Source organism: Psychromonas sp. psych-6C06, assembly GCF_002835465.1.
In the GTDB taxonomy this organism is placed as follows: Bacteria; Pseudomonadota; Gammaproteobacteria; order Enterobacterales; family Psychromonadaceae; genus Psychromonas.
Window position 1 is genome coordinate 115,344 of sequence record NZ_PIZM01000002.1, and the last position, 230,686, is coordinate 346,029.

At 39.5% G+C, this 230,686-nt stretch carries 202 protein-coding genes and 9 tRNA genes (2 of these 211 only partly in view); 76 read left to right on the plus strand and 135 right to left on the minus strand.

Translation table 11 applies throughout. The features are described 5' to 3' along the window. The 11 genes from CW745_RS03655 to CW745_RS03705 form a co-directional block, all read right to left on the minus strand. Positions 1-458, minus strand: partial view of a hypothetical protein gene (locus CW745_RS03655; protein ID WP_101107170.1) — the 5' portion only. 445 nt of this gene lie to the left of the window's left edge; only the first 458 of its 903 coding nucleotides appear in the window; it begins with the start codon at positions 456-458; its stop codon lies beyond the left edge, outside the window. Positions 459-519: 61 nt separating this feature from the next. Further along, complete coding sequence (locus CW745_RS03660) at positions 520-2,634, minus strand: sulfotransferase (protein WP_101107171.1); 2,115 nt, start codon at positions 2,632-2,634, stop codon at positions 520-522. A 2-nt stretch (positions 2,635-2,636) separates the two neighbouring features. Next, positions 2,637-8,624 (minus strand): FkbM family methyltransferase, encoded by a 5,988-nt coding sequence (locus CW745_RS03665; RefSeq protein WP_101107172.1) that lies wholly within the window; start codon positions 8,622-8,624, stop codon positions 2,637-2,639. A gap of 39 nt (positions 8,625-8,663) precedes the next feature. After that, positions 8,664-9,929, minus strand: a complete 1,266-nt coding sequence (gene wecC / locus CW745_RS03670) for a UDP-N-acetyl-D-mannosamine dehydrogenase (protein ID WP_101107173.1) — start codon at positions 9,927-9,929, stop codon at positions 8,664-8,666. A 98-nt stretch (positions 9,930-10,027) separates the two neighbouring features. Further along, positions 10,028-11,146 carry a UDP-N-acetylglucosamine 2-epimerase (non-hydrolyzing) gene (wecB, locus tag CW745_RS03675; protein WP_101107174.1) on the minus strand — a complete coding sequence of 373 codons (1,119 nt, stop codon included), beginning with the start codon at positions 11,144-11,146 and terminating at the stop codon, positions 10,028-10,030. A gap of 8 nt (positions 11,147-11,154) precedes the next feature. After that, on the minus strand, positions 11,155-12,777 hold the full coding sequence (locus CW745_RS03680; RefSeq protein ID WP_101107175.1) for a lipopolysaccharide biosynthesis protein: 1,623 nt from the start codon (positions 12,775-12,777) through the stop codon (positions 11,155-11,157). Positions 12,778-12,827: 50 nt separating this feature from the next. Beyond that, positions 12,828-13,613, minus strand: coding sequence for an ABC transporter permease (locus tag CW745_RS03685; RefSeq protein ID WP_101107176.1), 786 nt, complete (start codon positions 13,611-13,613; stop codon positions 12,828-12,830). Between the two features lie 87 nt (positions 13,614-13,700). Then, positions 13,701-14,150, minus strand: a complete 450-nt coding sequence (locus CW745_RS03690) for a DUF86 domain-containing protein (protein ID WP_101107177.1) — start codon at positions 14,148-14,150, stop codon at positions 13,701-13,703. After that, positions 14,147-14,542 (minus strand): nucleotidyltransferase domain-containing protein, encoded by a 396-nt coding sequence (locus CW745_RS03695; protein ID WP_238596684.1) that lies wholly within the window; start codon positions 14,540-14,542, stop codon positions 14,147-14,149. Before CW745_RS03695 ends, CW745_RS03690 begins: the two co-directional genes overlap by 4 nt. Positions 14,543-14,630: 88 nt before the next feature. After that, positions 14,631-16,364 carry a polysaccharide biosynthesis/export family protein gene (locus CW745_RS03700; RefSeq protein WP_238596685.1) on the minus strand — a complete coding sequence of 578 codons (1,734 nt, stop codon included), beginning with the start codon at positions 16,362-16,364 and terminating at the stop codon, positions 14,631-14,633. Positions 16,365-16,375: 11 nt separating this feature from the next. Further along, on the minus strand, positions 16,376-16,768 hold the full coding sequence (locus tag CW745_RS03705; protein WP_101107179.1) for a hypothetical protein: 393 nt from the start codon (positions 16,766-16,768) through the stop codon (positions 16,376-16,378). A 679-nt stretch (positions 16,769-17,447) separates the two neighbouring features. Here CW745_RS03705 and gltX point away from each other — a divergent pair. The 4 genes from gltX to CW745_RS03725 all read left to right on the plus strand — a co-directional run bounded on the left by gltX (position 17,448) and on the right by CW745_RS03725 (position 23,715). Next, the gene (gene gltX / locus CW745_RS03710; protein WP_101107180.1) at positions 17,448-18,872 is read left to right on the plus strand and encodes a glutamate--tRNA ligase; all 1,425 of its coding nucleotides are present in this window, start codon (positions 17,448-17,450) and stop codon (positions 18,870-18,872) included. A 222-nt stretch (positions 18,873-19,094) separates the two neighbouring features. Further along, positions 19,095-19,170, plus strand: a tRNA-Ala gene (locus CW745_RS03715). 240 nt (positions 19,171-19,410) lie between these two features. Beyond that, positions 19,411-20,565, plus strand: a complete 1,155-nt coding sequence (locus CW745_RS03720; RefSeq protein WP_101107181.1) for an efflux RND transporter periplasmic adaptor subunit — start codon at positions 19,411-19,413, stop codon at positions 20,563-20,565. A gap of 9 nt (positions 20,566-20,574) precedes the next feature. Then, entirely contained in the window at positions 20,575-23,715 is a 3,141-nt protein-coding gene (locus tag CW745_RS03725) for a multidrug efflux RND transporter permease subunit (protein WP_101107182.1), read from the plus strand. Positions 23,716-24,092: 377 nt separating this feature from the next. On the opposite strand, the gene CW745_RS03730 is transcribed toward CW745_RS03725, so the two are convergent. The 3 genes from CW745_RS03730 to apbC all read right to left on the minus strand — a co-directional run bounded on the left by CW745_RS03730 (position 24,093) and on the right by apbC (position 26,679). Further along, positions 24,093-25,226, minus strand: a complete 1,134-nt coding sequence (locus tag CW745_RS03730; protein WP_101107183.1) for a hypothetical protein — start codon at positions 25,224-25,226, stop codon at positions 24,093-24,095. Between the two features lie 86 nt (positions 25,227-25,312). Continuing rightward, positions 25,313-25,564: a DUF2164 domain-containing protein gene (locus tag CW745_RS03735; RefSeq protein ID WP_101107184.1), complete on the minus strand. Its 252-nt coding sequence runs from the start codon at positions 25,562-25,564 to the stop codon at positions 25,313-25,315. 29 nt (positions 25,565-25,593) lie between these two features. Further along, positions 25,594-26,679, minus strand: coding sequence for an iron-sulfur cluster carrier protein ApbC (apbC, locus tag CW745_RS03740; protein WP_101107185.1), 1,086 nt, complete (start codon positions 26,677-26,679; stop codon positions 25,594-25,596). Between the two features lie 151 nt (positions 26,680-26,830). Here apbC and metG point away from each other — a divergent pair, with 151 nt between their 5' ends. The 3 genes from metG (at position 26,831) to CW745_RS03755 (ending at position 29,609) form a co-directional block, all read left to right on the plus strand. Beyond that, the gene (gene metG / locus CW745_RS03745) at positions 26,831-28,891 is read left to right on the plus strand and encodes a methionine--tRNA ligase (protein WP_101107186.1); all 2,061 of its coding nucleotides are present in this window, start codon (positions 26,831-26,833) and stop codon (positions 28,889-28,891) included. Positions 28,892-29,000: 109 nt separating this feature from the next. Continuing rightward, positions 29,001-29,258 carry a hypothetical protein gene (locus CW745_RS03750; RefSeq protein ID WP_101107187.1) on the plus strand — a complete coding sequence of 86 codons (258 nt, stop codon included), beginning with the start codon at positions 29,001-29,003 and terminating at the stop codon, positions 29,256-29,258. A 54-nt stretch (positions 29,259-29,312) separates the two neighbouring features. Then, positions 29,313-29,609 (plus strand): hypothetical protein, encoded by a 297-nt coding sequence (locus CW745_RS03755; protein ID WP_101107188.1) that lies wholly within the window; start codon positions 29,313-29,315, stop codon positions 29,607-29,609. A 66-nt stretch (positions 29,610-29,675) separates the two neighbouring features. Here the strand turns inward: CW745_RS03755 and CW745_RS03760 are convergent, their stop codons facing one another. The 8 genes from CW745_RS03760 to CW745_RS03795 form a co-directional block, all read right to left on the minus strand. Further along, complete coding sequence (locus CW745_RS03760; RefSeq protein ID WP_101107189.1) at positions 29,676-30,536, minus strand: VPLPA-CTERM sorting domain-containing protein; 861 nt, start codon at positions 30,534-30,536, stop codon at positions 29,676-29,678. A gap of 381 nt (positions 30,537-30,917) precedes the next feature. After that, entirely contained in the window at positions 30,918-31,748 is an 831-nt protein-coding gene (galU, locus tag CW745_RS03765; RefSeq protein WP_101107190.1) for a UTP--glucose-1-phosphate uridylyltransferase GalU, read from the minus strand. Positions 31,749-31,810: 62 nt separating this feature from the next. Continuing rightward, positions 31,811-32,653, minus strand: a complete 843-nt coding sequence (locus tag CW745_RS03770; RefSeq protein WP_101107191.1) for a S1-like domain-containing RNA-binding protein — start codon at positions 32,651-32,653, stop codon at positions 31,811-31,813. A gap of 16 nt (positions 32,654-32,669) precedes the next feature. Beyond that, complete coding sequence (locus CW745_RS03775) at positions 32,670-33,095, minus strand: hotdog fold thioesterase (protein ID WP_101107192.1); 426 nt, start codon at positions 33,093-33,095, stop codon at positions 32,670-32,672. Positions 33,096-33,113: 18 nt separating this feature from the next. After that, positions 33,114-36,158 (minus strand): FAD-binding and (Fe-S)-binding domain-containing protein, encoded by a 3,045-nt coding sequence (locus CW745_RS03780; RefSeq protein WP_101107193.1) that lies wholly within the window; start codon positions 36,156-36,158, stop codon positions 33,114-33,116. A gap of 82 nt (positions 36,159-36,240) precedes the next feature. After that, positions 36,241-37,455, minus strand: coding sequence for a UPF0149 family protein (locus tag CW745_RS03785; protein WP_101107194.1), 1,215 nt, complete (start codon positions 37,453-37,455; stop codon positions 36,241-36,243). Between the two features lie 10 nt (positions 37,456-37,465). Beyond that, positions 37,466-40,678, minus strand: a complete 3,213-nt coding sequence (locus tag CW745_RS03790) for an efflux RND transporter permease subunit (protein ID WP_101107195.1) — start codon at positions 40,676-40,678, stop codon at positions 37,466-37,468. A 1-nt stretch (position 40,679) separates the two neighbouring features. After that, positions 40,680-41,852, minus strand: a complete 1,173-nt coding sequence (locus CW745_RS03795; RefSeq protein WP_101107196.1) for an efflux RND transporter periplasmic adaptor subunit — start codon at positions 41,850-41,852, stop codon at positions 40,680-40,682. 383 nt (positions 41,853-42,235) lie between these two features. Between CW745_RS03795 and CW745_RS03800 the strand changes: the two genes are divergently transcribed. After that, entirely contained in the window at positions 42,236-42,469 is a 234-nt protein-coding gene (locus tag CW745_RS03800; RefSeq protein ID WP_238596686.1) for a hypothetical protein, read from the plus strand. A 143-nt stretch (positions 42,470-42,612) separates the two neighbouring features. Here the strand turns inward: CW745_RS03800 and CW745_RS03805 are convergent, their stop codons facing one another. The 8 genes from CW745_RS03805 to CW745_RS03840 all read right to left on the minus strand — a co-directional run bounded on the left by CW745_RS03805 (position 42,613) and on the right by CW745_RS03840 (position 48,363). Then, entirely contained in the window at positions 42,613-43,821 is a 1,209-nt protein-coding gene (locus CW745_RS03805; RefSeq protein ID WP_101107918.1) for a uracil-xanthine permease family protein, read from the minus strand. Positions 43,822-43,892: 71 nt separating this feature from the next. Then, positions 43,893-44,519: a uracil phosphoribosyltransferase gene (upp, locus tag CW745_RS03810; RefSeq protein ID WP_101107197.1), complete on the minus strand. Its 627-nt coding sequence runs from the start codon at positions 44,517-44,519 to the stop codon at positions 43,893-43,895. 176 nt (positions 44,520-44,695) lie between these two features. Beyond that, complete coding sequence (locus CW745_RS03815) at positions 44,696-45,913, minus strand: ammonium transporter (RefSeq protein ID WP_101107198.1); 1,218 nt, start codon at positions 45,911-45,913, stop codon at positions 44,696-44,698. 362 nt (positions 45,914-46,275) lie between these two features. Further along, positions 46,276-46,351, minus strand: a tRNA-Asn gene (locus CW745_RS03820). 29 nt (positions 46,352-46,380) lie between these two features. After that, positions 46,381-46,456: transfer RNA gene (locus CW745_RS03825), tRNA-Asn, on the minus strand. A 214-nt stretch (positions 46,457-46,670) separates the two neighbouring features. Continuing rightward, a tRNA-Asn gene (locus tag CW745_RS03830) sits at positions 46,671-46,746 on the minus strand. A gap of 329 nt (positions 46,747-47,075) precedes the next feature. Continuing rightward, positions 47,076-47,789, minus strand: coding sequence for a DUF3379 family protein (locus tag CW745_RS03835; RefSeq protein ID WP_101107199.1), 714 nt, complete (start codon positions 47,787-47,789; stop codon positions 47,076-47,078). Beyond that, a complete protein-coding gene (locus CW745_RS03840) occupies positions 47,782-48,363 on the minus strand; it encodes a sigma-70 family RNA polymerase sigma factor (RefSeq protein WP_101107200.1) in 582 nt (193 codons plus the stop codon). The genes CW745_RS03835 and CW745_RS03840 overlap by 8 nt, the downstream gene beginning before the upstream one ends. 148 nt (positions 48,364-48,511) lie before the next feature. Between CW745_RS03840 and CW745_RS03845 the strand changes: the two genes are divergently transcribed. The 4 genes from CW745_RS03845 to CW745_RS03860 all read left to right on the plus strand — a co-directional run bounded on the left by CW745_RS03845 (position 48,512) and on the right by CW745_RS03860 (position 50,867). After that, entirely contained in the window at positions 48,512-48,775 is a 264-nt protein-coding gene (locus CW745_RS03845; protein WP_101107201.1) for a DUF2282 domain-containing protein, read from the plus strand. A gap of 65 nt (positions 48,776-48,840) precedes the next feature. Further along, positions 48,841-49,677 carry a DUF692 domain-containing protein gene (locus tag CW745_RS03850; RefSeq protein ID WP_101107202.1) on the plus strand — a complete coding sequence of 279 codons (837 nt, stop codon included), beginning with the start codon at positions 48,841-48,843 and terminating at the stop codon, positions 49,675-49,677. Next, positions 49,674-50,417 (plus strand): DNA-binding domain-containing protein, encoded by a 744-nt coding sequence (locus CW745_RS03855; protein WP_101107203.1) that lies wholly within the window; start codon positions 49,674-49,676, stop codon positions 50,415-50,417. The genes CW745_RS03850 and CW745_RS03855 overlap by 4 nt, the downstream gene beginning before the upstream one ends. A 9-nt stretch (positions 50,418-50,426) precedes the next feature. Continuing rightward, complete coding sequence (locus CW745_RS03860) at positions 50,427-50,867, plus strand: DoxX family protein (protein WP_101107204.1); 441 nt, start codon at positions 50,427-50,429, stop codon at positions 50,865-50,867. A gap of 53 nt (positions 50,868-50,920) precedes the next feature. On the opposite strand, the gene CW745_RS03865 is transcribed toward CW745_RS03860, so the two are convergent. Then, a complete protein-coding gene (locus CW745_RS03865; protein ID WP_101107205.1) occupies positions 50,921-51,400 on the minus strand; it encodes a hypothetical protein in 480 nt (159 codons plus the stop codon). 221 nt (positions 51,401-51,621) lie between these two features. Here CW745_RS03865 and ccoN point away from each other — a divergent pair, with 221 nt between their 5' ends. From ccoN to bcp, 11 genes are all read left to right on the plus strand, one after another. Beyond that, complete coding sequence (gene ccoN / locus CW745_RS03870) at positions 51,622-53,055, plus strand: cytochrome-c oxidase, cbb3-type subunit I (RefSeq protein ID WP_101107206.1); 1,434 nt, start codon at positions 51,622-51,624, stop codon at positions 53,053-53,055. A 3-nt stretch (positions 53,056-53,058) separates the two neighbouring features. Further along, the gene (gene ccoO / locus CW745_RS03875; RefSeq protein ID WP_101107207.1) at positions 53,059-53,661 is read left to right on the plus strand and encodes a cytochrome-c oxidase, cbb3-type subunit II; all 603 of its coding nucleotides are present in this window, start codon (positions 53,059-53,061) and stop codon (positions 53,659-53,661) included. 49 nt (positions 53,662-53,710) lie between these two features. Further along, positions 53,711-53,902: a CcoQ/FixQ family Cbb3-type cytochrome c oxidase assembly chaperone gene (locus CW745_RS03880; RefSeq protein ID WP_101107208.1), complete on the plus strand. Its 192-nt coding sequence runs from the start codon at positions 53,711-53,713 to the stop codon at positions 53,900-53,902. Then, a complete protein-coding gene (gene ccoP / locus CW745_RS03885) occupies positions 53,902-54,864 on the plus strand; it encodes a cytochrome-c oxidase, cbb3-type subunit III (protein ID WP_101107209.1) in 963 nt (320 codons plus the stop codon). Before CW745_RS03880 ends, ccoP begins: the two co-directional genes overlap by 1 nt. Positions 54,865-54,974: 110 nt before the next feature. Beyond that, positions 54,975-55,448: a FixH family protein gene (locus CW745_RS03890; RefSeq protein WP_101107210.1), complete on the plus strand. Its 474-nt coding sequence runs from the start codon at positions 54,975-54,977 to the stop codon at positions 55,446-55,448. Continuing rightward, positions 55,448-57,853, plus strand: a complete 2,406-nt coding sequence (locus CW745_RS03895; protein WP_101107211.1) for a heavy metal translocating P-type ATPase — start codon at positions 55,448-55,450, stop codon at positions 57,851-57,853. Before CW745_RS03890 ends, CW745_RS03895 begins: the two co-directional genes overlap by 1 nt. A 9-nt stretch (positions 57,854-57,862) precedes the next feature. Beyond that, on the plus strand, positions 57,863-58,051 hold the full coding sequence (gene ccoS, locus CW745_RS03900; protein ID WP_101107212.1) for a cbb3-type cytochrome oxidase assembly protein CcoS: 189 nt from the start codon (positions 57,863-57,865) through the stop codon (positions 58,049-58,051). After that, a complete protein-coding gene (locus CW745_RS03905; RefSeq protein WP_238596687.1) occupies positions 58,048-58,731 on the plus strand; it encodes a sulfite exporter TauE/SafE family protein in 684 nt (227 codons plus the stop codon). The genes ccoS and CW745_RS03905 overlap by 4 nt, the downstream gene beginning before the upstream one ends. Positions 58,732-58,871: 140 nt before the next feature. After that, positions 58,872-59,615: an FNR family transcription factor gene (locus CW745_RS03910; RefSeq protein ID WP_101107213.1), complete on the plus strand. Its 744-nt coding sequence runs from the start codon at positions 58,872-58,874 to the stop codon at positions 59,613-59,615. A 100-nt stretch (positions 59,616-59,715) separates the two neighbouring features. Next, positions 59,716-60,651, plus strand: a complete 936-nt coding sequence (gene uspE, locus CW745_RS03915; protein ID WP_101107214.1) for a universal stress protein UspE — start codon at positions 59,716-59,718, stop codon at positions 60,649-60,651. A 27-nt stretch (positions 60,652-60,678) separates the two neighbouring features. Then, entirely contained in the window at positions 60,679-61,146 is a 468-nt protein-coding gene (bcp, locus tag CW745_RS03920; RefSeq protein WP_101107215.1) for a thioredoxin-dependent thiol peroxidase, read from the plus strand. 41 nt (positions 61,147-61,187) lie between these two features. Here the strand turns inward: bcp and CW745_RS03925 are convergent, their stop codons facing one another. The 8 genes from CW745_RS03925 to CW745_RS03960 form a co-directional block, all read right to left on the minus strand. After that, positions 61,188-62,888 carry a polyamine aminopropyltransferase gene (locus CW745_RS03925; RefSeq protein ID WP_101107216.1) on the minus strand — a complete coding sequence of 567 codons (1,701 nt, stop codon included), beginning with the start codon at positions 62,886-62,888 and terminating at the stop codon, positions 61,188-61,190. A 99-nt stretch (positions 62,889-62,987) separates the two neighbouring features. After that, on the minus strand, positions 62,988-63,887 hold the full coding sequence (locus CW745_RS03930) for a DUF350 domain-containing protein (protein WP_101107217.1): 900 nt from the start codon (positions 63,885-63,887) through the stop codon (positions 62,988-62,990). A 9-nt stretch (positions 63,888-63,896) separates the two neighbouring features. Further along, positions 63,897-64,844, minus strand: a complete 948-nt coding sequence (locus CW745_RS03935; protein WP_101107218.1) for a hypothetical protein — start codon at positions 64,842-64,844, stop codon at positions 63,897-63,899. Further along, positions 64,834-65,613: a 3-deoxy-manno-octulosonate cytidylyltransferase gene (gene kdsB / locus CW745_RS03940; protein ID WP_101107219.1), complete on the minus strand. Its 780-nt coding sequence runs from the start codon at positions 65,611-65,613 to the stop codon at positions 64,834-64,836. Before kdsB ends, CW745_RS03935 begins: the two co-directional genes overlap by 11 nt. A gap of 3 nt (positions 65,614-65,616) precedes the next feature. Then, positions 65,617-65,799: a Trm112 family protein gene (locus CW745_RS03945; RefSeq protein ID WP_193755533.1), complete on the minus strand. Its 183-nt coding sequence runs from the start codon at positions 65,797-65,799 to the stop codon at positions 65,617-65,619. Then, the gene (lpxK, locus tag CW745_RS03950) at positions 65,796-66,758 is read right to left on the minus strand and encodes a tetraacyldisaccharide 4'-kinase (RefSeq protein WP_101107220.1); all 963 of its coding nucleotides are present in this window, start codon (positions 66,756-66,758) and stop codon (positions 65,796-65,798) included. Before lpxK ends, CW745_RS03945 begins: the two co-directional genes overlap by 4 nt. Next, positions 66,758-68,509: a lipid A ABC transporter ATP-binding protein/permease MsbA gene (msbA, locus tag CW745_RS03955; RefSeq protein WP_101107221.1), complete on the minus strand. Its 1,752-nt coding sequence runs from the start codon at positions 68,507-68,509 to the stop codon at positions 66,758-66,760. Before msbA ends, lpxK begins: the two co-directional genes overlap by 1 nt. Further along, positions 68,496-70,892, minus strand: a complete 2,397-nt coding sequence (locus CW745_RS03960) for a DNA internalization-related competence protein ComEC/Rec2 (RefSeq protein WP_238596688.1) — start codon at positions 70,890-70,892, stop codon at positions 68,496-68,498. Before CW745_RS03960 ends, msbA begins: the two co-directional genes overlap by 14 nt. 38 nt (positions 70,893-70,930) lie before the next feature. Here CW745_RS03960 and CW745_RS03965 point away from each other — a divergent pair, with 38 nt between their 5' ends. Next, positions 70,931-71,440, plus strand: coding sequence for a DUF2062 domain-containing protein (locus CW745_RS03965; protein ID WP_101107223.1), 510 nt, complete (start codon positions 70,931-70,933; stop codon positions 71,438-71,440). Between the two features lie 112 nt (positions 71,441-71,552). Continuing rightward, positions 71,553-72,179 carry an outer membrane beta-barrel protein gene (locus tag CW745_RS03970; RefSeq protein ID WP_101107224.1) on the plus strand — a complete coding sequence of 209 codons (627 nt, stop codon included), beginning with the start codon at positions 71,553-71,555 and terminating at the stop codon, positions 72,177-72,179. 430 nt (positions 72,180-72,609) lie between these two features. Here the strand turns inward: CW745_RS03970 and aqpZ are convergent, their stop codons facing one another. After that, positions 72,610-73,299, minus strand: coding sequence for an aquaporin Z (gene aqpZ, locus CW745_RS03975; protein ID WP_101107225.1), 690 nt, complete (start codon positions 73,297-73,299; stop codon positions 72,610-72,612). Positions 73,300-73,467: 168 nt separating this feature from the next. Between aqpZ and CW745_RS03980 the strand changes: the two genes are divergently transcribed. The 4 genes from CW745_RS03980 to CW745_RS03995 all read left to right on the plus strand — a co-directional run bounded on the left by CW745_RS03980 (position 73,468) and on the right by CW745_RS03995 (position 80,408). Continuing rightward, the gene (locus CW745_RS03980) at positions 73,468-74,301 is read left to right on the plus strand and encodes a protein-glutamate O-methyltransferase CheR (protein ID WP_238596689.1); all 834 of its coding nucleotides are present in this window, start codon (positions 73,468-73,470) and stop codon (positions 74,299-74,301) included. A gap of 7 nt (positions 74,302-74,308) precedes the next feature. Further along, positions 74,309-74,881, plus strand: coding sequence for a chemotaxis protein CheB (locus CW745_RS03985; RefSeq protein ID WP_101107226.1), 573 nt, complete (start codon positions 74,309-74,311; stop codon positions 74,879-74,881). Next, a complete protein-coding gene (locus CW745_RS03990) occupies positions 74,862-76,160 on the plus strand; it encodes a hybrid sensor histidine kinase/response regulator (RefSeq protein WP_101107227.1) in 1,299 nt (432 codons plus the stop codon). The genes CW745_RS03985 and CW745_RS03990 overlap by 20 nt, the downstream gene beginning before the upstream one ends. A gap of 93 nt (positions 76,161-76,253) precedes the next feature. Continuing rightward, a complete protein-coding gene (locus tag CW745_RS03995) occupies positions 76,254-80,408 on the plus strand; it encodes a response regulator (RefSeq protein WP_193755534.1) in 4,155 nt (1,384 codons plus the stop codon). A gap of 78 nt (positions 80,409-80,486) precedes the next feature. Here the strand turns inward: CW745_RS03995 and CW745_RS04000 are convergent, their stop codons facing one another. From CW745_RS04000 to carA, 5 genes are all read right to left on the minus strand, one after another. After that, on the minus strand, positions 80,487-80,924 hold the full coding sequence (locus CW745_RS04000; protein WP_101107229.1) for a DUF411 domain-containing protein: 438 nt from the start codon (positions 80,922-80,924) through the stop codon (positions 80,487-80,489). A gap of 302 nt (positions 80,925-81,226) precedes the next feature. Continuing rightward, positions 81,227-81,553, minus strand: coding sequence for a hypothetical protein (locus tag CW745_RS04005; protein WP_101107230.1), 327 nt, complete (start codon positions 81,551-81,553; stop codon positions 81,227-81,229). Positions 81,554-81,595: 42 nt separating this feature from the next. Further along, a complete protein-coding gene (locus CW745_RS04010; protein WP_101107231.1) occupies positions 81,596-82,102 on the minus strand; it encodes a DUF3087 domain-containing protein in 507 nt (168 codons plus the stop codon). Positions 82,103-82,350: 248 nt separating this feature from the next. Then, on the minus strand, positions 82,351-85,581 hold the full coding sequence (carB, locus tag CW745_RS04015) for a carbamoyl-phosphate synthase large subunit (protein WP_101107232.1): 3,231 nt from the start codon (positions 85,579-85,581) through the stop codon (positions 82,351-82,353). Between the two features lie 41 nt (positions 85,582-85,622). Then, positions 85,623-86,771 (minus strand): glutamine-hydrolyzing carbamoyl-phosphate synthase small subunit, encoded by a 1,149-nt coding sequence (gene carA, locus CW745_RS04020; protein ID WP_202973152.1) that lies wholly within the window; start codon positions 86,769-86,771, stop codon positions 85,623-85,625. 649 nt (positions 86,772-87,420) lie between these two features. On the opposite strand from carA, the gene CW745_RS04025 reads away from it, so the two are divergent. Beyond that, positions 87,421-88,878 (plus strand): aminoacyl-histidine dipeptidase, encoded by a 1,458-nt coding sequence (locus tag CW745_RS04025; protein ID WP_101107234.1) that lies wholly within the window; start codon positions 87,421-87,423, stop codon positions 88,876-88,878. A 108-nt stretch (positions 88,879-88,986) separates the two neighbouring features. Here the strand turns inward: CW745_RS04025 and CW745_RS04030 are convergent, their stop codons facing one another. The 14 genes from CW745_RS04030 to yceD all read right to left on the minus strand — a co-directional run bounded on the left by CW745_RS04030 (position 88,987) and on the right by yceD (position 101,443). Next, positions 88,987-90,708: a NosD domain-containing protein gene (locus tag CW745_RS04030; RefSeq protein ID WP_101107235.1), complete on the minus strand. Its 1,722-nt coding sequence runs from the start codon at positions 90,706-90,708 to the stop codon at positions 88,987-88,989. A 25-nt stretch (positions 90,709-90,733) separates the two neighbouring features. Beyond that, complete coding sequence (locus tag CW745_RS04035; RefSeq protein WP_101107236.1) at positions 90,734-91,525, minus strand: TatD family hydrolase; 792 nt, start codon at positions 91,523-91,525, stop codon at positions 90,734-90,736. Then, a complete protein-coding gene (gene holB / locus CW745_RS04040) occupies positions 91,519-92,544 on the minus strand; it encodes a DNA polymerase III subunit delta' (RefSeq protein ID WP_101107237.1) in 1,026 nt (341 codons plus the stop codon). Before holB ends, CW745_RS04035 begins: the two co-directional genes overlap by 7 nt. A 3-nt stretch (positions 92,545-92,547) precedes the next feature. Next, complete coding sequence (gene tmk / locus CW745_RS04045; protein ID WP_202973153.1) at positions 92,548-93,201, minus strand: dTMP kinase; 654 nt, start codon at positions 93,199-93,201, stop codon at positions 92,548-92,550. A 1-nt stretch (position 93,202) separates the two neighbouring features. Beyond that, entirely contained in the window at positions 93,203-94,201 is a 999-nt protein-coding gene (gene mltG / locus CW745_RS04050) for an endolytic transglycosylase MltG (protein WP_101107238.1), read from the minus strand. After that, entirely contained in the window at positions 94,198-95,019 is an 822-nt protein-coding gene (pabC, locus tag CW745_RS04055; RefSeq protein WP_101107239.1) for an aminodeoxychorismate lyase, read from the minus strand. Before pabC ends, mltG begins: the two co-directional genes overlap by 4 nt. 74 nt (positions 95,020-95,093) lie before the next feature. After that, a complete protein-coding gene (gene fabF, locus CW745_RS04060; RefSeq protein ID WP_101107240.1) occupies positions 95,094-96,335 on the minus strand; it encodes a beta-ketoacyl-ACP synthase II in 1,242 nt (413 codons plus the stop codon). A gap of 151 nt (positions 96,336-96,486) precedes the next feature. Continuing rightward, positions 96,487-96,720: an acyl carrier protein gene (gene acpP / locus CW745_RS04065; protein ID WP_101107241.1), complete on the minus strand. Its 234-nt coding sequence runs from the start codon at positions 96,718-96,720 to the stop codon at positions 96,487-96,489. A gap of 270 nt (positions 96,721-96,990) precedes the next feature. Next, the gene (gene fabG / locus CW745_RS04070) at positions 96,991-97,719 is read right to left on the minus strand and encodes a 3-oxoacyl-ACP reductase FabG (protein WP_101107242.1); all 729 of its coding nucleotides are present in this window, start codon (positions 97,717-97,719) and stop codon (positions 96,991-96,993) included. Position 97,720: 1 nt separating this feature from the next. After that, positions 97,721-98,662 carry an ACP S-malonyltransferase gene (fabD, locus tag CW745_RS04075; protein ID WP_101107243.1) on the minus strand — a complete coding sequence of 314 codons (942 nt, stop codon included), beginning with the start codon at positions 98,660-98,662 and terminating at the stop codon, positions 97,721-97,723. A 64-nt stretch (positions 98,663-98,726) separates the two neighbouring features. Beyond that, a complete protein-coding gene (locus tag CW745_RS04080) occupies positions 98,727-99,686 on the minus strand; it encodes a beta-ketoacyl-ACP synthase III (RefSeq protein WP_101107244.1) in 960 nt (319 codons plus the stop codon). Next, a complete protein-coding gene (gene plsX / locus CW745_RS04085) occupies positions 99,679-100,719 on the minus strand; it encodes a phosphate acyltransferase PlsX (protein ID WP_101107245.1) in 1,041 nt (346 codons plus the stop codon). The genes CW745_RS04080 and plsX overlap by 8 nt, the downstream gene beginning before the upstream one ends. Before the next feature lie 7 nt (positions 100,720-100,726). After that, positions 100,727-100,900, minus strand: coding sequence for a 50S ribosomal protein L32 (gene rpmF, locus CW745_RS04090; protein WP_015464635.1), 174 nt, complete (start codon positions 100,898-100,900; stop codon positions 100,727-100,729). Between the two features lie 18 nt (positions 100,901-100,918). Beyond that, entirely contained in the window at positions 100,919-101,443 is a 525-nt protein-coding gene (gene yceD / locus CW745_RS04095) for a 23S rRNA accumulation protein YceD (protein ID WP_101107246.1), read from the minus strand. 136 nt (positions 101,444-101,579) lie between these two features. On the opposite strand from yceD, the gene CW745_RS04100 reads away from it, so the two are divergent. Next, complete coding sequence (locus CW745_RS04100; protein WP_101107247.1) at positions 101,580-102,161, plus strand: nucleoside triphosphate pyrophosphatase; 582 nt, start codon at positions 101,580-101,582, stop codon at positions 102,159-102,161. Positions 102,162-102,232: 71 nt separating this feature from the next. Here the strand turns inward: CW745_RS04100 and uvrB are convergent, their stop codons facing one another. Beyond that, the gene (uvrB, locus tag CW745_RS04105) at positions 102,233-104,245 is read right to left on the minus strand and encodes an excinuclease ABC subunit UvrB (protein ID WP_101107248.1); all 2,013 of its coding nucleotides are present in this window, start codon (positions 104,243-104,245) and stop codon (positions 102,233-102,235) included. 810 nt (positions 104,246-105,055) lie between these two features. On the opposite strand from uvrB, the gene CW745_RS04110 reads away from it, so the two are divergent. Further along, the gene (locus CW745_RS04110; RefSeq protein ID WP_238596690.1) at positions 105,056-105,646 is read left to right on the plus strand and encodes a YajG family lipoprotein; all 591 of its coding nucleotides are present in this window, start codon (positions 105,056-105,058) and stop codon (positions 105,644-105,646) included. A 94-nt stretch (positions 105,647-105,740) separates the two neighbouring features. After that, positions 105,741-106,220, plus strand: coding sequence for a peptidylprolyl isomerase (locus CW745_RS04115; protein ID WP_238596728.1), 480 nt, complete (start codon positions 105,741-105,743; stop codon positions 106,218-106,220). 238 nt (positions 106,221-106,458) lie between these two features. Here the strand turns inward: CW745_RS04115 and rluB are convergent, their stop codons facing one another. The 3 genes from rluB to CW745_RS04130 all read right to left on the minus strand — a co-directional run bounded on the left by rluB (position 106,459) and on the right by CW745_RS04130 (position 109,346). Then, the gene (gene rluB / locus CW745_RS04120) at positions 106,459-107,358 is read right to left on the minus strand and encodes a 23S rRNA pseudouridine(2605) synthase RluB (RefSeq protein WP_101107251.1); all 900 of its coding nucleotides are present in this window, start codon (positions 107,356-107,358) and stop codon (positions 106,459-106,461) included. 470 nt (positions 107,359-107,828) lie between these two features. Beyond that, positions 107,829-108,449, minus strand: coding sequence for an L-threonylcarbamoyladenylate synthase (locus CW745_RS04125; protein ID WP_101107252.1), 621 nt, complete (start codon positions 108,447-108,449; stop codon positions 107,829-107,831). Between the two features lie 45 nt (positions 108,450-108,494). Beyond that, positions 108,495-109,346, minus strand: a complete 852-nt coding sequence (locus CW745_RS04130) for a PHP domain-containing protein (RefSeq protein ID WP_101107253.1) — start codon at positions 109,344-109,346, stop codon at positions 108,495-108,497. A gap of 456 nt (positions 109,347-109,802) precedes the next feature. Here CW745_RS04130 and CW745_RS04135 point away from each other — a divergent pair, with 456 nt between their 5' ends. The 8 genes from CW745_RS04135 (at position 109,803) to CW745_RS04170 (ending at position 117,418) form a co-directional block, all read left to right on the plus strand. After that, complete coding sequence (locus CW745_RS04135) at positions 109,803-111,392, plus strand: anthranilate synthase component 1 (protein ID WP_101107254.1); 1,590 nt, start codon at positions 109,803-109,805, stop codon at positions 111,390-111,392. A gap of 1 nt (position 111,393) precedes the next feature. Next, complete coding sequence (locus tag CW745_RS04140; protein WP_101107255.1) at positions 111,394-112,017, plus strand: aminodeoxychorismate/anthranilate synthase component II; 624 nt, start codon at positions 111,394-111,396, stop codon at positions 112,015-112,017. After that, positions 112,018-113,022: an anthranilate phosphoribosyltransferase gene (gene trpD, locus CW745_RS04145; protein WP_101107256.1), complete on the plus strand. Its 1,005-nt coding sequence runs from the start codon at positions 112,018-112,020 to the stop codon at positions 113,020-113,022. It abuts the gene before it with no gap. Beyond that, entirely contained in the window at positions 113,016-114,437 is a 1,422-nt protein-coding gene (gene trpCF / locus CW745_RS04150; RefSeq protein ID WP_101107257.1) for a bifunctional indole-3-glycerol-phosphate synthase TrpC/phosphoribosylanthranilate isomerase TrpF, read from the plus strand. Before trpD ends, trpCF begins: the two co-directional genes overlap by 7 nt. 46 nt (positions 114,438-114,483) lie before the next feature. Beyond that, positions 114,484-115,671, plus strand: coding sequence for a tryptophan synthase subunit beta (gene trpB / locus CW745_RS04155; protein WP_101107258.1), 1,188 nt, complete (start codon positions 114,484-114,486; stop codon positions 115,669-115,671). Continuing rightward, positions 115,671-116,480, plus strand: a complete 810-nt coding sequence (gene trpA / locus CW745_RS04160; protein ID WP_101107259.1) for a tryptophan synthase subunit alpha — start codon at positions 115,671-115,673, stop codon at positions 116,478-116,480. The genes trpB and trpA overlap by 1 nt, the downstream gene beginning before the upstream one ends. A 64-nt stretch (positions 116,481-116,544) precedes the next feature. Further along, positions 116,545-117,117 (plus strand): septation protein A, encoded by a 573-nt coding sequence (locus CW745_RS04165; protein WP_101107260.1) that lies wholly within the window; start codon positions 116,545-116,547, stop codon positions 117,115-117,117. 1 nt (position 117,118) lies between these two features. Beyond that, positions 117,119-117,418, plus strand: a complete 300-nt coding sequence (locus CW745_RS04170; RefSeq protein WP_101107261.1) for a YciI family protein — start codon at positions 117,119-117,121, stop codon at positions 117,416-117,418. 79 nt (positions 117,419-117,497) lie between these two features. On the opposite strand, the gene CW745_RS04175 is transcribed toward CW745_RS04170, so the two are convergent. The 8 genes from CW745_RS04175 to djlA form a co-directional block, all read right to left on the minus strand. Then, on the minus strand, positions 117,498-118,190 hold the full coding sequence (locus tag CW745_RS04175) for a hypothetical protein (protein ID WP_193755535.1): 693 nt from the start codon (positions 118,188-118,190) through the stop codon (positions 117,498-117,500). A gap of 7 nt (positions 118,191-118,197) precedes the next feature. Beyond that, positions 118,198-120,015 carry a phosphate ABC transporter substrate-binding/OmpA family protein gene (locus tag CW745_RS04180; protein ID WP_101107263.1) on the minus strand — a complete coding sequence of 606 codons (1,818 nt, stop codon included), beginning with the start codon at positions 120,013-120,015 and terminating at the stop codon, positions 118,198-118,200. Positions 120,016-120,535: 520 nt separating this feature from the next. Then, a complete protein-coding gene (locus tag CW745_RS04185; RefSeq protein WP_101107264.1) occupies positions 120,536-121,192 on the minus strand; it encodes a hypothetical protein in 657 nt (218 codons plus the stop codon). A gap of 9 nt (positions 121,193-121,201) precedes the next feature. Further along, on the minus strand, positions 121,202-122,992 hold the full coding sequence (locus tag CW745_RS04190; protein WP_101107265.1) for a phosphate ABC transporter substrate-binding/OmpA family protein: 1,791 nt from the start codon (positions 122,990-122,992) through the stop codon (positions 121,202-121,204). A gap of 587 nt (positions 122,993-123,579) precedes the next feature. Continuing rightward, positions 123,580-124,083 carry a DUF1566 domain-containing protein gene (locus CW745_RS04195; RefSeq protein ID WP_101107266.1) on the minus strand — a complete coding sequence of 168 codons (504 nt, stop codon included), beginning with the start codon at positions 124,081-124,083 and terminating at the stop codon, positions 123,580-123,582. Positions 124,084-124,325: 242 nt separating this feature from the next. After that, positions 124,326-125,354, minus strand: coding sequence for a 2,3,4,5-tetrahydropyridine-2,6-dicarboxylate N-succinyltransferase (gene dapD, locus CW745_RS04200; protein ID WP_101107267.1), 1,029 nt, complete (start codon positions 125,352-125,354; stop codon positions 124,326-124,328). An 86-nt stretch (positions 125,355-125,440) separates the two neighbouring features. Next, the gene (locus CW745_RS04205; RefSeq protein WP_101107268.1) at positions 125,441-125,974 is read right to left on the minus strand and encodes a DUF2937 family protein; all 534 of its coding nucleotides are present in this window, start codon (positions 125,972-125,974) and stop codon (positions 125,441-125,443) included. Further along, positions 125,974-126,780, minus strand: a complete 807-nt coding sequence (djlA, locus tag CW745_RS04210) for a co-chaperone DjlA (RefSeq protein ID WP_101107269.1) — start codon at positions 126,778-126,780, stop codon at positions 125,974-125,976. The genes CW745_RS04205 and djlA overlap by 1 nt, the downstream gene beginning before the upstream one ends. 206 nt (positions 126,781-126,986) lie before the next feature. On the opposite strand from djlA, the gene lptD reads away from it, so the two are divergent. The 5 genes from lptD to CW745_RS04235 are packed head-to-tail and all read left to right on the plus strand — an operon-like array spanning position 126,987 to position 133,367. Further along, the gene (lptD, locus tag CW745_RS04215; RefSeq protein ID WP_101107270.1) at positions 126,987-129,347 is read left to right on the plus strand and encodes an LPS assembly protein LptD; all 2,361 of its coding nucleotides are present in this window, start codon (positions 126,987-126,989) and stop codon (positions 129,345-129,347) included. A gap of 10 nt (positions 129,348-129,357) precedes the next feature. Then, on the plus strand, positions 129,358-130,683 hold the full coding sequence (gene surA / locus CW745_RS04220) for a peptidylprolyl isomerase SurA (RefSeq protein ID WP_101107271.1): 1,326 nt from the start codon (positions 129,358-129,360) through the stop codon (positions 130,681-130,683). Between the two features lies 1 nt (position 130,684). After that, entirely contained in the window at positions 130,685-131,713 is a 1,029-nt protein-coding gene (gene pdxA / locus CW745_RS04225) for a 4-hydroxythreonine-4-phosphate dehydrogenase PdxA (protein ID WP_238596692.1), read from the plus strand. Positions 131,714-131,721: 8 nt separating this feature from the next. Then, positions 131,722-132,546, plus strand: a complete 825-nt coding sequence (gene rsmA, locus CW745_RS04230) for a 16S rRNA (adenine(1518)-N(6)/adenine(1519)-N(6))-dimethyltransferase RsmA (protein WP_101107272.1) — start codon at positions 131,722-131,724, stop codon at positions 132,544-132,546. Next, positions 132,546-133,367 carry a symmetrical bis(5'-nucleosyl)-tetraphosphatase gene (locus CW745_RS04235; RefSeq protein WP_101107273.1) on the plus strand — a complete coding sequence of 274 codons (822 nt, stop codon included), beginning with the start codon at positions 132,546-132,548 and terminating at the stop codon, positions 133,365-133,367. Before rsmA ends, CW745_RS04235 begins: the two co-directional genes overlap by 1 nt. Here CW745_RS04235 and CW745_RS04240 read toward each other — a convergent pair. Together CW745_RS04240 and folA are read right to left on the minus strand one after the other, a co-directional pair. Next, on the minus strand, positions 133,364-134,638 hold the full coding sequence (locus CW745_RS04240) for a diguanylate cyclase (protein ID WP_101107274.1): 1,275 nt from the start codon (positions 134,636-134,638) through the stop codon (positions 133,364-133,366). The two genes, CW745_RS04235 and CW745_RS04240, sit on opposite strands and share 4 nt — an antisense overlap. Positions 134,639-134,696: 58 nt before the next feature. Next, complete coding sequence (gene folA, locus CW745_RS04245; protein WP_101107275.1) at positions 134,697-135,185, minus strand: type 3 dihydrofolate reductase; 489 nt, start codon at positions 135,183-135,185, stop codon at positions 134,697-134,699. A 130-nt stretch (positions 135,186-135,315) separates the two neighbouring features. On the opposite strand from folA, the gene CW745_RS04250 reads away from it, so the two are divergent. Continuing rightward, on the plus strand, positions 135,316-136,299 hold the full coding sequence (locus CW745_RS04250) for a DUF2333 family protein (protein ID WP_101107276.1): 984 nt from the start codon (positions 135,316-135,318) through the stop codon (positions 136,297-136,299). A gap of 63 nt (positions 136,300-136,362) precedes the next feature. Then, on the plus strand, positions 136,363-136,788 hold the full coding sequence (locus CW745_RS04255) for a hypothetical protein (RefSeq protein WP_101107277.1): 426 nt from the start codon (positions 136,363-136,365) through the stop codon (positions 136,786-136,788). A gap of 52 nt (positions 136,789-136,840) precedes the next feature. On the opposite strand, the gene CW745_RS04260 is transcribed toward CW745_RS04255, so the two are convergent. The 4 genes from CW745_RS04260 to CW745_RS04275 all read right to left on the minus strand — a co-directional run bounded on the left by CW745_RS04260 (position 136,841) and on the right by CW745_RS04275 (position 139,554). Beyond that, positions 136,841-137,176, minus strand: a complete 336-nt coding sequence (locus CW745_RS04260; protein ID WP_101107278.1) for a PBPRA1643 family SWIM/SEC-C metal-binding motif protein — start codon at positions 137,174-137,176, stop codon at positions 136,841-136,843. 30 nt (positions 137,177-137,206) lie between these two features. Further along, positions 137,207-137,671, minus strand: coding sequence for a threonine/serine exporter family protein (locus CW745_RS04265; RefSeq protein WP_101107279.1), 465 nt, complete (start codon positions 137,669-137,671; stop codon positions 137,207-137,209). Beyond that, on the minus strand, positions 137,671-138,444 hold the full coding sequence (locus CW745_RS04270; protein ID WP_101107280.1) for a threonine/serine exporter family protein: 774 nt from the start codon (positions 138,442-138,444) through the stop codon (positions 137,671-137,673). The genes CW745_RS04265 and CW745_RS04270 overlap by 1 nt, the downstream gene beginning before the upstream one ends. A gap of 153 nt (positions 138,445-138,597) precedes the next feature. Continuing rightward, the gene (locus tag CW745_RS04275; protein ID WP_101107281.1) at positions 138,598-139,554 is read right to left on the minus strand and encodes a methylenetetrahydrofolate reductase; all 957 of its coding nucleotides are present in this window, start codon (positions 139,552-139,554) and stop codon (positions 138,598-138,600) included. Positions 139,555-139,721: 167 nt separating this feature from the next. Here CW745_RS04275 and rsmE point away from each other — a divergent pair, with 167 nt between their 5' ends. From rsmE to ruvX, 4 genes are read left to right on the plus strand one after another with little or no spacing between them, the layout of a single operon-like run. After that, on the plus strand, positions 139,722-140,450 hold the full coding sequence (gene rsmE / locus CW745_RS04280) for a 16S rRNA (uracil(1498)-N(3))-methyltransferase (protein ID WP_101107282.1): 729 nt from the start codon (positions 139,722-139,724) through the stop codon (positions 140,448-140,450). Between the two features lie 9 nt (positions 140,451-140,459). Next, a complete protein-coding gene (gene gshB / locus CW745_RS04285) occupies positions 140,460-141,407 on the plus strand; it encodes a glutathione synthase (protein WP_101107283.1) in 948 nt (315 codons plus the stop codon). A gap of 52 nt (positions 141,408-141,459) precedes the next feature. After that, positions 141,460-142,125 (plus strand): YqgE/AlgH family protein, encoded by a 666-nt coding sequence (locus CW745_RS04290; protein WP_101107284.1) that lies wholly within the window; start codon positions 141,460-141,462, stop codon positions 142,123-142,125. Positions 142,126-142,145: 20 nt separating this feature from the next. Continuing rightward, a complete protein-coding gene (gene ruvX, locus CW745_RS04295) occupies positions 142,146-142,586 on the plus strand; it encodes a Holliday junction resolvase RuvX (RefSeq protein ID WP_101107285.1) in 441 nt (146 codons plus the stop codon). Here the strand turns inward: ruvX and CW745_RS04300 are convergent. Both CW745_RS04300 and ung read right to left on the minus strand, forming a co-directional pair. After that, a complete protein-coding gene (locus CW745_RS04300; RefSeq protein ID WP_101107286.1) occupies positions 142,577-143,122 on the minus strand; it encodes a hemerythrin domain-containing protein in 546 nt (181 codons plus the stop codon). The genes ruvX and CW745_RS04300 overlap by 10 nt on opposite strands. Positions 143,123-143,196: 74 nt before the next feature. Then, on the minus strand, positions 143,197-143,847 hold the full coding sequence (ung, locus tag CW745_RS04305) for a uracil-DNA glycosylase (protein ID WP_101107287.1): 651 nt from the start codon (positions 143,845-143,847) through the stop codon (positions 143,197-143,199). 350 nt (positions 143,848-144,197) lie between these two features. Between ung and grcA the strand changes: the two genes are divergently transcribed. The 6 genes from grcA to CW745_RS04335 all read left to right on the plus strand — a co-directional run bounded on the left by grcA (position 144,198) and on the right by CW745_RS04335 (position 148,617). Continuing rightward, the gene (gene grcA / locus CW745_RS04310) at positions 144,198-144,578 is read left to right on the plus strand and encodes an autonomous glycyl radical cofactor GrcA (protein WP_101107288.1); all 381 of its coding nucleotides are present in this window, start codon (positions 144,198-144,200) and stop codon (positions 144,576-144,578) included. A 181-nt stretch (positions 144,579-144,759) separates the two neighbouring features. Next, positions 144,760-146,205 (plus strand): coniferyl aldehyde dehydrogenase, encoded by a 1,446-nt coding sequence (locus tag CW745_RS04315; RefSeq protein ID WP_101107289.1) that lies wholly within the window; start codon positions 144,760-144,762, stop codon positions 146,203-146,205. Positions 146,206-146,377: 172 nt separating this feature from the next. Beyond that, the gene (locus tag CW745_RS04320; protein ID WP_101107290.1) at positions 146,378-147,028 is read left to right on the plus strand and encodes a flavin reductase; all 651 of its coding nucleotides are present in this window, start codon (positions 146,378-146,380) and stop codon (positions 147,026-147,028) included. Continuing rightward, a complete protein-coding gene (locus CW745_RS04325) occupies positions 147,012-147,455 on the plus strand; it encodes a DUF3429 domain-containing protein (protein ID WP_193755536.1) in 444 nt (147 codons plus the stop codon). The genes CW745_RS04320 and CW745_RS04325 overlap by 17 nt, the downstream gene beginning before the upstream one ends. A 27-nt stretch (positions 147,456-147,482) precedes the next feature. Then, positions 147,483-147,917: a DUF393 domain-containing protein gene (locus CW745_RS04330; RefSeq protein ID WP_101107292.1), complete on the plus strand. Its 435-nt coding sequence runs from the start codon at positions 147,483-147,485 to the stop codon at positions 147,915-147,917. Then, the gene (locus tag CW745_RS04335) at positions 147,883-148,617 is read left to right on the plus strand and encodes an SDR family NAD(P)-dependent oxidoreductase (RefSeq protein ID WP_101107293.1); all 735 of its coding nucleotides are present in this window, start codon (positions 147,883-147,885) and stop codon (positions 148,615-148,617) included. The genes CW745_RS04330 and CW745_RS04335 overlap by 35 nt, the downstream gene beginning before the upstream one ends. Positions 148,618-148,675: 58 nt before the next feature. On the opposite strand, the gene CW745_RS04340 is transcribed toward CW745_RS04335, so the two are convergent. Then, the gene (locus CW745_RS04340; RefSeq protein WP_101107294.1) at positions 148,676-149,188 is read right to left on the minus strand and encodes a CIA30 family protein; all 513 of its coding nucleotides are present in this window, start codon (positions 149,186-149,188) and stop codon (positions 148,676-148,678) included. Continuing rightward, complete coding sequence (locus CW745_RS04345) at positions 149,181-150,179, minus strand: hypothetical protein (protein ID WP_101107295.1); 999 nt, start codon at positions 150,177-150,179, stop codon at positions 149,181-149,183. Before CW745_RS04345 ends, CW745_RS04340 begins: the two co-directional genes overlap by 8 nt. Positions 150,180-150,415: 236 nt before the next feature. Between CW745_RS04345 and CW745_RS04350 the strand changes: the two genes are divergently transcribed. Next, entirely contained in the window at positions 150,416-150,616 is a 201-nt protein-coding gene (locus CW745_RS04350) for a hypothetical protein (protein ID WP_193755537.1), read from the plus strand. Positions 150,617-150,947: 331 nt separating this feature from the next. Next, entirely contained in the window at positions 150,948-151,586 is a 639-nt protein-coding gene (locus CW745_RS04355) for a DsbA family protein (RefSeq protein WP_101107297.1), read from the plus strand. A gap of 233 nt (positions 151,587-151,819) precedes the next feature. On the opposite strand, the gene CW745_RS04360 is transcribed toward CW745_RS04355, so the two are convergent. The 5 genes from CW745_RS04360 to thrA form a co-directional block, all read right to left on the minus strand. Continuing rightward, positions 151,820-153,481, minus strand: a complete 1,662-nt coding sequence (locus tag CW745_RS04360; RefSeq protein WP_101107298.1) for a SulP family inorganic anion transporter — start codon at positions 153,479-153,481, stop codon at positions 151,820-151,822. Positions 153,482-154,781: 1,300 nt separating this feature from the next. After that, entirely contained in the window at positions 154,782-155,657 is an 876-nt protein-coding gene (tesB, locus tag CW745_RS04365) for an acyl-CoA thioesterase II (RefSeq protein WP_101107299.1), read from the minus strand. Between the two features lie 74 nt (positions 155,658-155,731). Continuing rightward, positions 155,732-157,009, minus strand: coding sequence for a threonine synthase (gene thrC / locus CW745_RS04370; RefSeq protein ID WP_101107300.1), 1,278 nt, complete (start codon positions 157,007-157,009; stop codon positions 155,732-155,734). Beyond that, a complete protein-coding gene (gene thrB, locus CW745_RS04375) occupies positions 157,006-157,962 on the minus strand; it encodes a homoserine kinase (RefSeq protein WP_101107301.1) in 957 nt (318 codons plus the stop codon). The genes thrC and thrB overlap by 4 nt, the downstream gene beginning before the upstream one ends. 2 nt (positions 157,963-157,964) lie before the next feature. Continuing rightward, positions 157,965-160,424, minus strand: coding sequence for a bifunctional aspartate kinase/homoserine dehydrogenase I (thrA, locus tag CW745_RS04380; protein ID WP_101107302.1), 2,460 nt, complete (start codon positions 160,422-160,424; stop codon positions 157,965-157,967). Between the two features lie 700 nt (positions 160,425-161,124). Between thrA and arcA the strand changes: the two genes are divergently transcribed. Beyond that, positions 161,125-161,841 (plus strand): two-component system response regulator ArcA, encoded by a 717-nt coding sequence (arcA, locus tag CW745_RS04385; protein ID WP_101107303.1) that lies wholly within the window; start codon positions 161,125-161,127, stop codon positions 161,839-161,841. A 42-nt stretch (positions 161,842-161,883) separates the two neighbouring features. Here the strand turns inward: arcA and CW745_RS04390 are convergent, their stop codons facing one another. From CW745_RS04390 to CW745_RS04505, 24 genes are all read right to left on the minus strand, one after another. After that, a complete protein-coding gene (locus tag CW745_RS04390) occupies positions 161,884-162,120 on the minus strand; it encodes a hypothetical protein (RefSeq protein ID WP_101107304.1) in 237 nt (78 codons plus the stop codon). A 268-nt stretch (positions 162,121-162,388) separates the two neighbouring features. Next, the gene (locus tag CW745_RS04395; RefSeq protein ID WP_101107305.1) at positions 162,389-163,699 is read right to left on the minus strand and encodes an ATP-binding protein; all 1,311 of its coding nucleotides are present in this window, start codon (positions 163,697-163,699) and stop codon (positions 162,389-162,391) included. Beyond that, positions 163,700-165,085, minus strand: coding sequence for a sigma-54 dependent transcriptional regulator (locus CW745_RS04400; protein ID WP_101107306.1), 1,386 nt, complete (start codon positions 165,083-165,085; stop codon positions 163,700-163,702). A 32-nt stretch (positions 165,086-165,117) separates the two neighbouring features. After that, a complete protein-coding gene (locus CW745_RS04405; RefSeq protein WP_101107307.1) occupies positions 165,118-167,529 on the minus strand; it encodes an ABC transporter permease in 2,412 nt (803 codons plus the stop codon). A gap of 11 nt (positions 167,530-167,540) precedes the next feature. Beyond that, positions 167,541-169,940, minus strand: a complete 2,400-nt coding sequence (locus tag CW745_RS04410; protein WP_101107308.1) for an ABC transporter permease — start codon at positions 169,938-169,940, stop codon at positions 167,541-167,543. An 8-nt stretch (positions 169,941-169,948) separates the two neighbouring features. Beyond that, the gene (locus CW745_RS04415; RefSeq protein ID WP_101107309.1) at positions 169,949-172,345 is read right to left on the minus strand and encodes an ABC transporter permease; all 2,397 of its coding nucleotides are present in this window, start codon (positions 172,343-172,345) and stop codon (positions 169,949-169,951) included. A gap of 9 nt (positions 172,346-172,354) precedes the next feature. After that, the gene (locus CW745_RS04420; protein WP_101107310.1) at positions 172,355-173,071 is read right to left on the minus strand and encodes an ABC transporter ATP-binding protein; all 717 of its coding nucleotides are present in this window, start codon (positions 173,069-173,071) and stop codon (positions 172,355-172,357) included. 76 nt (positions 173,072-173,147) lie between these two features. Next, complete coding sequence (locus CW745_RS04425; RefSeq protein ID WP_101107311.1) at positions 173,148-174,404, minus strand: efflux RND transporter periplasmic adaptor subunit; 1,257 nt, start codon at positions 174,402-174,404, stop codon at positions 173,148-173,150. An 11-nt stretch (positions 174,405-174,415) separates the two neighbouring features. Continuing rightward, positions 174,416-174,658: a hypothetical protein gene (locus CW745_RS04430; RefSeq protein WP_101107312.1), complete on the minus strand. Its 243-nt coding sequence runs from the start codon at positions 174,656-174,658 to the stop codon at positions 174,416-174,418. 34 nt (positions 174,659-174,692) lie between these two features. Continuing rightward, positions 174,693-174,959, minus strand: coding sequence for a hypothetical protein (locus tag CW745_RS04435; protein ID WP_101107313.1), 267 nt, complete (start codon positions 174,957-174,959; stop codon positions 174,693-174,695). Positions 174,960-175,011: 52 nt separating this feature from the next. Next, positions 175,012-175,239 carry a hypothetical protein gene (locus CW745_RS04440; RefSeq protein WP_101107314.1) on the minus strand — a complete coding sequence of 76 codons (228 nt, stop codon included), beginning with the start codon at positions 175,237-175,239 and terminating at the stop codon, positions 175,012-175,014. Between the two features lie 231 nt (positions 175,240-175,470). After that, positions 175,471-175,842 carry a hypothetical protein gene (locus tag CW745_RS04445; RefSeq protein WP_101107315.1) on the minus strand — a complete coding sequence of 124 codons (372 nt, stop codon included), beginning with the start codon at positions 175,840-175,842 and terminating at the stop codon, positions 175,471-175,473. A gap of 191 nt (positions 175,843-176,033) precedes the next feature. After that, complete coding sequence (locus CW745_RS04450) at positions 176,034-176,510, minus strand: GreA/GreB family elongation factor (protein WP_101107316.1); 477 nt, start codon at positions 176,508-176,510, stop codon at positions 176,034-176,036. 402 nt (positions 176,511-176,912) lie between these two features. After that, a tRNA-Leu gene (locus CW745_RS04455) sits at positions 176,913-176,998 on the minus strand. Positions 176,999-177,012: 14 nt separating this feature from the next. After that, positions 177,013-177,086: transfer RNA gene (locus CW745_RS04460), tRNA-Cys, on the minus strand. A 16-nt stretch (positions 177,087-177,102) separates the two neighbouring features. Beyond that, positions 177,103-177,177, minus strand: a tRNA-Gly gene (locus CW745_RS04465). A 154-nt stretch (positions 177,178-177,331) separates the two neighbouring features. Continuing rightward, on the minus strand, positions 177,332-177,880 hold the full coding sequence (pgsA, locus tag CW745_RS04470; protein ID WP_101107317.1) for a CDP-diacylglycerol--glycerol-3-phosphate 3-phosphatidyltransferase: 549 nt from the start codon (positions 177,878-177,880) through the stop codon (positions 177,332-177,334). A gap of 74 nt (positions 177,881-177,954) precedes the next feature. Next, entirely contained in the window at positions 177,955-179,790 is a 1,836-nt protein-coding gene (gene uvrC, locus CW745_RS04475) for an excinuclease ABC subunit UvrC (protein WP_101107318.1), read from the minus strand. A gap of 76 nt (positions 179,791-179,866) precedes the next feature. Continuing rightward, complete coding sequence (uvrY, locus tag CW745_RS04480) at positions 179,867-180,511, minus strand: UvrY/SirA/GacA family response regulator transcription factor (protein ID WP_101107319.1); 645 nt, start codon at positions 180,509-180,511, stop codon at positions 179,867-179,869. A gap of 441 nt (positions 180,512-180,952) precedes the next feature. After that, entirely contained in the window at positions 180,953-182,209 is a 1,257-nt protein-coding gene (locus tag CW745_RS04485) for a hypothetical protein (RefSeq protein ID WP_153069738.1), read from the minus strand. Positions 182,210-182,326: 117 nt separating this feature from the next. Further along, complete coding sequence (locus tag CW745_RS04490; protein WP_101107321.1) at positions 182,327-182,920, minus strand: DUF1287 domain-containing protein; 594 nt, start codon at positions 182,918-182,920, stop codon at positions 182,327-182,329. Positions 182,921-183,208: 288 nt separating this feature from the next. Continuing rightward, a tRNA-Ser gene (locus tag CW745_RS04495) sits at positions 183,209-183,299 on the minus strand. Between the two features lie 269 nt (positions 183,300-183,568). Beyond that, a tRNA-Ser gene (locus CW745_RS04500) sits at positions 183,569-183,659 on the minus strand. Positions 183,660-183,773: 114 nt separating this feature from the next. Beyond that, a complete protein-coding gene (locus CW745_RS04505) occupies positions 183,774-184,415 on the minus strand; it encodes a PilZ domain-containing protein (protein WP_101107322.1) in 642 nt (213 codons plus the stop codon). A 256-nt stretch (positions 184,416-184,671) separates the two neighbouring features. Between CW745_RS04505 and leuS the strand changes: the two genes are divergently transcribed. The 3 genes from leuS (at position 184,672) to holA (ending at position 188,878) form a co-directional block, all read left to right on the plus strand. Further along, a complete protein-coding gene (gene leuS, locus CW745_RS04510) occupies positions 184,672-187,251 on the plus strand; it encodes a leucine--tRNA ligase (protein WP_101107323.1) in 2,580 nt (859 codons plus the stop codon). A 94-nt stretch (positions 187,252-187,345) separates the two neighbouring features. Further along, entirely contained in the window at positions 187,346-187,867 is a 522-nt protein-coding gene (gene lptE / locus CW745_RS04515) for an LPS assembly lipoprotein LptE (protein WP_101107324.1), read from the plus strand. A gap of 12 nt (positions 187,868-187,879) precedes the next feature. Further along, on the plus strand, positions 187,880-188,878 hold the full coding sequence (gene holA / locus CW745_RS04520) for a DNA polymerase III subunit delta (RefSeq protein ID WP_101107325.1): 999 nt from the start codon (positions 187,880-187,882) through the stop codon (positions 188,876-188,878). Between the two features lie 518 nt (positions 188,879-189,396). Here holA and CW745_RS04525 read toward each other — a convergent pair. From CW745_RS04525 to grpE, 5 genes are all read right to left on the minus strand, one after another. Next, positions 189,397-190,017 carry an FKBP-type peptidyl-prolyl cis-trans isomerase gene (locus CW745_RS04525; RefSeq protein ID WP_101107326.1) on the minus strand — a complete coding sequence of 207 codons (621 nt, stop codon included), beginning with the start codon at positions 190,015-190,017 and terminating at the stop codon, positions 189,397-189,399. Between the two features lie 81 nt (positions 190,018-190,098). Then, complete coding sequence (locus CW745_RS04530) at positions 190,099-190,668, minus strand: bifunctional adenosylcobinamide kinase/adenosylcobinamide-phosphate guanylyltransferase (RefSeq protein WP_193755538.1); 570 nt, start codon at positions 190,666-190,668, stop codon at positions 190,099-190,101. Positions 190,669-190,846: 178 nt separating this feature from the next. Further along, positions 190,847-191,974 carry a molecular chaperone DnaJ gene (dnaJ, locus tag CW745_RS04535; RefSeq protein WP_101107328.1) on the minus strand — a complete coding sequence of 376 codons (1,128 nt, stop codon included), beginning with the start codon at positions 191,972-191,974 and terminating at the stop codon, positions 190,847-190,849. Between the two features lie 229 nt (positions 191,975-192,203). Further along, the gene (dnaK, locus tag CW745_RS04540; RefSeq protein ID WP_101107329.1) at positions 192,204-194,120 is read right to left on the minus strand and encodes a molecular chaperone DnaK; all 1,917 of its coding nucleotides are present in this window, start codon (positions 194,118-194,120) and stop codon (positions 192,204-192,206) included. Positions 194,121-194,328: 208 nt separating this feature from the next. Further along, positions 194,329-194,961 (minus strand): nucleotide exchange factor GrpE, encoded by a 633-nt coding sequence (gene grpE / locus CW745_RS04545; RefSeq protein ID WP_101107330.1) that lies wholly within the window; start codon positions 194,959-194,961, stop codon positions 194,329-194,331. A gap of 140 nt (positions 194,962-195,101) precedes the next feature. Here grpE and nadK point away from each other — a divergent pair, with 140 nt between their 5' ends. Genes nadK through ggt form a run of 3 tightly spaced genes read left to right on the plus strand, consistent with a single transcriptional unit; the run spans position 195,102 to position 198,418 of the window. Then, positions 195,102-196,001, plus strand: a complete 900-nt coding sequence (nadK, locus tag CW745_RS04550) for an NAD(+) kinase (protein WP_101107331.1) — start codon at positions 195,102-195,104, stop codon at positions 195,999-196,001. A 35-nt stretch (positions 196,002-196,036) separates the two neighbouring features. Next, positions 196,037-196,675 (plus strand): nicotinate-nucleotide adenylyltransferase, encoded by a 639-nt coding sequence (gene nadD / locus CW745_RS04555; RefSeq protein WP_238596694.1) that lies wholly within the window; start codon positions 196,037-196,039, stop codon positions 196,673-196,675. 9 nt (positions 196,676-196,684) lie between these two features. Beyond that, positions 196,685-198,418 carry a gamma-glutamyltransferase gene (gene ggt, locus CW745_RS04560; RefSeq protein ID WP_101107333.1) on the plus strand — a complete coding sequence of 578 codons (1,734 nt, stop codon included), beginning with the start codon at positions 196,685-196,687 and terminating at the stop codon, positions 198,416-198,418. Here the strand turns inward: ggt and CW745_RS04565 are convergent. Together CW745_RS04565 and CW745_RS04570 are read right to left on the minus strand one after the other, a co-directional pair. Next, entirely contained in the window at positions 198,415-199,398 is a 984-nt protein-coding gene (locus CW745_RS04565; protein ID WP_101107334.1) for a lipid A deacylase LpxR family protein, read from the minus strand. The genes ggt and CW745_RS04565 overlap by 4 nt on opposite strands. A 61-nt stretch (positions 199,399-199,459) precedes the next feature. Next, positions 199,460-200,131: a flagellar brake domain-containing protein gene (locus CW745_RS04570; RefSeq protein ID WP_193755539.1), complete on the minus strand. Its 672-nt coding sequence runs from the start codon at positions 200,129-200,131 to the stop codon at positions 199,460-199,462. Between the two features lie 181 nt (positions 200,132-200,312). Here CW745_RS04570 and CW745_RS04575 point away from each other — a divergent pair, with 181 nt between their 5' ends. Then, on the plus strand, positions 200,313-201,857 hold the full coding sequence (locus tag CW745_RS04575) for a response regulator (RefSeq protein ID WP_101107336.1): 1,545 nt from the start codon (positions 200,313-200,315) through the stop codon (positions 201,855-201,857). A gap of 228 nt (positions 201,858-202,085) precedes the next feature. Continuing rightward, complete coding sequence (locus CW745_RS04580) at positions 202,086-202,496, plus strand: hypothetical protein (RefSeq protein WP_202973154.1); 411 nt, start codon at positions 202,086-202,088, stop codon at positions 202,494-202,496. Positions 202,497-202,515: 19 nt separating this feature from the next. Here CW745_RS04580 and CW745_RS04585 read toward each other — a convergent pair whose 3' ends face one another. Beyond that, positions 202,516-203,445: a TIGR01212 family radical SAM protein gene (locus tag CW745_RS04585; RefSeq protein ID WP_238596696.1), complete on the minus strand. Its 930-nt coding sequence runs from the start codon at positions 203,443-203,445 to the stop codon at positions 202,516-202,518. Positions 203,446-203,577: 132 nt separating this feature from the next. On the opposite strand from CW745_RS04585, the gene CW745_RS04590 reads away from it, so the two are divergent. Both CW745_RS04590 and mqo read left to right on the plus strand, forming a co-directional pair. After that, positions 203,578-204,156: a thymidine kinase gene (locus CW745_RS04590; RefSeq protein WP_101107339.1), complete on the plus strand. Its 579-nt coding sequence runs from the start codon at positions 203,578-203,580 to the stop codon at positions 204,154-204,156. A 538-nt stretch (positions 204,157-204,694) separates the two neighbouring features. Continuing rightward, positions 204,695-206,176, plus strand: a complete 1,482-nt coding sequence (mqo, locus tag CW745_RS04595; RefSeq protein WP_101107340.1) for a malate dehydrogenase (quinone) — start codon at positions 204,695-204,697, stop codon at positions 206,174-206,176. A 63-nt stretch (positions 206,177-206,239) separates the two neighbouring features. On the opposite strand, the gene CW745_RS04600 is transcribed toward mqo, so the two are convergent. The 5 genes from CW745_RS04600 to CW745_RS04620 all read right to left on the minus strand — a co-directional run bounded on the left by CW745_RS04600 (position 206,240) and on the right by CW745_RS04620 (position 209,944). Next, positions 206,240-206,470 carry a hypothetical protein gene (locus tag CW745_RS04600; protein WP_101107341.1) on the minus strand — a complete coding sequence of 77 codons (231 nt, stop codon included), beginning with the start codon at positions 206,468-206,470 and terminating at the stop codon, positions 206,240-206,242. 401 nt (positions 206,471-206,871) lie between these two features. After that, positions 206,872-207,549 (minus strand): ABC transporter permease, encoded by a 678-nt coding sequence (locus CW745_RS04605; protein WP_101107342.1) that lies wholly within the window; start codon positions 207,547-207,549, stop codon positions 206,872-206,874. A 3-nt stretch (positions 207,550-207,552) separates the two neighbouring features. Next, on the minus strand, positions 207,553-208,293 hold the full coding sequence (locus CW745_RS04610) for an ABC transporter permease (protein ID WP_101107343.1): 741 nt from the start codon (positions 208,291-208,293) through the stop codon (positions 207,553-207,555). Positions 208,294-208,377: 84 nt separating this feature from the next. Continuing rightward, positions 208,378-209,145 carry an ABC transporter substrate-binding protein gene (locus CW745_RS04615; protein ID WP_101107344.1) on the minus strand — a complete coding sequence of 256 codons (768 nt, stop codon included), beginning with the start codon at positions 209,143-209,145 and terminating at the stop codon, positions 208,378-208,380. Between the two features lie 31 nt (positions 209,146-209,176). Beyond that, a complete protein-coding gene (locus tag CW745_RS04620) occupies positions 209,177-209,944 on the minus strand; it encodes an ABC transporter ATP-binding protein (RefSeq protein WP_101107345.1) in 768 nt (255 codons plus the stop codon). Positions 209,945-210,218: 274 nt separating this feature from the next. Here CW745_RS04620 and CW745_RS04625 point away from each other — a divergent pair, with 274 nt between their 5' ends. After that, positions 210,219-210,779: an acetate uptake transporter gene (locus tag CW745_RS04625; RefSeq protein WP_274521224.1), complete on the plus strand. Its 561-nt coding sequence runs from the start codon at positions 210,219-210,221 to the stop codon at positions 210,777-210,779. A gap of 92 nt (positions 210,780-210,871) precedes the next feature. Here the strand turns inward: CW745_RS04625 and CW745_RS04630 are convergent, their stop codons facing one another. The 6 genes from CW745_RS04630 to CW745_RS04660 all read right to left on the minus strand — a co-directional run bounded on the left by CW745_RS04630 (position 210,872) and on the right by CW745_RS04660 (position 219,169). After that, a complete protein-coding gene (locus tag CW745_RS04630) occupies positions 210,872-212,326 on the minus strand; it encodes a DUF3360 family protein (RefSeq protein ID WP_101107347.1) in 1,455 nt (484 codons plus the stop codon). Positions 212,327-212,670: 344 nt separating this feature from the next. Further along, a complete protein-coding gene (gene pnp, locus CW745_RS04635; protein ID WP_101107348.1) occupies positions 212,671-214,776 on the minus strand; it encodes a polyribonucleotide nucleotidyltransferase in 2,106 nt (701 codons plus the stop codon). Positions 214,777-214,965: 189 nt separating this feature from the next. Continuing rightward, complete coding sequence (locus tag CW745_RS04640; RefSeq protein WP_101107349.1) at positions 214,966-216,093, minus strand: lipase family protein; 1,128 nt, start codon at positions 216,091-216,093, stop codon at positions 214,966-214,968. A 20-nt stretch (positions 216,094-216,113) separates the two neighbouring features. After that, entirely contained in the window at positions 216,114-216,617 is a 504-nt protein-coding gene (locus tag CW745_RS04645; protein ID WP_101107350.1) for a DUF6795 domain-containing protein, read from the minus strand. Positions 216,618-217,041: 424 nt separating this feature from the next. Beyond that, positions 217,042-217,929, minus strand: coding sequence for a hypothetical protein (locus CW745_RS04655; RefSeq protein ID WP_101107352.1), 888 nt, complete (start codon positions 217,927-217,929; stop codon positions 217,042-217,044). Between the two features lie 49 nt (positions 217,930-217,978). Beyond that, entirely contained in the window at positions 217,979-219,169 is a 1,191-nt protein-coding gene (locus CW745_RS04660; protein ID WP_101107353.1) for a potassium/proton antiporter, read from the minus strand. Between the two features lie 621 nt (positions 219,170-219,790). Here CW745_RS04660 and CW745_RS04665 point away from each other — a divergent pair. Beyond that, on the plus strand, positions 219,791-221,071 hold the full coding sequence (locus CW745_RS04665) for a sodium:proton antiporter (protein ID WP_101107354.1): 1,281 nt from the start codon (positions 219,791-219,793) through the stop codon (positions 221,069-221,071). A gap of 846 nt (positions 221,072-221,917) precedes the next feature. After that, positions 221,918-222,583 carry a glutathione S-transferase gene (locus tag CW745_RS04670; protein WP_101107355.1) on the plus strand — a complete coding sequence of 222 codons (666 nt, stop codon included), beginning with the start codon at positions 221,918-221,920 and terminating at the stop codon, positions 222,581-222,583. A 60-nt stretch (positions 222,584-222,643) separates the two neighbouring features. Here CW745_RS04670 and rpsO read toward each other — a convergent pair whose 3' ends face one another. Then, positions 222,644-222,913 (minus strand): 30S ribosomal protein S15, encoded by a 270-nt coding sequence (gene rpsO / locus CW745_RS04675; RefSeq protein WP_101107356.1) that lies wholly within the window; start codon positions 222,911-222,913, stop codon positions 222,644-222,646. Positions 222,914-223,073: 160 nt separating this feature from the next. Here rpsO and CW745_RS04680 point away from each other — a divergent pair, with 160 nt between their 5' ends. Together CW745_RS04680 and CW745_RS04685 are read left to right on the plus strand one after the other, a co-directional pair. Further along, a complete protein-coding gene (locus CW745_RS04680) occupies positions 223,074-223,907 on the plus strand; it encodes an AAC(3) family N-acetyltransferase (RefSeq protein ID WP_101107357.1) in 834 nt (277 codons plus the stop codon). 163 nt (positions 223,908-224,070) lie between these two features. Then, positions 224,071-225,438 (plus strand): L-serine ammonia-lyase, encoded by a 1,368-nt coding sequence (locus tag CW745_RS04685; RefSeq protein WP_101107358.1) that lies wholly within the window; start codon positions 224,071-224,073, stop codon positions 225,436-225,438. Positions 225,439-225,642: 204 nt separating this feature from the next. Here CW745_RS04685 and CW745_RS04690 read toward each other — a convergent pair whose 3' ends face one another. The 5 genes from CW745_RS04690 to nusA form a co-directional block, all read right to left on the minus strand. Then, positions 225,643-225,858, minus strand: a complete 216-nt coding sequence (locus CW745_RS04690) for a hypothetical protein (protein WP_101107359.1) — start codon at positions 225,856-225,858, stop codon at positions 225,643-225,645. A gap of 319 nt (positions 225,859-226,177) precedes the next feature. After that, on the minus strand, positions 226,178-227,110 hold the full coding sequence (truB, locus tag CW745_RS04695) for a tRNA pseudouridine(55) synthase TruB (protein ID WP_101107360.1): 933 nt from the start codon (positions 227,108-227,110) through the stop codon (positions 226,178-226,180). Beyond that, a complete protein-coding gene (gene rbfA, locus CW745_RS04700; RefSeq protein ID WP_101107361.1) occupies positions 227,110-227,529 on the minus strand; it encodes a 30S ribosome-binding factor RbfA in 420 nt (139 codons plus the stop codon). The genes truB and rbfA overlap by 1 nt, the downstream gene beginning before the upstream one ends. Positions 227,530-227,617: 88 nt before the next feature. Continuing rightward, a complete protein-coding gene (infB, locus tag CW745_RS04705) occupies positions 227,618-230,251 on the minus strand; it encodes a translation initiation factor IF-2 (RefSeq protein ID WP_101107362.1) in 2,634 nt (877 codons plus the stop codon). Positions 230,252-230,270: 19 nt separating this feature from the next. After that, on the minus strand, positions 230,271-230,686 hold the end of the coding sequence (gene nusA, locus CW745_RS04710) for a transcription termination factor NusA (RefSeq protein ID WP_101107363.1). Its footprint extends 1,087 nt past the window's final position; 416 of the gene's 1,503 nt are visible here — the last part of the coding sequence; its start codon lies off the right edge, out of view; it ends in the stop codon at positions 230,271-230,273.

Genomic DNA, 230,686 nt, shown 5'->3' on the forward strand with positions numbered 1-230,686 from the left:
GAGATAAACTTGATTCCTTTCCCATGTTTATCATGTAGATGATTTTCATATTTCATGCAAACTTGATGGTTATTTAACTTTTCATTTGGGTATTTCAAAGCAATATTTTTATTCTCTAAAATATTTGCAATTGCATCAGGAGAGAAAAAACCACTATCAAATGGTAAAGAAGCTTGTTTGATCCGTAATTCATCTTCCAGCAGCCCTTTAGTAAAGCACCTAAAACCGGCCGGAATAACAACTAACTCACCACTACTGAGCATACCTTTAACTTTTATTCTTTGTTCGGAATCAATTGAATCTAACGCCAACTTATATTCATCTAATTTTTTTTTTATAAAGAGTCCAGAGGGCCTTTCATTGTAAGCCATTGCCATTAAATCGTGAGACACTTGGATATTTATATCCTCAAGAAGACAAGCAGCATCCCTGATTAGATTAATATTTCTTGATTTCATACCACATTCCCCTTCAAAATAAACACCTTAACTTCAAAAAAAAAATTATAAAAAGAAGCGTTTACATATTTTGTATGTGTTCATTCCATGTTTTCCATAAGTTATTGTCTAATGAAAAACGTTTAATAAATTGATTGATATCAGATTCTAATAACCTAAAAATATAGCTTTGATCTGATTTATTGAAAGTGACTTTATCCGCACCTAGTACCATTCTTCTTGGATTACTTTTCTTTAAAGGCGTATACCGATCAAACGTTGAAATACAGAGGAAGTCTTCTATTTTTTGTAATGTATTTTTATGATCTGCAATTAACTCTTCTAACGATATAACTAAAATATTGTTTTTTCCTAATTGCTCTACATATGGATCTATGCGTTGATTGTAAAGAGATAGATTAAATAAATGTGTATTTTCCTTCCACCTATTATCAGCTAATAAATCACTACTTAACTCTCCCCTTGAAATATGATGAGCTAATTGTGACTCAAGCCTCTTAATCGGGTCTCTGACTAAATAAATAATTTTAGCGTTAGGCGCAATGGCTTTTATTTGAGTAGCAGCAGTATTAGAGGCCGGAAACTTGGAGTAATGGGTTGAAGCTTCAAAAATAACTTTATTTTTCTTGGTAAATTTATCCCATGGCCACAGTGAGTAATATTCATTTTTACTGAGCAGATTTAAATCTCTCACCGCAAAATAACTTGGCTCTTTTACTGAGCATGGAAGCACTTCAGGGTGCTGACTTAACATATCCCATAACGTGCTAGTACCGCACTTCATTCCACCAATACAAATAACAGGGAGTAAGCTGAAATCAGGTTTTTTTTTGTTTTTATTGAAATTCATTGCTTTCGCAATTGCTCGTTCCCAAAGGCTAACAGAAGCTTTTTTAGTTAAACTTTCATCACTAGATGCACCTGTTACCTTAGCAGGCTTGTTTTGGTTATTAAACTCATTAACAACCTCATAACGAGCAGATATATCGCTTTCAATGTTCATTGTGCCAGTCGAAATTGTGATACTTTGCGCAATACCATCAGAAACATTTCGTTTAGTGTACTCAGGCCTTACTATTTTTCCATTAAGCATAAAAAAGGTATTAAATGGGTCATCAGTATAAAAAGTAACTCCTTCCAGCTCCTTTATAATAAGATCTACACTCTTTCCTAAAACGGGGTCGTTTATTGACGTAATATTAATAATACAGCCTTTTTCTAAACGAATAACCTCATACTCTAAAAATTCATTGACACGGTTATAGTTGAGTAACTTAGAAGTCGAAACCACATTAATTTTAGATTTAGAATAATCAGAAAGTTTTTTTAATGCAGCGATAGCTTCTGGCGTAAATTTATTATTAGTATCTTTGATATTACCAAAATGCTGAGTAACAATAGCGTACTGCTGATTGACAAAAAGCGACTCAAGCCTTTCTGTGGTTAACTGTAAATCCAATAAAGAAGGATGCCATAATACAGCTTCATTCTTATCTTTCCCCCAAAAAATAGCTCCTCGAGCTTCATAATATTTTTTTTCATCAGCATTAACAAAGTAACTATGAAAACGAGGAAAGCCCCATATATTTTCTCCATTTTTTAATTTTAATGGTGAAAGCATTGAGGAATGCCCAAATATATCTCTTTGTTTAGGGTTCCATATATATTTCACCCCAATTTTTTTACATATATCGTAGTGATAAGAAGCATCATCAGGGGTAGCTCCTTGCATATAAGAGTAAGCGCCTAAATTCTGTGTATTATTTTCATCACCATGATTAACCCAAACATCAAAGGTGAGCTTGTGTTTATCTAAAAATTCAAACGATTTAAGTGCATAATCTCTATTAAAGTTATTAGATGCCTCTGTCTGTGAAAAATTTCCATATGTATGTAACGTATCAATCCAATCTTTATTTATATAATATTTTAGTTTTCGCCAATACGGTGCCAGCTTTTCCGTTCCCATATCAAAAAAAGCTAGCTGCTTACCAGATTTAGCATTACTTGCAAACATCCAAATAGAATCAGAAAAATTTAATTCTATTTGATGTCTAGGGTGCTTGATTAGGTCATGGATATATTCAAAATTTTCTGGTGTTGTCGAATCAATATCGCTCGAGATAGCTAGCATTGCTTTGTAAGGATACGGAAATTTTCTTAATTTAATATTCATATTTAACCTAGTTTTATTACATTTAACTCTAGAGTCGCGATACTTTCCTGCGAACGACGCTGTTTAATATTCTGAGATGATAGCTGTGATCTGTTTTCAAAATCACCATCAGTCATGACTATTGATTCAATCGCATTTGCAATTTCTACATAATTTTCTGCGGTAGCAAGATATCCTTCATCGTCATTTAAAAACTCAGGAATTGCAGCTACCGAATTAGTTACCGGCACTAACCCCGAAGCCATCGCTTCATCCCGAGACACCCCCTGTGTATCCATCCGACTTGGACATAAGAACACTCCATACTCTTTATGCAACTTTGCAATTTCATCTTGAGTTAAGAACTTCTGCTCTATTTTAACATTGCTAAAATGTTTAATCGGCGCTAACACTTCATCAAATAAAGGCCCATCGCCAACAAAATGAAACTCTAACTCACTAAAAAACGTTTTCTTAGATAACTCAAGAACTGCAGAAACCGCTAAATCATTTGCATATATTTTGCTTGCATAAGGGCGAATTGACAGAATCTTTTTACGTTGATGCGCCTCTTTTTCTTGATAAGTAAAAAGGTCTGTATTGATCGGATTTGATATTATTGAATAGCTTAGTTCATTACCGTCAACGCTATAATCCTCCATTGTTGTATCAGCTAAATAATTTGAAACAAAAACAAAGTGAAGATTTTCAGATTTATACTTTAATACTGTATTCCAAAGAAGCTTTTTCTCTTCGAACTGAGCTTCGCCCACTGCAATTTTATCTTCAGTATCAAAGAGCACTTTGCGTCTATACCATGGCTGCACTTCTGCACCATGCACCCAAACGGTCACTTTAATTTTATCAATAAACTCCGACAACACTTCCCACATCTGCGCATCTAAAAAGTGCACCAGTACATGTTTATACTGCCCTGATTTCAGCATTTTTCTTAAAGCAGCTTGTGCACCGGTGATCACATTAATATTCTGAAATTCGTGCCAACTGATCGGTTCACCTTGGCGCAATCTAAAGATATCAACATTGACATGATGCTCTTGATACGCTTTAGCGCGGCTGTGTACAAACCCATTACGGTATAAATCATCATAGCTTGGGTAATGGTTAGTTAAAATCAGAAACTCCGATTGGCCAAACACTTTTTCTGGTTGTAAGTCTTTATGCCCAAAAATAAGCGACTTGATTTTAGCCTCACCGCTCGAAAGCACACGCAGGCCAAAACGGATAAATTCAGTTTCAAAAGGTAAGTCGACAGTGTGGTTACGGTTTGCCTGCAAAATATGGTGGCTAATACGTTGTTTATTAGCATCAAGATATAGCAATACGATAGATATATTTAAACCGGGTTCAATATCAAAATGTATCGGCAATGTAGCATTAACTTCAGCTTCAGAAAAATCAACACGCGCGATATCCTGATTTGCATATAAATAATCATGCTTTGCATCGGCCAACGTAGAGTGAACATTTAAACCACCCTGTTCAGCTTCAAGTTTCACTTGTTTAGCATCTTTAATTTTAAGTAGCTCAGTAAACTGCTCTCCTTTAATCGACATACAATTATCAGCTTGACTGAGTACAGGTTGTATTTTTTCTGCCTCATCGAGTAACTCATTTAAGCTTATCCCTGTATTAAATGGCAAATCTGCGACTTTGGTTTCTACTCCAGCTATGTCAGCATCATACAGTTCTAGCCCCCTGTTCAAACAATAGTTATATGGGTCGATCGAAAGTTGTTCAGGGTATTGATAAGCGCATTCACTGACTGTTTTCAACCATTGTTTACAGGATACATCATTCAATAAAGTGAGCGATATAATTGCACTACGCGCACTTAATTTATTAGCAGATTGGTAAAAAATATTCGTTTTCGGCTCAATCAGGTGTCCTTTTTTCCATTCGAAACAAGCCCCTTTACCGATAACTTTTGCACAACTATAACGTGTGGCTAATACTAAATCGTGTAAGTATGCTTGCCCCACATAGTCATGAACAGAAAAGTAAGTTATCCAACTTGCCTCAGTGAATAGCTCTGCCAGAGCATGCTGATTAAATTCAGAGTGTAATAATAACGTTGTCTTAAATGGTGCTTGCTTCAGCCCCTCTTCAAGTTCTTGCTTAACCTTTTTACTATTAACAACAACGACTAATTCTGTTGAGACATGCTCCTGCTTATTTACGTTATTAAGTAAAATCTCTAATTGCGCACTATTTTTTATTTTACTGACGATACCTATTGTTGGTAATGTCATTGTTAGCGGTTTATTTAATACTTTGTTTTGAACATAATTGAGTCTGTCTTGATAAGTGTGCTCAGACATCACTTTACGAAGCGCAATCAATTTTAATCGTTCAATACCATGTGCCATGCCTTCAACTTTTTGTAGCCTACTAACCGCCTCTTTACCATCATCAGTGGTAATAACGAGATCAGCAAATAACAGCCTCACCCCCTGTGAAAAATTACTAATCGTAACGGTATTGCTTGCTAATAACTCATAAACTCGACGCGCAAACATCGACTGTGATTGTTTTATCGAGTTTAAATTGATCGCATAATCATAACCTTTATAGGCTTTATCGATCTCTTTAAAGGGTAATGTGCCAACAATATAAGGGTTATACACCTCAGGAAATTGGTAGTTACTATCCTGTTTACCATAGTTCCTATCGTAAATATCTAATGTTTTAAACTTTGGTAAGTCTTTAACAAATGATTCGAGATCCTTTGTTCTTTCGGGGTATTTAACGTAATAAGCGCCTGCAAAACTAACAGCAGACTTACGTTGATACTTTTCTAATGGATTATTAGTTAGTGGTTGACAAGCAAAAGGTAAAAAATATACGTTTTCATGCTTTAACGCGGCTTTATAGCGTTGAATACAATCAATATCTGTTGTGAATACATGGTCAAATCGCTTCGCCGTATTTAAAAACGTTTCAAAATGAATCGGATCTTCTTTATTCCAAAATGCCGTCGGCACGTTATGTGCATTACACCACTTTATGATGTTTTTTACTTCATCGCTGAGGTGGCCAACTTTACTCCCCCAAAGCTCATCTTTTCCGCGCCAAGCAGACTCAATAAATAACATTTCAGGTTGAAATTCTTGCAACTCTTTTTGCCAATTAGCTGGCGTTAATTGCTGTAATTCACATTCGGGCAAATAAGATTGATAAGTAAAATTATCCATGATGCAAGCAACTTTTAGGTTACTATTTTTTATATGATCATTAAGATACAGTGCGCTAATATCATCGGCATTTGAGTGTAACTCGATCGTCACAGTATTCTCTTTTCGCTCAAATGCAGGTGATGTTTTCAACGAATGACTTATTTTGCTTTCTAGGGGCGTAACTGGCTTTGCTCTGTTTGTTGATTGTTTATAGAGTCGCCAAAGCCCAACAGGTAATTTAGCCCAGCCAACCGGCGTTTTAATATGTTTTTTTAATAAGGTTCCAGCTTTAAAAGTATTGCTACTTCTAATCGCAAGTACGCGCTTTTTAGCGAGAACATTTTCATTATTTGCTTTTTTTAAGCTTTCCTTTAATTGCTCTACCTCTAACTGTAATTTCCTACGATGTTCAAGCTCAGCTTCCCATTTATTTTTTAATTCAGGTATTTGCTCTGCAGTCGCCGTTCGGTACTTTTGATTGGCGTTATCGAGCAAGCGCTCCAGTTGTGAGCTGTAATTATTAAGCCTATCTATCTCTTTTTTAGCATCCGCACATTGTAGTGCCAAAGTTAGTTGCGCATCTTTACTTTGTTCAATCATTAATGCTTTCTCTGCAAGTTGCTTTTCTAGTTCAATAACATTTGATTTGTCATCTGCATTAGTTTTTTCTAAATGTTCACTTTTGATATGGGCACTGCTGAGTTGTGCTTGAATATTACTGTATTCAACCTTGAGTAATCGTATTTTTTCACTCTGCTCAGATAGCTCTGTACTTAGTAGTTGTAGCCTTTCATTGGCAACGTTTAAGCTAATCGCTGACTTATCGAGTTCAATTAACGTTTCCTCATGTTCATCCCATAAATCAGATAACTCAACATTTAAAGATTCATTTCTTTGCTCAAGCAAGTCTTTCTCTTCAGATAAAGCGCTAACCGAAGCTTGGTATTGCTCGGCTAAGGTGACTTTATTAGCATTTAAAATCTTTAACTCATTACGGAATTCAGCAGACAATTTATCCATTTTTACTGTTATTGCTTTCTTCGATTCTGACTCAGTAACTAATGAAGCCTCAAGTTGCGTTACTTCATCAAATAAAGTAGCTACTTCTTGTTCCAGATCTGATTTTTCTTGCTTTATGAGCGTCAAGCTTGCTAAAGATTGCTCTAATTGTTGACCCACTTCTTGTAATTGAAGTTTATCGTCCTGCGCCGATAACTCTAGTTCATCAAAATTAGCCTTAACTTCTTTAAATACAATTGTACTTTCTGTTAGTTTTCTTTCTGTTTCAGATAAATATTCAGTACAAATAGCATAGCGTTCGCTTAAATCCTGTTGCTGTTGATTTAGAGACGATAGCGTATCAGTCAGATGTGTAACCTCAGCACCTAACTTGCTATTTTCATCGCTAGATGCCTGTAAATTTTTATCCTTTACTTCCATCGACGATTGTAAAGCAATCACTTCTCTCTGAAGAGACTCCTGTTCACTTAGTTTTTGTTGTTCGATTAAAATTAATTTATTTTCTAACTCTGCAATACGTTGAATATGAGTAGATTGCTGTTCAACTAACTCATTTATACGCTGATTCTCTTGTAACTCCTTTTTTAATAGAGTAACCAGCTCTGACTTTTGAGCCTTTAACTCTTTTTTTAAACTTTCGATTTGTAAAAGCCCCGTACTTAGCTGCTCTTGAAGTACTGACTCATTTTCTTGCGATGAAAGGATTATGCTAGCTTTATCATCATTGAGTTGTTTTAAATCATCAATGCGCTGACAAGCCAATCTATATTTCTCATTTGCGGCATCAAGCTTCGCATGCACTATAGAAAGTTGCTCTTTTTCTTGCTCAATATTTCGTAAGCTTTCATTTAACTTTAAAAGCTCTTGCTCTAAGGATTTATTTTGCGCTCTTTCTTGCTCAATAGTATTTGATTGCTTACTAACTGCATCATACTTTTCTTGCAATACTGACAATTCAATTTGTCGCTCATTTGCACTTTGCGTTACATTGCGGTATTTGAGGTTGCATTCATGAAGCTGCTTTCTTAACTGCGTGGCATCCATTTGCGCACTGTATAGTTCGCGTAAATTTTTTGTAACAATATGATTGATTTTATCATCCAGTGATATTTTTTCATTGGCGATATAAAGATGTGTTGGGGAAGCATTAAAAGTATCCCAGTAACTATATCCAAACTCAGTTAATAAATTACTAATAGTTGTGAAATCAGTTTCTGATAAACACTCAATATAGATATCAGGCTTATCACGAAGAATTAAGGCCTTACCACCTTTTAAAACTTCGAGTTCAAACCCTTCGACATCAATTTTAATTAGGGAAATTGGAGCTTTCCAGTCGAAACTATCTAAGGCTTTTACATCAAAAGTTTCAATATCGGCTTCGTCAGTAATTTCGATGCTTTGCCCACCTAAATTGTCATTGTTGATAGCCTCAAAACAAGCTTTTTCTTCTTTAGCCCCTAATGCACAATCATGAATAGTAACTTTATTCTCTAACCTATTTTCAGTACGGCTGACTTCCATCGCTTCACAAAGGGATTTATTAGGCTCAAACGCATGCACGTTGCACTTAACTACGCTCGCTAGGTAAAGAGTATGATTACCAACATTGGCACCTACATCAATTACATTATCGCCTTCAGATAAACGGGATCGCATATCTTCTAACATAGATAATTCATAAGGCACTAAAGCGGTTGCAATCTTCTTTTGAATATAGTCAGTTTCTTTATGCGGTAAGCAAATCGTATAATCAACACCGTGCTCTCGCAGTAAAACAAGGTTCTTCGTCATCTTTTTTATCAACTTATTGTTTGAGTTAACATTAATGGGTTAGCCCCAAACACCACGGGTATCGATTAAATTTTTGAGTTTACTGCCTTGAACTGTCGCATTTTTAAATTCTTTATGATCAACCAGCAAGACTGAAATATCAGCTTGCTCAAAAGCAACATCCATATTTACAAGGGTGCTATTAGCGAGTTTATTAGCAGGGAGGGAGTCAATATTAGGCTCAACAATGAGTACATTTCCTGCATGAAATGCATCAATTTCTGTGGTAATTTGTAAAGCAGGGCTTTCACGCAGATCATCAATATCAGGTTTGAAGGCAATACCATAACAAGCGATGGTGACATCTTTAGCCGATTTTTCAGGGTTAGCCGATAAGAATGAAGCCAGTTGTAATTTCACCTGCTCGATCACCCAATGCGGTTTACTATCATTCACTAAACGTGCAGTGTGAATCAATTTTGCTTCATCAGGTGTTTTAGCAACGATAAACCAAGGGTCAACGGCAATACAATGCCCACCAACACCGCAGCCAGGCTGTAATATATTGATACGCGGGTGACGATTGGCAAGCTCAATTAACTCCCACACATTAATATCTAACTTATCGCAGATAATTGAAAGCTCATTGGCAAAGGCAATCTGTACATCACGACAGCTATTTTCTGTCAGCTTTGCCATTTCTGCAGTACGTGCATTAGTGATCACACACTCCGCTTTAACAAAAGTTTTATAGAGTAAAACAGCTCGCTCAGAGCATTTTGCAGACATTCCCCCTATCACACGATCATTTTCGACTAATTCACGCACTACGTGCCCGGGTAATACACGTTCAGGGCAATGGGCGACATTTACATCAGCCACATCACCGACTTGTTGAGGAAAAGAAAGATCTGCTCTTGCTTCAGCTAGCCATTGAGCTACGCTCTCCGTTGCTCCAACAGGTGAGGTAGACTCTAAAATAACCAAGTCACCTTTTTTCAACACAGGAGCAATCGCATCACAAGCAGACTTAATATAAGTTAAATCAGGTTCATTTTTCCCTTTAAACGGCGTAGGCACCGCAATCAAGAATGCATCCGCAGGCTCAGGTGTACTAACCGCTTTTAAGTACCCTTCGGTTACCGCCGCATGTACTAAAATATCAAGCTCTGGCTCAACAATGTGGATTTGACCTTGGTTGATGGTATCGATTGCATGTTGATTAACATCTACACCAATCACTTTAATCTTGCGAGAGGCAAACATTGCGGCAGTTGGTAAGCCAATATAACCCAGTCCGATAACTGATATTGTTTCGAATGACATTTTATTCCCTTAGTTTTATTTTTTTGAATTAAGCTTGTTATTATTTTTATGCTTATTTTCATATAATGATTAAATTAGTAAACCCACCGGCTTTATATTTATAATGACAGCGTATCCAGAATACGTTGACATGCTTCCCCGTCACCATAAGGGTTATGAGCAAAGCTCATTGTCTGGTAAGCAGTTTCATCTGTTAACAACTGGTTTAAGTTTTTTACGATTGTATCAACATCTGTCCCAACCAGTTTCACTGTGCCTGCTGACACCGCTTCAGGACGCTCAGTTGTATCACGCATTACCAGTACCGGTTTCCCTAGAGAAGGCGCTTCCTCTTGAATGCCACCAGAATCGGTTAAAATAATATGTGATCGATTCATCAAATAGATGAAAGGTAGATACTGCTGTGGTTCAATCAGAAAAACGTTGTCAATTCCAGCTAAAATACGATTTACAGGCTCCCTAACATTCGGATTTAAATGCATAGGATATAAAATTTGAACCTCAGGATGTGCTTTAGCTGTTATCGCAAGTGATTCACAGATACGTTCAAAACCACCACCAAAACTTTCTCGTCGATGACCTGTCACTAAAATCAACTTTTTAGATTCATCTAAGAACGGAAATTTTTTTGCTAACTCACCGTTAAGTTCAATATCGTTTACTATTTTGTCTTTGACTAATAACAAGGCATCAATCACCGTGTTACCAGTGATGGTTATGGTTTTATCTTCGATATTTTCTTTCAGTAAATTTTCTTTAGAAGTTTCAGTTGGTGCAAAATGGTATTTCGTTAATGCTCCCGTTAAACGGCGATTTCCCTCTTCGGGCCAAGGCGAATAAATGTTACCAGTACGTAACCCCGCTTCAACATGCCCAACTTCAATCTGTTCATAATAAGCGGCTAAGGCGGCCGCTAATGTTGTCGCAGTGTCACCATGTACCAATACCACATCGGGTTTAAAGGATTGCAATACAGGTTTTAAGTTTAATAATATTCCAGCTGTTACATCATTTAGTGTTTGACCTGCTTTCATTAGATCTAAATCGTAGTCCGGAGAAATATCAAACAGTTCTAGCACTTGATCCAACATTTCACGGTGCTGTGCTGTCACACAGACTTTCGCCTCAAAACGTGCATCCTTTGCTAGCGCTTGTACAAGTGGTGCCATTTTAATCGCCTCTGGCCTTGTGCCAAATACGGTTAATACTTTTTTCATGTTAATCCCTATTTAAGTTCTTTGATGACAGATATTACGATTTTACCAATGGCAAAAATGGACATATTAACCACAAAAAAGAGGGCTAAATTATACAAAATTTGCGGGTATTTATTAGATTCGCTCAAGGTTGCACTTTCAACTACCACTAAATATTTAATTTGGCGATAGGCTTCGATGCGTGATTTTTCTAAGGAGATTTGTGATGAGGTATAAGATTGTAATGCGAGCTCCATTTTCACTTTATAATCCGTAAACTTAGCGAGTATCTCACTGACAGGCATTTTATCTTTTCCTGTTTGCGCCAATTTATTTTTTTCTGTTTTAAGCTGGTTATTTAATGCTTTAAGTTCATTTTTTAATGCCAGCATTTGTGGTGCTTGATTACTCATGATTGACTTCATGGCTTTAAGCTCAGCTTGTTTTTTAGATATTTCACCGCGCAGTGAATAGGCAATCTCTTGCATCGCCATACCTTCAGCGGATGGGTCAAGTAAATTATACTGTTGCTGAAAATTAAGCAGAGATATTTGCGCACTTTCTAGGCGATTTTCAATAATAGCATGTTCACCTTGTACAAATGATAATTGTGCATTGGCAAGCTGGTGGCCGATCGAATTAATATACCACTCAGCACGTTCAACAATCGTATTTGCTAACTTTTGCGCATAATCACTATCGAAACCTTGTACATATATAGTGATAATGCCAGATTTTTCATGGATATCGACACTGATACGTTGATAATAATATTCAATAAGTTCTTCGCGTGTGTCACTTGCATGTATACGGCTAAAATAGTCGATTTTTTCTTGGCTATAATGATCGCGTAAATTAAGGGTTTCATTTAAATAGATAAGCATGTCTGTTGAGTAGATATAAGCTTTGACCAATTCAGTATCTGAATTACCTCCAGCCACTCCCATACCCGCTAATAGTGCCATATTAGCATCCATGGTTGCCATACTGTCTGGTTGTTGGACTATCACCTGTGCTTGGCTTTCATAGCGCGGAGTCGCAATAAGTATTTGATAAATAGCAAAAACAGAAAAAGGTAGAACAACAAATATTAAAAATGATGAACGCAATAGCTTTTGGATGTATGTTTTTTGCTCTTCATGAGTAATTATATTCGGATTACTTCGCGTAGCTTGCGCTTTTTCTTTTTCTGCTTCAATATTTTCTTTTGGCGCTTCTGCTAATTTTTTAAGTTGTCGTTTAATCGCATTTTTTTGTAACTGTTGCAGGTATTCTACATCTTCCAATAATAACAAAGCGACTTCAGGTGATTGTTTGCTATGAAGCCTTACTTGTTTGGCTAAAAAAACAAAATTTTTAAGTTGTCGTAATTCAAATGATTTTTTTAAATTTTCATACTCTAATTCGCTATCTTTGCTCTCAATCTCACCATTTTTCGCTACTGCTTGAAGCTCATCACTCTGTTTTTCAATCCGATTCAATAAGTGTACTTTATGCTTACTTTGCAATACATTTACTTGCTTTAAAATACGCAATGATAGAGATGGGTTCTCTTCTGCAAGTAACTTAGCATGACGTGATAAGGCCGCAAAATTATTAACCTGCTTAGGATCTAATGAACTAATAAACTCTTGAAACTCTTCTTCTATCATTTTTATTTCGCATCCACCGCTTATTTAAACGACAGGCACTTTCCTTTTATTTAACGGCTAATTGCTTGTTTCCAGCTATTTTGATAACAAATTAATGCTGCGACAATGATTATTAACGTGCATAAATTAAGATATTGATGACTTACTCCCATACTTCCGTAACTCGGATAAGCAGCAAAACGCGTTAATTCAACTGCATGTAATAATGGATTCCAGTCTAATAGATACCAATATTCCTTCGGAATATCTTGCAAACTAAAAAATATTCCAGATATAAAAAATATCGGACGCATCGCTAAACTGCGTAACTTCTCGAGTTCAGGAACAAAACAGCGCCCCAAGGCAAATAGCAACCCCAACGATGTTGCAATCAACCACACTTGTACGAAACATTTTAATGCGAACAAACTATTACCGATCACTACTTCAATGCGCAAGAAGTAAGCGATCAGGTAAATAAATAGCAATACAAATAATTTTGTTAAAAACTCAAAACTAGCGATAGCAATAACTGAGCTAATAGGTTGTACTTGTCGAAAGGCAAACAAAGACTTATTGACATTTATTGATGCCGAAACCGACGCCACAGTAGCCAAGAGCATTTGCACCAACACCATGCCATAAACCATGAAAAAAAAAGTGGGTATAGTATGGGTAGTTCCACCATTTATCATTCCTCTCATTAATGACAGAATCATGATAAATGCAACTGGCGAAATCACCGACCAAGCAATCCCTAGCTTATCGCTAAACTTACTTTTTATTTCTCTCAAAAATATGGCAAATATTACATCGCCCCAAATTTGTAGGGTTGAGCGTTTTTTTACTAATGCCATTAGAGATAGGCCTCAAGGTTTAAAGGCTTGAAAGCTTGAAGGCTTGAGAGCTTAAAGGCTAAAGAGCTAAAAGGCTTAATCATGGCTTTACAATTTTTGTTCATTATTTTTCGACTGTAAGTGTTGAATTGCTTTATCTGCGAATTCATTTAATTGATTATAATGTTGCTCTTTGATAATCAGCTCGATAATTAATAAATCAATATTCAAGTAGTCGTGCACTAACCCATTCCGCATACCAATTATTTTTTTCCATAACGTCAATTCTTCGCTACTTATTTGGTTGTGCTCTTTTAGCAAAGAAAACGTTTGATACGCTTCGTTGGCACTACTGCCCTGAAGCCCTTTTAACCAGTGCTTCGCTAAACCGATACACATTTCAGTGAAAATTTGTAGAAGGCGCTCTGTTGCACGGTAATCACGCGCTTTAAAATTGTTCGCTAACAAATCTTCTCTTAATTCGTCTAGTTCTACTTTGTATTGTTGTTGATGCTTTTTAGCCTCTATCAAATACAATTGTAAACCTTCATTTATCATGAGCCTGATTCTCTTTTTTGATATTCGTATAAAGCATAAATTCTATCTTGCTCTGTGAATGCACGTGCTGTTTTAGCTTGGTAAATCACTTTCCCGTATTCAACAACATTGAATGCTAAATACACAGGCACTTGATTAATATCTATCACGCTCAATTGTTCTGAGCTTAACCCTGTTGCTTCACACCATTCGATAGCAAGCGTATTGGGCCTTAGATATTTGTCTAAGCTAGAAAGGCTAAAATTTTTAAAGGCTATCGCAATATCATAATCGCTATGTACCTTATGTGTTCCCACCGCCCTTGAACCATATATCCAAACCACTTCGATATCTTTATTAATGGTCGCCAACTCAACGAGTTTTTCAATGGCATCATCATTCACTTGCGACATAGGCATAAATGACTTGTATTGAGGCTTGAAAGGTTGAAAGCTTGAACGCTTATAGCATCTCGCATTATGGCTTTGTAGCAGATCATCATTATTTAATCACCACATTGGCAGCCACCGCAATTTGGTAGATAATTTGGGTGATGTCTTTCACTGCTTGCATGGTTTTGGTGTCGATTTTTGGCAATACTAGAATCTGATCGCCACGTTGTATTTTGGCGGTTTTATCAAATATCACGACGCCGTTTGCGCGTACGATTGAGATACGTTCGTCTTCAGCTCTGTCGGTGAAACCACCTGCCCATGCAACATAATCATCAATGGTCGCATTAGGGTTAAATACTACCGCTTGTGGCATTAACACTTCACCGCCAACTTGAATCAGGTCGGTGTAATGTGGAATGACAATTTGATCGCCCTTCTCTAATAAGATATTTGCCGTGACACCACGATCCGAAACAATCACTTTACCTAAGGGGTTAACCTTTCTCGCTTTTTCGGAAAAAGCCATCACCATTTCAGCTTCTTTAGCGCGAATAGCGGCTTCACCGTCGGACGATGCAGGGGCGGTGAATACACTTCGCTCTAATCTATCAAGTGAATCAGATAGCATCTGTTTTTGACGTTCAGCAACACTTTTACGAAGAATGTAAATGGATTTATTATCGGTAAGCTCTGGATTAATCGGGATGTGGCTCAATAGATCATGCAGACGTGTACTTTTTTTCACTGCAAAATATGATGGGCCTAAGTAACTCCCGGTTACTTGTACATCAATCACCTGTGCATGTAGGTCATCATTAAAAATGACGTTATCGCCATCTTGAAGTTCAAAGGCTAAAAAATCGTTATATTCAAGATAAACCGAAAATGGGCCAGTAATTCGATTCCCAAAAACGCCAACATGACTAATTTTAGCCATTGGCCTTGCATAACTGGCTATCTCTTTACCCGATGAAATAGACTCAGTTAACTCAAAACGGAAAGGATTACGTACCCCACCAGCGACGGTAATCGCTGCGCTTTGTGGTTTAACTAGAATCACATCTTTATCTTTAAAAGTTATTTGAGGGAGCTTACCTGATTGAATAAACTCATATAAATCGACCTCTTTTAATACTTTATTATTACGAAGTATCTGAACTTTTCGGTAACTACCTCTTTCCGAATCGATGCCCCCCGCGCGCTTTAAGAAATAAAGCAAACTATCAGATGCCATGCCTGCATATTGTCCTGGTCGAATAATCGCACCTGAAAGGTAAACACTGACTGGTGTTGCCGTTAATAAATTAACGTAAACTTCAACATTATGCGTGTAAATCGCTTTTATTTTTGAGCTAACCAGAGTGTTAATATCACTCGCAGGTACACCCGCTACACTAATCGGCCCAATATTAGGGATAAAAATATTACCTTGATTATCTACGGTTGGTACATCGGCATAATTTACGCCACCCCATAACCAAATATTGATTTTATCGCCAGGCGCGATCAGGTAGTTTTCGTTCAAACCATCCGTACGCTCAGATTCATACCCCCCTGCAAAAATATTTGCGCCATAAGGAGGAGGAAAGTCTTCCCCTGATGAGGGTAATAATTCACTAATATCAACTTCACCCGGTAACAACACGCCTTGACGCGCTGTTTTGCTATAACTGCCATTTTGTAGCGTTTGCAATGCAGAAGGACTCGTTAGTGTAGGAATACTATCGGTTGTATTTGCTGTGGTATCGGTGCTACTTGGCTCAAAGGCAGCTAGGGCAAATTGAGTAAAACCAAGCAGTAATATTGCATTGAGCGATTTAGTTATTATTTTTATCATCATTATTCCGTTTATTACAGCTCAATATAAGCGCTTGATTCTATGATTTGTTTCTCCATAAACCATGCTTTATCCGCTTCATTATTTGCATTAATAAAAGGAATTTCACAGGCAACACGCTTCTCTACATTCTCTGTTTCATCTGTAATTTTAAGTTCACGGCAAGGAGTACCTAACGCAGAGATGTATAGTGCTTCTAGCTCAATTTTATATTTTTCGTGCTCTAGAGAGCTTTGTTGCGGGTTTGATAGTAACGACCAGTATTGTGAAGGGATCTCTTTTTCAGTTGGTTTTGTTTGAGATGCAGAGACCAGAGGAATAGAAGCACTTACTTCACGTGGTTTACTTGTACAACCAGCGAGTAACAATACAAATATCACGGCATTTATTAAGGGTAATTTAAACATTTTTATAAACTTAATTCATCGTTAGTTTGGTTAATTTTTAGCTTCATTTCTTTGCAATGAGACGCAATGGCACAAAGATATTTTTATGCGACCCAGTTAAAACTAACTAGTGTGTTGTATTTTAAGCGCTAAATATATAGAAACCGCGCTTTTAAAGCAATTGTAACGTCTACAAATAATCAAACATCAACGCGAAATCACATCAAGGCAATAAAATCACAAATATGGTAATTAAATTAACAATAACTAAACCCTGTTTATTTTTTCGGTATTTAACGGTTCTTTTTGCAACGATTGATTAACTATTTATACAAGATCCAATCAATCTATTCATTAAATACGCAATAAAGGTGACATTCGCTTAGTGTGGCTAAATATTATTCCCCCTGCTAAAAAGTTTTGTATTGAGTACTGTTTGACGTAGTTAAATATAGAGCAAGGGCAAAGTATATTGTGTAGCCCCGCAGGGCAACCATTTTTACTGTGTTTCCACCTATTGATGTGGAATAACCACACATAATAAGCTCAGTCTTGTATAAACAGTAAAATGGGGCTTGTTTAATTTTCATTGTTCCGTTGATTGCTCGATAACATTAAATGTAAATAATTAATGTAATTACATCGGTATTGGTTAAAATACGTTTTTATTTTCCAACTGCTATATAAAGGAACTTCCCGAATGACAGTTAAGACTCGTTTTGCCCCAAGCCCAACTGGGTTTTTACACGTAGGTGGTGCACGTACCGCACTTTACTCTTGGTTATACGCAAAAAACCAAGGTGGTGAATTTGTATTACGTATTGAAGATACTGATCTTGAGCGCTCAACTCAAGAAGCCGTTGATGCAATTCTAGAAGGCATGAGCTGGTTAGGTCTTGATTGGGACGAAGGCCCTTATTACCAAACAAAGCGTTTTGACCGTTACAATGAAATGGTTGAAAAACTATTAGCTGAAGATAAAGCCTATAAATGCTACGCGCCGAAAGAGCTTCTTGATGAGATTCGCGCAGAACAAGAGGCTAACAAAGAGATGGCACGCTACGATGCGAGCCACCCTAAAATTGTTGCTGTAAACGCAGCCGCAACAGAAGATACCCCTGCTGTTATCCGTTTCCGTAACCCAAAAGACGGTACTGTGGTATTTAAAGATGAGATCCGTGGTGATATCGAAATCGCTAACAGTCAGTTAGATGACTTAATTATCCGTCGTACTGATGGCGCACCTACTTACAACTTCTGTGTTGTAGTGGATGATTGGGATATGGGTATTACACACGTTGTCCGTGGTGAAGATCATATCAACAATACCCCTCGTCAAATCAATATCTATGAAGCATTAGGCGCACCTGTTCCAACATTTGCACACTGTGCAATGATTTTAGGCGATGATGGCGCAAAACTTTCGAAACGTCATGGCGCTGTTTCTGTGATGCAATATCGTGATGAAGGCTACCTGCCCAATGCACTGAACAACTACTTAGTTCGCTTAGGTTGGTCACACGGAGACCAAGAGGTTTTCTCTGAGCAAGAGATGATTGACCTGTTTAGTTTAAGCAATGTCAGTAAATCAGCGTCTGCCTTTAACACAGATAAACTACTTTGGTTAAACAACCACTATATCAAAACATCAGCTCCTGAATATGTTGCCGGTTACCTACAATGGCACATGGATGAGCAAAAAATTGATATGACGACAGGGCCAGCGTTAACAGAAGTAATTTCGGCACTTTCGGAAAAAGTAAAAACGTTAGTTGAGTTGGCTGCTTCAAGCCGTTACTTCTATGAGGAATATGAAGCCTTTGATGCTACTGCGGCTAAAAAACATTTACGTCCTGTTGCTAAAGATGCATTGGCTTTAGTTCAAACTAAGCTGGCAGCATGTGAAGATTGGACGGATGCAACACTGCAACAAATCATTCAAGATACTGCTGATGAATTAGAAGTAGGTATGGGCAAAGTGGGTATGCCACTGCGTGTTGCGATCACAGGTGCAGGTCAATCACCATCTCTTGATGTTACTTTACGTTTAATTGGTAAAGAGCGAAGCATTACGCGTATTTCGCGTGCGCTTGAATTTATTGCACAAAGAGAAGCAAACCAATAAGACTGAAACCGGGAAGGTTGAAAGCTCGAAGGCTCGAAGGCGGGAAAGCAGGAGCATTTTTGCCTTCCAGCACTTTTCTACCTTCCAGCCTTAAAGCGATTTTTACCTTCTAGCCTTATTGTTATACCTTCAAGCGTTTTTTTACCTTCTAGCGCTTTTTGCTTTAAACCTTCAAGCCTTGTTGTTATACTTTTGACTGTTAACAAAACACCATTTCATTATGGGGCTATAGCTCAGCTGGGAGAGCGCTTCGCTGGCAGCGAAGAGGTCTGCGGTTCGATCCCGCATAGCTCCACCACCTTCTACACCTTTTATATTTAAATGTTTGGCGAATCAGTAAATACAAACAGCGAACACAAATCCCTTTTTTCCTATGACGATAATCAAAAGTAAATCATTAACTGTTCGCTATCATTGAACTTATTACTTAAACTGACAACTAACATCCAAAATTTACATAACTAACCCCTATACTGTGGCATGACAGTATTACGAGCACGATTTGTTACAAATCTATTAAATTGTATAAGGCTTCTTCATGAACACATTTTACAAGAACCACTCACTTAGTTTTATTGCATTGTTTTTATTCACCTTAACGGGATGTAATGAAAACACCACCACCAATGTAGCACCACCGCCACCTCACGTTATTATTGAAACAATCAAAGAAAGTAACATTCAACCTGAAATCGCATTTATTGGTCGGACAGAAGCCACCGAAGATGTTTCCATTCGTGCTCAAGTCGAAGGAGTGTTATTAAAAAGACATTTTACTGGTGGAGATGATGTCGAAAAAGGTGATTTATTGTTTGAACTTGATCCTGCGCCTTATCAAACAGCAGTTAATCAACAAAAAGCAGCGTTAAAACATGCACAATCAGCCTATGAAATTGCAAAGAATCGTTGGCAACGCGGGCAAAAGCTCAGTAAAACCGGCGCAATATCTGAATTAGATATTGATGAATTAACCAGTAGTATGAATCAGACCGAATCTGACGTGGCAATTAATCAAGCAGCATTAGATACTGCATTATTAAATCTTTCTTACACCAAAATTATGGCCCCGATCTCAGGTCGAATTAGCCGTTCATTAGTGAGTACGGGTGATCTTATTACGGCCAATAACATCGAGTTAGCAACTTTAGTCCAATTAAACCCTATTTGGGTTAACTTTCAAATATCTGAAAAAACCTTAACCAAGTCTAGACAAGCAATTGAAGGTGGCAATAATGTTGATGCAGAGAGCTTGACTGTTACTATCAATTTGAGCGAGAAACATGACTATGAACACACTGGTTACATTGACTTTATCGATAACCGTGTTGACCAGAGCACCGGGACATTAGCTATTCGAGCTAAATTTATTAATCCCGATGCTAAGTTACTTCCAGGGCAATATACTAACCTAACGGTGAAACTTCCTGATGATCAACGTTTACTCCTTATTTCTCAAGCTGCTGTTCAAGAGGAGCAACAGGGTCGCTTTGTATTAGTGGTTAATAATGAAAATAAAATAGAGAAGCGCATGGTAACACTAGGCGATCGACATGATGTACGCTGGGAGGTGCTAAAAGGATTAAAAGAGGGAGAAAAAATAGTCGTTGAAGGGTTACAAAAAGTACGTGTTGGTGTGGTGGTAGATGCAACCGAACAAACTGAAACACCTTTCAATAGTAACAGCACTCAATAGGTAATCACTATGATCAGTCAATTTTTTATTCATCGACCGAAATTTGCGTTTGTTATCTCAATTATACTGACATTAGCAGGTACCTTATCTATTCCAATCTTATCTGTGGCAGAATTTCCAGAAATTGCCCCTCCTCAGGTAAGCGTAACAACAAGTTACCGCGGTGCGAGCGCCGAAACCGTTAAGTCGACCGTAGCTCAAGCGATTGAATCATCAGTCAACGGGGTTGAAGATATGTTATATATGTCTTCAAGTAGTGCAAACGATGGCAGTTATTCCCTCAGTATCACCTTTGAAGTTGGTACTGATGCCGATATGGCACAGGTGAATGTGCAAAACCGTGTCACTAAAGTCATGGCAACACTGCCACCAGAAGTACAACAAGCAGGCGTTTCAGTTAAAAAGAAATCGCCTAACATGTTACTTGTAGTGAATCTTAACTCACCAAATGAAACCTTTGATTCTCTGTTTTTAAGTAACTACGCGAATATCAATATTAAAGACTCGCTTGCTCGCCAACCAGGGGTTTCTGAAGTTCAGATAATTGGTGCAATGGATTACGCCATGCGTATTTGGTTAGATCCCAACAAAATGGCCGACTTAAACGTAACCAGCGAAGATGTCATTGCGGCGATTCGTGAACAAAATATTCAAGTGGCGGCTGGCCGAATTGGCGCATCACCTTCTTCTAAAGATCAGCGTTTTCAATACACATTACAAACCAAAGGTCGTTTCCAGACACCGGAAGAGTTTTCCGAAATTATGATTCGTGCCAACCCAGATGGTTCAAAGGTTTACTTAAATGCCGTGGCGCGTATAGAGCTTGGTTCAAGTAGTTATGACGCAGAGGGTAAGTTTAATCATAAACCTTCTGCGATCATCGCTGTATACCAATCACCGGGTGCCAATGCGCTTGAAGTTGCTGACGCTATCAAAGAAGACCTAAATCGCTTATCGAAAAACTTCCCATCGGATATTGAAAGTGTAGTGGCTTACGATACGACCGAATCCGTTAGTGCTTCGATTGCTGAAGTAATAGAAACACTATTGGTCGCAATCGCGTTAGTTATTTTTATTGTATATCTATTTTTGCAAGATGTTCGTTCAACCTTGATCCCCGCCATTGCTATCCCTGTTTCGTTAATCGGTACCTTTGCGTTCATGCTCGCGATAGGCATGAGCATTAATACGATTTCATTGTTTGCTTTAGTGCTCGCAATCGGCATCGTGGTTGATGATGCTATCGTTGTTATCGAAAACGTCACACGATTAATGGAAGACGAAGGGCTTTCCCCCAAAGAAGCCACCGAAAAAGCGATGAAGGAGGTAACGGGTCCAATTATTGCGACAACGTTAGTTTTATTAGCCGTATTTGCACCCACTGCAGTTATGCCGGGTATTACCGGGCAAATGTATGCACAGTTCTCTATCACTATCTGTATATCGGTTCTTATTTCATCGGTCAATGCATTAACCTTAAGCCCTGCATTAGCAGCGACGGTATTACGTAAACCTAAAAAGCACAGCAAAGGCTTCCATTTTCTGTTTAATAAATACTTTGATAAATTAACCGACCGCTACAGTGCATTAGTAAGTTTACTCGTTAGGAGGTTATTGATTGTTGGTGTTGGTTTTGCCGTGTTAATGGGTGCGCTCCTAATACTTGCCAATAATACGCCCTCTGGTTTTATTCCACTTGAAGATAAAAAGTCTTTCATGGTTGATATTCAGCTACCTGATGGCGCCTCTTTAAATAGAACCGAAAAGGTGATGGATGAACTAGTGACCATTACTGCTGATGAACCCGGTGTTGCCGATGTAATACATGTCAGTGGCTACAGCATTATGACAGGTTCAGTTGCCTCAAATGGGGGCTTATTAATTGTGACGCTAGATAATTGGGATGAGCGAAGCGAAAAAAATATGCATCAAAACGCAATTATTGCACGCTTACAGGCTAAGTATAATGCCCTACCAAGCGCTAAAGTAATGGCTTTTGCGTTGCCTTCTATTCCCGGTTTAGGCTCGACGAGTGGTTTATCATTTGTACTGCAAGATACGCAAGGACGAAGTCCAGAGCAGTTATCACAGGTGATGGGATCATTTATTTTAACCCTTAATAGTTTGCCCGAGGTTGCTTTTTCATTCAGTAATTTCCGCTCAAATGTACCACAGATGTTTGTCGATATTAATCGTAAAAAAGCCAAAGATTTAGGCATCGAACTATCGGTTATTTTTAACACTCTACAAACACAATTAGGTGGCTATTATGTGAATGACTTTAACCGTTTTGGTAAGGTATTCAATGTGATGGTTCAGGCTGATAATCAGTATAGGGATAGCGAAAAAGATATTAATCGCTTTTATGTGCGTACCAAAAACAACGAAATGGTTCCACTCAGTACCTTGGTTGAGGTCAGCCCAATGCTTGGCCCTGAATCGGTAAAACAATACAACTTGTTTAGTTCGACCGACATTAATATATTCCCGGCCCCGGGATACAGTACCGGTGAAGCAATTGCAGCTGTTGAGCGAGCGGTTAATACCTTGCCTTCTGGTTATAGCTATGAATGGACAGGGCAAACCTTTCAAGAGTTAAAAGCAGGTAATTTAGCGCCCTTTATTTTTGCTCTGGCCTTCCTATTTACTTACTTGTTCTTAGTTGCGCAGTATGAAAGTTGGACGATTCCAGTTGCCGTAATGCTTGCTGTGCCGTTAGCTATTTTGGGTGCATTCGTTTATCTTAAAATAATGGGCGTTGAGCTTAATTTATATGCACAAATAGGGTTAGTTTTATTAATTGGCCTTGCTAGTAAGAGTGCGATACTCATTGTTGAATTTGCCAAAGAGCTTCGTGAAGGCGGGAAGTCGACCATTGAGGCGGCCATTGAAGCCGGTCGTTTACGCTTCAGAGCAGTATTAATGACAGGTTTGTCCTTTGTGTTAGGTGTTATTCCGTTAGTGCTAGCAACAGGTGCCGGTGCAGAAAGCCGCAAATCATTAGGTTATGCAGTATTGGGGGGAATGGTTGCCTCGGTCATACTAGCAACGGTCCTCGTGCCTATCTTCTATGCAATAATGCAAAAGATGCGTGAAGCGGCAAAAGCACCTAACGATAAACCCGTGTTATTGGATGAGGATGATAAATAATAGAAGCTGGAAAGCTAAAAGCTAAAAATCCCCAACTCAGTCGCTGAGTTGGGGATTTTTTTATATGGGTATCGAAACTATATCAATGAAATTCGCAATAACAGATTATTAGTAGATGATTTAACGCCGAAATTAGCGCAAGTAGCGGTATTGTATCGCTTTGCTTATCCAGAGCTGAGGTTAACTATCTTGCGGGTTAAAATAATAGATAACTGAGCGGTATTCAGTCGCGCGCCTTGTTCTCTATTATTTTTCCTCCATAAGTAATGACCACAATATTACGCAAAATGCTATAACAACAGGGTAGGATGCATTTTAACAAGTAAGACAGTTCGCCCTTTCATTATTTTGCTATGAATAGAGGTGTTGTGCCTAAATTAAAAAGCGGGATAACTCTTCTGTTTAAAGTAAGCTTCAACTGACAGCAGTTCATCGTCGAATTGTTCATCACGTTTAATTGAAATGCTGGCATCTTTCATAATTAAACTTAAACCACTGACACGATCTGTTAACTCATCATCAACTAACTCTGCTAGTGTGAAATATAACTTAACCGCATTTTCTTGCGTTAATTCAGGGTTCACGATCTGAATATCAATTAATCTACAAGCTGGATATGGTAATTCAATATCCATCAACTGCAAAATATTTCCACCTGATAAATCCGCATCAACATTATCTGTACGAATTAACCCATCTTGGTTTATCCATGAAGTAAGCGTACTCTGCAACGTACAATCATATAATTCAACGTAAGAGGTATTACATATTTTTAAAGTGCCTTGGCAATAAGAGAGGTAATCAACGCTACGATTTTCAGGTGCACTCAAACGTTTCACATAGTGATAAAACTTTTGCATCGCTTGATAATTGGTCACATTAATTTTGGTAACCTTAATTGCAGGATGTTCTGATAACAAACGTTTAATTGCAGTTGATGCTTGTTCATATAAGGCTCCTGTATTTGCAGGAAAAGCAAAATCGGCTTGAATCGCTTCATAACCTTCACTAACTCGATAATAACCAACCTCTTGTTGATAACTTATTTCCATTAATGTTTGTCCAGCAATCGGAGTACCTTGTTGCTCAATATCAACATTTAACTCACCAAGTAACACAGACAGCTGATCGCTTTCATTAACATGAGACAGGGTGATAATCGACTCGACACCTGATTTTTCTTCATTAAATAGTACCATTGGATCCAAGCCATCTTCATCGATATGAATCGCAACGCGCTCTTCAATATTTTGTTTTTTACGACGTTCCTGTCTACCTAACGGCTCAGCTACTTTATAAAAATCAAATTCAGTACTGTTTTTATGTTTAAAGTGGTTAGCGACTGCGTAAAGTAGCGCACACAAAAGTAACCATCCAAGATATACAAAAATAGAAATAGCCAACAAAAAGCTTATTTGAATAAAAAATAACGCGATAACACCTATACTACTGAGTGCAATAAATAGGGCGCTTAAGTGCTCGCTAATTTTCTCTAAGTTTATTGTTTTCATTATAAAATTCAGTCTATTGGATTAGAAACAGAGTATGTTACTAGGGAATTCATTTTTTCCTACTATTTATCGCCTTATTGCCCTATTTAATCAAACTCGGTCACCTTTTCTAACTCATAAAAGGATTCTGTGATGGTATCTAACTTTTCATCGAGTAAACGTCGCGCATCATTCAAACCTTGGTTGTAATAAACACCCCCGACTTTTTCACTGAAAAAATCTAATAAAAATTCCGCATCAAAATCACCAATCTCTTGATCCAGCTCTTTGTCGAAATAGCGTTGAATCTCAGTGACTAATCTTATTTTTTGATCCGCTGAAAATTGAATGTTTGCCATGTTTGCTCCGTTATAAATGATGATTGAGTCTATTTTAATTCGGTAATATTGATTTGCTGACTTGCTGGTTGTAAATCTTTATATAAATTAATGGCAAGTGTTTCAGCTAACGCAAGGTAGGGTTCGACTAACGTATTTTGTTCGCATTTGCTGACCGTTGGCACCCCTTGATCGCTATCTTGTCGATAATTGATATGCAACGGGAGTTTACCTAAAAATGGCAGTGAGAATTGCGCAGCTAATTGTTCGCCTCCACCAGTGCCAAATATTGCTTCACTGTGCCCACAAGCTGAGCAGGTAAAAAGACTCATATTTTCAATAATACCGGATATGTGGGTATCCACTTTATTGAACATGGTTACCCCTTTTTTAGCATCAATCAGCGCAACATCTTGAGGTGTTGTCACAATCACGGCACTACTTATCGGTACATGTTGCGACATAGTTAATTGAATATCCCCCGTCCCTGGAGGCATATCGACAACTAAGTAATCAAGCGCTGGCCATGCTGTTTCATTTAACACTTGTTGTAACGCTTTACTGGCCATTGGGCCACGCCAAATCATCGCATCAGCTTCTGCCACTAAAAAACCAATACTATTACAAACAATACCGTGCGCTTCTATCGGCAACATTAGCTTACCATCAGCAGTGCTTGGTTGCGCATCTTTAACACCTAATAACGTGGGCAATGAAGGCCCATAAATATCGGCATCTAACATGCCTACTTTGGCGCCATTTTTAGATAACGCTAACGCTAAATTAACACTCACCGTTGATTTTCCGACGCCTCCCTTCCCCGATGCCACAACAATAATATTTTTTATGTTAGCTAATGCTGTTTTACTGCCTGCGCTTTGTAGGGCAACAATATCGTAATTAATAACCCAGTTTAAAGGTTGTGCTAAAAGCGCCGTTATTTTGTCGCTATTTTTTTGTTGTAGTTGCGCTAACCAGCTAGGCGCATAAAAAGGCAGATTAACGGTCAGTGTTACTGACTTTTCATCAAAGCTTATACGTTTATCTTGCTGCAATTTTTTAAGTAATGCGTCATTATCAGCATCACTTAGCTGCGCGATAATTTTGTCAACGGTACTGGTTTTTTTAAATAACATAACAATCCTGTTGATGGGAGGGAGCAGGATATCAGTTTAACAAATACCTGCGCTATTTCATCCTCAATTTAGGAGTGGGCTTTATGGGTTGAATTGGGTAGAATTATCCCCTTAAAAAATAGTCCACAGCTAAAATAGGAATAACCATAAAATGGCTAATCAAGATCGTAATATCCTTGTTACTTGCGCCCTCCCCTATGCAAATGGCCCCATCCATTTAGGGCATATGCTTGAGCATGTACAAGCAGACATTTGGGTTCGCTTCCAACGTTTACGTGGTAATAATATCCACTTTGTTTGTGCCGATGATGCGCACGGCACAGCGATAATGCTTAAAGCACAAGAGATGGGGATCACCCCAGAGCAACTCATTGCAGATGTGCAAGCTTCACACGAAAAAGATTTTTCTGGTTTTAACATTAGTTTTGATAACTACCACTCTACACACTCCGAAGAAAACAAAGCGTTATCATCACAGATATACCTCAGCTTGCGTGATAATGATTACATCACCAAAAAAGTGGTTTCACGTTTATACGATCCTGAAAAAGAGATGTTTTTAGCCGATCGTTTTGTAAAAGGCACTTGCCCGAAATGTAAGGCAGAAGACCAATACGGCGACAACTGCGATGTGTGTGGCGCGACCTATAGCCCGATTGAGATGCTTAACCCTAAATCTGTTGTTTCTGAAGCAACACCTGTCATGAAAGATACTGAAAACTTCTTTTTTGACCTGCCACAGTTCGAAGATATGTTAAAAATTTGGACCAAATCAGGCGCGCTACAAAGCGAAGTGGCAAATAAGCTAGCTGAATGGTTTGAAAGTGGATTAAAAGGTTGGGATATCACTCGTGACGCCCCTTATTTTGGTTTTGAAATTCCAGATGCACCAGGTAAGTTCTTTTATGTTTGGATGGATGCCCCGATTGGCTACATGGGCAGCTTTAAAAACCTGTGTGATCGCACAGAGGGCTTAAATTTTGATGATTACTGGAAAACTGACAGCACCGCTGAGTTACACCATTTCATCGGTAAAGACATTATCAACTTCCACGGTCTATTTTGGCCTGCAATGCTTGAAGGTGCAGGTTTCCGTAAACCAACAGGCGTTCATGTTCACGGTTACGTTAATGTAAACGGCGAAAAAATGTCTAAATCTAAAGGGACTTTCATTAAAGCGAGCACTTACTTAGAAAATTTAGACCCGGAATGTTTACGTTATTACTATGCAGCAAAGCTCACTTCACGCGTTGCTGATTTAGACTTAAACCTTGAAGACTTCTCACAACGCGTAAATACCGATGTTGTGAATAAGTTAGTTAATCTTGCTTCACGCACAGCGGGTTTTATTGCTAAAAAATATGATGGTCAGTTATCACAAGCAGTTGCTGAGCCTGCGCTTTATCAACAGTTTATTGATGCAAGTGATTCGATTGCCGAGCAATTTGAGAATCGTGAATTTGCGCGTGCTATTCGTGAAATCATGGCACTGGCTGATCTGGCGAATAAATATATCGATGAGCAAGCACCCTGGGCATTAGCGAAGGAGGAAGGTAAAGAGTTAGAAGTTCAAGCTATCTGCTCAATGGGTATCAACCTATTCCGTGTATTGATGACTTACCTTAAACCTATTATGCCAAAACTGGCTGAGCGTAGTGAAGCATTCTTAAATGAAACACTCTGCTGGGAGAGCATTAAAACACCTCTTGAAGGTCATCAGATCAACAAATTCAAAGCATTATTCCAACGCATCGATGTTAAACAGGTCGAAGCGATGGTTGAAAGCTCTAAAGATAGCATTGAAGCAGACAAAGCAGCTAAAGCGGCCGTTGCAGCTGCGGAGCTTGAAGCTTCTAAATCAGAGCTAGATAAAGAGCCACTCGCACCAGAAATTGATTTTGATACGTTTGCAAAAACAGATTTACGTGTTGCCTTAATCGCAAAAGCGGAGCATGTGCCAAAGGCGAATAAACTACTTAAGTTAACCCTTGATTTAGGTGGTGAAACGCGCACGGTGTTTGCAGGAATTAAGTCAGCTTATACACCTGAAGAGTTACAAGGTAAATTGACCGTGATGGTAGCAAACCTTGCACCACGCCAAATGAAGTTTGGCTTATCAGAGGGCATGGTATTAGCGGCGGGTCCTGGTGGCAAAGAGATCCATATCTTAAACCCTGACGATGGTGCAAAACCTGGTCAGCGAATCATGTAAAACAACGCCATAGTCATAGAAAGCGCTTGTTAACCACCGAGTTAACAAGCGCTTTTTTGTTTCAAGGCTACACTTTATAGCGTTAATCTCAGTTAATAAGGATATCGTTATGCGTTGTATGTTTTGCCAGAAAGAAGTATTTGATGAAAATGATCATCTAGGGAAACCAATCTCAATACCTAGTCGCGGTGTGGCGCACTCTCAATGCGCTGAAGAAGATTTAATTGAAAAACGTATTTTTGGTTCAATTCATATCACAGAGATTTCATTGGAAGATCTATATGAACTTCGAGAGTTAGTTAAAACAGAAATAAATGAACGTGTGAAACGTAATAATGAAGCAGCAAATCAACAGGAGTCCCCTTGATTTTCTGTTAGAATGGAGAGCGACGACAAAATCAAATAAAGGATCTCTCCAACAATGAAAAAGTATTGCTTAGCAACGGTTGGCTTATTTACTGGGTTAATTGCCATTTCATACCTACACTTTCTATTTGGAAATAGTTTTTCGGGTGCCGATGCCCACAGTAACTATATCTTCTCATACGGCTATGTAGTACTGCTTTTAGGTTGCATTTTAGCGATGTCTTGGGGAAATATCAGCTCCTTTGAAGAGTATCAAAAGAGTATTAACGAAGATAAACGATTTGGTTTGAAGCTCGGTGCCGTGTTTGGCGTTACCGCTGTCATGTTAATGTTTACAGCAGCCTTCATTTAAAACATAAATTTTAGGCAACAAAAAGCCCATCGAGATGGGCTTTTTAATGTATAAAATTCTCTGAGGTTACGCTTTACGACGAATAAGCGCCATACCAATAAGCCCCATTAACATTAACCAAACAGAAGCTGGAGCAGGTACTCCCGTTGGAGGGACAACCGGCTCTCCAGGTTTAACTACTTGAACATTTGCAATTGAGCCACCCATTAAGAAACGCGTGTTGTTAAGTGTTGCTCCATCACCCATTTGGAAAAACATATCCGCACCGATAAACGTACCAGAAAGCTCAGAACCACCAAATGCAACGTAATCGACATGACCACCACCAGTGAAGTTAAAAACAACGTTATCAGCTTCAAAGCCTTCTAAAAAGATAGAAGCACCAGAGCCCAACATAAAGCCACTACTGATGTTAACAACCGCCATTGAGTCAGCATCGCCACTTAATGTCAGCGACTCACCAGAAGCAAGATTTAATTCACCATCGATATTAAACACAGAGGTTGTATCGTAAGCTTGAAAGGTCGTGGTTTCAGTAATGCTTGAGTAATTTAAGCCATTCATTGCGGCCGCTATATTTGATGCATTTGCAATATCGTTATATAAGCCCTGCCAAGTCGGCTCTGAAAGTGTAGTTTGATTGCCATTAATAGAAGCGCCAGCACCAATTGTGATATGTCCACCATCTGCATTACCGTGTATTTTTGCTCCTGCTGCAAGTTGTAAATCTCCACGAGCACCGACATTACCAAAAATTTCAGCTTCAGATCCTAATTGTAAAAAACCACCAGAGCGACCAGTCCAAGGTGTACCTACCGCTAACATTGTGTAGCCGTCAGTTGCACCTAAATCGATAGGCCCTGCAGTAGCAAATGTGCTAATTGTCGCTAGGCTTGCGATCGTGATTGCTTTTGTAAAAATATTCATCAACTTCCCTTTCATATATATAATCTTGTGCTATGGACATCTGCACTTAAGCAACCTTTAAGCAATTTTAATGCCAGAATACAAAACCCATTATAAACAACATGTTAATGAATCCTTGCGTCTAAAAACTATAAAACCGTAAAAGAAACCGACAAAAAAAATCCCAACATAGTTGGGATTTAAAAGGGTATTACTGTTTGCTGGCTAATAGATACAAATCGAATTAAATAAATAAACTAACTTTCAGCAATAACATGAATTAACTAAAGTCGAAAGTTGATCTATATACCTATGACCCTATGACCCTATGAAACAATAACGAAGAAGCAAGGTTTTTAAAACGGTAAAATAGATCAGCCATCAATTAATTTGCAGGAATTATTATTCTTCGTACATATTATCGTAAACAAAGTTCGTTGCCTCGATATAACCAGGCACACTGCCACAGTCGAAGCGTTTACCTTTAAATTTGTAAGCTAATACACAACCTGATTTTGCTTGTTGTAATAACGCATCGGTAATTTGGATTTCACCACCTTTACCCGGTGCAGTCTCTTCAAGAATATCGAAAATATCAGGCGTTAATATATAACGACCGATAATAGCCATATTACTCGGTGCAGTGCCCGGCTCTGGTTTTTCAACCATATCATCGACACGGAAGATATCATCTTTAATCATCTCACCTTTGATAACGCCATATTTATGTGTTTCTTCATCTGGCACCTCTTCCACTGCTACAATTGAGCAACGAAATTGGTTATATAAGGCGACCATTTGCGCTAACACGCCATCATCGGCACCATCTTTTACACACATATCGTCAGCTAATACAACAGCAAAGGGTTCATCACCCACCAGCTGTTTACCAGTTAAAATAGCATGACCTAAGCCTTTCATTTCACGTTGACGAATAAAAGTAAAGCTAGCGCTTTCCATAATAGAGCGAATATCTTTGAGCTTGTCTTCTTTCGCTGTACCACTGATTTGGTGCTCTAATTCGTAATTTAAATCAAAGTGATCCATTAGTGAGTGCTTACCACGGCCTGTGACAATACACATACCAGTCATGCCTGCTTCTAATGCTTCATCAACACCAAACTCAATTAAAGGTTTATTAACGATCGGCATCATCTCTTTAGGCATAGACTTAGTCGCCGGTAAAAAGCGTGTACCGTAACCTGCAGCTGGAAATAAACATTTTTTAATCATGAGTCTCTACTTATCTAATTTTATTGAAATTTATGCGCCATAAAATATCATTTTTTTATGTTTTACGCACCTTGTTCATTGATACGAATGCCATTATTTTCTATGTTGATCAGCTTTTTACGGTATAACTGTCCAATCGATTTCTTAAAGTTCGCTTTACTCATCTTCAAGATTTTAGCTATTTGATCTGGGCTACTTTTGTCATGTAGAGGTAAAAAACCATCATTCTGTTTTAAACTTTGTAATATACGCTCAGCAAGTGCATCGACCTTGGCATAGCCAACTTTAGTTAAACCGACATCAATTTTGCCATCTTCACGGATCTGTTTGATAAACCCTTTGCACTGTTTACCGATGCCCATCTCACCAAAAACTTCGCTTTCGAACAACACGCCCCAATGTTTATCATTAATGATCGCTTTAAAACCTAAATCGGTTTTATCGGCAATTAACAGCTCAACTTTGTCACCAACGCGATAATTAGCAGGCTCGTTATCTAAAAAGCGATCCAGTTTTGAAGAAGCGACCAAACGCTCACTAATATCATCTTGATAGACATAAACGATGTAACCATAGCCTTGTTTCATTGGAATTTTTTGTTGATTAAAAGGCACTAACAAATCTTTAGGTAGTCCCCAATCTAAAAACGCGCCAGCTCTATTGGTATCGATCACCTTTAATGAAGAAAATTTATTAACTTCTGCTTTAGCACGCTGTGTTGTAGCAATAAGGCGGTCTTCTGAATCAAAATATAAAAATACATTAATGCGATCTCCAATCTGCATCTCGTCCGTTGCATAGCGACGCGGTAATAATATTTCTCCCTCTTCAAATCCATCAAGGTAAAAGCCAAAGTCTACCTGTTTAATGATCTTAAGTTCGTTATAAGCACCAATTTTTATCATAATATTTCTCTTTAATTTATTGAGGGCGATCGATGACTGCAAGCGTTAAACGCGAGGTACAAACCAATTGCTGTTTTTCATTTTTTATATCGATCTGCCATACCTGAACGGTACGTCCTAATCGGATCGCAGTGGCTCTTCCGGTGACAATACCACTTTTTTCACTACGTAGATGGTTAGCGTTCACCTCAAGCCCAACACATACTTTATTTTCAGCAACGGCAAGGTTACCCGCGACGCTACCCAAGGTTTCTGCGAGTACCACCGAAGCACCACCATGTAATAGACCATGTGGTTGATGGGTACGACTGTCAACGGGCATCGTTGCCTGTAAATAGTCGTCACCAATTTGGGTATATTCGATACCAATTAACGAGATAATGGTGTTTTCACTTATCTTGTTAAGCCTTACTAACGAGCTATCTTTTTTCCAAATTGACATCAATCACCTCATAACCAATTAAAGGATTTCTAATAACGCTTGGACAGGATGTTTCAACACTTCGCCTTCAATCCGTTTGACTTGGCTACGACAGGAATATCCTGTTGCCAAGCATTGGCTGCGCTCACGTTTAGCTATTTCTGCTTCCCAGCTCAAACTATAAATCGCTTTAGACTGTTCAACTTTACCCGCATCATGACCAAATGTGCCAGCCATACCACAACAACCAACAGCGACATCATTAAATTTTGCGCCGTAATGGTTGAAGATTTTAGTCCAATCGTTAGCTGATGTTGGCTCAGCTGTTTTCTCGGTACAGTGACCAAATAAGTAGAACTGTTTATCACCTAATGCTTTCGCTTCACCTTTTAAGCGTGGCAATAACCATTCTTGGAAAAGTTGCACATTAAATTGACCACGCTGTTTACCTAATGCATGTTTGTACTCATCACGGTAACAAAGCACCATCGCAGGATCAGTCCCTACCATAGGAATATTTAAGGTAGCCATCTCGTTTAGAAACTCTGCCGAGTCTTTGGTTGTTTTAGCAAACTTATCGAGGAAACCTTTAATATGCTGTGGCTTACCATTAGGTTTAAAAGGTAATAGAACCGGCTTATATCCGACTTTTTTGATTGTTAACATCAAATCACGTACGACATCGGCATCATAATAGGTGGTGAATGGGTCTTGCACGACTAATACATAACCTTCACGTTCTATCGGCGTTAATGCCTGTAGTTTTTCTAAATCAAACTCTGTAATGGTTTGTTTTTTAAGTGATGCTTTTAATGTCGGTGCTGAAAGTAGAGGAATATCAACCATACCCACAAATTTTTCAGTTAAAGCGGCAGTTAATTTCATCTTCATGAAGAAGTTAAAGAAACGTGGCATCTTGCCCATCAACGGCGCGTATTGTTCAACATAGGCAACGAAGTAGTCTTTTAATGGACGCAGGTAACGGCCATGATATAAGAACATAAATCGCGCACGGAAGGTCGGTACATCAACTTGAATAGGACATTGGCTCGTGCAGGCTTTACAAGCCAGACAGCCCTGCATCGCTTCCATCACTTCATGGGAGAAATCATATTCACCTTTGTTTTTTGCAAGGCTATTTTTAAATTTGGTAAACACACTGGCATTTTTACCGGCGTATTGATCGCTCTCTAGCTGTAAAACATCAATATCATTGTTCGCTAGTTGGCGTAACCATTCGCGCATTAAACCTGCACGCCCCTTAGGCGAGTGCACACGATCGCTAGTTACTTTCACAGACGGGCACATCGGTGACTTAGTATCGTAGTTAAAACATAAACCATTACCGTTACAATCTAGGGCTTGGGTATAACTTTCACGTACCTCAATCGGAATTTGTCGATCAAAGGTACCACGTTTTACTGCGTCGACACTGACTAACTGCTCGCTTGAATCGAGTGGCGTACATATTTTCCCAGGGTTAACGCGGTTATGTGGGTCAAATGCGGTTTTTATTTTTCGTAGCTCAGTAAATAACTCTTCACCAAAAAACTCAGGGCCGTATTCACTTCGGAATCCTTTACCGTGCTCTCCCCACATCAAGCCTTTATATTTAGCGGTCAGGGCAACTACTTTGTCAGAAATTTCACGCATCAAGACTTCTTGTTGCGGGTCGCAAAGGTCTAATGCAGGACGAACATGTAGTACACCAGCATCAACATGTCCAAACATGCCGTAATGTAGCCCTTGATCGTCCAACAATTGACGGAATTCGTTAATGTAATCAGCAAGGTGTTCAGGCGGTACACAGGTATCTTCAGCAAAAGCAACGGGTTTAGCGCTGTTTGCAGTGTTACCTAGAAGGCCTACCGCTTTTTTACGCATGCCATAAATTTTATTGATGTCGGCAAGCTGGTCACAGATTTGATATCCGATCACCCCTGCTTCATTTGAGGCAATAAGTTGATCTAATTTTTCCGTTAAAACAGCCACTTTTTGCGCTTGAATCGCTGCATCTTCTTCGACAAATTCAACGATATTAATACCATCCATCACCTTATTAGGTACATCGGTGATCAGTTCGCTAACGCTATGCCAGACAATATCTTTTTTCGCTAAATTGAGTACCGTAGAATCAACGGTCTCAACAGAGAGTGCATTCGCTTCAACCAAAAATGGCGCATTTTTAAGCGCAGACTGGAAGCTATCGTATTTTACGTTAAACAGTGTGCGGTAGGTTGGGATTTTTTGCACATGCAGTTTAGCTTCTGTGATGAACGCTAATGAGCCCTCTGAGCCACATAGAATGCGCGATAGATCAACCGTCCCCGTTTCTACATCGTAAACATGTTTTAAATCATAACCGGTTAAGAAACGGTTTAACTTTGGAAAGCCCGCTTCGATTTGCGCCTGTTTAGATTCACTGGTTGCAATCACCTGACGATAAATAGCACCAATGGCATCATCACGCTCACTTTCGTTGACTAAGGCTTCACCTGCAATCGGTGCACTGTCTAAGACTTCACCATTGATTAATACCGATTGAAGCGCTAAGACATGATCACTTGTTTTGCCGTACGCCAGTGAGCCTTGACCCGAGGCATCATTGCTGATCATGCCACCAATTGTGGCGCGATTACTGGTGGAAAGCTCAGGAGAGAAAAATAGGCCATGCGGTTTAAGATAAGCATTTAGCTGATCTTTGACGACACCGGTTTGAACTCGAACCCAACCTTCATCGGCATTCAACTCAAGGATATTATTCATGAACTTAGACAGGTCTAAAACAATACCATCAGTTAACGATTGGCCATTAGTACCAGTGCCGCCACCACGCGGTGAAAAGCGAATATCAGAAAACTCTTCAGACTGTGCAAGTTTGCAAATTTCAACGATATCTTGGGTCGACTTAGGAAAAATAATCGCCTGAGGTAAGCATTGATAAACACTGTTATCGGTTGCTACCGCTAAACGGCTTGCATAACTTTTCGAAATTTCCCCGTTGTAACTTGAATCGAGTAAAGCTTTTAAGAAGGCAAAATAATCTTGCTTGATATTTTCATTGTGGCTTAAAGTTGGAATCATACTGAACGCACCTAGTCCATTAATTGCTAAGAGTAGCGGAATAAAATAGGTACGTATAATATCACATTTTAAGGGATTACCGCTATTTTCTTCTTAGCCAAAACAACGCGCCATCGACGGAGCGCCAAGTTTCTTTGCCCGCCAGTGAAAGGTAAATAATCGCCTCGCTTTTATCGCCCTGCGTGTACATGGGCGGATTTTCTTTCGGCGCTTTCGCTTGTCCCGTTAAGTATTTTTCTAGATGTTTATTTTGTTTTTTAAGTCGTTTTTTTACCGCTCTTGCTTCACTGCTGTCCCCCTGCTCAGTAAACAGCATCAACGCTTTACTCGCGAGCATAAAAGTACTCGGTTCATCATAGTCAGCCAACAAGTTCGCCAGTGCCTGCCAGCGTTTTTCAATGATTAAATAGTTAGCTAATGGATAGCGATTAGCCTGATTATCGTTAGGGTTTAACTCAAGTAACAGTTGTAGCTCGTCAATCGCAGCCGGCAAATCACCGCGCTCAAAATTAAGCTGTGCGCGTCGAGCACGCAACATCATATAAGGGCGCGCTTCTGGATCAAACCAAATATGCCCCTTCTGTTGTGTGAGGTAGTCTTGGTTATGTTGGCTTTCAAAGGTTCTGATCATCGTCTCAATGGTTTGATCAACCAGCGGATTCGATTCGGTCATCACAAAACGCATCATCTCTTCAAACTGATTTTCTTGTTCACTTTGTTGGTTATCGTCTTGGTCACTTTCTTGCTCGAAACGCATTACGTAAATCAGGTTATTGATATAGGTTGATAACAATCGTTTGGCGCGATGTGCTTCTTGCTGATAATCATCTTGCAAACAACGGATCTGCTTTACTTTTTCCAAACTACTGAAGGTCTTTAAGTAGTAATCAGTAAGTGTCAGCTCATCTCGCTGAGAGCCTGTAAGCTCTGCTTTATCTATCCACTTTAGCGCTTTTAGCATCCCTAAGCACCAATTGGGTAAAGGAGCATCAGGTGCGAGAGACGCCTCAAAGTCGTTTTTAGACAGCACACACTTTGCAGGTAGCTTAATATCTAACTCAAGAATTTTTTCCATCTGTTGATTATTAAGCTGCATCAGTGCTTGCATACCATCATTTTCATCTTCTCTGATGCATATCTCACCAAATAGATCGCTTACCCATTGTGAGGGAGGAATCATATAAGGGTTAGCGCCAATCCCCATGATATATCCTTGAATAAAATAATAGTCCGGTTGCAAGGACGATAGTGCCGAAAATTTGATGGTTTCGGCACGTATTTTTGCACTAGAGAGCATTGTTTTTTCCTTATAAATAACCTTTGGCCCTGCTGGGTAAGGTTTTAATGTCTTCAATCATAATATACAAGCAAGGGATTAACAGTAACGTCACAACAGTGGCAAACAACACCCCAAATGCTAAAGACACCGCCATTGGGATCACCATTTGAGCCTGCATGCTCGTTTCCGCCATGATAGGCATTAAACCAACAAAAGTGGTCAGTGATGTAATTAATATCGCTCTGAAACGCCGTTTACCGGCTTGTACAACAGCATCGCTTATTTTAACGCCCTGTCGTCTCGCAATATTAATGTAATCAACCATTACCAGGGAATCGTTCACTACCACACCAGCGGCAGCAATAATACCAAACAAAGAAAGCATGCTTAGGTCTAAGTTAAATAACATGTGTCCTGCGATGGAGCCAATGATACCAAAGGGAATGATCGCCATAATCATGAGTGGTTGCGCGTATGATTTTAGCGGAATTGCCAATAAGCTATAAATAATAAGCAACGACAATACAAAATTGCGTAACTGTGTATCCGCACTTTCAAGCTCTTCTTGAATTTTACCTGATAATTTCATTTGTACTTGCGGGTATTGCTTTAATAATTCCGGTAAATAATTATCACGAATATCTTTTGCAAGCTTAAAAGGCTCAACTTGCTCAGCGTCTACCGCAGCCCAAACCGTAATGGTTCGGCGACCATTTTCTCGACGAATTTTATTAAGGCCTTCGGTAACGATAATATCAGCGACTTCAGAGAGAGGCACTTCTACACCATCGGGTAAATGAATCAATGTATTGGCAACAAGGCTGATCGAATTTCGTTGTGCTTCAGGGTAACGAAGCATTACTTTTACCTCTTCGCCATTGCGTAGCAACCGCTGCACTTCTAACCCATAAAAGCTATGGTTTACCTGCGTAGCTATTTCTCGCAGAGTCAGCCCAAGGCTATAGGCTAATGGCTTTAAGGAAAATTGTACTTCTCGGGTACTCGATTCATGGCTATTCGCCACATCAGAAACACCTTGCAGACTGTTTAATTTGTCCACCAACTGATTAGAAACAGCTAATAGCTGTTCAGCACTTTTACCCTGTAAACGAAAGCTGACATCGCCATCGTCTCGACCATTACCAAACAGGTTATCTTGTACCTTTAACTCTTTAATACCCGCAATTTTAGGAAACGAAGCACGCCATAAAGCAGCTAATTCAAAGGTATCAATGGGGCGTAATTCTGGATCAACCAGTTTTAACATCACCTCTGCGCGGGCGCGCCCTTTTAGCTCTACTTGCGTATCAGAAATCATCTTTTGACCATATTTTTCAACTAACTGTAGCTCTACTTTTTCAATGGTTTGTTCCACAATTAAAGCTGCATCTAAGGTCGCTTGCTCAGAGGAGTTTAAGGTCATCTCAATACTCACGCGCGGAAAGTCTTGTGGTATTTTAGGCTGACCGATATAACGAACCAAGCCACCTTGATAAAGTCCAGCGCAGAGTACTAATAAAGCAATAAATAAAGTGATCACTGTATAGCGATAACGCAGTGCCTTTTGTAGCGTGGGTAAATAGAGGTTATGGATACAAAATTGCAACCCTGTATCGACCTTTTTTTGCAGAAAATTTGTCACATTACGTAACCAGTCAAGTGGATTATTAGAGCCTTTGGCAACTACTTTTCGTGCTTTCATCGAGGCAAGATGGGCAGGCAAAATAAGCTTTGATTCTATTAATGAAAAGATAAGACAAAGGATCACTACAAAGCCAATTGCTTTACCAAAAGCAGAGCTAGGCCCATCATCGAGGGTAATTGGTAAAAAAGCGGCGATAGTGGTTAACACACCAAAGGTGGCTGGCATTGCAACACGTTTAACACCACGAATCACATTGTCGATGTGATGCCCTTTACGCTCACACTCCTCATGAGCGCTTTCGCCCATGACAATCGCATCATCAACGACAATCCCCAGCACTAAAATAAAGGCAAATAAACTGATCACATTGATGGTGACATCGATCATTGCCGTTGGCATCAACAGTAAGGTGCCCAAGAAACAGATAGGTAAGCCCATCATCACCCAAAATGCTAAACGCACACGCAAAAATAGTGCTAATAGTACAAACACTAATATTGCACCACTTTTCATGCTATCGAGCATTAAATCTAAACGCCCTTGTAGGTAATAGGTCATATCAACCCAAGTTTCTAAATGTAATCCTGCTGGTAGCTTTTGTTGTTTATTACCAACATAACGATGCACAATTTTAGCGACATCGGTAATGCTTTGATTATTCGATGCACCAATGAAAAAAGTAACTGAATTTTTACCATTAAACTTTGAATATTGGATACCTTGTTCAAACGTATCTTTAATCTCAGCAACATCTCTGAGCAATAATTTACTGCCGTCTTTCATGGTTAAAACAGGTAGCATTTCAAATTCACGACCAATATAGGCTTGGTTTTGAATGCGTAAATTGATAAACCCATTTTCAGCGCGGATCTGCCCCGCAGACATATTTTGAGAAAAACCGCGAATGGCATCGGCGACTTCATTGAAGGTGAGTCCAAACTTTCTGAGTTTGTCTTTGCTGACTTCTACTGCAATTTCATAATTTAAGCCGCCATAAAATTCGGTAATATTAACCCCTGTTAACTGTTTAATTTCATCGTGAATCTCATTACCGATATCTTTGAGTTGCCTTGTATCTAAGTCACCATACAAGCTGATGTACATCACTTCTTGGCGCAATTTAATGCGCTCAACTTTAACCTCTTCCATCCCCTCAGGAAAACTTCCGATAGCACCTATCTCATTTTTTATCTCTTCTAATACCAAGTTCGGATCATAATCATCTTCAACACGAATATAACCCGACATCATGTTTTGATTAGAGCGCGTAATAACCCGTCGTAACCCCTGAATACCCTCTAAGGCTTCCTCAATTTTAATGGTTATCCCCTCTTCGACCTCTTTAGGAGCGGCACCTGCATATACCGCACTAAGTTCAATCCAATGGATATCAACCTGCGGAAAAAACTGTTTACGAATAGTATTTGCAGTTAATAAACCACCAACCAAAATGATTAACATCAGCAGGTTGGCAGCGACCGGATTACGTGCAAACCAAGCGATAATGCCTTTATTAACATCGATATCATCAGTGTGAATGGTTTCAGCGTTGTAGGCTAATTGGCTTGGAGTGGCTGAGTGTTGATTTTCAGACATATTATTCACCTGCCTTATACTCAACTAGCTCAGCTTGCTTTGCGTTACTCTGCTTTTTAATCAACAAAGGCATACCAACAATTGGATAATCGAGCGCTGAAGTAATGAGCTGAGTGCCCTCTTTTAAGCTTTCGCTAATATAGGCTTTGCCATCTAAAATACGAGCAATATTAATCGCTTGAAACTGTAATCTATTTTGCTGATCAGCAATGGCTACTTGTCCATTAGTAATTAAGTGACGATCTATGACGGCAATATTATCCATTTTAACGCCACTAATAAGCGCGGTGACATAGGTACCAAAGCGTAATTTTTCAGCAACTTTATTGTTTAGTTGATAGGGATCTTCTATTTGAGCAACAAGGTAGTTCATGTGGCTTTGCGCATCAATCACGCCTTCATTTCGCACCACGACACCAGACCACTGATGGTTTTCACCTGCAATGAACGCTTGTAATATTACCTTTGCGTTATCGCCATGATTTTGTAGGTATTGCATTTCGCTATCAGGTACAGGCAAGCGTATTTCGGCAATATCGGTACTAAATATTTGACCAAGTGCCATTCCGATACTCACGTAGGAGCCTAGTGATACCGAACGACGATGTACTAACGCATCATAAGGAGCACGAATAATGGTTCGCTCGACATTTCTATTTGCTCGCTTTAGTCCTGCTTGGCTAGATAATAAGCGTGCTTTTTCTTGTGCCACCTGGGGTTCTCGTAAACTCAATGCAGTTGGTTTAGTACCTTTAATCTTACTCCATTGTTCTTTAGCAACATCAGCATGTGCTTTTTCAAGCACTAAAGCAGCTTGTGCTGAGGCGACATTGGCTCTGGCATCAATTAAAGCGGCTTCATAGTCACTGGCATCTATTTTAGCCAGCACTTCGCCTTTTTTTACAAAACCACCACGGACAAATTTTTTCGATAAATACACCACTTCGCCACTAACTTGCGCAACTAGATCCGTTTCAAACTCACTTTTAACGATGCCATAGGAGCCTACTGAGAAATCAACGCTTTTATTTTCAATCACCTTAACCGTCACTAAAGGCGTGTTATCTACCTGTGCTTTTTCTTTCGGTGGGTGCTTGAGTTGTAATGTCCCCCAATAACCCGCAACACTGGCAAGTAATATAAGAAACGGTAAGATAAACTGTTTTTTATTCATGGGGTTATCCTGAAGTAGGTAAAGTATTAAGCCAGTGTAACAAACAAATAAGCATAAAAATAAATTTGAAATGATAGTAATTATCATTTAGAGTTTGTATTTAACCTTAACGCGGCTTAACGGGGCGTTATAGCATTTCAAATATCATAGCAATATCGAGTTATTGCTCAACATTTAACGCAAAGCGCACCGAAAATAAAGCGGTTATATCACGTCACTTATTCGGCACTAAGGTTGAAAAATGGGAGTTAATACCGTTTAGCTGGATATCTTAATTCCTAACTTCGTTGTGACTTTGGCGGCGAGCTCAACCACGCGCTATTAGTAAGATTTTTTTATGCGTCAACTATGATCAGCAAACTACACAAATAAAGGACGGGCTTATGTATCATCATGGCGATTTGCAAAACGTAGTACAACTTGAAATAAGTAGCGAAAAGTTAGCGCTTTTATTTGAAAGTGGTTTGATATGTGCGGCAGAGATCCGTTGTTTAACGACTGAATCAAAGCAACAAGTGGCAGAGCTATGCCTTAGCTCCTGCGCGAAACGTATTGCCTGTAATATAACGCTGTTGCAAACGTTATCAACCCCTATCCCAATTAAAAAGTCAATTTAATAAACGCCTAAACGGTGCTCCCCAATAGGGCCTATTACAGATAATTTATTAATGTGGTAGCAATAATTGGGCTAGATTGAGCCTTTAAGTAGCTTATGAAAAGAGCTACTTAAAGGCTCAACCGCCCACGTTTCAATTCATTATTAAGATTTTATCTTAGGTAACAGTAGATTCATCGCAATCGCGATTAAGCCACATAGGCTCACGCCTTGTAAGCTAAAACTACCAAAACCAAATGCCATCCCACCGATACCAAACACTAAAGTCACTGAAACAATACACAAGTTTTTAGCGTTAGAAAGATCAACTTGATGGCGAATCAGGGTATTCAAACCAACAGAAGCGATTGTACCAAATAGTAAGATCATAATCCCCCCCATCACCGCAACCGGAATAGTCTGTAACACCGCACCAAATTTACCAACAAAGGCTAAACAGATGGCAATAACTGCAGCCCACATCATGATTTTAGGGTTAAAGTTACGCGTTAACATCACAGCACCCGTTACTTCACTGTAAGTTGTGTTGGGTGGTCCACCAAATAACGATGAAGCACTGGTTGCTAAACCATCACCAAACAGGGTGCGTTGTAAACCTGGTTTTTTCAGGAAGTCTTTGCCGGTAACATTACTGATCGCTAAAATATCACCGACATGCTCAACAGCAGGCGCAATAGCAACTGGGATCATAAATAGAATGGCATGCCAATTCCACTCAGGAGCAACAAACTGAGGCATGCTCAACCATGGTGAAGCTGCAATCGGCGAGAAATCTAGTACACCGAGAAAAAACGACAACGTATATCCGACAATAACACCAGCAAAAATAGGTACTAATTTAAAGACACCTTTAGCTAATGTTGACACCAGTAAAGTCGTTAACAACGCAGAAATAGAGATAATTAATGCCGTGTTATGCTCGATTAATACAAAACTTCCGTCACCTGATTTACCAATTGCCATGTTTACCGCCATTGGTGCAAGGCCAAGACCGATCACCATGATAACCGGTCCAACCACGACAGGCGGTAATAAGCGATGAATAAAATCAACTCCGCGTAGTTTGACCGCATAGGCCATCACCATATATACCAAACCCGCAACAAATAGGCCGGACATAGTACTTGGGATCCCCCAAGTTTGAATACCGTAGGCAATTGGCGCCACAAAGGCAAAAGAGGAGGCTAAGAATATTGGAACCTGCCCTTTAGTCACTAAATGAAACAGTAATGTGCCAATACCAGCAGTAAACAGTGCAACATTGGGATCAAGCCCTGTAATCAACGGCATTAATACTAATGCGCCAAAGGCGACAAAAAGCATTTGTCCGCCCGCTAATATTTGCTGAGGCATATTTAAATTAGCGGTGTAATCTTCAACTGGTTGTTCAGCCGTTGTTGACGGTGAGGATTGATGTTCAGCCATTATTTAGTACCAAATATTTTATCACCTGCATCACCTAATCCTGGCACAATATAACCTTGCTTGTTTAGGTGTGAATCAATCGAAGCAGTGTAAACTTCAATATCTGGATGCGCCTCTTCTAATGCTTTTAATCCTTCTGGTGCTGCGACAAGAATCAGCACTTTAATATTTTTACCGCCTTTCTCTTTAATCAAATCTAGCGTTGAGATCATTGAACCGCCAGTTGCTAGCATAGGATCAACGGCCAATACTAAACGCTCATCAATTTGACTTACGAGTTTTTGAAAATAAGGGACAGGCTCAAGTGTTTCTTCATCGCGGTAAATACCGACAACACTAATTTTAGCGCTTGGCATGTGCTCAAGTACACCATCCATCATGCCTAAACCAGCGCGTAAAATAGGGACGACAGTCGCTTTTTTACCTTTAATCTGTGTGATTTCAACTTCACCATCCCAACCATCGATAGTCACCGTTTCCACAGCAAGATCTTTAGTTGCTTCGTAAGTTAATAAACTAGAAACTTCTCGTGCTAATTCACGAAAATGTTTGGTGCTTATTTCAGCCTTTCTCATGAGACCAATTTTGTGTTGAATAAGCGGGTGTTTCACTTCAATAACTTTCATATTATTAACCTTCAGCAATGATAAAATACAGCTTTTATATCAGAATCTCGGCAAGAATAACTGTGATAAATCACTTTTTTATTCATAACAACATTATTTTTATTTTGATGAGAATATTTTATTAAAAAAAAGGGCGATAAATTTGCATTTATCGCCCTTTTTAAAATGAGTTTAATTTATTTATTGGTTAGGTTTGTTGCACCAATTTTATGGATAGAAACGTCTGCACCATTAAATTCATCTTCTTCACTAAGGCGAATCGGCATAAATACATTCACGCCTTTGTAAACAATAAAGCCACCAATTAATGCGATAGCAATACCGGCAAAAGATCCAATTAATTGACTAATAAAGCTTACGCCACCCAGACCACCAAAGCTTTCAAGCCCAAAAATACCAGCTGCGATACCGCCCCATAAGCCACACACACCATGTAAAGGCCAAACACCTAGCACATCATCAAACTGAGCAAACTTACTTTGCACATAGATAAATAGCCACACAAATAGTCCACCAGCCACCAAACCAGTTACAAGTGCCCCCATAGGATGCATGACATCAGAGCCAGCACAAACAGCAACTAAGCCAGCTAATGGACCATTATGTATAAAGCCAGGGTCTTTTTTACCAATAATAAGCGAGCTAATAATACCGCCAACCATGGCCATTAAGGAGTTCATTGCAACGAGGCCACTGATCCCCTCGATTGCTTGCGCTGACATGACGTTAAAGCCAAACCAACCTATCGATAAAATCCATGCACCTAATGCTAATAAAGGAATGTTTGAAGGAGCAAATGCCACTACTTTACCGCCACGGTAACGGCCATTTCGGCTACCTAACACCATAATAGCAGCAAAAGCAATCCAACCACCAACGGCATGTACAACAATGGAGCCAGCAAAGTCATGGAATCCAGCACCAAAAGTATTTTCTAACCAAGTTTGGAAGCCAAAGTTACCATTCCAAATAAGTCCTTCAAAGAAAGGATAAACCAGCCCCACACATAGTGCGGCAGCAATCAGCATTGGATTAAACTTCGCGCGCTCAGCAACACCACCAGAAATAATGGCAGGTATTGCAGCAGCAAAGGTCATCAAGAAGAAAAATTTTACTAGTTCATAACCGTTGTTTTCAGCAAGTACAGCAGCGCTATCAAAAAACGTAACGCCATAGGCGAGCCAATAACCAAAGAAAAAATACACTAGGGCCGATACACCAAAGTCTGACATGATTTTAACCAAAGCGTTTACTTGATTTTTATGGCGAACCGTTCCTACCTCTAAAAATGCAAACCCTGCATGCATGGCAAAGACCATGATTGCACCTAATAATATAAATAATGTATCTGCACTGCTAACCAGTGCCGTTACATGATTTTGAATTGATTCCATTGTTGCCTCTATATGCTCGATAAAGCGTGATGTTATAAATGTAACAAGATTTTAACGTATCAAGCCAGCTATTAAAACGATTCGCAGGCTATTTAGTGAATAAAGGTAGGATTTTTATAAGTATAACTATTTGCGCTATTGCATAATAATTAAAAAAATTCAGGAAAAAAAAGCCCGAATATGAGTTCAGGCTTTTTAATGTGGATCCTCTTGCTGAGCTTGAATCAGCGACGCAACCCGGAATGGCCACTATATATTTACAAGCATCTCAGAAAAGGTTATCAACCTTTTCTTGCTATCTAAATTTAATTGATAAAATTCAGGCAAAAAAAAGCCTGAACATGAGTTCAGGCTTTTTAATGTGGCTCCTCTTGCTGGGCTTGAACCAGCGACACACGGATTAACAGTCCGTTGCTCTACCAACTGAGCTAAAGAGGAATTAGTTTTGAAACTCAAAACTATAAAAGTGGCTCCTCTTGCTGGGCTTGAACCAGCGACACACGGATTAACAGTCCGTTGCTCTACCAACTGAGCTAAAGAGGAATTGTTCTTTCTACAAAGTAATCCGTAGTAATGAATTAACAGTGTTCTCTATGGCTCTACCAACTGAGCTAAAGAGGAATTGTTCTTTCTACAAAGTTAATCCGTAGTAATGAATTAACAGTGTTCTCTATCGCTCTACCAAGTGAGCTAGGAGGAATTATCTGTTTTAAGTCTTAAAGACTTGTTAGTTTGAAACTATCAAACCAACTGAATTTGGCTCCTCTTGCTGGGCTTGAACCAGCGACACACGGATTAACAGTCCGTTGCTCTACCAACTGAGCTAAAGAGGAATTGTTCTTGCTACAAAGTTAATCCGTAGTAATGAATTAACAGTGTTTTTCTACTGCTCTACAAACTGTAGTAAACAGTAGCATTTCTTTCTACAAAGCTAATCCGTAGTAATGAATTAACAGTGTTCTCTTTTGCTCTATCAACTGAGCTAAAGAGGAATTGTTTATCAATGTAACTTTACTTTAAAAGCAGAGTACCTTGAAGACGAGCGCAGTATATTTTTTGCTTGAGTTGCTGTCAACAAAAAAGGTAGATAAAAAAATTGGTTGCTGATAATTCAAGCAACCAATCACAAAAGTACCTTTTATTGTCTACTTATAAAGCAGTATTAGATATCCCATTGAATATTATTTTTCATTGCACTGTGAACATTTTGCAACGATTCATCTCTTTCGCCCACAATCACAACATTAGCATCACCCATCTTTTCCGTGATCCCTTTTAAATATTGGTTGTTAAAGCTTTTCGTTTCTATAAAGTCAGCATCACTTGGTACGACAAAAACAGTTATCTGTCCTTTTTCCCCCTGCATCACCATATGTAACGCAGGCGTCCCCTCAAAACTACAATAGTTAACATAAGTCACATTACCTAAATCACTATGCGCTTGAGCCCCGTAACGAGCCAGTTTGGCATTAACCATATTAAGGTCGGCATGCTCATTAGATTTAGCCGTGAAATAATATTCAGCTTGGACATGTTGCATTGCAACCTCGCCAATATCTGCAGGAGAATGGGTGATGTTATTTAATAGAGGTAAACTAATCCCAATAATAAACGCAACAGATGCCGCAATTGCAATATGCCAACGCCCATTCATTACACGCTCTTTTTCAACCGTAAAGCTTTGCTCAAGCAAAATTTTATCGGCGAGCCCCTCTGGCACATCTACTTTCAATAGGGCTTTTAAATCTGCATCAAACTGTTTTGCTTCTTTAACTAACGCTTTATCACTATCAGACTCAGCAATACGTTTCAAAAAGTCATCACTCTTATCGTTAGGAGTTGCGCTAGCAGTATGACGGAATAGAATATCATCCATGGGACGCCTCACTTGTATTTACACTAGTTAATGATGTTTTTAATAAATTTTTAGCCCTAAATAAGCGCGTTAATACGGTGTTTTTATTAAGGGCTAATTGTTCACCGATCTCCTCTGCACTGAAACCTGCGATCAACTGTAAAAGCAAAGGTTCTTTATATTCGTCGGAGAGAGTCGCTATTTTTCGAAGCAATAGCTCGCTATCCATCTCTTGTGTTAAATCAGCACTATCAGCTATTTCATGATCTTCTATATCTACCAAAGGATGTTGTTTACGCTCAAAACGTCTTGCATTTTCACGCCTTAAAATAGTAAATAACCAACCTTTAGCTGACTTATCATCCATTAGACTATCCAAACTTTTCCATGCCCGTAGGCAGGTCTCTTGCACTAAGTCTTGAGCAATATCGGGATCGTGACATATCCAATACGCATAGCGGTAAAGGTCTGCACTGTAAACGTTCACTAAGGCTTCATAGCGCTTTTGCTGTCTATTCATATCAATTGTTTTATTCATATCTATAGAGACAGAGGAATGGCTATTTTTATTTCGCTTGCGAGAAAATAAACTCATAAATATGCCTAACCTTTTATTGGTTGTTAAAAAATATTTAAAAAAATGTGAAATTTATTTACAGCTGACACGGTATATATAATTGATTACCACAACAAAGTGTACAACAAACCACTTATATAACTAACATTAACAAAAGGAATGCCCAATGAAAAAATCTAACTTAGCATTAGCAGCAACAGTATCAACACTTATCGCAGTTGGAGGCTCTTTAGTTGCTTCACCAGCAATGGCAGCCAGTAAAGAAAAATGTTACGGCATCGTCGCTGCAGGACAGAATGACTGTGCAACCAAAAGTAGCTCGTGCGCAGGCACTTCTAAAGTAGACAATCAAGGTGATGCATTCATTGCGGTACCAAAAGGGCTATGTGCGAAAATTACGGGTGGTAGTTTAACGCCTAAAGAAGATTAATTAAAAAGTTAAACTTCGATACAAGGGGAGGTATTTGCCTCCCTTATTAATAAGGAATAATTTTAGTGTCTAAAATACAAAAAAAATCGGTGGGCATTGGATTGCGCAGCCCTCATTATCTGCACCTACTAGAAGCACAACCAGATATTGGATTTTTAGAGATTCACAGCGAAAATTATTTTAACCCACATAGCAAAAATCATGATTATCTTGAACAAATTGCACAACATTATCCGCTCAGCTTTCATGGTATTGGTTTATCACTTGGCAGTAGTGATCCCATCAGTCAACAGCACCTTAAAAAGTTAAAAACACTGGTTGATCGTTTTCAACCGGCATTAGTTTCAGACCATTTAAGTTGGTGTTCATTGCAAGGTAATTTTTTTAACGATCTTTTACCAATCCCTTATACAGAAGAGGCTTTAGCTTGTTTTACTGACAACGTGAATCAAGTACAGGATTTTCTGCAAAGACAAATCATTGTTGAAAATCCCTCCTCCTATTTAGAGTACCAAAATAGCGATATGAGTGAAGCACAATTTCTTAACACATTAACCGAAAAAACAGGCTGTGGTTTATTACTCGACCTCAATAATGTTTATGTGAGTGCCATCAACCAGCAGTTTTCAGTATCGGAATACTTAGCAGCGATTAATCATCAACATGTACAGGAGATTCATTTAGCGGGACATAGCAAAAAGGAAGTTGATGGTGAAACCCTATTAATCGATACACACAGTACGCAAGTAAGCGACGCGGTATGGGATATTTACCAACAATATTTACACACAACGGCTACTGATGCTATTACCCTGATTGAGTGGGATGTCGATATTCCAGCGCTTGATGATTTACTGATTGAGGCACAAAAAGCACAACATATTCGCCAGGTGGCAAAATGAAACTTAAACAGTTACAAACCCAATTTGCAGACTCACTTTTTTATGAAGGCGATGCTATTACAGAATCGATAAAAACAACGCAACAGATAAGTCCTGATCAACGATTACAAATTTATCGTAACAGTTTTATTATGGGAGTTACCGAGGCATTAGTGATCACTTACCAACATACTTCGTCACTGGTAGGTGAAGATTTTTTTAATGCCGTATGCCGCACGTTTATATTACAAAACCCGCCTAAAGAGAACAACATCATTACCTACGGTAAGGGCTTTTCATGTTACTTATCCGCGTTACCACAACTACAATCAATGCCCTATATCAGTGAGATGGCTAGGTTTGAATGGGCATTAGAGCAAACGTGTAATACCCCTGTTTCTGTTTTACAGTTAGACCTTGAGAAGCTTGGTCAGTTAACAGAAGATAATTTAGCCAACTTAACCTTCTCAACACCAACACAGATAACACTTTTTGAAAGCGAGCAAAACATTGCCCTACTTTATGAGATGTTAATCGCAGAGCAAGTCCAAGAAACCGATCTTAACACTCCCTGTTATCTGGTACTCAAAAAGCAACCGGACTTCAAAATAGAACTGATTTCATTAGACAAACTGAGCTTTCGTTTATTGCAACAGATACAGGCAGGAAAAACACTCGCAGAGATATCACGCGATGGGTTAGAGGCACAACTACCGCATTTATTAGAACAAGCATTACTCAATGGATTTACAATTAAATAAGGAATAACCATGGATAAATTACTGCAATATTACCAATTAGCTGTCGACAAAATGCTCGACTATTTTGCCCCCATTTTATTACTTTTCACCCGCCTATGGGTGGCCAGTATTTTCTTAAAATCGGGCTATCTAAAAGTAACAACGTGGGATAGCACTTTGTATCTTTTTGAAGAAGAGTATCAAGTACCACTTTTGCCTTGGGAGTTAGCAGCTTATCTGGGCACAGCGGCCGAACTTATTTTACCGATCTTTATGATTTTAGGTTTGTTAACACGACCTATGGCCGCGATTCTGTTTATCTTTAACATTACCGCCGTCATCTCATATCCTGTTTTATGGGATGGTGGTTTCTACGATCACCAATTATGGGGTGCAATGATCTTAATGAATGTTGTTTGGGGTGCAGGTGCTATCTCTGCTGACCATTTCCTTAAAAAGCGTTTCTTTTAAAAAAGTGGGTGGCGACATATCGTTAAATTAAGTCATTGAAGCCACCCTTTTTTTTAACGTGAAACCATAAAATCATAGGACAAGTTAAGCACATTTTTTTCGTTTTCAACGGCAATTTCTAGACTCCAAATCATATGCTTAGTAGTACAGGCGCCAACCATTGACTTAGCATCAAATCGTTGTTTTTCAGTTTGCTTAAAAGTAACGGGTATTCTGCCCATAAACATGGTTTTACCGACAATTTTAGCAGAAACAATATTGTCATTTTCATTCGCAGTCATGAGTTGAAAATCTATCCATTGCTCAGATTCAATCGGTAAGTTTTTGATGTTTAAAAAGTACGTGCCGTGCTCAGTGATGAACTCACAGGGTGAGCGATAGTCACAGCGAAGCATACTTATTTGCTCGGAACTATCACTACTTAAGCCTCCATCATTTGCCTCAAAAGAAGTTTCAAAGGTACGCCAAAAAAATAAAGCTAATAAAATCATCAGCATGATTAATAATTGTGCGACTCTGCTTTTTGTTAACATTTCAAATCCTTGTAAAAATAATGGTTACCGCGCAATTCTTAACATAAAAGCGTGTTTTATTAACAAATTGTCAACGTAAATCTATTCATTTTTTTCATTATCGCGTACACTTCCAAGCAAATGAAGCTATCTTAACGGTAAACGTTAAAATAGCTTCATTTGATTACTTATATTACGTAACGAATTACGTAAATTATAAAAACACGCATGGAATCACAACAATGACAACCGCAACCACAATTCAACCTGACTACAACATGAAAGTTGTTCGTCAGTTTACACTTACCACCATATTATGGGGTATTGTTGGCATGGCTGTTGGGGTGCTAATAGCAGCTCAACTTATCTGGCCAGCGTTAAACTTCGATACTCCTTGGCTAACTTACAGTCGTTTACGCCCATTACACACCAATGCTGTTATCTTTGCATTTGGTACATCAGCATTAATGGCAACCTCTTTTTACGTTGTACAACGTACCTGCCAAACAAAATTGTTTGGTGGACCGTTAGCGTCAATCGTATTTTGGGGATGGCAATTAGTTATTCTTTCAGCAGTTATTACGTTGCCTCTTGGCTACACAACCTCAAAAGAATATGCTGAATTAGAATGGCCAATTGACCTACTTATTACAGCGGTATGGGTTGTTTATGCCATTGTGTTTTTTGGTACACTTGCGGTACGTAAAACATCTCATATTTACGTTGCGAACTGGTTCTTTGGCGCATTTATTTTAACGGTTGCGGTTCTACACATTGTAAATAGCATGGCTATCCCTGTATCGATGGGTAGCATGAAATCATACTCTGTGTACGCAGGTGCCGTTGATGCAATGGTTCAGTGGTGGTACGGGCATAACGCAGTTGGTTTCCTACTAACAGCAGGTTTCCTTGGTATGATGTATTACTTTGTACCTAAACAAGCAAACCGTCCAGTTTATTCTTACCGTCTATCTATTGTACATTTCTGGGCATTGATTGCCGTGTACATTTGGGCAGGCCCTCACCATCTTCATTACACAGCATTACCTGATTGGGCACAGTCATTAGGTATGGTGATGTCACTGATCCTATTCGCACCATCTTGGGGTGGTATGATCAATGGTATTATGACGCTTTCTGGTGCTTGGCATAAACTACGTACCGATCCTATTCTCCGTTTCTTAGTGGTCTCTCTTTCTTTCTATGGTATGTCTACCTTTGAAGGCCCGATGATGGCGATTAAAACGGTTAACGCACTTTCTCACTACACTGACTGGACTGTTGGTCACGTTCACTCAGGTGCCCTTGGCTGGGTTGCAATGGTTTCAATTGGTGCTATTTATCACTTAATTCCACGCCTATTTGGTCAGCAAGGAATGTACAGTGTTGCATTAATTAATCTACATTTCTGGATGGCAACAATCGGTACAGTATTGTATATCGTTGCAATGTGGATCTCAGGTGTAATGCAAGGCCTGATGTGGAGAGCAGTAAATGATGACGGTACATTAACCTACACATTTGTTGAATCTTTAGAGAAGTCGTACCCATTCTACACAATCCGCTTCTTCGGTGGTTTAGTGTTCTTATCAGGTATGCTTATCATGGCTTACAATACTTACAAAACGGTTACAGCTGAAAAAGGCTCAATCAAACCTCAAGAACTTGGGGAGTAATTTATGAAACATGAATTTATTGAAAAAAATGTTGGTTTATTAGCTATTTTTATAATCATCGCTATCAGCTTTGGTGGCTTAGCTCAAATCACGCCTCTTTTATTCCAAAAAGAGACAACAGTACCAGTAGATACGCTACGCCCTTACACTGCACTTGAAATGGAAGGACGTGATATCTACATTAAAGAAGGTTGTTCAAACTGTCATAGTCAGATGATTCGTCCTTTCCGTGCTGAAACTGAACGTTATGGTCATTACAGCGTTGCAGGCGAACACGTTTGGGAACATCCATTCCTATGGGGCTCTAAACGTACTGGTCCAGATTTGGCTCGTGTTGGTCAACGTTACTCTGATGCATGGCATGAAGTGCACCTTATCAACCCTCGTGATGTAGTACCACAATCTAATATGCCAGGTTTCCCGTGGCTAATGGATAACCTACTTACTGGTGAAGATACTGCGCGTAAGCTTGAAATTTTCCGTGATAACTTTGGCGTTCCTTATACCGACGAAGATATCGCAGGTGCAAAAGAAGCCGTTCAAGGTAAAACAGAGATGCAAGCTTTGATTGCATACCTGCAATCACTTGGTCACGCGTTTCAATAAACAATGATAAGTGCCTAGTAAGCTAGGCACTAAAGCTACTGGAGGCTTTATGGATTTCGCAACGTTTAATGGACTATACACTTTGTTCTTAATCATCATCTTCGTTGCTTTGATTTTTTGGGCATACAGTAAAAAACAAAAAAAACAGTTTGATGATATCGCCAACTCAATTTTCGATGAGCCAGAAGACTTATCAAATAGAAATGGTGAAGATAACAAACCGTCAGGAGTTAAAAAATAATGAGCCTATTTTGGACTATATGGATCTCAGTCATTACGCTAATTGTTGTTATTGGTTGTGCTATCCTGCTAAGACTTACCTCAAAGAATACGACAGGTATACCAGAAGGCGAACCAATGCCTCATACCTTTGATGGCATTCAAGAATTAAATAACCCATTACCTAAATGGTGGGTTGGTTTGTTCTGGTTTACCATTGTTATCGCTATTGTTTACAGCTTTGCTTTCCCAACATTTACCGCTAACTATAACGGTTTATTAAATTGGACGAGTTCTGAACAAAGTGTTATGAACCCAGACGAATCTGCTGAAGCAGCAAAAACATCTCAATCACAGTACCAACGTGAAATGAATGATGCCGATGAGAAGTTTGGCGAAGTTTTCAAACAACTAGCTTATGATCAATCAGGTGCTTATAAAGATATTGCACTCATCGCGAAAGATCCGGAAGCAGTCAAAGTAGGTCAACGTTTATTCCTACAAAACTGTGCACAGTGTCATGGTTCTGATGCACGTGGTAGTACAGGTTTCCCTAATCTAACCGACGATGATTGGTTATATGGTGGTGATCCTGCTTCGATTAAAGAAACACTTATGAATGGTCGTAACGGTGTTATGCCAGCTTGGAAAGAAGTTCTTGGTGGCGATCAGGGTGTTAAAGAGATGGCAAGCTATGTACTTAAACTAAGTGGACGTCGTGTTAATGCAATTGAAGCACAGGCTGGCGAAGAGAAATTTGCACTTTGTGCTGCTTGTCATGGTGCAGACGGTAAAGGTAATTACGCACTCGGTGCTCCAAACTTGACGGATAAAATCTGGTTGTATGGAGGCTCTCGTAAAGCTGTTGAAGATACCCTTGCTAATGGTCGTAATGGTGTAATGCCTGCATGGTCTAAAGTTTTAGGCGAAGATAAAGTTCACTTAATCTCAGCGTTTGTTTACTCACTCTCTCTAGAGAAGTAAACTCTCTTCACTCAAGACATAAAAAGCCTCTAGATGAGGCTTTTTTTATGGCAAAAAAAGATGCAAAGTGATAAATTCACATCTCCTACACCTACCTATTTAGAGGCAGCATGATAGATAAGAAAAAAAGTTGGTTTAAACAGTTCTGGCCTTGGTTTTTAATTGGTTTGCCTATGGTAGCCGTTGTCGGCTCTATTAATCTATTATTCACTGCCATGGATAATAAACCTGATATGGTAGTGGATGACTATTACACTGAAGGTAAAGCAATCAATAATGACTTTGCTCTGATAAAGCACGCAAAAACACTCAATATTCATGCATCGATCAAGCAAACAGAGGATGGACTATTAATCACCTTTGAGGGGCTGCAAGATCGAAGCTCAATCTCATTATCTTTGTTTCATGCAACCTTGGCTAATAAAGATATCTCACGCATGCTAACTGCAGATGCAAACGGCAACTATTATTTTAAGAGCGAACAGGATTTGACAGGTAAATGGAAGTTACGTATCGAACCTTTTGATAAAAGCTGGCGTTTACAAAAAACCATCACTCTTCCACGCGATTCGTTCTACTTGTAATGTCTAAATCACAGCAAGTTTTAACTGATTGTTTTCATTGCGGAGAGCCAGTTCCTAGCGATACACATTTTAGGGTCACTATTAAAGGTGAATCACAACATATGTGCTGTCCTGGCTGTGAAGCAGTGGCACAAACTATTGTTGATAGTGGATTAACCTCTTACTACGATCACCGCAGTGAAAATGCAGAAAAAGGGGCGACCTTAATACCAGAGCAACTGTCACAGCTTGAACATTATGACCTTGAGCAGATACAGGAAGAATTTGTTACACAAGATGAACTGCTTAATGAAATAACACTTACCGTTGAAGGGATCACCTGTGCGGCTTGTGCTTGGTTAATCGAAAAACAACTTCGCCAACTATCCGGCTTAAAGTTTATTAACGTCAACACTACCCTGCATCGTGTTGTCATTTGCTGGCATAAAGAAGAGTTGAAACTCAGTGAAATACTCACTGAAATACGAAAAATAGGTTATAAAGCCTACCCGTTTCAGGTAAACCAACAGGAAGCGCTCTACACACAGCAAGCTAAGTCGTATCTTCGCCGATTAGGTCTGGCTGGTATTGCTACCATGCAAGTAATGATGTTTGCCATTGCTCTTTATGCGGATCTATTTTCAGGCATGGAAGAGGAGTTTATCCATTACTTTCGTTGGGTTAGCTTTATTCTAGCCACACCTGTTTTACTTTATAGTGCACAGCCATTTTATATTAATGCATGGCGTAATATTCGCCACCGCACCTTAGGCATGGACATACCAGTTTCCATTGCTTTACTTGGTGCTTATATCGCCTCAGCTTATGCCACTGTAATGGAGACTGGTGAAGTTTATTTTGAAGCCATTTCAATGTTTACTTTCTTACTTCTTCTGGGAAGGTTACTCGAGCTACGCGCTCGCCGTAAAGCATCAGAGACCAGTAGTAATCTTCTGCGTTTGTTACCTTCTATGGCAACCTTGATTGAAGCAGATGAAGGTGGCCAAACAGAATCTCTTATCCCAGCCAAAACATTAGTTATAGGACAAGTCATTCTTGTTAAGGCAGGGGAAACAATCCCTGTCGATGGAACAATTATAACTGGGATCAGTAATATTGAAGAGTCAATGTTAACCGGAGAGCACTTGCCTGTGCATAAAGGCGAGCATAGCGTGGTTTATGCTGGCACCGTTAACATTACCAGCCCATTAACTATACGTGTAGATAAACTCGCGCAGAACAGTTTGATTTCAGACATCATTCATTTACAAAACAGCGCACAGCAAAATAAACCACATATCGAAGTAGTCGCCGACCTTGTTTCACGCTATTTTGTCGGGGCATTACTCATTATTGCGTTGTGTACTTACATCGGTTGGAGCTTAATCGATCCCTCACAAGCCTTTTGGATAACACTCTCTGTATTGGTTGCAACCTGCCCATGTGCCTTGTCACTGGCAACACCTACCGCCCTTACCTGTGCGACAGCAAATCTAAACAAGCAAGGTATTTTAATAAAACAGCACCATGTATTAGAAACGGTTAACCACATCGATCATATGGTGTTTGATAAAACAGGCACACTGACTCATGGCGATTTTGTATTACTCAATACCACTACCTACGCAGATTACACCTCTCAACATTGTATTGATCTAGCTTCACAGTTAGAGAAAGTCTCTGAACACCCTATTTCACTGGCATTTCATCAACAACAAAAAAATAACGTTGTGTTAAATGATGTATTTAATCTACCAGGACAAGGCTTGCAAGCAAGTTATCAAGGTCAGCAGTTAAAACTAGGTCATGCACAATTTTGTTCAATAGGCACACCTATAAATAGTAAAGAGCTAGTTATCTATTTAACCTTAGACAAGCAACTTATTGCCAGCTTTGAATTAGGTGACACATTACGTCAAAGTGCTCAGGATATTAGTCAATATTGCCAACAGCACAGTATTGAAACAACTTTGTTAACAGGTGATATTTCATTAAAAAGTGAAGAAGTTGCCACTCAGCTGAATTTCAGCAACGTTACCAAAGGGGTAACCCCAGAGGGCAAACTAAGCCATCTAAAGGAATTACAAAATTCGCAACAAGTATTAATGGTTGGCGATGGTATAAATGATGCGCCGGTGCTCGCAGGAGCGCATGTTTCTGTTGCACTTTCCAGTGGCACCGATGTGGCAAAGAACAGTGCCGATGTTATTTTATTAGGTGAAGACTTAAATAAAATAGCAACACTACGAAAAACAGCACAAAAAACAACCACCATTATTAAAGAAAATTTAGGTTGGGCAATTGGCTATAATGTGATTATTGTACCACTCGCAATTATGGGGCATGTACCGCCTTACATTGCAGTACTCGGTATGTCTTTTAGCTCGCTAATCGTAGTCAGTAATTCACTACGTTTACTTAAGTAAGGTATTGTCATGAGTATCATTTATGTATTAATTCCTATTGCAATGATATTCGTTGCGATTGCAGTATTAGTATTTTTTTGGGCAGTGAAATCTGACCAATATGAAGATCTTGACCGTGAAGGGATCAATATTCTTTTTGATGAAGATATAGAACAAACAGCAGCTCCTCGCAATAAAGAGAATGTGCATAAAAAATGATGCTCAATGATTTTGTAGCGGCATTAGTCATCGGTTTGTTAGGTGCAGGTCACTGTTTAGGTATGTGCTCTGGTATTGCTAGCGCTATCACTTTTTCGACGGATCAAAATAAAAGTAAATTTCACTCCTTTATCGCACTTTTCCTATACAACATAGGCAGGATAAGCAGTTATTCTCTCGCAGGTGCTATCTTCGCAGCAAGTAGCGGTGCACTCATTGTTTTTTTAGGCGGCAAAGAAGCATTAATCTATCTGCGTATATTAGCGGCTATTTTAATGTTATTACTCGCACTATACATATCTCGACTTTGGTTTGGTTTGCTAGCATTGGAAAAACTTGGTAACGGTATCTGGCAATACATCAAGCCCATCGCGCAATATTTTTTACCCCTCAAACATCCTATACTTGCTTTCCCGTTAGGCTTTCTGTGGGGTTGGCTACCCTGTGGCTTAGTATATTCAACCCTCTCTTGGGCTGCGAGTAGTGGCAGTGCAGAAAATGGCATGCTGATCATGCTTGGATTTGGTATTGGTACTTTGCCAGCAATGCTCACCGTTGGCTCACTTACTCAGCAATTAAAATTTACCCTTAATCACCGTTATTTCCGTTACGCAAGTGCCCTTTTATTAGCTATTTTTGCGCTACACACTTTTTATATTGCACTGCAACAAATTAATTAATAAAGCATTAATTACTCAAGCTAGAACACACTTATCAACTTCCTGATGACGATTGCTAGTGGTAGTGTTACGAAACAGTTCAAAGCCTTCTCAAATAGTGTTAAACTTGATTTAAGTCAAGAGTCGGAAATAGAAAATATATGGAAAAAAGTAACACAGCTCGCCAACAATCAGGTAATTGTGCAATTCGTTGTCAAGATTGTAGCATCAGCCAACTATGCATCCCTTACTCATTAAATGAGACTGAGCTTGATCGCTTAGACAACATTATTGAGCGTAAAAAACCGATTCAAAAAGGCCAAGAGATTTTTAAAGCAGGCCAAGATATGAAGTGTTTATACGCAATTCGTTCCGGTACGCTAAAGTCTTACACCATCACAGAACAGGGCGATGAACAGATCACCGCTTTCCATCTTGCTGGTGATTTAGTTGGATTCGATGGCATTAGCGATGGTACCCACCCAAGCTTTGCACAAGCACTTGAAACAGCAATGATTTGTGAAATTCCATATGACACACTGGATAATCTATCAACAAGCATGCCAAAGCTAAGACAGCAAATTTTACGTTTAATGAGCTCTGAAATAGTCGGCGATCAAAACATGATTTTGCTTTTATCTAAGAAAAATGCTGAAGAACGCCTTGCTTCATTTATTCATAATCTATCAACTCGTTTTGCTGCCCGTGGTTTTTCACCTCGAGAGTTCCGTTTATCAATGACACGTGGTGATATTGGTAACTATCTTGGGTTAACCGTTGAAACAATTAGTCGTTTATTAGGACGCTTCCAAAAGAGCGAAATGATTGCAGTAAAAGGTAAATACATCAGTATCTTAGATGAAGATCAACTTGCTGAATTAGCGGGTGCAAAGAAAAAAGATTAAGCAGTTAACAAAATAGCCTTTTCTGTGCTGAAAAGGCTACCTATTTCCGCTCATCTGACCTAAATTATAGTTATGTATTTATCTTAAACAGGGGCAGATTATGCTTAAATATCAAAATATTTTAGTTTTTATCGATCCAACCCAAGAAGCACAACCCGCATTGGCACGAGCCACCGAGATCGCTAAAAAACAACATGGCTCAACAATCACACTTTTTCTTTGTTGCTATGACCTAAGTTATGAGATGACCTCTTTAAGTTCAGCAGAAGAGCGTCAAGCGATGCAACGCTTGGTGATTAAAGAAAACCAAGCATGGTTAGATGCTATAGCAGTACCCTATCAAGAGGAAGGGATCACTATTAAAAGTGTGGTCATCTGGCATAGTCGCCCTTTTCAAGCGGCGATTATTGAAGTGTTAAAAAATGCCCATGATTTAGTTATTAAAGCAACCCACCCTCACTCAAAATTAAGCGCGATACTATTTACTCCAACTGATTGGAATTTACTGCGTAAGTGTCCAGTTCCCTTGCTGCTAGTTAAACATAATAAATGGCCTGAAAAAGGCAATATACTATGTGCTATCAATTGTAAAAGTATGCAGGATGATGACCATCATATTCTCAACCAACAAATTATTGATGAAGCTAATGCAATGGCAAATATCATTAATGCCAATACACATATTGTTAATGCTTACCCAAGTCCACCGATGAATATCATGTTAGAGCTTCCTGAGTTTGACCCGATTAATTACGAGGATGGATTAAAAACATTTCATCAACAATCGCTCTTAGAATATGCGCAAAAAAATAATATTGATGAATCTAAAACCCATCTGGTGCAAGGATTACCAGAAGATGTTATTAGTAATATTGCTAAAGAGATAGAAGCCGAGTTGGTTATCCTTGGCACTGTCGGCCGTTCAGGTTTAAGTGCAACCTTACTTGGTCATACGGCAGAGCAAGTGATTGATCAACTCGATTGTGATCTATTAGCATTAAAACCAGCCGGTTACATAAGCCCAATAACCCTTTAATTTTTATTTAACATAGAAAGAGAAACAATGAATAGATTAGTTGCAGGTGATAAAGCACCACTTTTCACCCTTCAAGACGATAAAGATAACAGTGTGTCACTTGCCGATTTAGCAGGTAAAAAAGTATTGGTATACTTCTATCCCAAAGCAATGACACCTGGTTGTATTACCCAAGCTTGTGGTTTACGCGATAGTCAAAGTGAACTTGAAGCACATAATACTGTTGTTTATGGTATCAGCCCAGATCCGGTTAAAAAATTAGCTAACTTTGTATTGAAAAAAGAGCTGAATTTCCCCCTTCTATCCGATGAAGATCATGCGGTAGCTGATGCGTTTGGAGTATGGGGAGAAAAGAAATTCATGGGCAAAGTTTATGATGGTATCCACCGCATTAGTTTCTTGATTGATGAAAAGGGTGTTATTGAACATGTCTTTGATAAGTTTAAAACAAAAGATCATCATGAAGTGGTTATGAATTATCTAAAAGGGGAGTAAGTACTCCCCTACTGATAAAGCGATTGCTTAACGAGTTATCATTAAGGTGATAACTCGGTTTCTCGCTCCCAAGCTCTTTGATGATATTGATATAACTGGTTAGAGCCTAAATAGTTTATCTTTATCTGTGACTTATTATCGTAGAAGCCCTTATTAAAGCTAAAGGCACCCTCGATAAGTTTAGGGGTTATCCATACGGTAGATACTGAAATACTCTTTTCTCTCGCTAATCGCTCACTCACACTTGCACCTTTCTTTGTAGCGACTGTCCAACCCCACTCCCCAAACGAAGGAACATTTTGATGGTATTGTTCCACTTGCTTAAAGTTTGCAGCTTGTACTGTTTTTGCTATCGATATAAATGCATTTTGTGCATGGAAGGGCGAAGTAGATTGAACCACCATTGTACCATCGGTATTAAGCAGATGATTTAGGCGATAATAAAAATTCACACTATATAATTTATTAAGATCAGGATGGCTAGGATCAGGCAAATCAATGATAATGCTGTCAAACACTTGTTTCTGTTGCAGCAACTTATCAATAGCAATAAAAGCATCATCATTAATCACTGTGACACGAGCGTCATTAAAACTATCAGCGGTTAATTTACTTATTTTAGTCGCAAGGTGTGCTGGTAAAGCCTTTTCAGGCGCTTTAAATAACTTGACTAGATAAGGATCTAGATCCACCAGCGTGACTGCTTTAGGGTTCCATTTAAGTACCTCACGTAACGCCAAGCCATCGCCACCGCCAATAATTAAAATGTTATCGTGCTTATTAGCACTCTGCATCGCAGGATGTACCAAGAATTCATGATATATATGCTCGTCTAAACTTGAAAACTGCAAACGGCCATTGATATAAAAATTAAAGATGGGATCTAATCCGCCCCCTAATTGACGCTCTGTAAACACTAAGTTTTGATAAGGTGTCTGTGTTTGATAGACGACTTTGTCAAGGTAAAGCATATTTTGCATCTGCTTCTGCCAGTTGCCACCATATTGGAATACCGCTACAACCAACACCGCTAACAATGTATGTCCAATCAACAGCCACCTAATGTTTCTTAAATACTTTTTAAAGCGTATTAAAAAAACAAAACCGGCAACTAAATTCAATGTTGCTGTTAATGCAGCCGCTTGGCTTATCTCTATTTTAAGCATGAATAATACCCAAATAGCAGCACCAATACCGGCGCCAATATAATCCGCACCATAAATTGTGCCTGCATTATGTGCTAAATGATGCCCATAGATAGTTTCTCTAATCCTTGCGATTAACGGTATTTCCATACCAATTAAAAAGCCTAAAACAAAAGCAAAAATGTAAGGTAACTGAAGACTGAGCCAGTTAAATTGTGCCAACATACCTCCACGTGGCAACATATCCATTGGAAGCTGGTAACTGTCTGCAATCAATTGTGGTAGTGTCTGGCTGAAGCCAATAATTGATGCGATAAAGAGCGTTGCGCTACAACCAATGAATGCAACAACCAATTCCAATACAACAAATCCCTGAAAAGCATCTTTCACTTTTTTAGCAGCAAAAGCGCCTAACCCCATGGAAACAATCATAATACCGATAATCGCGTAAATAACTGTTTCTACGCTGCCTAAGATACGTGCAGAATAATGTGATAATAGGTATTCGTAGATGAGCCCACAACAAGCGAGCGTAGCCATGATTAAAATAAGCAAACTATCGTCAACCAATAGCTTTAATTTTTGTTTGTCTTGCATTTTTACCACTTCAAATGATGCTAAAAGAAAAGGCTATCAGTGATAGCCTTTTTATTATCAATGTAACGATTCAATCATCGCTATATATGCGTATTTACATCAAGTCATCAATGCCATTAACAGCAATGCGATTGAGAATGAAGTCGTTAGCTCTATAGTAGCAATACCGATATTTTCCTGATCTTCTACTTCAACACGACGGTTAATGCCCAGTAAGACAATAAATTTAGCAATAGTGGTAAGTACAGTAAGGCAAGCCATTAGAATAAGGCTCATAATCGCCCATTGAGTAACCCCCAGCCAAATGTTGTTCGCATCATAAACAATGAAGTAACTAGCAGCCGTTACCGACATAGCCGTTGAAATTAAGTAACCCGCATAACGAATTGCTAATGCCACTTGCCCACCTTCCAACGTTGCTTGAAAGGTTGTGCCGTTGTTGTGTGAAAAGCGCCATTCAAATATACGTGTGATTAATACCAGCATTATCTGTGAGACAATCCAAGCAGAAGCAATGGCAATAAAGGTACTCACATCTAGTCCCTCTACCCATATAAGAGCGGCACGTACCACTATTGCGGTAGCAATAACAGATGCGGCATCTACTAAGCCAACTGAAATATTACGGTTTAAAATAAGCTCATGCTTATTAAAGGCAGGTAGTGCAAATTTATCATGGATAAAGCGCCCTGCTTTGATTAATACCAGTCCAGCGATTCCATAAGCAAACATACCAATCAACTCGATTGAGTAAGAACCTGCTAATTCACCTGTAATTGCGCCACTTAATGCGATTCCCATGGCAGCGACAGCACCAGCCATGCTAATACCATATGCAAAATTATCTTTCTGCGATAATTCATCTTTGGTATCAACTTTGCCAATGAACCCCATGGTAAAACGAATGCCACCTAGCAACGCAATAGCCACAGCCATGTCGATTAGCAGGTAAACAGCAATATCACCGCTTTGCCCTAATTTTGTGATTAATTCATTCATAATAAAATCCTATTTACCGCGACGCGTGCCACGTGATGATGTTGTTTTACTGTTTCTGAAACTACTTGATGCTTTAGATTGAGCACGTGCTTTAGAGTAACTTGAGCGTCCTGAAAAAGGTGTTGATTTTTGCGCTTGTCGACTTGAGTTAGACATCGCACTAGCACCTGTTTTTGATTTTCCGTAGGGGCTTTGAAAGCCTCTATTATTACCAAACTGTTTTTTAGTTTTATTCGCTAAATCATTTTGAGATTTTGTCTGCTGTGGTGATGTGTAGCGATTTCTGCCAACATCATTGTAATAACTGTAGTCTCGACGTGATGACCATCTATCGTAACGTACAGGATTTGTGATAGCAGAAAACATCGCATACATACCGTACCAATGCCAGAATGACATACCACTGCTGTCAGTTTGCCATTGCCCATATCCTGGGTTCCCAACAAGCTGGCTACCTGCGCCATTATCTTCAGCTCCATTTGCCTGTAGACTTTGTTGCTTACTGATCGCATTAACTCGCGCTAATTTTCCATCCGACATATCCGCAATAACATTAATGGGGTCGGAAAGAGCATCATTAAACAATGCGGGATCAGAAGCTTCAATTAAGGTTTCAGTCTCAAACAACTGTGCTTCGATATCACCAACTACTTGTGGCTGTTCGCGCATCGTTTTTAAACGCTGAACAAGCCCTTGGTAAGTAGGGCCTTCGCGTGTCGCATCTCGACTGAGTTGCTCAAGCAAGGGCGATAACTCCGGCTTTTCATCGGCGAGTAAACTTGCATATTGTTCAAGTAACATCGCATTGCGAATATTTTTATTATCAAGGCTCTGCCCTAATGCATTGATAAGATAATCTGCACTATTGATATTGCTATCAATTCGCTCTTGCCGCTCATCACCACAAGCACTGATCAAGAGAGTAAAGCACAATATAATTAATAGTTTAATGTTCATTATGTTCCTTTAAATAGTTAATCACACGATGCAAATCATCTGCAGTGTCTACTCCCGCAGGCGGAATTTCAACCGCTTGTTGTACATCTATTTTGAAACCGTGCCATAACACACGCAATTGTTCCAGTTTTTCAATCGACTCGAGTGGCGAAACACTCAATTGTGCATACTGTTTTAAGAAGCTAACACGATAAGCATAAATGCCGATATGGCGTTGCAAGTAACTCGCCTCTGTACATCCTGATTGTTGATTTTCAATACTAAAGTTATCTCTATCCCAAGGAATAGTGGCGCGACTAAAATATAGTGCCAGGCCATTTTTATCACTGACCACTTTGACTGCATTCGGGTTAAATACCTCTTCAGGCTCAATAATTGGTGCACTTAACGTTGCTACACTCGCTTCACTGTTGCCGTGTAAGTTATTAGCAACTTGTGCGATAACTGAAGCAGGAATAAGTGGCTCATCGCCCTGTACATTAACAATGATATCTGAATCGGAAAACTCATATTTTTCGCACACCTCAGCAAGCCTATCGGTACCAGATTCATGATTTTTCGAGGTCATACAGACTTCGATATTATCAACAGTGGTTAATGCGTCAGCAATGCGTTGATCATCTGTGGCAACTATCACACGAGAAGCCCCGCTACTGAGTGCTTTTATTGCCACACGTTCAACCATCGTTTTACCTAAGATATCCGCAAGTGGTTTTGCAGGTAAGCGGGTCGATTGATAACGTGCAGGTATCACGACAATAAAAGACATCGATTAAATCTCCTCATCAGCAGTAATAGTGCGCGCACGCACAGCTAACAGTGCTGGAATGCCATCAACAATGGGATAAGCAAGATGATCAAACTTACAAATAAGTTCATTACTCTCTTTATTAAAACCCAGTTTACCTTTACAGACAGGGCAAGCAATAATATCAAGCAGTTTAACGTCGATCATTTTAAATCCTTAATTTTTTGTAATAGTTGATGCGCAAAGTTATCCGGTAACTGCGCATCAATAGGCAGATACCACCAGTTTGGTAATGCAAACTGGTGGCACTTCACCGCGTCTTTCTCAGTCATTAGTAATGGTAAAGCGGTTGAAAACTGGGCAAAATCAGCTTCTTCATAGGCATGATGATCAGCAAAAGGGATCTGCTTTTCAATTTTATAATGTTGCCCGTACAAACTGTCAAAAAAGCGCTGTGGGTAACCAATAGCAGCACAGCAATTAACCTTCACCAGTTTCGGTAAACAAGCCTCACGCCCATTAACAGGTTTACAAGGTTGAGGTGCAAGTAACATGGTTACTTCACCCTCGGCAGCCTCACCATTGTTAACAATAAAATCAACCTCTTTCAAACGTGATAGTGGCTCTCTTAAGGGCCCCATTGGCATCAGCTTTTGATTACCAAAACGACGTTGTCCATCAACAACAACAATCTCAATATCACGGGCTAATGCGTAGTGTTGCAGACCATCATCAGTGATAGTAATATCAATATCACACACTTCATTGAGGTAGTTCACAGCATTAACACGGTTAGGATCTACCACGATTGGCACGCCTAAACGTTTATAAAGCATGACAGGCTCATCGCCAGCTTCCTTACCTTGAGTGTCTTCATTTAATAACAGCGGATAGCGATTACTTTTGCCACCGTATCCACGACTTACTATTCCGGGCTTATACCCTTCACTTATAAGCATTTCACACAGCCAAATCACAAACGGAGTTTTACCATTGCCACCGACGGATATATTGCCAACGACAATAACCGGATGAGCTACCTGACTCTGCTTTTGTGAAGAAGCCTGCAATATAATGCGCCTTACTTTACTGACCACCAGAAATAATAATGAAAAGGGATATAATGCCCAAGCCCACCATGTTAAAGGCTGATACCAAAACGTCATTAGAGTTCACCTGATGCTTGTAGCTGATTCAAAGTGTGATATATATGTTTTTTATCCATAAGCTCGCTATGTGTGCCCGACTCAACAATTTCACCTTCATCAACAACTAATATGTTATCTGCATGTTCAATAGTAGAGAGTCTATGTGCAATAACAATCGATGTTCTATTTTTTTGTAATTCATCGAGCGCGGCTTGAATGTGCCTCTCTGATTCTGTATCTAATGCAGAGGTCGCTTCATCTAAAATAAGAATCGGTGCATCACGTAATAACGCACGAGCAATAGCTAATCGTTGTCGTTGCCCACCAGAAAGCAGTGCTCCATTTTCACCAATAATGGTATCTAACCCGTCAGGGAAGCCATTAATAAACTCCATAGCATGAGCGGTTTCTGCGGCGCGAATAATATCCTCGCGACTATATTTTTCAGTCGCAGCATAGGCAATATTATTAGCAATCGTATCGTTAAACAGGTGCACATTTTGCGAAACAACAGCAACTTGTTGACGTAATGATTTCAGGGTGTAATCAGTAATATCAACACCATCAACTTTGATGCACCCCTTATCAAGATCGTAAAACCGTGTTAGCAAGTTTGCTATCGTTGACTTACCTGAGCCTGAACGCCCTACCAAGGCAAATGTTTGCCCTGCTTTTAAATTAAAACTAACATTATTTAAAGCTGGCTTTTCTGCGCTAGGGTAAGTAAACACAACACTATCTAATTCAATATCGCCCTTTGCACGTTTAATCTCTACAGAGCCTTCATCTTTAGCAACCGTGCTGTCCAGCATGGTAAATAAACTTTTACTGGCTGCAATCCCTTTTTGAATTTCATTATTTACTTGGGTGATATTTTTTATCGGTTTCATTAGGCCCATCATGGCACTGATAATAACCACAAATTTTCCAGCGGAAAGTGTTGCCATAATTTCAGGAAAAGTCGCTAAAAACAAAACGAATGCCAATGCTAAAGAAGCAATCGTTTGAATAATCGGGACGCTAATCGCATTGGCACTCGCCATTTTCATATTTTGCGAACGCACAGTATTGCTGACACTATCGAACTTTTCTGCTTCGACTGTTTGCCCACCAAACATCAAAACCTCTTTGTGTCCTTTTAGCATTTGCTCAGAAGAGGTGGTCACTAGCCCCATTGCATTCTGTAGATTTTTTCCTATTTTACGAAAGCGTTTACTAACAATACTAATAGCAATACCAACTAACGGAGCGACAATAAAAAACACCATCGATAGTTGCCAGCTTTGATAAAACATCATTGCAACCAACCCTATTAGCAAAGCCCCCTCCCGAAATATTTTAACTAAAGCATTACTGGCAGCGTTAGAGACTTGACTTGCATCGTAAGTAATTTTAGAAAGCAGATCACCAGTATTCGTTTTGTCAAAAAAGCTGATCGGTAACGCCATTAATTGACTAAATAACTGACGCTGTAATTTCATAACTACATGATTACCAACCCATGCCATGCAATAAGAGCTAAGAAAGGCAAAAATACCGCGAAATGCAATAACAATAACCACGAAATAGGGCATCATTTTTAAAATAGTGGGATCTTGTCCGGTAAAGCCATTGTCGAGTAATGGTTGTAGTGACCAGATGAGTAACATATCAACCGCAGCATAACCGACCATACCTACGATGCCAACAAACAATGCCAACTTAAAATTTTTGACATAACCAACTAAACGTTTAAAAACCAACCAACCATCGTTTTCATTCTTTGTCATCTATTTGTCCAATCGAAAAATCAGGGATAAGAGAGCGATGATACCAATAAGGCGCAAGATCTTCTCTAAATGTTTGCATTTTAATGGCTTGGGGGGTTATTTGAAAGCGAATAAGCCCACTTAAACCACTATTTACCATTTTAACCGCTTGATTTTGATAGCGCTTAATCACCTCTGGAGCAGGAAAGCCCCAATGATTCATAAATCCGGCACTAAATACAACCCATTGCGGGTTCACCATTGCAATAAATGCATCACTTGATGAATGGCGACTACCATGATGTGGCGCTAATAATATATCGCTATTAAGCCTTTCAGGAAGCTCTTCTAGCAAACGCTTTTCCTGCCTTTTTTCAATATCCCCAGTCAACAAGATTGCCGTATTGCCATCAGACACGCTTAATACACAGGAGTTATTATTGTTATTTTTAGTTAAGTTCGTTGGCGATAACACCTCTACCTGCAATTTACCTAATGACCATTTTTGTCCACGCTGACATAAAGAATAGTTACTCGATGTGGCTAATGGCTCTCCTGCCCATCGCTTGCCAATATCAACTTTCTGTTCAATCAATTCCGCCCCCCCTGCATGGTCAATATCACTGTGACTAATTACTAAATGATCTAACTTTGAAACGCCCAACTCGATTAAAAAAGGAGATATTTCACTATCAACCATATTAAACCCAGAGGGATAACGTGCGCCTGTATCATATAATAGAGTCTGCTGATCACTGCGAATCAATACCGATAACCCTTGCCCGACATCAATTACATCAACGAACCACGCCTCCTCACGCGAGGACTTAGAAAAGGCGACCAACCCCAACAATATAAAACAAAAAAGATAGCCTAGCTTTTGCTGTATTCGGCCATGAAAATATAGCCAAACCATCAACATTAGCCCTCCCAAAAGCAACAGTAATGCTTGTCGCTCCTGCATTGAAAACCATTGATAACTATCACTTAAAAGATGTGTAAATGTAAAAAAATAACTTAATAACTTATCTGCAATGGTAAATAATAATAATGCGAGCGGTGGGTAACCGATTGTGCTCAGGGTAGCCAATAAAACCAATGGAATAATAACCAATGAGAACAATGGAACGGCTAACAAATTAACGAATATTGCAGGTAGGCTTAATGCAGAAAACCCAGTTAACTGCAAAGGAAGCATCAATACGCTCAATCCTATTTGTAACAACAACAGCACTTTAAAATAATGAATCAGCCTATTAAACCTTCCCGTTTTTTGTTGTGCTTTTTTATAAATAGAGAGCGTAGGGAAAGCCCAAAATAATCCCATAATAATAACCACTGCACCAAAAGAGAGCCATAAACTCAAACTTAAAACCGCCAAAGGGTCCCACACCAACACAAGAAATAAAACCAACAGTAATATATCTTGCTTAGCACATTTACGTTTCAAGGATAAAATAATGACCGCAACCATTAGCATTAAAAATGCACGCTGAGTGGGCAATGAAAAACCAGCTAAATAGGCATAATACCAAGCCCCTAAAAGCGCACAAAAATTTATTAAACGACATGAGAACCACCCCATCAAAGGAGCAGGTAAATACCGATTTACAATAAATTGAACGGCTAAATACAGTGCAGAAAAAAATAGCCCAATATGTAGGCCTGAAATAGCGAACAGATGAGAGATCCCCAAGTCCCTAATCAGTTTCTTTTCTTTAAAAGGAATCAACGACTTATCGGCAAATGAAAGCGCTAAAAGTAACCCCTGATGTGTAAATTGTGAGGTCAGTGATTGTACCTGTTGATAAAAACCAGCTCGAAAGGTAACTTTGGTATCGACAACTTCTAGATGTTTTTTAATATTTGCTTGATATCCCACATGCTCTGAATAGGACCACTTTTGGCGATCAAAACCACCAGGATTTGCACGGCCGTAGACAGGTTTCAGCTTCACTAAAAAACGATGTTTTTGACCTGCTTGTACATCTATCGTCGGTCGATACCAGCGCATTTCGAGCAGGGGCTTATAGTTTAAGTGATCAGTATCAATTTCAACTAATTTAGCTTTATAATAGCCACGATTTGCCTCACTAATTAATGAAACAATCTCCACAACTATGCTATGGTCTTGCCCGTCTACAAGCGATGCTACTCGATTGCTGTTTTGTATTGGCCTCTCTAGTTGCGATGAAAAAAAAGGTTCTCCCGTTAAAGTTAATGTTGTATATAAAGTAAAATAAAGCGCACTAATCGGAATGACTGCAAAAATACGTAGGCGAGGAATCAATAACAGTAGTAAACTAAGTAAAACAGATATCAACGCCTCATGAACATTAAGCAAATGTGGCCAAAACAGTGTGGAAATAAAAACAAATATTGATAACCACATAACAATACGCATTATTAACATCCGAATTCATTTATCAAAACACTAATTATATGCCTAAAAAATTAATTCAGCGTTTTTCGCCAAAGCCAGAAACCTTAAAAGCTCACCCCCACTTAAAATACTTTGGGGAAATATTACAAAACCCTAACCTATGGCACCTCAATAGACGAAGTGCTGCAGGCGCCGTTGCTATTGGTCTTTTTTGTGCTTGGATGCCGATTCCGTTTCAAATGTTATTAGCCTCGCTTTTGGCGATGTTCTTTTGTGTTAACTTACCACTGTCTGTTGCATTAGTGTGGATTTCAAACCCGATTACGATGCCTCCACTGTTCTATGGTGCATATCGTTTAGGCGCTTCAATTTTAAACGAACCTATTAGAGAGTTTCATTTTGAATTATCATTTCATTGGCTGGCACATGCAATTGAAACGATTGCCCCTGCTTTACTTCTTGGTAGCTTTATCTTAGGAGTGATTAGTGCTGCTAGCGGTTACTTTATGCTTCGTATTTTATGGCGAATTAATATTGCTAATAAGTGGCAACGCCGAAATAAAAAATAGAACTGTTAACCCCACTACATATTTACCCACCTATCATCGTGTTTACTCGCTACATTGATTACCATTGCCCATATTCAATCAAAAAATACAATACCATTACAGAAGGTTAGATATGTCTCCATGGAAAAAAACACTGATAGCATCCGTGCTGTCGACAGTCTCTTTCACGAGCTACGCAGATTCACTACCTGTTGATGATTTTATCGCAATTAGCGCTTACTTAGGTGGAAGATACAGCGAAGATTTTAGTGTTGATGAAGCAGATCAAAGCGCAGAAATAGCAACAAGTTTTGCTCAAGCTATCGCACTCTCTTGGTATTATGGGCGCAATACAGAAGGTGAACTTTTGTATAGTAACTCCAAACAAAATGTCACCATTAGCGGTGAAAACCAGCAAACAACCGATCTTTATACTAGCTATCTTCATTTTGGTGGACGTGTAAATTTTGTAGATAACGGTCCATTTTCCACTAGCTTAGGGCTTGGTGTCGGTGCGACCTTTTTAGTACCCGATGACAGTATGTATGATAATGAAATAGCACTTTCAGGTAATATTACTGGTGGTATGCGTTATGAGTTAAATGATCAATGGGCACTAAAAGCTGACTTACGCTTTTATGGTACAGTGATTAAAAATAATAGCTCCCTATTCTGTGGCGATGGAAAGTGTTTAATTCAGCTAGAGGGAGAGGTTTACGTACAAACTGAATTAATGGCAGGTGTTGAATATAAATTTTAATGCTTAGTTAGCTTACCTAAGCTCAATGTAGGTTAATACAAACGTTATAATATTTGAATCAGAGTGATGGTTTTTAATATACAGTGACGTTAGTTTTGTGCAATTCAAGGCTAATTATCTAACAATAACGGACTATTGTTAGATAATTTAACCTAGAAGTCTGCGAAAAAAGCGACAATGTATGACCTTGCTTATCCAGCACTGTTGTTACTTAAATGATACTAATCAAATTAAGTATGTGGTCTAAATTTTGTGCAGTAAAAGTGGCTTAACTAATGGCGAGATTTGACGTAAATAGTTGTTCACTTTTTGTAAATTTCTCTGAAGCGATAAGTGACTTTAACCAGTAAAACAGTTGCGCTATTTATTTCGTTTGGTCTTAATAAATAGCGTAACTCGATACACACAGCCCTTGCTACAGGAATAACAATTACTCTTCAAACCACTTATAAACCACACCAGCTATCAGAGCCCCAACGATAGGTGCTACCCAGAACAACCATAGCTGTGAAATTGCCCAATCTCCCTGGAAAATGGCTACTGCGGTACTACGAGCAGGATTCACCGATGTGTTGGTCACTGGTATTGAAATAAGATGAATTAATGTTAACCCTAGCCCAATCGCAATAGGTGCAAAGCCAGCTGGAGCACGTTTATCCGTTGCCCCTAAAATAATAATTAAAAACATAAATGTAAGTACGATTTCAGCAGTTAACGCTGCCACTAATCCATATCCGTCAGGTGAATGTGCGCCATAACCGTTTGAAGCAAACCCTGCACTTGCATCAAAGCCAACTTTACCACTTGCGATAAGGTATAAAACAGCTGCACCAGCAATACCACCAATAACCTGCGCTACAATATAAGGAAGCAATTCAGTTTTAGAAAAGCGCCCTCCCATGTATAAACCAACCGAAACGGCAGGATTAAGGTGACACCCTGAAATATGGCCAATTGCATAAGCCATGGTTAATACCGTTAAACCAAATGCCAGTGAAACACCAACAAAACCGATCCCTAATTCCGGGTATCCGGCAGCAAGTACGGCACTCCCACAGCCTCCTAATACTAACCAAAATGTACCGATAAATTCAGCAACTAACTTTTTCTTTAATTCCATTGTTATTCCTTATTAACAAAGCTTTAAACACCATGTTTAAATTTATTGCTTTATAACAATTTAAAATGACAAATACGAGACATATCAAAAATAATGTAAAAATTCATAATTAATAATCACAAAAATAGAGCTTTTACTATACTTCCAACGTTCCAAAAGGAGAGAGTAGTGATAAAAGACGTTGACTTACAACATTTTGAAATAAAACAGCTCCTTGAAGCGATCTACTTTCGTTATGGGTATGATTTTAGGGATTACGCACGCGCGTCACTAGAGCGAAAAATTATTAATAGAGTCACTCAGTCTAAATTACACAGCATTTCACAAATGACCAGTGAGCTATTACACGATAGTCGTCTTTTCAATCAATTTTTAAAAGATATGTCGGTCACGGTAACCGAAATGTTTCGGGATCCTTATGTTTTCAAGAAACTCTCTAACACTGTTTTTGAACAATTAAAGACATATTCTCGCATCAATATTTGGCACGTTGGTTGCGCAACTGGCGAGGAAGCTTATTCGATGGCAATACTACTCCATGAAAATGATCTATTAAAGCGAACACGAATTTATGCCACCGATTATAATAATCACTCCTTAGATATTGCTAAAAAGGGGCTGTATGACGCAGCTAAAATTAACCAGTACGCTCAAAGTTACCGTCATGCAGGCGGCAAATATGAATTAAGCGATTATTATCAATGTAAGCATGGAAGTGCAATTTTCAACCATTTTCTCAAAGAGCATATTACCTTCGCAAATCATAATTTAATGAAAGATCAAGCCTTTGCCCAGATGCACCTCATTTCATGCCGAAATGTGATGATCTACTTTAATGCTAACTTACAAAATAGAGTGGTTAAACTTTTTGCCGAGAGTCTCGTTCATCGAGGCTTCCTATTAATAGGCGACAAAGAGAGTCTGGAGTTTAACGAACAAAAAGAATCTTTTGAGCAGGTTGCGCAAAAGGAGCGTATCTATCGTAAAACAAGCAAACTATAAGGCGCTGATGATCGGTGTTTCGGCTGGTGGCCTTCAGGCACTAACCACTATAATTCCGTCTCTGCCGGCAAATTTCCCGATCCCAATTGTTATTGTCCAGCATCGTAAACATAGTGATGAAGATTACCTAACCCCTTATTTAGATGAGCGTTCTGAGTTAAAAGTCGTTCCGGCAGTAATGGGCCTGAAATTACAAGCTGGATTTGTTTATATAGCGCCTTCTGGATACCACCTTTTAATAGAAAGAGATGCCACCTTTGCTCTGAGCATCGATCAACCTGTAAATTATTCACGACCAAGTATTGATCTTCTATTTGATTCTGCAGCTATCTGTTATCAGCATACGTTAATTGGTTTGATTCTAACGGGGGCTAATAGTGATGGTAGCCAAGGATTAAAAAACATCAATTTATATCATGGTCTATCATTAGTTCAACACCCTGAAAGTGCAGAATACCCCGCCATGCCATTGGCGGCTCTTGAAGCGACTAAGGTGGATTATATTATCTCTTTACCAGAGATCGCTAAATTTTTAACTTCTTTGCTTATGAGTAATCAAGATGCCAAACAGCCCAAGTAAAATTCTTGTCGTTGATGACGAACCAAATAACCATCGAGTTTATGAAAGAACCTTGGAGTCGTTAAATTTAGAGTTTGTAAAAGTATTATCAGGGCAACAAGCACTCTCGGTTGCACATCGTCACAATTTCTTTCTTATATTAATGGATGTGCAGATGCCAGAAATGGATGGTTTTGAGACAGCTTCTCTATTACTTGACCATCCTAAAACATGCCATATCCCCATTATCTTTATCACCGCTTTCGACCGCGACGAGAGTTTCCAATTTAAAGGTTATGCTAGTGGCGCTGTCGATTATTTAGTGAAGCCAATTAATGATCAGATACTAAAAAGTAAAGTGAATGTTTTTTTAGAGCTCTTTTTAGAGAAAGAAAAACTAGAAAGAGCTTATCAGGTTCGCCTTAAGGCTGAAAATGAACTACGACAGCATAAGCAAAATTTAGAAAAAATAGTTACCGAGCGAACGCAAGAATTACAAAACTCACTCACCGAATTAATGGATACACAAAACAAGTTAGTGGAAACAGAAAAAATGGCTTCACTTGGCCGACTCGTAGCAGGTATTGCCCATGAATTAAACACCCCGATTGGTATTTGCGTCACAGCAGCTTCATACCTTAACAATGACACCATCGGGTTAACAAAAAGTATCGCTGATGGCGCGATCAAGAAAAGTACATTAGATGAGTACCTAGGTTCAGCAACTCAAGCAACATCACTATTATTGAGTAACCTTGAACGTGCAGCAGCATTAATTGGAAATTTTAAGCTTATTGCAGTTGATATTAGTAGCGACATGATTCGAGAATTTAATCTCAATGAATATATTCAAACTACTTTAGATAGCTTACAGCCAGCTCTCAAGCGTACGCAAATAATCACCTCATTAGCTGGCGATAAAGATATTATTATTGAGGCTTGTCCCGGCACAATATCGCAAATAATAACCAACTTAGTCATGAACTCCCTATTGCATGCGTTTGACGAAAATCAACAGGGCGAAATAAAAATTCACCTAAAAAAACAACAAAACCAGATTGCTATTGACTATCACGACAATGGTTGTGGAATGAATGATGAAGTTAAAAATCTAATTTTTGAGCCATTCTTTACCACCAAACGTGCAACAGGAGGCAGTGGACTTGGTTTATCTATTGTTTACAACCTAATTACACAAAACTTAGCGGGAGAGATCACCTGTAGTAGCGAAGTAAATCAAGGGACACAATTTAATATTACCGTCCCACTTACAGCTATCACCTTACTGAACAATAACTAGGGTCTGTTAATCTTTCGATTTTACTTTTTCAAAAATATTTAAATGGCAAAGGTCAACAGACTTGAAGCATTAGATTACATAGGAAGTTGTCACATGACGTTAACTATTGGTAAAAAAATCAGTCTCGCATTTGCGGCTATATTAACCCTCATAATTACCATGGGTATAACTGTTTACTATCTGAATGCAAACATACACATGGCCACAAAAAATATTCGAGATGATGATGTACCGGGGGTAATTTTATTCTTAAATATACTCGATACAATAAGTGACATGCAAAGTAATGTAGTCGAATATAGTACTGGCGAAGTAGATGAAGTCGATGACTTTTACGGAAATTACCAACGATTTAAAGACCATCTAATAAAACTAAAACCACTTGAAATAAACACCCAAACCGACATTGAAAAAATGAATAATATTGAAAAAGTGATCGATGGGTATGTGGCTCAAATTAGTGAGCAAGTATTTAATAAATACAATCCGCTTGATGAGATTTGGGCTAAACAGGTTGTAGATGAACTGGAGCACCAGCAAGGTGCCGAATTAGAACAATTGTTAGACTCATTAAAAGAGCAAGAGTTTAAAGAGGCATTAAACACAACTAATCTTCAGGAAGCGATTCAAGATGACCTTCCAGGAGTACGTTATTATCTTGAATTGGTCGATGAAGCTGGCGATATGCTTGCTTCATTAAGTGATTATGTTGCGGGCGAGTCAGATGAAGAGCAAGAATTTAGGGGCAATGCGGAAGACTTTATGCGTTTCTTTAAATTACTTGAGAAGATTGAAAAAAAACCGTCTGAAATTCAAGATTTGATCACCATAAATCGTTTATATAATGAAATTGTGCGCACCGCCGATGCTGTGTTTCGTCGATATAACCCAACTCATCGTATTAACGCACTGAAAGTCATTGATCAACTTGAACACGAGACAATTGCACAACTAGAAAAAATATTAGAGCACTCTTCACAAGAGGAGCAACAGGACGCAGAAGTTGCACTTGCTCAACTAACCGATACATTAACAACTGTAAATACAATTATTATTAGCCTAACCCTGATTTCACTCCTTATTGGTATTTTAATAAGCTACTGGATAACTCGTTCTATTTTACGTGCCGTAGGTGGCGAGCCAGATGTCATTGAAGCGCTTGCAAACGAGGTTGCTAAAGGCAATATCAACCTTGATATTGGAGATAATAAAAGTCAACAGACAGGCATTTATGCCGCGCTACACACAATGATTGAAGCGCTAAAAATAAAAGTTGCTATGACACAAAAAATTGCACAAGGGGAACTGAGTACCGATATTAACCTTGCTTCGAATAAAGATAGCTTAGGTATTGCCTTAAAACAGATGGTACATAATTATCGCGAGATGATAGCGCAAGCAAATGCTTTTGCAACGGGCGATTACAGCTGCCAAATTGAACCGCGATCCAATAATGATGAATTTGGTACTGCACTCTCGCATATGATGAAACAAGTCACCGATCGAAATGAGCTAGTCGAAACTCAAAATTGGTTAAAAACCCAAGTGGTCAGAATTGGCGAGTTAAACCAAGGGATCGATGACTTGCATAAAATGGTGCAACAACTAATCAGTGAGTTAGCTACTACACTACAAGTCGGACATGCCCTTTTTTACCTACTAGAAGAAGAAAACAATAATGACCAAGCATATTACAAACTCCTCGGGAGCTATGGATATAGTGAACGTAAAAACCTATCTAACCGCTTTGCATTAGGAGAGGGATTGATTGGTCAATGTGCCCTAGAAAAAAGTAAAATATTACTCACCAATGTACCCGATGACTATATACAAATCAGCTCTGGATTAGGTGAAAGCAAACCCTTTAATATATTACTAATGCCAGTCTTATTTGAGAAAAACTGTATTGCAGTGATTGAACTAGCTAGTTTCCACCGTTTTACTGAAAACCAAATTGAACTACTAAACCAAGCCCTTGCCAATCTCGGTGTCACGATGAACAGTTTAATTGGCCGTAAACGCATTGTTGAACTATTACAGCAGTCTCAAAGCCAGACCGAAGAGCTACAAAGTCAATCAGAGGAATTACGGGCAACCAATGAAGAGCTAGAACACAAAGCAGATAAATTAAATCAACAGTCTAACGCGCTAAAAGTCGCTAATACGGATTTGGAAAATAAAACTCAGGCTTTAGAAACAAAACAACGTGAAATTGAAGAGAAAGCACAGGAGCTGAGCATTGCGAGTAAATATAAATCTGAATTTCTAGCCAACATGTCACATGAACTAAGAACGCCACTCAACAGTTTATTACTTCTAGCAAAAGGACTTATGAATAATAAAGAAGGTAATCTAAACGAAGTTCAAATTGAAGACGCAAAAGTTATCTTCGATGGGGGCAATAGCTTGTTGACCTTAATCAACGATATTATGGACCTTTCTAAAGTTGAAGCGGGCAAATTAACCATTCATAACGAGCCCGTATCATTAGATGTTTTAACACGTAACTTAAGTCAGATGTTCACTCCCCTTGCACGTGATAGAGGATTAGACTTCAACATTGAAATTGCAGACACACTGAACAAAGAGTTTAATAGTGACGGATTACGCGTCGAACAAATACTGCGTAATCTACTTTCAAATGCAGTCAAATTTACTCAGCAAGGTAGTGTTACATTGAACATTCAAAGCGTCCCCTCAGGAATGGAATTTTCCCATAGTTCACTGACACCAGAAACCGCTATCGCTTTTTCAGTCATTGACACCGGTATTGGTATTCCAGAAGATAAACAAATTGCAATCTTTGAAGCATTCCAACAGGAAGATGGTACTACAAGCCGTAAATATGGAGGTACTGGCTTAGGGCTTACGATTGCAAGAGAGCTTAGTCGATTATTAGGTGGCGAGATTCATCTCTCAAGTACACAGGGCGAAGGAAGCAATTTTACACTATACCTTGAAGGTAAAACCCAAGGTGCGCAAATTTCCTCAGAGGAAAATCAGATAAGCCCGCCGACTAAACCATTACCAGCCACCAAAGCCGAACAAATCTTACAGGATGATCGTCACCATATTGGCCCGAATGATCAAACAATACTCATTGTAGAAGATGACATACATTTTCTTAAAATTGTTCAAAAATTAGCGTTACAACAGGGTTTTAAATGTTTACTTGCCGAAAAAGGCAGTGATGCATTGCAACTCGCGCAGCACTATCAACCGACCGCTATTATCTTGGATATTGGCTTACCAGACATCGATGGTTACCAAATAGTAAATCAACTCAAAAGTAATCAACAAACACGCAATATACCTATTCAAATCATCTCAGGACATACACAGGATGAAACACGAATAGATACGCTTGGTATCATTGGCTTCCAGTGTAAACCAGTGAGTGAAACAGAGTTAAATGCAGTGTTTAAGAAAATTAGCGCACTGTCACGACCTTCACTACACCACATATTATTGGTAGAAGATGATGCACATAATCAAAAAGCAACGGCACAACTGCTGGCCAGTGATAATATTAAAATCCATAGCGTTGCCACTGGTGGCGAAGCGTATCAGCAAGTGCGCGACAAGCAATATGATGTCATTATTCTCGATTTAGGCTTGCCAGATATGAGTGGTTTTGAACTATTAAAATCCTTAGATGAATGTGAATTAAACCATATTCCCCCTGTTATTATTTACACTGGTCGAGAAATAAATGCGGAAGAACAAAAGGTATTAGATCAATATTCTTCATCTATTGTTATTAAAGGAGCGGCGTCTGCTGAGCGCTTAACCGATGATGTATCACTATTCTTACACCATAACATCAATGCTACCGTTCAAGAGGTTGACTCGCTACATGATGAAGTTGCGCTGTTTAAGGATCGTAAAGTAATGCTAGTTGATGATGATATGCGTAACTGTTACGCCCTTTCAAAAATGCTCATGGAGATTGGCATGAATGTCGAATTAGCTGAAAATGGTAAAGAAGCAATTGCTCTGCTAAACCAAGAGGATGATTTTGAAATTATTCTCATGGATACCATGATGCCGGTGATGGATGGGAATGAAGCAACTTCGCTTATCAGGGAGATGCCAAATTACAAAAGCATCCCCATTATTGCCCTCACTGCCAAAACAATGCCCGATGATAAAGAAAGTTGCTTAGCAGCAGGAGCATCAGAATACATCACTAAACCGGTTGATTTTGATAATTTAATTTCAATTATGCGCATTTGGTTGTTTAACTAATTTCAAGCTTCTAGTTTTATTTTTAGCTTCTCTAATAATGCCACATCAATTGATGTGGCATTATTTTTTTTACCAACCTTATTTCATATGATATTGATTAAAAACATGTTGATTGCCCTCTTTATCGAAAGCAATTACTTGATAAGGGTCTGTATTCCCAGGAATATCCATCCCTGGTGAAGAAGCTGGCATTCCTGGCACTGCAAGACCAGCAAGCACAGGCTTATTACGTAATAAACGCTTGATATCTTTTACAGGAACATGTCCTTCAAGCGCATAACCTTCCACCACTGCGGTATGACATGATGTCAGTTCAGCAGTAATGCCATGCTTTTTACGCAGCGCAATGTTGTTTTCTTGCTCAACAATAATCACGTTAAATCCAGCTTCCTGTACCTGTTCAGCCCAAGCGGTACAACAGCCACAGTAGGGTGATTTATACATCGTTAAATCCGTCGCAAATGCGGCACCAGTAAAAAAAGTAAGGGTTAAAAATAAAGTGTGTAATTTTCTCATCGAAGACTCCAATAAATGGTAATTGTTTAGAAATATAGATTAATAATAGCAATCGAATTCATAGCAACGGGATTTACAAAGTGCTCTATAATCGCACAGGAAAAATGACTAATACCAATTCCACTAATATAGTGTTCAAATTTTACGTAGGAAAAAGGAGGTAGCACAAGGCGAAAGTTACAGTAAATAGTTGTTCTATTTGCAAAACTTTTAACGCAGAGATAGCTCCTTTTAACCAGTAAAAATGATCAGTTATTTAATGGATTTGGTATTAATTTAGGCGAAAGTTGCTATAAATATAGTTAAACAATAGGAGGTCGGAATCGACGCAGGTTAACAGCAGGTCGTGGGGATAAACTTATATCGCTATAAGCGTTGAGTTGATAGGAAGAAAAATGGCTAACATTTGTTATTTTTGGTAAAAAGTAAAAGCTCGGCGCACCATTAGCACAACATTGCAGTGACAGTGCTATACACTGTTTTTCGTCTAAACATGGCTGTTTAGTCGATTCTGTTTTACTCCCCATATGATGCTCTGCCATACCAGTGGAGGGGGTTAAGTTAACCGCCATCATTGCAGGAGAAAAAAGAAACATCCAAAAGGAGAATAGTGTCAGTAAAATTTTCATACTGTTAACACTACGCTATCCCCCTAGGTAAAGGTCAATCCTTCAAAAAGATTTTAATAACTCGCTATGATAGTTTTTGAGATCTAAGCTAACGTCGTATTTAACTAATAATGCATCAAGCTCGCGCTGTGACTTTTCAAGCTGCGAAAGAGTGATCGTATTATCATCTAATGACCAAAGCTGACGTGAGCCACTATAGCTAAACTGCAAGGCTAGCATGGCATTACTATCTCCCATTTGTGCTGCCTGTTGTATTTTAGTAATTTTTCTCGCAACAAGATTTAGCGCCTGTTTTAATTTCCATACATAAAGAACTTCCACTAAAAAAGGGTGTTCTTTATTGGCTTTGATGACTGTACCTGCTATCAATACACTGACGATCACGCCCAATAGATTCCAATGGAAATGAGTGCCCTCCTGCGCGGGAAAGAGATAGATCAACAACTGCGCTATCGCGAGACTGCTCACGACTAAAAAAATGATACAAGCAATCATGACAATATTGAAATGACGACGGTAACGGCTTTTATCAATATCGATAAGTAACATAATATTCCTTTAAAAATGTAATACCAATTCAGCTAATATAGTGATCAAATATTACGCAGGAAAAAGTAGTTAGTTCAAGGCGAAAATTGATGTAAATGGTTGTTCCCTTTACGAAATTTTTAACGCTGAAATAGCTTCTTTAACCAATAAGATTGAGCCGTTATTTAGTGGATTTGGTATAATAAAAAAGGCTACCTAATTGCTCAGGTAGCCTTCACTATTCGTTTAAGTTATTAGCTGACTAATAACTAACCTACAATGCGCTTATGTAACTCTTGTACAGAGTTAACGGTTGCTTCATCAGCTGTTGGGTCAGCAGTATGTGCCTGACAAGTCGCTAGTGAACCGTTTAGAGTCGTTGTGTAGTTTACTTTGTAACGCAGTGCTGCACGACGTAGTTGACGCGAATCTTCAATCGCAACACGCCCTTCCGTAGTATTAACAATGTAGCTGTACTCAGAGTTTTTAATACGGTCAAGGATATGTGGACGACCTTCGTGTACTTTATTCACAAGACGCGCGTTAATGCCCGCTTCCTGTAAAATAATCATCGTACCGTGTGTCGCATCAATTTCGTAACCTAAATCAAGCAGGTTTTTAGCTAACTTAGCAACACGTTTCTTATCGCTGTTACGAACAGAAACTAATGCACGACCAATTGAAGGCACTTCTTTCGTCGAACCTAACTCCGCTTTCGCATAGGCTTCAGCAAAGGTGTTACCCGCACCCATTACCTCACCCGTTGAACGCATTTCTGGACCTAAGATCGGATCAGAACCTGGGAATTTGTTAAACGGAAGTACAACTTCTTTAACGCTGTAGTATGGTGGAATAACTTCTTTTGTTACGCCTAACTCTTTCAGCGTTTTACCCGCCATGACACTTGCACCAATTTTAGCAATCGGTACACCCGTTGCTTTTGATACAAATGGTACTGTACGTGCAGCACGAGGGTTTACTTCGATCATGTAAACTTCGTTATCTTTTACTGCAAGCTGTGTATTCATCAGACCAACTACACCTAGCTCAAGTGCTAACGCTTTGATGTAACCACGCATCTCATCTTGGATCTCTGCATTTAATGTGTATGCAGGAAGAGAACATGCTGAGTCACCAGAGTGAACACCCGCTTGTTCGATATGCTCCATGATACCGCCGATAATTACATCAGTACCGTCACAGATTGCATCGATATCAACTTCAACCGCGTCATCAAGGAAACGATCAAGTAGGACAGGAGATTCATTCGAAACGCTTACCGCTTCTTTGAAGTAACGACGTAAATCAACTTCATCGTATACGATTTCCATTGCGCGACCACCCAATACATAAGATGGACGTACCACTAACGGATAACCGATACGTTTTGCTGATTCAACGGCTTGCTCAAGTGTAGTTACTGTGTCGTTTTCTGGCTGTTTAAGACCTAAACGCTCAACCACTTGTTGGAAACGCTCACGGTCTTCTGCACGGTCAATCGCTTCAGGTGAAGTACCAATAATTGGCACACCAGCAGCTTCAAGTGCACGCGCTAATTTAAGTGGCGTTTGACCACCGTATTGAACAATCACGCCTTTTGGTTTTTCAACACGCACGATTTCAAGTACATCTTCAAGAGTAATTGATTCGAAGTATAAACGATCTGAGGTATCGTAATCGGTAGAAACCGTTTCTGGGTTACAGTTAACCATGATCGTTTCATAACCGTCTGCACGCATTGCCATTGCAGCGTGTACACAACAGTAATCGAATTCAATACCTTGACCGATACGGTTAGGACCACCACCAATGATCATGATTTTATCATTATCAGTTGGGTTAGCTTCACACTCTTCATCGTAAGATGAGTACATGTAAGCTGTATCAGATGAAAATTCAGCAGCACAGGTATCTACACGTTTGTAAACCGGGTGTAAGTTAAATTTTTCACGTAACTTACGAATTTCAGTTTCAGTCACACCAACCACATCTGCGATGCGGCTATCGGCAAAACCTTTACGCTTAAGACGCTTAAGAACAGCTTCATCAAGACCGCGTAAACCACCCTCTGCCACTTTTTTCTCTTCAAGGATAAGGTCTTCGATTTGTACAAGGAACCAGTTATCGATCATTGTGATTGCATGAATCTCTTCCATGCTCATTCCTAAACGGAATGCATCACCGATGTACCAAATTCGCTCAGCACCCGCTTCACGTAATTCGTATAAAACCTTCTCTTTTGCGTCAGCATCGTTCAAATCAACCATTGGGCTGAAACCATCAGCACCAACTTCTAAGCCTCTTAATGCTTTTTGAAGTGATTCTTGTTGGTTACGACCAATCGCCATCACTTCACCAACCGATTTCATCTGTGTCGTTAAACGGTCATTTGAGTTAGCAAATTTTTCGAAGTTAAAACGTGGAATTTTTGTTACAACGTAATCGATTGTTGGCTCAAATGACGCAGGAGTTTTACCACCAGTAATATCATTTTGTAACTCATCAAGTGTGTAACCAATCGCTAGTTTTGCAGCAATCTTAGCAATCGGGAAGCCCGTTGCTTTAGACGCTAATGCAGATGAACGAGATACACGTGGGTTCATCTCGATTAATACCATACGGCCATCAGCCGGGTTAATACCAAACTGTACGTTTGAACCACCTGTTTCAACACCAATCTCACGCAGTACTGCTAATGAAGCATTACGCATTAGCTGATATTCTTTATCAGTTAATGTTTGTGCTGGTGCAACAGTGATTGAGTCACCCGTGTGGATGCCCATTGGGTCAAAGTTTTCAATCGCACAAACAATGATACAGTTGTCGTTTTTATCACGAACCACTTCCATCTCGTACTCTTTCCAACCAATTAAAGATTCATCAATCAATAACTCGCTTGTTGGTGAAAGGTCAAGACCGTTTGAACAGATATCATCAAACTCTTCTTTGTTATATGCAATACCACCACCTGTACCACCCATCGTAAACGATGGACGAATAATACAAGGGAAGCCAACCATATCTAATACTTCATAAGCTTCATCCATTGAGTGCGCAATACCTGCACGTGGACACTCAAGACCAATGCTTTTCATGGCTGCGTCAAAACGGCTACGATCTTCTGCTTTGTCAATGGCATCAGCAGTTGCACCGATCATTTCAACATTGTATTTAGCTAGTACGCCTTTCTCTTCAAGCTCTAATGCACAGTTAAGTGCCGTTTGGCCCCCCATGGTGGGTAATACTGCACATGGGCGCTCTTTAGCGATAATTTTTTCTACAACTTCCCAATGAATTGGCTCGATGTACGTTGCATCAGCCATCTCAGGGTCAGTCATAATTGTTGCAGGGTTAGAGTTAACCAATACAACACGGTAACCTTCCTCTTTTAACGCTTTACAAGCTTGTGCGCCTGAGTAGTCAAACTCACAGGCTTGACCGATAACAATCGGCCCCGCACCAATAATTAGGATGGTTTTTAAGTCATTACGTTTTGGCATCTGAAATTACCTTTCTCTATGTATTCTATATGTCTGATTAACTAAGCGTTTTTGTACTGTTCAATCAATTCAATGAAGTGATCAAATAGTGGCGCAGCATCATGTGGCCCCGGACTTGCTTCTGGGTGCCCTTGGAAACTAAATGCAGCTTTATCAGTACGATGAATACCTTGTAGAGAACCATCAAACAGTGATACATGCGTTGCACGTAAGTTTGCAGGTAATGTTGTTTCATCAGCAGCAAAACCATGGTTTTGGCTGGTGATCATCACTACATTACGATCTAAATCTTTCACTGGGTGGTTGGCACCGTGATGACCAAATTTCATTTTCACTGTTTTAGCGCCACTTGCGAGTGCTAATAATTGGTGACCTAAACAGATACCAAATACTGGAATATCCGTTTTTAAAATCTCTTGAATCGCTTCGATTGCATAGGTACATGGCTCTGGATCACCAGGACCATTTGATAAGAAGATACCATCTGGGTTCATTGCTAACACTTCGCTAGCTGGCGTTTGAGCAGGTACTACCGTTAGTTTACAATCGCGGTCAGCTAACATACGAAGAATGTTACGCTTAACACCGTAGTCGTAAGCAACAACGTGGTATTTAGCATCTGCTTTCGCTTCTGGCAAACCACCTGTTAATGTCCAACTACCCTGTGACCATACAAATGACTCAGCCGTTGTTACTTCTTTTGCTAAATCCATGCCTTTTAGGCCAGGAAATGCTTTAGCTTGTGCAAGCGCGCTCTCTGCATCGATATTTTCGCCAGCAATAACACACCCAGCTTGTGCGCCTTTTTCACGTAAAATTCGTGTCAGTTTACGCGTATCAATATCTGCAATACCAACCACGTTACGTGCTTTTAGGTAATCGCTTAAAGATGCTTGGTTACGGAAGTTGCTTGCAAGAAGCGGTAGATCTCGGATAACTAAACCACAGGCATGAATAGAAGTAGATTCTTCATCTTCATCATTTGTTCCTGTGTTTCCGATGTGAGGGTAAGTAAGTGTAACAATTTGGCGTGCGTAAGAAGGATCGGTAAGAATTTCTTGGTAACCCGTCATCGACGTGTTAAAAACAACTTCACCAACAGAACTTCCTTCGGCGCCTATTGAGACACCTTCAAAAATAGTTCCATCTTCCAATACCAGTATGGCCGAATGACTCAAGATAACCTCCATGAAGAAAACAATAAAATAATTTGTACGATGCTATTTTATGATGCCTTGGCGGAATAATTATCCAATACCAATCTTTATAAGTATCTGGTCTGTCTAGCTGATCAAAATAATAAATACCTGCGTTGCATTCAATCGCAATAGCTCCGCTATTACTCAATCATGCCCTTGCTTTTTATCATTTTTTCTTCGCAAGCCCTGACCAAAATATTATACAGATTGGTATAATTTTCCGCCAAAAGTTCATAAATTTTGGCAAATTCGCGATAGTTTATAGATCTTCCGCACAATTAACCAATCAATTTTATGTTTTTAGAGAAATAAATAGTGAAATAATAAAAAAGAAAGAGTAAAAGCAAAAAATGGCTAATTAAATTAGCCATTTGAGTTTATTTGTGAGTGTAAAACGGGTTTATGAAAGCACTTTGAAAAGCGTTAATGTTGCAGGTATAGTGGGTAAAAGCAACGCAACAATTAGGCCTAGAAAGTGACTAACTGAGTATGGGTCTTTAAAGTTTTCTTCTGACACGGTAGATTCCTTAATTGGTTAATAATATTTTTTGATCTAAATCAATTTTGCGAATCATACAGTAAGTTATCCGCGCTAAACACTGAACAAAAGTACGGTTATTTTCCTAACTAAAGGTTTACTATGCAAAATTTACTCGCAACATCTAGCAATCCAATCTGGTCGTATTTTTCAACTATCTGCTCTATCCCTCATCCTTCTAAACATGAACAACAACTCGTTGATTGGGTAACAAAATGGGCAGCAGAAAAAAGCATTAATTGTACACAAGATGAAATAGGTAACCTCATTTTAACCAAACCAGCTTCAAGCGGTTATGAAGAGAAAACGCCGGTTATCTTGCAGGCGCATCTTGATATGGTGCCTCAAAAAAACAGTGATAGCTCGCATGACTTTTTAACCGACCCGATCACACCTATCGTAAAAGGCGAATGGTTGCATGCCGATAATACGACACTAGGCGCCGACAATGGTATCGGTATGGCAAGTTGTTTAGCAGTACTTGCTGATAACAGTTTGCAACATGGTCCTTTAGAAGTGTTATTAACGACCGATGAAGAAACAGGTATGACGGGTGCATTTGGTTTGCAAGCGGGAGCGTTAAAAGGCCGTATTTTAATTAACACCGACTCAGAGCAAGAGGGTGAGTTATATGTGGGTTGTGCGGGAGGGATTAATGTTAATGTTGATCTGCCCTACGAAAAAATGGAACCAGAAGTGGATTGTGCAGCCTATGAAATTAGTCTAACCGGCCTCAAAGGTGGTCATTCTGGCTGTGATATTAATCTTGGTCGCGCGAATGCGATTAAAGAGCTCGCCGGTGTATTAGATAATATCGATGGTGTACCGTTTTTTATCTCGCGTTTTGAGGGGGGTAGCTTACGTAATGCAATTCCACGTGAAGCAAAAGCGGTCATCGTCTGTGATCCACAGTATCAAAATAGTTTAGAGTTATTGATCAATACGTTACAAGTAACAATTGCAGCGAAGTATCAAGATATTGAAGAAAACCTGACACTCAGCGTAAAAACAACCGATTTACCACAATCCATTCTTACTCACGATAGCCAAACGGCTTTATTAAGTAGTATTCTCAATTGTAAAAATGGTGTTTTCAACATGGATAGTAACTTCTCTGATGTTGTGCAAACCTCTAGCAATATTGGTGTGATCACACAGACAACCGATAACAACCTAAACTTCCAAATTCAGGTTTTAATTCGCTCGCAGGTAGAGCAAGAAAAATTACAACAAGCGAATGAGATACAGGCTCACTTTGAACAGTTTGCAGCTGTTGTTCGCCAAGATGGTAATTATCCAGGTTGGACACCTAATCCTGAGTCTGCAATTTACAAGGTGATGGAAGCACAATACATTGCACTGTTCTCTGAAAAACCAAAAACTATGGTTATTCATGCAGGTTTAGAGTGTGGTTTATTTAGCGATAACTACCCGGACTGGGATATGATTTCTGTTGGACCAACGATTAAATTCCCACATAGCCCTGATGAGAAAGTTGAAATAGCAACCGTTGATAAATACTGGAAATTACTGACTACGACACTCAAGGCGCTAGACTGATTTAAGTCCTAATATTGACAATATAAACATTCACTCCGCTCAAAACAGCTCTTTAATTGGAGTGAATGTTAACAAGTAACAGCGCTCATCTTTTGAATTATATTGCTATTATCGCACCACACCGTATTCAAGAGCCCCCAAATCCGGTGCTTTGCCTTGATAAGATAGAGACAGTGAATCCCCCTCTTGCCAATTAACCACCCTATCTAAAATCAATGAATGTGTGACGTAATCAATCTGTACAATAGTGGCTAGTTGATTGCCTCTTTTAATCTCTATTACATCGCCAGCAAGCCCTTTAATATCATGCCCTGCTGAAAAAAATCGAGCATCTTTTACCTGCAACAGCTTGCCTTGACCACTTTTACTAGTGATGGTGGTTAAAAATGTGCCAGCATCAACCATTGGGCTGTTTTTTGTTAATTGAAAGTTGTCATTCTCAACACTTTCAAAAAGCGGATCTTTGGCAATATTTTGATCAAATTGCACGGCTAAATAACTGCCCTCATAATCATAAATCGAATAATGCTTATCATCGCCCCAAACTCCGATCACCTGCTCGCCCAAAACACTGCCGATGTTGTTATTAAAAAACCAATTGTTACCAAACTTTTTACTGAACAATAACTGCTTGGCATTTTTATCAGTGCAACTTTTACGACTGACACCTTGATTATTCCACAGGATATTATTCACAATTTCGTTACCCCGTTGTATTTTTATCTCTTTACCAACACCAATACCCACACACCAATTATTATAAAAAGTATTGTGATAAATACGATTATCGTAGTTGTATAATGCTTCGCTAGGATAAGAAGTAATACCGATTCCGACATTAGTACGATAGAATTGATTAAAACGGATGATCCCTGTTTGCCCTGCATACTGAATACCATTACCGCCACTAGCCGAATAATAGCGTACTGCATCATGAAATAGATTATGCTCGATAATATTATGACGCGTTCTATCAAGCACGGCATCGGCTTGGGCAAAAGTGCCATTTCCATGCCATGACATGGTAGCAGCTTCACAGTCAAATACCGATCCTATTTTTTGTTGCTTATTACTAAACTCATTACCTCGAATAACATTGTAATTGCCACATTTTATATTCCAGATATCGTGTCCTGCTAGGTCCATGCGATTATTTTCAATCAGGTTATGATCGGAATGCACCAAGGCTAAACTGTCGGTACCTTTATAAAAATAGCTATCTGTTATTTTATTAAAGTGGCTAAATGCGATATACAAACCGCCACGTTTACTTTTTCCTCGGCCTTCGTTCCAAAGGCTAGACTCTATAAACTGCGCATCATGAATAATATTATGATGCGAATTAAGCAACCGGCCAAAGCCCACCGAGCCACTGACTTCGAGACCACTGATCAGGTTGTAATCGCTTTGATCAATCCATAGAGGCCCATACTGCTGAGCTTTATCCACTGAATTTGTATTTAATAAACGTACCTTTTCGCCTTGATAAGCAACGAAACCGATGTAACTGTTATCACGCCCCGAATGGATAATGTGCAGTGGCTCTTGATAATCGCCTTCACGAATGAAAAAAAGAGTTCCTGCAGTCGCCTGCTGCGTTGCCTGCTTTAAAGTAGTAAAGAGTTGATATTGACCATTACCACAACGACGTGTTTTGGGATCATAGTTGTCACAGGAAGCATTAATGCGTTTATCGACAAATACAATTTTCTCAAAGGCGGGGAGCTGAAAGCGTTCAATAAGCGCTTGCACAGAGCGAGGTTGCGCATAGGAAAAAGAGATAAAAAAGAGGAGGGCAAATATGCCCACTAATTTGATTAATTGTGACATATTCACTCCGATTTAGGCTACAGCTTTAGCGTTTAGCAAATTGGAAAAGATCAAAAAAGTTTTTCGTGGTAACTTGCGCGACCTCTTCCAAACTGACTCCCTTTAACTGCGCAACAAATTTGGCAACATCATAGGTGAACGCGGGCTCATTCTCTTGACCACGATGTGGCACAGGTGCTAAATAAGGTGCGTCGGTTTCAACTAATAAACGTTCAAGTGGTATAGCGGTAATCACCTCTTGCAACTCTTTCGCATTTTTAAAGGTAACAATGCCCGACACGGAAATATAAAAGCCCATCTCCATGGCCGCCTCTGCCATTTCAAGCGATTCGGTAAAGCAATGTAATACTCCGCCGACTTGCTCAGCGCCCTCTTCGCGAAGAATATCTAAGGTTTCTTGGCGTGCATCACGCGTATGAATAATAAGTGGCTTATTAAGTTTTTTAGCAACCCGGATCTGTTTACGAAAACAATCAATTTGCCATTCTTTGGTTTCTGCAGCATAGAAAAAATCTAAGCCTGTTTCGCCGATTGCGACCACTTTATCACTACTTGCGTAGTCCAACAAAAGCGCTTCATCAAGCACATCATCGGGACGTTTTTCATCATAATATAAAGGATGAACACCGCAGCTACTAAAAATTTCATCGTGGCCTTTGATAAGCTCAGCCATGGTAGGATAATCATCAAGAGTGACACAAACACTCATCAAATAATCTATACCCATCGATTTTGCTTTATTTACCACATCATTTAAGTCTTTATGTTTTTTCTTATAATCTAAACGATCTAAATGGCAGTGTGAATCGACTAACATGCGCTCTTTTCCTTGAATTCATTTTTAATTTTTATTAGCAACGATGAGATTAAAAGCTCTTTTTTCAAGCCACTATGCTCGACTAATAAAGTACGTACTTTTAACACTTCATTGCACAGCAAGCGAAGGCTTTTTAAACTAAGTTGCTCACTCCAAATTTGTAACTGTGGCAATGCAAAGGCATACACCGCATGCTCATCTAATGGTTGTGTGGTTAATTTTATTTTGTGTAACTCATGCAACATGAAAAACAGTAACTGCAAACGCGATTCCACACTTTGGGCAATAAATTGGCTAAATTCAAATAGCCGTTCGCCTTGATGTAATAGCGCGAATAAGCCTTCAACGCACTGACGCCGCTCATCTTGCGCTTCACCATTTTGCAGTGCAATAAGGTAATTTAATAACAATAACGGGCAGTTTTGAAACTGTGTTAAAACACCTTTATCACTAACCTGTACCTGTTGTGAAGCAAGCCAGTTTACTAGTTCTGCATCAGAAGGGGGATGGATATGGGTATGTTGGATACGACTATAGAGTGTTGGCATTAATTGATGATGGGTTCGCGCAAGCAGAATAATATAACTGTTGCCCTGTGGTTCTTCGAGTGTTTTTAATAACGCATTAGCGGCCGCAGTTGTCAGTAGCTGTGCTTCTTTGATCACCACCACTTTATTATCACCAAGGTGTGGGCGTTCATTTAGCGCATCAATGAGATTACGTACCTGCTCAATACCGATTGCTTTATTGGATTCACTTTGTAAAAGATGAAAATCAAGGTGATTATGTGCTTCAAACAGATGACATGAATGGCACTTTCCACAGGCATCTGAGTGTTGTTTATTACTACAAAGTAAATATTTTGCCGTTTGTTGTGCCAGTTTGAACTTACCTAAGCCACTATTACCTGTGAAAAGTAAACCATGCGCAAAACGACCTGATTGAAAACTTTTCACTAAAGTATTAAAAACAGGAGTTAACCAAGGCGTACTCACAGGTGTTAGGTTATCAATCAGCATTAATTATAGCCTTGCAAGCCAGTTATCTAACTGTTTGAAAATCGCCTTTTCAACTAACTCAGGTGTTTCACTGGCATCAATAGTAACAGCATTTTTTTCCGCTTTAGTCAGTGAAAGAAACACTTGTCTGGTACGCTCAAAAAAATCGATAGCCAATCGCTCTATACGATCTAGCTCCCCTCGACCTCGCGCACGACTTAACCCAAGCTCGGGATCAATATCTAAATATAGGGTGAAATCGGCTTTAAAATCTCCCAAAGAAACCTGCTTGATATCTTCAATTAATTGTAAATCGATACCACGTCCTCCGCCTTGATAGGCTAACGAACTCCAGTTATGACGATCGCCAATAACCACATGCTGGTTATTTTGTGCGGGTTTAATAACATGCTCAACTAACTGCACTCGCGCAGCATACATTAACAGTAACTCCGCTTTGTCCTTTAAAGTTTCACCAACTACGTCCATTTTTACAATGTCGCGTATTCTCTCCGCAAGTTCAGTACCGCCGGGTTCACGGGTATATGTAATTTGCTCACTTGGCATATTGTTTTTCGCCAACCATTTAGCGATATATGAGATTGCAGTACTTTTACCAGCGCCCTCTAATCCCTCTATAACAATAAATTTTCCTGCCAGTTTATCGGTAACAGCCATTTTACTTTCCTAAAATATATTTTTGTACGGCGCGATTATGCTCTTTCAAGTTTTTTGAAAAGTAAGAGGTGCCATCACCTTTACTAACGAAATAAAGAAACTTCGTTTTAGCCGGATGTAAAGTGGCATAAAGCGCAGCTTCGCTAGGCATTGCAATCGGAGTAGGCGGTAAACCATCAATACGATAAGTATTGTAAGCGGTTTTCTCACGTAAGTCTTTGCTGCGAATACGTCCATCATAACGTTCACCCATACCATAAATAACGGTAGGATCAGTCTGTAAACGCATACCGATACGTAAACGGTTAACAAACACCGATGATATTTTATCGCGATCGTCAGATAAGCCGCTCTCTTTTTCAATGATTGAAGCCATGATCAAAGCTTCATAGGGAGTTTTATAAGGCAAGCCCGCTTCACGTTCATCCCATAGCTTATTCAGCACTGTGAGTTGATGTTGATAGGCTTTTTTGATTATTTTATAGGCGCTCATGTTGGCACGATAATGATAAGTTTCAGGAAACAGTAGCCCTTCCAATTTAGCATGTGGGATACCTAACTCATCAAGCAACTCCTTCTCTGATTTCTGAAGAGGCTGTAGATATTCAGCCTCTTCGATAATCGCAAGCCACTCTTTAAAAGTACTACCTTCGATAAACGTCACCTTGAACTGAAACTCTTTACCGGTATTAATGATTAGCAAAATATCCTCAAGACTCGCGCCCTCTTTTATTTGGTAAGTGCCTGATCGAATCTGAGTTAACTCAGGCCTCAATTTACCAATTATTTTCCACCATCGTAGATCCGCTACAATCGATTGTGCTAAAAACTCATCGCCAAGGCCCGTATAATGACTACCTTCAGAAACAGTAATTAGCTGGGTTTTATCGATTCGAGGAAAGGTTAGGTAATCATCTATCTGCTGTTTAGCAAAGAACAGTGCTACAAGCCCTAAAATGAAGAGTAACGAGAATGCACTGGCTATTTTTTTAAAACTCACTTTTCATTTTCTCCTTGATCAATTAAAGATTGTAACTCAGTACAATCGTTCAAACTGAGTAACTGTTGTTGATATTTTTTTACAGGTACAATGCCCATTAGCGCATTACTCAAACAGATAGCGCGCGCCCCCATTAGCTCATCTTTATGAATTTTTCGTTCGCCAACCGCTATGCCACTTTGTGCTGCCAAGGTTAATATATTTCGACGTTGTACACCCGCGACTCCACTCGTATCAATAATTGGGGTATACCAGCCCGCTGAAAAAAGAATAAACAGATTAGCTGTGCAACCTTCAATGACATACCCATTATCATCACAAACGATGCCTTCTAGCGCATGTTGACTCTCTAACTCATGCTTAATCAAGACTTGTTCTAATCGATTTAAGCTTTTAAGACCCGCGAGTCGTTTGTTACTCGATAAGGTTGTTTGGCAATGGATGATATCAATGCCCTCTTTTTGCCAGGCTGAATAAAACTCAGGATAGGCCGAAGTTAAGATAATACGTAATGGAGAATCACACCCTTCCGCGCTGTACCCTCGCCCACCACTACCTCGAGTGAGGATCACTTTGATAACTTGTGATGCTTTATCACTAACATTAGTGGCGATTTGCATCACTTCAGTCGTGAGTAAAGTCCAGTCAACCTCTGGAAAAAACAGTCGCTGTGCACCAAGCTGCAGACGTTGTAAATGATACGGCCATAATTGTACTTCGCCATATTCAACTTTAATGGTCGAGAAAAGGCCATCACCGTAGGCTAAGCCACGATCTAGGGCATCAATTTGATCTGTTTTTAATCCATTAATTAACATAAGCTCTTTTCTTTAGGCATAAAAAAACCCGACCTGTAAGTCGGGTTTTTATTATAACGAGAATTACTTGAAAACTAAATGCGTTTAAAAATAAGTGTACCGTTCGTTCCACCAAAACCAAATGAGTTTGATAGTGCGTATTCGATGTTAGCGGGACGCGCTTTTCCATCAACGACGTAGTCTAAATCACAACCTTCACTTGGGTTGACCAAGTTGATCGTCGGTGGAGCAAGTTGATCGCGCAGAGCAAGCACACTAAATACCGCTTCAATCGCACCGGCAGCACCTAAAAGGTGACCCGTCATCGATTTAGTTGAACTCATCATCACATCTTTAGCTGCATCACCCCAAATACCTTTTACCGCTTGTGTTTCAGCGATATCACCAGCAGGTGTTGATGTACCATGTGCATTAATGTATTGAATTTCAGATGCTTCTATTTTTGCATCTTTGATAGCATTCTTCATTGATAATGCAGCGCCTGCACCGTTTTCTGGTGGTGACGTCATGTGGTAAGCATCACCACTCATACCAAAGCCTGAAAACTCAGCATAAATTTTAGCGCCACGAGCAACCGCATGTTCGTACTCTTCAAGTACTAACACACCCGCACCATCACCTAATACAAAACCGTCACGAGACTCATCCCAAGGACGACTTGCCGTTTCTGGTGAATCATTACGTGTTGAAAGTGCACGAGCGGCAGCGAAACCACCCATTCCTAATTCACTTGATGCTTTTTCTGCGCCACCCACAATCATCATGTCAGCATCGCCGTATTGGATCATACGAGCGCCTAAACCGATACTGTGTGTACCTGTTGTACACGCGGTTGTAACGGCAATGTTTGGACCTTTAAGACCGTTATTAATTGAAACGTGGCCAGAGATCATATTGATGATCGTTGCAGGAATAAAGAATGGGCTAATTTTACGTGGCCCACTTTTAGCAACATTACCGACATTAGTCTCAATCGTAGAGATACCGCCAATACCAGAGCCAATCGCAACACCAATGCGTTCCGCATTTTCTTCTGTCACTTCGATACCACAATCTTTTAACGCTTGGTCAGCAGCAGCAATACCGTATTGAATAAAAGCATCCATTTTGCGCGCTTCTTTCTTGGGCATGTAATCTTCAACATTAAAGTCTTTAATTAAGCCAGCAAACTTACATGCGAATTTTTCAGTATCGAAATGTTCAATGTTTGTTATGCCGCTCTTACCTGCCTGAATAGCTTCCCATGAAGCTTCTACTGAATTACCAACAGGTGTTAATAGACCTAAACCTGTGATTACAACTCTACGCTTTGACACTTTTAATTCTCCTAAGCACACTATTTAACTTAACTATTTTATAAACTGTTTTTCTAACTTATCATTTTTTTTGAAAAACGATGAGTTAGAAAAACACAAAAGGCGGTCATAGACCGCCTTTCGATTTATTAATTCATTTAAGAACTAATAATTAACCGTTGTTTTCAACGTAATCAATTGCTGATTGAACAGTAGTAATTTTTTCAGCTTCTTCGTCAGGAATCTCAGTATCGAATTCTTCTTCAAGTGCCATTACTAATTCAACTGTATCTAGAGAGTCAGCACCTAAATCGTCAACAAAAGAAGCTGTGTTTACAACTTCGTCTAGTTGTACACCTAGTTGCTCAACGATGATGTTTTTTACGCGTTCTTCGATATTGCTCATTTTTATTTTCCTTTGGTAATACGCCTAATGCGTTAATGGCGGTAGTTTATGCTATCGCATTTAATATTCAAGTATTCTATCACTGGTTAGACCAGTTTTTTCAAGATTTTAATCAATAAATTGATTAAAACCAAGCTTTTATTTTTGTAGCTTAAACTTCAAACTATTTTTGATGACATAATCATCAAACTATGTTTATTGATGCTTAAATGTACAACATTTAGCGATTATGCTGGCCAACTTACATAGGTTTATGGCCACCATAAACACTTACACCATGTACATACCACCATTAACATGAATCGTTTCACCGGTAATATATGCGGCACCTTCAGATGCTAAAAAGGCAACGGTTGCTGCAATTTCACTTGGATCACCTAATCGACCAGCGGGTACATTTGCTAATGTAGCAGCACGTTGATCATCATTTAGCGCTTTAGTCATATCTGTTTCAATGAAACCAGGTGCTACGGTATTAACTGTAATACCACGGCTTGCAACTTCACGTGCTAATGATTTAGTGAAACCAATAACACCCGCTTTTGCAGCTGCATAGTTTGCTTGACCAGCATTACCCATCGTTCCAACAACAGAGCCAACATTAATGATACGACCAGCACGTTTTTTCATCATCGGGCGCATTGCTGCTTTGCTTAACTTAAAGATAGGCGTTAAGTTTGTTTCGATAATGTCGTTCCACTCATCATCTTTCATGCGCATTAATAGGTTATCGCGGGTAATACCTGCGTTATTAACTAATACATCAACGCTACCAAACTCTTTTTTAACGGCATCAAATAGTGCTGTAATTGAATCATTATCTGTTACGTTTAATACGAAGCCTTTACCTGACTCACCTAGGTATTCACTAATCGCGGTAGCACCACCTTCACTCGTTGCAGTACCTAATACAGTTGCGCCTAGTGCAACAAATTTTTCTGCGATTGCACGACCGATACCACGGCTTGCGCCCGTTACTAATACAACTTGATCTTTCATTTTATTCTCCTTTCACTGCAGCAAGTGCACTTTCTAGTGTTGCTACATCGTTAATTACTTGCGCCGTAAAGCTTTTATCGATACGACGTACTAAACCACTTAATACTTTACCAGGGCCAGCTTCTACTTGAAGGTTGATACCTTGCTCAGCCATTTTTTCAATAATGCCTGTCCAGCGGACTGGGCAATATAATTGACGTACTAATGCATCTTTAATTTTATCTGTCTCAGTTTCTGCAATCACATCAACGTTATTAATCACTGCAATTTGAGGGGTATTAAAGGTAATATCGCTTAATGCAACAGCTAATTTTTCAGCAGCTGGTTTCATCAATGCACAGTGAGATGGTACGGACACAGGTAACGGTAAAGCACGTTTAGCACCTGCTTCTTTACATAATACACCTGCACGTTCAACGGCATCTTTGTTACCTGCAATCACAACTTGGCCCGGTGAATTATAGTTAACTGGAGAAACTACTTCACCCTGTGCTGCTTGCTCACAAGCTAGTGCAATTTTATCATCAGCAAGGCCAATAATTGCGTACATTGCCCCTACACCTGCAGGTACTGCTTGTTGCATTAATTGACCGCGAAGCTCAACCAGTTTGACCGCATCTTTAAAGTCGATAACACCCGCGCAAACTAATGCTGAGTATTCACCCAAGCTATGGCCGGCAATTACGCTAGGCTTTTCACCACCTAGTTCTTGCCAAACACGCCAAATTGCCACCGATGATGTCAATAGTGCCGGTTGTGTTTTATCTGTCTGGTTTAACGCTTCTGCAGGGCCATCTTGTGTCAAAGCCCAAAGATCGTAACCTAATACTTCACTTGCTTCTTTAAACGTGTCTTGTATAACAGGGTATTGAGTCGCTAACTCGGCTAACATCGCAACGCTTTGAGAGCCTTGACCTGGAAAGGCAAAAGTAAAATTTGACATTGATTATTCCTCTAAAATGAAAAAACAGGAATAAATTCCTGTTTTAAAAGCATATAATTTTTTTCTACATTCTGACTAGGGCACTGCCCCATGTAAATCCACCGCCAAATGCCTCTAATAAAACAAGATGTCCCGGTTTAATTTTACCTGAACGAACACCTTCATCAAAAGCAAGTGGTACCGATGCAGCTGAAGTATTGCCATGCCCTTCAAGGGTAACAATGACTTGATCCATCGACATCCCTAATTTCTTTGCTGTCGCTGCAATAATACGTTTATTAGCTTGATGTGGCACCAACCAATCCAGTTGCTCTTTTTCAATATTATTGGCAGCTAATGTTTCTACAACTACTTGACTGAGTTTTTTAACAGCAACCTTAAACACCTCGTTACCAGCCATGATCATGTATGATTCATTTGTAGAATCTGCATTACCACGTTGTACACTTGGCAATTTAAGCAAATCGCCAAAACGACCATCTGCATTAATATGTGTTGATAAAATACCTTCATCTTCACTTGCAGTCACAACAACGGCCCCCGCACCATCACCAAATAGGATTATCGTGCTTCGATCCGTTGGGTCACAAGTTGCAGCTAGCGCATCTGCACCGATCACTAAAATATTTTTAGCACTGCCCGCTTTAATAAAATTATCTGCAACACTCAATGCATAGGTAAAACCAGCACAAGCGGCAGAAACGTCAAAGGCAGGGATATTATGAATACCCAATAGGTTTTGTACTTCACAGGCAGCTGACGGGAATGCATTTTGGTTGCTCGTTGTTGCAACAATAATTAAGTCTAAATCCTGTGCTGTTAGGTTAGCCGCTTGTAACGCATTTAAGCCAGCTTCTTTACCCATAAAAGCGATAGTTTCATCAGCATTAGCAATACGACGCTCTTTAATACCAGTACGAACGGTGATCCATTCATCACTGGTGTCGACCATTTTCTCTAAATCATCATTACTGCGCACTGCAGCAGGTAGATAGCTACCCGTACCTATAATTTTGCTATTCATGTGATAAACAATCTCGCTCTAATAAAACGGCTTCTAACCGATTTGAAATACTGTTTGGGATCTGCCACTGGATCTCTTTAATCGCCTGCTCAATTGCATAAGAAAATGCAATTTCATTGGCTCCACCGTGACTTTTTACGACAATACCGCGCAACCCTATTAAACTTGCGCCATTATACATATCTGGATGCAAATGTTTAAATTGCTTTTTTAATATTGGGCTTAATAATTTTCCTAGTAACTTACTGTAAAAGTTAGAGTTTACCGCTTTCTCTAACTGCTCTAGAAAAACTCGCCCCATTCCTTCATAACTTTTCAGTGCGATATTACCACTAAAACCATCTGTGACGACGACATCCGCTTGGCATGAAAATAACTCGTTAGCTTCAATAAAACCAACATAATTAATATATTTGCTTTCGCTAAGTAGGGTTGCCGAGCGCTTAATAATATCGCTACCCTTATTATTTTCTTTACCTACATTCAGCAGAGCAACTTTAGGTTTTTCGATCTGCTCTACCTTTTCACACAGTACACTGCCCATCACTGCAAAGTTAAACAGTGTATCACTGTCACATTGTAGGTTGGCACCTAAATCAAGCAGATAGGTCAGCCCTGAACAATTATTAGGTAAGCCAGAAACAAGCGCAGGCCTAGAAACACTTGAGATAGTTTTTAATGCCTGTTTGGCCAGTAACATCAATGCACCGGTATTTCCTGCACTCACGCAAGCATCAGCTTTACCATCAGCAACCATTTGCAAAGCAACATGCATTGAGGAATGACTAACATGGCGCAAAACATAAACAGGATTATCTTCCATCGAAATCACATTATCTGCGTGCACGAAAGAGAGCCGAGAGTGATCAATGAGATTGTGTAGCTTTAATAAGGGAATTATCTTTTCACGTGTGCCGACAATTATCAGTGACAGTGTGGGGTATTGTTGTAGTTTTTGTTTCGCTGCTAAGAGCGAAATATGGGGGCCGAGATCGCCCCCCATGGCATCAAGCGCAATAATATAGTTACGCAAGGTAATCTTATAGTTCGATTACTTTTTTGCCTTTGTAGAAACCATCTGCAGTCATGTGATGACGACGATGAGTTTCACCAGACGTTGCGTCAACTGTAAGTTGAGCTGGAGCACTTAGTGCATCATGTGAACGACGCATGCCACGCTTTGAACGAGTTTTACGACTTTTTTGTACAGCCATTGTTAAAATTCCTACTTGTTATTTGCGCTTTAGTTGAGCTAAAGCATCAAATGGGTTGGGACGTTGTTCTTCTGCCTCATCAATCTCACCAAAAGTAAGTTCAAACTTACTTTCAACACAATCTTCGATTGCGTGTTTCGCTATCTGAGGTAGAGTCAATATCAGTTCATCTTCAACGATTTCGTGAAGATTAACTTCCCCATTTTCATCATAATAAATGGGTTCATACACGTCTGGTAAATTATTTTCCTGTTCTTGATTATGAACTGGACAATACGTAAATTCAGCTTCGCACTGATAAATCATAGGCTCATTGCACCGTTGACAAATGAGTTCTACTGCAACACTCGCTTTGCCATGAAAAATTCTCAACTTTTGTCGATCAATTTCAAATACAAATCGCGTATTGATATCTGATTGAATACTGATTGTTGATTCCGCTAATCTTCTCATTAAAGCTTTCGGAATTATAGATTCTAATTCTGTGCCTTTTTGAGCAGCGCGCACCGGATCAACGCTAATCGGTAGTTTAACCTTTTGCATGGGCGCGAATGATATAGATTGGCAAGACGATAGTCAAAGAAAAATAGTGATTTTTTATATCTTTTATCGTTAGCTATCGCTTTATTGTTTTTCAGCCCTTAATATACATTAACTAGTCAATAAAAATGGGTTTATTATGCCACAAACACTTGTTTTAGCTTCTACCTCGCCCTTTCGTAAGCAGCTATTAGAAAAGTTACACCTGTCTTTTTTAACCGAGAAACCAGCGGTTGATGAGACGCCGTTAGACGGTGAAACCGCGCAACAATTAGTACAACGATTGGCAATTGAAAAAGCCCAAGCTATCAGCCCTAATTTTGAAAATGCATTGGTTATCGGCTCTGATCAAGTTTGCATGAACAATGGTGAAATTTTAGGAAAACCGGGTAACTTTGAAAATGCGTTTAAACAGTTAAAAGCAGCCAGCGGTAAACGTATTACCTTCTATACCGGTCTTGCTGTGGTGAATAGCCAAAACAATAGCGTGCAATCACTTGTTGAACCCTACATAGTTAAGTTTCGCCAATTAAGTGATGAGATGATCACTAACTATCTCAATAAAGAGCAACCCTATAATTGTGCAGGCAGCTTTAAAAGTGAAGGTTATGGCATTAGCTTATTTGAAGCTTTTGAAGGGAAAGATCCGAACAGCTTGATTGGACTACCGCTTATCTCATTAATTGAGATGCTTGAAAATGAAGGTATGCAGGTCGTTTAATACTCTGAATTTTTAGTGAATAAGCATGGTAAAATAGCACCTTACAAAACTTATTCACTTTAAGCCTACCATCAGCCAATACTGAGTAGCTGTTCATGCAGTTTACTCACCTCATCACGCAACTGTGCGGCTTTTTCAAACTCCAGATCCTTAGCGAAAGCAAACATCTGTTTTTCAAGCTTAGCAATCTGCTTAAGAATATCTTGCTCACTATGCACCTCATAATTCGCTTTATACTCAGCAACCTTAGCTTGTTTTGAGTTGCCTTTTTTAAGGTTACGTTGACCTAGCTGCATCACATCGTTAACCTCTTTGCTCAAGCCCTGTGGTGTAATACCATTATCAATATTAAATTGATGTTGTAAGGCGCGTCTGTCTTCTGTCACCTTTATCGCCTTTTGCATCGACCCAGTAATACGATCTGCATATAAAATCGCCTTACCTTTTAAGTTACGTGCGGCACGCCCCATGGTTTGAATCAGCGAGCGCTCTGAGCGTAAAAACCCCTCTTTATCGGCATCTAAAATAGCCACTAAAGACACCTCAGGGATATCTAGCCCTTCTCGTAATAGGTTAATACCAATAAGCACATCAAATACACCCAAACGCAAATCACGAATGATTTCCACACGCTCAACCGTATCTACATCAGAATGTAAATAACGTACTTTGATACCATGTTCATTAAGGTAGTCTGTTAAATCTTCTGCCATACGTTTCGTTAAAGTAGTGACTAGTACGCGCTCTTTAAGTGGTAAACGAAGATTAATCTCGGATAATAGATCATCGACTTGAGTGTTAACGGGACGCACTTCAATCTCAGGATCTAATAATCCAGTCGGGCGGATCACCTGTCGAACAATATCACCCTGCGATTTATCGATCTCATAATCACTAGGGGTAGCAGATACATAAATAGTTTGTGGCGCGATCTTCTCGAACTCTTCAAACATCATCGGACGATTATCAAGCGCAGAGGGTAAACGGAATCCATAATTAACAAGGTTTTCTTTACGACTACGATCACCTTTATACATCGCCCCTATTTGAGGCACGGTCACATGACTCTCATCGATGATTAACAGGCCATCTTTAGGCAGATAATCAAACAACGTTGGTGGCGCAGCACCTTGCTCGCGCCCAGAGAGATAACGCGAATAGTTTTCGATGCCAGAGCAATATCCAAGCTCGTTCATCATTTCGATATCATATAAGGTACGTTGCGAGATACGTTGCTCTTCTATTAATTTATTTTCTTTGATAAAGGTTTTCTTACGTTCATTAAGTTCCTCTTTAATGCCATCAATCGCCTTTAGGATCTGCTCGCGCGGGGTAACATAGTGGGTTTTAGGGTAGACAGTCACACGTGGCAAGTTATCTAAAGTCTGCCCGGTGAGAGGATCAAAGACGGTTATTTTTTCCACTTCATCATCAAACAACTCAATGCGTAGCGCATCACTTTCAGAGTCAGCAGGAAATATATCAATCACTTCGCCACGAACACGAAAAGTGCCTCGACTTAACTCTGTTTCATTGCGGTTATATTGCAAATCTACCAAACGCTGTAAAATATCACGGCTTGAAATGAGCTCACCTACCGTTAAATGGAGCATCATTTGTAAGTAAGCCGTTGGATCGCCTAAACCATATATTGCAGATACCGAAGCCACTAAGACTACATCTTTACGCTCGAGTAATGCTTTAGTCGCAGAGAGGCGCATCTGTTCGATATGGGCATTAACGGCAGCATCTTTTTCAATGAATGAGTCCGAGCTAGGTACGTAAGCTTCTGGCTGATAATAATCGTAATAGGAGACAAAATACTCCACTGCGTTATTGGGAAAAAACTCTTTCATCTCACCATACAATTGCGCAGCTAACGTTTTATTAGGAGCAAGGATCAATGTCGGGCGGTTTAATGTTGCAATAGTGTTCGCGAGGGTAAAAGTTTTACCCGATCCAGTTACCCCTAATAGGGTTTGAAAGGCAAGTCCAGACTCGATCCCCTCTACCAATTGATTGATCGCCTCAGGTTGATCTCCCGCTGGTGAAAATGGCGATGACAATTCAAACAATTTTTCCATAACAGCCTCAACATTAAATAGTTAAATAAGTAAACAAGCTAAAATACCATGTAATCGACACTTTAAAGCCAATAATTGCATGAACAATCTATTTTCGCACATTAACAATTCATTAACAGAGCTTATCTCATCTATTACTTTATTAACTGATCATTAATTCATCAGTCTATTTACTGCGATCTTTTACGTTTAGTAAGATCAATAGCTGATTTTTAATGTATACAAAACAAACGATAAAAACTAACAACTCAATCACATTGTCAATCACTATTTTTAAAAAAACAATAAAATAATTCACAGAAATTTATTGACAATATCGATTATTTACAGAAATAAAAAAACATCAAACAAAAACTAATTAAGAGTAGTTGACATATGTAAACCGCTGTTTTAAAAGGGTTTTATTTTATGTTCGTTTTTACATCAATGTAAAGGGAAGCAAGTAACCATCAGGCTTTCAGCTACTTTTCATAGAAAGCCCCACAGAGTTATCCACAGAAAAAGTGGATAACCGTATGCAGGCTAGAGCACGTAAGCCCTGTAGCAAAACAATGCGATTTTATTAAAGATCTTTTTGCCTATTCGAATAAGTAGGTTTGATCATGTTTTATACAAAAACAGATAATAGCTATAAATAAGCCATACTGCATCATCACAAACAATAGATAAGAAAAAGATACAAATACAATGCATTTATATGCGTTTTTTAAAAAGTTAATATATTTAACGTTTAAAAATCACTCGTTTACAAAACTTAGGCAATAAATTTGTTATGCTATTACTTTATTAATACACATTAGGAAGATCATTGTGAAACGTATATCTTTAACATTACCTGCGATCTTAGCATCTATCGCTCTTTTATCAGGCTGCTCGAGCACGCCGAATAACCTGCAATTAACACCAAAACTGAGTAATGATATTGTTACGAAAGAGGTAAATAGCGAACACATTTGGCTATTAGATAGTCAGGATCTTCGTTCCGCACGCTATTTAATTGCCATCAGTTCTGGTGATGATGTTGCAACTTTAATTAATGAGTCTAGCAGTACAAAAGATGTGATTACTGAAACACTGCGAACACATTGGGTAAATAGTGGTCACCGTTTTACTAATAAAAAAAATAATGACACGCAAATTAATGTTCAACTTATTCAATTATTAGCCGAAGTTGAAGAGCATACTGTTAGCCATGAAAGTGATATCAATGTTGTCATTAAGGTACAACTCAGCTCTGATAAAAAAACGTTTAGCAAAACATTCCGCGCGCACTATGAAGAAGAAGCCCCTTTTGGCGCCGATGTAGAAAAAATAAGCGCGCAATTAAATACGCAGTTATCACAATTATTAGATCAAATAGTTCAAGATCCAGAACTTAACGCTAAACTACTGCAACTTTAAAATCTCACAGGAACAAGTTATGAAAATACTTTTATCGCTATTTATACTTTTAATTAGTCACAGTGCACTGGCAGCTGAAAACCCGACCGTGGTAATGGACACTTCAAAGGGTAAGATCATCATTGAGCTTTTCCCTGAAGAAGCACCAAAAACGGTGGCAAACTTTTTAGCTTATGTGCAAAAAGATGGCTATAAAAAAACCACCTTTCATCGCGTCATTAATGGCTTTATGATTCAAGGTGGAGGATTCTCTTCTGAAACAGGTTCAAAAGTATCTACCCTTCCCCCTATTGAGAATGAGTCTCGAAATGGCATCAGTAATGAACGTGGGACTATTTCAATGGCACGTACAGGCAACCCACACTCAGCTTCTCGCCAATTCTTTATTAACCATAAAGATAATGCGTTTTTAGATGCACAGGGTAATAAATGGGGCTATGCCGTGTTTGGAGAAGTAACGCTGGGTATGGATGTGGTTGATGCTATCGCTAAAGTAAAAACAGGCAGTGCAGATAAGCCCCTTCAACCAGTCGTGATCAACAGCATTACACTGCTAGAAAGAGAGATGAAATAATACCAATTCCGCTAATATAGTGATCAAATATTACGCAGTAAAAAGTAGTTAGTTCAAGGCAAAAATTGATGTAAATGGTTGTTCCCTTTACGAAATTTTTAACGCTGAAATAGCTTCTTTTAACTAGTAAGATTGATCAGTTATTTAGTGGATTTGGTATAATCTAAATTCCGTTACTATAAAAAAGGCTCACTTGAATAAACAAGCGAGCCTTTTTAATTTTGACCTATGCAACCAATTAACTACGTGTTCGTGAAGTATTGCTACTACGGCGACGCTCTGTGGTTTTGCGTTTTTGATGTTGGGTATGTTTTTTCACAGCACGACGAATACGCGCCTGTGTATTCTTCACTTTTTTCTCATCAACGCGTACTTTTGTTTCCGTCTCTTTTGGCATATCCACCAGCTTACGGAAGTAGTTAACCTCTTTAAGGTTAAGCTCAGTCCAGCCACCCTGTGGTAACTGTTTATCAAGATGAAGGTGACCATAACGCACACGCATCAGACGGCTTACTTGCACACCTTGGCTCTCCCATAAACGACGTACTTCACGGGTACGCCCTTCAGTTAATACTACATGGTACCAACGGTTGATACCTTCACCACCAGCCTCTTTGCCTGATTCTTTAATCGATAGGAATTTGGCTTCACCATCGTCAAGCTTAACTCCCATACGCAGACGGTTTAACATTGCGTCATCCACTTCACCAAAAATACGCACCGCGTATTCACGTTCAACTTCACGGCTAGGGTGCATCATGCGGTTAGCAAACTCACCATCAGTGGTAAATAACAGTAAACCCGATGTATTGATATCCAAACGACCAATTGAGATCCATCGGCTGCCGGTTAAACGCGGTAGACGTTCAAAAACGGTTTTACGTCCCTCTTCATCGCTACGAGTGCACACTTCGCCTTCTGGCTTGTTATACGCTAATACACGACAAATGGTGTTTTCTTCGGTAACGTATTTAACTACATGACCATCAACACGTAATATTTGGTTCGGCGTAACACGCTCCCCTAAACCAACGACTTTACCATCAACACTAACGCGCCCTTCTGCAATCACAGCTTCCATCTTACGACGCGAGCCCATGCCTGAACGTGCTAATACTTTTTGTAATTTTTCACTCATAAATAATTCCTTTGGGTAATTCACATTATGCCAATCAAGAACCAGCTTTAAAGCTGAAAGCCATAAGGCTAGAAGCTAAAAGCTAAAAGCTAAAAGCTAAAAGCTAAAAACGGTTCTTTATGCTCTGTTTATGTTTTCAAGCCCCATAGACTTTAAACATATACTCACTCTCGCCTTCCAGCCTTATCGCCTTCAAGCATTTCTCACTCTCGCCTTCCAGCCTTATAGCCTTCAAGCATTTCTCACACTCGCCTTCCAGCTTTATCGCCTTCAGGCATTTCTCACTCTAGCCTTCCAGCCTTATGGCCTTCAGCATCTCTTTCTTTTAAATTTAACATTTTTGTAGGTAATAATGTCTTAGTGCTAAGTCATTTATGTTTAATTCAAATCGGAAAAGCACAGCTTAGTTTCCTAAGTGCGCAGTTTCCAACGCTGAAGCAGACTTAAATGACGACGCACTAAGTTAATATTTATTGAAACGGGGTTAAATCCCCGGCCCCTTCTCTGGCGATAACAATGTCATCATCAGAAAAATCGATAACGGTCGTAGGGGCTTCTCCCAAATAACCGCCGTTTAATATCAGATCAACTTTACTTTCCAATAGATCTCTAATCTCTTCAGGGTCAAACTCGGTGCTCTCTTTGCCCGGTAAAATCAGACTGGTGGTCATTAACGGCTCACCTAAAGCTTCAAGTAACGCCAAAGCAATCGCGTTATCAGGAATACGAATACCGATAGTGCGTTTAGTTGGGTTCATTAAACGCTTTGGTAGCTCTTTAGTTGATTTAAAAATAAACGTATAAGCACCGGGCGTATTACTTTTTAAGGCACGGTATGCTTGGTTATCTACACGCGCATAATTCGCGATTTCTGATAAATCGCGACACACCAGTGTAAAGTTATGCTTTTTGTCTAACTTACGAATTTTACAGATCCGCTCAAGGGCACGTTTATTTTCCATCAAACAGCCCAAAGCATAACCTGAATCAGTTGGGTAAATAATCACCCCACCGGCTTTAATAATGTCAGCGGCTTGGTTCATCAAACGCACCTGTGGATTATCTGGATGCACGTAAAAAAATTGACTCATACTGTTGTTTCTCTTCCCATTTTAAATTTCTGATTCGCTTAGTACTTATTTTAACGCAGGCTGTAACATTGGCCAATCGTGCCATATCGGTTTCGCAATTTCAGGGAGATGCAATGATTTTCCTAAATCGCGCCAGCGCCCAACAAAATGAAAATCACTGCCCTGTGAAGCAAGAAGATCATACTCTTCACTCCACATCGCTAATTGAAGGCGCATCTGTGGCGATTGCTGTCCCATTGCAACTTCCATTGCATCACCACCAGCTTCTTTAAATTCGGTAAATAAACGTCGCATCCATTTATTAGATAACTTGTAATGATTCGGGTGGGCTAAAATAGCTTGTCCACCGGCTTGATGGATCGCCTCTATGGCTTGATCAATGTCTACCCAATTATGTGGCACATAACCGGTATTGCCACGGCTCAGGTATTTATCAAATACACCTTGAAAAGTCGGTGCGATTCCTTGTTCAACCATATAACGCGCAAAGTGAGCACGCGTTATCGCGCCTTCTCCGGCTAATGCTTTCGCACCTTCATAAACGCCTTCAATTCTTGCTTTGGCAAGACGCCGTCCCATCTCTATTGCACGCGTCTCGCGTTTCTCTTTTTGTAATTCAATCAAAGCCAATAGATGTGCATTGTTAGGATCAATGTTAACCCCAACCACATGAATTTCGTGATTAAGCCAATTAGTGGTAATTTCAATACCATTAATGAGGGTTAACTTTAATGCATTGTCGGTAATATATTGTTGCGCTTCCTGCAAGCCATCGACACTATCGTGATCAGTAATGGCTAAATAATTAACCTGCCTATTTTCTGCCCGATTAACTAACTCACTGGGTGTTAATTGACCATCTGAGGCCGTAGTATGTGAGTGAAGATCAATTAACATAATTAAATTACCTGAAAAGCAAACTCGCTTAAAAATCACCTTGACATTAAGGTCTTAATCGCAAAAAATGGGTGTCATAATTTACGGGATGCATGATATATGATTTTTTATACAATTACTCTTACTGATTCTTGGTGGCACTCATTCTCTTAAGCGAGCAATGAGGTTTTTGTATAGTTCTTGTAAAATAGATTCCCAAAACCAAATTTAAAAGCTCGCAAATTGCGGGCTTTTTTTGTATTTGGGGTTTAAAAAAATTGGAAAGAAAATGAAAAAATTAAATATCATCCTTAAACAATGTTGGCGATGGCAAAAGTAATACACATATTATGAAGCATAAATAAGACCATTAAATTACCGACAATAAAAGCAACAGCATAGCCAGTAAAGATAACATTGATGAAGTCAGCTCAAGGAGCGACATACTGAGCAGCATTAGCAAGAAAAGGATCACAAATGAATACACATCATCCAATTGGGGTTTTAAGAACCCTGCATACTGAATGTCAATATATCCAAGACTCATTGGGTCTGTTTAAAAAGATGAGTGCCGACAGTGAAAATCATATGCTCTTTGATTCCGCAGAAATTGAATCGAAGACGCACCTGAAAAGCTTAATATTAGTCGATGCCTGTTTAAAAATAACCTGCCATGGTTTAACAGTCACCCTAGATGCTTTAACTGATAACGGCAAAGACCTCATTACCTTTCTGACACCTAAATTTTCCATAGAACTTATTCAGCAACAGTCTCCTAGCCAATTAACCTTAGTATTTCCAGAATCTGATCACAGTGGTGATGAAGAGAGTCGCTTAAAATCAGCTTCACCTGTTGATGCTTTACGCTTTGTCGTCGACCGCATTAAAAAAGAGTCAACGCATCAGCAAGCACTGTTTTTAGGTGGTATTTTTGCCTATGACTTTATCGCAAGCTTTGAAGATATTGGTGATGTACCAGACAGTGAGAACTGTTGCCCGGACTACCTCTTTTATGTTGCAGAAACATTAATGATTCACGATCATCAAACACAAAGCAGTGAAGTAATAGGTAGCGTCTTTGGTGGCCTTTACAGCGATGAAAACCATGTACGCATCTCCACACGCCTTGCTGAAATTCAAAACCTTTGTCGTAACTTTAGTCCCTGTGCCAATAAACTTATCCCACTTGAAGGCAATATAAAGGTTGATGTGAGCGATGAGGAATATTGTGCCACGGTAGAGCAACTTAAAGAGAACATCGTTAAAGGGGATATTTTCCAAGTGGTTCCCTCACGAAGCTTCTCTCTGCATTGCCCTAATCCGTTAGCCGCTTATGCAAAACTTAAAGAGACCAACCCAAGCCCTTACATGTTTTACCTAAAAGATAGCGACTTTATCTTATTTGGCGCCTCACCAGAGAGCGCGCTTAAATACACCAAGCAGAGTAATGAAGTTGAGATCTACCCGATTGCAGGAACACGTTCGCGTGGCTTCAACAAAGATGGCAGTATCAGCAAAGATTTAGACAGTCGACTTGAACTTGAATTGCGTTTAGATAAAAAAGAGACCTCAGAACATTTAATGTTGGTTGATTTAGCGCGTAATGATGTAGCACGCATTAGTGAGCCAGGTTCGCGCCATGTAGCAGACCTACTTCAAGTTGACCGTTACAGCCATGTGATGCATTTAGTCTCACGTGTTGTTGGTCAGCTTCGCCAAGATTTAGATGCCTTGCACGCCTATCAAGCCTGTATGAATATGGGCACCTTAGTTGGCGCACCTAAAATCCGAGCTTCTCAACTCGTACGTGATGTCGAGAAAAAACGTCGCGGTAGTTACGGCGGTGCTGTCGGATATATTAATGGCGAAGGTGATATGGATACCTGTATCGTTATCCGTAGTGCTTTTGTTAAAGACGATGTTGCCCATGCACAAGCTGGCGCAGGTGTTGTCTTTGATTCAGTGCCACAATTAGAAGCCAACGAAACACGTCAAAAAGCTGCAGCCGTATTAAACGCGATTGCATTAGCGCACGGCACGACACTCAAGCAAGTGCAAGGAGAATAAGATGAGCAATACAAAAACAACGACGCTATTTTTCTTGGATAATTTTGATTCATTTACTTACAACCTCGTCGATCAATTTAAATCGCTGGGTTACCCTGTTAAAATTTACCGTAATAGCCAAAGTGCAGCGCAAGTCAAAGAACATATTGATGCCTGCGAAAACAGTTCACCAGAAAGTAACGTCGTACTGATTTTATCGCCTGGACCAGGAACCCCAAGTGCCGCCGGATGCTTGATTGAACTGATCGCATTATGTCGCGGGCAAATACCGATGATTGGTATCTGCTTAGGTCATCAAGCATTAATCGAGCAATATGGTGGTACCGTTGGCGGGGCTGATGAAATCATGCATGGTAAATCATCATTGATTAACCACTGTGGTGATCGCATGTTTAGTGGTTTAAATCAGCCTCTTTCAGTGGCTCGTTATCACTCTCTCGTCGGCACTAAGGTACCGGACTCATTAGAGGTTGTTGCTGATTTTAATGGCATGTGTATGGCCGTTTATAACCAACAAGATCGCGTGATTGGTTTTCAATTTCACCCCGAATCAATCTTAACCTGTGAAGGGGCTAACCTTCTCGAAAACAGTTTAAATTTTGTCACAAATTTGGAAGCGAAATAGATGGATATTTTAGAGCAATTATATCAAGGACGCCCTCTGAGCGTCGAACAGAGTCAAATCTTTTTTGAAAAAGTAGTGAAGGGTGATGTCGACCCAATTGTTTTATCTTCTGCGATCACCGCAATGAAGATGCGAGGCGAAACAATTAATGAGATAACCGGTGCAGCGAATGCCCTCCTTGCGCAAGCAAAACCTTTCCCACGCCCAGATTACCCCTTTACCGATATTGTCGGCACCGGTGGCGATGGTTTAGGCACCATTAACATCTCAACGGCAAGTGCGATTGTCGCGGCCAGTTGCGGATTAAAAGTATGTAAACATGGTAGCCGCAGTGTTTCTAGCAAATCAGGAGCTTCTGATCTGCTGGCAGCTTTTGGATTAAACCTAGATATGAGCCCAGAAACAGCGCGCCAATGTTTAGATAAACTCAATCTCTGTTTTATTTTTGCTCCGGCTTACCACGCAGGAATGCGCTTTGCGGCGCCAGTTCGCGCAGCACTTAAAACCCGCTCCATTTTTAATGTATTAGGTCCATTAGTAAACCCTGCTCGTCCAGACTTCGAATTGATGGGAGTGTATGCACCAGAGTTACTCAAACCGATTGCACAAGTACATCAAAAGCTCGGCATGAAACGCGTCATGGTGGTGTTTGGCAGTGGTTTAGACGAAATTGCACTGCACGGTGAAACACAGGTTGCAGAGTTGCTAGACGGTGAAATTAAAGAGTACACCTTAACGCCTGCTGATTTTGGTGTTGAGACCTACCCAATTGAGTCCATTTTCGGTGGTACACCAGAAGAAAACAAAGTGATCACTGAACAAATTTTACAGGGTAAAGGTACCGATGCACAGCAAGCAGCGGTCGCAATTAATACCTCTGCGCTATTAGTGTTAAATGGTTTAGCGAGCGATTTTAAAGCTGGCGCACGTTTAGCACTTGATGCAATGAACAGCGGAAAACCTTTACAGTTAGTCAACCAATTAGCGGAGATGAGCCAGTGTTAAACTATTCTTTAAATGACGCAAGCTTACAAGACACCATTTTAGGTAAAATTGTTGACGATAAAATTGAGTGGGTCGAAGCGCGTCAAAAGGAACAACCTTTAATTAGCTTTAAAGATGATCTTGTTGATAGTGAACGTCACTTTTATGAAGCACTAGACCAAGACAACAGTGTGTTTATTTTAGAGTGTAAAAAAGCATCCCCTTCAAAGGGCTTAATTCGCCCAGAATTTGACTTAGATCTCATTGCTAGTGTTTATAAAAACCATGCTAGTGCTATCTCCGTATTGTCCGATGAAAAGTATTTTCAAGGTAGCTTTGACTACATCACGCAGGTTCGAGAGCAAGTGATTCAACCGGTTATTTGTAAAGATTTCGTTGTTGATGCCTACCAAATTTACCTCGCCCGCCACTATAAGGCGGACGCGGTATTGTTAATGCTTTCTGTGCTTGACGATGATGCTTATCAAGCACTACGTGATACGGCCCATAGCTTAAATATGGGCGTGCTCACAGAGATAAGTAATGAAGAGGAGCGTATTCGTGCGATCGCCTTAGGCGCGAAAGTGATCGGTATTAATAACCGTAATCTGCGCGATATGAGTATCGACCTCGACCGCACCAAAGTGTTAGCATCCAATATTCCCGCCGATAGAATCGTGATCAGTGAATCAGGTATCTACCATCACAGCCAAGTGGTTGAATTGAGTCAACATGCTAATGGCTTCTTAGTGGGTAGCTCTATCATGAGTCAAGATGATATTGAATCGGCTTGTCGAAAACTGATTTTAGGCGAAAACAAAGTCTGTGGTTTAACACATGCTTATCAAGCTGCTGACGTTTATAAAGCAGGCGCAATTTACGGCGGTTTAATCTTTGTAGAAAAATCACCACGTTTTGTAGAGATGGAAGAAGCACGCCTTGTTATGCATGGTGCACCATTACAGTATGTCGGCGTGTTCCAAAATGAAGATCCTGAGTTAATCGCTTATACAGTAAAACAACTCGGTCTTGCTGTTGTGCAATTACACGGTGACGAAACACCTAAAGATGTAAAAACGCTTCGCGGTCTATTGCCTGAGTCTTGCCAAATTTGGAAAGCACATGGAGTGAGTGACACGCTACCTGAATTTGAAAAATTTAATGTTGATAAACACCTATTTGATACACGTAGTGGCTCGCAAACAGGCGGTACGGGCAAAGTATTTGATTGGTCACTATTAGCAAACAGTGGTATTGATAAAAACAGCATTTTACTCGCCGGAGGCTTAACGCCAGAAAATGCCCGCGAAGCAGCGCTCATTGGTGTATCAGGGCTTGATTTTAACTCTGGCTTAGAAAGCGCTCCAGGAAAAAAAGAAGCCGAAAAAATCAATTTAGCTTTTTCCGAAATCAGAAAATATATGCTACGCGACTAAAATTCAGGGGATTTACATATTCCCCAAAATTAAGAGGTTACAAATAATGGAAAAATTAAATGCTTATTTTGGACAGTTTGGCGGTATGTACGTACCACAAATTTTGGTCCCTGCTCTCAAGCAATTAGAAGCTGAGTTTGTAAAAGCACAAACTTGCCCTGATTTTCTTGCTGAATTTTCAGAGCTATTAACAGAATATGCTGGTCGTCCTACTCCACTGACGCTATGCCGTAATTTAACCAAAGGTAAAAAAAGCAAACTTTACCTAAAGCGTGAAGACTTACTGCATGGTGGCGCACACAAAACTAACCAAGTGTTAGGTCAAGCATTGCTGGCTAAACGCATGGGTAAAAAGAAGATCATCGCTGAAACAGGTGCTGGTCAACATGGTGTTGCAACGGCATTAGCCTGCGCCTTACTGGGCCTTGAATGTAAAGTTTATATGGGCGCAGTGGATATGGAGCGCCAAGAGCCTAACGTGTTCCGTATGCGCTTAATGGGCGCAGAAGTGATCGGTGTACATTCTGGCGCATCAACGTTGAAAGATGCCTGTAATGAAGCACTGCGTGACTGGGCAGGTAGTTATGAAGAGACCCATTACTTACTTGGTACAGCAGCCGGCCCTCACCCATTCCCAACGATTGTTCGTGAGTTCCAAAAAATTATTGGCGAAGAAGCTAAACAGCAATGCCTTAAAAAAGAGGGGATCCTACCTAATAAAGTGATTGCTTGTGTTGGTGGTGGCTCTAATGCGATTGGTATATTTAATGACTTTATTGATGACCAATCAGTTGAACTAATCGGTGTCGAACCCGGTGGTTACGGCGTGGGTACAGGTAAACATGGCTGCCCAATCTCCTACGGTTCAAAAGGCATATTTTTTGGTATGCACTCATTAATGATGCAAGATAAACATGGTCAAGTACAAGAGTCTTACTCTATTTCTGCCGGCCTTGATTTCCCTTCCGTAGGCCCACAACATGCGCATTTAGCAGAAACCGGCCGTGCACAGTATGTTAACGCAACCGATGATGAAGCATTATTAGCCTTCAAAGCACTGTCTGAGCAAGAAGGGATTATTCCTGCTTTAGAATCTTCTCATGCGCTCGCTTACGCATTACGAATCATTGAAGAGGATGATAAAGATCAGGTCATCATCGTTAACCTATCAGGACGTGGTGATAAAGATATTTTCACCGTCGCAGAGATTTTTAAAGAAAGAGGAATGATCTAATGACTAAACGTTATCAAGCGCTATTTAATCGCCTTAACACTGAGAACCAAGGTGCATTTGTTCCTTTTGTAACCATTGGTGATCCGAACCGTGAACTGTCCATTAAAATCATTGATACCCTTGTCAAAGCAGGGGCTGATGCTTTAGAGCTCGGCATTCCTTTCTCTGATCCAGTCGCCGATGGTACCGTCATTCAAGATGCGTCAACACGTGCTTTAGATGCAGGGATCACTCCCGATAAAAGTCTCGAGATAATCAAAGAGATCCGTAAACTGCACCCTACAGTCCCTATTGGCTTATTACTGTATGTAAATATAGTTTATCGTAACGGCATTGAAGATTTCTATCAGCGCTGCGCGGATGCAGGTGTAGACTCTATTTTAATCGCTGATGTACCGATCGAAGAGAGTGCTCCATTTAGAGAAGCAGCTACTAAAACCGGTTTACAACAGATATTTATCGCACCACCAAACGGTGATGTGGAAACATTACAACAAGTTGCAGAATATGGTGAAGGTTATACCTACCTACTCAGTCGTGCAGGTGTAACAGGTGCTGATGCTAAAGCAGGTATGCCGGTTGAGCATATGCTTGAAACACTGAAAAAACACAATGCCCCACCGTCTTTATTGGGTTTTGGTATCTCTAAACCTGCACAGGTTAAAGAGGCGATAAAATCAGGAGCTGCTGGTGCAATTTCTGGTTCGGCGGTTGTTAAAGTGATTCAAGCAAACCTTGATGATCCTGATAAATTATTGCAAGAGATGGAAAAATTTATTGGTAAAATGAAAGCAGCTACTTACCTATAAATAAATGATAACAGTAAAAAAGTGAGCTCTGCTTACTTTTTTACTGTTTAACGAAGAGAATCACATGAAACAAGTTTTAGAATTTATCCCCCTTATTATCTTCTTTATTGTCTATAAAACCGCTGATATCTATGCAGCAACTGCCGCACTAATGATCGGCATGACCATAACCTTTATTTATAGTTACTTCAAAAACGGTAAAAAAGCAGAGAAGATGCAGATCATCACCCTAGGTATGATATTAATCTTTGGTACTTTTACCTTAGTATTACACAATGATGCTTTTCTCAAGTGGAAAGTAACCTTGGTTTACGCGGTCTTTGCAATTGGTTTACTGGCAACACAATATATCTTTAAAAAGCCGGCCATTAAGCAGATGCTAGGCAAGGAGTTAGACCTTCCAGATAGCATTTGGAATAACCTTAATTTAGCTTGGGCACTGTTTTTTATCGTACTCGGTGTTGTTAATACCTATATCGCTTTTAACCTTTCGCAAGAAGTTTGGGTTAACTTTAAAGTATTTGGTCTGCTTGCGGTCACCATAATATTTACCGTATTAAGTGGTCTTTACCTATACAAACACCTGCCCGAAGAGGGCCAAAAAAAGATTGTTGATGATAAAAAATCGGGAGAATAAAATGTTATACGTTATCTTTTCACAGGATGTAGAAAACAGCTTACCACTGCGGATCAAATCTCGACCTGCGCATATTGCAAGATTACAGGCACTCAATGAGCAAGGGCGTCTATTTGTCGCCGGACCAAACCCAGCGATTGATAGTGAAGACCCAGCTGAGGCCGGATTTACTGGTTCAACAGTCATTGCTGAGTTTGCATCACTCTCTGAAGCACAAGCTTGGGCTGATGCGGATCCTTACATAGAAGCAGGTGTGTATGCTTCTGTTATTGTAAAGCCTTTCAAAAAAGTGCTACCTTAGCTTTTATCTAAAGCAATTAAACACAAAAAAGCCAGCAAATTTTTGCTGGCTTTTTTGTTAAATGAAATCACACGAGACGTTAAGCAGACGCACTTCGCTCAACCATGTCATCTAGCTTTTCTTTTTTTATACTTAACTTAAACAACTCCTGCGCTTTAAGTTGTTGTAAAGGCGACAACTCACTGTATAACAGCATGTTACTTTCTAGCTCCTGACGCTGTGCAACAATATGTAGCTCACCACCTTGCAGGTAATAAAAACAATCAAGATACTGTTTATCCGCTTCAGCTAACTTAGCTAATGATTGTTTTTGCTGTGCTTGATATTGATTAAACTGAACTATCGGATCTTTTCTACTCACCATTGATAGTGATTCACAGCTCTGTTCCTGCGTCGACAGCAGAGAAGCCAATGCTTGATTAGTTTGCTTAACCGCAAGCTGGGCACGTTGAATCTGCTCTTTAAATACCATCGCTTCTACTGCAGGTAAGCTAATAAATAACTTAGACAATTGCTCTTCTGATAAAAATAGTGCCTTTTGGGTTTCTTTGTCCGCTAAATAAAATCTAATTAATGGCAGGCATTTTTTACCTAAAAATTGCTCAATGCTCACCTGTTTTTCTTGCATAGCGGTAATTATCTGCGCAGGAGGCAAGGTCATTAGATGCCAAGAAGCACTTAAGTTCTGATTAACCATAATCACTTCCTGCAAACTAAAAGTACTAAATAGTTGCGTTAATGTTTCTCTGTTTTTTAATAAAAAGCTCATCATTCAACTCCTAAAATACCCAGACTTCAACACGTCGGTTTTTACTTCTACCCAATGCACTTTTATTAGATGCAATAGGTAACTTCTCACCAAATCCCTCGACTGCGGTGACATTGAGACCGTAGGCATTTAGCTCCTTTTCAAGCTTACTAGCACGAACTAATGAAAGAGAGATATTCATTTTTGGATCGCCGAGTGAATCAGAGAAACCCATCAATACAATACGTCTGCCTCGGTGTTCAGTTAAGTAATCCACTAAACGTTTAATATCGCGCTTTGCTTTATTATCAAATTCATTACTGCCACTTTCAAAACGGAAATTAACTGATAAACGGCTCGCGACTTCAGCATAGTTATTGTAACTCTGCGGGGCATTTTTCACCGTGTAAGCATCTTCTAGTTTAATATTCTGCGATACCAAACCAACCTGCTCAACCACACTTTGCCCGCTTGCTGAAATAACAAACTGACTGAACTTCTGTGCCATCTGGTTATCACTACTTGGCGTATACATGTATAACCGTCGAGAAAGGGCATAATCTTCGGTACTGACCGTAAAACGTGTTGGATAGATAACAGCGCTCTCTTGAGATTCTGCAATTGCTAATGCTTTACTATTGTTTACATAAGGTAAGCCAATGAAGCCAATGGCGGCCATATCTTCTGCAACAGAATCAGAAAGCTCACTACTTGACTCAAAACGCTGACTACTTTTTGCTAACTGTTTTTTATTAGCTTTTAAAACCAATGAATTAAAAGTATCCCAAGTGCCTGAGTTTTCATCTCGCGCATAAAGGTTAATCGCTAAGTTTTGACCACCTAGTTGCTTCCAGTTATTAATTTCACCAGAAAATATTTTAGCTAAAACCCCGCTGGTAATTCGTTCAATTGGGTTATTTTTATTCACAATAATCGCTAACCCATCAAGTCCAATAATATACTCATGACCAGATGTAGAAAGATCACCTTTACTGGCTTTTAACGCCTCAACTTCCTTTGCTTTAATTTGACGTGATGACATGCTCATATCAGCGCGATCAGCAAGTAAGTCTTTAAACCCGGTGCTTGAGCCATGAGCATGCAATTGAATCGCATACACTTTATCGTTTTGAATATATTGTAATTCACGTTCAACAGCCACGTCCCCTTGTAACCAATGCATCTCTTCAACGCCCTGCTCAATAAGGTAAGCCTCAAGTAAAGCAGGTGCTAAATCTTCACCCACCGTATTTGAACCATGTAAACGCAATGCAACTTCACGCTTCACACTGGGTAAGGTAATTATTTTTTTGGCAATAACCGGTGTCACGATAGGCGCGACGACAACATCGGCTTTTGGTTCTGGCTCAGTTTGGATAGTCACAGTTTCAGGCTCTGTGGCTATAGGCTCAGCTTTCTGAATGGCCTCTTTATTTACTTGTAAAGGAGGTTGATCTTTATGTTGTGCATTAATATTAATGTAGCCATTTTGCCAACTGACAAATAGACCAACAACAACCACTAATAATAATGAAGCAAAAATAAGTAATGCAGGGGATTTTTTAGCAACAGGTGCAGGTGTATTTTCAACAGGATCCTCTTGTGAGGCCAGCTTAATATATACAGGAGTATGCTTTAGCAAAGTGACTAACTCATTTAATGCATCGCTTCCTAAACCATCAAGCTCAGTTAAAACCGTCAGGCGATATTGTTTATCAGAGACCATTTTATCTAAAGAGATTTGGATATTTAACTCTTCATTGGCACTACTTTTAAGTAATAAAAGTTGCTTTTTAAATTCAGGATTTATAATCAACTTTCGATTGTTGCTCGTTTCTTGTGCAGACATCAGCTTCCCTGTTGTAACTATTTCATAAATATATTGGCGCTATTATAAAGATTAGTGTTACAAGCAGATGACAGAAATATGACAAGCCATGTAACAAAAAATGTGACACAGAAAGTATGCAAGATAAAAGGAAACGTGATGTTTGATGTTTAGTGAAGATGTGGAAATTTATCGATTAAAATAGGTATCGTCAGCAATTATTTTTCACGCCAATTGCTCTTTCGAGTTTATTTTTGCAAAACGTTTTGGCGATTAACGCAATACACAAATAAAACAGAGAAGATCAACAGTGCCTAGTAACTGTCAAACATAAAAAATCCGATGTTGCTACACATCGGATTTTAAGTTGGCTAAATAAAATTTAGGGTAGGTTGAGCTTTATGGTCTAACTTTTACTCAAAACAAGTCTGTTGATTGCAAAAGCCTCATTCGATTATATGAAGCTAAGTCAAAGCCTTTTAAGGGGCCCTCCTCCTCAGTAAAAAACTATGAAGGTTAACAACCTGCCTATTTTAATTAGTTACGCATTTTGTTTTAGCTTTTTTTCAGTTTTCTGAAATAATTTTTGCGCAGCTACCTGCTGAACAGGAGACAACTCATCGTACATCAATACCTCGTGCACGCTGTCAGTTTGATTATCTGAAATATATAACTCACCATCTTGTAGATAATAAAAGCACTCTAAGAAGTCATTTTGATTTTCCGAAAGCTTATTCAAGCGCTGTATTTTCAACATGTCATTCTTTTTAGGATAATCCGTTAAATGTAACACTGGAGGCTGTTCGGGAGATGGCGCTTTTCCTTGCAGGTAATCTAGTATCGCCTGGTTAGATTTTTTTGCTTTATCTAACGCTCTGATAATCTGCCGCTTAAACACAAACGCTTCAACTGCAGGTAATCCAGAAAACAACTTGCCGAGTTCATCTTTGGACAGAAAAACTGACTTTTGCTGCTCACTCTCCGACAAATAAAATCGAGATAATAATAAGCACTTCGTACTTAAAAATGACTCCATTGCGATTTTATTTGCCTCTAGGACACGAATAATCTCCTCTGGGGGCATGATTAATAAATCCCAAGATTCTGATAAATTCTGGTTTACGGTAAACACTTCTTGCAAACTAAAGGTAGTAAACAAGTGGCTTAATGTGTCTTTATTTTTTGTTAATATATGCATAATGTCAGCCTAAAATACCCACACTTCGACACGGCGGTTTTTACTTCGGCCAATAGCACTTTTATTTGATGCAATAGGTACTGAAGCACCAAAGCTTTCAATTGCACTTACATCAACACCATAAGCATTAAGCTCTTTCTCTAAAGCGCGCGCGCGAACTAATGATAGTGCTTTATTTTCGGCGACCTCGCCTAATGAATCAGAGAACCCCATTAGTGCAAGGCGATGGCTTGGATGCTCAGAGATGAAATCAACTAATCGCTTAATATCATGCTTACCTTTGGTATCTAACTCATTACCACCACTTTCAAAGCGAAAGTCAACAGATAAGCGCTTACCTACATTTACATAATTATTGTAAGCAGCCGGCGCATTGGCAATGTTATGGGCTTTTTCTAATTTTATATTTTGCGAAACAAACCCCATCCCTTCAACAATATCTTGCCCCTCTTGAGATGCAACAAAGCGTGAAAAGCCTTTGATAAATGGATTAACATTAGTTGGCATATATAGGAATAAACGGCGCGATAACAGATAATCCTCCGTACTTACCGTAAAGCGAGTAGGGTATAAAATCTCTGTTTCCTGTGAAGCAGCAATCGCTACCTTATTGTTTTCATGCACATAATGTAATGACACAAAACCAATACCGTGAAGGTCATTAGCAATCTGCTCTGAAAGATCATGGCTTGATTTAATTTGCGTCGCTTGAGCACTCATTGTTAACTCATTGCTTTCTAAGACGATATTTTTAAAGGTTTTTAGCGTGCCTGAACCACTATTACGTGAATAAACGTTAATTGTGGCGTCTTCGCCCCCTAAATGCTTCCAGTTGTTTATCTCACCAGAAAAAACTTTAGCAAGCATTTCATTTGTTAGCGATTTAAGGTTATTTTCTGGGTTCACAATTACTGCAATACCATCCAGACCAACAGTAAATTCACTACGAGTCCGGCTCAGATTACCGTAGCGAGGGCGTAACATTTCAATTTCTGCATCTAAAATTTTACGCGATGCTACAGCAATATCAGCCTCTTCATTGAGCAAGGCTTTAAAACCAGAACTTGACCCATGCGAGTCTAATTTTATTGAATAAACTTTATTGTTATCAATATATTGCAATTCACGTTCAAATTGTTGTGTATGGACTAACCATTTAATTTCACTAATACCCTTCTTTCTTAAATAGCTTTCAAGCAAAACAGGCATTAAACCAGCGTTGAGCGTATTAGAACCATGCAAACGAATGCTGACAATACTTTCATCACTCGGTAATGTTGCTATTTTAGGAGTAGCTGGCTCAGCAACCTTTTGCTCTGGTACGACAACAGGTGCAATTACAACCGGTTCAGTCACAACTTCAGCAGTACTTAACGCAGCATTACTTTCGACGGATGCGGCCACTATTTTTTGTGTATTAACATTAATGAAGCCTAATTTCCAAGCAGAAAAGGCGATAAGCGCAACCACCAAAAGCGAAATGAAAATAGGTATAAAGCTAGATTTTTTTTCAACAATAGGTGTCTCAGTGGCGGGTGGTGTTGCAACGCTTGGCTCGCTATTGGTGGCAGTTGATTCGATATAAACTGGAATACGTTTTAACTGTGCAACAATATCATTAAAAGACTCGCTACCAAGTCCATCGAGTTCGTTTAAAAAGGTTTGGCGATATTGTTTATCGTTAACCATTTTGTCTAAAGAGATCTGTATTTGTAATTCATCTAATGCATTTTTTTTAAGCAGAAGTAATTGTTTTTTAAAAGCAGGATTAATGATTAGTTTTTTTGATTGTTCTGACATTCTCGTTCCTAGTTGTGAAAATAAATTATAACAATACAAAGTCGCTTCGATTAACTTAAAACAATGCACTGACTTTATAATTTATTTATGTTTTAGATGAAGCTAAGTCATCTAATCGTTCCTTCGAATATTTCCCAGCACAGTGGTTTAGCACTGACAATATAGGCTGATGTTGATAAAACTCTAATAGATAAATTTATGCGCGGAATATAACCTATTTAAAAACATATTAAAAATATAATCATGATCCTTTGTTTTTTGGTTTTAATAAATCATTGTCAAAGGAGTGTGTTTACATTAATAAATGATAATTTACTGATACAGGCTTTTATTCGTATTGAGCCGATTAAAAAGGCAACCTATCGCGCATAAACTCATCACAAACTTATTAGCCTCAATTCTGGTTTATGAAAGCGTTTTCGTATTTTGAATCAGATAGTGATGATTTCTGATATACAGTGCCATTAGTTTTGCGTAACTCCAGGCGAATTATCGTCGCCATAGCAGCTTATTATTAAATAATTTAACGCAAAAATTCTCCGAAATAGCGCTACTGTATCGCTTTACTTAGCCACAACTGAGATTAATTACAGCCCACCACGCACAAGACGAACGTATTTACTGAAGCTTTTATAATTATATTTATGGCTACCATCACTGAAATTAACGTACCAAGCATTGTATTTATCATAACTGCTAGGTGAAGATGACCAATATTTAAACGGTGCTGTCACTGGGAATATGCTTGAATTGATGGCCGGATTGGCACATTGTTGTTCAACGATCGACTTTAATTCATCAACGTTTGGGAGACGCCAATCACTTTGCGCAGCAAACACATGCTTCTCACCTTCCTCTAAAGCTTGTTGCCAGTTATAGCTTGATAATGTGCCTTGGCAACTTCCATCCTGCCAAGTTTGTCCTAAACTGCAACGCATCCATACAAGACCTGTTTTTGTATCCAATACGGTGCCAGTATCAGCAACACTAAAGTGCTCCTGTGAGATATTTTTTTGTGGGGCATTTAAACAGGTCGCCATAGCATTCATAGAAAATGCACTACAAAGAATGATTAATGGTAGGTTCTTCATGTAAATCCTTTTATTTAAAGATAGTAATAGGTGTTGAATTAAACAGTCATTATTCCTCAACAGCTTAAGAGAGTTAATCAGGCTAAAATAAAGAGAGGGGAACGATGTGGCGTAGGTCTTCTTTGTCGGCTGCTAGATAGCACCTAACATGCTCAAGTAAAAGAGGGTTAACTACAAATATTTATATCCATTTTAAAACAAAAGGCTACCAATGTAGCCTTTCAATCATCAATAATAGAGACTTAGTTTGAGTGAAGCATGCTGTTCAACTCAACGGCACTCTTGTTAGCAAGGCATTCAATTTGCCCAGTCATTGAGTTACGACGGAACAATAAGTCGTCTTTATTAGCCAACTCACGCGCTTTAGCAAAGCCAGCGTCATTACCTTCGTTGTCTAGCATTTTCACTTTAGAGCCGGCAGTGACATATAAACCCGATTCAATAGTACAACGGCTTCCTAGCGGAATACCTAAGCCAGCATTAGCACCTAGTAGGCTATTTTCACCGATTTTAATCACCATTTTACCGCCACCGCTAAGTGTTCCCATGATAGAAGCGCCACCACCGATGTCTGAGCCTTCGCCAACCATCACACCTGCAGAGATACGACCTTCGACCATACTTACACCTGTTGTACCAGCATTGAAGTTAATGAAACCTTCATGCATCACGGTAGTGCCTTCACCAACGTGAGCACCTAAACGTACACGCGAAGTATCGGCGATACGCACGCCACTAGGTACAACGTAATCAACCATTTTTGGAAATTTATCAACACAGTCAACGGTAATTGTTTCGCCGTTTAAACGCGCTTCAATTTGACGGTCAGCCAGTTCAGGTAGGTCAATCGCACCTTTATTTGTCCAGGCAATATTATGTAAGATACCAAAGATACCATCTAGCACTAAACCGTGTGGTTTAACCAGACGATGTGAGATAAGTTGTAACTTTAAGTAACCTTCTGCAACGCTAGCTGGTGCCTCATCTGTTGCTAAAATTGTTACGATAAGTGGCTGTGACGATTTAGTTGCAGCAGTAGCAAAATCAGCATTCGCCACCTCATCTGCCCCATTAAAAGCAGCGCTAAGTTGTTCAGCAATTTCAGTACTTACTTCGATGGTTGCATTTCCACCTTGATAGCCAATCAGTGCGCCAACAACGGCAACAAGATCTTCACTTGGGTTTAATAGTGGATTTGGAAAAAACGCTTCAATGATTTTCTGATCGCGGTTTTTAGTAGCGGTACCAAAAGCAAGGGCAAATGTAGACATGAATTAAGCTCCAATTTAAAAGTCTAAAATAAAGCAGTCATCATAAAGAAGTAGGCGAATATTTAAAGCGATAAATGCAAATCAGGCTAATTAATTGATTTTTGTTGGCGACTAACAATAATTTTTTTAAGCGTAAAGGGAAGTAATATAAATAATAACTCTAATAACAGTGTCATGATGGTGGCAATGGTTAACCCAACAATTATCGCTTGCTGGTTAAGCACTATGTTAGCCTCATAGTTTTGTTGTGTTTCAATAAATAAAGGCGCGTTAACTTGTGAAATTAAAAAAGCATAACGTTGGTAAATTGGTCCTTCAAGTTTATCTATTTGTTGTTTTAAAAACTCAGTACGATTGACCAGTGCTTCAATGATTTTTGTTTCCGCCTTAAAAAGCGCAATATCACTGTTTTTATGTTTTTTAACTAACTCATTAAGATCACCATTAAAAAACAGGTCTGCTAATTTTTGATACTGATTTAATTGCGCTTTAGATTCAATATAATGCGCATCAAGTCGTGTTTCATATTGCCCTAAAAAATGTGGAAATTGTAAGCCTATTAACAACGTTAAAGCAAAGGTTAACTTTAAGCTATAACGTCGTAATAGTGACCATAACATTATTTAAAACCGCGCAATTTACGAAGAGTTTCATACGCTTGTTGGATATCTTGTGCCTTCTCTTTAGCAAGGTTCATCATCTCTTCAGGCAGGCCTTTAGAGGCAAGTTTATCAGGGTGGTTTTGACTCATCAATTTACGGTAAGCGCGTTTTATCTCTTTATCTGAAGTGTTTTCATCGACCCCTAATATTTTATAGGCATCATCACTACTCGCCTGTTGCTTGTGTTGTTGCTGACCTTGATGATAATGTTGTTGTCCTTCAATCATTTGTAATAAGCGATCTAGCTCAAAGCGTGAAAAACCTAACTTTTCAGCAATAATATAGAGAATGCTTTTTTCTTTATCGTCAATGTTTCCATCTGAAAAGGCGACCTGAACCTGAATGCCTAAAAACATCTGTAATACGTTGCGGTCTCCACGTACCATTTGTGCAAATTCAGTTAGTGTCTCATTCAATGGAAATTCAGGGCTTTTACCAACAGCGAAGGCACTTTGTGCCTGAACTCTTGCTTCGCCTTGTAAACGCATTTGATCCATATAGGCATTAGCAACTTGAATATCAGTTTCTGTTACTTGCCCTTTCGCCTTTGCGACATGCCCCATGACGGAAAAAGTGGCATCAAAAAAAAGCTTTTGTTTTTGCTGACTGGTTGCGCTGTTTCCAAATAAACCATTTTGAACATTAAAATTAAGTGCGCTTGCTCGGTCAAAGCGATGTCCTAGCCAAATGCCAAGTAACATGCCCAAAAAGTGACCAAACATGAAACCAAAGAAGCCACCTAATATTTTTCCCCAAATTCGCATAAACCTTCGACCTTTTTAGTTTTAATAAGATATTTTTATCTATTTTGACCAACTCTGAATGGATTTACCAATTTTTTAACTGAAATTAAAAAATTAATTAAAAAACAGTACGCAAATAATGGAGCACTCCATTGTTTGCTGATATTCTTAACTATTTACGCTTAGCGCCTTCTTTCTTTTCCTAAGCAACTTTTTGTGAGTAGTTAATGCTTAAAACAATTCCATGGATATTTTTGTTACTACCGTTAACAAAAAGTTATGCCGAGCAGGAGAAACCTGCGCCATCTAATCACCAAGATCAGGTCGTTAATGATTCAGAATCACTCAGTGTTGAACAAGTTATATCGCCACGATCTCGCGACGACTTCTTTCGCCAATGTTATATCAATGTTCCTGCAGAGGTTCGCTCAACCGAAACAAGACCTAACAACCAAATTCCAGTTAATATTGATGCCCTCTCCGTTTCAGGTAGCAAACAAAAATATATCTACCAAGATGACGTAAACCTATTACAAGGTGATAAAAAATTAACCGCAGACCAGATGACCTATTATGTAGACCAAGAGCGAGCCACTGCAATCGGTAATGTAAATTTTGTCAATGGTGAAGTGACGTTATACTCCGATGATTTTGAAACCTATCTTAATAATGATCAAAGCACCCTGAACCAAGCCGAATATCAATTTCATGGTCGCGGTGGTAGAGGTGTGGCAGATCGTATCTTCGATAATGGTCAGGACCTTTACGAATTAAACAGCTCCAGTTATACCGCTTGTCCACCAGAAGATACCACCTGGCGATTAGATGCGACAACACTATATATTGATAATACTGAAGAGGTCGGCAGTGCCTATAATGCTGTATTACGGGTCAAGGATGTGCCAGTATTTTATTTTCCTTATGTCAGTTACCCTTTAACGGATAAACGTAAAACAGGTTTACTTTTCCCAAATTTTGAAATATCAGATACCAATGGTTTTACCTATACACAACCTATTTACATTAATATTGCGCCGAATATGGATGCAACGATTACGCCAACCTACATTCAAAAGAGAGGTACAAAAATAGCGGGGGAATACCGTTATCTCTCTGAGATAGGAAGTGGTAGCTTGCAGGCTGAATACCTCGCTGACGATAAAATTCGTGGTTATAATCGTTATCTATATCACTGGGATCATAACGTTAGTTTTGCACAACATTGGAACTTTAATGCACGTTATAACCAAGTCAGTGATGATGATTACTTTAACGACTTAGACACCCCCTATGGTGATCGCAGCGATAACCAACTATTACAAACAGCAAAATTAAGCTACCAAAGAGAAAACTGGAACAGCGAGCTGGAAGTTCGTTCTTTTCAAATTTTGGGGACAGGTGATACGCCACATATCGTGATGCCTAAGTTAGCCTTTAGCGCCTATCAACCTATCGACTGGAAAAGCTTACAGTTTGATCTGTATTCAGAAATAACACAGTTTGATCATGATGATGACAATGTTTACACCGGCACACGTATTCATATGGAACCGAAAATATCGTTACCACTGTATTACAATTCAATGTTTATTAACACTGAGCTCAAATACATGCTCAGTTTTTATGAACAGACAATACCCGATGCTAATAAAGAAGATTGGTACAGTGAATTAGAAGAGAGCACCTCACGCTATATCCCCTCATTTAAAATTAATGCAGGAGTTAACTTTGAACGTGACTTCAAGTTTATGGGGGCCAATTATCGCCAAACACTGGTACCGCAATTTCAGTATTTATATGTGCCTTATGAAGATCAATCTTCGATCGGTATTTACGATACCACCACTTTACAGCAAGACTATTATGGGTTGTTCCGCGATAATCGATATTCCGGTTACGATCGTATTGCCGATGCGAATCAAATTACCATCGGTGTCTCGAGTAGTTTCTTAGACAACCGAGGTAAAGAGAAGATGCGCTTTGCTATCGGCCAAAATTATTATATTGAGTCATCAAAAGTACATCTTCCACAAAACTCAGATCAAGTAATCAATGACACCCGTTCATCATTGATTGGTGAGTTTGATATGAACTTTAAAAACAACTACTTTTTGCATGCTGGTATGGAATGGGACACTGATAACAACGTAATTAAACGTGCCAATACAACCCTAGAAAAACGTTGGTTAAACAATACCTATGCGCAAGTTAACTACCGTTATATCGCCCTTAATGAAGAGAGTGTCAGTGATAATAACCAAGGCCTGGTTAACCAATTAGGTACTAAAATGAATTGGTCTATTAATAGCCAATGGACCGCATATGCCAGTTACTACCATGATGTAGAATATAACCAAACCTTTGAGAGTATCGTTGGGATTCAATACCAGTCCTGTTGCTGGTCTATCGGGCTTAGCATCGATGAACATATGCTCGCCTATTATGGCGATTTGAACGACATCAAAGCGTCCAGTGAGACGGAACAAAGTATTAAATTAAACATTGAACTAATGGGGCTCGGTGGCGTCGGATTTAGTTCTGGTGATCAAGGCCTTTTTGACTACGGTCGCCCTTTCTATTTAAAATAACGGACAGAAAATGAAATTATTAAATAATCAGCTTTTCCCTATATTTTGCTTAATATTACTTGCGCCAATTTCGTTCGTAAGCGCAAAAAATATACCTCTGGATAAAATTGAAGCGGTCGTCAATCAAGAAGTCATTTTAAGCAGTGATATCACCAGAATGCAGAAAGATATCACTCAGCGTTATCAAGAATCAGGTAAACAATTACCTGAAGAGGACGAATTTAAGAAACAGATCCTTGATAAATTAATTTCTGATCGCCTACAACTGCAAATTGCAGAACGCATTGGTATGCGAATTAATGATGCACAACTAGATCAAACGCTTCAGCAAGTGGCTCAGGAAGAAGGCCTTACTCTTCCTCAACTTAAAGACAAAGTTACCCAGCAAGGTGATAGTTATCCTGCATATGTGGATATGATTCGTGATGAACTAACTATTAACGAGGTTCGTCAAATGCAAATTCGTCGCCGTATTAATATCTCTGAGCAAGAAGTTGAGCAAATGGTTAAGCGCCTTAACGAACATGGAGAAAAAACGACTCAATTTAATTTTTCGCATATTATGCTTAAGGTTTCAAAAGACGCTTCACAAGAAAAGCAACAAAAAGTACGTGATAAAGCCAATAAGCTAGCACAAAGAATTCAACAAGGAACAGATATCGAATCACTCGCCATTGAGTTTTCTCAAGGGCCTAAAGCTGTTGACGGTGGGGATTGGGGGTGGAGAACTGTAGATGAAATCCCAACATTATTTGCAGGAGTTTTCGATGATCAAAAAACACAAAAAGGTGATTTAATCGGTCCCTTCCAAACCAATATGGGCTTCCATATTATTAAAGTGTTAGACAAAAAAGGGACAGAAAACGTTATAACCGTTGAGGTTAAAGCACGACATATATTAATCAAGTCGAATATCATTTTGAGTGATGAGAAAGCCAAACAGCTATTAACACAGTATAGAGATGAAATTATCGCAGGGAGTGAAACATTTGAATCACTTGCAATGGAAAACTCTCAGGATCCAGGCTCTGCAGTTAAAGGTGGTGATTTAGGCTGGGCGGATCCAAATATGTACGTACCAGAATTTAGAGATCTTGCTCTATCCATGCCGATAGGTGAAATTAGCCAACCTTTCCGTACCATGCATGGCTGGCATATTTTGCAAGTGATGGATAAACGCGAATCAGACACCACGGCAGATGCCACAAAACAGAAGGCTTATGGTATTTTATTCAAGCAACGTTTCCCAGCAGAGTTATACGCTTGGATGAATGAGCTACGCCAAGAAGCGTACATTAAAATTAATAACCCAGCTTATGTAATGGATGATAACTAACATGTCGATGATACAAGCTGAAAATAGCCAACAAACTATCAAGCCGATTATTATTACCGCTGGAGAGCCGAGTGGTATTGGCGCTGATATTATCCTCCAACTCTCAGAAAGAGAGTGGCCAGTGGCACTGGTTATCTGCTGTGATAAAGATCTGCTCAAGTCACGTATTAATGCATTAAATGCCAATATAACACTGCTTGATTACCAATCTGGTTCTCAAACAGCTCCAGCTCAAGCGGGGCAATTAATCGTTGCGCATTTACCATTGGATTGCTCTTCAAAACCGGGCACACTCGATAAACGTAACGCGCAATATGTACTAGATACTTTAAGTTATGCAAATGATGGTTGCATCTCTGGTGAATTTTCAGCAATAGTCACAGCCCCTGTACACAAAGGTATTATTAATGAAGCTGGTATCAGCTTTAGTGGACATACAGAGTTTTTTGCTGAGCAATCGGATACAGAGCTAGTCGTAATGATGCTCGCTACAACAGGGTTACGCGTTGCATTAGTTACCACGCATTTACCACTCAAAGCGATTTCAGAGGCGATAACGGAAGCGCGTTTAACGTCAATTATCAATATTCTTAATGCAGAATTACAGCTAAAATATGGGATCGCAAGGCCACGTATTTATGTTTGCGGATTAAATCCACATGCTGGCGAAGGTGGCCACATGGGCCGAGAAGAGATTGAAACCATTGAGCCTACACTTGAACTGCTACGCCAACAAGGGATAGACCTTGTCGGTCCCTTACCTGCAGATACCCTCTTTCAACAAAAGTATCTCGATGATGCCGATGCAGTACTTGCCATGTATCATGATCAAGGGTTACCGGTATTAAAATACAAGGGCTTTGGTAAGGCGGTTAATATAACACTTGGCCTACCTTATATCCGTACTTCCGTAGATCATGGCACAGCGCTGGATTTAGCGGCAACGGGAAAAGCCGATGCTGGCAGTTTATTCTGTGCAGTAGACGAAGCGATAACTATGGCAGTTAGCCAATTAAAACGAACCAAATAGAGTACATTATGAACGATAAAACACATTTAGGTCACACCGCACGAAAACGTTTCGGCCAGAACTTCTTGCACGATGACTATATCATCGACTCTATTGTAGCTGCGATTGCACCACAACCGGAAGATAACATTGTTGAAATTGGTCCTGGTTTAGGCGCTTTGACAGAGCCTGTAGCTAGTAAAGTTAATATCTTAAATGTTGTTGAATTAGATAGAGATCTTGCAGAGCGTCTTACTAAGCACCCAACCTTAAGTGAAAAATTAAAAATCACGCAAGCCGATGCGATGCAGTTTGATTTTGGGCAACTTGCAAGCGAAGAAAACCAATTACGTGTTTTTGGTAATCTACCTTACAACATATCAACACCATTAATGTTTCACCTTTTTGAGTTTGCGACAAAAATTAAAGATATGCACTTTATGTTACAAAAAGAGGTCGTTAATCGTCTTTGTGCAGGACCAAACTGTAAAGCATACGGTCGATTAACCGTGATGGCACAATACTATTGCAAAGTTATTCCAGTACTTGAAGTACCACCAAGCGCTTTTATACCTGCACCCAAAGTAGACTCTGCCGTAGTGCGGTTAGAGCCTTACGATGTACCGCCATTTATAGCCAAAAGCATGAAAGTATTAAATCAAGTTTGTTCAATGGCCTTTAACCAGCGTCGTAAAACTATCCGTAATGGTTTACGTGAAATACTTGATGTTGAAGAGCTTCAAACACTTCAAGTCGACCACACTAAGCGTGCTGAAAACATTACCATTGAAGAGTATGTTCGCTTAGCCAATTATGTCTATGATCGTAAAGCGAAAGAGGCCGAACAAGCTTAATGGGTACTTATATTATCGGTGATATTCAAGGCTGTTGTGACGAGCTACAGCAGCTTCTTGAACTCGCTAGCTTTGATGCCGATAAAGATGAACTATGGATAACCGGCGATCTTGTCGCACGAGGTCCTAAATCACTTCAAACACTACGTTTTGTAAAAGGACTAGGAGAGAGTGCAAAGATCATTCTGGGTAATCATGATCTGCACCTTCTTGCGACTTGGCAAGGATTACATAAACCGAAAAAGGGCGATAAACTAGAAGATCTGTTAAATGCGCCTGATTGTGAAACATTACTGCAATGGTTAAGACAGCAACCACTCTTATTACGCCATCCTAAGTTTAATTTTGTTATGGTGCATGCAGGCATTTCACCACAATGGACTATTGAGCAAGCAGAAGCATTAGCCCGTGAAGTTGAAATAGAACTGCATGGTAGCGAGTTTAAAGGGCTATTGCATAAAATGTATGGTAATCACCCCAATAGCTGGTCTGAATCATTACAGGGTGAGCAACGTCTTCGCTTCATTATCAATGCCTTTACACGCATGCGTTACTGCTTTTTAGATGGCTCGTTAGAGTTTAAAAATAAACTTAACCCTGAAAATACCGATCGCAGTGTCATGAAGCCTTGGTTCGAAATTGCAACGCGTGATCACGATAGCCCAATACTTTTTGGTCATTGGGCGGCCCTGATGGGAAAGGTAAACACGCAGGGAGTATATGCGCTGGATACTGGATGTGTATGGGGTAACAGTTTAACGATGCTCCGCTGGGAAGATAAAAAAAGATTTTCACTTGCCTGTACATTACGTGGTAATTAAGGGTTAATAGACTCAAATAATACCATTTGATTACGACCATTTTCTTTAGCTTGATAGAGCGCTTTATCAGCCAAGCTTAGTGCAGACTCAAGATTTTCAGATTCACTAGTACACAGTCCTATACTCGCAGTAACCTTTAATTTAAAACCATCGTTGAGTAGGTAAATATCACCTTCAATTTTAGCGCGCAGTGCTGATAATTTAGTTTCAATTGCCTTAAAGTCATTATCAACGAGTAAAAAACAAAACTCCTCACCACCAAATCGGGCTGCTAGATGATTATTGTTAGTGGCAAATTCATTCGCTATTTGTGCACCAAGTTGACGAAGTACAATATCACCAGCATCATGCCCGTAATTATCATTTACTTTTTTAAAGTAATCGATATCCAGTAATGCAACACCAACATATTGCTCTTTAGACTTAAATCGAGAAAAAATTTCATCTCCCAACTCGAAAAAATGCCCGCGATTATACAATCCAGTCAAAAAGTCCCTGGTCGCTAAAAACTTTAATTTCTTAATGTGTTCTAGGAGTTCCATATTTTGATTAATTCGACAGAAAAATTCCTCTTCAAGAAATGGCTTGTTAATAAAGTCACTTCCTCCCAACTTTAAAAAATGTGCCGATAGTTGATTATTACCGAAAGCTGACATACCAATAATTGCCATTTGCTGGCTACTATACGAACGGCGGAGTGTTGTCGTTAAGGCTAAACCATCCATATTTGGCATATTAAAGTCGGTCAATACTAAACTTATATTGGGGTTGTGTTTTACTTTTTCTATTGCATCTAATCCGTCAATAGCCTCAATCACATGAAACTGGTAGATCACCAAAAGGTGCTTGATGTAGGTACGAACACTTAGGGAGTCATCAACCACCAAAACATCTATCTTACTATTACGCCTTAACTGACATAGCAAAGAGACCACATATTCAACATTAGCGGGCCCCTCTTTAAGCACGTAATCAACAATGCCTTTGGTGTAAATTTTTTTACGGAAGTTATCGTCTAATTTACCTGTAAAGATAATAGCGGGTATATTATGCCCCAACACAAAATCAATCACTTCTCCATTGGGGGCATCGGGAAGATTTACATCTAATAAACTGGCAAAAAATTGATGCTTATTTTCAGCCAGTAAGTGTTTTAAGTCAGCAAAGCTTTCGACAGCAATAACTTCAAAACCACCATTCGCTTCAATGCTCCGCTTCAATATTCGCGTAAACATAACACTATCTTCAACCACTAAAATTTTTTTCAGCATCTGCTTTTTATTATCACCTTAAGTTACTTTTTAAGTAAACATAGAACCGTTTCAGTGGTTATTCACGATCTAATGTAACAAACTGATAGTTGTAACCATTTTTTTCATCTTTTGTATGAGACTGTTGCTCAACTTGACGCCATTTTGCGCTTTTTATGTAATCCGGAAAGTAAGTATCTCCCTTAGTTTCTAGATCAATAAAGGTTAAATATAATCGGTCAGCTTGTACTAAAAACTGTTCATAAATAGTTGCGCCACCAATTATCATAACTTCCTCTATATTTCCCAACAATTGAATTGCTTGCTCGAGCGTTTGCACACAATCGACGCCTTCTATTTGCAAGCTTTCATCACGGGTTATAACGATGTTTTGACGGCCGGGTAATGGGCGACCAATAGATTGATAGGTTTTACGTCCCATGATCACAGGCTTACCTAATGTTACACGTTTAAAAAATTGTAGATCAGCCGGTAAGTGCCATGGCATTTTATTATCTAAGCCAATAACGCGGTTATTTGCCATAGCGGCAATCATAGAGACTCTCATACTATTCCTTGCAATAAAAAATGATAAATTGTGCAACATTAGCAAATAAATTGTTTAAATGATGCATAAAACTTTAAGCAACGTTATGATTAAAAGACCTATGTATATTTTTTTAAAATGGAAAATCATTATGTTAGGAAAGAAAACCGTTATTAGTGGGCTCTCTGTCATCACACTCATCCTTTGGTTGATCTCTATTTGGTGGGGATGGATGCCAAGTTCCTATGATGTCAAACAGAAGACAAATGAAACAGCACAGCTTAATAATGAAAACCAAGTTGCGGGTTATACAACGACTTCAACGCTCATTGATATCACCGAATGGTTAATCACCAAACCAGGTGGTTTTATTTCTAACGATATGACCCCACCAGGCATATTAATGGATAATATGCCGGCCTTTGAATATGGCGTATTAGAGCAAGCACGCGATTTAGCACTGGCAATGCGTCTTAGTTTTAGTCGCTCTCAGTCCCAATCCAAGGGTGATAAAGATTTAGAAACCGCGCAAAGCAAGCTCAACATTTCCCATAAAAGCTGGCAGTTACCTAGCGCCGAAAATGAGTATGGAGATGCGATCAAGGCGCTCAAAAGCTATAGAAGCCGTTTGGTATCTCAAGATAACCGTGATGCACAGTTTTATACTCGCGCAGATAACCTCGGTGCATGGCTAAGAGAAGTTGAAAAAAGACTTGGTTCTATTTCACAGGAACTCAGTGCAAGTGTTGGTTATGATAGGTTCGATACCACACTATCCGGCGATCCTACCGCGAAACAATCGACTGCGACCTCAAAGCAGCTTATCGTTAAAACATCATGGTGGAAAATTGATGATGTTTTTTATGAAAGCCGTGGTGCAACATGGGCAATATTACACTTTTTAAAAGCAGTTGAAGTCGACTTTGCTGACGTACTTGAAAAGAAAAATGCACAAGCAAGTTTAAAACAAATTATTCGAGATTTAGAGTCCACACAAGATCCAGTTTGGACACCAATGATACTTAATGGCAGTGGATTTGGTTTACTAGCAAATCATTCCTTAGTCATGGCAAATTATGTTTCTCGCGCGAATGCAGCGTTAATTGACCTACGAAGTTTACTTGAGCAAGGCTAATACCGTTTAGGCGTATCAACTTATCAACACAATAGTTAAATGAACATATTTAAGGAAAAATAAATGAAAGGAGCAGGTGGCAGTTCTGGAGGAATCGGGCACTTTTTTATTGGTTTACTCATGATGTGCGGTGGCTTTTACCTGCTACTTAATGCTATTACTGTCACCTCTAGTTTTGGAATGGGCTCAAGGCTGTATAGTGTAAATACATTTGGCACTAATATCGGCCTGACAACAGGTATGGTGCTCATACCGTTTATGTTTGGTATCGGGCTTATTTTTTATAACGCCAAGAACATACTCGGATGGCTACTTTCAATATGCTCAATTACAGCATTAATTTTTGGCGTGATCTCATCGATTCGTTTTAGCTTACGCACAATGACATCTTTTGACTTAATCGTTATATTGGTGCTGGCAGTTGGTGGTTTAGGTCTCTTTCTACGTTCACTGAAAACCATCGAAAGAGATAATACAAACGAGCGCTAAACTTTTCTAAGCAATAAAGATAAAAAAACCGTTTATTAAAACGGTTTTTATCTTAGCCACAACACTTTTTATATTTTTTACCGCTACCACAGGAGCAGGGATCATTACGTTTAGGTGTTTTCGCAAAGGTAGTCGTTTGCGGTTTATTTAAAAAACCAGTTAACTCGACAATATTTTCCTCTTGTTTTTCATCAACGGTAATATCAGCAAATAATTGATTTTCTTCTAAAATAGCTTCTACTTCGACTTTTCTTTCCTGTGTTGGTACTGTTAGTGAAAAAGGAGACTGTTGCGACCCAGATTTAATGGCGCGTTTCGTATTAAAACCATAGCTTGAATGCTTAGGTTTCTTCTCTTTTTTTCCTTTAAAGAAAAATTTATCAGACATTGTTTGTTCCTCATATTAATTGAGCGCAGTTTATACGATCGGCCTGCCTCGGTAAATGAGTATTGATGGTAAGGCAAGCCCAAAGCTTAAAGCCCCTAAAATAAACAATGTTTTTAAGCCATTTTCAGTGACGATTTGCATCACTTCAACCGTGTAGCCAGCTGTATTGAGCTCAACTAAACCAATCATGGTGGTAAAGGCAAAGCTGCCGGGGATCATTGGGATCACCGAAGCCACCGTAAACACAGGTCGTGGAATTAATCTTTTTCGAGACCAATATAACCCGAGGAACCCCATTGAGCTTGAAGCAGCCAATGTTGCCCATTCGATATGCATCCCTAAATCCATGAGTAAGAATCGCAAAGAATGCGCAAATGCACCGCCGACAGCACAGTAGATAAGCATTTTTTTAGGCACATTAAATACCATAGCGAATCCTACAGCAGGGACAGCTGCAAACATTGCATCAATTAAAATTAGTTTTATCAGTTCCATTATAACCACCCCGACACGCCAGTTAGCGTCATTGATGCGACAATGCCGATCGCGACACTAATGCTTAATAAAGTGGCAAACACCCAACGCGCAATACCCGTACTAATATGCCCCTTTAACATATCTGAAACCGCATTAATTAATGGAAATCCAGGCACCAACAGTAACACTGAAGCCGCCATCGCAATTTGCGGATTATCACCAAACTCATAGACAACACCAATACTGGCAATTGAAGTCGCAACAAAAGCAGCTAAAGCAAAGTTAACAAAGGGATTATGGTGCCGATGTGCAAGCTCTTGGCGTATTATCATTGCTCCCGCTGAGGCAAAGAATGTTGTGATATAAGCTGGCCAATCTCCCCCGAAAAAATGGCTAAAACTGGCGCAAGAAAAACCGATCATCAACACAACTAACCAACGATTATATTTATAAGGTGTTAATCTATTTAAGCGCTCTTTGACTTGGGTCGCGTCGAGTAAGCTTTTTTCCAACATCACACAGATGCGTAACACTTCACATACCATCTGCATATTAATACCACGATCATAGCAACGTCGGGTAGTTGTGACGCAATGCCCCTCAAATAAGCTGGTAATAACAATGGCATCGGAACTAACTGAAAGCTCAATGCTTTGCGCTCCTAATGCAACACCGATCCGCTGCGTAGTTTGTTCAACAAGACGGCTTTCTGCACCATGTTGATGTAAAATCTGACCCGCTTTAACGGCAATACGCGTCAGTTCAGTTTGCGCTTCTGGGGTTAAACTCATTACAAGAGTGATCCTACTGATGAAAAAATAAGATCATAACGGTAAGGTGGAATAATTCTTTGTTTTTTATCACAGAAAATGGAGGAAGGTTAAAAAAATTAGCACTGTTGCTAAAAACAGTGCTGTAGCAGTTTCGCTGGCTTAGTGATTGGCTTAGATTTGTGATTCAGCTAATTTTAAATCTAACGTCGCTTTAAGTAACTTAAATAAAAGAATAGCAGCATCAATCTCCTCTTTACGATTAGTTAAACTTTCAATATTCAAACCAAATGGAATATCGAGAGGTAAGCACGCTTGTAAAATCTGTTCAAAATTATTACGGTTAATCATTAATGATTCTTTAAGCGGATTATCCGACGCTAAAATGCGTAACTTAGTCGCTTCTGGAACTGAGATTCCGAGCCATTCGATAAACTCTAATGTTTTAGCACTACCGCAAGGTGAAAAGGTTAACACAATACGCTTAGGCTTAACCCCATCCGCCTTACACTGAGAAGCATATCGCGTTAGCAGATCAATCGTTGCCTGCGCATTATAAACGGCTTGCGAAATAAAAAACTCACAGCCTTTTTCAACTTTATTAGCTAAACGAAGGTGCTCATCGCCTTTACTCACATGGCGCTCCGCAATCGTCACACCACCTAAGTGAAAATCTAAATTATGCTCTTGTAAAACCCCATAAGCATCATTTAGGGAAAGTTTGATTTCACCATCTGCAGATGGACTACCCACCAGCACAATATCGCGTACAGAAAACTGATGCCAAGCGTCACTTAACCAAGCAGAAAAATCAGCGCCGTCACGTTGTGAAACACTTTTATAGGTGATCACAGGCTTATGGCATTTATCGTGTAAGAGCTTTGAATACAAGCGCGAGTCATGGGTATATTTGAAAGGAAAGGGGCGAGGTTTATCAATACGAGAAGTTTCATCTTGAATGTCGTAAACAATCAAACCATCGTAATCTATCTCATCTAAACGATTCAACAATTTATCGGCAATACCTGACACCAACTCAATATCTGTATCTTGCTTGGGTGGCGTAGTGCCAATAAAATATACGCCCTGCTTAGGATCGCTCGATTTGCTTTTTAAGATAGAGTCAGCCATACATATTTCCTAGAAAAAAGAGAACCTAAATTGTCGCATACAACCCTATTGCCATACAAGGTAGAAAGCTTTAGCGATAACGTTAAAAAGTAATAAGCGTTAGTTTTCAATCAACATTTCACGTTATACTAAGCCATTATGAGTTAACAGTTAACAGTGCTAAAACTATGCGACAGCCAAGATTTTACGACCCACAACCATTATGTATCAACCAAACCGTTATCCTCGGTGATGATGCGACGCAACATATTCGTGTATTGCGACTTAAAGTCGATACCACAATCACGCTTTTTAACGGTCAAGGTGGTGAGTTTCATGCCACACTCATCGACGTACAAAAGCGAAGTTGTAATGTGCATATCGATAGCTTTCATGAAACAAATAATGAAAGTCCGTTACACCTGCATTTAGGGCAGGTAATTTCACGTGGCGATCGCATGGAGTTTGTCATTCAAAAAGCGGTTGAGCTGGGCGTCAATGAAATAACACCATTAATCAGTGAACGTTGTGGCGTGAAAGTTAATCAAGAGCGAATGGCTAAAAAACAGCAACAATGGCAAAAAATAGCCATTGCGGCTTGTGAGCAATCAGGGCGTAATATTGTGCCCGTTATCCATGAAACACAGCAACTTGTTGATTGGTGCTCAAACAGCAGTGATGCTGTTAAATTGACACTTCACCCACGCGCAAAATATTCAATCAATACGTTACCCGATAAACTGCAAAACATTGCATTGTTAATTGGCCCTGAAGGTGGCTTTAGCGATCAAGAGATACAATTGACAGAAACGCTTAACTTTACAGAAACACTGCTCGGTCCACGTATTTTACGTACTGAAACGGCAGCACTAACCGCTATTACTGCATTACAATGTCGCTTTGGCGATCTAGCTTAAGGATTTAAAATGACTATAAAAATCGGGATCGTGATGGATCCAATCAAAGATGTAAAAATTCATAAAGATTCAAGTTTTGCGATGCTCCTTGAAGCGCAATCGCGTGGCTGGGAGCTTTATTATATGGAGATGAAAGACCTCTATTTAGACGATGGACGCAGTTTTGCAACGACTCAGAAACTGACCGTACAACGCGATGCAGACAATTTTTATCAACTTGAAGCAGCGGTTGACCATCCTCTTGCTGATTTGGATGCGGTTTTAATGCGTAAAGATCCCCCCTTTGATACCGAATACGTTTATGCAACCTATATGCTAGAGCGTGCTGAAGATGAAGGGTGTTTAATCGTTAATAAACCACAAAGCCTGCGTGATGCCAATGAAAAGCTCTTTACTGCATGGTTTAGCGAGTTTACCCCGACAACTTTAGTGACACGCAGTAGTGCAAAAATTCGTGCATTCCATGAAAAACATAAAGACGTGATCTTAAAGCCACTTGATGGCATGGGTGGCGCATCAATTTTCCGTATAAAAGAGAAAGACGCAAACCTCGGTGTAATCATTGAAACATTAACAGAGCATGAAAGCCGATACTGCATGGCACAAGCTTTTATCCCAGACATTAAAGATGGTGATAAACGTATCTTAATCGTTGATGGTGAGCCGATGCCCTACTCTTTAGCCCGTATTCCAGCTAAGGGTGAAACACGTGGTAACTTAGCAGCCGGTGGTCGTGGTGTTGCGCAACCTCTTTCTGAGTCAGATTGGCATATTGCCAATACTATTGGACCCGTGTTAAAAGAAAAAGGTCTTATTTTTGTAGGACTTGATGTCATTGGCGATAAAGTCACTGAAATTAACGTCACTAGCCCAACCTGTATACAAGAGATAGATAACGCTTACGGTACAAACATTGCAGGTAAATTAATGGATGCAATTGAAAAACGCGTTCGATAATTCACAATAAGTTGCCATACTTATTATGTATGGCAACCCCAAGGAGATTCACATGACTGATAATAAAAATAATAGCAGTGACTCTAAACAAGATTCTCATGATGCACATGACACCTATGAAATTGATGATATCTGCGTTGATAGCGATAAGACAGAGGTCATTAACACTTTAAAGAATCATTTCTTAATTGCGATGCCGGCACTGACTGACCCCTACTTTAAAAAGTCAGTCGTTTATCTCTGTGAGCATGATGCAGAGGGTGCAATGGGATTTATTATTAACTTCCCAGTCAAACTCACAGTGCAAGAATTACTGAAAAATGTAGAAACGATCAAACATCAACCAGAGCCACCGCTTACAAATCCGGTGTTTTTAGGTGGTCCACTGGAACTAGAGCGTGGCTTTGTATTACACAGTCCACTGGATGATAATTCACAAAGTACCGCGCTCAATGATCAACTATTAATGTCTAACTCCAATATAGTGTTATCTACTCTTGGTACCGAAAATGAACCACAAAAGTACATGGTGACCTTAGGTTATGCAAGCTGGAGCGCTGGGCAGCTTGAACAAGAGATGAATGATAATCATTGGCTCACCATTGAGAGTGAAAATGAGATCATCTTTAATACGCCCGTCGAAAAACGCTGGAGTGAATCTTTACAGCGCTTAGGCATTACTCCCGAGCAATTAACCACCTCAAGTGGCCATGCTTAACAGCAGGTATAATAATTACTATGACTATATCCCAAGCCCCAAAAGCATTACTTGGATTTGATTTTGGCACCAAAAGTATTGGTGTCGCAACGGGCCAAATGATAACTGCAACCGCACAACCTATTCATGCAATTAAAGCTAATGATGGTATCCCTAATTGGGAAACTGTCGAAAAAGTGATTAAAGAGTGGCAACCCGATCTGGTGGTGGTTGGCTTACCACTTAATATGGATGGGACAGAGCAAGCAATCACGCAACGCGCTAAAAAATTTGCTAACCGTCTTAATGGCCGATTTGGCGTCACGATCGCTTTACAGGATGAGCGCCTAACAACGGCCAGTGCTAAAGAGTTTATTTTTGAGCGCGGTGGTTTTAAAGCATTAGACAAGGGCAAAGTAGACAGCGTCTCCGCTGCCTTAATATTAGAAAGCTGGATGGAAAGTTATTACGATCAGGCTTGATGTTGATTAATTCGTTCAGCTAGGCTTTTATACTCCTCGCTAATATTATCGCCAAACAGTGGATCATCATAATGATTATGTTGCCACTGTTGTTCAAGATTAAGCCAATCATCTGCTGATAAACTGTTTTTAATATCAGGTAAAATTTGTGATTCTTCGTACATAAGGTGGACGGCTTGCATTTCAACAAACTCCGATAATTTTTCAATCAACTGATCTTTAGGCACAATAGCATCCAATAACACCATTTCAACTAACTCATCTAGCGCAATAGTCACCTCTTTTATTTTCTTATGCTCTCGCGCTAAACGATTAGCAACTTCATCTGGTACAACACGATATTTCAGATAATAGGCATAAATCAGATCTTCCATCGGATGATGGTATTTATCAGCGTAGTTTCGTAAATAATTGATCATCGCTTTTACTAAACGGAAATCAACTTTTTCATCATTCTCTAATAGGTTAATTTTTTTACGTAAAATTCTTAGTAACTGATTAATATTGCGATGATCATTATGAATAGTTTCTAGCATATTAGATTCTCATGATTAGAATAGATGCCCAGTATAATGACTCCAAAATAAAAAAACTCTGGGCTAAATCAAACTTACCAATTGATCTTATTTTCACCTTTATTGAGTAATATCTCATTAACCGATTTAAAATGATCACAGCCTAAAAAGCCACGATAAGCTGATAATGGTGATGGGTGTGTTGATTTCAATACATGATGTTTAGTTGTATCAATCAAACGCCCTTTCTTGTGTGCATAACTTCCCCACAGTAAAAAAATAATATTCGATTGTGTTTCGCTAATCTGTTTAATGACATTATCAGTAAAGGTTTCCCAGCCCTGATTGGCATGGCTCCCGGCATTACTTTTTTCAACGCTTAATACTGCATTTAATAATAATACTCCCTGCTCAGCCCAATGGGTTAAATTTCCTGATTCAGGGGGCACAAAACCATCAACACTAGATGCTAACTCTTTATATATATTGCGTAGTGAAGGGGGAATTTTTACTCCATCCGGTACTGAAAAGCTTAAACCATGCGCTTGACCTTCTCCGTGATAGGGATCTTGTCCTAAAATTACAACTTTAATTTTTTCTAACGGTGTTAGTTTTAATGCATTGAAATACAAAGCTTCGCTTGGGTATATCTTTTTCCCCTGTTTTTTTTCATTTTCTAAGAAAATAGTCAGCGCTTGATAATAAGATTTATTCTGCTCTAAGTTAATAAACATTTCCCAGTTCATTTTTGTTCCTTACTTTTAGTTTATTGACAAATATAACACATAAGCAATTGTTAAATAATAACTTTACATTAACAAATAATTAACATTACACTATGATGTATTATTACATCGCGCAAAATTGACCTAAAACAAAGCCTTATTTAGCAAAAGATCCTATTATAAAAATAACATTGATACTGGACAATAAAGCGCCAATTAATCCATACAAAAAATATGTGATTATTGATTTACATCAAGCAAAGTTGGCCATATAATCACTGTAGATTTATTAAACGCAGTTTGTAATTTTTGTTTAAATGTTACTAAACTGTAATTTTATTACATACATTGGACTAATAAAGGAGCACAACATGGCTTTTGGTATTCAAATTACGAAATCTGACAATGCATCTCTTCTTAACTCATTTTGGTTATTAGATGAAGCAAATGCTCAAGCGCGTTGTTTATGTGTTAAAGATAATGCATTTGAAGAAGATCAAGTGATTGCAATTGCAGACCTTGGCAACATCGAATATAAAGAAGTTGCAGTGCAAGCACCAGCAGCACAGGAAGGTGGTCAGCATTTAAATGTGAATGTACTACGTCGTGAAACACTTCAAGACGCAATCGATCACCCAGAGAAATACCCACAGTTAACTATTCGTGTATCTGGTTACGCAGTTCGTTTTAACTCTTTAACTAAAGAGCAAAAAGCTGACGTAATGGCACGTACATTTACTGAATCTCTATAAATTACTAAAGCTAGCAACGTGGAGTACACGTTGATCTTTTTCAAAACGCCCAGTTAGCTAATAACTGGGCGTTTTTTATTTTAAGGATATTTATAAATATCAGACTCTTAGTTGTCTCCGTAGCAACAATGATTTACTGTGAAATATCACATCAAGCCTCATAAATATACGGAGAAGGATTATGGCCGAAAATAGCTATACGCCAGAGCACGATAAAGCGCAGCAAATAAAGCTAGATCATTGCTTAAGCAAACAGCAACAACATTTCAAATTACAACCTTATCCGAGTTTAACTGATCGCTTAGACGACTTAAAAAAATTAAAGGGCGCCCTGCTCCGTTATCAAACTCCTCTTTTACAGGCGATGAGTGATGACTTTGGTCACCGTAGTTACCATGATAGTAAGATGGGTGATCTTTTACCCACCATTACGGGCATAAACTACACACTCAAGCGATTAAAAAAATGGATGAAACCAAATAAACGCCATGTAGGTACTTTATTCCAACCAGGTCAAGCATTTGTCAGTTATCAACCAATAGGTGTAATTGGCATCATTGCGCCATGGAACTACCCACTTTTTTTAGCGCTTGGCCCACTCACGACTGCATTAGCGACGGGCAATAGAGCAATGATTAAAATGTCTGAGTTCACGCCACGTACCAATCAAATCGTTAAACAGATGCTAGCGAGTATTTTCAGTGAAGTTCAAGTCGCCCTATTTACTGGCGGAGTCGCCGTCGCAGAGCATTTTTCAAAGCAGCCCTTTGACCACCTTATATTTACCGGTTCAACGGCAGTGGGGAAAAAGGTAATGCAAGCAGCATCAGCTAATTTAACCCCAGTTACGCTAGAATTAGGTGGCAAGTCACCAACGATTATTGCTGATGATATTTCACTTGATGATGCAGTCAGTCGATTTATATTTGGTAAAACAGTTAATGCAGGGCAAACCTGCGTTGCTCCCGATTATATTTTATGTCCCGCTGAAAAAGTTGAAGCATTGCAAAAGACGATTGCCAAACAATTTAATCGTATGTATCCAACGATAGCAAACAATGATGATTATACTGCGATCATTAATTCGCAACAATTAGCGCGTTTAACGGGACTCATCGAGGATGCACGTGATAAAGGCGCGACAGTGATCCACATAGGCGATGATGCTCTGAAAGACTGTGTGGCAAAGGGTAAGTTAACACTCACTTTAATAACGCAAGTGAATGCCGATATGGCTGTTATGCAAGATGAAATATTCGGACCTATTTTACCGATTGTCAGTTATGACCACATCGACAACGCTATCCAATATATTAATGAGCGCCCAACTCCCCTCGCACTTTACCTATGTAGCCACGACAAACTACTACAGCAAAAAGTATTGCAAAATACCCAATCCGGTGGCGTTTGCCTCAATGATGCCACCGTACACGTAGCACAAGATGATCTTCCTTTTGGCGGAGTTGGTCAGTCTGGTATGGGGCGTTATCATGGCCATGAAGGTTTTATCACCTTTTCTAATGCTAAAAGTGTTTTTAAAAAAGGTAAAATAAACACAACAAAATCTGCCTTTCCACCGACGGGTAAATTAATCCACAAATTAATTTACAGGCTGTTTATTCGTTAATCGATAAACAGTCACGTTTTATTAATCGCTTACTGACAATACTTTTCTAGATAAGTAGTCAGTTGTAAAATTGCAGATCTTTTTCCCCTTAACTATCGTATTGTTTAGTTCGTAAACCGATTAGGGGAAACATATCAATTTTAAACATTTTAGCGAAGATGCTATAAAGCAGATGCCCGAACGTTTTCGAGCACACTTTATAAACAGTTTATCTGGCTTTAAAAGCGCCAATTTAATTGCCACGCAGGACAAGGATGGTAATACTAACCTCGCTATCATAAGTTCAGTTGTGCACCTCGGTACAAACCCTGCGTTAGTGGGCTTTGTGATGCGCCCAGATAATAATGCGCGCCATACTCTCAATAATATTATCGCAACCAAAAGTTACACCATTAATCAAGTATCGCAACCCTTCTATCAACAGGCACATCAAACTTCTGCACGATATGGTAAATACGAAAGTGAATTCTCACACTGCAACTTATCAACCAATTACATTGATAATATTGAAGCCCCTTTTGTTGAGCAGAGCCAATTAAAATACGCAGTGAACTTAAAGCAAATAATTCCTATTGAATTAAACAACACACAATTCATTATTGGTCAAATAGAGCATGTTATTTGTGCTGATGAGGCCATACAAGATGATGGCTATATTGATATTGAGTCATTACAAACCGTAAGCGTTTCCGGCATCGATAGTTACCACAAAAATCAACGTTTAAATCGATTAAGTTACGCTAAAAAGGGGGTAGAAAATAAACCCTTACTAGTAAATGGAGCCACTTATATTGGAGGAAAAAGCGATGAAAGCAACAATTAAAAGCTGGCAATGGCTTGGGTATCTAGGATTATTACCCTTTGTGGGTTGCTTATGGCTATTTAAGTTATTTGAGCAAAACACAATTAGCAACATGCTATTTAATCCCCAACAAGCATTTCAGTTTTATAGTGTTATTATCCTGACTTTTCTCGCTGGCACCCTGTGGCGTAAAGATCCTAATACGACTTATTCGGCTACCCAGATAACCAGTAATCTATTTTGCTTATATGCCTACATATGGCTATTTATGCCACTTTATTATTCGCTGATATTCTTACCTGTAGGCTATTTAAGCTTACTTATTGCAGAGTATATGCTCAATAAAAATAGAGAAATGCTGTGGTTTACTCCCTACTTTACCATGCGTTTAACATTAACCTTTGTGGTGCTCATCTTACATGCGGTAGCATTTCTGGCATGGTTTTAATGGATAACGCTGCTTAAGGAGCAAAAGATGAAAAATGATAAACTGACCATATTTTACGATGGTAAATGTCCATTATGTAGCCTAGAGATGCAAAAACTTAAACGGGCAGACAAGTACAATCGAATCATTTTAGAAGATATTCATCAACCAGAGTTTCGCACCCGATTTCCAGAAATTAGCGTCACTAAAGCACTACAAATTTTACATGGTTTATACCAAGGCAAACAGTTACTTGCTTTAGATGTTACTCATCGAGCATGGTCACTGGTCGGAAAAGGGGTCTGGGTTGCCCCACTACAGTTTCCTGTGATTAAACAGGTTTCACACCAAGCTTATTTATTACTGGCAAATTATCGCTATCCTATTTCTCAATTTATCTCACAGCGCTTTTCAATCGGTACTAAGCGTTGCTCAACAGGAACTTGTTATGGAAATCCAAACAACACTGATCATCGGCGCTAATAGCGGAATTGCAAAGGCGTTAGCACGTAAAATGACGACTCATGACAACCAAAAAATAGTGCTAGTTAGTCGTAACCTCGACTATTACCAACAAACAATGTTTGCCAGTAGCCAACAAATTTTGATTGAGAATTATGATGAAGAATCGATTAAAAGTGCATTACAACAACTTCATAAAATACAACACGCACCGATAACACAAGTATTTATTTGCCTTGGCGTACTGCACACAGCGACCATAAAGCCAGAAAAAGCACTATCTCAATTTTCAGCAAAGAGCATGATGTCAGTCATGAATAGTAATGCCTTGACGCCACTGATATGGTTACAACACCTTATTCCACAAGTTGCATCTAAACAGGCTGTAAAAATAACTTTTTTTAGTGCTCGTGTTGGCAGTATTCGAGACAATAAACTTGGAGGCTGGTATAGCTATCGCGCCTCTAAAGCTGCGCTTAATATGTTACTAAAATCAGCATCTATTGAGTTGGGCAGAAGCAATAAAAACATTAAACTTATCTCTTTTCACCCAGGTACAACAGACACACCACTTTCTCAGCCTTTTCAGAAAAATGTGCCTGCAGAAAAACTATTCAGTACTGATTTTGTGGCTGAGCAACTTTTACAATTAGTTGAAAAAATTGAAGTAGATGGTCAACTTAGCTTTATTGATTGGCAGGGCAAAGAGATACCTTGGTGATACAAGATTAGATTGTTCAAAAAAATTACCTTTAGAAAGTATGATTTACACCTGCTTTTTAAAGGTGTAAAAACTTAACCTGATAGACATCTAAACTAAAGACCTTTTCACATTTAGGTGCAATTAAAAAGCCAATTTCAGTGATATTCTCAGCCTTCAAAGCAGGTGCGTCGGTAATTATTTTTCCTCTTAGCGAAGCGCTAAAATCAGCTAATTTAAATAGCAACTGTTGCCGTTTTCCTACAATAGTTTGAAAATCTATTTTATAAACCGATTGAGGGTCTAATAAAGTGTTGCTTACAACAGTTCGCATCCTCAGTTGGTAACTATTTCCATCTCCGTCAATGTCGATAGCCACCGCATTCAATTGTTTATCTAATGGGGGTAACTTTCTATAACTGCTTGTAAAGCCGCCATTATTTTCTATTTTTACACGTCCGAAAAAACATATACTTTGTGCTTTTTGAACAGTATTTCCGGTTGATAGTCCTCCCATCACACTATCGTTAATAATGCGCCAAGACTGCATATCTGATTGATCAAAAATAAAATCTCGGTAAATTTTATTCATGCTTATCGATGCTCTGACTAGGCTTTAAATTAAACTGCTTAAGAATCGCACTATGCTTTTCAGCTAAAGCGCCCTGTTTTACAGGTGGAATACGTCTTTGATCAACTTCGTAATTACTTTTCTTAAACTCATCTGAAAAGTGTGCAGATAATTCATGCTTCCGGGTCTGCTGTGAAAGATCTGCGATATCTACAATATCAATGGCAGGATCGAACCGGTGGAAACCTCGATAACTAAAATGTTTATCTACGTGTGCATCACTTAATCGAATAAATTCATCCATTAATGCACGACTAAGCGCATTAACCGAAAGATCTGATACTTGAAGGTATAAACGTACACCTGCTAACTCATCAAGACTACTTTGCTCACTTTGTATTACATCAATATCCACTAGCCATAAACCATTAGCGCGTTGCTCAAGACAGTGCAAAAACAGCTGACAGTTATCATAATCAATCGCTTTTAATACGCGCTTAACATGTTCAGCTTCATCTACCTGTAGCGCAGTATCAGGTAAATTTTGTTTTTCTTTGTAATACTCAGCCATTAGCGGAAGATCAATGTGCGTATTAAATGGTGTGGTAATACTGTCATTCATTGACAGCTTAAATAACTCTCGAACTTCATGTTCACGGGATTTTTTGATCGCCAAAAACACAGTCTGAATGACCTCTGAAGTAGATAACTCCGGTTCAACGCGCCATTTTCGGCCAAATAATAACTTTAATTTATTGAGATCTGCTCCCTTATGATAATTATCATGACCAACGACACCAACTTGCAAGTAAATATCTTCACCGCTATTTGCGACAAAAACCACATATCTCGGGTCATACTCTATGTCACAGATTAATGACTCAACACTGTCTAAGGTATGATGATAGGTTAAGTAATGTTGTGGAATGCAGTATTGACCATTATTCAATTGCACTAAAGGTGCTTTTGGCATCACCTTTTCACCTAACCGTAATGGAACTTCTTTGGTCATTTGTGTTTCCTTTAGCTACTGATATAAGCAGTTATACGCAACACAATCCAAATTAGTTCACTCTAGCCAGATTATTGATGATAATTAATCTGCTTTATACCTATCTAGCCTAAGTTCGGGATAAGAAAAATGAGACAATATCGCTATTTAGGCGGGTTGCTGTTTTAATTACGCAAAACTAACGGCACCGTATATTAAAAATCACATTGTTAATGGCATCAGCTTTTAAAGGTGATTTGGAAATACTCAAGCTGTTATTAACTTATGGTGGTGATATAAAGCTAAAAAACAATAGCAATATGACCCTGCGTGATTGGGCATTAATGCTCAAAAGAGATGAAGTGCTTAAACATATAGAGAACCTTTACGGTAAAACAGAAGCCCCTCTCCACGCATCAAAAACCTATTGCGCTTTACACGACTTGGGTTGTAGCTAATGAGAACTAAATTTAGTCATGCGACATAGTGTTTAAAAGTAATGATTAAGCATCGTATAGTAAGTTATCTTTTATGAAAGATGAAAGTTGCTCCTTATCATTGCTGTATATTATCCTGCTTAATAAGATAATTTTAATACCAATTCCATTAAGTATGTGATCTAAATTTAACGCAGGGAAAATGGCTTAACTCAAGGCGTAAGTTGATGTAAATGGTTGTTCCCTTTGCGAAACTTACAACGTGGAAATAAGTTATTTTAACCAGTTAAATAGATCAGCTTTTACTGGAATTGGTATAAGTTTCCTCGTGCAAACAATTGGATAAATGTTTATGTCAGATACTTCATCAAACTCAATACAGCTATATTATGTTTATGACCCGATGTGCAGTTGGTGCTGGGGTTATAGGCCAACCTGGCTAGCACTAAAAAAAGCACTACAAACAGAGTTCCCAAACATTCAGATTCAATATCGTGTAGGCGGTTTAGCGCCTGACTCTGAGCATGAAATGCCACAAGATATGCAACACTTTCTGCAGCAAACTTGGCATAAGATAGCAGCACAACTCGGCACAACATTTAACTTCGACTTCTGGCAACAATGTACTCCAAGGCGTTCAACCTATCCCGCTTGCCGTGCTTGCTTAATTGCCAGAAAATCAGGCCATGAAGAGCAGATGATTTTAGCGATTCAACACGCCTATTACCTTCAAGCTCAAAACCCTTCCGACAGTGACACGCTGATGGCACTTGCCGCTAAGCTCGGTTTAAATCAGCACGACTTTAGTCAAGCATTACACGCCCCTTTGATTGAGCAACAACTACAAACAGAAATAGAATCCGTGCGCCAACTACCGATTCAAGGGTTTCCTTCGTTAGTATTAACGGTGAATGGCCAACATCATGCGATTTCCATCGATTATCATCACTGGCAAAATAGTTTTAATGAAATAGTGGCTTTATACCATTAATCGAATTAAGTATGTGCTCTAAATTTACGCAGAAAAAGTGACTTAACCCAAGGCAAATATTAACGTAGCACATTGTTTTTTTTGATAAAGATTAAGGAAAGAGGTAAGTTGCTTTAATCGCTAAAATAGATCAGCTATTCATCTCGTTTGCTATTAGTTGAGCCACCAAGTTAAGTTTATAAAAAAAGGGGCATTGCAAACTCGCAATGCCCCTTTTAAAAGCCACTAATCAATTAAGCGGTCAGCGTTTGCCCCTCAACATACTGTAAAGAAGCGCGTAATGCCTTTTCACGTGATGAAAAGTTATTACTATGATGAATTAACTCTAGCACGTGACACTTCTCTAATTGTTGGCTAGTTTGCTGATGTGGGCAGACTAACAACACTTCACAATTGGCATCTAAGGCATCTTTTACTGCATTCTCAAGCGCAAGTCCAACAGTGACATCTATCATTGGCACATCAGTTAAATCTAAAATCATCACTTGATAATCAGCAATACTCGTATGTTGACGCGAGATAGCTTTGGAGACACTAAAGATCATCGGCCCAGATAGATAGAAAAATAACACCTGGCCATTAGTTTTATCCAAGATAACACGTTCATTTTTACTTAATGGCACATCATTTTCATCGGCATCACTGATCGCTTTAACCTTACGCGCTTGTTCACGACTCAGCTGCTCAATGATAATAATGTTAGAGATAAATACCCCTAAACCAACCGCTACAATTAAATCAACAAAAACAGTTAAGAACATTACCCCGTACATCACCGCCATACCCTGCAAGCTGACTTTGTGAGCGCGTTGGATAAAACTCCAATCTAATATGTTAAAACCAACATACACCGCAATACCTGCTAATACCGCCATTGGAATCGGCTCAGTTAAGCCTCCAGCAACCAATACCACTAATGCTAAAACCAATGCACGTACGATACCTGAAACGGGTGAACGCGCGCCTACTTGAATATTGGTCACGGTTCCCATTGTTGCTCCTGCACCTGGTAATGCACCAAATAGTCCCGAAAGCATATTAGCAATACCTTGACCACGTAACTCTTTATCAGAATCATGTTCTTTACGTGTTAATGAATCGCCAATAACAGCAGTCAACAGGGTATCAATACAGCCAAGAGTTCCCAAAACAAGCGCATCAACGACCATAGTAGTAAACATTTCAGCATTAAAATGAGGAATAACTAACGAAGGTAAACCAGCAGGAATTTCACCAATTCGGCGAATACTATCAGTATCAAATAGGAACACTGATAATAACGTCACCGCGACTAATGCAACCAATTGCGCTGGCACATATTTACGGAATTTGTTAGGGAAGAAAAAGAGCACAGCTAAAGTCAAAAGCCCCAATATGAGCTCACTGAACTTAATATTAGCAAACAGCTCCGGAATCGAGGTAAGAGTACCAATAACCCCGCCAGCTGGTGCTGCATGCCCTAATAGGGGCGACAGCTGTAAGATAATAAGGATGACACCAATACCAGACATAAACCCAGAAATAACACTATAGGGCATCAGTGTGACATATTTACCCAGCTTGAGCGTCCCTAACAATATTTGGAACGCACCAGCCATCATCACGACAGTAAAAGACATCGCCATACCCGTTTCAGGATATTTTGCCATCATACCAGTCAACACTGCAGTCATAATCACCGTCATCGGCCCGGTTGGCTCAGAGATTAACGTATTTGAGCCACCAAATAGCGCAGCAAAAAAGCCCACCATAATAGCGCCCCAAAGCCCTGCCTCAGCACCAGCTCCGGAGGCAACGCCAAATGCAAGGGCCAACGGTAAAGAGATGATTGCCGTAGTAACACCACCAAACAGATCACCCTTTAGATTAATATTTTCAAAACGATTTCCAAACAAGAGTTAATCCTCCACAGTCCGTGTAACAACAGATAATAGCTATCTAATTAAGTTTACTTATCTAAATTTTATTCGGGAAAATCAAGCAAATTGCTGTCTTTGAGAAATGGAGTTGTTTATACCAAACTAAGTAAATAGCTGAATTATTTTACTGGTTAAAATAACTTATCTCTTCGTTGAAATTTTCGCAAAGGGGACAAGCATTTACGTCAAACTTCACCTTGAGTTAAATCATTTTTCCTGAACAAAATTTAGTTCACATACTTAATTCGATTGGTATTACTCTCTCTCAGCATGACAAAGCGATTAATTATAATTTTTCTTTTGAAAAACTTATAACGCAGCAATAAGTTATTTTCGAACAACAAATAGATCTGCTATTTATTCAGAGGAATAAATATAACACTAGGTTCACAAGTGAGTGCCGAAACGAGTATAAACAGAATAGTGTTAATTTACTAAAACTATCTTAACCAATTAATAACGTATCGTTATAAGGCACCTCAATCTTTCCAACTTCTCTTTGTCGTTATCAGCTTATAGCAATAGTCTTTAACCTCAATTCTGGTTAATGGAAGCGTTATAGCGTTTAAAATCATCCTGTTGCTGCTTTTATAATACAGCGCCGTTAGTTTTGTGTAATTCAAGGTAAATTATCGTCGCAATAACGGGTTATTGGTAGATGATTTAACGCCGAAATTCGCGCAAATAGTGGTATTGTATCGATTTGCTTATCCAGAACTGAGGTTATTCGGAAAGGTTTGGGATTATACCAATTCCACTAATATAGTGTTCAAATTTTACGCAGGAAAAAGGAGGTAGCACAAGGCGAAAGTTACAGTAAATATTTGTTCTATTTGTAAAACTTTTAACGCAGAGATAGCTTATTTTAACCAGTAAAAAGGATCGATTATTTAATGGATTTGGTCTTACATAGGAAAATTTAAATTACCAAAGTGTAAGGTGCAGAAGTAAGTTATTTCCCCTTAAAGACTCACAATACAGGTACTGTAAATTTTAACAAAAAAACTGTCTGCCTTTTAATTTTTTTGGTATTAATATGCATGCGGAACAGACTCTACATGCTATAGATATTCCACATAAATAGTCGAAAAAGTAAAAAAATATAATCAATGCAGCCGAAGGTTTAACAGACCAAGTCTGATATTTTTACACGGTTAATGAATCGCTTTTTTCTAGCGGAGATGACATTACAGGGTGAGAGATATAAGAAAATTTACACTTGCAGAAAATAAACACTAAAAATGGCTACAAGTAAATCGCCATTTTTAGTATTCCATTACGCCTGTTTTGGCACCCTCTTCTTACGAATAAGTCCCTCTTGTATAGTTGAAGCGACTAATAATCCATCTCGGGTAAAAAATTGACCGCGCACTAAACCACGACCATCAGAAGCAACAGTGCTTTCAACTGCATATAAAAGCCAATCATCCAAACGAAAATCATGATGAAACCACATTGAATGATCAACCGTTACCACTTGCATACCAGGGGTTAAAAAAGACACCCCATGTGGCTGAAGCGCTGTTGGTAAAAAGTTAAAATCTGAGGCATAAGCTAAAAGATAGCGGTGTATGCGCAAGTCATTTGGCATTTTACCATTCGCTTTAAACCAGACTAAACGTTTAGGAGGCTCTACTTCTGGCTCAACAGGGTGCACAAAAGTTACAGGACGCATTTCTATTGGCTTTTCACATACCAGTTTGTCACGAATATTATCGGGTAACATATCAGTATGAATGAGCGCCATGTCTTGCTCTGAAATCAGTGCTTCTGGATCAGGCGCACTAGGCATACTATCTTGATGTTCAAAGCCTTTTTCACGCGCTTTAAAAGAAGCAGTCATATAGAAAATTGCTTTACCATCTTGAATTGCTTTAATACGTCGTGCTGAAAGGCTTCGTCCATCACGAATACGTTCAACATCATAAACAATAGGTCGGTCTGTTTTACCTGCACGTAAAAAGTAAGAGTGGAAAGAGTGTACTTGATGTCCTTCACACACAGTCTCTTTAGCTGCAGAAATAGCCTGTCCCATCACCTGTCCACCAAAGACAAGGCCTAACCCAAGGTCTTGGCTCTGCCCACGAAATAGATTCTCCTCTAGCTTCTCTAAACTAAGCTGACTGAGTAAATCATTTAATACTTTTCCCATCTTTAGTTCTCCGCAAAAAGAAAAAGGGCGTAAAACGCCCTTAAAATTCATGAAAGCCGTTTATTTATAAACGATTATAGTGCCATTAATAATGCACGCACTTGTGCAAAATCAACCGGCATCTCTTTAGAAAGTAAGTCTAAATCAGCACGTGAAGCTAATGCTTCTGGAATGAAAATATCACGCCCTAAGATCTCTTCAACACTCTCTTTAAATTTGGCAGGGTGAGCAGTACATAGGAACAAGCCTGTTTCGCCCTCTTTAAGCTGCTTTGTTAATTCACTGTATGCAATTGCACCATGCGGTTCACATTCATAACCGAGTTTGTCCATCGCAACTAAGGTTTCTTTCGTTTCCGCATCGCTTAATTTACCGTAACCTAACTCGCTTAACGACCAACCTTTTACTTTAAATAACTCTTCAATACGTGGCCAGTTGTTTGGTGCACTAACGTCCATTGCATTTGACAGCGTCGGAATAGTCGCTTTTGGCGTCCAAGCTTCACCTGCTAGGTAACGTGGCACAGTATCGTTTTCGTTGGTAGCAGCAATAAAACGTTTAATCGGTAAGCCTAATGCTTTTGCTAATAGTCCAGCTGTTAAATCACCAAAGTTACCACTTGGTACTGAAACCACTAACGCTTTACGCTGCGCTTCATCTAACTGAGCAAAGGCTTCAAAGTAGTAACAAATTTGTGCAACAAGGCGACTGATATTAATTGAATTTGCAGAGTTAAGGCCAATCGCTTGTTTAAGCTCTTGGTCGTCAAATGCTTGCTTAACCATCGCCTGACAATCATCAAAGGTACCTTCGATTGCAATGGTTGTAATATTTTTGCCTAACGTACAAAATAGTTTCTCTTGTAGTGGGCTAATTTTACCTTTCGGGTAAAGAATCACGACATCGATGTTTTCCATTTCATAAAAAGCATGTGCAACCGCAGCACCTGTATCGCCAGAGGTTGCCGTTAAAATAGTGATTTTTCCGTTATCTTTAAACGAAGCAAGACATTGCGCCATGAAGCGACCACCAAAGTCTTTAAATGCAAGCGTAGGACCGTGGAAAAGCTCTAGTGCATTGATGTTATCAGTTACTTTCTTAACCGGTGCTTCAAAGGTAAATGCCTGTGAAACAATACTGTTAACTGTTTCTTTACTTAGCTCATCACCAATAAGGTGCGATAAAATTTCTGTTGAACGGTCAACCAAATTCATTTTAAGTAGCGCGTCAATATCAGCAAGTGGAGTGATGGTGTCAGGAAAAAATAACCCCTGTCCACGACCTAGGCCCTGTTTTACGGCCTGTTGAAAATTAACTTGTTCGCTGTTATCTGAGATGTTGTATAAATTCATAGTTCTGTTCCTAACACGCGCGCACCTTGTTCATCAAGGTGGCAAATATGACAAAATCCTTCATCGTTTTGAAGGAAGTTTTCCGTTAACCAATTCTGTAAAGATTGAGCTTGAGTCAAGTCAGTCATCACTGCAAATACAGTAGGACCTGATCCTGAAATACCCATCGCTAAAGCACCACTTTGATCTGCAAACTGACGCGCTTCTTTAAAGCCAGGGATAAGCTGTGAACGATATGGTTCTGCAATCACATCCTTAAGCATTTTTGAAGCAAGTTCAGGTTGATTGCTGTGGCAAGCATGCACAAAAGCGCCTAAACGACGACCGTAAGTTAAGGTTTCACTCAAACGATACTGCGCAGGTAAGATATCACGAGCAGCAGCCGTTGAGATAGTGATTCCCGGATACGCAACCACCCAATACCACTGTTTAAATGAAGGGATTTTTTGACTAATAATGTCGCCTTCATTAATCATCAGTTGCATGCCACCTAAATAACATGGGGCAACATTATCGTAATGTACGCCACCACTGATAATTCCTTCCATCTCACCCATAATAGCCAGCATAACTGTTTCATCTAGCGGGTGCTTATGCAGTGCATTTAATGCCTCTAACGCAGCAACAATGGAGCTTGAGCTTGAGCCTAAACCGCTACCAACAGGTAGGTTTTTTTCAAGAGTAATATCGACGTTTAATAGCTTTGTATCTGTTTTTAATAACGCTTCTTTAAACGCTAAGTAGCAATCATAAACAATGTTCTTTTTGGGATCGGTTGGTAATTTATGCGCAAAACGACCAACACAGTCAAAGCTAAACGCTTCACTGCCTTCGCAAATTTTTACGCGATCACCTAATTGCTGGCCATCGATAGGTGTTAATGCGCCACCTAATACATCAAAACCAACACTGACATTTGCTGTTGAAGCGGGTGCGTAAACGACAAGAGACATATTTAAAACTCCTGTTTCCAATTCAGCGTACGTAGTACATCAGCGAATACGCCAGCAGCTGTTACTTCTGTACCTGCGCCGTAACCACGTAATACTAATGGGATCGGTTGGTAATATTGGCTATAAAACGCTAAGGCATTCTCGCCATCTTTTACTTTATTTAATGGGTCGTCTGCATCAACGGCTTCGATGCTACATTTACATTTACCATCAACGATACTACCGATGTAACGTAACACTTGATTCTTCTCATCCGCTTTTGCTTGTAACTCTTTAAAGTAAGCATCGGCTTCTGGTAAACGTGCCATAAATTCATCAGCAGTGCCTGAGTCATCAAAACCAGGTGGTAATGCCTGTTGAATTTCAACATCATCTAATGAGATTTCCATACCCGCTTCACGTGCAAGAATAAGTAATTTACGCGCTACATCCGTTCCACTTAAATCATCACGCGGATCAGGCTCAGTGAAGCCCATTGCGCGAGCTTCAGCCGTTACTTCAGAGAATGACTTGCCATCATCTAACTTACCGAAGATAAATGATAATGAACCCGATAAAATACCGTTAAATTTAACTAATTGGTCACCCGCATTGAATAGGTTCTGCATGTTTTCAATAACTGGTAGACCGGCACCTACGTTGGTATCGTAAAGGAACTTACGACGTTTCATTAAGGCTGTTAAACGTAACTGATGGTAGTAATCCATGCTACTTGTATTGGCTTTTTTGTTTGCCGTTACTACGTGGAAACCCGCACCTAAAAAGTCAACATAACGGGCTGCGATAGCATCGTTACTTGTACAATCAACAATCACAGGGTTAATGATATGAGAATCATTGACTAAACCTTGCATTTTTGAAAGAGAAAGTGGCTCTGTTGCATCTTTTAACAGATCGCGCCAATTGGTTAGCTCAATGCCTTTTTCATCCATTAGCATCGCGCGACTGTTTGCCACACCACATACGCGAATATTGACGTTACGCTGTGCCAAATACTCTTTTTGACGATGGATTTGATCAACTAATGCACCACCAACACCACCACAGCCAATTAGGAATAGGTCAATGTATTGTGTGCTACTAAAGAAACACTGGTGACACGCGATAACCGCTTCTTGAGATTTTTTATTTGAAACAACCGCAGAAATAGAACGCTCTTCAGAAGAGGTTGCAATCGCTGTTACGTTAATAGACGCTTGGTTTAACGCCATTAAGAAACGTGCTGCAACACCTTTAGTGCTTTTAATGCCATCACCAACTAGCGAGACAATTGCTTGGTCACGGACAACAGTAATTGGCTCGAGTAGTTTATTATCGAACTCTAATGCGAACTCTTCTTCCAAAACGGCAACAGTTTTATCGGTATCAACATCGTGAATACCAAAGCTTAAGCTGTACTCTGAAGAAGATTGACTGATTAAAATCAGAGAAACGCCAGATCGTGAAATAGTGGTAAAGATACGGCCAGCCATACCAACAATACCTTTCATACCTGCACCAGAGATGCTGATCATGGTGATATTTTTAAGGTCTGAAATCCCCTTTACGTATAATTTATCGTCTACTTCACCACCAATTAAAGTACCAGGAGCTTGTGGGTTATTGGTATTTTTAATCAAACATGGAATATGATGCTGAGAGATAGGTGCAATCGTTTTTGGATGCAATACTTTAGCACCGAAATAGGAAAGCTCCATCGCTTCTGCATAACTTAATGAGTCCAATAATTTTGCATCTTTAACTAAACGCGGGTCGCAACTGTAAACACCATCTACATCAGTCCAAATTTCGCAACATTCTGCTTTTAAGCAAGCTGCTAATACTGCTGCAGAGTAATCAGAACCATTACGGCCTAAGACTAGTGTTTCACCTTCTGCATTACCTGCAGTAAAGCCAGGCATCAAGTATATAGCGCCTTTAACAATCTCTTCTGCTTCAAATAATGCACGAGATGCTTCAATATCGATTTGCGCTTCTAAGTAACCGCCTTTTTTCGCCAATAGTTTTTGTTGAGGCACGATCACTTCAACTGTGTGCCCTTTGGCGATTAATAGCTGTTTCATGCAAGCGATACTTAACAACTCACCTTTGCTTAAGATTTGCGCTTCGATACTAGCAGGACATTGCGATAAAAGGCGTACACCTTCTAGCAGGTCGCTTAAATGCTTTAGTTCACGTTCGAAAATGGTTCTTAAAAGATCATCAGCAAGTTCAGAATAGGTGCTTTTAAGGCCTTTAATAAGATCGGCAAAGATACGTTGAATATCAGTCAAATGGGTTTCAGCTGATAATCCGTTACTGGTTTTTTCTACCACGGCAACAAGATTATTAGTGACACCTGCTGGCGCAGATAACACTAAAGCAATTTGAGACTGCTGTTGATTGTTAATAACAATATCAGCAACTTGATTAAAACGTTCGGCATTTGCTAACGATGTGCCGCCAAATTTAAGTACGCGCATTTAAAGAATTCCTGCTCTCTATAATAAAAAACCCGCAAATAGGCGCGGGTTTTAAAAGGTTATTTATCTCATTAATTTAACGATGTATGCAGCTTGTTTATAAAAAACAGCGGCAACAGGACTAAATTGATGAAATAAACGGCTAAATAACATGTTAATTAAACTCAACACAAGTAAAAAAGAGAGGGCATTGTAGCAAAGCTTTTGAGAGTGTTAAACAATTCGCTACTTAATATGCTTATTTTAAAGCATCAAAAGAATCAGGTTGATTCATATCAATGAACAATCTCTAAAACCCAGCGTAACAGACAATCTAGTTGTTATCTTAATGTTAACTATTTATAGTAACCAGCATTAAAATAAGACCATTTAAACGGTAGCTATCACACTTATTTAGCGCACTAGCAAAGCAGATGCGATTTACATCAAATAAAAAGCAAAAAATGTAAATGAATTGTTTAATTATTTAACGAAGATAAAGTAATCGTAAAATACAAAATAATAAATATCGTTATCAGCACATTGAAGAAAACAATTAGCAGATACTCAAGCGACATTAGAAAATGATTAAGCCCGATAAAAGAGGCTTAAAAATAACTGTTATCGTACCATCGGCACTTAAGCCAACTAAAACAGTCTCATAATGGTATCGCTTCAATGGGCTTAATAGCGCATCAAGAATTTAAATTAGGAGAAAACCATGTCGACAGCCAATATACTCATTGTTGAAGATGAGCTAGTGACTCGCAACACACTAAAAAGCGTTTTTGAAGCAGAAGGTTATAAAGTGTTTGAAGCAAATGATGGTAATGAAATGCATACCGTGATTAGTGAAAACAACATTAACCTGATTATCATGGATATCAATCTGCCCGGTAAAAATGGTCTATTACTGGCAAGAGAGTTACGTGAAATTCAAGCTATTCCTCTTATCTTTTTAACCGGTCGTGATAACGAAGTAGATAAAATTCTCGGTCTGGAAATTGGTGCCGATGATTACATCACTAAGCCCTTTAACCCACGCGAATTAACTATTCGTACACGTAACCTGCTAACACGCACCATGCAAGATAATCTCTATTTTGAAGAGGTACGTCAGAAAGTTGAAAATTATAAGTTTAATGGTTGGACCTTAGAGATTGATAGTCGCTCATTGATCAGTCCACTGGGAGATCTATTTAAACTACCACGCAGTGAGTTTCGTGCGATGCTACATTTCATTGAAAACCCAGGTAAGATTCAAACTCGTGCCGACTTATTAATGAAAATGACCGGCCGAGAGTTAAAAGCGCATGATCGTACCGTTGATGTCACTATTCGCCGTATTCGTAAGCATTTCGAAAGTGTCCCAGAGGGTTCAGAAATTATCGCAACCATTCACGGTGAAGGCTACCGTTTCTGTGGTGAGCTCGATTAAGTAAACAGAAACAATCACGAAGGCGCTTTTACAGCGCCTATTTTATTCTGGATTAGTCGCATACCAATAGTCGAGTAACGCTTGGCCATAAACTACCTCGACATTCATCTGCTTAAAAATCAACATCGAAAACCAGACACAGCCAATAATCCCGCCAAAAATAAACAGTTTGTGTCGATTAGTCTCATCTTCAATGACAATGCTTACCACCACTAAGTACAGCGGTGCAAAGACAAAAACTAACATAATAATCCAAAACGCATAATTAACCTGATTCATAAACACTCGCTCTTTGTCAGACTCTTAAACTATGAGATCAGTTTATGCATGGGAAACAGCTTAAAAGATCACATAACAAAAGCATATCGATGTAAGCATCGCAGTTTTGATTAAAAATGCTCAAATGTAATAATCCTGCTAATTTTGCGTGGTTCAAAGCAGATAATCGCAACAGTCGCGGTCGATGAGTCGATGAGTCGATTATTAAACTAAGAAAGGCGCGCCAACAGTGTAGTTATTGCATTAAAAATTCAGAGTGGAAGTTAGCTTACTGAGGTTGTTTATGACAGGGAAGTATGATGGTCGCAACCGCACCGGGGGCATTGTCATTATTCTCCAGTGTCAGCTCTCCTCCATGCGCTTCAATAATTTGTCGACTGAGTAACAGACCAATACCACTGCCCTGTTTTTTAGTTGAATAGAGCGGCACAAACAGGTTCTTGGTATTAGCTATCCCTGTACCGTTATCTGTAACAGTTAATGACAATACCTGCTCGTTGAGCTGAAAGTCCACCAGCACCCTGCCCTGTTGTTTCTGTTTGTGGTCAGTCGCTTCTAGCGCATTTTTTAAAAGGTTGATAAACACCTGCTCAAGCAACGTTGGGTCCAATTGCATTTCACATTTCAACTCAGTGCATAACGCAAGACGTGGATCATTAAGCAATGCAATGCAACGGGCCAGCATTTCATTCACCGCGATGGATTGCAGCTTAGGCACCGGAAGATGGGTAAATTGTCGGTAGCTTTTGATAAAAGATTCTAAGCTTTTAGCGCGTTGCTCTATTAACTGTAACCCTTCTAATAGATCTTCATCTTCACCCACAGCACATTGCATCGACTGACTAATCGATGCGATTGGCGTTAAACTATTATTTATCTCATGACTTAAAACACGTAATAGGTTTTTCCAAGCCTTTAACTCTTCAGCACGTAATAGATGACTAACATCGGTAATGAAATACAGTTGAAACGCTTCGCCTTTATCAAAAAACTGCTCCTGAACACATTGCCAGCGCCCCTTTGCATTAGGGAATGAATAACTAATCGGCTCATCTAAGGGTTGTTGAAAAAGTTTACGAATACCTAATGTGCTCGTCGACAACCCGACTAAACCATCGGCGGTAATAAACAGAGAATTAGCTTTCTCATTCGCCAGCGTAATAGTGCTGGACGGATCTGCAGCGATGATCGCGACATCGATATTAGACACGATTTTCTGCAATAACAGCTGACTACTTTTATTACTTTGTTGTTGAAAGTAGGCGTGATCAATCAACTCATTAATCGCCTTGGCTAACTCAGAAAAACCATCATCATTAAACAAGCGCAGTTTTTGGCTAACATCTCCCTCTTTAACTGCGAGCACCATATTAGAAAATACATTAAGGCGCGCCTGCAATTTAGTGACCAACGTATAGGAAAGAAAGGCATATATGGCGAGCAACGTCACACTACTAAGCACAATCGGTAACCAAGAGATATTGGCATACCAAAGTATCATTGGTAGTAAAATAAGCGCAGGCAGGCTAATCAATAACAGTGTTAATTTCAAGCGGGGTACAAGCGCACTAAAGTTCATCTACAAACCTAACTTATCAAGGCGACGATAGAATGCACTGCGACTTAAATCTAGTGATTTAGCCGCCGAGGAAGCGCAACCTGAAAAAGCGTTCAAACGCGATGAAATTACCTTTCGCTCTATCTCTACAAGGGTTTTATCCGTAAAGGAGGCATCAATGTTGTCACAGGCTTGATTGGTATCACTAGCACTATTTGTTAGCATTAGATGCTCTACCTCGATACTCTCAGTCGCAAGCAAAACAGCGCGCTCTATAGTATGTGAAAGCTCACGGACATTACCCGGCCAACGATATTGCTGTAGTTGTTGTAACGCTTCGGCGCTTAATGTGGGTTTGGCTTTGTGGTAGCGTTTGGCGGTTTGCTCAATGAAGTCTTGCGTTAATAAAACAATATCTTCTTGGCGCTCGCGTAACGCTGGTACATGTAATACTAAGGTGTTCAAACGAAACATGAGATCTTGCCTAAACTCCCCCGATTCGACCAAGGCTTGTAAATCGCCATTGGTGGCGCTAATCAAACGAAAGTTAGTCTGTTGTGTTTGGCTAGAGCCAACGCGCTCAAACTGTTTTTCCTCTAATACACGCAGTAATTTTGCCTGTTGAGTAAGGGGAACATTGGCAATTTCATCTAAAAATAACGTGCCTTGATCTGCTAATTCAAAACGCCCGATACGGTTCTCTTTGGCATCGGTAAAAGCCCCTTTAATATGCCCAAACATCTCACTTTCAAACAGCGTTTCTGGGATACTACCCATATTCACACTGACTAAAGGTTGCTTTGCTCGAAGAGAGAGTTGATGGATGAAGTTTACTAACATACTTTTACCCGTACCATTTTCTCCGGTCAGTAAAATATTAATATCAGTAACCGAAAACTGCTCAAGCTGGCACATTAACTGTTTCATCGGCGCAGAGTGTGCGATAGGTTTTAACGCTTCATTTCGCCCCAACTCCGATTTTAAGAGCTGATTTTCAGCACTTAAACGATTACTTTGTCGGCTTTTGGCCGCCAATAACAATTGTTGATTGAGGATAGAAATTAAGCGTTCGTTATCCCAAGGTTTTTGCACAAAATCACTGGCGCCTAATTGCATTGCAACCACTGCAATCTCAATACTTGCCCAACCGGTCATCACCACAATCGGCAGTTCATCATCGAGCTTTTTGATCGCTTTAATCAAGGTTAAACCTTCATCGCCCGAGGTAGTATCTTGCTCATAATTGAGATCCATTAACACCAGATCAAAGCGCTCTTTTTTTACAAAAAATAACACTTCCTGTGGTGTATGGGCAAAAGTGACATCATAGGGCTGGCTTTTAAATAAAAACCGTAGACTAGTTAGAATGCCTTGATCATCATCGGCGACCAATATTTTTTTAATCATTATTCATCCTTAAACAAGTAGTTCGCGCATTATTAGTCAGCACGAAGGTGCGCTGAGGGCGTTAACTTTAATACTTTCCATAACGCCGTAAAAACAGCAAATACAATCACCATAAACAAGACAACAAACACACCTAATAGATTCAATAACATATCTGATGGAGAGGTAATAAACGTCGCTAATTTCCAATAACAAAAGAGTGTGCCTGCGATCCCCCCCACCAATAAAGCAATAAACTGATCCCACATGGTGGTGCGTAAAAAGAGCTTCACAACCTGCCCATTACTGGCGCCAATTGAACGCCTTATGGCAATATCGCGCTGTTTTTGATTAACGCTGTTGACGGTGACACCATAAATACCCGCCCCCGCTAATAATAACGAAATCGCCCCTAACAGGGTAAACAGTCGTGATGAAAATTCGATGCTACTCGAATAAACGGCTAATAGGGCGCGATAATTCATGCTATAAAATTGTGGCACTTCAGGATCCACTGCAAACATCTGTTGCTCGATACTGGCTAATAGGTCATCTGCATTGCCTTGAAAGCTGAGCGCAAACTGGTAATAGCTATAATTATATTGTTTGATAGGGACGTACACGCCCCCTAATTTTGATAAATTGCCAAAAGAAACGCCATGACGAATATCGGCAACCAAACCAACAATCAAAGCCTTAGGGCTTTCTTCAAAATCTTCTAATACAATGGTTTTACCAATAACATCCTCATTGGGCCACAATGTATCGGCTAACGTTTGGCTAATAATGGCGACTAAGGGTTGGTTTTGATCATCACCCGTATTGAAGTGACGTCCTGCCAACAATGGAATATTGGTCATCGTTAACATGTCTTCATCAATAAAAGCACTGTTGGCGTAGATTGGGCCACCGGATAAGGTTTGATCACGTGCATGTACGCGAGAAACCCAAGCATTGGTTCCGGGCAAAGTCGAAGAAAAAGCCACCTTGTCCACCGCCGGCAATGCAAGCAGCTTGCTCTTTAAGTCATCAATATACCGGCTTCGTTTAGATTGAGAATCAAATTTTTTGAGCGGTAAATAAAGCATGCTGGTATAAAGATTATCACTGAGATACTGCTCATCGGTCTTAGAAGAGTATTGAATATTAACCAGCAGTAATAATGCAATGGTTAAAATAAATGCCGACACACCGACCTCTACTTTTAATAGGTGACGGCTCAATAGGACCACATAATAATTGGTCGCCCCAGGGCCTGATTTTCTCAGTAGTTCATTAAATCTTGCCCCACTTGCTTTGATGCCAGGTAAAACACCGCTTAGCAATACAACGCTAATAATCACCGAAGCGGTAATATACAAATTAAACGGTGCTAAAGTAAAATCAAGCCAATAAGGCGCACCAGCATAATCAAAACTCGCAAAATAAACATTCGTTAACTGTAGCGCCCAGGTGACGATCAGTAATGCTAATCCACCAGCTACCAATGTCAAAAGTAAACTTGGCCATGTCATTTGCATCACCAAACGCAATTTTGGCGCCCCTAAAGCTCGGCGCATCGCGGTTTCACGACTATATTCAACCGACTTTGAAAGCAGTAAGGCACTGACATTTAAAATCGTTAATAACAGTAAAAACAAAGCACAAAAAATAAGTGCCCACATGCCCGCCATTAACTCTTGTCCTATGTATTCCTTCTGAAAGGTTTCTACATAGGCATTAATACCATAACTGGTTTTAGGAAATTTTTGGGCAATGCTTTTCATTAGTTTACTAACGTCGTCATTAGCAGCAGCCATTGAAATACCTGTTTTCAGCTTCGCCACCGCAGTTTGATACCACCACTCATCATCACCACGAATCAATAACTCACGTTTAATCGGTAACCACAACTGTGTGTATCCCGGAAAACTATACCCCTTCGCCATCACACCAACAATTTTCGCTTGCTCTGAATTAACCGCAATTAAACTGCCTAGCGCTTGCTTACCATCAGCATAATATCGTTGCCATAACTCATAACTAATCATTGCCACTAAAGGTGCGCCAGCAACCGCATCTTGGTCAGTAAAGGTTCTCCCTAAAAACGGGGCAATATTAGTTATCTTGAATACATCGGGTTCAACACTGCTGGCAAAGTGCGCGTAAGTTTTATCATCAATTGCGACGTTCGCCCGATAACTACCAATCAGCCCAGACTCAGCAAAGCTTTGACTCTGCTCGACGATATCAACCACATCAACATCAATTAGGCTAGAGCCAAATCGTTGACCATCAATCTCTTTGCCCAGCAATACGATTTTATCGCCCCCCTCAAAGGGTAATGCTTTAAATGCCAAGGCGTGAACAAAGCTAAATATGTATAAACTAATCGCTAAACCAAAGGTCATCACCAGTAGTAACAAACCACTAAAACCAGGGGATTTGAATATTAAACGTAGTGCATACTTTAAATCGTTAAACATCGTACATATCCTTATTCAGCGCGTAAGGCATAGGCGGGGTTATGCTTTAACACCTTTAATAGTGGCACCGTGACAGCAATACAAATAACCCCCATAAATAGAACCACCACCGCTAAAAAAAGCGCAAGCATTAATGGCGTTGTCATCACAAAGTCAGCCAAAAACAGATAACAAATTACGTAGGCAAGCACGACACCGCTGATCAAGCTTAATAATAATTGTCTACTCACTTGACCGATAAAATGAATGACCAACTGTCGTTTTGTCGCCCCAAGCGCACGACGAACACCGATTTCCCGTAAACGTTGCCTGATACCATTAGCAGTAACACCATATATCCCTAAACCCACTAATATCAGTGCAACTAATGCTATTAACACAAATAATTGTGAGCCTAACATCAGCTGTAGCATGTTATTTCCTAAAACCTGCTCATAGGGCATGATATTAAAAGCGGCATTATCAGGGTCAAGCTCAAATAAGGTACTGTTGATCTGTTTGATCATCGCTTCTTGGTCTCCCGAAAAAGCCACCATTACTTGATTAGAAAGGGTGTTGAATTGATTATTAAGCAAGTAAATTCCCCCTTCATCGGCCGTTGCAGAGAGTATGTTGCCATGCTCAATATCTTTGATCACCCCAATCACCTTAAGCCAAGCATGATATTCGATACGTTTGCCAATGGGAGATTCACCAGGCCATAACCTTTGTGCAAGCAGATCACTGATCACCACAACGCCCTGCGTATCAGATTGATCTGATGGTTCAAATAACCGCCCTATAATGGGCTCAATATTCAACAGAGAAAAAAGATCCTGACTCACAAACACAGTATTGGCATAAACAGGTGCGCTATCTTTCGCTCTACCAACCACATTTACCTCGCTGACCCAAGCTAGCTGGCCAGGCATTGAAGAGCCAATCGCCACGTTTGTAACATTCTCTAACGCTTCAATTTTTTGTTCTAACTCGCGAAGCGCTTCAGCGCGCACATTTGGCAATTGGAAAGGCCCTAATGGAAGTTCGAGGCTAATACTAAGCAGTTTACTTTTATTAAACTGATGTAACGCGTGGTTACTCTGTAACGTGTTAAACACAAACATAAATGAAACAATCAACACCATGGTTGATAACGCCACCTCTACCTTAATAAGCACACTACTCAATTTGCCAATGCGGTAATTTATTGCACCACGAGCGCCGATATGTAAAATATTGCTAAAGTGCCCACTGGTCGCTTTGAAACTCGGTAAGACACCGGCAATAAAAAATGTGCTAAGCACAAAGGCAAGGGTGATTAACAACAGGGTGCTATCGATAGAAAATATCCACCAATATAGGAATTGGCTATCGATAAAGGTACTGATAATAGAATGTGTATAGGTCAGTGTCCACGAGACAATCAATAGTGCTAATGCGCCACTAATAAAGCAAACAATGATGCTTTCCCATAACATCAGCATGATCAAACGATATCGAGGAGCCCCCACCGCGCGACGAATAGCGATGTCATTGGTGCGCTCAAGCGCCTTAGAAAATAATAAACTCCCCACGTTAATAGCACTCAATAACAGTAACAACAGCGCTCCGACACTGAGTGCATAGACGGCAATGATTCCCTGTTGACCAAGCGCTTGTTTGGGTAGGGTTTCGACATATATACCCACATCAGACTGAGTTTCAGGGTGATAATGAAAGCGCGATATTTCCGACATAATAGCGCTAACATCTTGGTTTGCCATAGCAGTTGAAACATTAGCTTTTAATTTCGCAATTGCCCCTAAATAGGTGAACTTACCACGCTCAATCAAGGAGCGATCAAAGGCATACCAAATATCGATATTCAATGGAAAACGATACCCTTCTGGCATGACCCCAACCACCGTAATGAACTGATTGTTTACGTTGATTTTTTTTCCAATAACATATTTATCGAAGGAAAAATGCGTTTTCCATAGGCGATAACTGATCACCACATTGGGCGGTGCCTTATGCTCAATATCACATTTTTGTAAGGTTCGCCCCAGTACAGGTAAGGCCTGTGTAAGTTCAAACAGTCCCGGATCTACTTTTAGCCCTTGTAATCGCTTTGAAGTCGAGCCTTTATTAAGCGTCAATCCGACATACTCATAAAACAGCAAAGTGGCAAAACTCTGGTTTTTTTCATCTATTTCTAGCAGATCAGAAGCTAAAATTTCGCCACCTGTTAAACGCATGCCATTAAGCGCTTTATCTACAACAACCACCCTTTCACTTTGCGCAAAAGGAAGGGGCTTAAACACCAACGTATTCACTAATGAAGCGATGTAAATAGAGATGCTCAAGCCAGCGGTCATCATTGCAATCACAAACAACGTAAAGGCAGGAGCTCGATAAAATCGTCGTAATGCGTATCGTAAATCGCTAAGCATTTATCACTTTACTCCGCACGCAACGCAAAGGCAGGTTGTTTTTTTAATATTCCCAGGAGCGGAATAATCACGGCGCAGGCTATCACCACAACAATAATGGTGACCACCGCCACTAAGATAATCAGCATTATCTTCTGGTCGACTAAAAAAGTGCTTAGTAGGTAGTAACAGATTAACAGCGCAGCGAACAAACCGAGACTGAGGCCAATAAGCAACTGGCCGATCATTTTCTTAATGAAATACAATATGACCTGAGCCTTGCTTGCCCCTAATGCACGACGAATACCGATTTCACGCAAACGTTGGTTAATGCTGTTAGCGGTGACGCCATAGATACCAGAGGCGGCTAAAATCAGCGCGACAAAGGCTAAAATAGCAAACAGTTGCGAGCCAAACATCATCGCCGTTAAGTTTTTATCTAACATGCTTTGGTAGGGCATTAAATTAAATGCGGGCACATTATCATCAATCTTATATAACACACGACTTACCTGTTCAATGAGCGCGGCTTGATCACCATTAAACTGCACCAATACGGTATTAAAAGTACTACTTGCTTGGCTGTTAATGAGATAAATACCCCCCTCCTTCGATGAACTATAATGGGATATTCCGTGATCGATATGGGCAATCACGCCGATCACTTCTACCTGTGCATTGTTAATATTGGGTAAGCCCACACGTTTACCAATCGCTGATTCATTTGGCCAAAGTTTTTCGGCAAGGGAGTTACTAACGACCACCATTAACCTTTCACTCTGTATGTCTGCGAGTTCAAACAAACGTCCTTCAAGCGGGGTGATGTTAAGTAGTGCAAAAATATCATGGTTAACAAATACAGTATTAGCAAAAACTTGCTCTAAAAGATGCCCTTCTCCAGCTCGATTTACCTCAGTAACCCAAGCAAGATTTCCGGGGATAGATGATCCCATTGCAACATTTTCTACACTTGCTAATTGCTCAAGTTGCGTTTCAACGCGACGTAAAAAACGTTGTCGTTGATCCAAGTGTTGGTAATCGTGATAGGGTAAGTGGAGTGTGAAAGTTAATAAGTTATTTTCATCAAACTGATGTAAGTGCTGGTTACTTTGTAGCGTGTTAATGACAAACATGGCCGAGACCACCAAGATCATCGCAGAAAGCGCAATCTCAACTTTAATCAATACTTTACTTATTTTCCCTACCCGCTGGTTAGTCGCACCACGACCTCCTTGGCGTAAAATATCGTTGAATTGCCCACTTGTTGCTTTCCAACAGGGTAAAAACCCAGCAATAAAAATGGTACTTAATACGATTATAATCGTCGCAATAATGGTGTCATTGTCAATCGAGAATACCCACCAATACAGTGGTTTGTTGTAGCTTATCTTTGTAAAAATGGGGTTAGTAAGCTGCAATGCCCAAGCTGCAATCAACAAAGCTAACACACCGCTGATAGAACAAATAATCACACTTTCCCATAACATCTGCATGACCAAGCGGTAACGTGGCGCCCCTAATGCACAGCGAATAGCGGTTTCGTTCGCGCGCTCAAGTGCTTTCGATAATAATAAACTGCCAACATTCACACAACTAAGGAGTAAAACAAAGAACGCAGCCCCAATAAGCGCATAAATAGCCGGCATCGTCTGGCTACCGAGCGCTTGTTTTTGTAGGGTATCGACATAGGCGCTAACACCGTAATTACTTTCGGGGTATTGCTGCGATAGTTGAAGCATAATGCTAGCAATCTCTTTATTAGCTGTACTTAATGAGATCTGAGGCTTTAAGTTAGCAATGCCGGCAACATTAAAGTCAGTACCACGCTTAATATAATCGCGCTCAAGAGCAAACCAGATATCGGCGTTATATGGAAAGCTATATCCTTCAGGCATCACCCCTACCACAGTCATGGTTTGGTTATTAACCTGTAATGTTTTACCAATAACCGCCGCGTCTAAGGCAAAATAATCCAGCCATAACTGATAACTAATCATGGCATTATCACGGCTGGTATCCTTTTTTTGTAGCAAACGCCCGAGCAAGGGTAAGGTATTGGTTAACTCTATTCCGCCCGGTTCGATGTTAATCGCCTGTATCCGTTTGGCGGTTTGCTCAATACTAATATTGGCATAAAACTGTTGATAGATAATAAGCGTATCAAAACTATTACTGCGTTGGCTGATTTCGAGTAGATCTGCTCCCTGCAATTGAGAGCCTGCAAACTGCATTCCGTGTAACATTTTATCGATTACGACGATATTTTCGCTGTCAGGAAAGGGCAAGTTTTTAAAAACCAAAGTATTCATGAATGATGCCATGTAGATACTAATGCTTAAACCACAGGTCATCACCGTTAATACTAATGCCGTAAAAGCAGGGGCTTTATACAGCAAACGTAAGGCATATCTGAAATCATTCCACATAATTGTCTGTTACGCTTTTTTTGTTTGTAATTTAGCATCGTCCACGAGCTTGCCATCAAACAACTCAATCACACGCTGTGCAAGGTGAGCGTTAGCAGTATCATGGGTTACCATGCAAATCGTTGCCCCCTGTTCGTGTAATGATTTAAATAAAGACATCACCGCTTGCGCATTTTTAGAGTCTAAGTTACCCGTCGGCTCATCGGCAAAAATGATCGAAGGAGAGCCGACAATGGCACGAGCGACGGCAACACGTTGCTGCTGCCCCCCCGACAGTTGTGACGGATAATGAAAAACGCGATTACCCATGTTCACTTTACTCAACGCTTCATACACTTTTTCTTTTATTTCACGCGCAGAAAACTCTTTTCGGTAGGTTAAGGGTAAGGCGACATTCTCTTCGACGGTCAAATCACTGATTAAGTTAAAAGACTGAAACACAAACCCCATCTCTTTATTACGTAATTTGGCTTTTTCGCTTGCCGACAGGGTATTAACGGACTGCCCCTTTAAGAAAAACTCGCCTTCGGTGCAATCATCTAATAACCCCATAATAGATAAAAGCGTCGATTTACCACAGCCAGATGGGCCTGCAATCGATACAAATTCTCCCTCTAAAATTTGCAAATTTATTGTTGATAACGCGTGTGTTTCAAGCTCTTGGGTATAAAAAACTTTACTGCTATTACATAACTTTATTAGTGGCTTGTCTGCAACTTTACTCATATTCTTCATCCTTAAATTCTGTACAGTACGTCTATTATTTTTATTTTATCTGTTTCATTTTTGTATCGTATTGGCTTTACATTATGTTAATGGTGCGATGCTGACGCCAAGCTGAACTATCGGAGATAATCACTCTATCTCCGCGTTTCAAGCCCGCTTCCAAGGCGATTTCAGAGAGTGAAGCTTGTCCGAACTGCACATTAATGGCATCAGCAAACTGCCCATCGTCGCTGAGTTTATAAACGCGATTAGTACTACTTTTTTTGACAAACACTGGCCGACGTACAAACAGGGTGTTATCGATTTGGGTGATCGTTATACTGGCCTCTATCGACATATCGGGCCTTGCATCGGGGCTTAATTCCCCCTGTACATCCACATCGACCAAAACAATGCCTTGATCTACAGAGGGGGCAATTCGGCTAACAATACCGGTTAATGGATAGTTAAGCGTATTAATATTTACGTGCTGACCAATAATCACCTGGCGCACATCTGACTCAGCAACTTCAAGCTGTGCGTACAGCTCATTTTGTTTACTCAATAGCGATAGATCACTGCCAATATTAATGCGCTGACCAAGCTTAACCGGAACCTGTTGCACGGTGCCGTCGAGGGTCGCTTTCACCTGTAACGCATCCACATCCTGCACGGCGCGTTTTAAAGTATTTGCTAATAGTCGTCGATTGGCTTGATTGGCATTTTGCTGCGCGCTGCGGTTTTCTTTCATCTGCAATAAACGACGTTGCTCATTTTTCCATGATTTCGCTAATTGCGTCACCTCAAGCTGTGAACGCTGATAATCGATGCGAGAAATTGTATTGTTACCTTTTTCAAGTAACTTAGTTTCAGCTTCCAATTTTAACTTCGCACTGTCATAGGCCATTTTGGCCTCTGAAATTAGTAGGACTTGATCGAGTAGCTTAGAAGCAAGCGCGACTTGATCTGCCTTATGTTGCGCAGTGAGCGCTTCAAGCTGCCATTTTAGCGTTTCTACCGATTGCACCAATTTACGATTTTCCAGGTGTAATAAAATATCGCCCTGTTGCACGGTATCACCCGGTTTGACATATATTTTTTCAACTCGTCCTGCCACCTGTGAGGCAACCCAGCGTTCATTGGCAGAGAGCAAGCGCCCGGAGCCTCTTACACGAATGGTAAAATCGCCCTGCTCAACCGAGGCAATTATCAGCGAGTCACGTTGCACACTAAACTGCCCATAGTGACGATTAACAAGCAGGTAACTCATCACCAGTAGCAAGAGAGATATCAGACTCCATAAAACGATTTTTAGGACGCGATAATTTTTTTTAGGCGCGCGAATAATATCCATTTATCGTGTTTCTATTTCAGTTCATTATTGTTTTCAAACCAAGCGTCTAATATGTCTTTACCAAATAGGAACTCTTCATTCATTTGCAGATATAGTAAGACAGAGAAAATGATCACTCCCCAAATGGCTCCCCAAATCAAAAAGCGTTTACGGATCTCTTCATCTTCAACCAGTACAAAAGCGCCCACGAAATAACAGGGAAAAACCATAAAAATCATGATCAACATCCAAAGCGTGTAATTACTTCCATTCATTATCTTATCCCTCCCGCTTAACTATTAAGCGCATTTACGAAAAACGAAAATAACTCGCAATCGCGCCTAGTACAACAATACAGCTAACAAAGAGGTGTGATGTTGCAAATTCACTTAAACTGTCGATATTAACTTGATTAGTGTGCTTGAGCGCTTCGGTTTTATTTTTAGCTTGCACCACATCACCAATGCGTTCAAAACCCTGTTCGATTAATTGATACTTTTCTTCTATAAATGACGGGCTATCAATCTCTAAGACCACTGCCACTTGCTGTTTTTTATATAATTGATAATTGCTCATTAGGTTTTCCTTTTTAACTATTTCAAATGTCTGTCGCATTAGTGTTTTACGTTTAAGAAGGGCCGACACCACCGGATGTACCGCCACTAGCATGAAGATCACTGCTATCATGTGATACCTCACTAAAATTAAGTCGCCCTTTAATTGCCATTATTGCTAAGGGCAAAAATATGAGTGACCCTAACGCGATAATAATCGCCAGTGCCACATTGCCACTAACAAACAGATACACAATGAAAGCGAACAGTGATAAACCAAGAAAGCTGATAAATATTTTCACGCAATACTCCCTATATAAGTTGCCTAAAATGACATATTATAATTTGCAAAAAGCAGACCAAAACATAACGCATTGAAAATAAAGTTATTTTATATTGTTTCATGTTGTATTAACGATTTAACATCCCATTAATGAAACATTAAAATCCCAATAATGGGAAAACCCGCCTCGCTTATAGAATAGATTCCAGAGTCGATTACATGATGCTGTGTTTATCGCTGTTATTGTGCGCTAATACAGCTGGATGGGATGAATCGTTGAAAGCATCTGCGGTTTTTTAGCAATAAAATTAAAGTTACCTGACAAAGGCTCCTTCACCACCACCCTACCATTTGCTTCATTACTTAAATGTCCCTGTTTTATAGCAGCTTTGGCTTTACACTGTTTTTCTTGTCGCCAAACGGGATCAATCGATGATCCACGCATAATCTCTTCGCTGATTGCCCTTGCATAGTCACAACATTGGCGAGCTGTGAAAGTAGTTTCTTGATTTAACTGATTAGCTTGCGCTGTAATAATATAGTGCGGATTCGATTGCGCAGCGCCTGTTACCAACAAGCTATTTATGCAGATTAGGCTAGCGACAACAGTGAGCTTATTCATATTTTCCCTTTATAATATTCGATATACAAAGGGGTAACATGAGCAACAAGTGTTCCAAACCTCAGGCAATTGATTTTAAAGGGTTATTTTTAATTCGACTTTCTGGTGGAAGTTTTTGTCCCAATAATGAATCGTTAATTCCCATTTATGAGAATATTTATTGGTATGATAGATAGTTTTCGGCAGGCAGGTTAATAGATTTCCATCACCTCATAATGAATCGTCTTGCTGGCAATATTAATCGTAATCTCTTGCCCTACTTCAGCTTGATTAATAGCAGCGCCTAGTGGCGAACTCGCCGTCACCACCACCACTGTTTTATCTGCAAAATTAATACTTAAACCACCCGCCGTCGGTGCAAAGAACAACCACTTTTCATGATCGTTATCATCTAATAATCTTACCAGTGCACCCGCTGATACCTTCGTTGGTAGGTTATTAATATTAAGCGCTTTAAAAGCGTTAATATCCTGCGCACATTGCTCAACACGCACCGATTGCCCATGGGCTAAATAGGATGCTTCCAGCGCTAAGGTATCGTATTGGTTCTCGGCAACATTCTCATTATCAGTCGCGGTATCATAGGCCCGTTTAGCTGCATCAACCGCGCATTGATGCACCTCTTCTAAGGTAGCTAATAATCGCTTTAATAATAATTTTTTATTCATGATAAACACCTAACAGGGTAATGATGGAATGTTACTTAGATAGGTGAATATGATGCCGATAAAAGCCTAACAACAACACCAAACTTTGCGATATGTAAGCACGCCACTGATTGTATGCACAGATTTGAGTATTTTATTTTAGGTATAAAAAACTAGCTAAAAACTGGATTATTTAAAAAATAGCGCCCGGAGCGAAACTTGAACTCGCACGCCATTGATCGCATGCACAGATTTGAGTATTTTATTTTAGGTATAAAAAACTAGCTAAAAACTGGATTATTTAAAAAAATAACGCCCGGAGCGAGACTTTAACTCGCACGCAATAAATGATGCACAGATTTTTAAATTTAATTTATTTTAAGCAAAAAAAAAGCCTCGTAACAATACGAGGCTTTTCTAAAATGGTGCCCGGAGCGAGACTTGAACTCGCACGCACAGAATGCACAAGATTTTAAATCTTGGGTGTCTACCGATTCCACCATCCGGGCAAAACTTTAAAACTTGGAGGCGGAACCCGGAGTCGAACCGAGATAGATGGATTTGCAATCCACTGCATGGCCACTCTGCCATTCCGCCAAAATTTATTTTTAAATGGAGCGGCACAAGAGGTTCGAACTCTTGACCCCAACCTTGGCAAGGTTGTGCTCTACCACTGAGCTAGTGCCGCATCTTCATTTAATATCGAAACAGAAACGCTTAACGTTTTCCCTTTCGATGTGGGCGCATTTTAGAGACTTTCTGATTTGAGTCAACACCCTTTGTCACTTTTTTTACTAATTATTAACTGTTCGCTGTTTTTTCAGCCTAAACGATTATTTATTCTACTTTTGATTGCTTAATGCAGGCCAAGCTGCTTTTAAATAAACCACCATTGACCAAAGCGTTAATATGGTCGCAATAAACATAAACGCAAATCCAGCCCACTCCATCTCTTCTGAGTATTGCCAAATCAGTAAAAATAACGCCATCATCTGCGAAAAGGTTTTAATTTTTCCAATTCGTGAAACCGCAACACTGGCACGCTGGCCAATCTCTGCCATCCATTCACGCAAGGCTGAAATGACAATTTCACGACAGATCATGATCATGGCAGGTATTGCTATCCAAATGCTCGCGTAATGCTCAACAATCATAACCAAAGATACGGCTACCATTATTTTATCTGCAACGGGGTCTAAGAATGCACCAAAGGGAGTTGATTGATTTAACTTTCTTGCAAGGTAGCCGTCTAAAACATCAGTGATGCCTGCAAGCCAAAAAATAAATGCGGCCATTGGCGCTGCCCAGACTACCGGAAGGTAATATACGATGACGAAAACGGGAATCAATAGAATTCGAAATCCGGTTAAAATATTGGGAATATTAATCATTAAAAAATCCTTGCTGTCGAAAAGCTATTTTTGCATTTTATTGTTCGCGAATGCAAATAGTTCCCTATTATTTATTAAGGCATATTCAGTGCTTCATGAATATTTTCCGCTAATGAAGCGCTAATACCATTAATTTTAGCTAATTCATCAATACTGGCAGCTTTTACCCCCTGCAATCCACCAAAGTGATTTAATAATAATTGACGGCGTTTTGCGCCAACACCTGGGATCCCTTCTAATGAACTCGTTCGACGCTTTTTATCACGTTGGCCACGATGCCCCGTAATAGCAAAGCGATGTGATTCATCACGAATTTGTTGAATAAGGTGTAATGCTGGCGAATCTGCTGGGATTTCTAATATTTCATGGCTATCTGCTAATATCAGCGTTTCCAGCCCCGCTTTTCGCGTCACCCCCTTTGCAATACCAATTAGTAGAGGGTATTTTTCGGTAAAATTTTCTGAAAGCGAGCTAATAATTGTTTCAGCTTGATTGAGTTGCCCAAGACCACCATCAATAAAAATGATATCGGGGATATTTTCAATGCTTTGTTTTTCTCTAAAGCGCCTCTCTAGTACCTGCCCCATCGCAGCATAATCATCACCCGGTGTAATACCACTGATATTAAAACGTCGATAGGCCGACTTTTTAGCCCCTTCACGATCAAACACTACACAGGAAGCGACGGTTTTTTCTCCCATCATGTGTGAAATATCGTAACACTCCATACGCTTGATAGGCTCTATTAACTCCAGCTTTTCTTCGAGCAACTGATAACGTTGTCGGACATTATTTTTTTGGCTTAGATGTGTTTGTAGAGCCACTGTAGCATTACGTTTAGCCAATTTTACAAATTTTGCCCGCTCACCACGCATCTCCACCTTTAATGTGGTTTTATAACCACAATATTCGCTAAATAAATCCGTAAAGGTAAATCGATCTGCAAAGTCTTCGCTGAGTAATATCTCTTTCGGAATGGCACGCCCATTCTGTCCAGAAAGATAAAACTGGCTTAAAAAGGAGGTAAGCACCTCTTCAGCATTAGAGTTTTTAGGCACTTTAGGGAAGTAGTTTCGGCTGCCTAGAATACGGCCTTGACGAACAAAAAGAAGATGAAAACTAGCAACCCCTCCTTCATATACAAAACCTAAAACATCAAGCTGTTCAATATCGCCACTCACCCACTGTTGCTCTTGTACTTTTTTCAGGGATTGAATTTGATCCCGTCGCAGTGCAGCCTTTTCAAACGCTAATGTTTCACTGGCGGTTTCCATCTCTTCTATTAATACATCAATCACTCGCTGGCTTTTGCCCAACAAGAACTCTGAGGCTAACTCAACTTGATGTGCATATTCCGACTCTTCCATGGCATTAACACAGGGTCCAAGACAACGTTTAAGCTGATACTGTAAACAGGGACGAGAGCGGTTGGCATAGTAACTATCTTCACACTGGCGTATAGGAAATAGCTTTTGCATCAAATGTAAACTTTCTCGCACCGCTCCACCGCTCGGATAAGGTCCGAAATAAGTACCTTTTCGTTTACGGTTTTGGGAACGCACTAATGTTAATTGAGGGTGTTTGTGATCACTTAAAAATAGATAAGGGTAAGATTTATCATCACGCAATAGCACATTGTATTTTGGCATATATTGTTTAATGAAATTATGCTCTAAAATTAATGCTTCTGTTTCAGTATGCGTGACAGTCACTTCAATATTCGCGATATGGCTGACCAGCGCAAGCGTTTTTGGATGTTTTTGTGTGAGACTAAAATAACTACTAAGGCGCTTTTTCAGGTTTTTAGCTTTGCCCACATAAATAATAGTATTTTTACTATCAAACATGCGATACACACCCGGTTCAGTGGTGACTGTTTTTAAGAATTGTTCTGCGCAGAATTGACTCATAAAAAAAAGGCACCTCGTGGCGCCATCTCTATATGCAGTGCGTTAACACACTGCGATAAATATTATTTACCCTTTTTTATAGCGTATCGGCATCTAACATACCGTAACGAATCGCTAAATGAGTAAGCTCTACATCACCATTCACACCCAATTTATCAAATAAGCGATAGCGGTAACTGTTGATTGTTTTGGGGCTTAGGCTTAATTGCTCTGAGATATCCACAACACGTTGCCCTTTGGTGATCATCATCATGATTTGTAACTCACGCTCAGAAAGCACACTAAAAGGATCATCTGAAACAGGCGATATTTGAGATAAAGCCATCTGCTGTGCAATTTCAGGTGCTAAATAACGCTGTCCAGCATTAACAGCACGAATCGCAGCAAGTACTTCATCAGGACCTGCGGCTTTACTTAAATAACCAGCGGCACCAGCTTGCATTACTTTTGAAGGGAATGGATTTTCCGTATGCATGGTTAACATGATAATTTTGATATCTTCATTAATACGCAAAATACGATGCATTGCATCTAAGCCACCAATACCTGGCATATTAATGTCCATTAACACAACATCAGGGTGGTTACTACGGCACCATTTTACGGCATCTTCACCACTTTCAGCTTCACCAATTACTTTCATGCCTCGAACATCATCAATGATACGGCTTATTCCTGTACGTACTAATTCATGGTCATCGACCAGCAGGATATTTATCAAAATTCTTCTCCGCATTACTTGTGCACCATAGCAACAAGTAAAAATTTTTAAGGTCTTGATAATAACGAAAACCAAGCCTTTTTAAAATCAAAAAACATCAGCTCACAGAGCAATTTATTTTTAATTACGTTAAGTATAAGTGAGTTAATGCATTAACTAGGTGAATGTAACATAAAATATAAAATAAAATAACAAAAAGAAAAGTCAGTTTTATGTAACTAACTGTATAAAAAGGGATTTAAAAAGATAACCAGAGAAATATTATTAAAGTAAAGTCAGTGCAAAATTAACAATAATATTTTTAATATCAAAAGTGAAGGAGCTTTGATTTGAGAGAGAGTAATTAACGAGTATTGTGGATCAGTTTTTCATTAAGTCTATTAGCCTCGATTTTTAGAGCGCCACGCAATGTTCATCAAAAGAGTGGCGTATAAAGAAGGGTTAAAAAACATCGCGCCTACGAAAATAAAATAAGATTAATGTAAACACCCAAAAACTACCAATTGCACCACCAGAGGTTGTTGTAGTGCTTGGCTCATTTTTTTCCTGTGGCTTCTTTGAATTATCCACAATGAGAGGCTCTTCAACATTATTAAACATCACATCATTAACAACCACACCACCCGATGTAATATCGGCAAGTGTCAATGTACTACTATTTATCACCTCCCCGCTTTGCGTAACAATATTTTGATTCAAAAGCCCCCCGTCGAGGGTTACCAAACTACCAGCGGCTAAGGTAATATAATTCTTGCTATTATCAGTTCCCTTTACTGAAGTAACTAAGCTATCATCCCCCCCACCAACATTAATAATGTCGATAAGATCGCCCCCTGTTGCAAAACTAAATGTATCCGTTTTACTACCTCCAACTAATGTTTCAATATTGCTAAAGCACATTAGCAGTGTTTCATTTTCACTAGAAATATTACCTTTATTTTCAGCATTAATCTCCCATACCGTATTTTGATTTGGACCAATGATTTTATCGCGACCAGCCTCACCATCAATACAGGCTATCGAGCCTATTATTGGCTTATCGTTCCTCAATGCTTCAACCCTGAAGGTGTCATCCCCAACGCTGCCAGTCACGGCTTCAACACCTTCAACCTCAAGCCCAATCTGTTCAATTTGTAACGTTTTTGGATTTAATAAATATGTATAACCAGGTAAGGCAACATTACTTTTTAATGTATCTAATGAAATTAAAAAATGTGATTTTTGTCCATTTAAGGTGAATGTGCCAAAAGCTTCAGCAATGGATATATTTTCAGGGAAATAATTAAAAGAGATTAAAAATGACATAGGTGCAAGGATTTGGCTCGTTCCATCGACAAAACTCACGGCTAATTCTTCGCCTAAATTATTTATCGCCATGTATACTGTTTCACCCGAGCCCCTAGTCGCCATTAAGCCAATAGTTTGCGATTCACTTCCACTGGCTAACTCTAATGTAGCGTAATCCTCTCCAACAACAGACTCTGCCAGTAGTTGCCAATCCTGAGCAGATAGAGTGACATTATCTGAAGCAAGGATCAGAGTGGTTAAGCTTGAAAGGGTTGTTATAACTCTGTTTTGTTGTGTTTCCAATGGTGCAACAGCATGCGCGCTAAACATGAACAATATGGGAAATAATCCCAGTAACCTTCCCCCATATTCTATAAAACAACTTTTCTTAAAACTTACGCGTGTTCCCATTGCAGAATTTCTCCATTTTAAATTTTATTATATGGCCCATTAATACTTTGAGCGCACAAGCATAATTCATCTAAATTCCTAAAAATATCGACTTACGACTTTAGATTCTTAGATAAGCTACTTGTTATATTGCATCGGTACAAAACGATAATGACCTGTAATTTTATACTCAAAAATCATATCTTCGACTTTTGGTCCGAGGCCTATATTATGAACTATCAAAGGGTTGCCTGTTATAGGATCCACCTTATCGATAACCATACCGATATGAGGTAAATTACCCGGTAACATCCATGTGACGATATCTCCTGTAGAATAATCTGATTTATTACCAGTGACTTTAAAGCTTTCACCATGCCTTGCAAAAAAAGTTTGTAAATTTGGAACTCGGCGATGATCTATATTTTTGTCTGTTGAACTTAAACCCCATATTCTCTTCGAGGGATAGAGGGAAAAGTGAGACTTCATATCTTCATGAACAAGCTTTTGTAAATCAGTACCTAATGCTCGATACGCTCTTATTATCACATCCGTACAGACGCCGATCTCACTTGGTACATCACCATTAGGGTAATTAATTGCGATATACGAACCATCATAGATAACATCATGCTTTGTTCTTTCGATTAAACTAGACACAATCTCGTGATTAAATTCAGAAGCTTGAAGGCTAGCACTTAGCAATAACAAAAGAATGACAATTTTTTTCATAACGTTCCACCAAGCCTTAAACGAAAAATCAAACACAAAAGACAAATAATTTACATTTTACATAGAATACAAGGAAAGTAAGTAGCAGACACGAAATATATTGCCAAGTAGATCAGATAGTTAAATGGATTGGTATGTTCTGAAATTAATAAGACGATTTTAACTTGGTGGATAGCTTGCGATACAAGCAAGCATTAACTTCTCTTTAGACACACAGAGCAGGAGTCTTTGAGCTGATAGATAGCAAAAAGGCACTAACCGTAAAAACAGTTAGTGCCTTTTTTAATGTGGCGGAGGAGGAGAGATTTGAACTCTCGGAGAGCTATTAACCCTCGCTGGTTTTCAAGACCAGTGCATTCAGCCGCTCTGCCACCCCTCCGCAGAACGAGGCGAATAATACCGACTTAAGGGGTTGCTTGTAAAGTAAAAGTTTTAATTTGAAAACTGTTTGCTCGAATATCAAACAACCATAGTAAAAAAAGGGCTAAATACTGCAAAATGAGAGTGGAGCCTGGTACCAAGCGAATAACACTAATACGATTAATTTATTCATCGAATAACAGAATAGGTAACGAGATGCCGTTTTTTATCCGAATAGCTAAAAAGCAAAAAGGCACTAACTGTAAACAGTTAGTGCCTTTTTTAATGTGGCGGAGGAGGAGAGATTTGAACTCTCGGAGAGCTATTAACCCTCGCTGGTTTTCAAGACCAGTGCATTCAGCCGCTCTGCCACCCCTCCGCAGAACGAGGCGAATAATACCGACAACCGCATAAACTTGTAAAGTTAAAAATAACAAAAAAAAACTGTTTGCCGAATAATCCAACAAACAGTTTAAATATACATCAACAGGGTTTACTTAAAGTGGTTTGAATGTGCTTCAGGGTGCTGCTCAGCATGACATTCAAACAAGTATTCAGCCAGTGCGGCTAATACGGTATCATCAGTAGATTTTCCTAATGAATAAGCAACTGTTTTATTATCTACTCTGCGAATCTGTGAACCAGATATAGCTAATCGTTCACGATTAGGCAGTTGCAGATAAATGTTATGCAGTTGTTCTGGGAACTCTGCTTCCTCTTCATCATCAATAAGCAAAGAGATACCAGACGCAGACAGATCTTTAATTTGATAATGTAGCTCTTCGCCCTCTTCATTCACCAAAGAAATAGTTTTATCCGCCGGTAAACGCCATGAGCGTAATTGATCACCCGTTTCAAAAATTTTCGGAGACTTAAGGCTCATGCTAAAATTAGCGAAATCGCCCATTTTCATCTGTACAGGAAAAACTAAGTGGTGATTACCGTAATTAGCCACCAACTGAAGATCATCAGCTAACCCCAACTGAAACAGTAAAGCGTCCTTGCCGCTGGTCCCACCAATATCATACTCTAGATTTTTCTTGTCGCTTTCCGACTCTTCAATATCCATGATCATTTCAGATAACAATTTAAATTCAGCGTCACTTACTTGCAGTTCTTTTGTATCATCGGCCATAGGGCCTCCATCATTCTGTACTTGAAAAATATATTTGGCTACTTTACGACAAATCAAACAATAATTAAGCAATAAATTACATAATTTGACCTTTTGTCTCCAAAAAATGTATTTCGAGGTTAAAAAATAGACCATATACCTCATAAATATTGTTGCATTCAACTCTCTGCTGTATCCTAACGCCTTACTTTTTTTCATTTATACCATTTTCGCTTTTTGGCGAATTCGGTCTTACACATTGCTAGGCAGAATTAAGATGCAAGAGTTATATAATCCAAAAGAGATTGAAGCAAAATTCCAGAAAAACTGGGATGAAAACCAATCATTTAAAGCAACTGAAGATCCATCAAAAGAGAAATATTACTGCCTCTCAATGTTTCCATACCCAAGTGGTAAACTACACATGGGTCACGTGCGTAATTACACCATTGGTGATGTGGTTTCTCGTTACCAACGTATGCAGGGTAAGAATGTGATGCAGCCAATGGGTTGGGATGCATTTGGTTTACCAGCTGAAAACGCAGCGATTAAAAATAATACCGCACCAGCAGGTTGGACATACGAAAATATCGAGTACATGAAGAAGCAACTGAAACAGTTAGGATTTGGTTATGACTGGAATCGTGAATTAGCGACTTGTCAGCCAGAATACTACCGTTGGGAGCAATGGTTCTTCACGAAACTGCTTGAAAAAGATTTAGTATACAAAAAAATGGCAACCGTTAACTGGGATCCAGTTGATCAAACCGTTTTAGCCAATGAGCAAGTGATCGACGGTCGCGGTTGGCGCTCAGGAGCAGTGGTTGAACAGAAACAGATCCCACAATGGTTTATTAAAATCACCGCTTACGCACAAGAACTACTTGATGATTTAGACCAGCTAGATGAATGGCCTGAGCAAGTACGCACAATGCAACGCAACTGGATCGGTCGCTCTGAAGGCATCGAGATGGACTTTAAAGTTGTTGGCTCTGATGAAACAGTATCGGTTTACACCACCCGTCCAGACACAGTAATGGGTGTGACTTACATTGCCGTTGCAGCACAACATCCGCTCGCACTTGAAGCGGGTAAAAATAACCCTGAGCTAGCAGCCTTTAGCGAAAAATGTAAAAACCAAAAGCTAGTGGAAGCAGAGCTTGCGACCATGGCAAAAGAAGGCGTAGATACCGGCCTTAAAGCGATTCACCCAATTACAGGCGAAGAAGTGCCTGTATGGACAGCTAACTTTGTCTTAATGGGTTACGGCTCAGGTGCAGTAATGTCTGTACCAGCACATGATCAACGTGATTTCGAATTTGCTAAAGAATACGGCTTAGACATTAAAGCGGTTATCAAGCCAACAGATAACGAAGTTGATGTTTCACAAGAAGCGTTCACTGAAAAAGGTATTTGTTTTAACTCTGGTGAGTTTGATGGTTTAGACTTTACAGCTGCATTTGATGCCGTAGAAGCAAAACTACAAAGTGAAAACAAAGGTAAGCGTCAAGTGAACTTCCGCCTTCGTGATTGGGGTGTTTCACGTCAGCGTTACTGGGGTGCACCGATTCCAACACTTACATTAGAAGATGGTACAGTTGTGCCTGTGCCAGAAGACCAACTACCTGTTGTACTTCCTGAAGATGTTAAAATGAATGGCATTACTTCGCCAATCAAAGCGGATTTAGAGTGGGCAAAAACAACTTATAACGGTCAGCCTGCAACACATGAAACAGATACCTTTGATACCTTCATGGAATCAAGCTGGTACTACGCACGTTACTGTTCACCACAAAGCGATGAGCAGATGCTTGATCCTGCAAAAGCGAACTACTGGCTACCTGTAGACCAATACATTGGTGGTATCGAACACGCTATTTTGCACCTTTTATACTCTCGTTTTTTCCACAAATTACTACGTGATTTTGGATTAGTAGAGAGTGATGAACCGTTCAAGAAGCTACTAACTCAAGGGATGGTATTAGCAGATGCTTATTACTATGAAGATGAGAAAGGCGGAAAAGTTTGGGTTTCTCCAAGCGATGCAATCACAGAAACCGATGAAAAAGGTAAAGTGATTGCTGCTAAAATGGCCAATGGTCAAGAACTTGTGTTTGATGGCATGTGTAAAATGTCTAAATCAAAAAATAACGGTATTGACCCACAGGATATGATTGATAAATACGGCGCAGATAGCGTGCGTTTATTTATGATGTTTGCAGCCCCTGCTGAGCAAACGCTTGAATGGTCAGATTCTGCACTTGAGGGCTCACTACGTTTCTTAAAACGTTTATGGAAAGTGGCTAATGATCATGTAACAGCAGGTGAAGTTGCTGCGTTAGATGTTAAAGCGCATAACGATAAGCAGAAAACACTGCGTCGTGAATTGCACAAAACCATTAGTAAAGTAACGGATGATTTAGGCCGTCGCCAAACCTTTAATACTGCTATCGCATCGGTAATGGAACTGATGAACAAAGTAACTAAAGCACCGACTGCTGATGCACAAGATCGTGCCATCATTCAAGAGGCATTAGTTGCTGTTGTTAAGCTACTTTCTCCTATCACACCGCATATTTGTGCAGAGCTATTTGAAGCATTAGGTGAACAGGGTGATCTATTAACGACGGCATGGCCAAGTGTTGATGAAAGTGCATTAGTTGAAGATTCAAAACTGATCATTGTACAAGTAAACGGTAAGTTACGTAGCAAGCTAACGGTTGCTGCCGATATCACGAAAGAGGCTGTTGAAGCACTTGGTTTAGCGGATGAAAACGTGGCTAAATTTACCGATGGTAAAACCGTACGTAAAATTATCTATGTACCGGGTAAGCTACTAAACATAGTGGCTAACTAGAAAGCTAAAAGCTAGAAAGCTAGAAAGCTAGAAAGCTGGTTTTTCCAGCCTTCTAGCCCTTCAGCCTTCCCTATTTCTATTTATAAGGCTAATTATGAAAACGTTACTTAACGCTTTTAAAACACTCATCATACTTTCCTCTCTCTTACTTTTATCCGGTTGTGGGTTTCATTTAAAACATAATGATGGTTTAGTTGAAAAATACCCACAAATTCTCTTACAAAGCGCCTCCAACAGTGAATTAACACGCTTAATTAAACTCAGGTTACGTGGTGCTGGCATTGAGTTAGTTAACACCCCTTCTGATGATGTCGCTATTTTAAAAGTCGGTGGAGAACGTCGCTCTTCACGCACTATCTCTCTGTATTCAAATGCACAAAATGCAGAGCAAGAATTAGGTTATAACCTTAGTTACTCTATACAAAGTCCCGGCTATGAAGCACAAGACTTTAGCGTAAACCTTTATCGTGACTTCTTAGATAACCCCGCTCAGGCACTTGCTAAATCTCGGGAAGCAGAGCTATTAACACGAGAGCTTCGTGCCATTGCTGCCGATCATATTATTAATACTATGCTTAGTTTAGATAATAAAAATAGTGCAGCAATAGACAACTAGGCAGTGAAATAGATGCGCATCTACCCAGAGCAACTTAAACAACATATTAAGCAACAACTACCTCGTTGTATTCTTCTTTTTGGCGATGAGCCTTTGCTGACGCTAGAAGCAGAAGACCTGATCAAACAGGTTGCGAAATCTCAAGGCTATCTGGAAACATTTAGCTTTAGCCTTGATGGAAATTTTGATAAAGATAGCATCTATTCTCACCTACAAAGCTTATCGCTATTTTCTGAAAAAAAGATATTGTCGCTAACGCTCTCTAAAACCAGCAAAGAAAGCACTGCTTTTTTACGCGAGATTGCGCCACTTTTAAACGATGATATTTTATTACTTTTACAAGGCCCTAAGCTTAATAATCAACAGCTAAACGGAGCTTGGTTTAAGGGATTAGAACAACAGGGGGTATTTGTAGTCACTAACGCCCCCTTACCGCAGCATTTCCCACAATGGATTTATCAACGCTTAAAGTCACTCGCGCTAAACGCGAACAAAGAAGTCATCGATTTTCTTTGCGTGCACTTTGAAGGTAATCTTTTAGCGGCTAAACAAGAGTTTGAAAAACTCGCATTGTTATATCCAAAGCAAACCCTCAACCTGCATCAAGTTGAGCAATCAATCACCACTCATAATCACTTCTCGATTTTTCAATGGCTAGACAGCTTATTGGAAGGTGATAAAGTACGCAGCCAACGCATTTTAAAGCAACTGAAAGCAGAAGGTACAGAGCTGTTACTGCTTAGCGCAACCCTAAGCAGTGAGATACAAAAACTCCTCAAATTAAGCTATCAAGAAAAAAGCACCCCACTCGCGCAGTTACTTAATCAACAGCAGCCGAAAATTTGGGCAAGCAAGCAAGCTCTAATGAGTAAAGCGTTGAAGCGCTTAAATACGCGACAATTAGAGCAACTTATCATTCAGTGTGCAGAGTTAGAGATCATAGTAAAAGTTGAAAATAGCGCAGATGATTGGCAAAAGCTGACATTAATAGCAAGTGCATTTTATGCATAATTTATTTAAAGTTAAGTCTTCTTTAATAAAACGATTGGTATAAGCAAGATGACTCACTACTTTGATGTTTCGCTATTATAGCAATGGAAATTAGAAAGTGATCTCGTATTACGTAGGAAAGGTTTGTACTACCAAGGCGTGATATGCAGAAGTTAGTTGTTCTCCCTTCAAAACTCACACCACAGGTAGTGTAAATTTTAACAAGTAGGACTGATCACCTTTTTAATTCTTTTGGTATTATACCAATTCCGCTAATATAGTGATCAAATATTACGCAGGAAAAAGTAGTTAATTCAAGGCGAAAATTGATGTAAATGGTTGTTCACTTTACGAAATTTTTAACGCTGAAATAGCTTCTTTTAACCAGTGAGATTGATCAGTTATTTAGTGGATTTGGTATTACTGCGGGTATAAAAAAGCCCCTGCATACCAAGTAAACAGAGGCTTTATCAAGTAAGTGACTTGATAGCAAAACAAGTCACTAAAATTGCCACTTACCTTATAAGTGATAACTCACTTTATTTGATTGCTAATAGCTCAACTTCAAATACTAGTGTTGAATGTGGGCCAATAGCTGCACCAGCACCACGTTCACCGTATGCAAGTTCAGATGGAATTGCTAATTTGAATTTCGAACCAACAGGCATTAATTGTAATGCTTCAGTCCAACCAGCGATAACACCGCCTACAGGGAACTCTGCAGGTTGACCACGTTCAACTGAACTATCAAATACAGTGCCATCGATTAGAGAACCGTGGTAATGAACGCTTACTGTAGATTCTGCAGTTGGTTTTTCGCCTTCACCCATCGTAATTACTTCGTATTGAAGACCAGAATCAGTTACCTGAACGCCCTCTTTCTTGGCATTTTCAGCTAAGAATTCAGCGCCAGCAGCACCTAAAATTTTAGCTTGCTCTGCAGCGGCTTCTTGCATACGTGCAGAAATAGTTTGAAATGCAGCTTGAAGCTCTTCTTGAGAAACTTTACTTTCTGCGCCAGCAAATGCATCAGCAATACCCGCAGCAACAGCAGAGATATCTAAGCCTTCAAATGGTTGTGCGCGAAGTTGCTCGCCCATTTGTAGACCAATACCGTAGCTTGCTTGTAGTTCTTGAGTGTTTAATTGTAGTTCAGACATGTTTCTCTCTTTTCATTTTAAGTGTTAGATAATTAATAGATGGGGAGCAAAATTAACTTTTAAAGGGTTATTTAAAATTATTTACGTTTTTATTGTTTTTATTGTTTTTATTTGCTGAGCAATACCAGCTGTCACCACCGTCACATGATTAGCCAAGCTAGCGACCTGTTGGTTAAGCTCTCCTAACTTATCAGCATAAACACGCATCAACTTAGTTTCACCAATCAGCCCACATCCTACCTCTCCTGTGACAATAATGATAGGAGCCTGCAATGTTTGGAGTTGTTGAATAAACTGTTGTTTAATCTGTTCATACTCGGCTACACAGCGCTTTAAAGGCTTATCTTGAGAAAGATACCAGCCTACCCAAGTTGATAAACATTCAATTAATATAGGCTGTTTAGACGAACCATAGTGCTGTAAAAAATGCGCTAATGTTTTAGATTGATAATCAAGTTCACAAGTAATGATGTTTCGATCGCGATGCAGTTGATGCCTAGCTATACGGCATTTGGTTTCTTCGCCAAGCGCAAGACTGGTGGCGATATAGATAGCATGTTCTTGATCAGAGTCTTCTCGCCATTGCGTTAACAAGTTTTCAGCTACCGCACTTTTACCACTTCGTACACCACCAATCACTAAATGTTTCATTTGCTTTCCTTTTAAAGGATAAAAAAATACCATCACAAGGATGGTATTTTTAATAGTAATCAAAATATGCACTTATTTAGCAGCCATTACAAAATAATTTACGCTAAATGTTCAAAAAACTAAAATGACGAGTTATTTTTGAAAATATAAGCACAAGTAATTTTTGAGCACCCCTTACTTATTTGCTTAAATCATCAAAAAAGTTTTTTAAATGATTTAAAAAACCATCTGATTTTGGTTTATGCTTTTTCGGGCTTGAAGAACAAGTCGTTTCAAACTCTTTGAGTAACTCACGTTGCTTAGCAGAAAGTTTCACAGGCGTTTCAACAATCACTTTACACATTAAGTCGCCAGTTGTGTGACTACGTACTGATTTAACCCCTTTATTACGCATACGGTACATACGGCCAGTTTGCGTTTCTGCCGAGATTTTAAGTTTTACACGGCCATCAAGGGTCGGTACTTCAATCTCACCACCCAGTGCAGCTTCGGTGAAACTGATCGGCACTTCACAGTATAGGTTATTACCATCACGCACAAACACTTCATGCTCAAGCACGTTCATTTGTACGTATAAATCGCCTGCAGGTGCGCCATGCTCACCAGCTTCCCCTTCACCACTCAAGCGAATACGATCCCCTGTATCAACGCCAGCAGGGATTTTTACATTAAGCTTTTTACTGCTTTCGTAACGTCCTTCACCATGGCATTTATTACAAGGATCAGTAATTATCTTACCTTTACCACGACAAGTCGGACAGGTTTGGTTTACCGCAAAGAAACCTTGTCGCATCTGTACTTGACCTTGGCCATGACAGGTACCACATGTTTTACTTTCTGTCCCTTTCTTGGCGCCAGAGCCATTACATTGTTCACAGTGAACCAGTGTCGGGATCTCAATCTCTTTAGAGATACCATGTACAGCTTCTTCAAGCGTGAGTTCCATATTGTAGCGAAGATCTGAACCCTGTTGTGCTCGTTGCTGACCACCACGTCCACGACCTCCGCCAAAGATATCACCAAAGATATCGCCAAACTGATCGCCGAAGTCACCACCACCAAAGCCTCCTTGGCCTTGTTGGTTAACGCCTTCATGACCATATTGGTCAAACGCTGCTTTTTTGTTTGGATCGCTAAGAATCTCGTATGCTTCTTTTACTTCCTTGAATTTCTCTTCAAGCGCATCATCCCCTTTCGTTCTATCCGGGTGATATTTCATTGCAAGGCGCTTATACGCCTTTTTAATTTCTTTATCTGTTGCGCTACGGCTAATACCAAGCACTTCATAACAATCACGTTTTGACATTTTTAGTTCTCAAACCTTTTATACAAATCACAGTAAGTGGCAGGACTAAGCCATTTATGTTTACTACAAATCCAAGTAGTAAGCTTAAATGGCAACGACCAACGTATTTACCATACAATAACGCGGATTATAGAGAACTCTATAACCCGCGTCATTCATTAAATAATGAACCTACCTTTTATCTACAGCGCCCTCTTAGCGATAGCGCATTAAAGTAGAGGCGAGTTAATTACTTTTTATCGTCTTTCACTTCTTCAAACTCAGCATCAACGATATCATCATCTTGCTTTGCTTGCGCTTCAGGTTGCTCAGCACCGGCTTCACCAGCTTGTGCTTTTTGTTGTGCAATTTCAGCTAGTTTTTGTGACGCTTCTGCAAGTGCAGTTGTTTTCGCTTCAATTGCTTCTTTATCTTCACCTTTAGTCGCTTCTTCAAGGTCCTTTAAAGCAGCTTCAATTTTCTCTTTCTCATCTGCAGGAAGTGCATCACCAGCTTCTTCGATCTGTTTCTTAGTTGCATGAACCATTGCATCAGCTTGGTTACGAGCAGTTACTACTTCTTCGAAAGCTTTATCAGCTTCAGCATTTGCTTCAGCATCTTGAACCATTTGTTCAATCTCTTCATCGCTTAAACCAGAGCTAGATTTGATCGTAATTTTTTGCTCTTGGTTAGTATCTTTATCTTTAGCAGATACGTGTAAGATACCATCAGCATCCATATCGAATGTTACTTCGATTTGTGGCGTACCACGTGTTGCCGCACGAATACCTTCAAGGTTGAATTGACCTAGAGATTTGTTATCACTCGCACGTTTACGCTCACCTTGTAAAATGTGGATTGTTACCGCGCTTTGGTTATCTTCAGCCGTTGAGAATGTTTGCGATTGTTTCGTTGGGATAGTTGTATTTTTGTCGATAACCTTAGTCATCACACTACCCATTGTTTCAATACCCATTGATAACGGAGTCACGTCTAATAATAGAACGTCAGTTTTGTCACCAGAAAGTACTGCACCTTGAATCGCAGCACCCATTGCAACTGCTTCATCAGGGTTAACATCTTTACGTGCTTCTTTACCAAAGAACTCTGCAACTGCTTTTTGTACTAATGGCATACGTGTTTGACCACCAACCAAAATTACATCGTTAATTTCACCAACAGAAAGATCAGCATCTTTCAGAGCGATACGCAGAGGCTCAAGTGTTGCTTTAACCATGTCTTCAACTAAAGACTCAAGCTTAGAACGTGTAATTTTAACATTCAGATGTTTAGGGCCTGTTGCATCTGCAGTGATGTAAGGCAGGTTAATTTCTGTTTGTTGTGCAGAAGAAAGTTCAATTTTCGCTTTTTCAGCTGCTTCTTTAACACGTTGCATCGCAAGTGGATCGTTGGTTAGATCGAAACTTTGCTCATCTTTAAATTGTTGAACGATGTAGTTGATTAGACGGTTATCGAAATCTTCACCACCTAAATGCGTATCACCGTTTGTTGCTAATACTTCAAATGTTTTTTCGCCATCTACTTCATCAATTTCGATGATTGAGATATCGAATGTACCACCACCTAAGTCGTATACAGCAACGGTGCTGTCGCCTTTTGCATTGTTAACACCGTATGCAAATGCAGCTGCTGTAGGCTCATTGATGATACGTTTAACATCAAGACCTGCGATACGACCAGCATCTTTCGTTGCTTGGCGTTGTGAGTCATTGAAGTAAGCAGGTACGGTAATTACTGCACCAGTAACTTTCTCACCGAGGTAATCTTCGGCAGTTTTCTTCATTTTCTTTAATACTTCAGCAGAAATTTGCGGCGGCGCCATTTTTTCACCGTGCGCTTCTACCCATGCATCACCGTTATCTGCTTTGATGATTTGGTAAGGCATGATTTTAAGGTCACGTTGCACTTCTTCATCTTCAAAACGACGACCGATAAGACGCTTAATTGCGAAAAGTGTATTTTTAGGATTCGTTACAGACTGACGTTTAGCAGGTTGTCCTACTAATGTTTCGCCATCGGTGTAAGCGATGATTGAAGGAGTGGTACGCTCACCTTCTGCATTTTCAATAATTTTAGCTACATCACCATCCAATACAGATACACATGAATTAGTTGTACCTAAGTCAATACCGATAATTTTACCCATTTTATTTCTCCACACTTTATATGTTTTGTTTGGTTAATGGCTTCGCTTTTTAACATGATGTTTTAAGCTTTTGCCCTTAAGATAGTTAATATATGAGGGGCTATTTTTTACTTTCAAGGGAAAATAGTAAAAAAAATTGATTTATTTTAAAAATAAAAAAAGGCACTTAAATAAGTGCCTTTAACGGTAACGCTGTTTTACTTTCTAACTACGCAGAAGCAACCATTACCATTGCTGGGCGGATAATCTGCCCGTTGTATTCGTAACCTTTTTGCATAACAACAACTACTTCGTTGGCAGCTTTGCCTTCGATTTTTTGCTGGCTAACAATTTGGTGTTTGTCAGGATTCGCTTGCTCACCCACTGGGTTAATTTGCATAATCCCCACTTTTGCAAATGAGTCGATCATTGATTTAAGCGTCAGTTCAACACCTTCCGCCATTTTAGCTAATGCTTCATTATCTTTATCGATATGGCTTACCGCCATTTCCAATGAATCTGCAACGGGTAAAAGCTCTTCCGTAAAGCGCTTCAGTGTGCGTTTTACTTTGCTTTCTGCATCAATGCCCGCTTTACGAATTTCATTTTTAATAGCCGCTTGCTTTAGCGCTTCTTGAGCGGCTAACTCTTTTTCAGTAGCGGCTAATTTTTCTTCTGTAAGTGCTAATTTCTTGCCTAGCTCTTCGATCATATTCGCTTCTTGCTCAGTTGGCTCCTCAACCTCTTCTGGCTCAACTAATTCAGCTTCTACAGTAGATTCTGTCTCAGTCACGGTTTCTTGCTCTTCACCTAATACGGTTTCAATCGCTTCTTCAACACTTACTTTCTGTTCTTCGCTCATTTTTTAATCCTAATCTGCTATAAATTGAAAATTTTATAGGGGTATTATGGGGATTCAAACAATAGTTTCAAGTGTGTTAATAAAATCATTTAAACAAGTTATACTTGTTGTTATCTAAACGCTTTATTAATAAGGTTATTATGAGCACTTCACAAACTGATTTCAGTGAATTTAAAACCATTGGTTTGATTGCCAAAGCACAGCATGCAGGGGCACAACAAACGTTACAATCGCTTTACGATTTTTTACAACAAAAAGGCCTCACAGTGATTGTTGATAAACGTGTAGCCTCTGAAATCGATGCCCAGAAAGTCGTTAGTAATAACCTAGTGGGTATCGGCAAGTCCTGTGATTTAGCCATAGTGATCGGCGGTGATGGCTATATGCTTGGAGCTGCACGTGTTTTATCTCGCTTTGATATTGCAGTAATTGGTGTCAACAGAGGCAACTTAGGCTTTTTAACGGATCTTGATCCTGACGATTTTGAAGCACCTCTTTCAGAAGTACTTTCAGGAAAATACCTAGTCGAAAAACGTTTTTTATTAGAAGCGCAAGTGCATAGCCATGGTCATATGAAAAGTCGCAATACCGCCGTTAATGAAGCAGTGCTTCACCCAGACAAAATTGCACATATGATCGAGTTTGAAGTGTATGTTGACGATAACTTTATGCTAAACCAGCGTGCTGATGGGTTGATTATTTCCACTCCAACTGGTTCAACTGCTTATTCGCTTTCTGGTGGAGGTCCTATTTTAACGCCAAACTTGGATGCCATTAGCCTACTGCCTATGTTTCCGCATGCACTCAATAGTCGCCCAATTGTCATCGATGCGAACAGCACGGTACGTTTGAAAATTGCGGAAAGCAATAATTCTGAAATGCAAATTAGTTGTGATAGCCATGTGAACTTATCAGTATTACCCGGTGATGAAGTCCTGATCACAAAGACCGCCCACCAGCTAAAATTAGTACACCCTAAAAACTATAACTACTTCCATGTATTACAGAATAAACTGGGGTGGGGAAATAAATTTTTCTAATTATCTAACGTCACTCAATAGTAAGGCAGATTAACGTGCAGTCACCAGCAATTGGCTTTTTAGGTGGTAGTTTTGATCCCATTCATAACGGACACCTGCTACCCGCTATCGAGGTAGCACAGCAACTACAATTACAAACACTATTCCTGATGCCAAATCATATCGCGCCACATAAAGCAACTAGCCACTGTAGCGCGACGCAACGTGCAACAATGGTTTCTTTAGCAATTAAGACTACCCCTACCCTCCACATTGATACTCGCGAACTTAAGCGCGATTCAGCGAGTTACACCTTTGAAACATTAAAGGAGATCCGTACTGACTACCCCGATTCTCCAATCTGTTTCATCATGGGAATGGATTCATTACTTAGTTTTGATAGTTGGTATCAATGGCAAGTTATTCTTGATTACTGCCACCTTGTTGTGTGTGCTCGCCCAGGCTGGAAGGGTGAATTTAATAGCAATATACAAGCCTTATTAAATGCTCATCAAACCGTTGAGGTGGCCGACTTACATCTTTTTAAATCGGGCAAAATTTATTTTCAACAAACCGTGCAGTTTGATATCTCATCGACACAAATTCGCCATAATATAAAACACGATATCAGTATTAAAGAATTAGTACCTAAACAAGTTGCCGACTATATTTACCAGCACCAACTTTATCGATAAGGGAAAACAATGCGCACGTTAATCGTTATTTTACTGCTTGGTTCATTACTCGCTACAGCCACTCACGCGACTCCCCCTCCCACACCTCAACAGACAGCAATCTATAGCAATAATGAAATCCATCATCCTGTCTGGGCTAAAAATGCCATGGTCGCAACGCAGGAAGCGTTAGCAACACAAATCGGTGTGGACATATTACAGCAAGGTGGTAATGCTGTTGATGCAGCGGTTGCGGTTGGTTATGCACTTGCAGTGACATTACCACGCGCAGGTAATCTCGGCGGTGGCGGTTTTATGCTGGTTTACTTAAACAAACAGCAAAAAGCGATTGCTATCGATTATCGAGAAAAAGCCCCCGCAGCGGCAACTCGTAATATGTATTTAGATGAAAATGGCGACGCACAAACTGAGCTATCACGCTTTCATGGGCTTGCCGTTGGTGTCCCAGGGACTGTGATGGGACTTGAGTTTGCTCGTAAAAAATATGGCACATTAAGTCGAGAGCAACTAATTAAACCTGCTATTAAGTTAGCCAGTGAAGGGGTTCTTGTTAGCCCTGATTTGGCCAACTCACTCAACCAAGCAAAGCCACGCTTGAGTAAATGGTCAAGCAGCAAAGATATATTTTATAAACAAGACGGTGAAAGCTATCAGGTAGGTGAACGATTAAGGCAAACTGATTTAGCAGCAACACTTCGCTTGATCAGCACTCAAGGAGAATCGGCATTTTATCAGGGCGAGGTGGCTAAACAAATCAGCAAATCGGTACAACAAGCGGGAGGGTTAATCACAGTTGAAGATATGAAAAATTATCGAGCTATTGAACGTGAGGCCGTCAAGGGAGATTATCGAGGGTATCAAGTGTTATCGATGCCACCTCCATCATCGGGAGGCATCCATATAGTGCAACTACTGAATATGCTCGAACACTACCCACTTACAGATTATGGCCACAATAGCGCACAAAGCATTCATATTATGAGTGAAACGATGCGCCGAGCTTATGCAGATCGCGCGCGCTACTTAGGGGACAGTGATTTTGTTAAGGTACCGATTAAACAGCTAACTTCGAAGCAGTATGCCCAACAACGCATTAAAGATATCAACCTCGAGTATGCTACAGATAGCAATAGCATCAGTGCAGGAAAAGTCGCTCCCTATGAAAGCGATCAAACTACTCACTTTAGTATTGTTGATCGCTGGGGAAATGCGGTATCAAATACCTATACGCTCAATTTTAGTTATGGAATGGGTATGGTTGCACAGGGTACAGGGGTCTTACTCAACAATGAGATGGATGATTTTTCCGCAAAGCCCGGAGAGCCAAATGGTTATGGGTTAATCGGTGGAGAAGCGAATGCGATTCAAGCAAATAAACGCCCACTTAGCTCAATGAGCCCAACCATTATTTTAAAAGATAGGCAGCCATTTTTAGTGACTGGCACCCCTGGTGGTTCAAGAATTATTACCACGACACTGCAGGTTATTGTTAATGTAATTGATCATGAAATGAATATTGCCCAAGCAACAGCCTCTCCACGTTTTCACCACCAATGGTTACCAGATTATATTCGTTACGAACAAGGGGTTAGTATCGATACGATAAAGTTATTAAAAGCAAAGGGGCATAAACTAAAACAACAAACAACCATGGGGAGCACTCAGACGATCATGCGCCTTAAAGATAGTTTACTCGGTGCATCTGATCCTCGAACCCCCTCCGCATTGAGCCTCGGGTATTAAAAATGATAGGCGAGTGAGATAGAACCGAAACGTGATGACTCTGTTTGTCCCTCATATTCATCACTACTATTTACTAAGGTAAACAGTAAAGAAATATCATAAAGGTTGGCCACAAGCCCAGCTGAAAAAGTAAACTGAGGATGGATAAGATCTACACTGTGACTATCTTGAAAAGTATTACCATCAATGAATATATCATTGGCAACATAAGAAGCGGAAGCATTTGCAAAGAGGTACCAACCGAAAGGAGATGGCCTAAAACGGTTAAACTTTTGTATTGGAAATACAGTCGAGGAAGAGAAGTTATGAGTTAATTGTTGCCCAAAACGAAAACCAATCCCCGTTGCGATGTCACTGCGTAAATTGCCTAATCCACCATCAATACCAGTTAATAAATCAAACTCCCCAATGCTAATAGGCATATCATAAACACGCCATGTTCTTCGCAGCTGAACACGAAAAACAAATTCATTATTGATTTGGTTATCCCAGCCTTGTGGCTTCTTACCACCAGTTAAATCATGAACAAAAGACTGAACAAACTCGCCTCCAGCAACGGGGCCAACAGCCCCTAGAATAAGACCAAACTCATCCATATTTAAGTCCGAATAGGATGCAACATTAACATTCCAACCGAGTAAACCGACATAGGGAGCATCCTCTTCCACTAGCTTATGCGTTTCTAAGTCAATTGCCGTTTGAATTGCCTGTCCAATACTATAATTAATGCGATATTTTCTCTCTTTAAGATCATTAATGGGTGTTTTAAAGGCGAGATAGGCAAGCCAATCAGGCAATACTTTGTGATCAAGCGCGGTTAGATTATCGTATCCCCAATCAATAAAAAGACCATTGCTGTAACCACCATCTTCATGCACATACATATCATTTTCAAGCGTCAAACCAATATAAGATGATGAGTTTGCAAGTGCAGTTATAGGTACCATGAGTGATAGATATACATAAAAAATGATGCGCATCGCCCCTCCTTTATTCGAACTTTTTAGTGATCATTACAACCATAAACCTGTGTGTTATTAATTAATGAAACAAGCAATCTATCAATAGTGGCTCAACAAACTGTTTAATTTGTACTTCGTCTCCCTGTAACGTCCCCCCATATTGCATAGTGCGCGTTTTAGGGCCGGCTTTTTTTCTGTTTTTTATCATGATGATATTTGATTTAACCTCACCAGCAATTGAGACTTGTAAAATGTAATGTTGCGATAAAGAAGCTTTCTGAATCGGCTCTCCAATAAATGCACAGCCATGAATAGAAAGATCGCTCAAGTATCCCGTGGAACATATTTTCTTAGTCTCAGGATTAACTAGTTTTGCATTAATATGAATGGGTAAACGCTGATCTTGGCGCAATGGCGCTAACTGAACTTGTTGAGGGTAATCCAGTAGTATCCAGCGTCCTGCAATGCTCATTAATTTCTGTATATTTGACTGAAAGGCAATCAGGTTAGCATCAGGATTTTTGGTGCTCATTAAGCGCACAATCACTTTCTGACCTTCTCGTATATATTGCTTTGCACTCAGCCAGTCACTCCCAGTCCCCATAGCAACAATGACAGACATATTTGGATCAACTCCGATAAGCCTTGTTTTTAAACGAATCGGTTGGGTTGCGGTAATTATCTGTAGGTGTACCTCTGTATCACAAGATATTTTATCTAAATAACTGTAATTATCATTATTATCAGCCACGTACACTCCTCATTATTTATAACAAGTATAGTGACTAAATTAACTTTATCCCTGTCAGGACATATCAGTGAATGATAAATTTGTGAACAATATTCAGATATAAATTATTAGCTTTCATGCAAATAGATTAATTTGTGCCAAACTAATAAAACATCACAAAACATCAATTAGGTCTAACAGTATGTCTCAATTTTTATTTCAAGACGAGGTTGAAACACCAGTGACATCGATCCCCGAATCAACCACAAACAAATTAGAAAAGTGCTGGCATATCTTAATTGTTGATGATGAGCCGGCCATCCATGATGTTACTCAATTAGTTTTAAAGAACAGTGTGATACTTGATCGAAAGCTAGTTTTACACTCAGCCTATTCAGCACAAGAGGCTAAAACTCTTTTGCAGTCTGATATTCAATTTTGCATGGGATTTATTGATGTTGTTATGGAAAATGATCATGCGGGATTAGATTTAATAAATTGGATACGTAAGGATCTTAAAAACAACTCAATTAGGCTAATTTTACGCACAGGTCAAGCAGGAACAGCCCCCGAAGAGAGTGTTATAAGCCAATATGATATCCATGACTACAAAACAAAAACCGAACTCACACAACGTAAAATGACCACCTGCGTCTATTCGGCAATACGAAGCTACCGAGACATCAGTACAATCTCTAAAAGTCTTGATGCTTTCAAAAAACTCATCGCCTCGTCCACCAGTATTTTAAAAGTAGACAAAATAAGTGAGTTTGCATCGGCAGCACTGACTAATTTACTCTCACTAATGGGACTTGACAGTTCATCAGTTTACATTGTACGCCATGAAGTGGATCTGTTTAATAATATTGAAGAGACCTATCTAGCTTGCAGTGGCAAGTTTGGTCAAACCCCCGATAATATAGAAAATATGAGCGATACGATTAAAAGAAAAATTAATCAGGTGTTTACCACAAAGGGTAATGAATTTACCGACAGCTACTTTATTAGTTACTACAAAACTTCTCATGATGCATCAGCAGTTCTCTACATTGAATTTAATAGTCCGCCAACCGGCTTCCAAAGTAATTTAGCAGAAATTTTTTCAACTAATGTGGCGTTAGTATTAGAGAGTTTAGTGCGTCACCAACAGTCTGAAACCAATCAACGCGAATTGATGTACATTTTGGGCGATGCAATTGAAGCGCGCAGTAAAGAAACAGGAGCACATGTAAAACGAACCGCCCTACTCTGCTACCTTCTTGCACAAAAATTAGAGATGCCAGAAGCCTTTTGCGATGCAATCAAGGCGGCAGCACCATTACATGATATCGGAAAAATAACCGTTCCCGAGCGTATATTACATAAACCAGGAAAGTTAGATGCCGATGAATGGGAGATTATGAAACAGCATGCAGAAGCTGGCGGTGCAATGCTTGCTCGCTCTGCATTACCAATTGCACAACTTGGAAAAACGCTAGCGCATTATCACCATGAGAACTGGGATGGAAGTGGTTACCCGGATGGATTGGCCGGTGAAAATATTCCTATCGAAGCAAGGATAATGGCTCTGGTCGATGTAATTGATGCGTTAGGCTCAAAACGTTGCTATAAACCACAATGGGAAGAGTCTGAAATTCTACATTTTATTAAATCAGAGCGTGGCCTTAAATTTCAACCTGTTTTAGTTGATATTGCCGAAAAACACTTTTCTGAAATAATGGATATTCGTAATAAATACCCAGATTAAAAAACAATTACGTGACTTTATCGTGATGTAAATATAAGGGGGAAGCGATCTCACTTTTATGCGATGAATAGATACATTCATTTAATGTATTTTATAATGTTATTTTTTCATTAAGATTATTTTATGCGTTTTCTGGCTACTGTTTTTTTCTTCTGCTGTTCACTACTGCTCCCAATAAAAAGCTTTGCCGAACGAAGTACCCTTTATTCAGTAAACACGGGGTCATTTTTGTTCCATTTAGTTCCCTTTGATACCGATTCCAATCAATATTTTGATAATCGATATTTCTCTATTGAACGTAAGTTTAGTAAAGATTCGGATTATAGCTTATTCGCAGGTAGCTTTTTAAATAGCCAAGCTAATCGTTGTATGTTGCTCGGTGTACGAAAAGATTGGTATCAAGTAAATAATCGTTTAGTTATAAAAGGAGTTTACTCCTATGCTGGCGAATTTTTCTTTGATGCTTTTGACGACTGTGGTGAAGGCGGTGTTTACAGAACCAGTAAAGAAAATACCGGTGTTGCTTTCGCCCCTTATATTTATCATGCAGCTCAATATAACTTTAACGATCATTTCGGTGTTGAAGCTGGCTTTATTCTCCCCCTTATCTTTGTCATGAGTGTGCAATGGTCATTTTAAGCAGTTGCCATGCTTGTGCTTAAAACAAATGGCTACCTTGTCTGCCAGATGTAGCCATTATCTGACACATCCTATTTTGCACAGGCCAGCGTTTCTCGCACCATAAAGGCGCGATGAGCTCTGTTAATTTCGCCGTTGCCGAGGTGCGATGGTAAACCACATCAAGCGGTGTTTGTTGAATAAGTCTCACCGCAGACTGACTATATTGCTCTAATGATAATGTTTTTAACCGATTAGCATGCCAAGACTTTTCCATCAATGCGCCACGCACCACATGCAAAGGATGTAATTTCAACCCATCAACACCAACATCAACAACTTTTCTCAAGGTTTGTTGGTAATCGCTATCAGACTCATTCGGTAAGCCTAATATAAGATGGGTACATACTTTAATTCCCCGCGCGCGTGCTTTACGTGTAATATTTTCATACTCGCTAAACCCATGCCCTCTGTTAATGCGTTTTAGTGTTTTATCATTAGCTGTTTGTAGCCCTAACTCCAACCACACTTCATAACCACGCATAAGATAACTACTGAGTAAATTTAACACTTCATCTGAAACACAATCAGGACGAGTACCAACGCAGATCCCCACAATATTAGTTGCACTTACCGCTTGTTCATAGAGTGATGAGAGCAAACTTATTTCAGCATAGGTGCTGGTATAAGCTTGAAAATAAGCAAGGTATTTACTAGAGCGGTGTGCAACCTCATCGGCACGTAAATGTAACTGCTCGGTAATTGTTAATTGCGATTGTGACTCGTCACTAAATGCAGCAACGTTACAAAATGTGCATCCCCCCTTTGCAAGGGTTCCATCACGATTAGGGCAACTAAAGTCACCGTGTAGTGTTAGTTTATGCACTCGCTCACCGTAACGTTTTTTTAAATCTTTACCGATTGTATTTACAAAATCAGGGAGTTGCATAAACAGTATCTCTATCGCCATAAAATTGCGTATTCTGCATCAAAAAAGATGGGCAACCATGATGATAGATCAAACATTGCTACGCAAAATCTGTATTATCTGATTTTATTTCACTTAACCTCACAGCAGGTTACTGACCATTAGGTAATCATTTTGGCTCAACTCTATTTTTATTATTCAGCAATGAACGCAGGAAAATCGACTTCGCTATTACAAAGCTCCTATAACTACCGTGAGCGTGGCATGAACACTTTTGTCTTAACAGCGGCTATTGATGATCGCGCAGGTGTCGGCAAAGTCGCTTCCCGAATAGGTATAGAAACAGATGCTTATGCATTTGACAGCAATGACAACCTAAGTGAAATTATCAACAAGCGACATAGTCGAGAGCATCAGCACTGCATTTTAATTGATGAGGCGCAGTTTCTTAGTAAGCAACAAGTAAAACAACTAACCTATGTAGTTGATTGCCTCGATATCCCTGTACTTTGTTATGGCATTAAAACGGATTTCCAAGGCGAGCTTTTTCCCGGTAGTCATTATCTACTTGCATGGTCAGATAAACTGATTGAACTAAAAACCATTTGTCACTGTGGCCGTAAAGCCAATATGATTCTACGCCTTGATAGCGAAGGTAAACCAGTGCGTGAAGGAGAGCAGGTTGAGATTGGTGGAAATGATACCTACGAATCGGTTTGTCGTAAGCACTTTCGCCCCTATTTCTGGGATTAATTACCACTAAAGTTACTCCGCCGAGGCTTAAGTAAGCTCAATGCTGATTAATTAAATCGTCATGATCAGTTTAAATATAATAAATACAAATTTTATAGCGTGTCGTTAGCTCAGCTAAATTGAAGGCCAATTATCGTAGCAATGGCGCGTTATTGCTACGATAATTCAATCTAGAAATTACAGTTTTGTATCGCTTTTCTTATCCAGAACAATGGTTAACGATCAGCGATACTATTTTTCATAGTAAACGCCATAATTACCACCACCTAACATACTCATCAGATTATAAACAGCCCATAAAAATCCTTAAAATTGACCTAAAACAACCAAACAAAGGATATATTGCTGATATTTGCGACCAAAAAAAACTATTTAAAACAGGAGCTAAACATCATTGATGTATTATTCACTGGTTTCGAGGTCAATTTTTCGCTAGTATCGCTGCTCTTAAAATAACTGAATGAAGCTTATAAGTTGCTGTAGGAATATAAACCTAACTCGCTTACTAAGTTGTCTATCTTTGTAAAGGGAAGTTGTAATGGACGTAAAAACGGCAGATGTACTGCTCGTCGGTGGTGGCGTAATGAGCGCGACACTTGGCATGATGTTGACTGAACTTGATCCATCATTAAAAGTAGTCATGGTAGAGCGTTTAGATCATGTTGCACATGAAAGTACACATGGTTGGAATAATGCAGGAACCGGACACGCTGGTTATTGTGAATTAAATTACACCCCGGAAGCGGCTGACGGAAGTGTTGCTATCGAGCGAGCACAAGCGATCAATGCTTCATTTGAAGTTACCTTACAATTTTGGTCTTATTTGGTAAAAAATAATATTTTACCAGATCCGGATAAATTCATTAACTCTATCCCGCATCAAAGCTTAGTGTGGGGGGAAAAAGATGTGAAGTTCTTACGTGAGCGTTATAAATTACTCAGTGCACACCATCTTTTTAAAGATATGCAATACAGTGAAGATCCGAAAGTGATAAGTGAGTGGATGCCACTGGCAATGCAAAACCGCGATCCTAATGAGCCTGTAGCAGCAACTCGTGTTAATTATGGATCTGATGTAGATTTCGGTTCACTTACACGCAATATGATCCAAAGCATGCAAGCATCTCCTAACTTTGAACTGGTATTAAATTATAACGTTCACCGTATTCGTCAACAAAAAGATAATCGTTGGTCGGTACGAATCAAAGAACGAACAGGCAAACATTCAGCCGTTATTGATGCAAAATTTGTTTTTCTTGGTGCTGGTGGTGGCGCATTACCTTTATTGCAAAAATCAAAAATTCCAGAGCGTAAAGGTTACGGAGGCTTCCCTGTTAGCGGACAATGGTTAGTATGCACTAAGCCAGAAATAGTTAAACAGCATTACTCAAAAACCTACGGAAAAGCGCCAATTGGTGCCCCACCAATGTCGGTTCCTCACCTTGATACACGTATCATTGATGGTAAGCCCGCACTTCTATTTGGTCCATTTGCAGGTTTTACTACGAAGTTTTTGAAAAAAGGGTCTAAATTAGATCTTTTCGGCTCAGTCGGAAAATCTAACCTCAAGCCAATGCTTTCTGTTGGCTCAAAAAACATCGATTTAACACATTATCTAATCAAAGAGTCACTTCAGTCTCACAAAGAGCGTGTTAATGCATTACGTAACTTTTACCCAGAAGCAAAAGAGGAAGATTGGAGCTTAGCTAAAGCTGGACAACGTGTCATGATCATCAAGAAGGATGAGAATGGTAAAGGCAAGCTCGAGTTTGGTACGGAAATGGTTGCAGCAAAAGACGGTTCTTTAGCAGTGCTACTAGGCGCGTCACCAGGAGCGTCTACATCGGTACAAGCAATGGTTGATGTTATTGAGCGTTGCTTCGAAGAACAGCTTAAAGACGCTAGCTGGCAGGAGAAGATGAAAGAGATGATCCCTTCTTACGGAAAGTCTTTGATCAAAGATGAAGCAACACTCTCTACTGTTAAAGGTGAGAACCTAACAACATTAAAACTTTCCTAACACCTACAAGTATTGAAGAGTACAGCACAACTTGTACTCTTCAATTTTTACTTAATTAACTACTTAGTAACTATAGAAATATGACTGCCCGTTACTACTTTGCATCGCCACCACCTCTACTTCAATCGTATCTCCAGCTTGATAATCTTTTAGATCTTTAAAACACTCTATTTTTACTTCTGGATACAAGTCACTATCACAAGGGCGTAACATCACTTTACGTTTATCTAACTCAAAAAAGATCTGTGCTTCTAATCGCATCGCTTGTAATGCAATAATATTTTCAGTCATCATACGTGGTTACTCCATAAAAAAGGAGTGATTGAAGCATTAAGGATAGCGTTGTTCGATAGGGAGGTTTCAAGGTATTGCATTTTAATGGCCTTATATAGAGTTGATAATAAGTCCATTTATTAGTCATAGTTATTTAATGTGATCATTGTAACAAAAATAATGATATATTGAATAAGAAACAACCTTTTTTTTCATGTTAATTAATCTAGCTTGTGTTGATAGAAATACTTTTACACTGAAAAACACACTCAATTTTGTGTTATTCAAAAAAGCTCCTCCTAATATATTGGTAAGTGATTTAACGAAGACTCTGCTGAAACAGTGTTGCTGTTCAATATTGCTTTCAGGAGTTGAGGTTAGCAATATAAAAAAACAGGGCAAGCCCTGTTTTATCGTAGTAATTATTGTTCGATATGATATCTCTTTTCCCAGAGTTTAAAGAGGTAGATAACACTAAAGGTGAGAGACATATATAAAATAGCTGCCGCTAAGTAAGCTTCAAAAGGCGCATAATAACGAGCATTAACAACCCTTGCAGCTCCCGTAATATCAACAATAGTCACAATCCCTGCAATCGCACTACCATGGATCATAAAAATAATTTCATTGCTATAAGCCGGTAATGCACGGCGTAGCGAATTGGGTAATGTAATCCGGCGTAATGTTTGCCACTTATTCATTCCATAAGCTTTAGCTGCTTCTAGTTCCCCTTTAGGCATAGTAGAAATGACACCTCGAACAATTTCTGCAGTATAAGCACCGGTGTTCAGTGTAAATGCGAGCAGTGCACAAAACCATGCTTCCTGAAAATAATCCCACATCCAACTTTCACGCAACCAATCAAACTGGGCGGCACCATAATAGATAATAAACAGTTGTACTAGCAGTGGAGAGCCTCGAAAGAAATACATAAATGCCCAAACCGGAAAGCGCACGACTTTATGCTTACTGCCTCGCATGATTCCAGCAGGAATGGCGATACATAAGCCAAGTAACAGTGATAACGCGACTAACCAAGTTGTTGTCCATAGCCCTTCGAGGTAAAACTGATATTCATTAATGATGATTGAAAAATCCATCTTTTACCTCGTTTGTATAGAGTATTTATCTTCAAGGCGTTGCAAAATTGCACTTGAAACCGCCGTAAAGAAAAGAAAAATAAACGCTACAGCAAGATAAAATGTAAAAGGTTGTTGCGTCGATCCTGATGCATCTCCTGCTATTTTCACCATATCCTGTAAGCCTATAATTGATACCAACGCGGTAGTTTTAAGCAGTACTAGCCAGTTATTGCCAATACCAGGTAATGCATGTCGCATCATTTGTGGGAAAGTAACACGAAAAAATATTTTAGATTTGCTCATCCCATAGGCTGTTGCAGCTTCTATCTGCCCTTTATCAACCGATAAAATAGCACCACGAAATGTTTCCGCCATATAAGCACCAAAAATAAAACCTATCGTGATGATACCTGCAAAATAGGGACTAATATCAATATAATCAGGTAGATAAGAATACCACTCATGGCTTGCATCAAGGTTAGTAAAATAGTTGTTCAGACTTTCATTAATACTGTAACTAAGGTTATTAATGAGCATCTGCCCACCAAAGAAAATGAGCAACATAAGAATAAGGTCAGGGATACCACGAATAATGGTCGTATACAGTGTCGCCATCAATCGCAAAATACGTGAATGGGATATTTTGGCCAGTGCACCTAATAACCCTAGGGTCACTGCAAGCAACAAAGAAAGAAGTGCAACTTGTAATGTTAGCCAAGCGCCCTGCAATAATAGGGATTGATAATTTAACAGTTCTTGCATAATGATTCTTTAATTAAAGGCCACTATTCAAATAAGGAAAGTGACAAAAAAAGGGATGGCAAGCCATCCCTTTCAACGTGGTGATTAACTACCGTAAACATCAAACGTAAAGTATTTGTCTTGAATTTTTTTGTAAACGCCGTTTGCGCGAATTTCTTTTAACGCAGCATTAAACTGTGCAGCTAGATCTTTATCCTGCTTACGAATCGCGATACCAGCACCTTCACCAAACCATTTCGGATCGTTTAACTTAGGTCCAACAAATTCAAATTTATCGCCACCATCTTTTTCAAGTAGACCGCCAGTAATAGCAGCAGAGTCAGCCATTACATAGTCTAAACGAGATGCTTTAAGGTCAAGGTAAGCTTCGTCAGCTGAACCGTAACGTTTAATTTTTGCCGATGGGAAGTTATCAGAAATGTAAAGATCCATTGATGTTGCACGTTGCACACCAATGTTTTTACCTTTCATAAACTCATCCGTTGGCGTGTACTCTGTTCCTTTTAAAGCAACAAAGCGCGCTGGAATATGTTGATATTTATCAGTGAATGCAATTTTCTTTTTACGCTCTTCAGTGATATCCATCGTAGCAATAATGGCATCAAACTTACGTGCCATTAAAGCAGGAATAATACCATCCCAATCTTGCTTAACCAGTGTACATTTTGCTTTCATTTGCTCACAAAGTGCATTAGCAATATCAATATCAAATCCTGTAACGGTTCCATCAGCTTCGGTTTGGCTAAATGGAGGGTAAGCCCCTTCAACACCGATACGAATATTTTTCCACTCTTTTGCCGTAACGTTAAATGATAAAACTAACACGGCCATGAATAGACTTAACTTTTTCATTGTACTTCCTTTTTTTAGTTAAAAATGACGGTTAATAAACCGAAGAGATAAATTGTTTAAAGCGTTCAGAAGATGGATTTTCAAAAATAATGTCTGGTTTCCCCTCTTCTTCGACTAAACCTTGGTGTAAAAATAGTACTTTATTAGAAACATCGCGAGCAAAAGCCATTTCATGGGTCACAACTAACATAGTTCTCCCCTCTTCTGCTAATCCACGCATTACGCCAAGCACTTCCCCTACTAATTCAGGGTCAAGCGCAGAAGTGGGTTCATCAAACAACATTACCTCTGGCTCCACCGCTAATGCACGTGCGATCGCAACACGTTGCTGTTGACCGCCAGAAAGTTGTCCAGGAAAATAATTTTTACGTTCATATAAACCGACACGTTGTAAAATAGCTTCCGCTTTTACAATCGCTTCTTTTTTAGGGACACCTAATACATGTACAGGCGCTTCAATAACATTTTCTAATACCGTCATATGCGACCAAAGGTTAAAACTTTGAAACACCATTGCTAAACGACTACGAATACGCTCAACTTGCTTGATTGAAGCAGGTATTGCTCCGCGCTTAGGGTCTTGCTTCATCTCAATTAATTCACCATTGACACGGATATCGCCAGATGTCGGGGTTTCGAGTAAATTTACACAACGTAGTAGCGTACTTTTACCCGATCCTGATGACCCTAAGATTGAGATAACATCACCTTTACGGGCTTCTAAATCAATCCCCTTCAATACTTCATTATCAGCAAAGGATTTGTGCAAATTTTTAATAGATAAAGTAGCTTGGTTCATCAGTTGACTTCATTTTTTAAATAGAATATTGCTTACATTGTACCTAACTTTTTATGGCTAAATACTAAAATTATTACAAAGCTTTGCTCAGTCTCAGATTTATATCAAACACTAAACAACATAAATTTATTGCAACTTTCTAACGCTCACTTTTAATAAAAAACACACTTAAAAATAAGACCTAGCGCAAGAAATGTAAAAATACTTTACAAAGCCATTGTTCATGTTATTGTGCGCGAAATTTATTTATCCATTTATTAATAAGGTAGCCAACGTGTCACAAACTCTTAATTTAGCAAATCCAGCTCCCCTTGGCCTAATGGGCTTTGGTATGACCACTGTTTTACTTAATATTCATAATGCAGGTTTTTTTCCACTGGACTCAATGATTCTTGCTATGGGGCTTTTTGTAGGCGGAATGGGACAGGTGGTTGCGGGAGTTTTAGAATTTAAAAAGGGTAATACTTTTGGTTTAACGGCATTCACTTCTTACGGTTTTTTCTGGATAAGCCTTGTTGCTTTGCTCTTTTTTCCAAAGTTAGGTCTGTCTGAACCAACATCACCAATGTTTATGGCATGGTATTTTGTAATGTATGGTATTTTTACTGGCTTCATGTTCATAGCAACATTACGTGGTAATCGTGTATCGCAATTTATCTTTGCAAGTTTAACTGTTTTATTTTTTCTGCTTGCAGCGAGAGATTTCAGTGGCTCAGAATTGATTGGCACAATTGCTGGTTATGTCGGTATTTGTTGTGGTTTAGTTGCTATATACGATGCAATGGCACAAGTAATCAATGAACAATATGGTGAAGAATTTTTACCACTTGGCTAAGTTGAAAAGTGAATAAGTCATCTCACTCTGTTAACAACGATACGGTAGTTAGCAGAGTGAGATAAAGTTAGTAACTCAATATTGGCACCACATTAAAGTAATGCAGGAATACCTGGAAGTTGCCCTACCAATGCAAGCGATCCAACACAGATAATAAAAGTAATCAGTGGAATCACTAAGCGGTCCATAAATGATAACGCATCAGAACGCTCTTTATCACCAATGAAACCTAAGTTATCTAATAACATCGTTGTAGCCCAACCAAATACCGGGTTTACTAAAGCACTTGAGAAGATACAGATACCTGCACTTTGAGAACTTTTCTCGTCATTAACCATCTGCATACCCGCTTCAAGTAGCGGTAAGAAAACCCCCACTAACAGTGCCACACGTAAAACCGGTTCCCACATTGCTAAATCCATTGGGAAACCAAGGATTGCGCAAACAACACATAATAAACCGGTTAGAATAGCACCACCTGGTACTGGACGTTTAGCAATAGCAGCAGGGATCATGTAGGTACCCCATGATGAAGCAACGTTTGAGCCACCTAAGATTGAGCCAACCATTTGGCGGATAGATACAACGGTCATCGTATCATCAACATCCATCAATACTTTTTTTGCTGTTTTAGGGTAGTTAAGCTCTTGGAATACACGATGACCTAAGAAATCAGGCGACCACATTGCAACGGCTAAAATAGCAAATGGAACAACGGCAATGTATTCATTTAAACCAGGCCAACCTAGTTTCCATCCTGTTGTTTCACCCCACCAATAGAGTGGGCTCATGTTTGGTAAACCGGGCTCTGTTACAAACTCAAACGGTGCGCCCATTACAAAAGCTACAACACCAGCAATTAATGAACACAATGGAATAGCAACCCAGCGCATTTTAATACGTGCAAGATAAGCATAAATACCGATAGTAATTAAGATAACCGTAAATGGAATAGCCGCCATTTCGATACTATCCCCCCAATTTCCAAAGTTTCTAATTTGGCCAACAGTTCCCATCGCTCCGAGAAAGATAAGTAATCCTCCCCTTACCCCTTCACCCGTCAAGGTAACAAGTTTAGAACCACCTTTTGAGATACTAAGCAATAAACCAAATGCCCCGATTAAAATCCCGAGCGCAAGTGGATGCCCACCAGCGGTAGCAATTAATGGAATAAGCGGAATCATCGGCCCATGCGTACCAGCAAGGTTGGTACGTGGGTTTAAAACAGCAGAAAAAATAACCGCAAATAAGACGCCAGCAATCAACATCTCAAAACGCACGTTTTCAGCAATAAAGGCGGCATCTAAACCAAACTGAACAGCAAAAGCGCCCGCCATTGCCGCTACCATTACAATTTTACCAATGGTTGCAGCCAGTGCAGGTACCCAATCCTCTATTTCAATTCGGTAATCACGATAAGGAAGATTAATACCCCAGCGCTTAAACTCCATAATATTTAATTCATGATTTAAATATTCTTCACGTGAGTCAAAGTCACTTGCGGGTTTGTGCCTCTCTCGATAAGCGTTTTTTTCAGCATCCTGCATATTTTTTATCCTTGTAATAAATTTATTAGTGATGGCGCTAAATTAACAGTCTGAAGTCATAATTATTTGCTCTAAAACAACTTCTAATGCAATGATTGCTACTGTTAAAGCATAAATATCAATAGTGATCACATGCTCACAATTCGAGTCTAATTCGTGGATTTTTTATATTTAGCTATTGCTATATATTAAAAATAAATAAACAACACTTTATAGGTATGTCTATAACAAACACATTTTTAGACATATCACGTCAGTTTCATGATTCATGATTTAACGGAAACGTTTCTACATGCATAAAAAAAGGAAGCCGAAGCTTCCTTTTTATCTAATCAATTAAATGATTATTCAGCAGCTGCTGCTTCTTTCTTTTCAGCAGCTTCTTTAATACTTAGACGTACACGGCCTTGGCGATCTACTTCTAGTACTTTAACTTTAACTTCTTGACCCTCTTTCAAATGGTCAGAAACTTTCTGTACACGCTCTTCACAGATTTGTGAGATATGAACTAGACCATCTTTACCTGGTAAGATGTTAACGAATGCGCCGAAGTCAGCTAAACGTACAACTTTACCTGTGTAGATAGTACCTACTTCAACTTCAGCTGTAAGAGCTTTAATGCGGTTGATTGCATCATCTGCTTGCTCGCCAGACGTTGCAGCAATTTTAACTGTACCGTCATCTTCGATTTCAATCGTAGTACCCGTTTCTTCACATAGAGCACGGATAACTGCGCCACCTTTACCGATAACATCACGGATTTTATCAGTGTTGATTTTCAGTGTGTGAATACGTGGAGCAAATTGTGAAATATCTTCACGACCTTCAGAAATCGCTTCGTCCATTACCGTTAGGATATGTAAACGCGCAGCTTTTGCTTGGTTTAACGCAATTTGCATGATTTCGCGTGTGATACCTTCAATTTTGATATCCATTTGTAGTGCAGTGATACCACCGTCAGTACCCGCTACTTTAAAGTCCATATCACCAAGATGATCTTCATCACCTAAGATATCAGAAAGAACAACGAACTCTTCGCCTTCTTTCACTAGACCCATCGCGATACCCGCAACAGATGCTTTAAGAGGAACACCCGCATCCATAAGCGCTAGCGATGAACCACAAACAGAAGCCATTGAAGATGAACCGTTAGATTCAGTGATTTCCGATACTACACGTACTGTGTATGGGAACTCTTCAACTGTAGGCATTACTGCTAATACACCACGTTTCGCTAGACGACCGTGACCAATTTCACGACGTTTAGGAGAACCAACAAAACCAGTTTCGCCTACACAGTATGGAGGGAAGTTGTAATGTAATAAGAAGTGATCTTTCTTCTCACCCATTAGGCTATCGATGATTTGTGCATCACGTTGAGTACCAAGCGTAGCTGTTACTAATGCTTGTGTTTCACCACGTGTAAACAGTGAAGAACCGTGAGTACGTGGCAGTACACCAGTACGAACGTCAAGCGCACGAACACTCTCAGGATCACGACCATCAATACGAGGCTCGCCTTTAATGATACGTGAACGTACCACTGTTTTTTCTAAATCGTGTAAGTATTCACCTACCTTTTTAGCTTCTAATGTTTCGTCAGCAGCTAATAATTTTTCTTTAACTTCAGAGGTGATCGCTTTGATTGTATCGTAACGCTGACCTTTGTCGCTGATTTGGTAAGCTTCTTCGAAACGCGCCTGTGCTTCAGTTGCAATAAGTGCATCTAATGCTTCGTTACGTGCTGGAGCTGTCCAATCCCAAGCAGGACGTGCAACGTCGCTTGCGAACTCTTTAATTGCTTCAACAACAACTTGTTGCTCATCGTGACCGTATACAACAGCGCCTAACATTACGTCTTCGCTTAATACAGCGGCTTCTGATTCAACCATTAATACTGCGTTGTCAGTACCTGATACAACAAGGTCAAGATCACTTGTTTCTAATTCTGTTTTAGTTGGGTTAAGTAGGTATTGACCTTCTTTGTAACCAACACGAGCACAACCGATAGGACCGTTAAAAGGCATACCAGAGATAGAAAGTGCCGCAGATGTTGCGATCATAGCAACGATATCTGGGTTAACTTCTGGGTTGATTGAAACAACAGTTGCAATCACTTGTACTTCGTTTTTGAAACCTTCAGGGAAAAGAGGACGCACTGGACGGTCGATTAGACGTGCAATTAGTGTCTCTTCTTCAGATGGACGGCCTTCACGCTTGAAGAAACCACCTGGGATTTTACCTGCAGCGTATGTTTTTTCTTGGTAGTTAACAGTCAGAGGGAAGAAATCACGCTCTTGATCATCTGCATTTTTACCAACAACAGAAACGAATACACAAGTATCGTCCATGCTACACATTACAGCAGCAGTTGCTTGACGTGCAATCACGCCAGTTTCTAGTGTTACAGTATGTTCGCCATACTGAAAACTTTTAACAATAGGAGTCATTTTTTTTCCTTGGATTATATATTTAATTTTATGCTTTTTATCGCGACGATAGTATATATCAAAGTGTTGGCTTTAAAACTATTTTGGAAGGATTTTTTGGGGTTTTTATTTATGAACAGCTAATAATGTTTATATAAGTAAGAGGGCAGTGTAGCTATCAAACACGATTAACTACACTGCTATTAAATACTACATTTCGTATCGCAATGCAGAATCGACACTTTGATATATTTTTCTTTCTAAACGCCCTAGAATATCTCGAATAAAGCTTTTGCTGAAAATAGTTTCATGGGGAGAAGGTTTCAGGCCTAATACCTCCATTACCTTCCTGATGAAATACTTAACCCACCTAGACAGCTTGTCAGCTAAATTGATCCCTTTAGCGAGAACATATGCGAGATGATCCATGACCGTAAAACTCTCGAATGAGCCAATAACTGAAGTTACTTTTTTTACAACAAAAACAATTGCACTTTGTAGCCAATGCAGAGTATCGATAGAGAAAGTCGCGCGGGCTTTTTGTGTCAACCATTGCTTAATACTAAGATCACTCTTATGAGCTTGCCTATTGCCAGCAAGCCCCCCCCAACTTTTCCCATCTACAGAAGAACAATATTCTTTCATATCGTGGTATTTAGCTCCAGGTAATAAACCAGGTGAATGTAACCAATAATCAGTACCAGACTCAGGAATATGCACATAAGGCCAAGTCGGTATCATTGGTACAACATCTGTTTTATGAAAAACACGATATATACGTTTAGTTGTTAACTGAATTGTTAAATAATTAGAAAAATCAAACAGTCCAACACGTGGACTACCATAAGTATAGAGATATGTACTTTCTCCACTATTTTGTAACCAACTAGCACATAAAGTAGCTAATGCGCCTCCCAAACTATGGCCAACACAATGAAAAGTCGTGGCACCTTGTTTTTTTGCAATTTTAACAAGTTCATTTAATTGTGGTTTCAGGCTATTAAATACAGTATTAAACCCGTCGTGCACAGAATATCCTACGCTACTACGAGCAGGAGCCACATTAAAGTTACTTATCCAATCAGCAAGTAATTTAGTTCCTCTAAATGTAATAATCGCATTACCTTTAGGAGCCATTAGCACACAGCCAAAACCTGTCGTAATTTTTATTCCAGCAGGCCCCGTTTTTCCTTGAAGGATATTTTTCCCTACGAATTTTAGACTTCCAAGTCCAGACGTTTTCAGTACAATAGACGCCGTATCCATTGATGAGGATTTAGAAATGGGGTACACAACTCTCGCTATTTTAGAGGACAGCGTTGAAGACAAAACAGTCATATTAAGCTCCTTTTAATTAATCAAATATCTTCATCAAAAAATGAAATGCTTTTTGCTTCATCAGCTTCCACATCCCAATTGCAACGACTTATAATAACATCCCCGTTTACCAAAATTCCGCTCAGCTCTTCTAAGGCTAATTCGCAAGTAACGGCTAAAGGTTTGCCTCGAGATTCTGAATTTGCAGCAGGATCCATTTTAGTAGCTTCCCAAATTAAAAACTCATCATTATCTTTATAGGCAATAATATTTTGGGCAACAGCAAACTGCATAGGCAGCACTTTTCCAATTAAGTTAGTACGATAAATTGCTGGAAAATAAAACTTCCCATCTTCATCAGTTATCGTTTCGTCATATTGTTTTTTATTGTAATCCACCATCCGAACCAACTTAACGCCAGCTGCTGGTTTTCCTTCAAAACTGACAACTCCTGTCATCTCAGAAAATAGACACTGCTTTACACTCACCGCATACACTCCATATGAAAATACTACTAATAAAATTGATATTATAATTTTGTTCATTTGATTCCTTGTTAAAGCTAATCCATTAACAAACCTGTGCAGATGATAATGTATTGATATAAAGATAACAATCAAACAAGTCACAGTTAGTAATAATCGCTGACTGACAAAAAGGAACTTTGAATAAACAATGTTACAAAAAGTATTCGAGGCCATTATTGGATTAATCATATTGGCTTTTTTAATTTATGGGGTATTTCTAGGAGGGAAGTGGCTAGTTGGTTTGTTTACTGATTTTACACCTGCGACTTTGGCTATTATTAGTATATCTCTCTTCTTAATCCCGTTAATAATCGAGTTCATAACGGTAGGGGCAGGTTCTCAAGCAGCAGGACCAATGTGCATTGCAATAATGATGATACCCTTTTGTTTTATTGGATTAATTGTTTCATTTATTTAGTATTTAGTTCGGTAACGATTTTAGCTAATAACCACCCACTGACCAAAAACGTGCAGGTCGCTCGCGATCATCAACGGTAAAAGGACGACTTGGATCTGCTGTTAATACAATGCTTTCCCCCTCAAAACGTGCATCAATCACTGTCCCACCTTTATAGTTAATCATAACGAGTTCATTACCCTGTAAGTACTTGGGTGAATATAAACGTATCGTGCTTTGTTTTGGCCGTGATGAATGACCGCCGTGTCCAAAAGCATAATTACCAGAATAATAAATAACAATGACACTCGCACTGCCCGCAGGGGTTATCGTTTTAGGGGGGCGAGAAAAGGTAAAGTAAGGATCGCTCGATAATAACATTTTAGAGAAGTCACTTAAATTAACTTGCCATAAACGGTTCTCAACATGTTGAAATTCAGCCAATGAAGCCACAATAAGTATTGTATTTTCATCGATATAATTCACAAAACTAAAATGACTAAATTCGTTAAATTGATGTAACAAAGGACCGAGCTCATCGCCATCTTGTTGATAAACTTTATTACCCACAAATAACAATTGGCGCAAAGATTTTTCCAACGTTAATTGTAAAGCAGGCTTATCATCCTCATGACGATTAAAAGGCTCATTTTCTTTAATCTCACCACTACCAGTCAACACCATTTCAATCCCAACCGGTAAATCACTGTTATTGACATCAAAATTAACTGCTTTTTCAGCATCAATCACTTGTTTTGAATGGTTTTCAAGCTCCTTAATGCTGATAAATTCACTGTTTACTTCAAAGTCTGCTCCGCGCTGTGATTTAAACTCTGTGATCTCAGAGATAAAAACAAGGTTGGAAAATAATACTGCAATCGGGATGCAAGCGACAAACACCAGCACTGCAACTACCCATAATAATACGCTCATCCTTTCCCTCATAATAATTTACTATATCTATCTTAAAAATAGGCCATAACTACTGCTTCACTAAACCCAGTTTTTTAGCAAGTGGCTCGATCGCGCCACCTTGTATAAACACAGAAAATAGCACTACAAAAAACACCATGTGGATCATCTCAATCGAGCCTTCTACCCCAGCGGTCGCGGGGATAAGAGCAAAAACAATCGGCGTCGCGCCCTTTAAACCAATTGAGGAAATAAACAGGCGTTTTTTCCAACTTGCTTTGACAAAAGGCAGGTAACATAGTTGCACTGCTAATGGCCTTGCTACAAAAATAAGGAGCAGTGCGGGTAGCAGCGACACCCAAAATACTGACACTAAATTTTGCGGAAATATCTGCAAACCAATAATAATAAACATCAGCGATTGTGCCAGCCAGGCTAAGCCATTATAAAAGTGTTTGTTAACCTCTCCACCGCGTAACAACTGATTACCAATGATCACACCGGCAATATAAACGGCCACTAAAATATTACCACCAACTAACTCGGTGCCATAAACAGCAATAATAAAACAGGTAAGAATGAATACAGGTATTAATCCAACCTCGTTAAGCTTGATATGATTAAGCGCCATTACGCATAATTTGCCCAATATATAACCAACCAATCCGCCAAGTAAAATTTGCTGCGCTAGTAGCATGGCAATACTTGAAACTGAAAGCGCGATACCGGAGCTTGAGACTAAAATATCAGTAAGTAAAATCACCATGAGTAAGGCAACAGGGTCATTGGTTGCCGATTCAAATTCTAATACGGTGTCAGTATTCTCTTTTAGTTTTAATTTTTTAGACTCTAAAATCGAAAACACAGCGGCTGCATCGGTTGATGACACAACAGCTGCAAATAATAAGCAGGTTAAAAAATTGAGATTGAGTAAATAATATAAGATAACGGCAAAAATAAGCGTCGTGAATAATACCCCAAAGCTAGATAACGTACCGCCCTCTTTCCAAGCTAGTTTAATGCTCTTAGTAGAAGTATTTAAGCCACCAACAAACACGATCACGTTAAGCGCCATGCCGCCAATTAATGAGGTCATTTGTAAGTTATCATAGACAAAATCAAATTCGCCATTACCAAATACCAGCCCCACCGCCATAAAAATAAGCAAAGAAGGAATGCCTAGCGTTTTAGAGGGGTGATGTAACAAAATACCAATGGCAATTAAACTGGCAATACCTAACATGATTAAGTTAAAAGACATAACACGTCACTTATAAATTAGAAGAAGAAAAGAATGGGACTCTATTATACTTAAATAATGCTATATTTTGTCGATAATTATTATCGTTAACAATGAAATACTCTGTTGTAATTTAAATAATAAATAGTCTTCATCTTAAAGCCCCGATGGTTTAAAGGTTTAAAGGTTTATTGATAAATTCCCTCAATGAAGATGCTCACATGACGAACACACAATCAAAACAGAAAGTGTTATTTAATTAGCGAATAAGCCAGAAGAAATGTTAGCACTTGAGCAAAATGAATACGTTCGTATTTGGTTGTTTCAGAGCCTGAAGTCATTGAAGAAAGTTTAAATATAATACTCAAGATGCTAACCACCTATGAACCTGACAACTTGTGGCAACAGACACAATCGACACTTTCTGAAATGCTAATCAGAATTCGCCTCAATAATTGGGTTATATTCCATCATTAAAGAGCACTATAAAATTAAGCCAGTTGAGTTTGCAAAGCTATCAACAATCAGCACTAATAACTAGAAAAGTGTGAGGATACAATATCGTTGTAAAAATAATCATAGTATTTGTCAGCTGTTGTCTTTATATTCTTCTCTTCTCCCCTAACAAGAATGAGACTTATTATGACTGTGTATGCAACTTTTTGTTTTCTTGGTGCAGCGGCTATGTTAATTGCCTTTTTAAATAGTAAAATAGGCAAGATGCAAAGCACTATTGCAATTACTGCGGGCTCATTAATCTTATCTTTAATTATCGTTATTGCCGGAAAAAATGGTTTTACTTCCTTAAAAACAATTGCCTCTCAGCAACTCGCACAAATTGACTTTAATAGCTTTCTACTTGACGGTATCTTAGGCTTCCTTCTGTTTGCTGGCGGATTAGGTATTAAACTAACCAATATTAAAGATCAAAAGTGGGAAATAACTGTTTTAGCCCTCGCTGCTACATTGTTTTCTACGGTATTTATCGGCTATGCACTTTTTTATAGTTGTCAATTCATTGGACTACCATTGGATCTGATTTATTGTCTTTTATTTGGAGCCTTAATCTCTCCTACAGACCCGATTGCTGTGTTAGCTATCGTAAAAAAATTAAATGCTCCTAAACGCATCTCAACACAAATTGAGGGAGAGTCGTTATTTAATGATGGCTTTGGATTAGTTATCTTTATTACGTTATACAGCATTGCATTTTCAGGAGCAGAAGTCTCTGCGATAAGTGTTAGTGGCATGTTTTTACACGAAGCGATAGGTGGCATCGCTTATGGGTTTGCATTAGGGCTTTTATTTCACTTTTTAATTAGCGCTACCAATGATCATTCAATGGAGCTTTTATTAACCATTGGCATTCCTACAGCGGGTTACGTTGTCGCAGGAATGTTAGGTGTTTCAGGGCCCCTCGCAATGGTTGTATCAGGCATTATGATTGGTAACTGGACACGTATTAATGGCTTCTCAGATGAAAGTAAAAAGCTATTAGACCATTTTTGGGAGCTGGTCGATGAGTTCTTAAATGGTATTTTGTTCCTATTAATTGGGTTAAGCATGCTGCAGTACAGTTTCCATCAAGAAGATTGGATCTTAATGGTGATCGCGATTCCATTAGTGTTGATCGCACGCTACTTAAGTATTCAATTTTCATATCTTGGCTTTCAGCGCTTTCGCAATTATAACCCTTACTCGGTTGCAATTTTAACATGGGGTGGTTTACGTGGTGGACTAGCACTTGCGATGGCAATGGTTATTCCTGCCGGAGTGATGGTCATCCCTGAAAAACAGATTGATGTACGCGAGATAATTTTAGTTATGACCTACTCCGTGGTATTTTTCTCTATATTAGTGCAAGGCTCAACAATTACACCATTAATAAATAAAGCAAAGGCATGGCAAACAGAACAGAAGTAACAAGCTATATCTTTTCTGATTAGAGTATTAATACAATGCTCAAATGAGTTATCGAGTACCTACTCAATAACTCATTAAACGGATGGAAAAATTGGCTAAAATTTCTCAGGAACGCATAATAGCTAGCTGTCTTTGTTCCTATTGAATTGCTTGTTATTAACTTAACGTAGGTAAAGCGAGGTTTACGGTAAATGACGATATTTAGGCTTTGCGAAAACAGGATTTTTACCATATAACAATGTTAATGATGCAAACTTCGCAAAAATGCGAATTCAAGCTTCTCACATTATCTTTATTCAAACTAAATGAACAACCGTTTCTACAAAGCTATATCTATGGAGTAAAGTGACTTCTCACCAATAAGCGAAAGCGCAATAATCATGATCAACAAATATTCGCCTTCGGGTTCAATACAACAGACTATACATTTACTCTACTTTTCTACGTAGAATTGTACGCAATATAAAGCTTGGCTAACAGTTAAACTAGGTTCATTTAGAATAACTAAGCCATATTCTGCCTGCATTGCTCAAAATCCATTATGCTGAATAAAATTAAAGTGTTAGAAAATCAAAAGCCACTAGCATTAATTGGAAATTGAAAAATGCGCCTGAAACATTTTATGATAACCTTTACAGACCAAAAATTTAAATTTATTAAACACACACTTACACTATTACGCATAATATTATGATCAAGGCTTGTTGAGGAAAAGTAATAGAAAGCAAGGCGCATGATTGAGTAATAGCTAGCCATTGCGATTGAATGCAAGGCAGTTGTCTATTCTTTTAACCCACAATGTAGATCAGATAGTTATGCGGATTGGTATTAGATAAAGATGATCAAATGACTAACGCACAATATCCACTACCTATTTTATATTCTCTTCGTCACTGCCCTTATGCAATGCGAGCACGTATCGCGATCTTTAAATCTAAACAGGCAATTTTATTACGCGATATTAAGTTAGCGAACAAACCAGAAGAAATGTTGGCGCTTTCACAAAATAAAACCGTTCCTATGTTGGTCGTATCAGAGTCTGAAGTCATTGAAGAAAGTATAGATATCATGATCAAGATGCTAATCGACCATGATCCGCACAACTTGTTGCAACCGCCACAATCGACACTTTCTGAAATGCTGATCATCATTCACCGATATGATCTGCAATTTAAAGAGGCACTTAATGCTTATCGATGCTCTAAACGTTATCAAGAAAATAATGTTGTTGAGTTGAGGGCTGCTTGTGAAGTGTTTATTGAGGAGCTAGAGCAACGATTAACATCACATCGTTTTTTAATGTCAGATTGTGAAAGTTTATTAGATATTGCGTTAATGCCGTTTATTCGCCAATTTTCAAAAGTAGAAAGGCAATGGTACCAGAAATCGCCCTATCCCAAATTGCGAGCATGGTTAAATAGCTACTTGCAAAGCCCAATGTTCACTAAAGTCATGGCAAAGCATGATTTATGGGTTGAGTGCCATCGAGACATTATCTGGGGTGATATTTAAAGTGTTAGAAACAAAAAAAGAGCCCTTAGGCTCTTTTTATTTACAAGGTTTAAATCGAGATTAACGACGTAGACCTAGTTCAGTGATAAGTGCTGTGTAAGCAGCAATATCTTTACGCTTTAGGTAGTCAAGTAATTTACGACGTTGAGCAACCATGCGTAGTAGACCACGACGGCTGTGGTGATCGTGGATGTGCTCTTTGAAGTGACCTTGAAGGTGGTTGATTTGTGCTGTGTACAAAGCAACTTGTACTTCAGATGAACCAGTATCGCCTTCTGAACGACCAAATTTTGCTACAATTTCAGCTTTCTGTTGTGCACTTAGTGACATAACATACTCCGATATTTAATGGTTATGTGTATAACCTGTTTTAATTATTATCGCCGATCACTAATTCAGCGATAAAGTGAACGGCGAATTCTACGGTGTATTGCTTCATGACGCAAACTCTTTTACAGTTAATTTCCAATAAAAGGGAGAGACAATATTTATGGTGACTCAAGCGCAACTCGAGAATGCAATACTGATGCATAATCTTACCGATAAGGTGGTTATTTTACACTCTGCCTATGGTAGTTTTGGGGGTGTTGAAGGGGGCCCGAACACTATAATCGACTGCTTTTTAAGGTCAGGATGCACCTTAGTTGTGCCAACGTTTACCTACGATAATGATGCCTATCCGCCCAAGCAAGGTGATGAATATTTACAAAATGGTATGCAATTAAGCAGTTACACTCGTGCACTGCAAGGACTCACTGATAGCTTTCAAATAAATAGCCAGCAGATAAGTCGCGCCATGGGGGTATTACCCAAGGTTGTGTTAGCCCATTCTAAACGCGTGCGTGGTGTTCACCCTGTTAACTCATTCACCGCTCTTGGCCCTAAGGCAAAAGAGATAATGGCGCAACAAACACTATTAAACGTGTATGGTCCTTATGAACTGTGCTATCAACAAGAGGATGCCGTTTTATTATTAATGGGCATCGACTTTACTGGGGTTACCCCGATCCATTTTGCCGAGCAATTAGCTGGACGCACGCTTTTCCGCGCTTGGGCTAATATGCAAAATACAGATAATCAACGTGAAGTGGTAGAGGTGAGTATTGGCGCTTGCTCGAGTGGTTTTAATAGGTTACAAGATAGCGTCCAGCACTTAGCAGAAACGACAATGGTGGGTAATAGCCTATGGCGAAGTTACGGATTTAACTCTTTTATTGATACCTTAACCGAGCAGATTAAACAGAGCCCTGAGATAACCCACTGCCCCGATATACAATGTATTCGTTGTCATGATGCTATCCTCGGTGGGCCAATCATTAATTAAAACGCAATAAAGAATGTTCATTACGGGCTATTTTTAGCCCCTATATAGCCACAAAGTCTTATACTAAGCGTAGCCTATAATTCTTTTTCACTGGTGTTCTTCTACTGTGAACCTTCCTTACTAATTACTAAGGATAATCACAACCAATCTTGAGGTAAAGCTTATGTATAGCGTTTTCGATATTTTTAAAATTGGTATTGGCCCCTCTAGCTCGCATACATTAGGCCCTATGAAAGCGGCTAAATTATTTATTGATGCTTTGCAAGATTCAACCACATTAAGCGATATTACTGAATTGAGTGTCGACGTACATGGCTCATTATCATTGACAGGCAAAGGGCACAATACCGATTTAGCGATCATATTAGGCCTTGCCGGTTTTGAGCCAGAATATGTGGATCTCGATATGATTCCGCATTTTATAAAACAGGTTGAGCAAAGCGAACTATTACCTATTGCACTCTCAACACATACGGTTCGTTTTCCGCGCAGTGCAATTAACTTTATCAATGAACCACTTCCTCTTCACGAAAACGGCATGTCTTTGCATGCTTTTATCGATCAAGAGATGGTATTTTCACAAACCTACTATTCAACCGGTGGTGGCTTTATTGTTGAAGCGAGTCAATTTTACAACGACAAAACCGATCAAGAAAATGTCACCTACCCCTTTAAAAGTGCACAGCAATTACTTGATCAATGCATCAGCAATAATATCAGTATCAGTAACTTAATGATGACAAATGAACTATGTACAATCAGTCGGGAAGAGATAGACACTCGTTTTGCTAAAATTTGGCAAACTATGCAGGAGGGCATTAAACGAGGTTGTGCAACAGAAGGTCTATTAGCAGGGCCACTTCGTGTTCCAAGACGAGCACCTGCATTACATCGTCAGTTATCAATAAATAATAATATGTTAGCTGACCCGATGATTTTAATTGATTGGGTCAATATGTTTGCACTCGCTGTGAGTGAAGAGAATGCAGCCGGCGGTCGCGTTGTAACCTCGCCGACGAATGGTGCAGCAGGTATTATTCCAGCAGTGCTTTCTTATTATGATAAGTTTGTCACCCGTGTTGGCCCCGAGCAATACACACGTTTCTTTTTAGCAGCCTCTGCCATTGGCGGGCTATTTAAAGGTAATGCTTCTATCTCTGGCGCAGAGGTGGGATGTCAAGGTGAAATTGGCGTTTCTTGCTCTATGGCGGCAGCTGGTTTAACGGAGATAATGGGCGGTAGCCCGCAGCAGGTAGCCGAAGCTGCAGAAATAGCGATGGAGCACCACCTTGGCTTAACCTGCGATCCCGTCGCCGGGCAAGTTCAGGTTCCTTGCATTGAGCGTAATGCCATTTCTGCGATGAAAGCAATTAACGCTTCACGAATGGCAATGAGACGTCAAAGTGCGCCACATGTTTCACTCGATAAAGTGATTGAAACGATGTATGAAACCGGCAAAGATATGAATGCTAAATACCGCGAAACCTCACAGGGTGGGCTGGCAATAAAGATTGCTTATACTTGTACTTAAAGACGAAGGGAAGGCAGGAAAGACGAAAAGCTGGAATGCTAAAAAAGCTGGAATGCTAAAAAGCTTCTAGCCTTACAACCTCAAGCCCTCTTGCCTTCAAGCCTTACAGCCCTAAAACCTTCTTGCCTTCAAGCCTTACAGCCCTAAAACCTTCTGCCTTCAAGCCTTACAGCCCTAAAACCTTCTTGCCTTCAAGCCTTTCAGCTATTTCTGCTCTTCAACTTCCAAGCCAACTTGTGTACACCCTTTAGCACAACTGACACCTGTTTCAGAGTCAGAGGAAACAGAGAGTTGTAATGGTTGCTTACAAGTAGCGCAAAGCACAGTCTGTCCTTTACCAATTTTTTTGATCATATTTTTCTGTTCGTTGAAGGATTTAGCAGAAGATTTATTGATAGCAGAGAAGTCGAGTTTAGTCATAATAAGTCTTAATCAGATATATAATTTAATAATTTAATAATTCATATAATTCATATAATTAATGATTCAGGGCTAAGCTATTTGGGTTAAAGATCAAGGCGAAAGCGCGGAGCTTGGATTACCAAGAACTCCGTACATCCTGTACTCCGCCCTACGGGCCATCCTTCGGATGTTCAAATTTATTCCAGATAAATTTGTGAGTACTGTCAACGCATACAAATAGGTCAGGAACCTATTTGAATGGCTTTAGCCAGCCGCAACGCGGTGAAGTAGACGGATGCACTTCTTATATTTTCCCAAAGAGCGACGCCCTGAGTTATTAAAGGTTGACGAGACGTTTCGGCGCAATAAGGCCATCATCGTTCATCTGGCCCATGCCGATAAATGTGCGTGCTTCACCAACGGTGATACGTACTAAAGTATCATCGGGTGCGCCAAATACCTGAACGGGCTGACCATGTAACATGTAATCACCCATCTCATCACTGATATTCACTTCAGGATAATTCTTAACGGCAGTATCCATCTCTAATAATAATGGATCAAGCAATTCATAGGGGCTCATGTCCTGTGCTTTCGCTTGTTCAATTAAGGCATCAAGCTGCTCAATGGTCACCATACGTTCATAGGGGTAATCAGCAACTTGTGTACGGCGTAGCATAGAAACATGCGCGCCACAGCCAAGCAACTCCCCCAGATCATCGGTGATAGTACGAATATAAGTCCCTTTACTGACATGAATATCTAAATCAACTTCATCACCTTCAAAGCGCAATTGATTGATTTCATAGACTGTTATTGGACGAGCAGGACGGTCAATGGTGATCCCTTCGCGTGCATATTTATACAAAGGTTTACCTTCATGTTTCAATGCTGAATACATTGAAGGCACTTGCATAATATCACCTCGGAAAGTATCCAAAGCGGCATCAAGTTGATCCTGTGTAACCGAAACCGGTTTCTCACATACCACATCACCTTGCGAATCGCTGGTATCGGTACGCACACCTAACTTTGCAGTCACAATATAACGTTTATCAGAATCTAGCAGAAACTGAGAAAACTTAGTTGCTTCTCCAAGACAGATAGGCAACATACCCGTTGCAAGTGGATCAAGCGCACCAGTATGTCCCGCTTTATTGGCAAAAAAGATGCGTTTAACACGTTGCAAAGCATGGTTAGAGCTAATATCGGTTGGTTTATCTAATAAGACAACACCATTAATGCTACGACCTTTACCACGCCTTGCCATTATGCTTTTTCCTCATCATGTTGATCGTCTTCATCAACACGACCAGACTCTTCCATTTTTACTTTATCGTTTTTAACAGCCCCGCTTACTAACTCAGAGATACGTAAACCTTCTGTTAGTGTTTCGTCAAAGCAAAAACGTACTTCAGGCACAATACGTAAACGCATCGCTTTACCTAACAAGCGACGAATATAGCCCGACGCAGAGTTTAAGCCAGCAAGGGACTCTTCATTGGTTTGATCTCCAATGGTTAAAAACGTTACAAATACTTTTGCGTATGCCAGATCACGGGTGATATCAACACCTGAAATAGTGACCATGCCAATACGTGGATCTTTAACCTCTTGTTGCAATATACGCGCAAGTTCTTTTTGAACTTGTTGCGAAACGCGTGAGGTACGGCTGAAATCATTTGCCATTTTTTACTCCTAGATCAACTCATTGATCGTTATACAAACAACAATGGAGGCACACAGCCTCCATTGTTAAATTCAAGCTGATTTAAAATTAAAGAGTACGTTTAACTTCAATAGTTTCAAATACTTCGATTTGGTCACCAACGCGTACATCATTGTAGTTTTTAACGCCAACACCACATTCCATACCGTTACGTACTTCTTCTGCATCATCTTTAAAGCGACGTAGGGATTCAAGTACACCTTCGTAAATAACAATGTTATCACGTAGGACACGGATTGGGTTGTTACGTTTAATTTTACCTTCAATAACCATACAACCAGCAATTGCGCCAATTTTTGGTGATTTAAATACATCACGTACATCAGCAATACCGGTGATCTCTTGTTTAAACTCAGGAGAAAGTAATCCACCCATTGCGCTACGAACTTCATCGATTAGATCGTAGATGATGCTGTAGTAATGTAAATCAACCGCTTCGTTATCAATCAATTTACGCGCAGAAGCATCAGCACGAACGTTGAAACCAATCACGATTGCACCAGAAGCAGAGGCTAAAGAAGCATCCGTTTCTGTAATACCACCCACACCACGACCGATAATGTTAACTTTAACTTCATCTGTAGATAGTTTGTTCAATGAATCACAAATCGCTTCAAGTGAACCTTGTACATCCGCTTTAAGTACGATGTTAAGCTCAGAAACTTCACCCGCTTCCATGTTAGTAAACATGTTATCAAGTTTCGCTTTTTGTTGACGAGCTAGTTTAATATCACGGAATTTACCTTGACGGTAAAGCGCAACTTCACGTGCTTTCTTCTCATCTTTAACAACAGTCGCTTCATCACCTGCTTGTGGAACACCAGATAGACCTAGTACTTCTACAGGAATAGATGGGCCAGCAAGTTCAATTGGCTTACCGTTTTCATCACGCATTGCACGAACACGACCATACTCAAGACCACATAATACGATGTCGCCCTGTTTTAGCTCGCCTTGTTGTACAAGAATAGAAGCAACTGGACCACGGCCTTTATCTAGACGGGATTCGATCACAACACCAGAAGCAGGACCTTTTGCAACCGCCTCTAAATCAAGCATTTCTGATTGTAATAAAATGCTATCAAGTAGATCGTCAACACCTGTGCCCACTTTCGCAGAAACATGTACGAAGATGTTTTCGCCACCCCATTCTTCTGAGATAACGTCATGCTGAGAAAGCTCAGTTTTAACGCGATCTGGATCAGCAGCTTCTTTATCGATTTTGTTAACCGCAACGATTAAAGGAACACCAGCAGCTTTAGCATGCTGAATCGCTTCAATTGTTTGTGGCATAACACCATCATCAGCAGCCACAACCAGTACCACGATATCAGTTGCTTTAGCACCACGAGAACGCATAGATGTAAAGGCAGCATGCCCTGGAGTATCAAGGAATGAGATCATGCCTTTATCAGTATCTACATGGTAAGCACCGATATGCTGTGTAATACCACCCGCTTCACCGTCAGCAACTTTTGCACGACGAATGTAATCAAGTAATGATGTTTTACCGTGGTCAACGTGACCCATGATAGTAACAACAGGTGCACGTGATGTAGAAACACCACCCTGTTGAGCTTCAGCCATTACAGATTCTTCTAACTCATTTTCTTTAGTTAGAATTACTTTATGGCCCATCTCTTCAGCCACTAATGTTGCCGTTTCTTGGTCGATAACTTGGTTGATAGTCGCCATTGCGCCCATCTTCATCATCTCTTTAATCACTTCTGTCGCTTTTACTGCCATTTTATTAGCAAGTTCAGCAACAGTGATTGTTTCACCAATTTTCACATCACGCTCAACTTTTGCTGCAGGCTTTTCAAATGCTTGTTGTAATGCTGAAGGTGTTGCAACACGTGCTTTTTTACCACGACGACCGCGACGACCTTGTGGAGCTTGTGCTGGTGACTCTGCAGCTTTTTTCTTTTTCTTACGACGGCTTGGACCTTCCGCTTTAGAATCAGAAGCATCTTCCGCTTCTTGTGCCGCAGCAGATGACGTTACATGGTAATCTTGCTCTGCAGCGATACGTTTACGTTCAGCTTCTTCTTTCGCCCAACGCTCAGCATTCTCTTCAGCTAATTTCTTAGCGATGATTGCTTGCTCCGCTGCTTCTTTTTCAGCTTTAGCTGTCGCTTCTTGATCCGCTTTCTTAAGCAGAGCTGCAGCCTCTTTTTCAGCTTCGATTTGTTCAGCTGTTTTTTCAACTTTTGCAGTAGTTTGCTTCTCTTTATTAGCCGCAGCCGCTTTTTTTGCTTTTTCATCAGCTTCTTTCTTAGCAGCTAATTTTTCAGCTTGTAGCTTTTCAGCGGCAGCTTTCTGTGCATCAAGTTCAGCTTGACGTTTAGCCTGCTCAGCAGCTTCTTCAGCAGCTTTTGCTTCATTTTCAGCTTGTACTTCAGTATCAGTGCGTTTTACATAAGTACGTTTTTTACGTACTTCAACATTTACTGACTGACCTTTAACATTCAACGTTGTTTTAGTTTTACGTTGTAAGGTCATTTTTTTCTTTTGCTCGCCACCATGTTGCTTTTGCAGGTAAGTAGTTAGCGTTTCTTTTTCTTTTAACGTTACTTTGTCTGATGCACTTTTTGTAATACCTGCATCTGCAAATTGTTTAACCAACGTTTCAGCTGATTTATTTAGCTCTTTTGCGAGCTCATTTAATAATATATCTGACATATTTTTCTCCTATCTGTGCTTATTCAGCATCTTCGCTAAACCAACAGATGTTACGCGCAGCCATAATAAGCTCACCCGCTTTTTCTTCGTTTAATTCATCAATCTCAACAAGATCATCAACCGCTTGCTCTGCAAGATCTTCAAGTGTTATTACACCTTTACTCGCTAATACAAACGCAAGGTGAGCTTCTAGGCCTTCAAGTGCTAATAAATCATCAGCAGGCGTAGCACCTTCAAGACTCTCTTCAGCAGCTAGCGCTTTAGTTGCTAAAACATCTTTAGCTCGTGTACGTAACTCTTCAACCATCTCTTCATCAAGGCCTTCAATTTCAAGTAGCTCATTAACAGGTACATAAGCCACTTCTTCAAGTGAAGTGAAACCTTCTTCTACTAACACAGCAGCAAAATCTTCATCGATTTCAAGTGCTTCTGTGA

Bases quoted from the DNA above. Each gene is read 5' to 3' on its own strand.
- CW745_RS04100 (WP_101107247.1), top strand. From the start codon at position 101,580: ATGCCACAAACACTTGTTTTAGCTTCTACCTCGCCCTTTCGTAAGCAG.
- thrA (WP_101107302.1), bottom strand. From the start codon at position 160,424: ATGCGCGTACTTAAATTTGGCGGCACATCGTTAGCAAATGCCGAACGT.
- rsmA (WP_101107272.1), top strand. From the start codon at position 131,722: ATGAACGATAAAACACATTTAGGTCACACCGCACGAAAACGTTTCGGC.
- leuS (WP_101107323.1), top strand. From the start codon at position 184,672: ATGCAAGAGTTATATAATCCAAAAGAGATTGAAGCAAAATTCCAGAAA.
- CW745_RS04180 (WP_101107263.1), bottom strand. From the start codon at position 120,015: ATGTCTGCACAAGAAACGAGCAACAATCGAAAGTTGATTATAAATCCT.
- fabG (WP_101107242.1), bottom strand. From the start codon at position 97,719: ATGAAAGATCAAGTTGTATTAGTAACGGGCGCAAGCCGTGGTATCGGT.
- CW745_RS04175 (WP_193755535.1), bottom strand. From the start codon at position 118,190: ATGATGAGCTTTTTATTAAAAAACAGAGAAACATTAACGCAACTATTT.
- CW745_RS04335 (WP_101107293.1), top strand. From the start codon at position 147,883: ATGGAAATCCAAACAACACTGATCATCGGCGCTAATAGCGGAATTGCA.
- CW745_RS04355 (WP_101107297.1), top strand. From the start codon at position 150,948: ATGTCAGATACTTCATCAAACTCAATACAGCTATATTATGTTTATGAC.
- CW745_RS03990 (WP_101107227.1), top strand. From the start codon at position 74,862: ATGCCAAACAGCCCAAGTAAAATTCTTGTCGTTGATGACGAACCAAAT.
- CW745_RS03930 (WP_101107217.1), bottom strand. From the start codon at position 63,887: ATGAATGAATTAATCACAAAATTAGGGCAAAGCGGTGATATTGCTGTT.
- CW745_RS04135 (WP_101107254.1), top strand. From the start codon at position 109,803: ATGAATACACATCATCCAATTGGGGTTTTAAGAACCCTGCATACTGAA.
- CW745_RS04195 (WP_101107266.1), bottom strand. From the start codon at position 124,083: ATGAAGAACCTACCATTAATCATTCTTTGTAGTGCATTTTCTATGAAT.
- trpB (WP_101107258.1), top strand. From the start codon at position 114,484: ATGGAAAAATTAAATGCTTATTTTGGACAGTTTGGCGGTATGTACGTA.
- CW745_RS04680 (WP_101107357.1), top strand. From the start codon at position 223,074: ATGGTGACTCAAGCGCAACTCGAGAATGCAATACTGATGCATAATCTT.
- CW745_RS03770 (WP_101107191.1), bottom strand. From the start codon at position 32,653: ATGATAAAAATTGGTGCTTATAACGAACTTAAGATCATTAAACAGGTA.
- CW745_RS04165 (WP_101107260.1), top strand. From the start codon at position 116,545: ATGAAACAAGTTTTAGAATTTATCCCCCTTATTATCTTCTTTATTGTC.
- CW745_RS04125 (WP_101107252.1), bottom strand. From the start codon at position 108,449: ATGAGTCAATTTTTTTACGTGCATCCAGATAATCCACAGGTGCGTTTG.
- CW745_RS04390 (WP_101107304.1), bottom strand. From the start codon at position 162,120: ATGAATCAGGTTAATTATGCGTTTTGGATTATTATGTTAGTTTTTGTC.
- CW745_RS03690 (WP_101107177.1), bottom strand. From the start codon at position 14,150: ATGATAAATGAAGGTTTACAATTGTATTTGATAGAGGCTAAAAAGCAT.
- CW745_RS04530 (WP_193755538.1), bottom strand. From the start codon at position 190,668: ATGAAACATTTAGTGATTGGTGGTGTACGAAGTGGTAAAAGTGCGGTA.
- holB (WP_101107237.1), bottom strand. From the start codon at position 92,544: ATGCTGATTGATAACCTAACACCTGTGAGTACGCCTTGGTTAACTCCT.
- CW745_RS03845 (WP_101107201.1), top strand. From the start codon at position 48,512: ATGAAAAAATCTAACTTAGCATTAGCAGCAACAGTATCAACACTTATC.
- grpE (WP_101107330.1), bottom strand. From the start codon at position 194,961: ATGAGCGAAGAACAGAAAGTAAGTGTTGAAGAAGCGATTGAAACCGTA.
- CW745_RS04685 (WP_101107358.1), top strand. From the start codon at position 224,071: ATGTATAGCGTTTTCGATATTTTTAAAATTGGTATTGGCCCCTCTAGC.
- CW745_RS04290 (WP_101107284.1), top strand. From the start codon at position 141,460: ATGACTGATAATAAAAATAATAGCAGTGACTCTAAACAAGATTCTCAT.
- CW745_RS04030 (WP_101107235.1), bottom strand. From the start codon at position 90,708: ATGTCACAATTAATCAAATTAGTGGGCATATTTGCCCTCCTCTTTTTT.
- uvrC (WP_101107318.1), bottom strand. From the start codon at position 179,790: ATGAGTCAATTCTGCGCAGAACAATTCTTAAAAACAGTCACCACTGAA.
- yceD (WP_101107246.1), bottom strand. From the start codon at position 101,443: ATGCAAAAGGTTAAACTACCGATTAGCGTTGATCCGGTGCGCGCTGCT.
- CW745_RS04235 (WP_101107273.1), top strand. From the start codon at position 132,546: ATGGGTACTTATATTATCGGTGATATTCAAGGCTGTTGTGACGAGCTA.
- ccoP (WP_101107209.1), top strand. From the start codon at position 53,902: ATGAGCCTATTTTGGACTATATGGATCTCAGTCATTACGCTAATTGTT.
- CW745_RS03730 (WP_101107183.1), bottom strand. From the start codon at position 25,226: ATGAAAACAATAAACTTAGAGAAAATTAGCGAGCACTTAAGCGCCCTA.
- CW745_RS03700 (WP_238596685.1), bottom strand. From the start codon at position 16,364: ATGATGATAAAAATAATAACTAAATCGCTCAATGCAATATTACTGCTT.
- CW745_RS03695 (WP_238596684.1), bottom strand. From the start codon at position 14,542: ATGTCGCAAGTGAATGATGATGCCATTGAAAAACTCGTTGAGTTGGCG.
- CW745_RS04665 (WP_101107354.1), top strand. From the start codon at position 219,791: ATGACTGTGTATGCAACTTTTTGTTTTCTTGGTGCAGCGGCTATGTTA.
- ccoS (WP_101107212.1), top strand. From the start codon at position 57,863: ATGAGTATCATTTATGTATTAATTCCTATTGCAATGATATTCGTTGCG.
- CW745_RS03760 (WP_101107189.1), bottom strand. From the start codon at position 30,536: ATGAATATTTTTACAAAAGCAATCACGATCGCAAGCCTAGCGACAATT.
- CW745_RS03880 (WP_101107208.1), top strand. From the start codon at position 53,711: ATGGATTTCGCAACGTTTAATGGACTATACACTTTGTTCTTAATCATC.
- CW745_RS04250 (WP_101107276.1), top strand. From the start codon at position 135,316: ATGTTAGGAAAGAAAACCGTTATTAGTGGGCTCTCTGTCATCACACTC.
- CW745_RS04435 (WP_101107313.1), bottom strand. From the start codon at position 174,959: ATGAGCAATTATCAATTATATAAAAAACAGCAAGTGGCAGTGGTCTTA.
- CW745_RS04325 (WP_193755536.1), top strand. From the start codon at position 147,012: ATGAAAGCAACAATTAAAAGCTGGCAATGGCTTGGGTATCTAGGATTA.
- CW745_RS03750 (WP_101107187.1), top strand. From the start codon at position 29,001: ATGCGTTGTATGTTTTGCCAGAAAGAAGTATTTGATGAAAATGATCAT.
- CW745_RS03995 (WP_193755534.1), top strand. From the start codon at position 76,254: ATGACGTTAACTATTGGTAAAAAAATCAGTCTCGCATTTGCGGCTATA.
- nadK (WP_101107331.1), top strand. From the start codon at position 195,102: ATGAGCACTTCACAAACTGATTTCAGTGAATTTAAAACCATTGGTTTG.
- pabC (WP_101107239.1), bottom strand. From the start codon at position 95,019: ATGTTAATTAATGGATTAAAAACAGATCAAATTGATGCCCTAGATCGT.
- lptE (WP_101107324.1), top strand. From the start codon at position 187,346: ATGAAAACGTTACTTAACGCTTTTAAAACACTCATCATACTTTCCTCT.
- CW745_RS04140 (WP_101107255.1), top strand. From the start codon at position 111,394: ATGAGCAATACAAAAACAACGACGCTATTTTTCTTGGATAATTTTGAT.
- aqpZ (WP_101107225.1), bottom strand. From the start codon at position 73,299: ATGGAATTAAAGAAAAAGTTAGTTGCTGAATTTATCGGTACATTTTGG.
- CW745_RS04205 (WP_101107268.1), bottom strand. From the start codon at position 125,974: ATGTTATGGTCACTATTACGACGTTATAGCTTAAAGTTAACCTTTGCT.
- truB (WP_101107360.1), bottom strand. From the start codon at position 227,110: ATGGCAAGGCGTGGTAAAGGTCGTAGCATTAATGGTGTTGTCTTATTA.
- CW745_RS04620 (WP_101107345.1), bottom strand. From the start codon at position 209,944: ATGAACCAAGCTACTTTATCTATTAAAAATTTGCACAAATCCTTTGCT.
- CW745_RS04405 (WP_101107307.1), bottom strand. From the start codon at position 167,529: ATGTTTAACGATTTAAAGTATGCACTACGTTTAATATTCAAATCCCCT.
- CW745_RS03910 (WP_101107213.1), top strand. From the start codon at position 58,872: ATGGAAAAAAGTAACACAGCTCGCCAACAATCAGGTAATTGTGCAATT.
- msbA (WP_101107221.1), bottom strand. From the start codon at position 68,509: ATGACAAAGAATGAAAACGATGGTTGGTTGGTTTTTAAACGTTTAGTT.
- CW745_RS04275 (WP_101107281.1), bottom strand. From the start codon at position 139,554: ATGGCTGACTCTATCTTAAAAAGCAAATCGAGCGATCCTAAGCAGGGC.
- CW745_RS03805 (WP_101107918.1), bottom strand. From the start codon at position 43,821: ATGCCTCAGCAAATATTAGCGGGCGGACAAATGCTTTTTGTCGCCTTT.
- tmk (WP_202973153.1), bottom strand. From the start codon at position 93,201: ATGGCTGTTACCGATAAACTGGCAGGAAAATTTATTGTTATAGAGGGA.
- gltX (WP_101107180.1), top strand. From the start codon at position 17,448: ATGACAGTTAAGACTCGTTTTGCCCCAAGCCCAACTGGGTTTTTACAC.
- trpD (WP_101107256.1), top strand. From the start codon at position 112,018: ATGGATATTTTAGAGCAATTATATCAAGGACGCCCTCTGAGCGTCGAA.
- CW745_RS04340 (WP_101107294.1), bottom strand. From the start codon at position 149,188: ATGAATAAAATTTACCGAGATTTTATTTTTGATCAATCAGATATGCAG.
- upp (WP_101107197.1), bottom strand. From the start codon at position 44,519: ATGAAAGTTATTGAAGTGAAACACCCGCTTATTCAACACAAAATTGGT.
- CW745_RS03840 (WP_101107200.1), bottom strand. From the start codon at position 48,363: ATGAGTTTATTTTCTCGCAAGCGAAATAAAAATAGCCATTCCTCTGTC.
- CW745_RS03935 (WP_101107218.1), bottom strand. From the start codon at position 64,844: ATGAACATTAAACTATTAATTATATTGTGCTTTACTCTCTTGATCAGT.
- CW745_RS04395 (WP_101107305.1), bottom strand. From the start codon at position 163,699: ATGAACTTTAGTGCGCTTGTACCCCGCTTGAAATTAACACTGTTATTG.
- ung (WP_101107287.1), bottom strand. From the start codon at position 143,847: ATGAACTGGGAAATGTTTATTAACTTAGAGCAGAATAAATCTTATTAT.
- CW745_RS03890 (WP_101107210.1), top strand. From the start codon at position 54,975: ATGATAGATAAGAAAAAAAGTTGGTTTAAACAGTTCTGGCCTTGGTTT.
- ccoN (WP_101107206.1), top strand. From the start codon at position 51,622: ATGACAACCGCAACCACAATTCAACCTGACTACAACATGAAAGTTGTT.
- CW745_RS04525 (WP_101107326.1), bottom strand. From the start codon at position 190,017: ATGTCTGAACTACAATTAAACACTCAAGAACTACAAGCAAGCTACGGT.
- uspE (WP_101107214.1), top strand. From the start codon at position 59,716: ATGCTTAAATATCAAAATATTTTAGTTTTTATCGATCCAACCCAAGAA.
- CW745_RS04315 (WP_101107289.1), top strand. From the start codon at position 144,760: ATGGCCGAAAATAGCTATACGCCAGAGCACGATAAAGCGCAGCAAATA.
- ccoO (WP_101107207.1), top strand. From the start codon at position 53,059: ATGAAACATGAATTTATTGAAAAAAATGTTGGTTTATTAGCTATTTTT.
- wecB (WP_101107174.1), bottom strand. From the start codon at position 11,146: ATGAAAAAAGTATTAACCGTATTTGGCACAAGGCCAGAGGCGATTAAA.
- CW745_RS03860 (WP_101107204.1), top strand. From the start codon at position 50,427: ATGGATAAATTACTGCAATATTACCAATTAGCTGTCGACAAAATGCTC.
- CW745_RS03720 (WP_101107181.1), top strand. From the start codon at position 19,411: ATGAACACATTTTACAAGAACCACTCACTTAGTTTTATTGCATTGTTT.
- CW745_RS04265 (WP_101107279.1), bottom strand. From the start codon at position 137,671: ATGGAACTGATAAAACTAATTTTAATTGATGCAATGTTTGCAGCTGTC.
- CW745_RS04505 (WP_101107322.1), bottom strand. From the start codon at position 184,415: ATGGCCGATGATACAAAAGAACTGCAAGTAAGTGACGCTGAATTTAAA.
- carB (WP_101107232.1), bottom strand. From the start codon at position 85,581: ATGCCAAAACGTAATGACTTAAAAACCATCCTAATTATTGGTGCGGGG.
- CW745_RS03925 (WP_101107216.1), bottom strand. From the start codon at position 62,888: ATGCAAGACAAACAAAAATTAAAGCTATTGGTTGACGATAGTTTGCTT.
- CW745_RS03965 (WP_101107223.1), top strand. From the start codon at position 70,931: ATGCCTAAAAAATTAATTCAGCGTTTTTCGCCAAAGCCAGAAACCTTA.
- apbC (WP_101107185.1), bottom strand. From the start codon at position 26,679: ATGTTATTTAAAAAAACCAGTACCGTTGACAAAATTATCGCGCAGCTA.
- CW745_RS04130 (WP_101107253.1), bottom strand. From the start codon at position 109,346: ATGTTAATTGATCTTCACTCACATACTACGGCCTCAGATGGTCAATTA.
- CW745_RS03895 (WP_101107211.1), top strand. From the start codon at position 55,448: ATGTCTAAATCACAGCAAGTTTTAACTGATTGTTTTCATTGCGGAGAG.
- CW745_RS04690 (WP_101107359.1), bottom strand. From the start codon at position 225,858: ATGACTAAACTCGACTTCTCTGCTATCAATAAATCTTCTGCTAAATCC.
- CW745_RS04575 (WP_101107336.1), top strand. From the start codon at position 200,313: ATGTCTCAATTTTTATTTCAAGACGAGGTTGAAACACCAGTGACATCG.
- CW745_RS03660 (WP_101107171.1), bottom strand. From the start codon at position 2,634: ATGAATATTAAATTAAGAAAATTTCCGTATCCTTACAAAGCAATGCTA.
- CW745_RS04005 (WP_101107230.1), bottom strand. From the start codon at position 81,553: ATGAAAATTTTACTGACACTATTCTCCTTTTGGATGTTTCTTTTTTCT.
- pgsA (WP_101107317.1), bottom strand. From the start codon at position 177,880: ATGATTAATATTCCCAATATTTTAACCGGATTTCGAATTCTATTGATT.
- CW745_RS04450 (WP_101107316.1), bottom strand. From the start codon at position 176,510: ATGAATAAAAAATTATTATTAAAGCGATTATTAGCTACCTTAGAAGAG.
- CW745_RS04605 (WP_101107342.1), bottom strand. From the start codon at position 207,549: ATGGATTTTTCAATCATCATTAATGAATATCAGTTTTACCTCGAAGGG.
- CW745_RS04655 (WP_101107352.1), bottom strand. From the start codon at position 217,929: ATGAGCGTATTATTATGGGTAGTTGCAGTGCTGGTGTTTGTCGCTTGC.
- CW745_RS04430 (WP_101107312.1), bottom strand. From the start codon at position 174,658: ATGAATGGAAGTAATTACACGCTTTGGATGTTGATCATGATTTTTATG.
- infB (WP_101107362.1), bottom strand. From the start codon at position 230,251: ATGTCAGATATATTATTAAATGAGCTCGCAAAAGAGCTAAATAAATCA.
- arcA (WP_101107303.1), top strand. From the start codon at position 161,125: ATGTCGACAGCCAATATACTCATTGTTGAAGATGAGCTAGTGACTCGC.
- mqo (WP_101107340.1), top strand. From the start codon at position 204,695: ATGGACGTAAAAACGGCAGATGTACTGCTCGTCGGTGGTGGCGTAATG.
- CW745_RS03790 (WP_101107195.1), bottom strand. From the start codon at position 40,678: ATGTCTGAAAATCAACACTCAGCCACTCCAAGCCAATTAGCCTACAAC.
- tesB (WP_101107299.1), bottom strand. From the start codon at position 155,657: ATGGGAAAAGTATTAAATGATTTACTCAGTCAGCTTAGTTTAGAGAAG.
- CW745_RS04025 (WP_101107234.1), top strand. From the start codon at position 87,421: ATGCAAAATTTACTCGCAACATCTAGCAATCCAATCTGGTCGTATTTT.
- CW745_RS04400 (WP_101107306.1), bottom strand. From the start codon at position 165,085: ATGATTAAAAAAATATTGGTCGCCGATGATGATCAAGGCATTCTAACT.
- CW745_RS04615 (WP_101107344.1), bottom strand. From the start codon at position 209,145: ATGAAAAAGTTAAGTCTATTCATGGCCGTGTTAGTTTTATCATTTAAC.
- CW745_RS04300 (WP_101107286.1), bottom strand. From the start codon at position 143,122: ATGCTAGAAACTATTCATAATGATCATCGCAATATTAATCAGTTACTA.
- grcA (WP_101107288.1), top strand. From the start codon at position 144,198: ATGGCTTTTGGTATTCAAATTACGAAATCTGACAATGCATCTCTTCTT.
- CW745_RS03775 (WP_101107192.1), bottom strand. From the start codon at position 33,095: ATGTCAATTTGGAAAAAAGATAGCTCGTTAGTAAGGCTTAACAAGATA.
- CW745_RS04600 (WP_101107341.1), bottom strand. From the start codon at position 206,470: ATGATGACTGAAAATATTATTGCATTACAAGCGATGCGATTAGAAGCA.
- CW745_RS04485 (WP_153069738.1), bottom strand. From the start codon at position 182,209: ATGGGAACACGCGTAAGTTTTAAGAAAAGTTGTTTTATAGAATATGGG.
- CW745_RS04660 (WP_101107353.1), bottom strand. From the start codon at position 219,169: ATGTCTTTTAACTTAATCATGTTAGGTATTGCCAGTTTAATTGCCATT.
- CW745_RS03665 (WP_101107172.1), bottom strand. From the start codon at position 8,624: ATGACGAAGAACCTTGTTTTACTGCGAGAGCACGGTGTTGATTATACG.
- rpsO (WP_101107356.1), bottom strand. From the start codon at position 222,913: ATGTCACTAAGTGCACAACAGAAAGCTGAAATTGTAGCAAAATTTGGT.
- dapD (WP_101107267.1), bottom strand. From the start codon at position 125,354: ATGTCTACATTTGCCCTTGCTTTTGGTACCGCTACTAAAAACCGCGAT.
- CW745_RS03735 (WP_101107184.1), bottom strand. From the start codon at position 25,564: ATGGCAAACATTCAATTTTCAGCGGATCAAAAAATAAGATTAGTCACT.
- CW745_RS04320 (WP_101107290.1), top strand. From the start codon at position 146,378: ATGCCCGAACGTTTTCGAGCACACTTTATAAACAGTTTATCTGGCTTT.
- galU (WP_101107190.1), bottom strand. From the start codon at position 31,748: ATGATTAAAAAATGTTTATTTCCAGCTGCAGGTTACGGTACACGCTTT.
- folA (WP_101107275.1), bottom strand. From the start codon at position 135,185: ATGAGAGTCTCTATGATTGCCGCTATGGCAAATAACCGCGTTATTGGC.
- CW745_RS04255 (WP_101107277.1), top strand. From the start codon at position 136,363: ATGAAAGGAGCAGGTGGCAGTTCTGGAGGAATCGGGCACTTTTTTATT.
- metG (WP_101107186.1), top strand. From the start codon at position 26,831: ATGGCTAATCAAGATCGTAATATCCTTGTTACTTGCGCCCTCCCCTAT.
- gshB (WP_101107283.1), top strand. From the start codon at position 140,460: ATGACTATAAAAATCGGGATCGTGATGGATCCAATCAAAGATGTAAAA.
- CW745_RS04260 (WP_101107278.1), bottom strand. From the start codon at position 137,176: ATGTCTGATAAATTTTTCTTTAAAGGAAAAAAAGAGAAGAAACCTAAG.
- CW745_RS04630 (WP_101107347.1), bottom strand. From the start codon at position 212,326: ATGCAGGATGCTGAAAAAAACGCTTATCGAGAGAGGCACAAACCCGCA.
- CW745_RS04445 (WP_101107315.1), bottom strand. From the start codon at position 175,842: ATGAATAAGCTCACTGTTGTCGCTAGCCTAATCTGCATAAATAGCTTG.
- CW745_RS03905 (WP_238596687.1), top strand. From the start codon at position 58,048: ATGATGCTCAATGATTTTGTAGCGGCATTAGTCATCGGTTTGTTAGGT.
- CW745_RS04330 (WP_101107292.1), top strand. From the start codon at position 147,483: ATGAAAAATGATAAACTGACCATATTTTACGATGGTAAATGTCCATTA.
- CW745_RS04240 (WP_101107274.1), bottom strand. From the start codon at position 134,638: ATGCTGAAAAAAATTTTAGTGGTTGAAGATAGTGTTATGTTTACGCGA.
- thrB (WP_101107301.1), bottom strand. From the start codon at position 157,962: ATGTCTCTTGTCGTTTACGCACCCGCTTCAACAGCAAATGTCAGTGTT.
- CW745_RS04425 (WP_101107311.1), bottom strand. From the start codon at position 174,404: ATGGATATTATTCGCGCGCCTAAAAAAAATTATCGCGTCCTAAAAATC.
- CW745_RS04645 (WP_101107350.1), bottom strand. From the start codon at position 216,617: ATGAACAAAATTATAATATCAATTTTATTAGTAGTATTTTCATATGGA.
- ruvX (WP_101107285.1), top strand. From the start codon at position 142,146: ATGACTATATCCCAAGCCCCAAAAGCATTACTTGGATTTGATTTTGGC.
- CW745_RS03755 (WP_101107188.1), top strand. From the start codon at position 29,313: ATGAAAAAGTATTGCTTAGCAACGGTTGGCTTATTTACTGGGTTAATT.
- CW745_RS04610 (WP_101107343.1), bottom strand. From the start codon at position 208,293: ATGCAAGAACTGTTAAATTATCAATCCCTATTATTGCAGGGCGCTTGG.
- rluB (WP_101107251.1), bottom strand. From the start codon at position 107,358: ATGAGTGAAAAATTACAAAAAGTATTAGCACGTTCAGGCATGGGCTCG.
- dnaJ (WP_101107328.1), bottom strand. From the start codon at position 191,974: ATGTCAAAACGTGATTGTTATGAAGTGCTTGGTATTAGCCGTAGCGCA.
- CW745_RS03815 (WP_101107198.1), bottom strand. From the start codon at position 45,913: ATGGAATCAATTCAAAATCATGTAACGGCACTGGTTAGCAGTGCAGAT.
- CW745_RS03780 (WP_101107193.1), bottom strand. From the start codon at position 36,158: ATGATTCCAACTTTAAGCCACAATGAAAATATCAAGCAAGATTATTTT.
- wecC (WP_101107173.1), bottom strand. From the start codon at position 9,929: ATGTCATTCGAAACAATATCAGTTATCGGACTGGGTTATATTGGCTTA.
- CW745_RS03960 (WP_238596688.1), bottom strand. From the start codon at position 70,892: ATGCGTATTGTTATGTGGTTATCAATATTTGTTTTTATTTCCACACTG.
- CW745_RS04420 (WP_101107310.1), bottom strand. From the start codon at position 173,071: ATGAGTAAAGTTGCAGACAAGCCACTAATAAAGTTATGTAATAGCAGT.
- CW745_RS04080 (WP_101107244.1), bottom strand. From the start codon at position 99,686: ATGAATAGCAAAATTATAGGTACGGGTAGCTATCTACCTGCTGCAGTG.
- trpA (WP_101107259.1), top strand. From the start codon at position 115,671: ATGACTAAACGTTATCAAGCGCTATTTAATCGCCTTAACACTGAGAAC.
- CW745_RS04345 (WP_101107295.1), bottom strand. From the start codon at position 150,179: ATGACCAAAGAAGTTCCATTACGGTTAGGTGAAAAGGTGATGCCAAAA.
- CW745_RS04185 (WP_101107264.1), bottom strand. From the start codon at position 121,192: ATGCATATATTAACAAAAAATAAAGACACATTAAGCCACTTGTTTACT.
- dnaK (WP_101107329.1), bottom strand. From the start codon at position 194,120: ATGGGTAAAATTATCGGTATTGACTTAGGTACAACTAATTCATGTGTA.
- CW745_RS03985 (WP_101107226.1), top strand. From the start codon at position 74,309: ATGATCGGTGTTTCGGCTGGTGGCCTTCAGGCACTAACCACTATAATT.
- ggt (WP_101107333.1), top strand. From the start codon at position 196,685: ATGCGCACGTTAATCGTTATTTTACTGCTTGGTTCATTACTCGCTACA.
- CW745_RS04170 (WP_101107261.1), top strand. From the start codon at position 117,119: ATGTTATACGTTATCTTTTCACAGGATGTAGAAAACAGCTTACCACTG.
- CW745_RS03685 (WP_101107176.1), bottom strand. From the start codon at position 13,613: ATGGCATTAGTAAAAAAACGCTCAACCCTACAAATTTGGGGCGATGTA.
- pdxA (WP_238596692.1), top strand. From the start codon at position 130,685: ATGTCGATGATACAAGCTGAAAATAGCCAACAAACTATCAAGCCGATT.
- CW745_RS04010 (WP_101107231.1), bottom strand. From the start codon at position 82,102: ATGTTACTTATCGATATTGATAAAAGCCGTTACCGTCGTCATTTCAAT.
- CW745_RS04035 (WP_101107236.1), bottom strand. From the start codon at position 91,525: ATGTTAGTCGATTCACACTGCCATTTAGATCGTTTAGATTATAAGAAA.
- CW745_RS04270 (WP_101107280.1), bottom strand. From the start codon at position 138,444: ATGAGTTTAACCCCAGAAGCGCAAACTGAACTGACGCGTATTGCCGTT.
- CW745_RS03785 (WP_101107194.1), bottom strand. From the start codon at position 37,455: ATGCTCTCTAGTGCAAAAATACGTGCCGAAACCATCAAATTTTCGGCA.
- CW745_RS03680 (WP_101107175.1), bottom strand. From the start codon at position 12,777: ATGATAGAAGAAGAGTTTCAAGAGTTTATTAGTTCATTAGATCCTAAG.
- holA (WP_101107325.1), top strand. From the start codon at position 187,880: ATGCGCATCTACCCAGAGCAACTTAAACAACATATTAAGCAACAACTA.
- CW745_RS04000 (WP_101107229.1), bottom strand. From the start codon at position 80,924: ATGAGAAAATTACACACTTTATTTTTAACCCTTACTTTTTTTACTGGT.
- carA (WP_202973152.1), bottom strand. From the start codon at position 86,771: ATGGAGGTTATCTTGAGTCATTCGGCCATACTGGTATTGGAAGATGGA.
- lpxK (WP_101107220.1), bottom strand. From the start codon at position 66,758: ATGACGTTTTGGTATCAGCCTTTAACATGGTGGGCTTGGGCATTATAT.
- CW745_RS03800 (WP_238596686.1), top strand. From the start codon at position 42,236: ATGTATCATCATGGCGATTTGCAAAACGTAGTACAACTTGAAATAAGT.
- CW745_RS04115 (WP_238596728.1), top strand. From the start codon at position 105,741: ATGGACACTTCAAAGGGTAAGATCATCATTGAGCTTTTCCCTGAAGAA.
- rsmE (WP_101107282.1), top strand. From the start codon at position 139,722: ATGCGACAGCCAAGATTTTACGACCCACAACCATTATGTATCAACCAA.
- bcp (WP_101107215.1), top strand. From the start codon at position 60,679: ATGAATAGATTAGTTGCAGGTGATAAAGCACCACTTTTCACCCTTCAA.
- uvrB (WP_101107248.1), bottom strand. From the start codon at position 104,245: ATGGAAAAATTGTTTGAATTGTCATCGCCATTTTCACCAGCGGGAGAT.
- CW745_RS03945 (WP_193755533.1), bottom strand. From the start codon at position 65,799: ATGATCGACGTTAAACTGCTTGATATTATTGCTTGCCCTGTCTGTAAA.
- rbfA (WP_101107361.1), bottom strand. From the start codon at position 227,529: ATGGCAAATGATTTCAGCCGTACCTCACGCGTTTCGCAACAAGTTCAA.
- CW745_RS04490 (WP_101107321.1), bottom strand. From the start codon at position 182,920: ATGAAAAAAATTGTCATTCTTTTGTTATTGCTAAGTGCTAGCCTTCAA.
- CW745_RS03705 (WP_101107179.1), bottom strand. From the start codon at position 16,768: ATGTTTAAATTACCCTTAATAAATGCCGTGATATTTGTATTGTTACTC.
- pnp (WP_101107348.1), bottom strand. From the start codon at position 214,776: ATGACTCCTATTGTTAAAAGTTTTCAGTATGGCGAACATACTGTAACA.
- thrC (WP_101107300.1), bottom strand. From the start codon at position 157,009: ATGAATTTATACAACATCTCAGATAACAGCGAACAAGTTAATTTTCAA.
- CW745_RS03970 (WP_101107224.1), top strand. From the start codon at position 71,553: ATGTCTCCATGGAAAAAAACACTGATAGCATCCGTGCTGTCGACAGTC.
- djlA (WP_101107269.1), bottom strand. From the start codon at position 126,780: ATGCGAATTTGGGGAAAAATATTAGGTGGCTTCTTTGGTTTCATGTTT.
- CW745_RS04640 (WP_101107349.1), bottom strand. From the start codon at position 216,093: ATGACTGTTTTGTCTTCAACGCTGTCCTCTAAAATAGCGAGAGTTGTG.
- CW745_RS04410 (WP_101107308.1), bottom strand. From the start codon at position 169,940: ATGCTTAGCGATTTACGATACGCATTACGACGATTTTATCGAGCTCCT.
- CW745_RS03795 (WP_101107196.1), bottom strand. From the start codon at position 41,852: ATGAATAAAAAACAGTTTATCTTACCGTTTCTTATATTACTTGCCAGT.
- surA (WP_101107271.1), top strand. From the start codon at position 129,358: ATGAAATTATTAAATAATCAGCTTTTCCCTATATTTTGCTTAATATTA.
- CW745_RS04415 (WP_101107309.1), bottom strand. From the start codon at position 172,345: ATGTGGAATGATTTCAGATATGCCTTACGTTTGCTGTATAAAGCCCCT.
- CW745_RS03855 (WP_101107203.1), top strand. From the start codon at position 49,674: ATGAAACTTAAACAGTTACAAACCCAATTTGCAGACTCACTTTTTTAT.
- CW745_RS03835 (WP_101107199.1), bottom strand. From the start codon at position 47,789: ATGGATGATATTCTATTCCGTCATACTGCTAGCGCAACTCCTAACGAT.
- acpP (WP_101107241.1), bottom strand. From the start codon at position 96,720: ATGAGCAATATCGAAGAACGCGTAAAAAACATCATCGTTGAGCAACTA.
- lptD (WP_101107270.1), top strand. From the start codon at position 126,987: ATGCTTAAAACAATTCCATGGATATTTTTGTTACTACCGTTAACAAAA.
- CW745_RS04670 (WP_101107355.1), top strand. From the start codon at position 221,918: ATGACTAACGCACAATATCCACTACCTATTTTATATTCTCTTCGTCAC.
- CW745_RS04565 (WP_101107334.1), bottom strand. From the start codon at position 199,398: ATGCGCATCATTTTTTATGTATATCTATCACTCATGGTACCTATAACT.
- CW745_RS03725 (WP_101107182.1), top strand. From the start codon at position 20,575: ATGATCAGTCAATTTTTTATTCATCGACCGAAATTTGCGTTTGTTATC.
- fabD (WP_101107243.1), bottom strand. From the start codon at position 98,662: ATGTCAAATTTTACTTTTGCCTTTCCAGGTCAAGGCTCTCAAAGCGTT.
- CW745_RS04190 (WP_101107265.1), bottom strand. From the start codon at position 122,992: ATGTCAGAACAATCAAAAAAACTAATCATTAATCCTGCTTTTAAAAAA.
- kdsB (WP_101107219.1), bottom strand. From the start codon at position 65,613: ATGTCTTTTATTGTCGTGATACCTGCACGTTATCAATCGACCCGCTTA.
- CW745_RS03865 (WP_101107205.1), bottom strand. From the start codon at position 51,400: ATGTTAACAAAAAGCAGAGTCGCACAATTATTAATCATGCTGATGATT.
- CW745_RS04585 (WP_238596696.1), bottom strand. From the start codon at position 203,445: ATGGCGATAGAGATACTGTTTATGCAACTCCCTGATTTTGTAAATACA.
- rpmF (WP_015464635.1), bottom strand. From the start codon at position 100,900: ATGGCTGTACAAAAAAGTCGTAAAACTCGTTCAAAGCGTGGCATGCGT.